The organism is Hydrogenophaga sp. YM1, assembly GCF_016903055.1.
Taxonomy (GTDB): domain Bacteria; phylum Pseudomonadota; class Gammaproteobacteria; order Burkholderiales; family Burkholderiaceae_C; genus Hydrogenophaga; species Hydrogenophaga borbori.
Map to the genome: position 1 here is coordinate 3232472 of NZ_CP070223.1, position 224551 is coordinate 3457022.

Consider the following 224551-nt stretch of genomic DNA (forward strand, 5'->3'; position numbering starts at 1 on the left):
ACAGCCGGTTCCAGATGCGCTTCTGGAAGGACCAGGCCAGCTACCCCTTCCAGAGCCACGACCTGTGGTTCCTCACCGAGAACATGCGCTGGGGCTACCTGCCCACCACGCTGGACACCAAGGCCCTGATCGCCAAGGTCAACCGCGAGGACCTCTGGCGCCAGGCCGCCAAGGCGCTGGGTGTGGCCGCCAAGGACATCCCCACGTCCACCTCGCGCGGCGTCGAGACCTTCTTCGACGGCAAGGTCTTCGACCCCGCCAACCCGAAGAAGTACCTCGACAGCCTGTCGATCAAAACCCTCAAGGCCGCCTGAGCCCGCGTCCCCTGCCGACACCTGGAGCCCCGCGATGAACACCACCGACACCGTCGAGCCGATCCGGCTGGCCACGCCCGCCGCGCCCCCGACCCCGCTGCCCGATGGGCTGCGGCGCGCCGCGCGCGGCTTCATGACCCACGTGCTGCCGCCGCTGGTGATCACCGGCCTGCTGCTGCTCATCTGGGAACTGCTGGGCTCGCGCCCCGGCGCGGCGCTGCCGCCGCCGAGCAAGGTGGTGCAGGAGACCTGGGAGCTGATCGCCAGCCCCTTCTACGACAACGGCGGCAACGACGTCGGCATCGCCTGGCAGCTGCTGGCCAGCCTCAAGCGGGTGGCGTACGGCTACTCGCTGGCGGTGCTGGCGGGCGTGGGCCTGGGCGTGCTGGTGGGCCAATCCACCTGGGCCTTGCGCGGCCTGGACCCGCTGTTCCAGGTGCTGCGCACCGTGCCGCCGCTGGCCTGGCTGCCGATCTCGCTGGCCGGCTTCCAGGACGGCCAGCCCTCGGCCATCTTCGTGATCTTCATCACCTCGGTCTGGCCGATCATCATCAACACCTCCATCGGCATCCGCAACATCCCCGACGACTACCGCAACGTCGCGCGCGTGATCCGGCTCAACGGCCTCGAGTACTTCGGCCAGATCATGCTGCCGGCCGCCGCGCCTTTCATCTTCTCGGGGCTGCGCATCGGCGTGGGCCTGTCGTGGCTGGCCATCGTCGCGGCCGAGATGCTGATCGGCGGCGTCGGCATCGGCTTCTTCATCTGGGACGCGTGGAACAGCTCGCGCATCAGCGACATCATCCTCGCGCTCTTCTGCGTCGGCATCGTCGGCTTCCTGCTCGACCGTTGCGTCGCCTTCCTCGGCCAGCTCGTCACGCGCGGCACCAGCGCCGGCTGAACCCGCCCGTCCCCCACAGGAGCCTCCCCATGAACGACAACGCCTACCTCAGCATCAGCGGCGTGGACATGACCTTCACCAAGGGCCGCACCGCCAACCCCGTGCTGCGCCACATCCACCTGGACGTGCGGCGCGGCGAGTTCATCTCCCTCATCGGCCACTCGGGCTGCGGCAAATCCACCGTGCTCAACATCGTGGCCGGCCTGCTCAAGGCCAGCGCGGGCGGCGTCATCGTCGACGGCCGCGAGGTGAACGAGCCCGGCCCCGACCGCGCGCTGGTGTTCCAGAACCATTCGCTGCTGCCCTGGCTCACGGTGCAGCAAAACGTGGCGCTGGCGGTGGACAAGACCTTTCGCGGCAGCAAGAGCGCGGCCGAGCGCCGGGACTGGGTGCTGCACAACCTGGAGATGGTGAGCATGGGCCACGCCCTGCACCGCCTGCCGGCCGAGATATCGGGCGGCATGAAGCAGCGCGTGGGCATCGCGCGCGCCCTGGCCATGCAGCCCAAGGTGCTGCTGCTCGACGAACCCTTCGGCGCGCTGGACGCGCTCACGCGCGCGCACCTGCAGGACGAGGTGATGCGCATCCAGGGCGAGCTGCGCAACACGGTGATGATGATCACGCACGACGTGGACGAGGCCGTGCTGCTGTCCGACCGCATCGTGATGATGACCAACGGCCCGGCGGCCACCATCGGCGAGGTCCTGGACATCGAGCTGGAGCGCCCGCGCGATCGCCTCGCGCTGTCCGACGACGCCCGCTACAACCACTACCGCCACGCGGTGCTGAGCTTCCTGCACGAGAAGCAACGCAAGGTGGAGCCGCTGTCGCGCGGCGCCAAGGCCCGGGCGTGCGAAGCCCTCAGCGCCTGAAACCACCACCGGCCAAGGAGAGCCCCATGGACATGCGCGCCCAGCCGCGGCAACGGATGAAACTGGTGATGGTGGGCAACGGCATGGCCGGCGTCCGCACGCTGGAGGAACTGCTCAAGCTCGCCCCCGATCTCTACGACATCACGGTGTTCGGCGCCGAGCCGCACCCGAACTACAACCGCATCCTGCTCTCGCCGGTGCTCGCGGGCGAGCAGACGCTGGAGCAGATCGTGCTCAACGATTGGGCCTGGTACGCGGACAACGGCGTCGCGCTGCACGCCGGCTTCGAGGTGACCGAGGTCGACCGCGTCAAGCGGCTGGTGCATGCGCGCCACGCCAGCGGCGAAACGCTCAGCGCGCCCTACGACCGCCTGATCCTGGCCACCGGCTCCAAGCCCTTCATCCTGCCCATCCCGGGCAAGGAGCTGAAGGGCGTGCTGGCCTACCGCGACATCGCCGACACCCAGGCCATGATCGACGCCGCCGCGAAGTACCGGCACGCGGTGGTCATCGGCGGCGGCCTGCTGGGCCTGGAGGCCGCCAACGGCCTGATGAAGCGCGGCATGCGCGTGAGCGTGGTGCACGCGGCGCCCTGGCTGATGGAGCGCCAGCTGGACGACGTGGCGGGCGGGCTGCTGCTGCAGTCGCTGCAGTCGCGCGGCATGAACTTTCTCATCGGCGCGCAGACGCAGGCGCTGGTGGGTGGCGAGGACGGCCGCGTGAAGGCCGTGCGCTTCATAGACGGCCGCGAGGTCCCCGCCGACCTGGTGGTGATGGCCGTGGGCATCCGCCCCAACACCGCGCTGGCCGAGGCCATGAAGCTGCACGTCGAGCGCGGCATCGTGGTCAGCGACACCCTGCAGACCGTCACCGACCCGCGCATCTACGCCGTGGGTGAGTGCGCCGCGCACCGCGGCATCGCCTACGGGCTGGTGGCGCCGCTGTTCGAGCAGGGCAAGGTGCTGGCCACGCACCTGGCCGAGTTCGGCATCGGCCGCTACACCGGCTCGCTCACCTCCACCAAGCTCAAGGTCACGGGCATCGACCTGTTCTCGGCCGGCCAGTTCATGGGCGGCGAGGGCACCGACGAGATCGTCATGAGCGACCCCGGCGGCGGCGTCTACAAAAAGCTGGTGATCCGGGACGACAAGCTGGTGGGCGCCTGCCTGTACGGCGACACCGTGGACGGCAGTTGGTACTTCAAGCTGCTGCGCGAGGGCCGCAGCGTGGCCGACATCCGCGACAAGCTGATGTTCGGGGAGTCCAACATCGGCGACACCGGGCACGAAGGCCACCACAAGGCCGCCGCCATGCCCGACGCGGCCGAGGTCTGCGGCTGCAACGGCGTCAGCAAGGGCGCCATCTGCCAGGCCATCAAGGACAAGGGCCTGTTCACGCTGGACGAGGTGCGCCGGCACACCAAGGCCAGCGCCAGCTGCGGCTCCTGCACCGGCCTGGTGGAACAGATCCTGATGGCCACCGCCGGCGGCGACTACTCGGCCGCGCCGAAGCTCAAGGCCCTGTGCGGCTGCACCGAGCACGGCCACCAGGCGGTGCGCGACGCCATCCGCGACCGCAAGTACCTCAGCACCGCCGAGGTCTTCGCCGGCCTGGGCTGGCGCACGCCCAATGGCTGCGCCACCTGCCGCCCGGCCGTGAACTACTACCTCATCAGCACCTGGCCGAAAGAAGCCAGGGACGACCCGCAGAGCCGCTTCATCAACGAGCGTTGCCACGCCAACATCCAGAAGGACGGCACCTACAGCGTGATCCCGCGCATGTGGGGCGGCGAGACCACGGCGGCCGAGCTGCGCCGCATCGCCGACGTGGTGGACAAGTACCGGATCCCCACCGTCAAGGTCACGGGCGGCCAGCGCATCGACCTGCTCGGCGTGAAAAAGGAAGACCTGCAATCGGTCTGGACCGACCTGGCCATGCCCAGCGGCCATGCCTACGCCAAGGCGCTGCGCACCGTGAAGACCTGCGTGGGCAGCGAGTGGTGCCGCATGGGCACGCAGGACAGCACGCAGATGGGCAAGGACCTGGAGCGCGCCATGTGGCGCATGTACGCGCCGCACAAGGTGAAGTTCGCCGTCAGCGGCTGCCCACGCAACTGCGCCGAGGCCGGCATCAAGGACGTGGGCATCATCGGCGTGGACTCGGGCTGGGAGATGGTCATCGCGGGCAACGGTGGCATCAAGACCGAGGTGGCGCAGTTCCTGGTCAAGCTCAAGACCGCCGAGGAGGTGCTGGAATACACCGGCGCCTTCATGCAGCTCTACCGCCTGGAAGGCTGGTACCTGGAGCGCACCGTGCACTACGTGGCGCGCGTGGGCATCGACCACGTCAGGCGGCGCATCCTCGACGACGCCGAGGGCCGCAAGGCGCTGTGGGCGCAACTGCAGGCCGCGCTCGACGGCGAGCCCGACCCCTGGTTCGAGCACGAGAAGGCCGCGCTGGACACGCGCCAGTTCATTCCCATTGAGCCCACGGCCGTTGAAGGGAGCGCCGCATGAGCCTTCCCGCCCCATGGACGCCCGTGTGCCGCGTCGAAGACATCCCCGTGCTGGGCTCGCGCACCGTGCGCCGCCCCGTGGGCCTGGACGTGGCCGTGTTCCGCAACGCCGAGGGCGGCGTGTTCGCCCTGCTCGACCGCTGCCCGCACAAGGGTGGCCCGCTGAGCCAGGGCATCGTGTTCGACCAGCGCGTGGCCTGCCCGCTGCACAACTGGACCATCGGCCTGGCCGACGGCTGCGCCCAGGCGCCCGACGAGGGCTGCACGCCGCGCTTCGCGGTGCGCGTGGCCGACGGCCTGGTGCACCTGGACGCGCGCGAACTCGCCACGCACGCCACCGACCTCACCCGGCCCGTGGCCGGCCCACCCACGCGGCGCCGCGAGAGCGCATGACCGAAACCCGTTCCACCTGCCCCTACTGCGGCGTGGGCTGCGGGGTGCTCATCGACAGCGAGGGCGATCGCATCACCGGCGTGCGCGGCGACCCCGCGCACCCGGCCAACGCCGGGCGCCTGTGCAGCAAGGGCCAGACCCTGCACCTCACCGCCGCCCCCCACGTGGCACGCCAGACGCGCCTGCTGCACCCCCAGGTCCGTGCCGCGCGCGGCGCCGCGCCGCAGCGCACCAGCTGGGACGAGGCCTTGGATCTGGCCGCGCGCCGCTTCAACGGCGCCATCGCCACGCACGGCCCCGACGCGGTGGGCTTCTACATCAGCGGCCAGCTGCTCACCGAGGACTACTACGCCTTCAACAAGCTCGCCAAGGGGCTGATCGGCACCAACAACATCGACACCAACTCGCGCCTGTGCATGAGCAGCGCCGTCGCCGGCTACAAGCTCACCCTGGGCGCCGACGCGCCCCCGACCTGCTACGAGGACCTGGACCACGCCGGCTGCGTGTTCATCGCCGGCAGCAACACCGCCTACGCGCACCCGGTGCTGTTCCGCCGCCTGGAAGACGCGCGCCGCGCGCGCCCCGGCATGAAGCTGATCGTGGCCGACCCGCGCCGCACCGACACCGCCGAGGCGGCCGACCTGCACCTACCGCTGCAGCCCGGCAGCGACACGCTGCTGTTCCACGGCCTGCTGCACCTCATGCTGCGGGAAGGCTGGACCGACACCGCCTACATCACGGCCCACACGCGCGGCTTCGAGGCCCTGGAGGCCCTGGTGCGCGACTGCACGCCGGCGCGCGTGGCCCAGGCCTGCGGCCTGGAGGTGCACGACCTGATCACCGCCGCGCGCTGGTTCGCCACCGGCGCCAGCGGCGACCCGCAAGCCCGCGGCGCCACGCTCAGCCTGTACTGCCAGGGCCTCAACCAGAGCAGCAGCGGCACCGCCAAGAACGCCGGCCTGATCAACCTGCACCTGGCCACCGGCCAGATCGGCCGGCCGGGCGCCGGGCCGTTCAGCCTGACGGGCCAGCCCAACGCCATGGGCGGGCGCGAGGTGGGCGGCCTGGCCAACCTGCTCTCGGCGCACCGCGACCTGGCCAATCCCGCGCACCGCGCCGAGGTGGCCGCGCTGTGGGGCATTCCCTCGGTGCCGGAAAAACCCGGGCTCAGCGCCGTGGAGCTGTTCGAGGCCGCCGCCGACGGCGCCGTGAAGGCCCTGTGGATCGCTTGCACCAACCCGGCGCAGTCCATGCCCGACCAGCGCACCGTGCGCCGCGCCCTGCAGCGCGCCGAGTTCGTGGTGCTGCAAGAGGCCTTCGCCACCACCGCCACCGCCGGCTTCGCCGACCTGCTGCTGCCCGCCACCACCTGGGGCGAGAAGGACGGCACCGTCACCAACAGCGAGCGGCGCATCAGCCGCGTGCGCGCGGCCGTGCCGCCGCCCGGCGAGGCGCGACACGACTGGCGCATCGTGGTCGACTTCGCCCGCCGCCTGCGCCCGGGCCATGCGCTCTTTCCCCACGAGACGCCCGAAGCCCTCTGGCGGGAGCACCGCGAGTCCACGCGCGGGCGCGACCTGGACATCACCGGCCTGAGCTACGCCCAGCTCGACCGGGACGGCCCCCAACAGTGGCCGCTGCGCGAAGGCGACACGCAAGGAAAGGCGCGCCTCTACGGCGACGGCGTCTTCCCCACCCCCGACGGCCGCGCCCGCTTCGCCGCCCTGCCCCACCGGCCGCTGGCCGAGCCACGCGAACCGCGCTACCCCTTCTCGCTCACCACCGGCCGCCTGCGCGACCAGTGGCACGGCATGGGCCGCACCGGCACCCTGGGCCGCCTGTTCGGCCACGTGGCCGAGCCGGCCGTGCAGCTGAACGCGGGCGACATGCAGCGCCTGGCCTTGCGCGACGGCGAGCTGGTGCACGTCACCAGCCGGCGCGGCAGCCTCGTGCTGCCCGCCCAGGCCAGCGGGCAGGTCGCGCCGGCCCAGGCCTTCATCGCCATGCACTGGGGCCCCGAGTACCTGGGCGGGCACAGCAGCGCCGGCGAGCCGCTGGCCGGCGTCAACGCCCTCACCACCTCGGCCCGCTGCCCCGGCTCCCAGCAGCCCGAGCTCAAGCACGCGGCGGTGAAGGTACTCAAGGCCGAACTGCCCTGGACCCTGCTGGCCCTGGCCTGGCTGCCCGAGGAACGCGCCCTGGCCACGCAGGCCACGCTGCGCGCCCTGATGGCCGAATTCCCGTTCGCCAGCTGCGTGCCCTTCGGACGGGAGCGCACCGGCCTGCTGTTTCGCGCCGCCGCGCACGGGCCGGCGCCGCCCGCGCTGCTGGACCGCCTGGAAACCCTGCTGGGCCTGGACACGCCCGAGACCCTGCGCTATGCCGACCGCCGCCTGGGCCAGCGCCGCGCCGCGCGCCTGCGCCGCACGGACGACCAGGGCCAGCGGCTGGACGCCGTGCTGCTGGCCGGCGACACCCGCGCCGAGGCCTGGCTCAAGCCCCTGCTGCAGGACGACCGGCCCGCCGACGCCTACGGCCGGCGCCTGCTGATGCCCGGCGGCCACGCCCCGGTGGCCGAGGCCCCGCGCGGGCGGCAGGTCTGCACCTGCCTCAACGTCAGCGACAGCGCCATCCGCGCCTGCCTGGCGCGCATGGGCGACACCCCGGGCAACGACGAGGAACGCCTGGCCCAGCTGCAGACCCAACTGCGCTGCGGCACCCAATGCGGCTCCTGCCTGCCCGAGCTGCGTCGCCTGGTGCGCGAGCGCGACACCGCGCCGGCCTGATTCCTGCTCTGGGCATGGAAGGCCTTCATATAACGACAAGTCATCAAGCCTGCCAGACAATCCCCCGACCATGGGCATCAGCCAGTACATCAAGGAGATCGGCCGCGGCAAAGACGGCGCGCGGGCGCTGACGCGCGCGCAGGCCGCCGACCTGATGGGCCAGGTGCTCGACGGGGCCGTGAGCGACCTCGAACTGGGCGGCTTCTGCCTGGCCATGCGCATCAAGGGCGAAACGCCCGAGGAGATGGCCGGCTTCCTCGACGCCACGCACGCGCGCCTGCGCCGCGTGCCGGGCAACAGCCGGCCCATCGTGGTGCTGCCCAGCTACAACGGCGCGCGCAAGCTGCCGCTGCTCACGCCGCTGCTGGCCCTGCTGCTGGCGCGCCGGGGCGCGGCGGTGCTGGTGCACGGCACCGCCACCGAAGACCGGCGGGTCACCGCCGAGGCGGTGTTCGCCGCGCTGGGCGTGGCGCCGGCCGCGCCGGCCCAGGCCATCGCGCCCGGCGCCTGCGCCTTCGTGCCCACCGAGGCCCTGCTGCCCGGCCTCAAGCGCCTGCTGGACGTGCGCCGCAGCGTGGGCCTGCGCAACCCGGGCCACAGCCTGGTCAAACTCATGAACCCGGTGGACGGGCCCGCGCTGATCGTGGGCAGCCACACCCACCCCGAATACGCCGTCAACATGGCCGCCACCTTCGCGCTCACCGGCGCGCACGCGCTGCTGCTGCGCGGCACCGAGGGCGAGCCCGTGGCCGACGCCCGCCGCCAGCCGCGCATCGAGGCGTTGCGCGACGGCCAGCGCATCGAGCGCATCGCCGCCCAGGACGGCCCGCTCGCGCAACTGCCCGAGCTGCCGGCCATCGACCCGGCCGCCACCGCCGCCTACACCCGCGCCGTGCTCGACGGCCAGGCCCCCCTGCCCGCGCCCATCGCGCGCCAGGCCGACTGCATCCTTGCCGAGATCCACGCCGATGAACGCACCACCGCCTGATTTCCTGCCCGGCACCGTCACGCTCGTGGGCGCCGGCCCGGGCGACCCGGAACTGCTCACGCTCAAGGCGGTGCGCGCCATCGGCGCGGCCACCGTGCTGCTGGTGGACGACCTCGTCAACGAAGCGGTGCTGGAACACGCCAGCCCGCAGGCGCGCATCGTGCGCGTGGGCAAGCGCGGCGGCTGCCGCAGCACACCGCAGGCCTTCATCGACAAGCTCATGCTGATGGCCGCGCGCGAGGGCGAGGTGGTGGTGCGCCTCAAGGGCGGCGACCCCTTCGTCTTCGGCCGCGGCGGCGAGGAGATCGAGCACCTGCAGGCCGAGGGCGTCGCGGTGCGCGTGGTCAACGGCATCACCTCGGGGCTGGCGGCGGTCACCGCGCTGGGCGTGCCGCTCACGCACCGCGATCACGCGCACGGCGTGGTCTTCATCACCGGCCACGCCAAGCCCGGCGACGCCGGCACCGATTGGCCCGCCCTGGCTGCCACCGCGCGCGACGCCAAGCTCACCCTGGTCATCTACATGGGCGTGAGCGGCGCGGCGCAGATCGAGCAAGGCCTGCTCGCCGGCCTGCCGGGCGACACGCCGCTGGCGGTGGTGCAGCACGCCAGCCTGCCGCAGCAGCGCCACGCGATCGGCACCCTGGACGACCTGTGCGGCTGCCTGCGGCGCGAGGGCCTGGGCAGCCCCTCGGTGATCGTGGTGGGCGACGTGCTGCGCGGCCTGGCCTCGCTGGCGCGGCCCGAGCCGGCCAGCCGCGCCGCCTGAAGCGCGGGAAGCGCCGCGCGCGCTGGCTACACTGCCGCGCGTGCAAACCTTCGACGCCATCATCGTCGGCGCCGGCGCCGCCGGCCTGTTCTGCGCCGGCATCGCCGGCCAGCGCGGGCGGCGCGTGCTGCTGATCGACCACAGCCCCAAGATCGCCGAGAAGATCCGCATCTCCGGCGGCGGGCGCGCCAACTTCACCAACCGCGACCTCGACCCGCGCGCGCCGCAGAAGCACTTCGTGGGCGAGAACCCGAACTTCTGCCGCTCGGCGCTCTCGCGCTACACCCCCACCGACTTCATCGGCCTGCTGCAGCGCCACGGCGTCGCCTGGCACGAAAAGCACAAGGGCCAGCTGTTCTGCGACCGCTCGGCCGACGACCTGATCCAGGTGCTGCTGCGCGAGGGCGAGGCCGGCGGGGTCGACCGCTGGCAGCCCTGCGCCGTGCGGGCCGTGCGGCAGGACGGCGACGGCGCCTACGCGCTGGACACCGACCGCGGCCCGGTGCGTGCCCCGAAGCTGGTGGTGGCCACCGGTGGCCTGCCCGTCCCGCAGATCGGCGCCAGCGACTTCGGCCTGCGCCTGGCGGCCCAGTTCGGGCTGCGCGTGGTCGAACCGCGCCCCGCCCTGGTGCCGCTGACCTTCGACGGCGCCGCCTGGACGCCCTATGCGGGCCTGGCCGGGCTCGCGCTGCCGGTGCGCATCGAGACCGGCGGCAAGAAAGACCGCATGGCCTTCGACGAAGACCTGCTCTTCACCCACCGCGGCCTGTCGGGCCCGGCGGTGCTGCAGATCTCCAGCTACTGGCAGGCCGGCGCGCCGATCCGCCTGAACCTCGCGCCCGACACCGACCTGGGCGCGGCCCTGAGCGAAGCCAAGCGCCGATCGCGCAAGCGGCTGGCCAACGAACTGGCCCAGTGGGTGCCCGCCCGCCTGGCCGACGCCTGGGCCGCCCAGGACGGCGACTGGCAGCGCCCCGTGATGGAAACCGCCGACCGCGCCCTGGCCCGCCTGGCCGAGCGCCTGCAGCGCTGGGAATTGGTGCCCACCGGCACCGAGGGCTGGCGCAAGGCCGAGGTCATGCGCGGCGGGGTGGACACCCGCGAGCTGTCCCAGCAGACCCTGGAATCGCGCCAGGCCGGGCTGTTCTTCATCGGCGAGGTGGTGGACGTGACCGGCTGGCTCGGCGGGTACAACTTCCAGTGGGCCTGGGCCTCGGCCCACGCCTGCGCCCAGGCGCTCTGAGGGTGGGCCCCCACGCCCCACCGCTGCGCGGGTCGCTGCCCGCCCGCGGGGGCTGATCCGCCTGGGGACGGCCCGGCGGCGGGTCGCCCCGGGTAGCGAGCGCTGTAGAAACGTCTATAATCGCGGGCTTTGCTGGCAAATTCCCGTCGGCCAATACTAGTTTCAGACGGGACACCTCGCAGCCAAGAAGGCCGGGCCTGATCTTCCCCGCCATCCTCTGGCCGCACATTCAGGAATCGATCGATACATGACCACCATCCGTGTCAAAGACAACGAGCCCTTCGACGTGGCTCTGCGTCGCTTCAAGCGCACCATTGAAAAACTCGGCCTGCTGACCGACCTCCGCGCCCGCGAGTTCTACGAGAAGCCCACCGCCGAGCGCAAGCGCAAGAAAGCCGCCGCGGTCAAGCGCCATTTCAAGCGCGTTCGTTCCATGCAGCTGCCCAAGAAGCTGTACTGAACGAAGCCGGTCCGTCCGGCACCGAAAGCCCGCTCCAGGACGCTAGAGCGGGCTTTTTCGTTTCCCTTTCCCTCTTTCCTGCGCTGCGCCTGCCGGCAGCGCCACCGGAGCGACACCATGAGCCTCAAAGCCCGCATCACCGACGACATGAAAGCCGCCATGCGCGCCAAGGAAACCGAGCGCCTGGCCACCATCCGCCTGCTGACGGCGGCGATCAAGCAGAAGGAAGTGGACGAGCGCATCGAACTCGACGACGCCGCCGTGGTGGGCGTGATCGACAAGATGGTCAAGCAGCGCAAGGACTCCATCGCCGCCTTCGAACAGGGCAATCGCCCCGACCTGGCGGCCAAGGAAGCCGCCGAGCTGACCGTGCTGCAGGCCTACCTGCCCGAGCGCCTGTCGGCCGAGGCCGTGGCGGCCGAGGTGAAGGCCATCGTGGCGGAACTGGGCGCCAAGGGACCGGGCGACATGGGCAAGGTCATGGGCGCGGTGAAATCGCGCCTGGCGGGCAAGGCCGACATGGGGCAGGTGTCGGCGGCGGTGAAGGCGGCGCTGGCGGGATAAGCCGCGGGCGCGGCGCCCAGGCGGCGCCCGCCGCCGCTGGCATCAACTGCCGGCGACCTTCATGCGGTTCACCAGCACCGATCCCACCGTCTTGGCGCCGTAGTTGTAGGCGTCCGCGCCCACGGCCTCGACGCCCATGAGCATGTCCTTGAGGTTGCCGGCGATGGTGATCTCCTGCACCGGGTAGGCGATCACGCCGTCCTCGACCCAGTAGCCCGCGGCGCCGCGCGAGTAGTCGCCCGTGACGGGGTTGACGCCCTGGCCCATGAGCTCGGTGACGAACAGGCCACGGCCCAGCTTCCTGAGCATGGCGTCGAGGTCGTCGCCCGCCTTCGTGCGCCGGCTGGTCAGCGTGAGGTTGTGCGACCCGCCCGCGTTGCCGGTGGTGCGCATGCCCAGCTTGCGCGCCGAGTAGGTGGACAGGAAATAGCCCTGCACCACACCCCCCTCGACCACGCGGCGGGGCGCGGTGCGCACGCCCTCGTCGTCGAACGGCGAGCTGCCCTTGCCGCCGCGCACGAAGGGGTCCTCGTCGATGTCCAGGTGAGCGGCCATGGCCGGCTTGCCCAGGCTGTCGGCCAGGAAGCTGGTCTTGCGGTACAGCGCACCGCCGCTGGTGGCCTGCACATAGGCGCCCAGCAGGCCGGCAGCCAGGGGCGATTCGAACAGCACCGGGCACTCGGTGGTGGCGATCTTTCGCGCGCGCAGGCGCGAGAGCGCGCGCTCGGCGGCGTAACGGCCCACGGCCTCGGGCGTGGCCAGGTCCTGCGGCGCGCGCATGGAGCTGTACCAGTAGTCGCGCTGCATCTGCGCGCCCTTGCCGGCGATGGGCGCCACCGACAGGCTGTGGCGCGAGCTGGCGTAGCCGCCGCTGAAGGTGCCGTCGCCGCCGCGCTCGCCGCCACGCAGGTGCGCGCCGAAGAAGTGCGACTGCTGCGCCGAGACGCTGGCGCCTTCGCTGTTGGTGATCTTCTTGCTGGTGGCAAAGGCCGCGGCCTCGCAGGCCAGGGCCAGTTCGGCCGCCTGCTCCGAGGTGACGGCCCAGGGGTGGAAGAGGTCCAGGTCGCGCGCGCGGTCGGCCCGAGAGGCCACGTCCTGCGCGTCGGGCAGGCCCGCCACGGGGTCTTCGGCGGTGAAGCGGGCGATGTCGTAGGCGGCCTGTACGGTCTGGCGCACGGCGGCGGCGGAGAAGTCGGAGGTGCTGGCGTTGCCGCGGCGGCGGCCCAGGTAAACCGTGACGCCCAGGGACTTGTCGCGGTTGCGCTCGACGTTTTCCAGCTCGCCCTTGCGCACCGACACGCTCAGGCCGGCGCCTTCGGAAACTTCGGCTGCGGCGTCGGCCGCGCCCAGGGATTTGGCGTGGCCCAGGGCCAGATCGACCAGTTCCTCGAACTGGTGGCGGCTGTACTGGAATCCGGGCAAGGGGGTGTTCGAGTCGGTCTTGGACATGGCGGCCGCTATGATACGGGCCCCTTTGCGAGGCGTCCGCCGCCTTGCACAAGCCCCATCCCTTCCCCATGTCGCGCAAACCCACCCGAGGCTATTTCGTTCGCGGCCACTTTGTTGCCGAGGGCAGCGAGCTCGACCAGGAGCTCAAGCGCGACGCCAAGGGCGGCGAACTGAGCAAGACCGACCTGAAGAAGCTCAGCGATCGCCTGCAGAACCTGGGCGAGCAGCTGCTCACGCTGCGCGGCGACCTGTTCAACCGCCTGGGCCTGGACGACCGCTTGGTCGATTCGCTGGCCGAGGCGCGGCGCATCACCAACTTCGAGGGCCGGCGCCGGCAGATGCAGTACATCGGCAAGCTCATGCGCAAGCTGCCCGACGAGACCATCGCCGCCATCGAGGCCGCCATCGAGGAGCAGCAGCGGCCCTCGGCCGAGGCCACGCTGCAGCTGCACCAGGCCGAACAGTGGCGCGACCGCCTGATCGCCGACGACGGCGCCCTCACGGACTGGCTGGCCCAGGACGCTGGGGCCGACGTGCAGCAGCTGCGCACCCTCATCCGCCAGGCCCGCAAGGACGCGCAGGCCGTGAAGGAACGGCCCGGCGAGGCGCAGCGCCATGGCAAGGCCTACCGAGAGATCTTCCAACACGTCAAGGCCGCGCTGGCGCGCGGCGAAGGCGACGAACCCGGCGACCCAGCATGAGCGAACCCTCTCCCGCGCACGACCCGGTGCGCATCGGCATCGTCTCCATCAGCGACCGCGCCAGCAGCGGCGTCTACCAGGACCAGGGCCTGCCCGCGCTGCAGGACTGGCTGACGCGCGCGCTGAAGAACCCCATCACTTTCGAGGCCCGCCTCATCCCCGACGAACAGGCGCGCATCAGCGAGACGCTCATCGAGCTGGTGGACCTGGGCTGCGCGCTGGTGCTCACCACCGGCGGCACCGGCCCGGCCAAGCGCGACGTGACGCCCGAGGCCACGCTGGCCGTGGCGCACAAGGAGATGCCGGGCTTCGGCGAGCAGATGCGCCAGGTGAGCCTGGCCTTCGTGCCCACGGCCATCCTCTCGCGCCAGGTTGCCGTCATCCGCGACGAATCGCTGATCATCAACCTGCCCGGCCAGCCCAAGGCCATCGCCGAAACGCTGGAAGGCGCGAAGAACGCCGACGGCTCGGTGCGCGTCAACGGCATCTTCTCGGCCGTGCCCTACTGCATCGACCTCATCGGCGGCCCGTACATCGAAACGCACGACGAAGTGATCAAGGCCTGGCGCCCGAAGAACGCGGTGCGCCCCGCCCGCTGAAGCCACCACCCGAGGAACCCGCCATGAAAATCGAAAAAGACACCGTCGTCACCGTCACCGCGCGCATCCAGAACGCCCAAGGCAAGGTGCTGGACGAAGGCAAAACCGCGCGCGCCTACCTGCACGGCGGCTACGGCAACACGCTGCACGGCATCGAGGTGGCGCTGGAGGGACAGGAAAAGGGCTTCGGCACCACCGTCACCCTGCAGCCCTCGCTGGCCTTCGGCGAACGCGACGAGTCCCTGGTCACCAGCATCCCGAAGACGCAGTTCCCGCCCGGCATCAAGGTCGGCGGCCAGCTGGAAGGCTCCGACGAGCAGGGCCGGCGCCACCTGTTCACCGTCAAGAAGATCAAGGGTGACACCGTGCACCTCGACGGCAACCACCCGCTCGCGGGCGAAGACCTGACCATCACCCTGAAGGTGCTGGACGTGCGCGCGGCCTCGCCCGAGGAAATCCAGCACGGCCACGCGCACGGCGCGCACGGCCACCACCACTGACCCCCCTTCGCCGGCCGGACGGCCGTCTTCCCCCCGGGAACGGTGGCTGCGGCCCGGCAAATACCGGTGCCGCGGCGCCACAGGCTCAGGACCTCACTTGCCCACCAGCTGGTTGAGCTTGTCGGCCTGGAAGTGCTCTTCGCGCTGGGCGTCCCGGGGCACGCAGTCGCGCTCGCGCGCCTCGGCCAGTTTCTCGATCGCCTGCCACAGCAGCGCGATCTGGTGCTCCTGGCTGGCGGTGCTGTCGATCAGGCTGCGCATGGCCTGCGACAGCGGGTCGTCTTCCTGCGTGATGCCGTAGGCCGAGAACTTGGGCTTGGCGTCTTCGGTCACGTCGGCGCTCTCGCCCTTCTTGCTGGGGATGATGCGGGCCGGAATGCCCACGGCCGTGGCGCCCGCGGGCACGGGCTTGATCACCACCGCGTTGCTGCCGATCTTGGCGCCGTCGCCCACCTCGAAGCCGCCCAGCACCTTGGCGCCCGCGCTCACCACCACGTCGCGGCCCAGCGTGGGATGGCGCTTGGTGCCCTTGTAAAGCGAGGTGCCGCCCAGGGTGACGCCCTGGTAGATGGTGCAGCCGTCGCCGATCTCGGCCGTCTCGCCCACCACCGTGCCCATGGCGTGGTCGAAGAACACCCGCTCGCCGATCTTCGCGCCCGGGTGGATTTCGATGCCAGTGAAGAAGCGGCCCAAGTGCGAGATGAAGCGCCCCAGCCACTTGAAGCCACGGTTCCAGCAGCCATGCGCCAGGCGGTGCAGCACCACGGCGTGCAGGCCCGGGTAACACGTCAGCACCTCGAAGGTGCTGCGCGCGGCCGGGTCGCGCTCAAGGATGCATTGGACGTCGGAGCGGAGGCGGTCGAACATGAGACGGGCTGTATCAGGGCCGTGCAGTCTAGCGTTTCGCGCGCTCGGCGGTCTGCAGCATGGCGCGGGCAACACCGCGAAGAATGTGGACTTCTTCGTCGGTGGGTTGCGCGCGGTTGAATAGTTGTTGCAGGCGCGGCATCAGCTTCTTGGGCGCGGCCGGGTCCAGGAAGTCCACCGCCACCAGGGCCTGCTGCAGGTGCTCCAGCATGCCGGCCACGGCCGCCGCGTCGGCTCCCGGGCGCGCGGCCACGGGCGAGTCGACCGCGAAGCCCCCCAGGGCCTGGCGCCAGTCGTAGGCGATGAGCTGCACCGCGGCCGCCAGGTTGAGCGAGCCATAGCCCGGCGCGGTGGGAATGGACAGGGCCGCGTGGCAACGGTAGACGTCCTCGTTGGCCATGCCGAAGCGCTCGCTGCCGAACAGGAAGGCCACGCCGGACGGCGGCGCGGGCTCGGCCAGCAGGGCGGCGAAGTGCTCGCGCGGGGCCCGCGTGGGCGGGCCGAAGTCGCGCGGCGTCATGGCGGTGGCGCACAGGTGGGTGATGCCGTCCAGGGCTTCGTCCAGCGTGTCGACCACGCGCGTCTTGGCCAGCACGTCGGTGGCGCCGCTGGCGCGCTGGATGGTCTCCTCCTTGCGCAGCACATTGGGCCAGCGCGGGCGAACCAGCACCAGTTCGTCGAAGCCCATGACCTTGAGGGCGCGCGCGGCGCCGCCGACGTTGCCGGCGTGGCTGGTTTCGATCAGGACGAAGCGGGTTTTCATGCGGGGAACGGCGTTGGGCGCCGGCCTAGTAAAATCGCCCGCCATTGTCGCCGCCCGCATCGCCGGGCCCGGCGCGCCCCCACCCCCTGCTCTTCACCGTTGCGCCCCGGCGCGAAGGTCACAATCCATGTCGTCCAGCTACCACCCCATGCTCAACGTGGCCATCAAGGCCGCGCGCGCCGCCGGCGCCATCATCAACCGCGCCGCGCTCGACGTTGAAGCCGTGCGGGTGACGGCCAAGCAGACCAACGATTTCGTCACCGAGATCGACCACGCGGCCGAGGCCGCGATCATCGAGACCCTGAAAACCGCCTACCCCGGCCACGGAATCTGGGCCGAGGAGTCCGGCCAGCAGCCCGGCAAGGGCCGCGAAAAGGACCACGTGTGGATCATCGATCCGCTGGACGGCACCACCAACTTCATCCACGGCTTTCCCGTCTACTGCGTGAGCATCGCGCTCATGGTGGGCAACCGCATCGAGCAGGCCGTGGTGTACGACCCCTCCCGAAACGACCTGTTCTGCGCCACGCGGGGGCGCGGCGCCTACCTGAACGAGCGCCGCATCCGCGTGGCCAAGCGCACCTCGCTGCGCGACTGCCTGCTGTCCACGGGCTTCCCGTTCCGCCCGGGCGACGCCTTCCAGACCTACATGCAGATGCTGGGCGAGGTCATGCCCAAGGTGGCTGGCGTGCGCCGCCCGGGCTCGGCCGCGCTGGACCTGGCCTACGTGGCCGCCGGCTTTTCCGACGGCTTCTTCGAGATGGGCCTGTCGCCCTGGGACGTGGCGGCGGGCGCGCTGCTGGTGACCGAGGCCGGCGGCCTGATCGGCAACTTCACCGGCGAGCCGGACTTCCTGGAGCAGAAGGAATGCCTGGCAGCCAACCCCCGGGTCTATGGCCAACTGGTGGCCCTGACGGGCAAGTACAGCAAGTTCGCCAGCGCGGGCGACAAGGCCGCGGTGCGCCAGGCCCGCGCGGCGGCGCGCAAGACGGTGGGCAAGCCCGCCGCCCCCGAGGCGGACGCGGCGCCGGACACCGAGGACCCGGCCGAGCGCGAGTGAGCCTCAGGCCCGGGGCAGGCTGAACCAGAACGTGGCGCCCTGCCCCGGCGCCGATTCGGCCCAGACGCGGCCGCCGTGCCGCTCGACGATGCGCTGGACGATGGCCAACCCGACCCCCATGCCCGGCACCTCGCTGTTGGCGTGCAGGCGCTGGAACAGGCCGAACAGCTTGGCCGCGCGCGCCATGTCGAAGCCCATGCCGTTGTCCCGCACGAAGTAGGCGTGCAGGGCTGGGTCATGGCCCAGCCACACGCGCGGCTCCGCCTGCTGGCGCGAGTACTTCATGGCGTTGTCCACCAGGTTGCTCAGCACCTGGCGCAGGAGCGTGGCATCGCCCAGGGCCTCGGGCAGCTCGCCCACCTCGATGGACAGCTGCGGCGCCTGCGGCCCCAGCGACTCGGCCACGGCGTGGGCCAGCGCGGTCATGTCCACCGGCCGGGGCTCCAGTTCCACCTGCACCACGCGCAGCAGCTCCAGCATGTCGGTGATCATCTGCCCCATGTTGCGCGCCGAGCGCGAAATGCGCAGGAACATCTCGCGCCCGCTCTCGCTCAATCGCTGCGACTCCTCCTCGGCCAGGATCTGCGCGAAGCCGTTGACCGAACGCAGTGGCGCGCGCAGGTCGTGCGCGATGGAGTACGAGATGGCCTCCATGTCGCGCATGGAGCGCTCCAGTTCGGCGGTGCGCTCGCGCACGCGCTGCTCCAGGCCGGCGTTGAGGGCGCGGATCTGTTCCTGCGCGGCCACGCGCTCGCTGATGTCCAGGTGCGTGCCCGACATGTAGAGCGCACGGTCCTCGGCATCGCGCTGGTGCACGCGCCCGCGCGAGTTCACCCAGACCCAGTGGCCGTCCTTGTGGCGCAGGCGCAGGTCGCATTCGTAGTACGGCAAGAGCCCCGAGGTGTGGCGCTCGCGCGCCTCGATGGCGCGCGGCAGGTCCTCGGGGTGCACGCGCGAGGACCAGGTCGCATGGTTCACGGGCTCGAGCTCGGCGCGCGCGTAACCCAGCATCTCGGCCCAGCGGTCGTTGATGCTCATGCTGCCGTCGGCCAGGTTGGTTTCCCAGATGCCGGGCCGCGTGGCCTCCAGCACCCAGGCCAGGCGCTGGCGCTCGCCGCGCAGCGCTTCCTGGGCCTCGATGTAGGAGGTGACGTCGGCGTAGGTGCGCACCAGGCCGCCTTCGGGAAAGCGGAAGGTGTGGATCTCCAGCGTGCGGCCCTCGCGCGTGCGGCGCCAGTACTGCTCGGGCAGGTCGGCGCGCGGGTCGAGCGCCACGTAGCTGCGCGCGCGCGGCTCGACCCAGTTGAACTCGGGCCCGAAGTCGCCGCGCCGGGCCTGGTAGACCACCACATCGTCGTGCAGCGGGCGCTCGCGCATCATCTCGTCGGGCAGGTCCAGCAGCTCCAGGAAGCGCCGGTTGTAGACGCTCACGCGGCCCTCGGTGTCGATCTTCACCAGACCCTGGGTGATGCTGTCCAGCGTGACCTGCAGCGCGGCACTTTTCTCGGCCAACAGGGCGCCGGTGGCCTGCAGCTGGGCGCTGGTGCGCAGGCGCTCCCCGTGGTGGCGCCAGGCCAGCACGAGCTGGCGCAGCGCGCCCAGCAAGGGCTGAAGAAAAGCCACGTCGTCGGTGCCGTAGCCACCGGGCTGGTTGGCCAGGCCCACCATGGCCACCAGGCGCTCGCCCACGGCCAGCGGAATGCCCAGGAAGGCGTTGAGCGCCGGATGCCCGCCGGGCATGCCCGCCGCACGCGGGTCGTGGGCCGGGTCGTTGGCGATCACGGTTTCTCCGGTGCGCAGCGCGTGCCCGAACAGGGTGTTCAGGTTGCGGAACTCCATGCCGGCATCCGCGTGCGCCGCGAAGGCCAGGCGCGAGGCCTCGTCCCACGAGATATCGGTCATGGCGTGCGTGCGCAGATAGGGCTGCTCCCGGTCGTCGTACTGCACCTCGCCCAGAAAGCCGTAGGTGCTGTCGGTGACGCCGAGAAAGGCGTCGAGCAGGCCCTCGAAGGCGCGGCGCTTGTCCTCGGCCTCAATGAACACCGACTGCGCCTGCGTGATAGCCGAGAGCATGCGGTTGACGCGTTCGCGGCGCAGCGCTTCCTGGCGCGCCTCGGTCACGTCGGTGGCCAGGCCGTGCCAGACCACGCTGCCGTCGGGCTCGCGCTGCGGCGTGCTGTCCAGGCTGAGCCAGCGCAGGCCCAGCGTGGGCAGCAGCACGCGGTAGGTTTCGCGCCAGGGCAGCAGGTGTTGCGCCGAGTAGGCCAGCGTGGCGATCACGCGCGCCCGGTCCTCGGGGTGCAGCACCTGGAATAGCTTGCGCGGCTCGCGCATGAGCGCGGCGGCGTCCTCGTCGAACAGCTCGCGCACGGCCTCGTTGATGTAGCCGAGCGCGGTGCGCCCGTCGGGCGTGAGGCGGGCCTGGTAGAAGATGCCCGGCACGCGCGCGGCGATGTTCTGCAGCAGCCGCAGTTGCTCGGCCAGCCGCTCGCTGGCCTCGCGCTCGGTGGTGATGTCCTGCACCACGCCGAAGTCGGTCTGCGGGTTGCCCTTGACCAGGGTCAGCCCCATGCGCGTGCGGAACCAGCGCACTTGGCCATCGGGGTGCAGCCAGCGGAAGGCCAGTTCGCGGCCGTCGCGGCGCTCGCGCGCGGCCAGCCAGGCGGCGCGGTCGTCCGGGTGGATGCCGGCGCGCACCTCGGCGCGGGTCAGGCGCTGGCTGCGCGGCCGTCCGGTGATGGCGAACAGGCCCGGCGACCAGAAGACCTCCTCGTCGTCCTCGGCGTTCGTCCAGTGGCCCAGGTGGGCGGTGCTCTCCATCACGCTGTGCAGCTCCACGCGCTGCTGCAGCTCCAGGTTGGTGGCGCGCAGGGCCTGGGCGGTCTGCTCGCGCGCCGCCTCGGCCAGCACCTCGCGGTCGGCCTGGGTGATCTGCACCAACAGCAGGGCCTCGGGCCGCTCATCCGTCACGGGCAGCTGCACCGCGTGCATGCGCACGAGGTGCGGGTCACCCCCCTTGAAGCGCACCACCGTGGGCGCCAGCGTGCCCGGCACCAGGGCCAGCGCGGCCGTGCGCTCGGCCTCGTCGTTCCAGTGGCCGAGCTCCACCGTGGTGCGCCCGATCGCGTCGCGCCGGGCGATGCCCGACAGCGCCTCCCAGGCCGCGTTGACGTCGATCACCAGGCCGTCGCTCACGCGCGTGACACAGGCGGCCACGGGCGAAAGCTGGAACAGCTCCTGGTACGGCAGCGGGGCTTCGGCGTCCATGGCGGGCGCCTCAGGCAAAGGGCTGCGTGCCGCCGAAGTCGCCGATCGGCACGGTATGGCTCACGAGCCGGCCACCGTGCCACAGGTGGAGTTGGAAGGCGGGGGGTTCCATGACGTATCCATCGGCCGACGACTGCAGCAAATTGAGCGCGATCTGATGCGCCGTGCTGGGGCAGACGCTGGCCACCGTGCCGCCGAAGCGCACCTGGATACTGCGGTGCAGATGGCCGCACAGGATGACCTGCACCTGGCCGTGCCGCCGCACGATCGCCTCCAGCGCCTCGGCGCCGTCCAGCAGGCCCATGGCGTCCATGTGGCCGATGCCGGTGGCGAACGGCGGGTGGTGCATGGCAACGACAGTGGGCGTGGCGTCCTCGGCCAGGCGCTGGTCGAGCCAGTCGAGCCGGCGCGCGCACAAGGCGCCGTGGCCCTGGCGCGGCACCACGGTGTCGAGCACCAGCAGGCGCAGCGGGCCCAGGCTGGCCGCGTACTGCCAGAAGCCCGGCAGGCGGGCGGTGTGCGGGCCGGCGCGGCCACCGAAGGCCTCGGCGAGGGCCTCGCGCTCGTCGTGGTTGCCCGCCACGGGGTACAGGGGCAGGTCGATGGGCGCGAGCAGCTCCAGCAGGTGGGCGTAGGACGCGGCGCCGCCAGCTTCCACCAGGTCGCCGGAGAGCAGCAGCGCGTCGGGCCGGGGTTGCAGCGCCGCTACGGCCTCCAGGCCGGCGCGCGCCATGGCGTTGGTGTCGACCACGCCGTTGGCCAGTTGCCCCGGCGCGCAGACGTGCAGGTCGGACACCTGGGCGATCAGCATGGGGAGAGCGGCGGGCTCGTGGGTGGGCGGGTGCCGGGCATTCACGCATCATCCACAGGCGCCCGGCGCCCGGCAAGCCTCCGAAACCCGAGGCCTCCCCCCATTTCGGGGGAGGCAGGCCAGTCGGGTTTGATGCCAGCTTTGGCGAGCAAGCGCGCGCAGCGGTCCTGCTCCATGCACAGGAGAGCGGCCGACGCCTGGCGGCCAAGGGATGGATGAAGTGGGTGCGGCTGGCGGCCAGCGCCTAGGCCATCGCCGGGGCCCGGCTCGACGACGTGGCCGCCTTCATGCGGACGCGCGACCGACGTGTGAATCCGGATGCAATCGGATAGGGACGCTAGTTCCAGCAGCGGGTAGCTGCGGCGGCACCCTTCGCGCCGGTCTGGTTGAGGGTAAGGGTCCCGCAACGCGTGTCGCTCGCCTGGGGCCCCTGAGGTACGGCCTGCAGTGCATAGGCCGAGGCGGTGGGGTTGGCCGTGAACGAAAAGACATAGGCCCCTGCCAAATCGTTGCGGCAGGTCAGCGCAGGGAGTTGCGCATTGGTCACGGCGGTGCCGCACCCCGCACCGGTCGCGTTGTAGCGCAAGCAGGTGGTGTAGTTGCGCTCCATCCATTGCGACAGTTCGGTCAGACAGGCGCCGGCGGCGGCACGGCGCGTCTTCTGCACGTGGCTGGTGTAACTGGGGTACGCCACAGCCGCGAGGATGGCCACTATGGCTACTGTGATCATGAGTTCGATCAGAGTGAAACCCCTCGAGCGTGCGCGTTGAATCGGATCTGGGTTCTGCATCATCAACACCTTAAAGCGAAGAGTCACCTCATCACTTGCTTTTCGAAAACCATCAATCGCGAACGACTTCGCGCCATGTCAGGCGGCCACGCACCGGCGTCAAGCCAAGGTTGACCCTAATCGACCCCATGGTGCCAGTTGAACCGCCCACGACGAGTTGATTACCCACCAAAATTGCCTCCCCCGGCATTCCAATGCCCAGATCGACTGCGCCAATGTATGCGCCATTCACCGTGTCGTCCAAGAAACTGCCATTGTCATTTACATCGAAAAATGGCCGGGTTAAGGCCGCCCCAGTGAATGGATTGATCGCGGCGACAACACCCGTACCGCCAGGCACGCACTCGTCGAACTGCGGACGAATGATGCTGGCCACCAACGCCGGCTCGACCGCCCGAAGGGTATTGGAAGCGGTGATGATGCGCTCCGGTTGCGGCAGGTCGATATAGAAGCCCCGCTTGCCAACCATGTCGTTTGCCGATGCAGATGAAAACGTGCGGACATTTCGCCCAGCAAAAGTCACTGACAAACTCATGGTGCGCGGCACAAGCTCGTTGCGACCCGTGGTGATGGGCGCGCCATCGTCGATCAAGCCGTACCATGATTGCGAAGCAGCGCCTGCGGGCGGCGTGACATTGTCGCCTGTTCGAAAATAGCTGCCGGTTCCGAAATGCACAAACAGCTTACCGAAGTTGGCATCTGCATTGACGAAGTTGCGCACGAGGCGAAGTTGGGCTGTGATGGGCTGTGCGTTGCCCGCGGCATCTTTCGCAACATACAAGGGCTGACCTGCATAAGCCACGCCCCAGAGGCTGGGGCTTGAACTGCTGAGATCGAACTTCCAAACGTTGCCCATCATGTCACCGGCGTACACGTGATCGATATAGCCGTCGTTATCAGAGTCAAACACACCGGGCGCAGCCAGTCCGTTGTCACCACCCGCACTGGTAGCAATTCTGCGGATGAGTGCGCCAGTCTCGAGATTAATGATGTAGAGAGCGGCTCGCGCGTTCGCGCTGTTGTATCCGTTCCCGACGATAACCACCCAGACGTCCGAGCCATCCACCTTCATGCGCGCCACCACCGGACGGCCAAGAACATGTCCCATGTCGTCCATTTCCGGATCGCTCAGCGAGGTCTCCCACAGAACGTTCGAGCCATCGAAGGTGTTTGGGTTGGTGACATTCAATGCAAACAAGCCGCGCCCGCCGCGCCCAAGAGCGGCGACGAGAAGGTTGCGCCCTGTGGTTTGACTTCTCGAGGTGACCGCGATTTCGCCGTCAACAAAGTAGCGATGACTCTCGTTGTAACCCAGCTCCGACAACGCCCGAATTCCCGCACATGCCGAACCTGAGCATGAGGCGGGCTTTGGCATCACGCTGCTGGGAATGTACGCAAAGACTTCTTGGCCGTTCTGGGCGTTGAAAGCGTGCAGCATCCCATCGTTTGCCCCTACATACAGGGTATCGGTGTCTTTTGCATACACCGGGGACGAATGCGCGATATCGCCAAGCACGGTCGCTCCGCGGTCTCGAAGGCTACCGCCGTTCTGCAGTTCACGCGATCGATTACCCCGAAGATAATTGACCAAATTCGCATCATTTTTGAAGAGCGCCAGATCACCATTGGCCGTCAGAATGTCGCCGGTGAACTCCGCACTGCCCACAAGAGCATTGGGTGAGGTGTAGAAAATGCGCCGCCCAACGTCGTTCAACAAGTGATCTGAAGCACGCCAGCTTGCCGTTTCGTTCACACCCTTGGAGGTGATGCCTTTCGCCTCCAATTCCCCCGCCCAATTTTGAGCATTGAACTTGGCCTGGAATGCACGGGTGTCCTCGCGCAAGTCGGTCGAGTTGGAGCTAATATTTCCAGCGGAACCGCTTTTGTCAATAATGCTATTGAAGGTCTTTCTCAACGTATCCTTCAACGTCAGAGGGTTTTGGACCAAAAAGTAGGTATCGGGAACACCGTCGTTGTCCGCGTCCCACTCCACCGACAGATTGGGCGTTTTACTCTTGTCGCGATCGACGAAACCGCCGTACTTCGCCGCATACCAAAGCGGATTGTTCAAGAACGCAGCGCCCCCCGTTGTTCCGGGATTAAACACAAAAGTGTTGGGCGTCTCGCCAATTTGCGGCAAACGATCGCAGTTGGCAGGCCGATTGGACGCGACATCACACATGCCAGACTTTTTGCTGGGGTCCGGCGCATTCAGGAAGTAGTACCGTGAGGAGCTTTCGTCCTGCGCCACAAGATAGGGGCCATCACGATCCGTACCAGAGATCACATAACCCATCACCTGCTGCGCGCCACCCGCTTGATAACGCGGCGTCACGGTCACTGAGAGCGTGTTATTGGCATTGGCCTCGACCCGGTACTCCGCAATCGCATCCATGTCGTGATCACCACCCTGCTCCACGTCTTCGAAGTTGATCTGAAATCGTGCTGAATACCGGCCGCCATTCACCGTCGCATCAAAATCATTGGCACTCGAGTTAACGATGGACTCGACATAAAAATCAACGATCTGGTTGGTCGGCTGATAGGCGCCCTTTGTATTGGATACGCCATTGCCTCCGACCGTCTTGGCAAATGGCACCAGGCTGATTTCCTTACCATTGGGCAATTTCGCAACGATTCGCGGCAGTGGTGAGCTCAGGGCCACAGCATAGGTGTCGGCATACACCTCGCGACCGGCACCGAATTCCGGCCGCAAGTTTCGGGTTTTGGCATAATACGCAATTGATGCAGCATAAAAAGAGCCATCCTTGGTCGGCTCTTCGGGAGACAGGCCACGAATATTGCCCAGTGAGCTGACTTCCTTGGGCGTGGGGGAACGGTCATCGACGGAGCCCGACTGAGCGATGAAGAACTGCCGCCCCGTGATATTGGACTCGATCGCCGTGATTGTGCCGCCGAGGGCGGTTACGTTTAGACCTGTGATGTCCCCCGAAAAGTAGCTGTTTGTTGTTCCGCGCAACGGAAAACTACTACCGGGCAATTGATCGGAATCGTATGAGGGGCTGATATCAGAAATCGTCAGCAAGTTGGGACGCGCGCAGAACGGCGCCTTCGCTTTGCTATTCGTCCTATCGTAGGGGTCGTCCCAGGTCACCCGGCTAAGACCCACGGCGGTGTCCATCGTGGTGCCCGTATTGAAGGCCGTGGTTGGCGCCTTTTTGCCGGAAAAATAGCGAACCGCCTCATACATCATTTCGGCGATGGGATTTCCCCAATCAACCAATTGACCTTCTGTTGGGTCCTTAGAAGAGTCGATATATGGACCGCTTTTCCAGTATTCGGACGAACTACTGCTCTGGTTGAAACCTCGAATTCTTAAGTTATTAAAGGTATTTACGATCGAAGCTGTACTCGCGAACTGCCCGGTCGTGGCATTCACTTCATCGGAGAAGGACGACACCACTTTTCGCAAGCGGCCGCCCGAAAAGTGTTGATCGTAGCTGCCCGTGATAAGGCCAAACAGCATTGCGCCATTTTCGCCATATTCATGCAAAATTCCGATCGGTTTGTACTGATTATTCGGATACAAGCGACATTCATTGTGAAAAGCAGCGGTGCAGACCTCGACTCGGATGACAAGATCCCGCTGATTTCCTGTGCCGCTCGGGAACGCCCCTGACGAGAGATCGTTTTGCAGCACCGGCCGCTCTTTTGACGCCCACTCCCAGATGCGCTTGTTGTTGCCCACATTGGAACGTATACGCAATAACGGCTGCAGATTGCTGCAATTGTCCAACGTCGCGCAGCTCTGACTGCGGTTGGCTGTCAGACTGCCAAAGAAGTGACGTGTACTGGCGTTGGGGGGCTCATCCAGATCGGTGTAGTCACTGATTCTGTAGTTGTGACTGCTGTGAAACTCCTTGCCCCAACTGTGCGCATCTTGGGGAATATAGGCGCGGCGCAACACGGTCTGCGAATTGGTGTCCACGTCCCGATACCCGCCGTAGAGCACTTTGCGCAAGGCGTCAATGCGGCTGGTGCTAACGTAGTTAAGCCAATTGCCCGACCACTCGCCCGAACTGCCCCCCACCGTGCAACGCCCCAGACTGTCAGCCTGAGAAGCCGGCTGGAACATCGACGCAGCGCTGTTATATGAGTAGCACAAGCCCGAGTCGAACAAGCCGTAGTAGGTGATGCCGGGTTTGAAGTAGAGGTCCAGCTGACCATCACCGTCGAGATCACTGGCGTCGTTGTAGGCTTCGTAAAAGAACTTGTGATCACGCCCGGCGATCAGCATGGTCATCGGCTTGGCGCTGACCATCGCGGTGAGCGGCTGCGCCGGCCACTCAAGCGCTTGGCTTGGCGTGTAAAGCAGGCCCAGCCCGAGGGCAAGCGCCGCAGTCAGCCCAGCACGACGAAGTGGGGTATGGTGCATCTGAATCTCCGTTCGGTCTGGCTCAATCGGTGGCGTAGATGGACTGCAACATCACCACTGCACGATCGGCGCCAGGTGCACTCCGGGCGGTGATCCGGTAGCGCTTGCAGTCGTTTGTGGAAGCCGGGTTGCCTGGCTGACAAGGAAAGGTGTCGCCCAGGTACTCAACAATGTATTGAGGAGTGATGGAGATTCCTCCATTGACAACTACCGTGGCCGAATGCCAACCGCCTGGATTGGGCGGCACGGCCAACAAGGGGTCTAGCCAGCGCTCGGTGTTGGCGGGATTGGGTGCGCCGCAAATGCCGTTGACACAGGCGGCTAAAGCGGCCGGAGTAGGACGGGCTGTTTCCACGATCGACTCGGCCTCTTTCAAGGCGGCCTCGGCCGCTTGAAACGACAAACCGCGATCGTACGTATTCGCGCTCATGCGCTCTTCCAGCGCAACCCCGCGCATCGCAGCGAGGCCTACCAAGGTCATCAGCACCAGCAGGATGAGCGCGACGACCAGGGCAACCCCGCGCTGCCGACCGATCCGAAGACGTCGATGGGTCAAGGACACATGGCTCGGCTTCATGGCGCAGGACGGTTGCGAAGGTTGACGACGTGAAACAGCTGTCGCCGCAGCGGCTGCTGATCTGTTCCCACTCGATTGGTGGTCTCCAAGTCCAAGGTCAGTCGCACGGCCACCACCAAGTCCGCGGCCGCGTTGTCCCAGGCGGCCACCGCACTCGCCGTCACCCAGTCATTGCCGAGATTTCCACTCGTCTGGTTGCGCAACAAGAATTGCGCCTGCATGCCTGTCACGCTTTCAGCCACTTCTTCCGGCACCCCTGTGCGGTTCATCCTGTACAGCGACGTCCCTCCTCGAGGGTTGTGGCCGACGTACCAGAAGTTGGCGGTGTACCGCGACACCATGCCGCCCGGCTGAAAGGTCTTGGGTGACCCGAGGGGAAAGCCGAGATCGGTGGTGGTGTTGAGGGTACCCGCTTGAGCGTGCGTCAAGCTTCCGATTGGTGCGCCAGAGACGGCCGACAGCTGAGCAATGGCCGCACTCGCGCCATCGCAGACCATCACAACGTCACCTGCTGCAAGATCGTGATTGGGTGTATTCAACGAAAAGACATGGGTCGTGGGGTTGTGACCTGTCACGACAAAGCCGTTAAACATGCCGCCACTGAGCACCGCAACCGCATGCGTTCCAGCCACCCGCTGCCCCACGCCCAATCCGAATGGCACGATGCCTACCGTGTCCTGAGTCTCGTCGTAACCACGAATGACACCGCCGTCCCAATCGGCCCACCACGTCGCCGCGGCATTGTTCAGCACATTCGCCGTAACGGTGGCTCCGCACAGGTTACCCCCCGCCTGCCGCACGTCTCGCGCCATCAATTCGAAAGCAACACGGGCGTTCTCCTGGAGACGAGCCAACCCCTCGTTCGCTCGGGCCGCCTGTTGGTTGCTCAGGAAAATGCTGATAACGCCACCAACGATGATCAGCCCCAGAACGAGTGCCACCATCAACTCGACTAGGCTGAAGCCTCGCACACGCGAGCGTGAGCTGCGACAGCTCATTCGATAGACCAAGCGCACATTCCTCATAGCCGGCTACTGGTGGTGAAGGTCTGGTTGCCCAGGCCGCCGGCTCGGCTGTCATCCCAAACGATCGTAACGGTGCAAACTCCAGCCGCATCACAGCTGATGGCGCCGCAGGTGTCATCGGTATCGCCGAGCGTGTTACGCATACTTTGCAGCCAGTGCTTACGGCTATTGCCCGACAGGTCTGCAGTCGCGACCGCATCGGGACTGCACGTGGAGGGCATGTTGTAGTTCAACGCAATGGCTCCAACACGATCTGCACGCAAAACATCGAGCATGTAATAGCTCAACATCACAGCTTGGCTGCGACCGTAACTGCTCTGATTGGCTTTCAGTGCATTGGCTTGCAGGCCAGCCATTCCCAGCAGGCCCAAAGACAGCACCAGCACGGCAACCAGAACTTCAATCAAGCCAACGCCACGCTCTCGCGCGAAGAAGGAACGCCGAAGCGGTCTCGATGTTGCGTGCGTCACTGCGGTTTTCACGGTGTCGGGCATGAGTCATCCACATTTCCGGGAGTGGTAGAGGTTAGGCGGCCTGTCGCCAGCACCTCGATGTCGCGCGCTCGATTGCTGTTCGAGAGCACTTCGGGGTAGCAGACTCGGATTCGACCACCTTGCAATGCGCCAGCCATGGTCCTCATGGTGCCGTCGGCGGCGAATGACAGGAAATTCGCGGCGCCGGCGTTACCCCTGACCAACAGAGGCGGTGCCAATGCCTGACCATGGAGTAGCACAGTTTCCCCGGCATCCACGCTGGGGTTGACGGCCGCCCGGGTAACATCGGTGAAGCTGATCCAGCCCTGCTCCCACCCTCCGGCGACCGTGCAAGAAACGCCGTCGGCGCTCTTGCACAAGGTGATGCGCCCACCTCGCCGAATGGCCTCACTGCGTGCCGCAGCGATAGCACTGATCAAGTCATTTGTGGATGCCGTCAATCGATTGCCGGCCAGAGCGCTGCGAAAGCTGGGTACGGCGATCGCCAACAGAATGGCGAGCATAGCTACAGCGACCATCAGTTCGATCAGCGTGAAGCCGTTCAGCACCAACGAGCGCCTTTTTTTACTGGTAAGGAGTAGCCGAGCTTGCATCCCGACATGTTTCCGCGTCCCGGCTCGCCAGCACGCTCCGACAGACAAGCGTCTGCGAGGCAACGACGAGTGGTTACAAACGGATGCGTTTCGCATCGAGAGGATGACTGAGGCCATTCGGCTCACCAGCCAGCAAAATGGGGGTATCGGTATCCTCGCCCCTGCCGGCACTGCCCTCCTCTTTCAAACTGACGAAAGGCCGTTTTGGCCGCACGACCACTTGATCATGGGCCAGATGCCGCGCGCGGTGCCCATTGGCCTGTGGCCGCAGGGGCTCAGGTCGGAATGGCCCCCGGCAAGGGGCCAAGCTCGAAGGCCCGCACCTTCACCCCCTGAGTCGCTCCACGACGGCCGTCCGGGCCGCTGTGTTGCGCCGGCCGCCGCAGGGCCTTGCGCTCGCGGGTGGCACGCTTGTCGTCCTCCGCCCGCATGTGGGTTCACGGGGCGGCCATCGCGCGGCGAGCCAACCACCGAAGGTAGCGGCGAGGGTGGCTCTGCCGCCGAGCAGCACCTGGCGGTGCGAGAGTTCGCGGGAATCGCTGGCGTGGTCGGACATGGGAGGGCCCCTTCTGGTTGGGGAAAGCGCTTCGAATCCGATCGAAAGCAGATAAAGAGTCCCGCGAGTCGCATAATGGTGAGCGCACCCGACACCGCCAGCTCGCCATGCCCCCCAACCGCCCCGACCCCGCCATCGCGCTGCACGGCGCCTCCAACTTCCGCGACCTCGGCGGCCTGGCCGGCGACGGCGGGCGGCGCGTGCGGCGCGCGCTGGTGTACCGCTCCGACCACCTGGGCCGCCTGAGCGACGAGGACCTGCAACGCCTGAACGCGCTGGGCGTGTCGCACTGCGTGGACCTGCGCGGCCCCGCCGAATGCCGGGCCCTGCCCAACCGCCTGCCGGGCATCACCATCGAGCACCTGAGCATCGACCCCACGGTGCTGCGCCGCGTGCGCGAGCGCCAGAAGCAGGGGCAGCCGCTGGGCCGGGCCGAGGCGGTGGCCCTGATGCAGGAGACCTACCAGGACTTCGTGCGCCTGCGGGGCGCCGTCTTCGGCCAATTGCTCGCGCGCATCGCGAGGCGCGAGGCACCGCTGGTGTTCCACTGCACCGCCGGCAAGGACCGCACCGGCATGGCCGCCGCGCTGCTGCTGGGCGCGCTGGGCGTGCACCGCGACGAGGTGATGGCCGACTACCTGCTCACCAACCGCCTGTACCGGCGCGACACGCGCGTGGAAGAGCCCGCGCCGCCCGAGGTGCTGGAGGTGCTGTGGCAGGTGCAGCCCGAGTTCCTGCACACGGCCTGGCGCTGCATCGACGAGGAGTTCGGCGGCCTGGACGCCTACCTGGCCGGACCGGTGGGGCTGGACGGGGCGGCGCGCGAGCGGCTGCGCGAGCGGTTGCTGGCCGAGGCCTGAGCGGGTTCGCGGACTCAGCCGCGCCCTTCGCCCGCGACCGGCTGAGCGCCGCGCCAAGCGCCGTCTCGACAAGCGCCGTCTCGATAGGCCTGCGGCGTGAGGGCGTGCTGACGGGCGAATGCCCGCTGCAGCGCGTCCACCGACCGGAATCCGCTGCGGCTCGCGATGCGTTCCTGGGTCCACTGCGTCTGCACCAGCAGTTGCGCCGCCGCGGCCACGCGGGCCCGAACCACGAAGCGGGCCGGCGTGCAACCCACCTCCGCCGCGAACGCCCGCGCGAAGTGGCGGGCGCTCATGCCCGAGCGTTCCGCCAGCGCCTCCACCGACAGGTCCTCCTGCAGGTGCGTGCCGATCCATGCCACGACCTCGCGCAGGCGCCGGCTGGCCGCCGACTGCGCCTTCAAGGCCGGGCTGAGCTGTGGCTCGCGCGCGCCGCGCAGCAGGGGCAGCGCCAGCGTGCGCGCGATCTCCATCGCCACCGCGTGGCCAAGGTCGTCCTCCACCAAGGCCAGCGCCAGCTCAAGGCCCGTGGTGACGCCGGCCGAGGTCCACACCGGCCCATCGCGCACGTAGATGCGTTCGCGCAGCACGCGCGCCTGGGGACGCAGCACCTGCAGTTGGTCGCAGACGCGCCAGTGGGTGGTGGCCTCGCGGCCGTCGAGCAGGCCGGCGGCGGCCAGCGCGAACGCGCCGCTGCAGACGCTGGCGACGCGGCGCGCGCCCCGCGCCTGCCGCGCCAGCCAGGCGCCCACCTGGTGTTCGGCAATGGCCGCCCGGACCGCCGGCTCGTCGCCGCCGCAGACGATCAGCGTGTCGATCGGCGTGGGCAAGCGCTCGAATCCCGTGGTGTCGGCCAGGCGCAGGCCGGCGTTGGTCGGCACCGTGTGGCCCGAGGGCGACGCGATGTGCAGCCGGTAGCTGCCGGGGCGCAGCGCCTCGGCTTTGCTGAACACGCTGGAGGGCCCGGCGACGTCGATCGCCTCGACGCCATCGAACACGACGAGAACCAGGTGTCTGGCAGGAATCGCGGCCTCTGTGTCCTTGTCCGGCGCGTGGGAGGTTCGTAGGCTCATGGCACTCAGGAGCTCAAGATGTTCACACCCCTACTCTACTTATCAAGGCCGGCCGGCGGGTTCGCCGCCGCGCCGGTCCCACGCCGCAACGGCGACGGCGCGCCATGAAACACCGCACACCGCTGCGCGCCGCGTTGGCTGTCGCCGCCTTGGGCCTGGTGGCCTTCGGGGGCTGGATCGCGTCCTTGCCGGCCCCGCCCGCCCCGGCGGCCGCCCAGCCGGTCCCATCGGCGCAGACCCAGGCCACGCTGGCGGCGCTGGCTCCACCCAAGCGCCCGCGCCCCCTGGTGGCCATCGTCGGCCTCAACGACGCGACCGAGACGACCGACTACCTCATGCCCTACGGCATTCTTCGGCGATCCGGCGTGGCCGATGTGGTGGCGCTCGCGACCGAGGCCGGTCCGGTGAAGCTCTACCCCGCGCTGACGGTGGAAGCGGACGCGACGCTCGCGCAGTTCGATGCGCGGCACACCGATGGCGCCGACTACGTCATCGTGCCCGCGATGAGCCGGGACGACGACCCGAGGGTGCTCGCCTGGATTCGCGCCCAAGCGGCCAAGGGCGCGATCGTCATCGGCGTGTGCGCGGGCGCCAAGGTGGTCGGCGCGGCCGGCCTGCTCGACGGCAAGCGGGCGACGACGCACTGGTACTACCTGGACCAGTTGCGCGAACGAACGCCGTCGATCCGCTACGTGGCGGACCGGCGCTTCGTGGTCGACCAGGGCGTGGCGACCACGACGGGGATCTCGGCCTCCATGCCGATGTCGCTGACGCTGATCGAGGCCATCGCGGGCCGCGAAAAGGCCGAGGCCACCGCGCGCGACCTGGGCCTGGCGCACTGGGACGCGCGCCACCGCAGCGCGGCGTTCCGCTTCACCCGGCCATTTGCGCTCACGGTCATGGGCAACACCCTCGCCTTCTGGAACCGCGAAGCGCTGGGCATTGAGCTCGTGCCCGGAATGGACGAGGTGTCGCTGGCCTTGGTGGCGGACGCCTGGTCGAGAACCTACCGCTCGCGGGCGGTGGCGTTCGCGCAAGCGCCGGGACCGATCGAAGGCCGCCATGGCCTGCGCCTCCTTCCCGATCGGGTGAGCGTGGAATGGCCGGCGCAGCGCTTGCTGCCGGCCATCACCGCCGCTCCCCCTGCGCAGGCCTTGAACGACGCCCTCGCGCGCATCGAGGGCCGCTACGGCGCCAAGACGGCCGAGGTGGTGGCGATGCAACTCGAGCTCCAGCCGTCCCGCTGAGCACGGTGGTCCACCCGTCGGGGCTCAGGGCGGAACGTCCAGCGGTGGCCGTGGCGCGCCCCCGGACCGGGCCGCCGGCCGCCACTCGCTCCACGCATACGCCGGCAGGGCCAGCGCCAGCGGCATCAGGTAGTGCGCCGCGCGGTAGGCCAGCACCGCCGCCAGCGCCTCGTTCAGCGGCACCACGCCCGCCAACGCCGCCGCCACCACCGATTCCAGCACCCCCAGACCCGAGGGCACATGCGTCAGCGCCCCCGCCACGCCGGCCAGCAGCAGCGCGCCCAGCACGGTGGGGTAAGGCACGCGGCCCTGCAGCAGGTTCCACAGGCTCAGGGCCATCAGCGCCCACACCGTGGCGCCCATCGCCGCTTGCACCAGCGCTACGCGACCGCTCGCCAGCGGCAACGTGTGGCCGCGCCAGCGCAGCGCCTTGCGCTCGCTGAAGGCGCACAGCGCGTGGTAGCCCACGGCCACCAGCAGCAGCACGGCGCCCAGCGCGCGCAGCGCGCCGCTGTCCGGTGCCCAGGGCGCGCGCAGCGGCGGCGGCGCGACCAGCAGCACGGTGCCCAGCACCCAGCACCAGCCGAGCCAGTTGGCGATGAAGCTGTGCGTGACGATCTGTCCCACCGTGCCCGCCGACAGGCCGGCCCGCGTGTACAGGCGCAGCCGCATGCCCACGCCGCCGATCAGCGCGCCGAAGTTGAGGTTAAAGGCATAGGCGATGGCGGCCACCGCGAGCGTGCGCCCGCGGGTGATGCGCGCGCGCACCAGCCGGCGCCCGATGAGGTCGTAGCAGGAGAACAGGGTGTGGGCGCACAGGGCCAACGCCATGGACACGGACACCACGCCCAGCGGCAGCTCGCGCAGCGAGGCCCACACCCGGGCCCATTCCACCTCGCGCGCCTGTTGCGCCACCAGATAGAGCACGGCCGCCGCCAGCAGCCAGGGCAGCCAGCGGCGCGCGTGCGGCCACAGGCGCTTCAAGGCCCGGCCCGAGCTCATCGCCCCTCCTGCACGGGCGCGGGCTCTGGCTGGACGGGCACCACGCGCGGGCTGGCATGGTGCGCCCAGCGCGCCCAGGCCGGGAAACGCCGCAGCGCATGGAACACCACCAGGCTGCGCAGCACGATCCAGGCCGAGCGCAGCCGGCCGGGCCGCGACAGGCGAACGGGCTCGCAGCTGCGCCGCAGCACCTGGTCCAGCGTGTCGCGCAGCACGGCGGCGAAGGCCTGGTCGCGCACGACCACGTTCGCCTCCAGGTTCAGGCTCAGGCTGGTCGGGTCCAGGTTGCTCGATCCCACCGTGGCCCAGTGGTCGTCGATGACAGCCACCTTGGCGTGCAGCGGGCGCTCGGTGTATTCGTGGATGCGCACCCCCGCGCGCAGCAGGTGTTCGTACAGCAGCATGGTGGCGCGCTGCACCCAGGGCATGTCGGGATTGCCCTGCAGGATGAGGTCCACGCGCACGCCGCGGCGCGCCGCGCGGCGCAGGTCGCGCACCAGGCGGTAGCCGGGGAAGAAGTAGGCATTGGCGATGAGGATGCGCGAGCGCGCGCTGCGGATGGCGGCGCGGTAATGGCGCTCGATGTCGGTGGTGTGGCGGTCGTTGTCGCGCGTGACGAAGGCGGCCACCGCGCCCTCGTCGGGTCGCGGTGGGTCGTCCGGGTGGCGACGCTGGCGCAAGCGGCGCCAGCGCTGCAGCCACATCTCGCGCGGGGGCTGCGGCGTGTTCAGCTTGGTGCGGCAGTAGGCCTCGATCTGCTCGACCAGCGGCCCCTCCAGGCGCACGGCGTAGTCGAGCTTGGCCTGGGGGTCCAGACCGATGACGTGGTCGCGCGAGTAGTTGATGCCCCCCACGAAGGCCACGCGCCCGTCGACGACGGCCAGCTTGTTGTGCATGCGCCCCAGCATGTTGATGCGCGCGCCAAAGAGCCGGCGCACCGGTTCGAAAGCGCGCAGCCGCACGCCCGCGTCGAGCAATCCCTGGGTGAACTCCGCCCCCAGGTCGGGCGACCCCCAGCCGTCGACGAGCACGTGCACCTCGACGCCGCGTTCGGCGGCGCGCATCAGCGCGGCGCGCAGCTCGCGGCCCACCGAATCGTCGAACCAGATGAAGGTCTCGATCAGCACGGCGTGCTTCGCCGCGTCGATGGCCTGGAACACGCAGGGGTAGTAGTCCTCGCCGCAGCACAGCAGCTCGATGCGGTTGCCCGGCAGCCAGCGCGAGTTCATGGAACGGGTGGCCGTGTTCATGCGGCCTCCCCGAGGCGAACCTCCGCCGCCAGCGGCGCGTGGTCGGACAGGCGCGACCAGGGGTGGCGCGGCATGGGCAGCGGCCGCACCGAGGCCACGCCACGCACGTAGATGCGGTCGAGCCGCAGCAGCGGCCAGGCGGCCGGGAAGCTGCACGCGTGCCGTCCCTGGGTCTGGCGGAACACCTCGCTCAGGCCGATGCGCGCGAGCCGCGCGTCCGCGCGCTGGCGCCAGTCGTTGAAGTCGCCCGCCACGATCAGGGGTGCGTCGGGCGGCACCTCGCTTTCGATGACCTCGCGCAGCGCGGCGATCTGCGCCTGGCGATCGCGCTCCAGCAGGCCCAGGTGCACGCACATCAGGTGCAGGGCGGGCAGCGCTCCGTGACTCACCACGCAGTGCAGCACGCCGCGCTGCGGCACCGTGTGCGGCCCCGAGAGACAGTGGTTGCGGCTCTTGACGATGGGAAAGTGCGAGAGCACGGCGTTGCCGTAGCTGTCGCGCGGCGCCACGGCGTTGCGGCCGTAGGCGTGGTCCTTCCAGATGCTGTCGGCCAGGAACTCGTACTGCGACACCCCGGGGTGTCGCTCGTCCGGCTCGCCGCCGCCGCGCACCTCCTGCAGGAAGACCAGATCGCTTTGGACCGCGCGCACGGCCTCGCGCAACTCGTGCAGCACGAAGCGCCGCTTGAAGAAGCTGTACCCCTTGTGGATGTTCACCGTCAGCACACGCAGGCTCCCCCGCTCTCTCTGCACGGGCATTGCACACTCCTTCCGGTCGCGCCCGGCGACGTCTTGTTCATGAGGCCGTCCATGGTGCGCGTGCCAGTGGGGGGCTGGGGCAACCACCGGTAAATGCGCCCCCGGCGCAGCCGGTCGCTGCCTGCCGGCTGATTGACATTTCGGCTGGGGGTGCTAAGGGGCCGCATCGGGCGCCGGGGGGGCTGCGCGGCGTGCGCGCGGCGGCGGGGGCCCCGGGGCGATCGGCTACAGTGTTCGGCTGTTCTCGCCCGCCTCCCGCCCGCCCGCCGACCGTGACCGACTCCCTGGCCGCCCACACCCCCATGATGCAGCAGTACCTGGCCCTCAAGGCCGGGCATCCGCACACGCTGCTCTTCTACCGCATGGGGGATTTCTACGAACTGTTCTACGAGGACGCCGAGAAGGCCGCGCGGCTGCTGGACATCACGCTGACGCAGCGCGGCCAATCGGCCGGCAAGCCGGTGGTCATGGCCGGCGTGCCTTTCCATTCGGTGGACACCTACCTCGCGCGGCTGATCAAGCTCGGCGAGTCGGTCGCGATCTGCGAACAGGTGGGCGACGTGGCCACGGCCAAGGGGCCGGTGGAGCGCCAGGTGGTGCGCGTGGTCACGCCCGGCACCCTGACCGACGCCGAGCTGCTGTCGGACAAGAGCGAGTCCCTGCTGATGGCCGTGCACGCGGGCGCGCGCACGGGCTGCGGCCTGGCCTGGCTGTCGCTCACGCAAGGCATCGTGTTCCTGGCCCAGTGCGCCAGCGACGAACTGGCCGACTGGGTGGCCCGCCTGGCGCCCGGCGAACTGCTCTACAGCGCCGAGACCACGCCCGCCTTCGAGCAGCGCGTCATGGCCCTGGCCGGCGCGCCCACGCCGCAGGGCGGCAAGCTGGTCACGGTGCTGCGCCCGGCCTGGGCCTTCGACGCCGCGCTGGGCCAGCGCAAGCTGCTCGAGCAGCTGCAGGCCGCCAGCCTGGCCGCCTGGGGCGCCGAGGACCTGGGCGACGCGCACGCCGCCGCCGGCGCCCTGCTCGCCTACGCCGAACACACCCAGGGCCGCGCGCTGGCCCATGTGCGCAGCCTGCAGGTGGCGCGCATCGACGAGCGCATCGACCTACCACCGAGCACGCGCCGCAACCTTGAGCTGGTGCAGACCTTGCGCGGCGAGAGCAGCCCCACGCTCTTCTCGCTGCTCGACACCTGCGCCAGCGGCATGGGCAGTCGCGCGCTGCGCCAGTGGCTGCTGGAGCCCCGGCGCGACCGCGCCGAAGCGCGCGAGCGCCTGGGTGCCATCGGCGTGCTGCGCGCGGGCCCCTGGCAGCGCCTGCGCGAGCGGCTCAAGGGCTGCAGCGACGTCGAGCGCATCACGGCGCGCATCGCGCTGCGCCAGGCCAAGCCGCGCGAGCTGGTTGGCCTGGGCCAGACCCTGGGCCGCGCCGGCGAACTCGCGTCGGCCCTGGCCCCGCTGGACACCGACGCCCTGCTCGCCCGCCTGGCCACCCATCTGCAGCCGCCCGCCGGCTGCGCCGAGCTGCTGCAGCGCGCCCTGCTGAGCGAACCCTCGGCGCTGGTGCGCGACGGCGGCGTCATCGCCGACGGTTTCGACCCCGAGCTCGACGAGCTGCGCGGCCTGCAGCAGAACAGCGACGCCTTCCTCATCGAGCTGGAGGCGCGCGAGCGCGCGCGCACCGGCATCGCCAACCTGCGCGTGCAGTTCAACAAGGTGCACGGCTTCTATATCGAGGTCACGCAGGGCCAGCTCGACCGCGTGCCCGACGACTACAAGCGCCGCCAGACGCTCAAGAACGCCGAGCGCTTCATCACGCCCGAGCTCAAGGCTTTCGAGGACAAGGCGCTGTCGGCGCAGGAACGTGCGCTGGCACGCGAGAAGTGGCTGTATGAAGGCCTGCTCGACAGCCTTCAGGCCTTCATCGACCCGCTCACCACCCTGGCGCGCGCGCTGGCCGCGCTGGACGCGCTGTGCGCGCTCACCGAGCGATCGCTCACGCTGAACTGGTGCGCGCCCAGCTTCGGCAGCGAACCGGGCATCGAGATCCGCGGTGGCCGCCACCCGGTGGTGGAGGCCCGCCTGGCCGAGACCGGCGCGGGCGCCTTCATCGCCAACGACACGGTGCTGGGCCCCAAGGCGCGCATGCAGGTCATCACCGGCCCCAACATGGGCGGCAAGAGCACCTACATGCGGCAGGTGGCGGTCATCGCCCTGCTGGCCAGCATGGGCAGCCACGTGCCCGCGCAGTCGTGCCGCCTGGGCCCCATCGACGCCATCCACACCCGCATCGGCGCGGCCGACGACCTGGCCAACGCCCAGTCCACCTTCATGGTGGAGATGACCGAGGCGGCGCAGATCCTGCACACCGCCACGCCCAACAGCCTGGTGCTGATGGACGAGATCGGCCGCGGCACCTCCACCTTCGACGGCCTGGCGCTGGCCGGCGGCATCGCCGCGCACCTGCACGACAAGGCGCGCTGCTTCACGCTGTTCGCCACCCACTACTTCGAACTCACCGAGTTCCCCGCCACGCACCACGCGGCCGTGAACGTGCACGTGAGCGCGGCCGAGGGCGGCAGCAAGGGCATTGTGTTCCTGCACCAGATCGAGCCCGGCCCCGCCAGCCGCAGCTACGGCATCCAGGTGGCCCGGCTGGCGGGCGTGCCCGCCCCGGTGGTGCAGCACGCCCGCCACGCCCTGGCCGCGCTGGAGGCGCACAGCGCCGAGCAGCAGACCCAGGTCGACCTGTTCGCGCCGCCGCCCGCGGCCGAGGCGCCCGAAGCGCACCCGCTGGTGGCCGCCCTGGCCGCCATCGACCCCGACACGCTGAGCCCGCGCGACGCGCTGGACCAGCTCTACCAGCTGAAAAAACTCGCCCAACAGGCCGCCACCGAGGCCGGGAGCCCGTCATGACCTACTGCGTCGCCGTCAAACTCAAGGCCGGCATGGTCTTCCTGTCCGACTCGCGCACCAACGCGGGCCTCGACCAGATCAGCTCGTTTCGCAAGATGATGGTCTACGAGAAGGCCGACGACCGCTTCATGTGCCTGCTGTCGGCGGGCAACCTGAGCGTCTCCCAGTCGGTGCGCGAGATGCTGCAGACCGAGCAGCTCGACGACCACGAGGGCGGCGAGCCCATCACCATCTGGAACGCGCGCAGCATGTTCGACGCCGCGCGCGTGCTGGGTGCGGCGGTGCGCCACGTGTGGCAGCGCGACGGCGAATCGCTGCAGCGCGCGGGCGTGGACTTCAACGTCTCGCTGATCTTCGGCGGCCAGATCCGCGGCGAGGGCATGCGCCTGTTCCAGGTCTATTCGGCCGGCAACTTCATCGAGGCCACGGCCGAGACGCCCTTCTTCCAGATCGGCGAGTCCAAGTACGGCAAGCCCGTGCTCGACCGCGTGATCACGCCCGAGACGCCGCTGGACGAGGCGGCCAAATGCGCGCTGGTGTCCATGGACTCCACACTCAAGTCCAACCTGTCGGTGGGCCTGCCGCTGGACATGGCGCTGTACGAAGCCGACACCCTGCGCATCGACAAGATCGTCTGCATCGAAGAAAACAACCCCTACTTCCGCATGGTGCGCAGCACCTGGGGCCGCAAGCTGCGCGAAGCCTTCGACGACATCGAGCACCCCACCTGGGACGGCAGCCAGACCAGTGTGCCGCTGATCTGCGACAGCGAGCGCCTGGGCCCGCTCAAGAAAATCACCAACCCGCGCGAGCGCCTCATCTAAGGCGGTGCGAGAGAGCCCCGGCGTGATCGTCTTCTCCCACGCCAACAGCTTCCCCGCGGGCACCTACCAGGCGCTGTTCCGCTCGCTGCGCGCGCGCGGTCACACCGTGCGCGCGGTGGAGCAGTTCGGCCACGACCCGCGCTACCCCGTCACCAGCAACTGGCCGCACCTGGTGCAGCAGCTGGCCGACTTCGCCGCCGCCGAGGTGGCGCGCACGGGTCAGCCCCCCTGGCTGGTGGGCCATTCGCTCGGTGGCTTCCTCAGCCTCATGTGCGCGGCGCGCCACCCCGAACTGGGCGGCCAGCGCGTGCGCGGCGTGCTGCTGATCGATTCGCCGCTGCTGGGCGGCTGGCGGGCGCGCACGCTGGAGCTGGTCAAGCGCACGCAGCTGGTGGGTTCGATCTCGCCCGGACGCATCAGCCGCAAGCGCCGCCAGGCCTGGCCCGACGCGGCCGCCGCCCTGGAGCACCTGCGCCACAAGCGCGCCTTCGCGCACTGGGACCCGCAGTGCCTGAGCGACTACATCGAGCACGGCACGCACGACGCCGACACGCCCCAGGGCCCTCAGCGCGTGCTGAACTTCGACCGCGAGGTCGAGACGGCCATCTACAACACCCTGCCCCACAACCTGGACCGCCTGCTGCGCCGCCACCCGCTGCGCTGCCCGGTCGGCTTCATCGGCGGCACCCGCTCGCAGGAAATGCAGCAGGTGGGCATGGCCATGACGCGCCGCGTGCTCGGCCCAGGCGGCGAGGCACGCCAGCGTTTGATCGAAGGCTCGCACCTGTTCCCCATGGAGCGGCCCCAGGAAACGGCCGCCGCCATCGACGAGCTGCTGGCCGCGATGGCCTGAGCGCAGGCACCGGACCACCCCCGTATCGCCCCCGATGGTGGAGGCCCCCCATCGATATATGCTCGCCGCCGTGACCACCGACGACGCCCCGCCCGCCGACGCCACCCCCGACACCGCCAGCGCCCGAGCCTTGCGCCGGCTGCGCCTTCTGCTCACTTCCTGGAACCCGCACCGCCACCCCTGGTGGCTGCGCATCGGCGTGGCGGTGCTGCTCACCGCCGCCGCCACCGCGCTGCGCGTGGCGCTGGCGCCGGCAGAAAGCGGCGGGCGCTTCGTCACCCTCACGCTGGCGGCCGCGGTCTGCGCGCTCTACGGGGGTTTTCGCATCGGCATGCTCAGCACGCTGCTGGGCATGGTGGCGGTCAACTTCCTCCTGGTGAAGCCCTACTTCAGCTTCGCCATCAGCGACCTCCACGAGGCCTTCTGGCTCAACTTCTGGCACCTGCTCACGCAGCTCGTGGTGGTGGGTTCCATCGCGCTGATGCAGCGCCAGACGCGCGAGCTCCATGCCACCATGGAGCAGGCCCGCCGCAGCCACCAGCGCATGCTCGACACCTTCGAAAACAGCGCCACCGGCGTCGTGCACACCCGCCCCGACGGCCGCTGGATCCGCATCAACCGCAGCTACTGCGAACTGCTGGGCTACACGCGCGAAGAACTCGAGCGCACCAACTGGCAGCAATACACCCACCCCGACGACCTGGCGGCCGACCTGGCGCAGATGCAGCGCGTGCTGCGCGGCGAAACCGACCACTACACGATGGAGAAGCGCTACTTCCACAAGCGCGGCCACATCGTCTGGGTGCTGCTGTCGGTCGCGCTGATCCGCAAGGCCGACGGCTCGCCCGACTACGAGATCGCGGTGGTGCAGGACATCACCGAGCGCAAGGCCATCGAGGAGGCCTTGCGCACCAGCGAGCGGCTGCTGTCCCAGGCGCAGGAACTGGCCCAGATGGCCGGCTGGCGCTACGACGCGGCGCGGCGCGAGTTCACCTCGCTGGGCAACGCGCACGTGATCATGGGCATCCCGCGCTCGGTGTTCAGCGACCTGGACATGGTGGCCGCCACCCACCCCAACGACCGCGAGCGCATGCAGCAGGCCTGGGCCGACGCCTTCCGGCTCGGCCGGCCCTACGACATCCAGTACCAGCTCAACCTCACGGGCGACTGGCGCTGGGTCTCGGTGCGGGCCGAGTTCGAGCGCGACGCCACCGGCCGCGTGACCCACGGCCTGGGCATGCTGCTCGACATCACCGAACACAAGCGGGCGGAGCTGCAGATCCAGCAGCTCAACGCCTCGCTGGAGGAGCGCATCCGCGAACGCACCCAGGCCCTGAAGGCCGCGTACGACGAGCTGGAGAGCTACTCCTACGCGGTCGCGCACGACCTGCGCTCGCCGCTGCGCATCATCAACGGCTTCGCCCAGGCGCTGAAGGAAGACAACCCCGCGCTGCCGGCCGAAAGCCACCGCCACCTGGCGCGCATCCGCGAGGCGAGCAAGAAGATGGGCGAGCTCATCGACGGCCTGCTCAAGCTGTCGCAGATGGCGCGCGGCGAACTGCAACGCGCGCCGGTGGACCTGTCGGCCATCGCCACGCGGCAACTGCGCGAGCTGGCGGCCACCTCGCCCGAGCGCCAGGTGAGGTGGTCGGTGCAGCCGGGCCTGGTGGCCCTGGCCGACGAGCCGCTGATCGAGGCCCTGCTGCAGAACCTGCTGCACAACGCCTGGAAGTACAGCGCCCAGACCGAGAGGGCGACCATCCAGCTGCACATGCAGGAGCGCGACGGTCGGCGCGAGTTCGTGGTGGCCGACAACGGCGCGGGCTTCGACATGGCGCGCGCGGGCAAGCTGTTCCAGCCCTTCCAGCGGCTGCACCTGCCGCAGGAATTCGCCGGCCTGGGCATCGGCCTGGCCACGGCGCGGCGCATCGTGCTGCGCCACGGCGGCGAGCTGCGCGCCGACAGCGCGCCAGGCCAGGGCGCGCGCTTCTACTTCACGCTGCAGCCGCAGGCCTGAATCGGGCGCTCGTCAGGCCGTCCAGTTGATCCAGCCGCCCCAGGCGGTGAACGCGATCAGCACGCCGAACGCGATGCGGTACCAGGCGAAGGGCACGAAGGTGTGCGACGAGACGAAACGCAGCAGCCAGCGCACGCACACCCAGGCCGACAGCCAGGACACGATGAGGCCGGTGGCGAAGAACGGCAGGTCGGCCATGGACAGCAGGTCGCGGTTCTTGTAGAGGTCCAGCGTGGCCGCGCCCAGCAGCACCGGCAGCGCCAGGAAGAAACTGAACTCGGTCGCCGCGCGCCGGCTGTAGCCCACCAGCATGCCGCCGATGATGGTGGCGCCCGAGCGGCTCACGCCCGGCACCAGGGCCAGGCACTGGATCAGGCCGACCTTGAGCGCGTCGGTCCAGCGCACGTCGTCCACGGTGTCCACGCGCACCGGCGCGCCGCGCGCCTGGCGCGCCTCCGCCCAGAGCATGATGAAGCCGCCGACGATGAAGCCGGCCGCCACCACGAAGGGGTGGAACAGCACGCTCTTGATGACGCCGATGAACAGGAAGCCCAACACAGCCGCCGGCAGGAAGCCGATCAGCACGTTGGCCGTGAAACGGCGCGCCACCGCGTCGCCCGTGGGCAGGCCGCGCAGGGTGTCGAGGATGCGCTGGGCGTAGACCGAGACGATCGCCAGGATGGCGCCGGTCTGGATGACGACCTCGAAGACCTTGACCTTCTCGCCCGTGAGGCCGAGCAGGTGGCCCGCCAGGATGAGGTGGCCCGTGGAAGAGACGGGCAGGAATTCGGTGAGGCCTTCGACCACGCCCATGAGGGCGGCCTTGATCAGCAGAATCGGGTCCATGCGGTGGGGGGGTTCGGAGAACGCGGTGGGGCAGCCGGGCATTCTAGGTGGCGCGCCGGCCGCGGCCCGCCGGCGCGAAACAAAGCGCAACGGCCGCCCGTGCGGCCGCGTGCTATGTTCGCGGCCATCATGCCCAAGACCCTGCGCTACACGCTGATTTCGCTCAAGGAGATGCTGCTGTCGGGCAGCCCCATCGTGCTGATCACCATCGCGCTGGTGGCCTTCACCTGGTGGTGGCTCAAGCCCAATCCGCCCACGCGGGTAGTGCTGGCCACCGGGCCGGAACAAAGCGCCTACGACACCTTTGGCCAGCGCTACGCCGAGGCGCTCAAGCGCCACGGCATCACGGTGGAGCTGGTGCGCACCGAAGGCTCGGCCGACAACCTGGACCGGCTGCGCGAGGGCACGGTGGAGCTGGGCTTCGTGCAGGGCGGCACCGCCGACATGGGCTACGACGACGACGAGAGCATCGTCTCCCTGGGCAGCCTCTTCGTGGAGCCGCTCTGGCTGTTTTACCGCGAGGCCGCCGCGCGCAAGATCAGCCCCAGGGATGGCACGCTGCGCAACCTGGCCGAGCTCAAGGGCTGGCGCGTCAACGTGGGCACACCGGGCAGCGGCGTGCCGCGCCTGTTCAACCGCCTGCTGGAGGTCAACCGCATCGAGCCCGGCCAGATCACGCTGAGCCGGCTGGAGCAGACGCCGGCCACCGTGGCCTTCCTGGACGGCCAGCTCGACGCCGTGGTGTTCGCTTCGGCGCCCGAATCGCTGATGGTGCAGATGCTGCTGCAGACCCCGGGCGTGAAGCTGCTGGACTTCGCCCAGGCCGAGGCCTACTCGCGCCGCTTCGGCTACCTCACGCCGGTGACCATGCCACAGGGCATGGTGGACCTGGCGCGCAACGTGCCGCCGCGCAACGTGCGCCTGGTGGCCTCCACCACCTCGCTGCTGGCGCGCTCGGACACCCACCCGGCCATCCTGCAGCTGTTCGCGCAGACGGCCATGGAAGTGCACAGCGGCGCCGGCTGGTTCAACCGCGCGCGCGAATACCCCAACCTGGAGCACAGCGAATTCCCCGCGGCGGGTGAGGCCGAGCGCGCCTACAAGGGCGGCCTGCCCTTCCTGCAGCGCTACCTGCCCTTCTGGGCGGCCAGCGTCGTCGAGCGCATGTGGCTGGCGCTGGGCCTGATCATCGCGCTGGCGCTGCCGCTCTCGCGCATCGTGCCGCCGCTCTACACCTTTCGCATCCGCTCGCGCGTGTTCCGCTGGTACGCGGAGCTGCGCGAGGTGGAGCAGCGCGCCGAGTCGGGCAGCGCCACGCCCGACGACCTGCTGGAGCAGCTCGACGGCATGGAAGCCAAGGTGGAGAAGGTGGTGGTGCCGCTGTCGTACACCGACGAGCTGTACGCGCTGCGCAACAACATCCACCTGGTGCGCAAGAAGCTGCTGCGCCGCCGGGACAGTGGCGGCGGCGACCCCCAGGACGAGGAAACGCCCGTCCGCACGGCGGCGGATCGCGTCGGCTAACGCTTGCCCGAGTTCTTGAGGGCCTGCTGGGCCACCGCGTCCAGCGCCTCGTCGACCACGCTGTGGTCGGCCACCACGCGCAGCTTGTCCTGCTCGATCAGGCGGTCCACGCCGCGGCGCGTCATGGACATCGATTTTCCCGAGGCGGTGCCGAACAGGAACAGCGTGCCGTGCGGGCTGGCCCAGGTGAGCTGCACGCGCAGCGCCTGGCCTTCCTGGTACAGATCGAACCAGCTGCCCACCGCGAGCGAGGTGGCGTCGCGCAACACCATCCCGGCCTTGATGTCGACCCATTCGCGCTGCATGGGCTGCGTGGCCGCGAAGCCGGGCTGCGTGGTCTCGGGCAGCGAGTCGTCGTAGAAATTGGTGGCCTTCGCTTCGTGCTGGCGCATCCAGAGCTCGGCGTCGTCGGGATTGAGCACGCTGGCGTCGGCCTCGGCAGGCGCGGGTGCGGCCTCGCCGCTGCGCTGGGTCTTGTAGGCGGCCTCGTGCAGGCCCATGAGGGTCTGGAAGAAGGCCTCGACCTTGTCGCGCGGGTAGTCGATGGCGTCCAGGCCTTCGCGCAGGGTGCGCAGCACCGGCGGGATGATGCGCACCAGGCGCGGCCGGTTCTGGCTGGCCAGCGCCAGCTGGCTGGACCACAGCAGATCGGACAGGATGTCGACGTAGCGCTTGGAGGTGGGGTCGCCCGAGGTGAGCGGCGGGTTGTCGGCCTCGTCGATGCGCGCCTTGGCCACCACCTGCGCCCACACGCCGGTGAGAAAGCGGCGCACCGGGCCCGGCGTCCTGGGGTAGTCGGGCCGGGCACGGAATTCGTTGGCGATCTTCTCGGCCAGCAGCTTGCGCTGCTCCACCTTCACCAGGGTCTGCACGGCGCGGCCGCGCGCCTCGCGCTCGCCGCGCGGCACGGCGCGGTCCTCGGACTGGCGCAGCTGGTCGAGCAGCGTGGGGAAGCGGTCGGCCAGGTCGGTCTTGCCGGGGCGGCGCAGTTCGTACACCACGTGCCGCAGCTCCTGCAGGAAGCCGCTGTAGCCCTCGTCCTGTTCGCTGGTGAAGGCCAGGCTGCGCGCGGTCACGGCATCGAGCAGGCGCCGCGCGGGGTTGTTGCGGTCGGCGAAGAAGCGTGGGTTGCTGGTGGCGAGCTCCAGCAGCGCGGGCTTCATCTCCTGCAGGTGGCCGCGCACCGGCTTGAGCAGGCGCTTGTCGGTGGCGATGCGCTGCATCATCAGCGTCACCACCTCGCCGGCCAGCGCGCGGGTCATGGCGTCGTTGGCGCGGCGAGCGCCCTCGCCGCCTTCGGTGTCGCCCACCAGCAGGCGGTGCAGGTGGTCCAGCGTGAGCAGGGCCTCCTGGTCGCTCATCGGGCCTTCAAGCAGGTCCTGGCCCATGAGTTCTTCCTCGACCACGGCGCGCGACTCGGGCGCCATCACGACCGCGTAGCCGGCCGGCTGCACGCCCTGGGCGTTGAGCCAGGCGCTCAGGTGGCGGTAGAGCAGATCGAGCGATTCACCGAGCGACGTGGCGCCCACGCGCAGCCAGCGGGCGCGCGCGGCGGGCGTCACGTCCAGGCCCTTCAGCGAGGACAGCAGGGTTTCGACGAACACCTGCACGCGCAGCGGATTGAGCTCGGCGTTGACCACCTTGAAGCCCTGCGCGGTGGACAGGCGCGCGGTGAATTCGTTGAAGGCGTCGTCGGCCGACAGCATGGCCGTCTGCTGCGCGCGGGCGATCTCCACGCGCTCGTGCACCTGGTCGTCGCCCATGAGTTCGAGTTCGTCCAGGCTGAGCGCGGGCTTGCGCGCCTGCGCGCTCGCGGCCGGGGCCTGCTCCAGCCGGTCGGCCAGGGCGGACAGCCAGTGGCGGGCCACCGCGTCGCGCTGGCGGTGCACCGACTGGTGGGCCTCCAGCAGGGCCTGGCGCTCGTGAATCTGGGTCTGCGCCAGCTCACGCTCGCGCAGCAGGCCGTGCACGCGGTCGATCCAGGCGGGGATCCATTGCCGGCACTGGTCCAGTGCCTCCTTCAGGCAGAGGTCAAGGGCCGGGAGGGGGGAATTGGGCATGGCAAAGGCATCGACGACGAACGGCGGGGGCATTGTGCCCCGCGAACCATAGTCCCAAAAGGGCGGAAAAGGCCAGCCCGCCCCGGCAATTCAGGCCTTGGTGTCGCCCGGCGCCGACAGCAGCTCGCGCCAGCCCTGCGGCCCGAGGCGGCGCAAGGTGTCCATGTTGCGGGCCACGATGGCGTCCGCGTCGCCACCCTCGCTGGCCACGGCGCGGGCCACGCTGTCCTCGCGCAGCAGGTGCAGCGTGGGAAACGGCGAGCGGTTGGTGGCGTTGGTGATGTCCTCGGGCTCGGTGCCCTCGAAGCGGTAGTCGGGGTGGAAGCTGGCGACCTGGATCACGCCCTCCAGGTCGTGCTCGGCCACCACCTCGTCGGCAATGCCGAGGAAGTCGTTGAAGACCTCGAAGTCGGGGAACAGCGTGGGGTGAACGATGAGCGTGGTGTCGATCCGCTCGGGCGGCGTGGCCGCGAGCAGCTCGAGCTCGCGGTCCAGGTCGTCGAGCAGGCCGTCGACGTGGCGCGCGGTGCTCACCACGATGCGCACCTGGTTCTTCACCCACACGGCGCGCGCGAACGGGCACAGGTTGAGGCCGATGACGGCCTTCTCGATCCAGTGCCGCGTCGCGGCGACGACCTGCTCTTCGGTCACGCCAGGCTCTTGAAGCGCGGGCGCTTGGGCGCAGCGCCCTCTTCGCCCAGGCGCTGCTTCTTGTCGGCCTCGTACTCCTGGTAGTTGCCGTTGAAGAAGAACCACTGGCTGTCGCCTTCGGCGGCCAGGATGTGCGTGCAGATGCGGTCGAGGAACCAGCGGTCGTGGCTCACCACCAGGGCCGAGCCGGCGAACTCCAGCAGCGCCTCTTCCAGCGCGCGCAGGGTTTCCACGTCGAGGTCGTTCGAAGGTTCGTCCAGCAGCAGCACGTTGCCGCCTTCGCTGAGCATCTTGGCCAGGTGCAGCCGGCCGCGCTCGCCGCCCGAGAGGTTCTTCACCAGCTTCTGCTGGTCGCCGCCCGAGAAGTTGAAGCGCCCGCAGTACGCGCGGCTGGGCATCTGGAACTTGCCCACGGTGATCATGTCCAGGCCACCGGAGATGTCTTCCCAGACGGTCTTGTCGCCGGCCAGGCCGTCGCGGCTCTGGTCGACGGCGGCGATCTTCACGGTCTGGCCGATCTTGACCTCGCCGCTGTCGGGCTGCTCCTTGCCGGTGATGAGCTTGAACAGCGTGGACTTACCGGCGCCGTTGGGGCCGATGATGCCGACGATGGCGCCGGCGGGCACCGAGAAGCTCAGGTTGTCGATCAGCAGGCGGTCGCCGTAGCTCTTGCTCACGCCCTTGAACTCGATGACCTCGTTGCCCAGGCGGTCGGCCACGGGGATGAAGATCTCGTTGGTCTCGTTGCGCTTCTGGTATTCGACGTCGCTCAGTTCCTCGAAGCGGGCCAGGCGCGCCTTGCTCTTGGCCTGGCGGCCCTTGGCGTTGGAGCGCACCCACTTGAGTTCTTCCTTCATGGCCTTGCGGCGCGCGTCCTCGGTGCGCTGTTCCTGCTCGAGGCGGGCTTCCTTCTGCTCCAGCCAGCTGGAGTAGTTGCCCTTGTAGGGAATGCCATGGCCGCGGTCGAGTTCGAGAATCCACTCGGCGGCGTTGTCGAGGAAGTAGCGGTCGTGGGTGATGGCCACCACGGTGCCAGAGAAGCGCTGCAGGAAGTGCTCCAGCCATTCCACCGACTCGGCGTCCAGGTGGTTGGTGGGTTCGTCGAGCAGCAGCATGTCGGGCTTGGACAGCAGCATGCAGCACAGGGCCACGCGGCGCTTCTCGCCCCCCGAGAGCAGGCCGATCTTGGCGTCCCAGGGCGGCAGACGCAGGGCGTCGGCGGCGATCTCGAGCTGGTGCTCGGAGTCGGTGCCGGCGGTGGCGATGATGGCCTCCAGCTGGGCCTGCTCGGCCGCGAGCGCGTCGAAGTCGGCGTTTTCCTCGGCGTAGGCCGCGTACACCTCGTCCAGGCGCTTCTGCGCGGCGCGCACCTCGCCCATGCTGTCTTCCACGGCTTCGCGCACCGTCTGGTCGGGATTGAGCTGAGGCTCCTGCGGCAGGTAGCCGATGCGGATGCCCGGCATCGGGGTCGCTTCGCCTTCGATCTCCTTGTCGAGGCCGGCCATGATCTTGAGCAGCGTGGACTTGCCCGAGCCGTTCAGGCCGAGCACGCCGATCTTGGCGCCCGGGAAAAAGGACAGGGAGATGTCCTTGAGGATCTGTCGCTTGGGCGGCACGATCTTGCCGACCCGGTTCATGGTGAAGACGTACTGAGCCATGGTCTTTCTGTGGGAAATTTGCAGCGCGAGGCATCGCGCGAAACCACGGATTATCGACCCATGCGACAATACGGCCGTTCGGGCACGTCAGTTGGCCCGACACCAGCTGCCTGCTGGGGCGTGCCTCCCGCGCGGACGCCGCCAACTCCCCCTGAAATCCATCGGCCCCGGACTGAGCGGGGCGGCACCTGAGCGGTGCTCCCCGTGTGGCCGATGCCCCAGCGCCCTGGAAGGGCGCAGATTCACATAATGACATTCGAAGAATTGAACCTGGCCCCGGCCATCGTGCAAGCCGTGCACGAGCACGGGTACCACACGCCCACCCCCATCCAGGTGGAGGCCGTCCCCGCCGTGCTGGCGGGCCGCGACCTGCTCGCCGGCGCCCAGACCGGCACCGGCAAGACCGCCGCCTTCACGCTGCCCATGCTGCAGCGCCTCTCCCAGGGCCAGCGCCCGACCAACCGCTTCGGCGGCATCGGCATCCGCGCCCTGGTGCTCACGCCCACGCGCGAACTCGCCGCCCAGGTCGAGGAATCGGTGCGCGTCTACGGCAAGCACGTGAACCTGACCTCCGCCGTGGTGTTCGGCGGCGTGGGCATGAACCCCCAGATCGACGCCATGAAGCGCGGCGTGGACATCCTGGTGGCCACGCCGGGCCGCCTGCTCGACCTGCAGCAGCAGGGCTTCCTCGACCTGTCGGCCGTGCAGATCCTCGTGCTCGACGAGGCCGACCGCATGCTCGACATGGGCTTCATCCACGACGTGAAGAAGGTGCTCGCCCTGCTGCCGCAGAGCAAGCAGAGCCTGCTGTTCTCCGCCACCTTCAGCGACGAAATCCGTGACCTCGCCCAGGGCCTGCTGAAGGACCCGCAGCACATCCAGGTCACGCCGCGCAACACCACGGTGCAGCGCATCACCCAGGTGATCCACCCCGTGGGCCGGGGCAAGAAGAAGTCGCTGCTGGTGCACATCATCCAGTTGCACAACTGGAGCCAGGTGCTGGTCTTCACCCGCACCAAGTTTGGCGCCAACAACGTGGCCGACTACCTCAACAAGAACGGCATCACGGCCATGGCGCTGCACGGCAACAAGAGCCAGGGCGCGCGCACCCAGGCGCTGGCTGGCTTCAAGAGCGGCGAGATCCGTGCCCTGGTGGCCACCGACATCGCCGCGCGCGGCATCGACATCGATGAGCTGCCGCACGTCGTCAACTACGACATCCCCAACATCTGCGAAGACTACGTGCACCGCATCGGCCGCACCGGCCGCGCGGGCCGCGAAGGCCAGGCGGTCAACCTCGTGAGCCTGGACGAAGAAGGCTTCATGATGGAGATCGAGCGCTTCACCAAGCAGCAGATCCCGGTGGAGATGTTCGCCGAGTACATGCCCGAGCCCGGCGAGAAGGCCGAGCCCATCGCCATGGGCCGCCAGACCCTCTGGGGCGGCGCGGGCAAGCCGCCCAGCCGCGACGTGATGGCCGCCGCGGCCAAGGCCGCGCGCCAGGAGATGGTGCAGCGCATCCGCGAGAAGAAGTCCAACGAAGGCCAGGGCCAGGGCCAAGGCCGGGGTGGCCGCGGCCAGGGTGATGGTCAGCCGCGTGGCCAGGGCCAGGGTCAGAAAGCCAAGGGCCCGCGCCCGCAGGGCAACGGCCAGGGCGGTCAGCACCACGGCCAGGGCCAGCCGCGCCAGCGCCCGCCGCGCGGCGATCGTCCGCCGCGCGCCGAAGGCGAGGAAGGCTACGAGCGCCAGCCAGGCCCCAACGCCCACCTGGGCAGCCTGCGCATCCGCGAGCCGCGCCCACGCCAGGCCAACCCGAACGGCCAGCCCGATCCGCTGCGCACCGGCATCGACGCCATGCGCACCAGCAACCGCTTCAAGAAGAAGAACAACAAGAAGGGTGGCGGCGGTGGCGGCCAGCGCGGCGAAGGCAACGTCGATCCGCTGCGCACCAACTACGGCCGCATCGGCAACAACTAAACCACCCCCGCCGCGCTTCGCGCGCCCCCTCAAGAGGGGGACGCCGTCGGCCCGGCAAAGCCGGTTCCGCGGCGTCCCTGGGTCGGAGCACGCGACACGCGCCCAGTCCGTCGGCTGCGGCCAGCTTCAGGTCTTGACGAAAGCCGTCACCAGCGGCTCATCGCCCAGCTGCCGGCTCCAGTGGCCGTGCACGGCCGGATCGAACGTGGCGCCGGGGGGCAAGGTGTCGGCCGAGTAGAAGTGCTCGCCCGGGCCGAACACGCGGCTGCTGCCGTCCTGCAGGCCGATTTCCATGCGTCCGCGCAGCACGATGAGCCACTGCGGCGCGTCCGTGCAATGGAACTGGCTGCGAAACCCCACCGGGCTTTCGCGCAGCACCAGACCGCTGGCCGGCTGAGGGGCCGACAGGCGGGCGGCGGGCGAGCCGCCGTCCAGCGCCAGCGCTTCTTCGCGAAAGCGCGCGCGGCCGTCGGTGTCGGTGAACAGAATGACGCGGGTGAAGGTGCTCATGGGGGCTCCGCAAAGGCCCGGTTTCTACCAGATGCGCCCCCGTCGATTCGGGCCGCGTTTTCGCGCACACTTGGTTCTTTGCCCGCCAAACCATGCGCCTGCTCCTTGCCGAAGACGACACCATGTTGGGCCAGGGCCTTGAGAAAGGCCTGGGCATGGCCGGTTTCACCGTGGACTGGGTGCGCGACGGCCTGGCCGCGCAAGCCGCCTTGCAGGCCGGCGGCCACGAGGTGCTGCTGCTCGACATCGGCTTGCCGCACCAGGACGGCCTGCAGCTGCTGCGCTGGATGCGCGAGCAGTTGCTGGACATCGCCGTGCTGGTGGTGTCCGCGCGCGACGCCGTGAGCGACCGCGTCGCCGGCCTCAACCTGGGCGCCGACGACTACCTCACCAAACCCTTCGACCTGGACGAGCTGGTCGCGCGCGTGCACGCGCTGGCCCGCCGGCGCCATGGCCGACCGCAGCCCGAAATGCGCCTGGGCGCGCTGGTGCTGAGCCCGCCGCGGCGCGAGGCCACGCTGAACGGCGAGCGCCTGGCGCTGTCGCCGCGCGAGTTCGACCTGCTGGCCACCCTGATGGAACGCCCCGGCCACGTGCTCTCGCGTGAGCAGCTGGAGCAGCGCCTGTACTCCTGGCAGGACGAGGTGCTCAGCAACGCCGTCGAGGTGCACCTGCACCACCTGCGCCGCAAGCTCGGCCCGGCCTGGGTGCGCAACGTGCGCGGCGTGGGCTACAAGCTGGTCGAACCGGTCGACCCCCAATGAGGTCCCTGCGCCAGCGGCTGCTGCTGTGGCAGATCGGCGCGCTGGTGGCCGCCGCCGCGCTGGAAGGCCTCATCACCTACCAGCTGGCCTGGGACGGCTTCAACCGCTCCCGCGACAGCGTGCTGCAATCGATCGCCTACTCGGTGGTCCGCCACGGTCTGCGGCCGCCACCAGGCGCCGCCAGCCCGTCCCCGCCGGCGCCGACCACCGCCCCGGACACGCCCGAGGGCCCGGCCCAGGACCTGGGCCACTTCACCACGCAGATCTGGACCGCCCAGGGCCGGCTGGTCTACAGCTCGGTGGTCGGGGGCGGGCCGCCGCTGCAGGCCCCGGGGCTGAGCGTGGCGAGCTGGAACGGCGAGGACTGGCGGGTCTACACCCTGGCCGAACGCGACCAGATCGTGCAGGTGGCCGTCACCAACGCCGATCGGCTGGCGCGCTTCGGCGAGCTCCTGCCCGGCCTGCTCGCGCCGCTGGGCGTCCTGGTGCTGGTGATGTGGCTGCTGATGCAAGCCGCCGTGAACAAGGCCCTGGCGCCGCTGAACGCCTGGGGCCGCGACCTGCGCCGCCGTGAGGGCGGCGAGCTGCACGCCGTGGGCACCGCGGCGCTGCCCGAGGAACTGGTGCCGCTGGGCGATGCGCTCAACCAACTGCTGGCGCGCGTCGAGGCCCTGCTGGGCAGCCAGCGCGCGCTGCTGGCCGACGCGGCGCACGAGCTCAACACGCCCCTGGCCGCGGTGAAGCTGCAGGCCCAGCTGGCGCGGCGCAGCGGCGAGGCCACGCGCACGGCGGCGCTCGACGAGCTCGACCGCGGCATCGAACGCGCCACCCACCTGGTGGCGCAGCTGCTGCAGATGGCCCGGCTGGAGCCCGGTGTGCGCGAGCGCGAGCCGCGCCCGCTGCGCCTGGACATCCTGGCGGCCGGGGTGGTGGCCGCCTTCTCGGCGCGCGCCGACCAGCGCGGCATCGACCTGGGCCTGGCGCCCAGCGACGCCGCCTGGGTGGCCGGCGACCAGGAAGACCTGCGCGTATTGCTGAACAACCTGGTGGACAACGCGCTGCGCCACGCGCCCCACGGCGGGCGCGTGGACGTGCAGGCGCGCACCGAGGGCGGGCGCGTGCGGCTCACGGTGGACGACAACGGCCCAGGCATCCCCGAGGCCGACCGCGAGCGGGCGACGCGCCGCTTCGTGCGCCTGGACGGCTCCACAGCCCCGGGCAGCGGCCTGGGCCTGTCCATCGTCGCGCGCGTCGTGGCGCAGCACGGCGGCGCGCTCACCCTCGCCGAGCGCGAGGGCGGTGGCCTGAGCGTGCGCGTCGAGCTGCCCGCCGCGCCCGAGTCGCGCTAAACTGTTTCCGTTTTCGCAACAATTAAAGGCCTGCACGGCCAGACAACGATCCCATGGACCGATTGCATTCCATGCGCGCCTTCCAGCGAGTGGTGGACGAAGGTGGCTTTGCGGCCGCCGCGCGCGCGCTGGACCTCTCCCCCGCCGTCGTCACGCGCCTGGTGGCCGACCTCGAGGAACACCTGGGCACCCGCCTGCTGCACCGGACCACGCGCCGCGTCTCGCTCACCGAGGCCGGCGAGGTCTACCTGGAGCGCGTGCGCCAGATCCTGCTCGACCTGGAAGAGGCCAGTGCGCTCGTGAGCTCGCAAACGCAAGAGCTGGCCGGCGTGCTGCGCGTGCTGGCGCCGCCCGTGCTGGCCATGCACGTGCTCGCGCCCATGCTCGCGGGTTTTCGCCAGGCCTACCCCAAGATCCGGCTCGACATCGAGGTGGAGTCCCACCGCGAGCCGCCGGTGGAGGACTACGACATCACCCTCATCGGCGCCGACGCCAGCTTCGACGCCAACGTCATCGCGCGCAAGGTGGTCAGCACCGAGGGCATCCTGCTGGCCTCGCCCGCCTACCTGGCGCGGCGCGGCCATCCCCAGCGCCCGGAAGACCTGGCGCAGCACGACCTGCTGCGGCTCAAGCCGGCCGCGGGGCGCTCGCGCAAATGGCGCCTGCTCAACGCCAACGAGGGCGACCGCGTGGTGGAGGTGGACGCCCAGCCCGTGGTCTGGGCCAACCACAACGACACCCTGATCCACGCCGCGCTGGACAGCGCGGGCATCACCGCCACCTCGGTGGAACTGGCCGCGCCGCTGCTGGCCGACGGCGACCTGGTGCGCGTGCTCAGCCCCTGGATCACCAACCGCCTGACCATGTACGCCGCCCTGCCCAGCCGCAAGTTCGTACCGCGGCGCACGCAGGTCTTCCTCGACCACCTCATCGAACAGACGCGCGCGCGCGTCGACCAGGCCCTGGCCACCTGCATGGCCTGCTGATGACGGAGACACCGCCATGACCGTCCCGAACGCCATCCATTTCGGCCACCACGACCGCGTCGTCATCGTCACCGGCGGCGCCCAGGGCATCGGCGCGGCCTGCGCGCGCCGCTTCGCGCGCGAAGGCGCGCGGGTGTTCATCGCCGACGTGGCGCACGCGCCCGGCGAAGCGCTGGCGAGCGAACTCAACGGGCGCTTCGTCGCCTGCGACGTGGGCGACAAGGCGCAGGTGGACGCGCTGGTGGTCCAGGTGCTCGACGAGGCCGGCCGCATCGACGTGCTGGTGAACAACGCCGGCGTCTTCAAGGCGGCCGACTTCCTGGAGATCAGCGAGGCCGACTTCGACGCCGTGCTGCGGATCAACCTCAAGGGCGCCTTCCTGGTGGCGCAGGCCGTGGCGCGCGCCATGGTGCAGGGCGGCGTGCGCGGCGCCATCGTGCACATGAGCTCGGTCAACGGCGTCATGGCCATCCCCAGCATCGCCAGCTACAACGTCAGCAAGGGCGGCATCAACCAGCTCACGCGCGTGATGGCGCTGGCCCTGGCCGACCACGGCATCCGCGTGAACGCGGTGGCGCCGGGCACCATCGCCACCGAACTGGCGGCCCAGGCCGTGCTCACCAGCGACGACGCGCGCCGCAAGATCCTCAGCCGAACCCCCATGAAGCGCCTGGGCGAACCCGAGGAAGTGGCCGACGTGGTGGCCTGGCTCGCGAGCGACGCCGCGAGCTACGTGACGGGCGAGATCGTCACGGTGGATGGGGGGCGGATGGCGTTGAACTACACGGTGCCGGTGTAGTGTCTGGCCGGCACACCCGCCCACCCCTGCGAGGTCCCCGATGAAGCACTTGCCGTTCGTGATCGCCTTGGCCGGCGCCGGCCTCATGGCCACCGTGGGCGCAGCCCAGGCCCAGGCCTCGTCGCCCCCGCCCAAGCGCACGCCCCCGCCGGCGTCCCGCCAGGCCGCGCCGCCGGCGGCCGAGGCCCCGCGCGGCGACACCCCCGTGCACAAGTTCTTCCAGTCCTGGGGACGCGGCATGGACAAGGCCGGCGAGGCCCTCGACAAGGTGCCCAAGCCCGACAAGCGCTGGCCGGGCAAGGCCAATACCCAGCGGCCCCCGGACACCTCGCCGAAGGGCGACCCGTACAGCAGTCCGTGAAAAGTACAGCGCGGCGGTCCGAGACGCAGCGAATGCAAGGCTGGGCTGATGTGCCATGCGGCACGCCTGCACCGGTTACCGGCTACGCCTTGGCAACCCTCCCAGAAGCCCCCGAGTTGTCAATCGAGGAACGGAAACTCCAAATCCACGCCCGCGCGCTGGGCTTCTTCGGCCCAGATGCGCTTGCTGATGGCGCGTGGGATTTGTAGGGTGGTGTAGAGGAAGGACTCCACTTCGACGTAGTAGTCGTTCTCTTCGTCAGCCCTGCCGGCCTTGTGGGCGGCGAATGAGGCGCGCAGCATCTGGCGCAGATGGAATTCGTCAGACCCCTCGCCGATGCCGCCGACGGCATTGCCTTGGTATACGCGAGTGAAGATAACCGCGGAATGAGATTGGGTGTCCCAGTAGATGGTGAAAGAGCGGCCTTCGTACTCTCCGGTGATCCTGTTTCCTAGGAATGGCTTGAAGCCTTGGCTCGTTCGCAGATAGATGGCTCGAGGTTGAAACAGCAAAACAGGCTTTCCCTTTGCGTTCTTGTACGGCTCCTTATAGCCCGAGGTGATCGCATCGCACCAGCCATCGCCGTCGATGTCCACCCAGGTTACATCGACAGCATCTTCTCTTTTCCAGTGCCGAGTCAATCTCGCGACCGTTGCCTCCGAGTCACCTTCCTTACGCAGATATGCCCATGGAGAAAACGCCTTCCAAGCCTTCATGTCGCGCTTACACGCCGGCAAATCAATCGTCAACGATGTAGCTTCGACGTTTGAGGCGCTCGCGCTGATTGGCACCTCCTGTCCGTGGGTAGGGAGGGCAATCACCAGCATCACCATCGCGATCGACATCCAATCAGTTCGCGTCATCACGTCTCTCCTATGACTTTGGCTTGATGGGATCGATTACCAGTCGTGGCACGTTCATGACGTCGCAAGGCATCTTGGCGGTGTTGCTCCAGATGCCCACCAATCCCTTGGCGTACTCAAAGTTTCGTGCCACGGACAAGGCCTTGGCGTCCGATCCTGCGTTGTGGAAGTAGCCGATGCGCGCCACGATGTCCTCTTCCGTCTCATCGGGGTACTTGATCCTGTACGCCGCGTACTTCCATCGAATCTCGCGATCGGAGATCAGATCGAATTTCTGCTGGCTCTTAAACAAGGCATTGGGGCCATCGGCCAATATGGCCCTGAGTGTCTTGTCGGTGAAGATCGCCGCTGTGGCAAAGCCTTGCCAACCTTCGTTCCAACGCCGTGCTCGTAGGTAGAGGCCGAACCCCTCTCGCGTCATGCCCAGATCGACCAGCAGCGCATCGAACTGCTGCTCGGCTGTGGGGCTTACGCCTTCTTGCAGTTGCGACTGAGCCTATTTATGAAGCAGGTCGTAGGCCACCTTCGAATTTCCACCACCATCGATTAGGTATCGCTCCATCAACTTTGCCATCTTCGCCCACCTCACCATCCTGACATACATACCGTACGCCTCGCTGCTCGTGCTGCCGGGCGTATGGCTGAAGCCTGTCTCCTTGGCGAACTGCTGCACTTGGCTGTCGCTGGCGGGGTCGATCGGCGTGTTCGCCGTCAAACGGGTTCTCCAACCCACAATACGTTTTCCCTTGTAGGTTCCACCGAGGACGTAGACGGCACGCTGCAGCGCCTGGTCCAAGCGCTGTCTCAATCCCGTGTCCTGCCCCTGCGCATCGATCAACCCCAAGGCCTTCTTCTCCTCGTCGTTCAAATTCGCCTGGCTGTTGAACAAGGCTTGATAGACCAGGTTCTGGTTCGTGCTGGGTTTGCGCACATCCGAGAACGTCAGCATTCGGTCCACAAAGGTGGAGACCACGAACTGGGTGGAGCCGTAGCTGGCCGGTGTGCCCGCGGGGTTCTGCGCCAACGCAGCGCAGCCCGTCTTGCTGCAGTCCATCCCGCCGGACTCCTTGATCTGCACCGCGCGCTTGAGCCGCTGGAACGCGCGCTCGGGCGTCATCGCCTGCTGGCACGTCAAGCTGTCCGTGCCCTGGTCGATGCGCTGACCACCCGGCTCGTCGTTGATGCCTGCGATACCACCCGGCGAGAGCGTGAGTCCGCGCAGCTTCACGCTCGGCAGCACGAGCTGGTCGTCGGCCACGCCTGCCGCCGCGTTGCCACCGGAGCACGCCGCCGCGGTGTACTTGCGCGTGACGTCACCGAAGGTCTGCAGGTCCTCCAGCAGCTGCAGGGCGGCGGCATCGTCGATCTCTTGCGTGAAGCTGTCGGGCGAGAGCATGTCGTTGACGTAGTGGGCAACGAAGGCCTGCACGGTGTCCTGGGCCTTCGGCTGGGACGAATTCCACTGCGCATACGCCTTGGACGAGGCGCCCAGCGGGTTGGCGGAGGAGCCGAGGAAGCTGCCGCGCGGGTCGTAGAGCACCTGCGTGAGGGCGTTGGCGCCGCCCATGTCGCGCAGCCGTATCGATCACTTTTTTGACCGATCGCATCTCTGGCCTACGGTCGAGTAATAGAAAGTGATAACGGCGTCGCGGGTCACGTCATCGACCTTCTTGAAGGCATCGACTTCGTTGTCCCAGCGGTGGACGGAGACGTATTCTCGACAACCTGGGGCCACATATTCCAGACCATCCGGACCGATCCCGAGTATGTAAGGTGCTCCACCGGACTTCGGGTAAATCATGATGGCCTCTGTCAAATCCACGTTGTACACAGGCCAAGTTTCCGTATCAATTCGCAGCACCCATGGCCTCCTGCCGCCTTTAAAAGGCGATCGCCACTCCCTCGCCCCCCCCAGCACCAATATATCCTCCAAAAAGAAGGATTCCATCTTCGAATTCATCGGATAGGGAATAGCCCAAGCAAAATCGCACCAGCCGTCACCATTGAAATCAAACACCAAGGGCCAATACCAATCGACCTTGATCGCATCTTTGGATTCCCTGCTGCGCTCGGCTTGGAGGCGGGGTCGCTTCGAAGGGGGCGCCTTGCACAATGGTGGCTCCATCTTCAGGTCAAGGGGGGGCAGTTCCCCGGCCTGCGCTTTAAGTGCAATCAGCGTCAATCCAACCAACATCATCTGAATTTTCTTCATATCAATTCAACTTTAGCGGCACCATCCGAAGACCAGGGGAATTTTTCAGTTCATCACTGCATCGCAGTGCTCGCCAATCCCCTCTCCCAGCAAGTTGAGTGAATTCATCCACGTAGCTCTGCACGCCGGGCGGGAGCTTTATCTCCGGTACGATTATTCGACGAACATTTCCCCAGTTGTGCATTGCAGCCATGCGCTGAGCCAGGTCGGTCTCAATCTCGCGCTGGCGCTGGTAGTGAGCATTTGATCCTGGAGTTTCGCTGTTTTTGAAATGGTCTCGAAGCAAGTCTCCATTCACTACCGATGACAGTGTGCGTTTGAGGTACATTTTCGATATAAAGGCGTACTCATCTTGGCTGGCGTACAACCACATCAACCACTCTTTAAAGCTTGCTTTTCCGTCCCCGTCGAGCAGGCGCATAACCGCCTCCGACGAAAAGGCGTTCTTGGCTTCTCCATTTGTACGCGCACGCCCTTCTGGCGTGAAGCTCAACATATCGATGAATTCTTGCTGCCCAAAGCCGGTGTCATTTTTGAAACTGTCCCGATCTCCCTGGTTCATCGCAATCCATGCATCCGCTGCTGTCATGCCGCCACCAAAATTCAATTGAAATTCCCGTTGATCCTCAAATGCAGCTCCCGTCCTCTGTGCACGCCGCATCGCAATCCCCACCATATCCAACATGGTCCCCATCGAGCCATTCGGTAGTCGCACGGGCTGATCCAGGCGCAACTGGTGGCGTTGTTGCGCGCTCAAGCCCTTGGCCATCGTCCTGAGCGTTCTGAGAAACGTCTCCACCACGAACTGTGTGCGCCCATAGCTGGCGTAGTACTCGTGCCCGTTGATCTTGATGGCGGTGTTGCTGCGGCAGCCGTTGTTGGCCGAGCAGTCCTTGTAGATGGCGGACGTCGCGGGAGATTCCTGCAGCTCCGCTGCGGCTTCGTACTTGGCGATGCGCCGCCGCTCCTCGTCGTTGGCATACGCCACGGGCAAGGTCGTGGGGCGATTGCAGTTGAGGATGCGCTGGGCGTTGGCCTGGTTGCCCGGCAGGCCCGTCAGCGGCGGCTCCTTCTCGCGATCGACGTGGATGTCTGTCTCCCCTGGCGCGAACCGAATCGGCGGCAGCAGCGCCGCGCGCGACGGACACGATCGCCCAAAGACCTGTTCCCGATCGGCCTGGATGTAGCTGGCGATCAAGGCGGTGGCGTCGTCGTCGCTCATGTTGTCGATGGTGAATTCGGGAATGGCGATGAGCGCCTCGCCGTAGTGCTGGAAGAAGTCCGCCGCCATGGGGTTGTCCGCGCCGCCCCAGGCGCTGGCGGCTTGCCCACCGCCCAGGAAGTTGCCTCCGACGTCCACGAGCAAGGCACTGGCCGCCCGCGCGTACTCATTGCGCTTCTGGCCCAGCGCACTGGCGTCCCCGCCGCCCTGCACGTCGTCGACGATGAAGGCCCAGCGCGCCTTGACGAAGCCCTGGTCGATGCCCAGCGCCTTGTCTTTGGCGTCGGTGGTGATGGCGAAGTAGCGGATGCGCGCCGCGCCATCGGGATCGAAGTACGCGTCGGGGCGCCCGCCCGCGTAGGCGTAGAGGTCCAGCAGCAGGCCCGCGGGCAGATCGTTGATGGCGTCGGCGATGCCGGCTGGGTCGGGGCTGATGAAGCGGCCTTGTGTCGGCTCGAAGAAGCGCGCGCCGTGGTAGCTCAGGCCGCTGTCGGCGTCGTGGACCTGGCCGACGTAGCGCAGGGGTTGGTGGATGCGGGGCGACTGGCCGTCGTCGCGCCTTTCGTCTGGTCCTTCGGACGGCCCTGCGCCTCGCTCCGCGCCTCGTTCGCCGTCGCGCCAGACGGTCCGCCCCTGCTCGCTCACGCTGAGCACGCGCCCGGCGCGCGTGGTGTGCAGGTGGCGGGCTTCTGGGCCGAGCAGCCAGGCGGTGAAGCGCTGCCAGGCGCTGGCGGGCTGCAGCGGGATCTGCGCCACGGGGCGGTAGCCCAGGTGGACGTGGGCATACGTCAAGCGGCCCTGGGCGTCGGCTTCGGCCACGAGGCGGCTGTCTTCGTACAGGCTCAGGCTGGCGAGGACCTGGCCCTTGGCCTCGCTCACGAGCTGGATGACGCGGCGCCCGCGCGCGTCGTAGAGGTAGTCGCTGTGGCCGCCGTCTTCTCTCTCGGTTCGTTCGAGCTGTCCGGCCGCGTTCCAGTGCAGGCGCTGAACGCCTTGGCTGGTGCTGATGCGGCTGGGTAGGCCCGCGCTGTCGTGTTCTTGCCCCGGCGGGGCGAGCCAGGACGCCGTGTCGCTCCCGGCGAGGCCGCTTCGGCTGGTCTCTGGCTGTGCCGGTGGCGGGACGGGTTCGAAGCGGTCGACGCTGCCGTCCCCATGGGTGATGGCCGTGGCGTAGCGCAGCGCCCCCAGGTCCTGCCAGCGGATGTCGCGCACGATGTCGCGCCCGCCGCCGAGCCAGGCCGGCAGCGCGCCTTCGGTGCGGATGCGGGTGACCGGCCCACCCAGCGGCCTGGACAGTGGTCCATCCAGCGGTGCATCGCTGGGTAGGTACGCGATGCCCAGGCGGCGCCCATCGGCACCGGTGAGCGTGCGGCTCAGGCGCCCGTCCGCTTCGCGGCGGTAGGCCAGGCTCAACTGGATGGGCTCGGGCAAGGCGGCCCGCAGTGCCCCGGCGGGCTCGATGCGCAGGGTTTCGCTGGCCAGGGCGCCGCGTTCGTCGTAGCTCAGGCGGGTGATGCGTTGACCGTACTTGTCGCTGATGCGTTCTTCGGCAAGGCGCTCATGCTCGTAGCGGCGCTCGATGACTTGCTCTGCGGTGGTGCCGGCCTCAGCACCGGGAGCGAAGCGCTCCAGGCGCACGAGCCGCCCCGCCAGGTCCCAGCGGGCGCGCTGGCGTGCGCCTCTGGGGTCGATGGTCAGGAGGAGACGCCCGGCCTCGTCGTGGCGCGCGAACTGCCAGCCTTGGCCGGGGTGGCGGATGGCCACGACGCGAGCGAAGTCGTCGAGCCGGCGCTGGGCCTGGGCGTGGGGGGTGGCGAAGCCGAGCACGCTGGACTCGGCCACGCTGCCCGGTGGGCCCCAGGTGGCGCTGAGCAGCGCTTCACTGTCGTCGCCTGACGCTGTCCCTGAGGCTGCCCCTGCCACCGTTCGCCAGGCCACGGGCCGGGCCCAGGGGTCGTGCTCGATGAGAAGGTCCGCGCGGCCGCTTAGGCCTGCGTGGCCGTTCAGGTCCGCGTTGGGCGCTGCGCTCTGCTGGGGCGCGTCCCAGACTGGCACCGGCTGGGGCAGTGGCAGGCTCAGCCCATCCGGCCCGCTGAGGCCGACGATGCGCCCGCTCTCGGGCTCGCGGTGCACATCCAGGGGTCGTGGGCCGGGGCGCACGATGCGCTGCAGGTGGTCGGCGCGCGCGTCCCATTCGTAGCGGGTGATGTCCGAGTCCTCGGGTCGGCTGGTCGGGCCGTTGGGCAAGGGGCCATCGACGCTCGATAACACGCTGCGTCCGTTGATCTGGGCGTAGCCGTAGGTGGTGCTGCGCCGGATGGCCACCCCTTGTGGATTGAACTGACCCTGTTCGTCGACCGGGCTGAAGCCCTCTTCGGTGACCTCGACAGGCTGCATCGCGGCGTTGTAGGCAATGCGGGTGAGCCGCTCCTTGCCCGGGACCACGCTGGGCGTGGCGATGAGCACGGGTTGTGGGCTGGGTACCGCATACGGATCGCTCGCATCGATGGCCGCGTACTCGTAGCGCGCGCGCCATTGGGCTGGTTGGGCTTTGCCGTTCTGGTAGGTGATGGTGCTGACCTTGACCGGGCGGCCGTAGGCGTCGCGTTCGGTGCGGGTGCTGCGCAGGGGGTGGCCCTTCTCGTCGAGGGTGGTCTCTTCGATGAGCCGACCCACGCGGTCGTAGCCGTAGCGCCGGTTGCCCGGAGTACAACTCGCGCAGCCCGGGCCGATGGCTTGCAGCAGGCGCGGCTCGCCGGCGATGGTGGTGCTGGTGTAGACGGTCCTCTGGCCCAGGCTGTTGGCGAGCACGGTGGTGCGCTGCCCGTGCTCGGTGGGTCCGTGTTGCAGGCTCACCTGATCCTGGCCCGTGGCGACCGCCGTGCCAGTCGTACCAGTCGTGCTCGAAGGGCGTTCGCCCTTGAAGCTGAGCACGGCGCGGCGCTCTTCGTCGTAGGCCCAGGTGTTTAGGCGCTCGTTGCGGGCTTGGCCATGGCGGCTCAGCCGCTGTGCGCTGATGCCGGTGAGCAGCGTCGGAAAGCGCGGGTCTTCGTAGTGGTAGCGGCGGCTGCGCATCTCCGAGGCCGCGCCACCTTCACTCGGCGCCTGCGCCGGATAGATGACCTGGCTGAGGTTGGCGATGGGCTCGCTGGGCCTGGCGCTGGAGCCCTCGGGCAGTTGCCCGCCGTGTTCATAAACAAACCGCCCCACGGGCGTGTCGATGCCCTGCACGCCGCGGTAGCGCTGCGGGTCCTGGGCGCTGGCCTTGTCCAGCACATGCAGGCGCAGGCGCCGCCCGGCGGGGTCGATCACTTCGCTGAGCCAGCCACGCCCGTCGTAGCGCAGGCTGAGGAATTCGCCGCTGGGCGCGCGGATCTGCTCCAGCTGGCCCCGGGTGTTGAAGCGCAGCTGGCGCCCGTCGGCCCAGCGCCAGAGGTACTCGCTGCCGCGCGGCGTGTGCAGTCGGTGCACCAGGCCTTGCAGCGGGTTCAGGCCACGGTAGAGATCGCCTTGGCCCTGGCCTGGGCCTTGGCGTTCGTCTGGAGGCAGGGCGAAGGCGATGCGCGTGCCATCGGCCTGCACGACTTCCAGCGCGCCCGCCAGCGCACCGGTGCCCACGCGCAGCGTGGTCTCGTAGCTCAGGCGCCAGCCGCGCCCGAGCAGGTGGCGCTCGCTGTCGGCGCTGTTGTAGTAGCGGATGAGTTCCAGGCCGAGCACGCCGGGCAGCGCGGGCATGTCCACCTCGCGCTGGAACTTGTTGCCGCCCAGCACATTGAGGGGGTTGCCCGCGCCGCTGTCCACGCCCGAGGTGTTGCCCAGGGTGGCCACGCCCGCCCCGCCGCAGGGGCTGCCGGTGCTGGGGGCACCGGCGCAGCAGCTCACGCTGGGGTCGCAGGTGGCTTGGGCAAGGGGCGCGGACAGGAGAAGCGCCACGGCGAGCGTCGGGCGAACCCACAGGGCCCGTGCCGGGGCTCGTCGATCGGACTTCGCGCGCAACAGGGTCGAGAGAATGAAGCTCATGGCGACGCGGTGGCAGACGACGAACCGAAACCGCCGGTGGCGAACACGGACCAAGGCGTGGTAAGCAGGGTTGGTTGCGCGCCACCGCAAGACGGCGCGTCCGGCGTGGTGGTGGGATCGGTGGGCGAGCTGTCGGCCGCGCAGCCGCTGTCGGCGCAGCCCGGCGGTGGCGTGTCCACCACCGGCGGGTCACCGGGATCGCCGGGCTGTCCGTTGTTGCCCAGGCCGGGCATCGACACCGGCTGGTCCGGCTCGATGGCGTCCGACTGCATCTGCAGCGTGACGTGGGTCACAACCGGAATGCGGCCCTCTGCCACCAGCTGGGAGTGAAAGGCATCGGTCCCGGGGTCCCGCCATTTCAGGTACTGGCTGTAGAGCTGACGCACCAGCGGTACCTGGGGCGCATAGCCTTGCGTGAAGCGCAGCTTGATGAGGTTGGCGTCGTGGATGTTCTGCCCGGATCGGTTTTTGATGTCCTCCGGGTCCTTGAACGCCAGGTTGCCGTTGGGAATGACGCGGCGGCCCAGGCCCAGCGTCCGCTGCAGCGCCGGATCATTCCAGTCGTCGAAGCTCTCCTGGGTGGGATTGAGCAGCTCGATGCGCAGATGCCCGCCCACATCGGCCTGGGCTCGGGCGTAGGCTTCGGCCAGTTCGGTGCTGTTGCGACCGCCGCCGTACAGCGGCACCAGCGCGCGCACGTAGGCCTGTTGCACGCTGCTCAGGCTGGCGTTGCCCACCGCGCCGGCGCGCGCGGCCATGAAGGCCGCGTGGTTGAAACCGTTCTTGGCGAAGAACAGCAGGCCGTACTGCAGCAGCGCCAGGCCCAGCAGCGTGAGCACGGGGCCGACCACGGCGAACTCGATCATGGCCGAGCCGCACTGCCCGGCTCGGCAGCGGAGACGGCGGGGTCTGTGTGTCATTGCTGCACGCGGCGAGGGGCGCGGAACAGTTCGTGCTCAAGCCGATCGCCAGGGCGCACACCGAAGCGAACGACGCTGCCTTCGGCCAGCTCCAGCGTGTGCCGGCCGCGGGTGCCCGCTGCAGAGACACCGCCGCTCAGGCGCCAAGGCTGGAGACTCTCCACGCAGCGCGTGACGACCCCATTGCTCTGCAGATACACCAGGTCGATGGGGCAGCACATGAAGCCGGTGTGCACGCTGGCGCAGCGCATCAGCAGCAGGCCCTCGCCGGCGGGCAGCGGCGGCGCGAACATCAGCCCGCGCCAGCGGGCCAGGAAAGTGCCAGCGACGCGAACGCGCAGGGAATACTCTCCCGTGGCGGTGTGCAGGACAGCGTCGCGGGTGTGTGGGTGGTGCTTCATGTCCCCGCTTTCACAGTCCCGAATGCATGAACTTCATCGCGATCGGGAAAAACAAGACGATGAAGGTGCAAGGAAAGATGAACGCCAGCAGCGGGAAGAGCATCTTCACCGGGGCCTCCATCGCCAGTTTCTCGGCGCGCAGAAAGCGCTCGCTGCGGCGCTGATCGGCCTGGACCCGCAGCACGGGACCCAGGCTCATGCCCATGCTCTCGGCCTGGATCACGGAGACCACCCAATGGCCCACGGCGGGTTCGTCCAGGCGCTGCGCCATCGCGCGCAATGCCTCCGCCCGCGCCTTGCCGGCGCGGATGTCGCGCAACACGCGTTGGAGCTCGTCGCGCAACACCCCCACGGGGCCCTTGGCCACGGCCTGGGTCATGGCGCCCTGCAGGTTGAGCCCCGCTTCCACGCACAGCGTGATGACGTCGAGAAAGAAGGGCAAGGTCCTGAGCAGCTCCTTCTGGCGCGCCTTGAGCCGGTCGCCCAGCCACAGCGCCGGGTAGGCCCAGCCCATCCATGCGGCCAGGGGCAAAACCTGCAGCCATGCGCCGGCGTGGGCTGGGGCCAAGACGCTCGCGCCCCAGGCGGCCACGGCCGCCGACAGCAGCGCGCACACGCCGCGCGACGCAACGAACTGCGCCGGCTCCAGGGTGTAGTCCAGGCCGCCTTTGCGCAGGCGCCTCGCCAACGCCTCTCGCGTACGGACCGGCAACAGCGGCTCCAGGTAGTGGCTGATCCATTGGATCGGCCACCACGCCAGCCGGAACCCGAGCGGCGGCGCGTCCTTGTACTGGCGATCCTCTTCGGGCACCTGCGCGACCGCCCGGCCGAGCAACCAGGCCAGCAGCGCCACGGGCACCATGAACCCCAGCGCCAGCAGCGTCAGCACGAGCCCCGGGTGCTGCATCAGGAAAGAGGTCTGCATCGCGGGACCACCTCAGACGTCGATCGCGATGATCTTGCGGATCACCACCACGCCCATCACTTCAAGGAAGGCGATGACGCCCAGCGTCGCCCAACCCAGCGGCGTGTGCCACAGCATGGCCATGGCTTCGGGCTCCATCTTGTTGAGCACGAGCATCAGCAGCAGCGGCAACAGGCCCACCACCCAGGCCTGCAATTTGCCTTGCGCGGTGAGGGCCTCGATCTTTCCCTCCATCTGCAAGCGCGCCCGGATGGTGTGCGCGGTGCGCTCCAGCGTCTCGGCCAGACCACCGCCGGTGGTGGTCGCGATGCGCATGGCCGACACCACCAGCGTGGTGGTCTGCGTGGGCACACGCCGGGCCAGGTTGGCGAGGCTCTGCTCCAGCGTGACGCCCAGGCGCTGCTCGCGCAGCAGCAGCGCGAACTCCTGGGCCAGCGGTGGCGCGCTCTCGGCGACGAGCTGCTGCAGGCCCGAGCTCAGGCCAACGCCGGCCCGCATGCCCCCGCTGAGCATCATGAGCGCGTCGGGCAACTGCGCCTCGAACTGGCGCAGGCGGCGCCGGCGCATCCTCGCGTAGACGCAGCGCGGCAGCAGCGCCAGAGCAAAGAACGCGGGCAGCGCGAGCAGCGCGCTGCCGGTGAGCAGCCAGGTGGCCAAGGCCCCCAGCGCCATGACCGCGAGGTTGGCCGCGAACAATTTCTGCGGCGCGATGAACAGGAAAAACTCCTGCGCCTGGAAGCGGGTGCGTTCGGTGAAGGCCGCGCGGTAGCGCTGCAGCGACACGGTGCCCAGGTCGATCACGAACCAGGCCAGCAAAGCACCCGACACGGCCACCACCACGACAACCCACAGAAAGACCGGGCCCATGGCGATCAGGCCTCCAGCACCGGCGCTTGCACGGGCTTGAAGATGTTCAGATCCAGCGCCTGTCCCATGGCCCGCAGCTCTTCGTAGAACGTGGGCACCATGTCGCAGCCGGTGAAGTGGCCGCGCATCTTGCCGTCGGGGCCGCCGTAGCCCTGAGGCTGGAAGCGGAACAGCTCCTGCAGCTGCACCTTGCCGCTTTCCATGCCGCACACCTCGGTGACGCTGGTGACCCGCCGCGTGCCGCAGGCAAACCGCGTCTGCTGCACGATCAGGTGCACCGCGGAGGACACCTGCTCCCGGATGGCCGCCAGCGGCAGGTCCATGCCCGCCATCAGCACCATGGTCTCCAGCCGCGCCAGCGCATCGCGCGGTGCGTTGGCGTGCAGCGTGGTCAGCGAGCCGTCGTGGCCCGTGTTCATCGCCTGCAGCATGTCGAGGGTTTCGCCGCCGCGGCATTCACCGACGACGATGCGGTCCGGCCGCATGCGCAGGGTGTTGCGCACCAGTTCGCGGATCGGAACGGCCCCCTTGCCCTCCACGTTGGCCGGCCGGGACTCCAGGCTGATCAGGTGCTCGTGGTGCAGCTTGAGTTCCGCAGCGTCTTCCACGGTGACGATGCGTTCGCCCGACGGAATGAAGTTGGACAGGATGTTGAGCAGCGTGGTCTTGCCCGAGCCGGTGCCGCCCGAGACCACGATGTTCTTGCGTGCCACCACGCAGACCTCGAGGAAGGCCGCCATCTCGGCGCTGATCGAGCCGAAGCGCACGAGATCGGCGGCGGTGAGCTTGTGCTTGGCGAACTTGCGGATGGTCAGGCAAGGGCCCTTGAGCGCGAGCGGCGGGATGACGGCGTTGACGCGCGAGCCGTCCTTCAGCCGGGCGTCGACCATGGGCGAGGACTCGTCGATGCGCCGCCCCAGTGGCGCCACGATGCGCTCGATCACGCCCATCACCGCGCGGTCGCCGGTGAAGCTCAGCGGGTGCCGCAGCAGGCGCCCTGCCCGCTCGACGTAGATCTCGTCGTGGCGATTGACCATGATCTCGGTCACCCCCTCGTCGGCCAGCAGCGCTTCCAGCGGCCCCAGGCCAACCGCCTCGTCGAGCACCTGCTGGCACAGCTGCGCCCGGTCGATGCCGGGCGGAATGTCGCCATCGAGCTCGGCGAGGATCTGCCGCACCAGGCCCGCGGTCTCCTCGCGCAGCCGATCGTCGCTCATGGAGGACACGTCGTGGCGGCGCAGGTCCATGGTTTCGATGAGCTTGCCGTGCAGCCGGCGGCGCCACTCGAACTCCCGCAGCCGCTCAGCCCGGCAGGGACCGCCCTCCTCGGGCGAGGGCTGGGCCACGGCCTGGGGGGACGCGGCCACAGGCGCGGGAGAGGCCGGCGGGGGATTCGCCGCCGGGGGAACCGGCGTCACGCGCAGTTTGTATGGCCCGATGCCGATCACGTCGTCCGGCCGCAGTGGCCCGTGCTGTCCGCTGATGCGCTGGCCGTTGACGAGCACAGCGCCGAAGGCCCCCAAGTCCTCCAGCCACACCCCCGACGGCGTGGCGAACAGGCGCGCGTGCTCCTTGCCAATGCGCCAGCCCTCCAAGCGCACCTCGCTGTGGGCGCCTTTGCCGATCACGCTCTCGTCGGGCGCTTGCAGACGGCTCACGGCACCGTCCGCGGATTCGATGTCGATCTGCAACATGTGCGTTTCTCCGCTCGGATTCAGCGAACCGGCGCCACCAGCGAGAGCCCGGTCGAGACGACCCAACCCCGCTGTTCGCCCGCCTGAACGGCCAGCCACCGGCCGCGCGGTGCCAGGTCCAGTGCACGCATCGGATCGCCGCGCCGCAGGCGCACCAGCACGGACGCGTTGATGTCCGGCGTGAGCCGCAGCAAGGCCCCGTCCGCGCCGGCCCACAGCTCGACATCGCTCAAGGGCAGCTGCCGCAGCGTCAACGCAGCGCCCACGGTGGCCGTTGGCTGGGGAGGCTCGGGCAGCGCCACCCCGGCGCCGTCACCCACGGCGCCCGCCTGCGCCGGTTCGTGCCCCGGCTGCAAGGGTTCGCTCAGGTGAGGCGGTTCGCCGAGCCGCTGCTGCAAGCGTTCGTTGATCTTCTGCGCACGGTCGACCAGCCCGGGTGAATGCGCGTCGACGACGGTCGGCGTGACGAAGATGACCAGTTCGGTTTCCTTGTTCTGGAAGCGTCGGGAGCGAAACAGCGCGCCCAGCACGGGGATGTCGCCCAGCAGCGGCACCTTGTCGATGCTGGTGGCCTGTTCGCGCTGGATGAGGCCGCTGAGCACGATGGTCTGGCCATCGCGGACGTTGAACTCGGTGCTGGTCTTGCGCGAGAGCAAGGCCGGCCCCGACGGGGTGGCGACCGATGGATCGATCTGGCTGACCTCGGTCTCGACGGTGGCGCGGATCACCCCGCTGGCGTCCACGCGGGGCTGGATGTCGAGCTTGACCCCATAGGGCTTGAACAGCACCGACGGTCCGTTGACCGTGGACACCGTGTACGGGTACTCGCCACCAGCCAGGAAGCTGGCCTTGGCGCCATTGCGCGCGGACAGCTGCGGCTCGGCCAGCACGGTGCTGCGGCCGCTCTGCGCCAGCAGGTTCAGCTGCGCGCCCAGGCCCGCGTTGAGGGCGCTCATCAGCGTCAGGCCGCTCGGTAGTGGAATGCCGGTGGTGGTGCCGTCGGCATTGGTGATGGGCAGGCCACCCGTGCCGGCCGGGACGTTGATCTGGTAGGGCCCATGGCCCCGGCCGGCCGGGGCCCAGATGCCGCCGAGGGCCGCACCACCCGCGGCGGACCACTTCAGGCCGATCTCGCGCAGCTCGTCGACGGGAAACTCGACCACCTTGACGTCCAGCAGCACCATCTGCTCCCAGCCGAGCCGGTTGGTGAAGTTGACGATCTGCGGATAGGCTTTGGCCAGGGCGTCGATCTTGGCGAGATCGACATCGCTCAGCTGCTCGCCTTCGACGATCACCTTGTCGCCAATCACCGAGGCGCGCGCCTTGGGAATGGTGGAGAGGAAGGCGGCGACCTCGCGCGCCACGCGGCTCAGGTCACCCGCGACGATGTTGATCTTGATGCGCTGGTAGCGCCCGTCGGCGTTCCAGATGAACAGCGACGAGGTGCCCACACCGTTGGCGAACAGGATCACCTCCTTGTCGTCGAGCGCGGCGGCCGTGAGGATGGCCCCGTTGCCCACCGCAATGCGCGCCACGCCGGGCGCGGGGAACACGCGCGATTCGCCGGTGAACATCTCGATTTCGGCGATCTGGCCGTCGTCATCGGCTTTTTTCACCGGGGTATAGGGCCGGGCCGATACGCCCGCGGACCGGCGGACCTTGGCCTCGGCGGAGGGCTTGAGAATGGGCGCGTAGCCATTGACGACCCCACCCGCCGCGGGAGCGGTGGGGGCGGCGGATTCGACGGCGTGGGCCGGCGCCAGCAGCAAGCCACTCGCCAGCGCCAACCACAGGGCGCGCCACGGCCGCGTGTGAAGGAAAGAGAAAGGTGTGGGCATTCGAGTCCTCATGGCGCCGTGTCGGTCGCGTTGTTCGCCTCGGAGCGCCCCATGGCCGACGGCGGCGCGCCCCGCGGGTCCAGGCGCAGTCCTTCGGGCGGCAGCTTGGCGCCGCGCCCGCCGTACAGCACCGGCACGTTGGCGGCGAGAGAGGCGTTGGTGCCGCCCAGCCAGGCCGCAAGGTCGGGCGCGGCGCCGGGGGCGGTGGCCTTGTCCTGTGGGTTGCGCAGCAGCGCCGTGAGCCTGCCGGCCTCGCGCGCCACGGTGATGTTGCGCGCCTGCTGCGGGTCGGCGTCCAGCGTGACGGTGGAATACAGGCGCCGCTCGCCGCTCTTGGGATCGTCCACCGAGCGCTGGCCAGTGGCCATGACCTCGATGCCCTGCAAGAGCGTGAAGGTGCTCTTGCGGCCCTGGCGCTCGAGGCTGACCAGCAGATCGATCCGGTCGCCCGGCTCCAGCAGCCCGGAGATGGAGTTGATTTCGTCCACTGGCACGGTGATGGCGCGGTGGCCCGAGGCGACGCGCGCCGAGAAGGTGGGCACCTTGCTGCCTTCGACCATGCTCCACAGAACCGCCTCGCCGCCTTTCACGTCGTAGGCCAGCGCCCGCCCCTCCACGCGATCGAACTGCTCGGGCGTGAGCGCCAGGCTGTGCGCGTAGTCGGCCGGGATGGGCCGCACCGCCAGGTTGTCGCTGGACAGGCGCTGCCCTTTGGCGAGGTCGACCTTGGCCACCACGAGGTCGACCATGTGGCCCTTGCCACGCGCCTCGATCTCGGCCAGTTGGTTGAACAGGTAGCTGCGCGCGCCGAGCGCTGCGAGCAGGCCGATGGCCAGGGCGACACCCAGCACGATCCAGGTCTTGTTGGGGCGCAGGGCGGACAAGGCGAAGAAGGGTTTCATCGAAAGCAAGGGCTCAGGTGGGCAAGGACAGCGCGTAGGCGAACCGTTGGTAGGCCACGCGCAAGGCGTCAAGCAGTTGCCAGAGCACGCTCTGGTCGTTCCACAGGCCGATGCCCAGGGCCAGCGCCAGCGCGAGGCAGACGACCACGTACTCCAGGCTGGCCTGGCCGCGTGCGGCGCCGCGGGCCGGCAGGGGGGCGGAGCGAGAGGGAATCACGGCATCACCTCCAAGGCCGTGACGGTGTTCAGCACCACGCTGGAGCGGCCGTCCGGCAGGCGACCGATGACCGCCGTGGCCTCTTTGCCCACGCCTTTGAACCACATCACACGACCGTCTGAAGCCGTGCCGGTCGTGGCGTCGTGCTGCAACTGCAGCCCGTCCTCTTGCATCAAGGCCGTCAGGGCCCGGCCATTGAGCGCACCGCCCGCGCCGTTGCTGTAGACCAGTTGGCTCGACAGGCGCTTGCCATCGCGCGACGCGGTCTGGCTCAGGATGCGCGAGTCGGCCGGCAGGCGCTGCAGCCAAGCCTGCGTTGGGCGCTGGGCCTGCTCGCGGTGCCGGGCGGCGCTCTCCAGGTCGCTGACCGCGACCAGCGCGCGCGTGCCACCGGCCACGCTCTCCAACTGCACGGTGAGGTAAAAGCCACCGTCGGCGCGGCCCAGGATCAGCTTGTCCCCCAGGCGGCTCTCGACCATCGGTCGACCCAGGCTCTGCCGCAGGGAGCGCGCCACCTCGTCGCGCGGGCGGTCCGATAGAAAGCCACGGATGCGCATGGGCACGCCGCCGACCTCAAGCGCGTCGCCGACCGACCAGTTCTGCGCGTGCGCCGGCAGATCGACAACAGGCCAGGCGCGTTCGGCCCGCGCAGGAACCCCCAGCAACACCGCCCACCCGCCGATCGCCACAGCCAGATGCCGCGCCTTGTGCGTTGACAGTCTGGTGCTCATTGGACAAGCCTCCGTGCGGCGCACCGCGGAGCTGAGCGCCCAGGGAACGGCCCGGCGGCGCTCATGGCTGCGGCCCCAGGCGATCCGGTGGCACCGCGTCCTGCCAGAAATCGAGTCGGCCGAGCCGGGGTGCCTTCAATCCCCCGGGCAGTTCGACCGCCTCCACGATCGGATCGACGGCCGGCGACGCCCCACGCAACAACCCGCCCGGAAAGACAAAGGGGTCATTCAGCTGGGCCTGCACCTCGGCAGGGCCTTGCCCTGTCCAGGGGTCGATCAGCAGGCTTGTGCTGCGGACCAGGGCGAGGCCGAGGCGGTCGAAGGGTTCGTAGGCCCGCAAGGCCGCCGGCATATCGGCCAACGCAACGCGCACGTGGGTGGTGTAGATGCCCCGACTGGAGAGCGACAGCGGGCCACGCAGCGGGAACGCGTCGCCGTCGCTGGCGGCGGCAAAGCCGTCGGCGTGCGCGCTGCCCTGTTGGCGACCAAAACCCAGCGCCACGGCGCCGAAGGACGGGATCAGGGCCTCGCCGTCGGGACGGCGCCAGAAGGGGTTGCGGTGGGCGTCGACGTCAGCCGCGGCGTCGTGGGTCTTGATCGGCGCCTGCGTGTTGCTGAAGAAGCGGCGGCGCACCTCGTCGGCCAGTTGGGCTTCGGGCACGAAGCGGCCCACCGCGTCGTTGCGCACCGTGGCCGCGAAGGCCGTGTAGCGCGCGGCCATTTGCGTGCTGTGCGCAATGTCCTGGTACTTGCCGATGAGCGGCATCAGCAGGAACAGCGGCACCAGCGCCAGAGCGACGACAAGGAGCTCGGTCAATGCCTGGCCTTGCTGAAGGTGCGCGCACCGCCGGTGGAATCGGGAGCGCGATACCGACGTCCCGAACGCGCAGACCAGGGGAAGGAAGGCGTTCATGGCGTCGTGACCCCCTGCCGGGCCCTTGCCATCGCCGCATACGGCGCGGCATCGATCAGGCGCACCTGCCAGTACGGATTGAAGAGGCTTGCCAGCTCGGCCTGGCCGTCGGCGCGCGGCGAGGGCCTCTCGAAATGCACCTGCGATGCCGACACGGCCGCATAAATGCCCCGCGCAGGCTGGCCTGAGTAGCGGTTCAGGCGCTGCGAGGGCCGCACCGTCGAACGCGCGTCGGAGGTGCGCGTCTGGGCCGCGTCGCGCATGACCCGCACCGCGAAGTCCAGCCGTGCATCGAGCGGGCTCGACCCGATTCCGCCGCGGGACAGCGCGGCGGCCGACAACCCGTAGAAGCTCGGTAGGCCGCTGTAGTGCCAGTCACTGGACGAGGCCATCGACGTGGCGCGCGGGTTGTCCCGTGCGCCCGGCGCATCACCGTTCCCGCCAGACCCGTCGCCAGCCGCCTGGGCACCATAGCCCAGGGGGTCTTCGCCGCTGCGACACCGCGGGACCCAACGGCCGCGCAGCCGGTAGCGCCACATCGAGACCGTGTCCAGGGCGCGCCACTCGTCGTAGCCCACCAGTGTGGTGCCGCCCGCGCGTTGGACGTCGTCGAAGTGCAGCCCGAGGTCGACACAGGTGGGCGCGCGGGCCTCGCTGCGCCAGCGCCTCGACGGCACGAAGGGGTCCAGGCCCGTGGCCGCCAGCGTGGCCTGCTTGAAGCGCTCGCGTTCGTCGCCGCTGTAGCGGTGCATGAACGGCTGGTCGTCGAAGTCGGCGAACCCGTCCTTCAGCGGCATGGCGTCGACCACGACGTCGCCATCGCCGGCGTAATTGGCCTGCGCCACTTCGTCCATCACGGTCTGGCGCACCGCCGGCAAGGCCACCGCCATCGCGGCCTGGGCGGCTTGCAATGCGAGCTTGGCGGCCTCGGCGGGCAGGACCGCGACCTCCGTGGCGAGTTGCACCGCTTGCGCGGCGGCTTCGACCGCGCCGGTGGCATTGGCGTAGAACAGGCCGACGCAGACCGGCGCGTACTCGACCATGCCCTTGACCGTGGGCTCGGCGTACTGCGGCACCTCGCAACCCAGGCGCGCCGTGCTTTCGGCATGGGTCTGCACGTACTGCGCCCACGACGACAGGCTGACCAGCTGCGCGATGGTGACTTCGTTGGCGATGAGGGCCCGGTTGGTGTAGGCCACGAAATTGAGCGCGCGCGCGTTCATCACGCCAGCGCTGTAGGCCACGGCGTCGGCCGTGTTGACGAGCTTGGTTTTCTCGCGTGAGAGTTGGCCGGTGTTGAACAGGAAGAAGAGCGCGGCCAGTCCGCCGATGAGGACGAACAGGCCGTACACCAGCGCCTGGCCCTGTTGCCGGGCACTGATGGCGCTCCCCCCGCTCAAGCCCGGCCCGCGCAGCGGGCGAAGGGCAGTTGGCATGGTTTCAGATCAACGGTGGTGACTGGGCGCTTGTGACCGCGCCGTCAGCGGGACTCGTTGTTCTGGTAGCTGCCCAGGCCCTTCTTCTTGTTGCCCTCGGCCTGCGCGCTGTCGGCCGCGGTCTTGGCCTGGTTGATCGCGGCGTCCGCGGACTGACCCGACACCTCCAGGGCAATGCCCGCGGTCTGGTTGCGGATGGTTTGCCCGAAGAACTGGTACACGCCGATGGCCGCCACGGCGATCAGGGCAACGATGACGATGTACTCGGTCATGCCCTGGCCGCGCTGGGCGGCTCGGGGCGAAGGCGTTCTGTGCGCTTGCGGACTCATGACACTCCCTGGATTGGCTGGTGTTGTTGGGCACCGGTTGCCCGGCGCCCCCGCACTCTAGGAAGCCGCGCTAGGGACGCGAGGACCAATCAAGGGGATTTAATGAAAACAAAAGTAATACGTCCGCTGGTCCAGTCTTTTTCCCACAAACGTGTAGCTGCCGATGGCGCCGCAGGCCCCTTTCACGCCGCCGCCACCCGCGGCGCCGGCCGCGCCTCGCGGATCGGCAGATGGATGAGCGCCGCGCCCACGGCCAGCACGATGTCCACATACCAGACCCAGTCGTAGGAACCCGTGGCCTCGAAGACGCGCCCGCCCAGCCAGGCGCCGAGGAAGCCGCCCACCTGGTGCGTGAACATCACCGCGCCGAACAGCATGGCCATGTTGCCCGTGCCGAAAAACTTGGCCACCAGCCCCACCGTGGGCGGCACCGTGGACAGGAAGCTCAGGCCCATCACGGCCGCGAACACCAGCAGCACCGCCTCCGTCTTGGGCGCCAGCAGGAACACCAGCACCGCCAGGGCGCGCGTGGCGTAGACCAGGGCCAGCAGCGACTTCATGCGCCAGCGCCCCACGGCCCAGCCCATGGCCAGGCTGCCCACGATGTTGAACAGCCCGATGACGCCCAGCGCCCAGGCGCCCACCGGTGCCGGCAGGCCGCAGGCCGCCACCACGCCCGGCAGGTGCGTGGCCAGGAAGGCCACGTGGAAACCGCAGACGAAGAAGCCGGCCGCGAGCATGAGGTAGTCGCGGTGCCGCAAGGCGCGCTGGAGCGCCTCGCGCGCCGGCAGCGCCGCCGGGGCGGCGGCCTGAGCCGCGCCGCTGGGCCCGCCGCGCAGCACCCAGGCCGCCGGCAGCGCCAGCAGCGTGATGAAGGCCAACGCCTGCAGCGCCCCCACCCAGCCCAGGCTGGCCGTGAGCCCGGCCGCGATCGGCGCCATCACGAACTGGCCGAAGGAGCCGCCGGCGTTGACGACGCCCGTGGCCATGCCGCGCCGCTCGGGCGCGATGTGGCGGCTGGCGGCGGCCATCAGCACCGAGGGCCCCGCCATGCCCGCCCCACCCGCCGCCAGGATGCCCAGCGCGAAGATCAGGCCCAGCGTGGTCGTCATGTAGGGCGTGAGGAAGGTGCCCGCGGCCACCAGCAGCACGCCGATCACCAGCACGCGGCCCGCGCCCACGCGGTCGGCGAAGGCCCCCGCGAAGGGCTGCGTGAGGCCCCACCACAGCTGGCCGAAGGCGAAGGCCAGGCTGATGCTGCCCACGCCCAGGCCGGTGGCCGTGTTCAGGGGCGACAGGAAAAAGCCCATGGTCTGGCGCGTGCCCATGGTGAGCGCGAAGGCGCCGGCCGCCGCCAGCAGCACCAGCCACCACAGGCGGGCGCGGGGTTCACTCGTTGTCATGGTGGGGCTCCGCGCCGTCCAGCAGCGCCAGGGATTGATCGATGAGGGCGTGCAGCGCGACCACGCGCGCCGCGCCCAGGCGTTGGTTCACCGTTTCCTGCGCCGCGCGCCAGCGGCGCTGCGCCTCGGCGCGCTTGGCCTGGCCCTCGGGCGTGGCCTGGATCAGCCAGCTGCGCGCGTCCGGCCCGGCGGCCTGCTCCACCCAGCCCGCGTCGATGAGCGGGCGCAGGTTGCGCGACAGCGTGGACGCGCTCATGTGCATCTGCTGCGCCAGCTCCACCGCGCGGATCGGCCCGAGCTTGGCGATGTAGGACAGCAGCGAGTACTGCGTGATCTTCAGGCCGGACTTGCCGACCTCGGCGTCGTACAGCGCGCCCACGGCGCGCACCAGTTGGCGCAGCTTGAGGTTGGTGCACCCCTGCGGCTTGGGCGGCGCGGATGACACGGCGGCGACAGTCGACATGGCAACGATTGTATCTACAATTCATGCATATACAACCTTCACGGAGCGACCGATGAGCGACACCCTGCAACGCTGGCTGGACGAGGAAAAGGCCGTGCTCGAGGCCATGGCCAAAGGGCCGGGCGCGGGCGTCTCCACGCCGCAGCAGGTCGCGGGCAAGAGCGGCCTGGAGCTGATGCAGGCCATGCTGCGCGGCGAGCTGCCCTTCCCGCCCATCGCGGCCACCATGGACTTCAACCTGGTGGCCGTGGCCGACGGCATGGCCACCTTCCAGGGCGCGCCGCTGGCGCGCCACCTCAACCCCATGGGTTCGGTGCACGGTGGCTGGTTCGCCACCCTGCTCGACTCGGCCCTGGGCTGCGCCGTGCACACCAAGATGCCGCCGGGCCGGGCCTACACCACGGCCGAGCTGGGCGTGAACCTGGTCAAGGCCCTCACGCCCAAGGTGCAGCGCGTGCGGGCCATCGGGCAGGTGATCCACGCCGGCCGCCAGCTCGCCACCGCCGAGGCCCGCCTGGTGGGCCCGGACGGCACCCTGTACGCGCATGCCACAACGACCTGCCTGGTCTTCGAAGCTCGGTGACAATCGACCCCATGCGACTCCTCCACACCATGCTGCGCGTGGGCAACCTCCAGCGCTCGATTCACTTCTACACGAACGTGCTCGGCATGAAGCTGCTGCGCACCTCCGAGAACCCCGAGTACAAGTACTCGCTGGCCTTCCTGGGCTTCGAGAGCAACCCGGCGCAGGCCGAGATCGAGCTCACCTACAACTGGGGCGTGGAGCAGTACGAGATGGGCACGGCCTACGGCCACATCGCCCTGGGCGTGCCCGACGCCTACGCGGCCTGCGAGAAGATCAAGGCCGCGGGCGGCCAGGTCACGCGCGAGGCCGGTCCGGTCAAGGGCGGCACCACGGTCATCGCCTTCGTGACGGACCCGGACGGCTACAAGATCGAGCTGATCCAGCGCGCCGACGACCACGCCGCCGGCCAGGGCTTGCGCTGAGGCCCCGCCCCCAATGAAAAAGGCCCGGTCGAACCGGGCCTTTTGTCTGGCGAACGGTGCCGCGCTCAGCGCACGATCACCACCTCGACCCGGCGCGCCTCGGCGTCGGCGCCCGTGCCGGTGGTCACGGCCGGCTTGCTCAGTTCCAGGCTGCTTTCGGCCACGCCCGCGCCCACCAGGGCGTCGCGCACCGCGAAGGCGCGCTGCTTGGCCAGCTCGGCGTTGAAGGCCGGGTCGCCGGTGGCGTCGTGAAAGCCCGAGACCACCAGGCGCGAACCGCCCTTGGCGGCCTCGATGGCCTCGGCCAGCGCGGCCAGCGCGCCGGAGGCCAGATCGGCCTTGCCGGTGGCGAAATAGAACTTCACCACACCGTTGTCGACCACCACGCTGGCGTCGGTGGCGGAAATGGCAATGGTGCCCGGCGCCGGCGCGGCGGTGGCCGATGCCGCGGGAGCGGCCTTGTCGCCGCGCGCCTTGAACACGCCCAGGCCCAGTACGCCAGCGATGATCAGTGCGATGAGGGAAATCAGGACGACCGCGACGACGCGTTGTTCGGGTTCGTTATCCTGTGTGGCCATGCAAAAAGCTCCTGTGGTGTGCGTGAATCGGCGAATCCGGCATTGTAGGCAGGCCGGATGAAGCCCCTGCGCACCTGGATCCCCGAACAGCGCGACGGCGCGGCCATGATGGCCGAGACCCTGGCCGACTGGCGCGCCCAGGGCGAGCGCCCGGACCTCTGGGTGTTCGGCTACGCCTCGCTGGTCTGGCGGCCCGAGTTCGAGGCCGCCGAGAGCCGCCCCGGCCGCGTGCATGGGCACCACCGGGGCCTGCAGATGTGGAGCCGCGTCAACCGCGGCACGCCCGAATGCCCGGGCCTGGTGTTCGCGCTCCTGTCGGGCGGCAGCTGCGACGGCCTGGCGCTGCGCGTGCCGCACGAGCAGGTGGAGGCGCTGATGCCGCGCCTGTGGGCGCGCGAGATGCCCAACCCCGTCTACGACCCCAAGTGGCTGCGGGTGCAGACCCCGCAGGGCAGCGTGCGCGCGCTGGCCTTCACGCTCTCGCGCCGCAGCCCCAGCTTCACCGGCCAGCTCACACCCGAGCGCTACCGCGACATCTTCTCGCGCTCCTGCGGGCGCTACGGCACCACGCTGGACTACGCCCGCCGCACGTTTGAAGGGCTCAAGGCCCACGGCATCCACGACCACGCGCTGGAAAAGCTGCTGCAACTGGCCGACTGATCGGCCGCCTCACTACACTGCCGCCATGAACATCGCCGACCTGCGCAAGAGCTACGAGAAGGCCGAGTTGAGCGAGGACGCCTCGCACGCCGACCCGCTGCAACAGTTCGACCAATGGCTGCAGCAAGCCATCGCCGCCCAGGTGCCCGAGCCCAACGCCATGACCCTGGCCACCGTGGGATCGGACCTGCGCCCGAGCTCGCGCATCGTGCTCATCAAGGGCTACGACGAGCGCGGCGTCGTCTGGTACACCAACTACCACAGCCGCAAGGGCCGCGAACTGGCGGGCAACCCCTACGCGGCGCTGCAGTTCCATTGGGTGGAGCTCGAGCGCGTGGTGCGCATCGAGGGTCGGGTGGAGTTCACCAGCGCCGACGAAAGCGACGCCTATTTCCACAGCCGCCCGCTGGACAGCCGCATCGGCGCCTGGGCCAGCCCGCAGAGCGAGGTGATCGAGGGCCGCTCGGTGCTGGTGGCCAACGCGGCGAAGTACGGCGCGCAGTTCCTGCTCAAGCCGCCGCGCCCGCCGCACTGGGGCGGCTACCGGCTGGTGCCGGACAACTGGCAGTTCTGGCAGGGGCGCAAGAGCCGGCTGCACGACCGGCTGCGCTACCGGCTGCAGGACGGCGCCTGGGTGCGCGAGCGGCTGGCCCCCTGAGGGCGCTCAGGCCCCGCGCAGCCGCTCGATGGCCTGGCCCGCCACAGCGGCCAGGGCCTCAGCCGGCACCCGGTGGGGCGCGATCTCGGCCAGCGGCAGCAGCACGAAGGCGCGCTCGCGCCAGCGCGGGTGCGGCACGGTCAGCGTGGGCGAATCGATGCGGCCCTCGCCGTAGAACAGCAGGTCGAGGTCGAGCGTGCGCGGGGCGTGGCGGTAGGGCCGTTCGCGGCCGGCCGCGGTTTCGATGGCCTGCAGGGCGCCCAGCAGATCAGGCGCACTGAGCGTGGTGGCGATCTCGGCCACCGCGTTGACGAAGTCGGGGCCTTGCGCCTCGTGCGGCGCGCTGCGGTACAGGGACGAGGCGCGCACCAGCCGCAGGCCGGGGGTGTGGTCCAGGGCGCCGAGGGCCCCGCGCACGGCGGCCGCGGCCTGGCCCAGGTTGGCGCCGAGCGCGACGTAGGCCTGTAGCTCAGGCCGCCCCATCGCCTCCGGCGGGCGGGTTGCCCTCACCGCCTTCGCCGCCCTCCGTGCGCGCGGCGCCGCCGGGTTTGCGGCGTCGGCGGCGGCGCTTCTTGGCAGGCGCGCCGCCGGGTTCGGCGTCGGCCTCAGGCGCCTGCGAAGGCCCATCGCCCAGGGACTCGTCGTCGTCGCCGTCCTCGTCCACCGGGCGGAAGCGAGGGTCGTCGGACACGCCGCTCTGCGGGTGGTCCGGGTCGCCGCGCTTGACGCGCCGCGCCTTGGGCGCGCCCTTGCCGGCGTTGCGCTGGGCGTCCACCATGTCGCGGCGGCGCTCGTCGCTGGCCAGGCTGAAGGTCTCCCACCAGTGGGCGAGTTCCTCTTCCACCTCGCCCACCTGCGAGCGCAGGCGCAGGAAGTCGAAGCCGGCGCGGAAACGCGGCTGCTCCACCAGCGTGAAGACGCCGCTGCCCGTGCGCTTGTCGAAGCGCGGCTGCATGAGCCAGATCTCGCGCATGTCGGCGCCGAGCTTGCCGCGGCCCGACACGTCGCCGATGCGCGCGTCGAAGGCCTCGTCGATCGCGTCCTGCAGGGCCGCGAAGGCCGGCACGGGCTTGTGACCCGGGCGCGACTCGATGCGGCGCTCCCAGCCGCGGCGCACGTCGGCCCACAGCACGCAGGCCAGCAGGAAGCTGGGCGCCACCGGCTTGCTCTCGCCCACGCGGCGATCGGTGTCCTGCAGGGCCAGTTGCACGAAGGGGTCGTCGGCGCGCTGCACCACCACGTCGAGCAGCGGGTAGATGCCCCGGTCCAGGCCCAGGGCCTTGAGTTGCTGCAGGCTGGCCAGCGAATGGCCGGTCTGCAGCAGCTTGAGCATTTCGTCGAACAGGCGGCTTTGCGGGATGTCCTGCAGCAGCGACTTGGAGGCCTGCAGCGGCTCGCGCGTCTTGGCGTCGAGCTTGAAGCCCAGCGGCGAGAGCTTGGCCGCGAAGCGCACGGCGCGGATGATGCGCACCGGGTCCTCGCGGTAGCGCGTGGCGGCGTCGCCGATCATGCGCAGCTGCTTCTTCTGCGCGTCGCGGATGCCGTGGTGGAAGTCGACCACGGTCTGCGTCTCGGGGTCGTAGTACATGGCGTTGACCGAGAAGTCGCGGCGCGCCGCGTCCTGCTCGATCGGGCCCCAGACGTTGTCGCGCAGCACGCGCCCGCTGGCGTCCACCGCGTGCTTCATGCCCGAGAGCTCGCCCTTGCTGGTGCGCTCGTTGCCCGCCACCTGTTCGGCGTCGGCGCTGTCGAGGTAGGCGCGGAAGGTGGAGACCTCGATCACCTCGTGCTCGCGCCCGCGGCCGTAGACCACGTGCACGATGCGAAAGCGCCGGCCGATGATGAAGGCGCGCCGGAACAGGCCCTTGACCTGCTCGGGCGTGGCGTTGGTGGCGACGTCGAAGTCCTTGGGCCGCAGGCCCAGCAGCAGGTCGCGCACGGCGCCGCCGACGATGTAGGCCTCGAAGCCGGCCTGCTTGAGCGTGCGGACCACGTCCAGCGCGCGCTGGTCCACCAGCTTGGGGTCGATGCCGTGCACGCTGGCCGGCACGTCCTGGCGCTTGCCGAAGGGCGAGCCCGCGCGGGCGCCACTGGCCTTGCCCAGCAGCTTGTCGATGAATTTCTTGATCATTCGAAGAGATTGAGGATGCGCCAGCCGCGCTGCTTGGCGAGGGTGGCGAGGCGCTGATCGGGGTTGGTGGCCACCGGTTCGTCCACCTTCTCGAGCAGCGGCAGGTCGTTCATCGAGTCGCTGTAGAAGGTGCTGTGCGCCAGATCGGACCAGCGCAGGCCGCGATCGGCCAGCCATTGTTCCACACGGGCGACCTTGCCCTCGCGGAAGGAGGGGACGCCCGCGATGGCACCGGTGAGTTCGCCCGACGGATCGGTGGCCAGGTCAATGGCGATGAGCTGCTCGACGCCGAAGGCCTGGGCGATGGGCCGGGTGACGAAGGCGTTGGTGGCGGTGACGATGAGCACGGTGTCGCCCGCGTCCTGGTGGCGGCGCACCAGAGCGCGCGCGGCCTCGGTCATGGCCGGGCGGATCACCTCGGCCATGAAGCGCTCGTGCGCGCGCAGGCCCTCGGCCAGGCCGCGCTCGCGCACCGCGCCGGTGGCGAAGCGCACGTAGTCGTGGATGTCCAGGGTGCCGGCCTTGTAGTCGGCGTAGTAGCCGTCGTTGGCGCGGCGGAAGTCCTCGGCGTCGCGCCAGCCCAGGCGCACGGTGAATTCGCCCCAGGCGTGGTCGGAGTCCAGGGGGATGAGGGTGTGGTCGAGGTCGAAAAGGGCCAGTCGCATGGGGGAATGCCCGCTCACTCGTCTTCCAGCATGGATTTGATGAGCGGGATGGTGATCGCGCGCTGCGTGCGCAGCGCGTAGCCGTCGAGCCGCTCGAGCAGCAGCATCAGGCTGGAGAGGTCGCGCGAGAAGCGCTTGAGCATGAAGTCCATCACCTCGTCGCCGAGGAAGACGCCGCGCTCGTCGGCGGCGCGGCGCAGCACGGCGCGCCGCTCGGTCTCACCGAGCGCGCGCAGCTGGAACACATGGCCCCAGCCGAGGCGGGTGCGCAGGTCCTCGCGCAGCACCAGGTCGGCCGGCGGGCGGTCACCCGCGGCCAGCACCCAGCGCGCCGGGCCATGGGCCGGGGTCTGGGCGTTGACGAACCAGTTGAAAGCCATGGCCTGCTGGGCCGCCGTGTAGAGGTGGGTGTCGTCAAGCAGCACCGCGTCCCAGTGCTCGTCGTACTCGGCCGGGTCCAGGGTGCTGGCGTCCATCCAGCCCACGCGCGAGCCCTGCTCGCGCAGCGCCTCGCGCACGGCGCGCAGCAGGTGCGTCTTGCCGCTGCCGCTCTCGCCCCACAGGAACGTGGGCACCGGCGAGCGCAGGGGGTTGGGCACCCACAGACGCAGGTGGGCCAGCGCGGCCTCGTTGCCCACGCCCACGAAGTTGTCCAGCGTGGGCAGCGGCGCCAGGCCGATGTCCAGCGCGAGCTGCTTCATGGGCTGGCCGGGCGATGCACTCATGGCAGACGCGGTGGTTCGTTGTGGCCGACCGGCGCCTTGAGGTACAGGTCGCTCGACAGGTACTGGCGCTTGAGCCGGCGCAGCGCCACCAGCAGCACCGCGCTGGCCGGCAGCGCGATGAGCACGCCCACGAAGCCGAACAGGTGGCCGAAGGCCAGCAGCGCGAAGATCACCGAGATCGGGTGCAGGCCGATCGCCTCGCCCACCAGGCGCGGGGTGAAGTAATAGCTCTCCACGAGCTGGCCCAGCATGTAGACGCCGAACACCAGCGCCACGCCGGTGAAGGACTGGAACTCCAGCAGCGCCGCCAGCACGGCCAGCACCAGTCCCACGCCAAAGCCCAGGAAAGGCACGAAGGTGGCCAGGCCGGTGAACACGCCGATGGGCAGCGCCAGGTTGAGCCCCACCAGCGCCAGGCCCGCGGAATAGAACACCGCCAGGATGCCCATCACCATGAGCTGGCCGCGCAGGTACCTGCCGAGCACGCCATCGGTCTCGTCCAGGAAGCCCTGGACCGACTCGCGCCAGCGCGGCGGCACCAGCGCGCGGCCCCGGCCCATGAGGGCGCGCCAGTCGATCAGCAGGTAGAAGGCCACGATGGGCATGAGGAACAGATTGCCGAACAGCGCCGCCAGGGCGCTGCCGCCGATGCGCAGCGAGGACAGCAGGCCCGCCAGCAGCTCGCTTTCCTTGCCGCTCATGAGCTGGCTGGCCCATTGGCGCAGCTGGCTGATGTCCAGGCGCAACTCGAAACCGAAGCGCGCCGCCAGCGCGCTCAGGCCGTCGGCCAGGCGGTCCAGCAACACCGGCACCTGCTTGCTCAGCAGCGGCACCTGCTGGGTGATGACCGGCACGATGAGCAGCACCACCGCCAGCAGCACCAGCATCAGCAGCGCCACCGACAGCCCGGCCCCGAGCCAGCGCGGCCAGCCGCGCCCGGCCAGGCGTTCCACCAGGGGGTGCATGGCGTAGGCCATGATCAAGGCCACCATGAAGGGCATGAGCACGGGCGCCAGCAGCGTGAGCAGCAGGACCAGGACCAGCGCGATGGCGGTCCAGGCGGCGATGCGGATCTGGGTGGGGGTGAAGGTCATGGGGCGGGGCTCGGTGGCGGGCCTGGGGCCCGGGGCGAGCCCGTAAAATCCGGTTCTGGATTCTATCGGCGCGCCCCCGGGCGCCCCGGGTATCCGCCCTCCCCCCCGCCCGACCACTGCCCGCGGCCCCGCCGCCGCGCCTTTCCCCATGAGCACCACCCCCCTGTCCTACAAAGACGCCGGCGTCGACATCGATGCGGGCGACGCCCTGGTCGAGCGCATCAAGCCGCTGGCGAAAAAGACCCTGCGCGAGGGCGTGCTGGGCGGCATCGGGGGCTTCGGCGCCCTGTTCGAAGTGCCCAAGCGCTACCAAGAGCCGGTGCTGGTGAGCGGCACCGACGGCGTGGGCACCAAGCTCAAACTGGCCTTCGAATGGAATATGCACGACACCGTGGGCATCGACCTGGTGGGCATGAGCGTGAACGACGTGCTGGTGCAAGGCGCCGAACCGCTGTTTTTTCTCGACTACTTCGCCTGCGGCAAGCTCGACGTGGACACCGCCGCGGCCGTGGTTGGCGGCATCGCCAAGGGCTGCGAACTCTCGGGCTGCGCCCTCATCGGCGGCGAGACCGCCGAGATGCCCGGCATGTACCCCGCTGGCGAGTACGACCTGGCCGGCTTCTGCGTGGGCGCGGTGGAGAAATCCAAGATTCTCACGGGCAAGACCGTGGCCGAAGGCGACGTGGTGCTGGGCCTGGCCTCGCACGGCGTGCACTCCAACGGCTTCTCGCTGGTGCGCAAGTGCATCGAGCGCGCGGGCTCGAACCTGCCCGCCACGCTGGACGGCCTGCCCTTCCGCGAGGCGGTGATGAAGCCCACCCGCCTGTATGTGAAGAACGTGCTGGCCGCGCTGCAGCAACACCCCATCAAGGCCCTGGCCCACATCACCGGCGGCGGCCTGCTGGAGAACATCCCGCGCGTGCTGCCCGATGCCCTGGCCGCGCACCTGGTCAAGGGCAGCTGGCCGCAGACCGAGCTGTTTGCCTGGCTGCAGAAGACCGCGGGCATCGACGACATCGAGATGAACCGCACCTTCAACAACGGCATCGGCATGGTGGTGGTGATCGCCGCCGACCAGGCCGAGGCCTGCGCCGCCACGCTGCGCGGCCTGGGCGAAACCGTGCACGCCATCGGCCGCATCGCGCCGCGCGGCACCGGGGCGGCCGTGGTCGTGGCCTGAGAGGCCGCCGCGCCTAGGTGATGTCCTCGGACATCACCACCCGCACACCCGGCGTGGCCGTCAGCGCCGATTCCAGCAGCGTGCGGGCGATGGCCTCGGCCTGCACCACGCGCCAGCGCCGCGGCAGCACCGGCCGCAGGGCCTCGGCCAGGCGCAGGAACAGGCGCTCGCGCGGGCGGTCTTCCACACGGTCACCGCCGATCAGGCCCGGGCGCACCAGCGTGAGCGAGGGATAGCCCAGCGCCAGCAGGTCGCGCTCCACCTCGCCCTTGGTGCGGGAATAGAACACCCGCGAACGCAGGTCCGCCCCCAGCGCCGAATTGAAGGCGTAGGCCTGCGTGCCCTGGCGCAGCGCCAGCTCGGCCACGCGCAGCGGCAGGTCGTGGTCCACGCGGTAGAAGGCCTCGCGCGAGCCGGCCGCCTTCATGGTGGTGCCGATCGTACAGATCACCGCGTTCACGCCCCACCACTCGGCGTCTTCGGGCAGCCGGTCGAAGCTCACGAGGGGGTTCAGCAGCTTGGGGTGCGTGGGCAAGGCGCGCCGGGTGGGCGCCACCACCAGCCGCACCTGAGGATGCGCCAGCGCCTGGCGCAGCGCGTGGCTGCCCACCAGGCCGGTGGCGCCCGCGATCATCAGTGTTTTCAAGGAAAGGGCTCCGGGTCCAGGCTGCGGTGAGGCCCGGCTCTGCGTCGATATTCGTTGCAGCTCATGCGGCGCGTCAACCGCGCTTACACGCCGATACGGGACCAGGCCCTCAGTTCATGGCGCGCCGCAGGGTCTGCAGGCGCTGCTCGATGGCGCTGCGCTCCAGGGCGTCGTCGGTGCGGTCGACAAAGGTCTCGAGGTCGTTCACCGCCAGCCGCAGATCGCCGATCTCAGCCCAGGCCAGGCCGCGGTCGCGGTACTCCACCCAGGCCTCGGGCAGCAGCACGATCAGGCGGTCCTGCACGGCCACCAGGCGCAGCCAGTCGGACTGCGTGCGGTGGATTTCCTTGAGGTTGCGCAGCAGCCGCGCCAGGATCTCGCGCGGCGTGGCCGCCTGCAGGTACAGGCCCACGGGCACGTCGAAGTCGTCCACCAGGCCGTTGCGGCGCTTGTAGGGCTCCAGGCGCTCGGACAGGTCCTCGCGGCTGAGCGACTGGCCGGTGAACGGGTCGATCACCACCTGCCCGTTGGGCAGGTTGATCTTGATCATGAAATGCCCGGGGAAATTGACGCCTCGCGCCTTCAGGCCCAGGCCCTGGGCCAGCTCCAGCCAGAGCACGGCCAGCGAGATGGGGATGCCCCGGCGCGTGCGCAGCACCGCGTTGAGGTAGCTGTTGTCGGGGTCGTAGTAGTTGTTGACGTTGCCGCCGAACCCCATGTCGCGGAAGAAGAACTGGTTGAGCACGCGCAGGCGCTGCAGCGGGCCGGCGTCGTCTGGGCAGCGGCGCCTCACGCGCGCAAGCATCTGGTCCACGTCGCCCAGCACCTGCTGCACGTCCAGATCGGGGTATTCGTCCTGCGCCACCGCGGCCGCCGCCTCGAACAGCGGCAGGGCCTCGTCGTCACGCACGAGCGACGCGAAGTAGCTCAGGGGCGTGGGCGCGGTGAACTCGTACGGAAGGGCCATGGACGGAGCGCCGGCGGGTGCGGTCCAGCTATTGTCGGACGAACTGGCGCAAGTTCAAGCCCGAGAGAACCAAGGCCCCGAAATACAAGGCGCCCGCCCCCACGATGCCCAAGGTCAGCAGGCCCACGCGCTGCAGCGCGGCGCCCTCGAACCCCAGCCAGCCCACCCGCGCCGACAGCCAGGTGAGGTAGACCGCTAGCAGCACGCTGGCCGCCAGTACCTGCAGGCCGAACTTGGCCCAGCCCGGCGCCGGCCGGTAGGCGCCACGCCGGCGCAGACCCATCAGCAGGAACGCCGCGTTCACCAGCGCCCCCAAGCCAATGGCCAGCGCCAACCCGGCGTGCGCCAGGTGCGGCACCAGCACCAGGTTGAGCGCCTGCGTAAGCACGAGCACCCCAATGGCGATCTTCACCGGCGTACGGATGTCCTGGCGCGCGTAGAAGCCCGGCGCCAGCACCTTGATGGCGATCAGCCCGATCAAGCCCGCCCCGTAGCCCATCAGGGCGGTGGCGGTCTGCTGCACGTCGGCCGCGCCGAAGCGGCCGTAGTGGTAGAGCACCGCGACCAGCGGCTGGGCAAAGGTGAGCAGCGCCACCGCGCAGGGCACGGCCAGCAGGACCACCAGGCGCAGACCCCAGTCGAGCAGGCCGCTGTAGCGATCTGTGTCGCCTGCAGCCTGCGCGGCCGACAATTGCGGCAGCAGCACCACCCCCAGGGCCACGCCCAGCAGGGCCGTGGGGAACTCCATCAGGCGGTCGGCGTAGGTGAGCCAGCTCACACTGCCCACGGCCAGGTGCGAGGCGATCTGGGTGTTGATCAGCAGCGACAGCTGGGCCACGCTCACGCCCAGCAGCGCCGGCAGCATGAGCGTGAGCACCCGGCGCGTGCCCGGGTGGTTCCAGGCGGCCTTGACCGCGCCCCAGCCCAGCCCCACCCGCGGCCACAGGCCCAGGCGGTGCAGCGCGGGCACCTGCGCGCCCAGCTGCAGCGCTCCGCCCAGCAGCACGCCGCCGGCCATGGCGTAGATGGGCGGCAGGCCCAGGCGCTCGAACCAGGGAGCGCCGAACCAGGCGGCGGCGATCATGGCCAGGTTGAGCAGCACCGGCGTGGCCGCTGGCACCGCAAAGCGCTTCCAGGTGTTCAGGATGCCGGCCGCCAGCGCCACGAAGGACATGAAGCCGATGTAGGGGAACATCCAGCGCGTCATGACCACGGCGGCGTCGAAGCTCTCGGGCGACTGCTTGAGCCCGGCCGCCATGGCGTAGACCAGCACCGGCGCGGCCAGCACGCCCAGCACGCAGGTGGCCAGCAGCACCCAGGCCAGCACGGTGGCGATCTGGTCGACCAGGCGGTGGGTGGCCTCGTCGCCCTCCTGGGCGCGGGTGCCGGCCAGCACCGGCACGAAGGCCTGGCTGAAAGCGCCCTCGGCGAACAGCCGCCGCAGCAGGTTGGGGATGCGGAAGGCCACGTTGAAGGCGTCCGTCATGGCGCTGGCGCCAAAGGTGGCCGCCATGAGCAGCTCGCGCACCAGGCCGGTGATGCGCGAGGCCAGGGTCAGCAGGGAGACGAGGGAGGCGGACTTGAACAGCGACACGGCGCAGAGTGTAAGCGGCCCCTAACCGGCAGCCGACGGGTGTGTCTGGGACGGCCAGGGGCACCGGGCTATAATCGCGGGCTTTGCTGGCAACATCCACAAACACCTAAGGAATACACCATGGCCACCAAGCCGAAGAAAAAGAACCCCCGCCTGGCGTCGGGCCGCAAGCGCGCGCGCCAGGACGTCAAGCTCAACGCCGCCAACAGCTCGCTGCGCTCGAAGTACCGCACCGCGGTGAAGAACGTCGAGAAGGCCGTCGTCGCCGGCGACAAGGCCAAGGCCACCGAGCTGTTCGCCAAGATGCAGGCCGTTGTCGACACCATCGCCGACAAGGGCATCTTCCACAAGAACAAGGCCGCTCGCGACAAGAGCCGCCTGTCCGCGAAGGTCAAGGGCCTGGCCGCCGCGGCCTGAGCCTCACCACCAGCCGCCCGGGCCCCTCGGGGCCTGCCGTTTGAATCGGGTGCGCTGCCAGCAAAGCAAAAAAGCCGTCGTCAGACGGCTTTTTTGTTGCCCGCTCGTTGTCAGTCCTTGGGTGGGGGCTCGGGGAGCAGGCAGGCCTCGGCCACCTGCAGGTCGTTGTCGCGCGCGAAGTTGAGGCAGAAATCCCAGGCCATGGGCTCGGCCTCGCGCAGTTCGCCATTCACCACCACGCACTTGATGCCGTTGACGACGGTGGGCACACACCAGGGGGAATAGCTCAGGTGGCTGCCCGGTTGCACGCCGCCGGGGCGAAAGCCGCTCATGACGCCGGCGAGGCGTTCGGCCCAATCGCTCGGGCGAAAGGTGCGTCCATCGCGGGTGATGCCCTGGATGAACACTTGCTTGGGCGTGGGTGCTGCCATCGGGTGGAGGGTACGCCTCGGATGGAGGGCTCGTGCGGGAATCGGGCCTTCGCGGCGACCGGGATCGCCGGCCGGGAGGGCAGCCAAGAATTATATCTTATATAAGACTTGTGGCACCCCGGCGACCCCCGGCAGGGCATGGCACCGATGCCCAGGCGTCATCGATCCCGTGCAAAACGTGTGCCTACAATCGCGCTTCAACGGCTCCCCTCCTGCCCCGCAGGCGTTGAGCCGATTTCTTTTTTCTGGCCCGCCCTCGGAGAGTCCCCGCATGAACGCCGCGCTGAAACCCGTCGCCTCGCCCCACGTGATGAACACCTACGGCCGCCTGCCGATCGCGCTGTCGCACGGCCGAGGCTGCCGCGTGTGGGACACGAACGGCAAGGAATACCTCGACGGGCTCGCCGGCATCGCCGTCAACACCCTGGGGCACGCCCACCCCAAGCTGGTGCCCGCGCTGCAGGACCAGATCGCCAAGCTGATCCACAGCAGCAACTACTACCACGTGCCCGACCAGGAACGCCTGGCGCAGATGCTGGTGGAGCGCTCCGGCCTCACCAACGTGTTCTTCTGCAGCACCGGCCTGGAAGCCAACGAGGCCGCGCTCAAGCTGGCGCGCAAGTACGGCCACGACAAGGGCATCGAGCGCCCCGAGATCGTGGTCTACGAGAAGGCCTTCCACGGCCGCTCCATCGCCACGCTGTCGGCCACCGGCAACCCCAAGGTGCAGGCCGGCTTCGGCCCGCTGGTCGAAGGCTTCGTGCGCGTGCCCGCGAACGACATCGAGGCGCTGAAGAAGGCCACCGCGAACAACCCCAACGTGGTCGCCGTGTTCTTCGAGACCATCCAGGGCGAAGGCGGCATCAACCCGATGCGCGCCCAGTACCTGAAGGATGTGCGCGCCCTGTGCGACGAGCGCGACTGGCTGCTCATGATCGACGAGGTGCAGTGCGGCATGGGCCGCACCGGCAAGTGGTTCGCCCACCAGTGGGCCGGCATCGTGCCCGACGTGATGCCCCTGGCCAAGGGCCTGGGCTCGGGCGTGACCATCGGCGCCGTCGTGGCCGGCCCTAAGGCGGCCAACATCTTCCAGCCGGGCAACCACGGCACCACCTTCGGCGGCAACCCGCTGTCCATGCGCGCGGGCGTCGAGACCATCCGCATCATGGAAGAGGAAGGCCTGCTGGCCAACGCGGAGCGCGTGGGCGCGCACCTGCGCGCCGCCCTGGAAAAGGGCCTGGCCGGCGAGGCCGGCGTGAAGGACATCCGCGGCCAGGGCCTGATGCTGGGCATCGAGCTGGCCAAGCCCTGCGGCGCCATCCTGCAGCGCGCGGCCGACGCCGGCCTGCTGCTGTCGGTGACGGCCGACAGCGTGATCCGACTGGTGCCGCCGCTGATCCTCAGCACGGCCGAGGCCGATGAAATCGCCGCCATCCTGGTGCCGCTGGTCAAGGCCTTCCTGGCGGAGTGAGCGCGCCCATGTCGACCACCATCCGCCACTACCTGCAGTTCAAGGACCTGGGCGCCGAGGAATACGCGCACCTTTTCGAGCGCGCGGCCTTCATCAAGCGCAAGTTCAAGGCGGTCGAGAAGTACCAGCCCTTCGCCGACCCCGACCGCACCCTGGCCCTGATCTTCGAGAAGGCGAGCACGCGCACGCGCGTGAGCTTCGAGGCCGGCATGTACCAGATGGGCGGCTCGGTGGTGCACCTGACCACCGGCGACAGCCAGCTCGGCCGCGCCGAGCCCATCGAGGACAGCGCGCGCGTCATCAGCCGCATGGTCGACCTGGTGATGATCCGCACCTTCGAGCAGGCCAAGATCGAGCGCTTCGCCGCGCATTCGCGCGTGCCGGTCATCAACGGCCTGACCAACGAGTTCCACCCCTGCCAGATCCTGGCCGACCTGTTCACCCTGGTGGAGTACCGCCCCGCGCCGAGCGGCAAGCCCCTGGACGCGATCCGCGGCAAGGTGGTGGCCTGGGTGGGCGACGGCAACAACATGGCCAACACCTGGCTGCAGGCGGCCGAGCTGCTGGGCTTCACCGTGCACGTGAGCACGCCCGGCGGCTACGAGGTCGACCCCGTGCTCGCCGGCATCAGCAACCGCGACTGCTACAAGGTGTTCAAGGACCCGCGCGAGGCCTGCCGCGGCGCCGACCTGGTGACCACCGACGTCTGGACCAGCATGGGCTTCGAGGCCGAGAACGAGGTACGCCGCCAGGCCTTCGCCCAGTGGTGCGTGGACGAGGCCATGATGAAGCTCGCCAAGCCCGACGCGCTCTTCATGCACTGCCTGCCCGCGCACCGCGGCGAGGAGGTCGCCGCCGAGGTGATCGACGGCCCGCAGAGCGTGGTCTGGGACGAGGCCGAGAACCGCATGCACGCGCAAAAGGCCCTGATGGAGTACCTGCTGCTGGGCCGCAGGAACTGAACCACCCCCGCCGCGCTTCGCGCGACCCCCTCCAGGGGGCGGCATCTGCGGCCCGGCAAAACCGGTTCCGCGATGCCCTGGACCCAGTCACTTCGCCCGACAAACACCGGTATGTCCCACTGCGTATCTTGCGGCGCCTGCTGCGCGTGCTTTCGCGTGGACTTCTCGGTCCACGAGATGGAGGACATGGGCGGCAGCGTGCCCAGCGGCCTGGCGGTGGAGCTCACCGCCAGCACCATGCGCCTGCGCGGCACCGACCATTCGCCGCCGCGCTGCGCGGCGCTGACCGGCCGGGTGGGCCAGAAAGCCAGCTGCGGCATCTACGAATGGCGGCCCTCGCCCTGCCGCGAGTTCGAGGAAGGCAGCGAGGCCTGCACCCGCGCCCGCGCCCGGCACCAGTTGCCGCCACTCGACGGCGCGGCGTGAACACCGCCCCGAAACTTCAGACCTGAAGTTTTCCGTCAGCTGTTGGCAATAACCGACACCACGGGTATTTTTGCGGTGCTACCTTCGCCGCGCCATGAAAACGCTCTGGGACATTTCCCCTCCTGTTCACGCGGGCGCACCGGTGTTTCCCGGTGACACCGCGTACGCGCAGCAGTGGGTCGCCCGCATCGGCCCCGGCTGCCCGGTGAACGTCAGCGCGATCACGCTTTCCCCCCACGTGGGCGCGCACGCCGACGCACCGCTGCACTACGACCCGCACGGCGCGCCCATCGGCGAGGTGCCGCTGGACGCCTTCATCGGCCCCTGCCGCGTGATCCACGCGATCGGTGCCGGCCCGCTGATCCGGCCCGAACACCTCGCGCACGCGCTGACGGACCCGCCGCCGCGCGTGCTCGTGCGCGCCTATGCCCGCATGCCGCAGGACGCCTTCGACCAGGACCTGCCCGCCTTCGCGCCCGAGACCGTGGAGCAACTCGCCGGCCTCGGCGTGGTGCTCATCGGCATCGACAGCGCCAGCATCGACCCGGCGAGCAGCAAGGCGCTGGACAGCCACCAGGTGATCCGCCGCCGCGGCCTGCGCGTGCTGGAAAACCTGCTGCTCGACGGCGTGCCCGAAGGCGACTACGAACTCATCGCCCTGCCCCTGAAGCTCAGCACCGCCGACGCCTCCCCCGTGCGCGCGGTGCTGCGATCGCTCTGACCCCGATCCGTCCGGCCCGAGCCCCCGAAGGCCTTTCCACCACCATGACCACCACCCGACAAGACTGCCGCGCGCTCGACGCGAACGACCCGCTGCGCGCGCTGCGCGATCTCTTCGACATCCCCGCGGACACGATCTACCTCGACGGCAACTCGCTCGGCGCCATGCCGCGCTCGGCGCCCGCGCGCGTGGCCGAGGTGGTCACCACCGAATGGGGCCGCGACCTGATCCGCAGCTGGAACAGCGCCGGCTGGTTCGAGATGCCGCGCAAGGTGGGCGACCAGATCGCGCGCCTGATCGGCGCCGCGCCGGGCACCACCATCGCCACCGACAGCACCAGCGTCAACCTGTTCAAGGCGCTCAGCGCCGCGCTGCGCATCAGCGCCGAGACCCGCCCCGGCCGCTGGCGCATCGTCAGTGAACGCAGCAACTTCCCCACCGACCTCTACATCGCCGAGGCCCTGTGCAAGGACAAAGGCTGGGAGCTGGTGCTGGTGGAGCCGCAAGAAATCGCCGAGGCCCTGAAGGACGACAGGCTGGCGATCCTGATGCTCACGCACGTGAACTACCGCACCGGCGCCATGCACGACATGGCCGCCATCACCCAGGCCGCGCACGCCGCCGGCGCCCTGGTGGTCTGGGACCTGGCGCACAGCGCCGGCGCGGTGCCCGTGGACCTGACCGGCGCCGACGCCGACTTCGCCGTGGGCTGCGGCTACAAGTACCTCAACGGCGGCCCCGGTGCACCGGCCTTCGTCTGGGTGAACCCCAAGCACGCCGAGCGCTGCTGGCAGCCGCTGGCCGGCTGGTGGGGCCACGACAAGCCCTTCGCCTTCACGCCCGACTACCAGCCGGCGCCCGGCATCGTGCGCTACCAGTGCGGCACCCAGCCCATGATCAGCCTGGCCGCCCTCGAGTGCGGCGTGGCCACCCTGCTGGCGGCCGAGCCCCTGGGCGGCATGGCGGCGCTGCGGCGCAAGTCGCTGGCGCTCACCGACCTGTTCATCGCGCTGGTGGAAGAACGCTGCGCGGGCCACGGCCTTTCGCTGGTCACGCCGCGCGAGCACGCGCGGCGCGGCTCGCAGGTCTGCCTCTCGATCACCGTGAACCCCCACGCTCCACCGCTTCACGGGTCGCTGCCCCCCGAGGGGGCGCCCACCGGCTTGGGGCGGCCCGGCGCCGGTGGCGAAGGCGCCTACGCCATCGTCCAGGCCCTGATCGCGCGCGGCGTGATCGGCGACTACCGCGCGGGCGACGGCGCGGGCCACCCCGACATCCTGCGCTTCGGCTTCACGCCGCTGTACCTGGGCTTCGAGGACGTGTGGAACGCCGTCGAGCACCTGCGCCAGGTGCTGGAAAGCGGCGAGTGGCAGCGGCCCGAGTTCAATCGCCAGCACGCGGTGACCTGAATGCCTTGCCCGCACGACCCCATGAACGACAGCCCCCAACGCCCCGAGGACGTGGTGCGCGAGGAGCGCGCCCAACTCGACTTCAGCCACGACATGAGCTACGGCGACTACCTGCAGCTCGACGCCGTGCTCAACGCGCAGAAGCCGCTGTCGCCCGCGCACGACGAGATGCTCTTCATCGTGCAACACCAGACCAGCGAGCTGTGGATGAAGCTCATGCTGCACGAGCTGCACGCGGCCGTGGCCCACATCGCGCGCGACGAACTGCCGCCGGCCTTCAAGATGCTCGCGCGCGTGAGCCGCATCATGGAACAGCTGGTGCACGCCTGGGACGTGCTGGCCACCATGACGCCGCCCGAGTACAGCGCACTGCGGCCCTACCTGGCGCGCTCCAGCGGCTTCCAGAGCCACCAGTACCGCTGCATCGAGTTCGCCATGGGCAACAAGAACGCCGCCATGCTGCAGCCGCACGCCCACCACCCGCAGCGACTGGCCACGGTGCGCGCCGCCTACGAAGCGCCCTCGCTCTACGACGAATGCCTGCGCCTGCTCGCGCGGCGCGGCCTGCCGGTGCCGCAGAGCCACCTGCAGCGCGACTGGACCCAGCCCTACGAGGCCAGCGACGCCGTGGAACAGGCCTGGCTGATCGTCTACCGCGACCCCAAGGCCCACTGGGACCTGTACCAGCTTGGCGAAGAGCTCACCGACCTGGAGGACACCTTCCGGCTCTGGCGCTTCCGCCACGTCACCACGGTGGAACGCGTGATCGGCTTCAAGCGCGGCACCGGCGGCACCGGCGGCGTGAGCTACCTGCGCAAGATGCTCGACGTGGTGCTGTTCCCCGAGATCTGGCGCCTGCGCACCGACCTCTGAGGCCGCTCAGAGCGGCCCGCGCAGGCTGTCCACGGGGTTGGGCGGCCCCCGCCAGGCGCGCTCGCAGTCGGCGCGCGCGCGCCGGAAGACCTCCTCGCCCAGGCCCGCGCGCAGCTCCAGCATGAGCGGCCGCACCCAGCGCGCCGCGGCCTCGCGCCCCACCAGGTCCACCAGCGTGGCCCAGCCCATGGCCAGCCGTTCATAGGCCTGAGCCGGCTCGCCGCGCTCCACGTGCACGGCGGCGGCCTGGCTCACGGCGTCCAGGTAGGTGATGGCATCGCGCACCTCCAGCGCGCCCCGGCGCGCCATGTCCAGGCGCTGCAGGGCCTCGGCGCGCTCGCCCAGGGCCCGCGAGAGGCGCGCGCCCAGCAGGCCGCGCCGCGCGGCGGCGTCGCCGGAGCTGTCGCCGATCACCGCCAGGCCCTGCCAGAGCTCGTCAGCCCGCCGGGGGTCGTGGTTCATCAGGGCGGCCACGGCCGCCAGCCGGGCCGCCTCGGCATCGCCCGACAGCCCCTGCGCGGAAAACAGGCTGGCCGCCCGCAGGAAGCGCTGCGTCGCGCCTTCGGTGTCGCCCACGGACAGCGACTCGCGGGCCTGCGCCAGCAAGGTGTCCGCCACATCGTGTGCCCGCTCTCGGGCGTTCTCGGTCGTCCAGCCCACCGGGCCGGGCACGGTGTCGTCGTACGCACCCATGACCGCCTCCTTTGCGCCGCCCGCAGGGGCCGCCAGCCGAAGCTTAGATCAGCCGGCGATGCCGCCGGCCCCGTTTTCTCCCCTATGCAGAAATGGGCATAGCACGCGCCCGCAGCCCCACGCCGGAACCCCGGCCAGCCCTGCGCCACAGAGCCGGCAGCGCTGTCACACCGCTCGCCCCACCGGCCCATGTCCACCTCACTTGAACTGCTTCTGGGCCCCGCGCCCTCCGGCACCCCCACCCACCTGCGGCGGCTGCGCAGCGACGACGGCATCGCGCTGCGCCTCATCAGCAACGCGGGCGACGACCAGGTGATGCTGCTCAGTTCGCCCGGCCGCCTGCCGCCCGGCACCGAGCTGGACACCCCACAGGGCCTGTGGCACCACACGCTGGCGCACCCGCGCCGCCCGGGCTTGCGGCTGTCGCTGGTGGTGCCAGTGGGCAGCGCCCGCGTCCACCTGATGGATGTCTGGCCACGGCACGCCGTGCCACCGCAGGCCCTGGCCGAGGTGCTCGACGAACACAGCCGGCGCCACCGGCTCTGGCGCGAGGCGCTGGCCGCGGACGCCCCTCAGGGCGACGGGGACAGCGGCGATGCGCCCCTCACGCCCGACCACCCGGCCGCCCTGCCCTACCCATTCGCCTGACCAGCGCCGCACACCCCCTTGCTGCCTCTGTCCACGCGCCCTCTGTCCCCATGAATCGCCACACCGCCCCGTTCCCTCCCGCTGGGAACAGACCACCGGTCTTCCTGCCACGGCAGCAGGTCCCGCCCGCGCGGCACGCGGCGCCGAACACCGTGGTGCCAACCCCATTCCCCATGCCGGGGTACCAGCCCGACCACACGGTCGTGAACACGCTCACCAGCCAGTCCCTGGCATGGCTGGAGGAGAACGACCTGAGGTTCGACTTTGGGCAAGGCTTCGACTTTGTCCCCTTGCCTTCACCGCCCGGTTCACCGCCCCCCGCCGACGACAACCCGCCCGGGCCACACCCGTCGAACAACACCCTTCCACCGGTGCTGAGGGCCCTCCACCACATCAACGAAAAGCAGAAGAGCCAGGCACACCGCCAACTAAAGCAATGCACGACGATAGAGCAGGCCCTGGTGGAGATGCTGGCGGCCAGCAACTCAGGGACGCACAGCCATGGCCCCGCCCCCATGCGGGTGGGGTCCGTGCTCGGGTTGGTGGCCAGGCTGCCGCTGAACTCGCGTGTGCGGGAAACGTTTGCCTGCATGTGTCTCATTCGAATGCGCATGGAACGCAGCGCCATGGGGGTGGCCAATCGCTACATCGACCTGGCGAATACACTGCCCCGCCAGTTCCCGGCTGATGAACTGGGGCCGTACCAGCAAGTCCTCATCGCGTGTGGCCGACTGGCGATCCAACAGATCCGCGACGAAGACGCTGAGCATTTCAAGAAGCAGCCAAGCGAGGCGCTCGACGCGCTGGCTCGCATTGAAAACAGGCTGAACGACTACGAGGCCCAGCCCTGCGTCCAACCACAGGTATCGATTGAGGAGTTGCGCCGGCAGGTCGGCGTTCGGTATCCGCAGCGCGGCACGCCCTCGGCGTCAAGCTTGAAGCGCCGCCATGAGCAGACGGTCACCGAAACGACGCAAGAGGATCCCGACGGCGGGGCAGATGAAGAGCGCATTTCTCCGGCGCGTACCCCCGCCTGGGGGCCGTCGCGCTTCGCCGGTGAACTGCACGCGATGGTGTCCGGCGGCCGCTTGATCGTGCGGCAACCGGTCGCTCAGGCCCTGCGGGCTTTCGCCACCTGCCCCAACCGGCAAGGCCTGAGCAGGGCCCTGCCCAGCATCCCGGATGCACAAGGATTTCTGGACATGCTGGACCTGATGCTCGGCCTGAACCCATCGGCGGCGGGCGAGCTCGCGCTGCACACGGCACTCAACTACATCGAACGTGGCCTGCTCATGCCGAACGCCATTGCCGAAGCCGTGGTCCGCGCCTTGCCCCTGGTGAACACCTGGCCCAAGGACATAGCCTTCACGCTCCCGCTGATGTCCCAGTTGAACCAGCAACCCGCCCTGGTTCGCGAGGCGGTGACCCGCTTGATCGACCGCCTGCTGCGCGCCCGCTCGTGATCGACCGCACCCGCGGCCCCCGGCATCGGCCGCGGGCGCCGGCCCTCGCTCAGCTCGGGCGGATGTTGTTGCGCCGGATCACGTCGGCCATGGCGGCGGTGTCGGCCTTGATGCGGCGCGCCAGGCCCTCCGGCGAGGTGCCGGCCACGGCCCAACCCTGGTTCAGGATCTTCTCGCGCACCTCGGGGCGGCGCACGATCTCGCTGAGCAGCGTGGCCAGCCGGTTCACGTGCGCCTTGGGCAGGCTGTTGGGCGCGGCCACGGCGTTCCAGATCTCCAGCTGGAAGTCCTTCACGCCGGCTTCGGCCAGGCTGGGCACGTCGGGCACCACGGCGCTGCGGCCGGCCGAGGTGACGCCGATGGCGTGCAGCTTGCCGGCCTTGACCTGCGCCATGGCCAGGCCCGGCGGCAGCAGCGACATCTGGATCTGCCCGCCGATCATGGCCGCCATCACCTGCGGGTTGCCGGGGTACGGCACGTGCACCGCGCCCAGGCCGGCGCGCGACTTCAGCAGCTCCATGCCCAGGTGCGCCACCGTGCCGATGCCCGGCGTGCCGTAGTTCCACTTGTCGCCGTTGCGGCGCGCGGCCTCCAGGAAGGCGCGCGCATCGGCGGGCGTGCCCGGCGCGCCCGCCAGCAGCAGCGGTGCCACGGCGATCAGCGACACCGGCGTGAGATCGGTGAGGGGGTCGTAGGTGGTGGCGGGGTTGAGGATCTTGGCGATCGTCATGTTGCCGTTGATCATCAGCCCGATGGTGTGGTCATCGTCGGCGCGCGCCACCTGGGCGGCGGCCACGTTGCCGCCGGCGCCAGGGCGGTTCTCCACCACCACCGGCTGGCCCAGCAGGCCCTGCAGCGGGTCGGCCAGGGTGCGGGCCATCAGGTCGGGCGAGGAGCCGCCGGGAAAGCCCACCACGATCTTGAGCGGGCGGCTGGGCCACGCGGGCTGGGCCAGGGCGGCGGGCAGCGCGGCGGCGGCGGCCAGGGCGGCACCGGTGGCGATGGCTTGGCGTCGGGTGGTGGGCTTCAGTGGCATGGGGGTCTCCAGCGGTTGTCAGGGGTTCGCGGAAGCGGGCCGGGGCGGGACGCCCGGGCCGGCGTAGAGCCAGGGATTGTCCAACAGGCGTTCGCCCAGCACGCCCATGGCGGTGTCGCGGCCCAGACGCAGCAGGCCGCTGGCGTGGAAGATGCGCCCATTGCGGCGCGAGCGGCGTTGCACGCGGGCGTTGCGGGACCAGCGCGCCTGGGCGTAGCGTGCGAAGCGCTCGGGCCAGTCGGCCGCCGTGGCGCCCCGCGCGAGGTGCCCCAGGACCCAGGCGTCTTCCAGGGCCATGGCCGCGCCCTGCGCGAGGTAGGGGCGCATGGGGTGCGCGGCGTCGCCCAGCAGGGCCACCGCGCCGCGCGCCATGTCGGCGGGGCCACGCAACGGATCGCGGTCGTGCAGCACCCAGCGCGTCCAGCCGGGCACGGCGGCCAGCCAGTCGGCCAGCGGTCCGGCGACGGGGCCGAGCGCGGCGCGCAGCTCGCCGGCCTCGGCCGGCTGCGACCAGCTGCTGGCCTCCAGCCCGCCCGCCTCGCCCTGCACCACGGCCACCAGGTTGAAAGCCTCCCCGCGCCGCACGGGGTAGTGCACCACGTGCAGCCGGGGGCCCAACCACACGCCCACCGCGGAGTCGCGCATCGCGGCGGGCAGCGCCGCCACGGGGATCAGGCCGCGGTAGGCCAGGTGGCCGGTGCGGCGGGGCGGCGCGGCGTCGAAACCGCCCTGGCGCACGCGGCTCCAGAGGCCGTCGCAGCCGATCAAGGCCTGGCCGGCCAATTGGTCGCCGCTGGCCAAGGTGAGCGACACGCCCGGCCCACTCGGCCCACTCGGCCGCCAGGACTCGGCGCGTGCGCCCAGGCGCCACGACACGCAAACCTCCTGCGCCACGGCGCGCTGCAGCAGCGCGTGCAGGTCGGCGCGGTGCAGGCAGGCATAGGCCTGGCCGTGGCGCGCCACGGCGGCCTCGCCCAGCGTCAGTTGGCCCAGCGAGCGGCCGCTGCGCGCGTCGCGCACGCGCAGCGCCTCGGGAAAGGCGGCGGCCTCGCGCAGCGCGGGCAGCAGGCCCCAGTCGGCCAGCACGCGCACCGCGTTGGGACCCAATTGCAGGCCCGCGCCGATCTCGCCGAACGCGGGGGCCTGTTCCAAGACGGTGACGGCCTGGCCTTGGCGCGCCAGGGCCAGGGCCGCACCCAGTCCGCCGATGCCGGCACCGGCCACGAGCAAGGGAAGGTTCATGCGGGGGATGGTACCGACGCGGAACACCCAGCCAGCCCCCGCCACGAAACGCATTGCGCCGTCCATTCGCTCAATCACGGAGAACACCCTTGAACCGCAATACCCCTACGTATCCCCCCTTCAGGCAGCCACATCTCTACCCCCCGCAATACCCCCACCCACAAGCACCGAGCGCCTCGCCCAGCGGCATTTCGCCACCAACCACCCAGCAGCAGCGCTACATCTACCCCCCTCCGGACGCCCTCATCCACCAGCCGCACACCGGAAACAACACAAGCTTTCCGATTTTTTGCCTGACGACAGAGAGCGCCGACTGCCATCGACTGCCCGAAGCCGCTTCACCAGTCCACCCGATTCAATCCCTCACCGAAACAGAGCGCAGCGACGCCAGCCCCTCGCCCATTGCCTGCGGCAGCGCCGAGTCCCGTGATGACTCCCCTCCGCGTCGAACGAACACACCACCCGAACTCAACCAATTGCGGTTGCAATCCATCACGGAACTGGCGGACACGTTCCAGAACTTCGGGAACACCGTGGCATTCACCGGCCACCCGATGGACCGGCACAGCCACCAATCGATCACCGCTATTCAGCGGGAACTGCTCCGCCACGGCCGAGAACTGCAGGCCAGGCTATTGACCCAGGTTCCGCCTCGACCACCGGCGAATCGCCCCGTTCCCCACCCCTACCTGCCAGGGCAGTTTCTGGACATGCCGTCGAACGGACAGGTGGACATGCACGCCCCCCCACTCTTTTCCAACAACCTCTACCAGGCCGTTGCACAGCAAACACCACAACACCCTGGAACGGCTTTCACCCCCCTGGTTCCGAATAGCCCCTGGGATACGCCGCCTCCGCAAGGGACGCCCGGCCACCAGGGACATCCGCCGCACACCCCGTCGCCGCCATTCACGCAGACGTCTCTCCCGGCACCCCCCCGTACACCCTTCGTCGCCCCTGCGGCCAGCGCCACAACGGCATGGGCATTGGCCCGCCGGGTCAGTGACCTGATGACGCTCGACCCCCAAATCCCCCTGTCGGCCTTAAAGATCATCAAGCCGCTGTCCACCTGCCCGGACCGGCATCACATGGCCGAGGTGCTCTCCAACGACAACCTGAAGTTCTTCCCCCATGCCCTGGAGTGGCTGGCCCGTTTCGACGGCGAGAAGGCCAATGAACTCGGTGTGTGTGCGCTGCTTCATTTCGTCGAAGTTGACGAGATCGTGCCGAGCAGCCTGACCAATGCCCTGCTGTCGGTCCTGCAAGGCGCCAAGACATGGCCCCGGGATGCGAAAGACGTGGGCCTTCTCCTGGGCAAACTGAAGCAGCAACCGGATACGCGCTTTTACGCGGCCACGAACGCGCTCATTGGCCGCCTGCTCTGCCCGGACCAGTGATCCGTCGGCCGCCAAACGCCCGCGCGGCGCCAGGCGCCGTTGTCACAGCACCCGCTTGAACCACACCAGCGACAGCCCCGCCGCCAGCACCACCAGCCCCGCGGCCAGCAAGGCCAGCAGCCCGGAGACTTCGGTCTCCTTCTTCTCCACCGTCAGGCGCGAGCTCAGCGACTGGTAGATCTGTTTCAGGTTCTCGGCGGTGCCGGCGTAGAAGTACTCGGCCTTGGTGGTGCGCGCCACGTCCTTGAGCGTGTCCTCGTCCAGGCGCACGCGCATGGACCAGCCCTCGAAACCGATCACCTCGCCCTCGACCGTGCCCACGCCCACGGTGTAGACGCGCACGCCCCGGTCGGCCGCCATCTTCGCGGCCTCGGCCGTGTCCACGCCGGTGGTGCGCTGGCCGTCGGTGAGCAGGATGATCGCGGCCGAACCGTACGAGCCCGGTTCCACCGGCTGGAAGGCCTTCTCCTCGGTGTTGCGCGGCTGGTCAAGCGAGCGGCCGCGCGGCGCGAAGGGGTCGGTGTTGCGGCTGTAGGTCATGTCGGTCAGGCTGATGCGCTGATCGGGAAACAGCTCGGACAGCGAGACCACGATGGCGCTGCCGATGGCGGTGGCGCGCTGCAGTTGGAACTTGTCGATGGCGGTCACCAGGTCTTCGCGGCTGAGGGTGATCGGCTGCACCACCTGGGCCGAGCCGGCGAAGGCCACGATGCCCACCTTCACGTGGCGCGGCAGCTCGGCCAGAAAGGCCTTGGCCGCGTTCTGCGAGGCCACCAGGCGGTTGGGCAAGACGTCCTCGGCGCGCATGCTGCCCGACACGTCCATCGCCAGGATGATGGTCTGCTGGGTGGACGGCAGCGTGATGCTGGCCGTGGGCCGCGCCGCCGCCAGCAGCATGGCCGCCAGCGCCAGCAACAGCAGCATCGGCGGCACGTGGCGCCGCCAGCCCGGGCCCTTGCCCAGGGCCTCGCGCACGATGGACAGGTTGGCGTAGCGCAGCGCCGTGCGCTGGCGCCGGCGCAGCAGCCACAGGTAGAGCAGCACCAGCAGCGGCAGGGCCAGCAGCAGCCACAGCATCTGCGGCCACAGGAAGCTCACGGGCGGCAGCCATCCGTTCATAGCAAAACCTCCGCGCGATGCGCTGCGGTGCGTGCCCCTTCGGGCGGCCGTGCGGTGCTCATGCGCGCACTCCTTCTCGGGTTCGGCGAGGCAGTTGCGTGGGCATGGGCCGCCCGAGCGCACCGTGGCGCACGCGCCGCTCGCGCAGGTCCACGAAGCGCAGCACCGCGTCGGTCAGGTCCTCGTCGGTGGCGAGTTCCAGCGTGTCCACGCCAGCGCGCGCCAGGCTGTCGCGCAACTGCGCCTCGCGCTGCGCGGCGATCCGCGCGAAGCGCTGGCGAAAGCCCTTGTCGTTCGTGTCGACCACGATCTGCTCGCCGGTTTCGGCGTCGCGGATGGGGATCAGGCCCAGGTCGGGCAACTCCAGCTCCAGCGGGTCGACCAGGCGCACGGCCACCACGTCGTGGCGGCGCGCCAGCTCGCCCAGCGGCCGTTCCCAACCGGGCTGGCTGATGAAGTCGGACACCACGAAAACGGTGCTGCGCTGGCGCACGGTGAAGACGGCGCTGCGCAACAGGTCGCCCAGGCGCGTGGCGGCGTTGCCGGCGGGCGCGGGCGCTTTCCCGGCCGAGGCGGGCATGAGCATCTGCAGCAGGCGCAGCACGTGCAGGCGCCCGCCGCGCGCCGGCAGCATGGCCTCCACCCGCGCGCGGCCGCGCGAGCCGTACACCATGGCGCCCACGCGGTTGCCCTGGCCCGAGATGAGGCGCCCCAGCACCGCGGTGAAGCGCAGCAGCACGTCGATCTTGCGCTGCTCGCCCGAGCCGAAATCCACCGAGGGACTGAGGTCGAGCAGGAACCAGGCCGCCATCTCGCGGTCCTCGGTGAACACCCGCACGTGCGGCTGTTGCAGCCGCGCCGTGACGTTCCAGTCGATGTGGCGCACATCGTCGTGCAGCTGGTACTCGCGCAGGTCGGCCAGGTCCAGGCCGCTGCCGCGCATGAGGGTCTTGTAGTGGCCCTGCAGCAGGCCGTCGAGCCGGCGCAGCACGGTCCACTCCAACTGGCGCAGCAGCGCATCGGCGCGCTGCGCGGCGGGCGCCCTCCCCGCCTCGCCGGGGGGCGCGGTGGGGGCTCGGCCGAACAGGCGCTTGAACATATCAGGCCACGCGCTTTTCCGCTTCCAGCGGGCGCGCTGGCGGCGGGATGTGTTTCATGATGCGCGCGATCAGCGCATCGCTGGTGAGGCCTTCGGACAGGCCCTCGTAGGACAGCACCACGCGGTGGCGCAGCACATCGGGCACCAGGTCGACCATGTCCTCGGGCAGGGCGTAGGCGCGGCCGCGCATCATGGCCAGGGCGCGCGCGCCTTCCACCAGGCCAATGGTGGCGCGCGGGCTGGCGCCGAAGGTGATGAGACCGGCCATGTCCTTGATGCCGTGCCTGTCCGGGTAGCGCGTGGCCGACACCAGGCGCACCGCGTACTGCACCAGCGAGGGGTCCACGTAGACCTCGCGGCACAGCGCCTGCAGCGCGGCCAGCTGTTCGGTGGTGGCGACCGCGTTCACCCGCACCGCGGGGCCGGTGACGCGCTCGACGATGACGTACTCCTCCTCGTCGCTGGGGTAGTCCACCAGCACCTTCATCATGAAGCGGTCCACCTGCGCCTCGGGCAGCGGGTAGGTGCCTTCAGTCTCGATCGGGTTCTGCGTGGCCATCACCACGAAGGGCCGCGGCACGGGGTGCGTCTCGCCCGCGATGGTCACCTGGCGCTCCTGCATCACCTCCAGCAGCGCGCTCTGCACCTTGGCCGGCGCGCGGTTGATCTCGTCGGCCAGCAGCAGGTTGGCGAACACCGGGCCAAGCGCGGTGCTGAAATCGCCGGTCTTCTGGTTGTAGATGCGCGTGCCGACCAGGTCGGCCGGCACCAGGTCGGGCGTGAACTGGATGCGCTTGAAGCGCCCCTGGATCGCCTCGGCCAGCGTTTTCACGGTGAGCGTCTTGGCCAGACCGGGCACGCCCTCCACCAGCAGGTGGCCCTGCGCCAGCAGCCCCACCATCACGCGCTCGAGGAACCGGTCCTGGCCGACGACCACGCGCTTGACCTCGTAGAGGATCTCTTCCATCAGCTGGGCGGTCTCGGGGGCGTTGGTGTCGCTCATGAAGGGCTCCGGTCGGTGGATGGGGGGCTCAGAACGGGGGCAGGCCCGCGGCGCTGGCGGCGCTTTCGATGGGCACGGCAAAACCGATGCCCACGAAGGTGCGGGCGCTGGTGGGGTTGAGGATGCCGGTGACGATGCCGACCACCTCGCCGTCCATGGTGACCAGCGGGCCCCCGGAATTGCCGGGGTTGGCCGCGGCGTCGAACTGGATCAGGTTGCCGATGACCTGCTTGCCCTCGGGCGACTTGAACTCGCGGTCGAAGCCGGAGATGACGCCGGCCGACACCGAGGGCCCGATGCCAAAGGGAAAGCCCACCGCCACCACCTGGTCGCCGGCGTTCAGGTCGTTGGTGGAGCGCAGGGTGGCCGCGATCAGGTCGTCGGGGATGGTCTGGGCCTGCAGCACGGCCAGGTCGTTCTCGGGCTGCGCCCCGGTGACGGTGGCGCCCGATTCGCTGCCGTCGGCGAAGGTGATCTTGAGCCGGTCGGCGCCCTGCACCACGTGCAGGTTGGTCAGGATCACGCCCTTGTCGACGATCACCACGCCGGTGCCCACCCCCTGCTCGCTCTCCTTGCCCTTCTCATCCTTGCCGTAGGACAACACGCGCACCACGGCGGGGCGGATTTTCTCGGCCGCCCGCGCGGCCGGCGAGGGCATCACCTGGGTGGTGAGGGTGCGCAGCACGGCGGCGTCGATGTCCTTCTGCGTGAGCGCGGCGGCGCCGCCCGCCTGGCGCTGCCACACCAGCGCGATCAGGGCGATGGACAGCAGGGCGATGGCCGCCCACATGAAGCGCGGGCTGGCCGCGCCGCGCGCCAGGGCGCTGCGCCAGCGGCGAACGGGCCGCGCTGGCGCGGCCGCCTCGGCGGCCGGTTCGATGGCCTGCACCCCCGGCAGCGCGTCGACCGGCGGGGCCGCGCGGCGCGAGGGGCTGTACTTCGCTGTCTTTCGCATCGCGACCCCCGACGAAGAAGCTGTGGGTCACATGATGCCGCGATGCGCCGACCGGCTCAAGCGGTCAACAATTGCCGCAGCACGTAGGGCAGGATGCCGTTCGCCCGGTAGTACTCCACCTCGACGGGCGTGTCGATGCGCAGGGTGACGGTGATCTCGCGCCGCTGGCCGTCGGGACGGGTGATCACCAGCGTGGCGTCGCTCTGCGGCGTCAGCTCGGGGTGCGGCAGCACGTCGATGGTTTCGTCGCCGCGCAGGCCCAGCGACTCCCAGGAGTCGCCCGGCTTGAACTGCAGCGGCAGCACGCCCATGCCCACCAGGTTGCTGCGGTGGATGCGCTCGAAGCTGCGCGCCACCACGGCCTTGATGCCCAGCAACTGCGTGCCCTTGGCCGCCCAGTCGCGACTGGAGCCGGTGCCGTACTCCTCGCCCGCGAAGATGACCGTGGGCACGCCGTCGGCCACGTAGCGCATGGCGGCGTCGTAGATGGGCAGCTTCTCGGGCCGCGCACCGGCGGCGGCCGCCGCCGGGGAGGGCTGGTGCAGGGTGAAGCCACCCTCCTCGCGCGTGCCGTCGGCCAGCGGCGGGATCATCAGGTTCTTGATGCGCACGTTGGCGAAGGTGCCGCGCATCATCACCTCGTGGTGGCCGCGGCGCGCGCCGTAGCTGTTGAAGTCGGCCGGCAGCACCTTGTGCGCCTGCAGCCACAGGCCGGCGGGCGAGGACGCCTTGATGTTGCCGGCCGGCGAGATGTGGTCGGTGGTGATGGAGTCGCCGAACAGCGCCATGATGCGCGCGCCATGCACCGCCACCGGGCGCTGGGCGTCCATCGCGTCCAGCGCGAAGCCCTGGAAGAACGGCGGCTCGGCGATGTAGGTGCTCTTGGGCCAGTCGTAGGTGGTGCCGCTCAGGCCCGGGATGCGCTCCCACAGCTCGCCAGGCTCGGTCTTCACGCGGGCGTAGTTGTCGCGGTAGGCCTTGCCGTTCATGGCGCTCTTCATCAGCGCGTGGATCTCGTCGCTGGTGGGCCAGATGTCGCCCAGGTACACGGCCTGCCCGCCGGTGCCGGTGCCCACCGGCTGGGTCATCAGGTCGGTGGTGACGGTGCCCGCGATGGCGTAGGCCACCACCAGCGGCGGGCTGGCCAGGAAGTTGGCCTTGATGTTGGGGTGGATGCGCGCCTCGAAGTTGCGGTTGCCCGAGAGCACCGCCGCGCAGACCAGGTCGTTGTCGGTGATGGCGGCGTTGAACTCGGGCCTCAGGTCGCCCGCGTTGCCGATGCAGGTGGTGCAGCCATAACCCGCGAGCGCGAAGCCGAGCCGCTCCAGGTAGGGCAGCAGACCGGTGTTGGTGAGGTACTCGGTGACGATGCGCGAGCCCGGCGCCAGCGAGGTCTTGATGTGCGGCTGCACCTTGAGGCCCTTTTCCACCGCCTTCTTGGCCAGCAGGCCGGCGGCCAGCAGCACGCTGGGGTTGCTGGTGTTGGTGCAACTGGTGATGGCGGCGATCAGTACGTCGCCGTTCTTCAGGTCCACGCCCTTGCCGGCGGGAAAAGCCTGCGCCAGCTTGCCCGGCGGCTGCTTGAAGCCGCCCTGCTCCATGGGGGCGCTGAACAGCTCGGTGAAGCGGCGCGACACGTCACCGAGTTCGATGCGGTCCTGCGGGCGCTTGGGGCCCGCGAGGCTGGGCGCCACGGTGCCCAGGTCCAGCGTGATCACCTGCGAGTAGTCGATGTCGCCGCGCTGCGGCACGCCGAACAGGCCCTGGGCCTTGAAGTAGGCCTCGAAGGCGTCGATCTCGGCCGCGCTGCGGCCGGTGCCGCGGAAGTATTCCAGGGTCTTGCCGTCCACCGGGAAAAAGCCCATGGTGGCGCCGTACTCGGGCGCCATGTTGGCGATGGTGGCGCGGTCGGGCAGCGTGAGCGAGGCCGTGCCCTCGCCGAAGAACTCCACGAACTTGCCCACCACCTTGTGCCGGCGCAGGATCTCGGTGACGGTGAGCACCAGGTCGGTGGCCGTGACGCCGCCGCGCAGGCGGCCCGTGAGCTCGAAGCCCACCACGTCGGGCGTGAGGAAGTACACCGGCTGACCCAGCATGGCAGCCTCGGCCTCGATGCCGCCCACGCCCCAGCCCACCACGCCGATGCCGTTGATCATGGTGGTGTGGCTGTCGGTGCCCACCAGCGTGTCGGGGTAGTACAGCCCACCCTTGAGGTGCACGCCGCGCGCCAGGTACTCCAGGTTCACCTGGTGCACGATGCCAAAGCCCGGGGGCACCACGCCAAAGGTGTCGAAGGCCTGCATGCCCCACTTCATGAAGCCGTAGCGCTCCAGGTTGCGCATGAACTCCAGCTTCATGTTCAGGTCCAGGGCGTCCTTGGTGCCGTAGTGGTCGACCATGACCGAGTGGTCCACCACCAGGTCGACCGGCACCAGGGGCTCGATGCGCTTGGGGTCGCGCCCCAGGCGCTGGGCGGTGCTGCGCATGGCGGCCAGGTCGGCCAGCAGGGGCACGCCGGTGAAGTCCTGCAGCACCACGCGCGCCACGGTGAAGGGGATCTCGTCCGTGCGCGCCGCCTTGGGCTTCCAGTTGGCCAGCTGCGCCACGTGCTCGCGCGTCACGCGCTCGCCGTCGCAGTGCCGCAGCACGCTTTCCAGCACGATGCGGATGGAATGCGGCAGGCGCTTGACGTTGGGAAACTCGCGCGCCAGCGCCGGCAGGGAATAGAGGCGGCCGGTCTTGCCGGCCGCGGGGGTGAAGGTCTTGACGGTCTGGGCGAAGGGGTGGGCGTAGCTCGTGGGGGCGTCCATGCGGTGGCTCCTGAAGATCGTTCCGTGCGGGTCAAGGGCCATTCTGCGATCTTCTGGCGCCACCGCAAGCGCGGCGGCGATTTGCCCCGGGAAGCCGGCTGGGATCAGACCGCCAGGCGCTGGACCGGCGCGCGCCAGCCCAGGAACTCCAGGTCGGCCAGGGCCAGCACCGCCACCGCCAGCACCGTCAGGTAGGCCTGGCCCAGCGCCGTCACGCCGCTGTCACCGCCCCAGGCCAGGGCCAGGCAGGCGACACCCCAGAGCACGTTGCCCACGATCAGCACCATGAGCGGTCCGCGCGCAGGCATCACCTGGCGTGCCAGGATCGCCGCCAGCGCGATGTAGGCCAGCAAGGCCCAGCCGGCGGCGGTGATCAGGCCCTCGGACAGGCCGAGCCAGCCCGCGAGCGAGCCGGCGAAGGCCAGGTGCAGCACGGCGGTGCCGGCGCCGGCGATGGCGTCCAGCGCGAGCACGCGGCGCAGCTGGGGGTTGGAGAGGCGCAAGGTCGAAAGGCTCATGTCGGGCTCCTGAGAGGGGTTGAACATGGCGCCCATCGTGTCGGTCCCCCAGCAGCGGGTCCATGACCTGCCAGGTCATGGCCGCCGCCCCCACCCGGCCTACCATGCGGCCATGCACGCCCACCGCCCCCACCACGCCGCCCCCCTGCCCTTCGGCGACCACCTGCGCCACTGGCGCCAGCGACGCCGCCTGAGCCAGCTCGAACTCGCCCTGCAGGCGGAGGTCTCCACGCGCCACCTGAGCTGCGTGGAAACCGGCCGCGCCAGCCCCAGCCGCGAGATGGTGATGCGCCTGTCCGAGCGCCTGCAGGTGCCGCCGCGCGAGCGCAACGCCCTGCTGGTGGCGGCCGGTTTCGCGCCCATGTACCGCGAGCGAGCGCTCGACGACCCGGCCATGGCGGCGGCGCGCGCCGCCGTGCAGCGCATCCTGGACGCGCACGAGCCCTGGCCCGCGCTGGCCATGGACCGCCACTGGAACCTGGTGATGCACAACCGGCTGGTGCCGCTGCTGATGCAAGGCATTGCGCCGGAACTGCTGCAGCCGCCCGTGAACGTGCTGCGCCTGAGCTTGCACCCGCAGGGCCTGGCGCCGCGCATTCACAACCTGCCGCAGTGGCGCGAGCACCTGCTGGAGCGCCTGCGCCAGCAGATCGCCACCACCGGCGACGCCGCCCTGGCCGAGTTGGCCGAGCAACTGCGCGCCCTGCCCGCCCCGGCTGGCGGCGACGGCGACGGCCACCACGCCCTGCCCGGCGAGCACCTGGGCGTGCTCATGCCCTTTCGCTTCAACACGCCGCTGGGAGAACTGAACCTGATCAGCACCACCACCGTGTTCGGCACGGCGGTGGACATCACCTTGCAGGAACTGGCGCTGGAGACCTTCTTCCCGGCCGACGAGGCCACGGCCGAGCGGCTGCGCGCCATGGCGGCGGCGGCCTGAGCCATCGGCGCGGCACCGGCCGTTCGCACTCGGCCATCCGGTCGGGCCACGGGGGGTGGCCGGCCGGAACCGCCTTCGGGGGCCACCCGACACAAGCAGCAGTGGCCTATGCGCCACCCGTAGCGAGCGACGCGGGAGCGACCTGCCCACGCGCCTTGCCCTGTGCTTCTTCGCCCCGAGGTCCTCATGCCAGTCACCACTCTCCCTGCGACGGGTGCCCGCCACCCCGTCCCGTCGCAACAACCCAAGGTTCTGCGCAGGCCTGCGCCTGCAACACCGGCCACCAAGCCCACGGTCGAGCCCGCGACGACCCAGGGCACCGAGCCCTCGTCGCCCCCCGTGGAACCGAACGCCCCCAACCTGCAGTGCAGCGACGCCGATGCCGGCCTGTCGCAGCCGGCGCCGAAGACACCAGGGCCCCGGTCAGGCAACGCCAGGGAACTCTTGGCCAGGTACCGGGCGGAGAACCCGGAAGACAAGCACGAGGACAAGCACGAAGACGAAGCGGCATCCGTCTTCAAGGACGTCGTTTTCGATCTCTCGCCGCCGCCGGGCACCACCTGGGAGCAGATCAGGCAAGAGATGTTCGGCCACGACTCCGCCACCCCCCCAAGCGCGCCCGCCGCGCCCGCCTGCGATGAGTTGCCACCCACCATGAATGGGCGCGCCGCCCCGGATGGGCGAACGCCAGCCAGCCACACGCGCCAGGAGCCATCGGGCACCGGGGCCACGGCACCACCGCCGTCGGGCACCAGCGGCGCGCACGAAGGCGTCGACTTCGACCTCGACAACGATCCCGGACTGGTGGGGGAACTGCGGGCACTGAACGACAAGTACGCGCCGCCTCAGGCGAAGGCTGAGGCGGCCTCGGCGCGGCAAGGGAGCGCCACGGCCTGGAAGGCGGGCGTCTTCGCGCGCACGCGCTCCGCCAGCCAGGGGGATGTGCCGCGGCCGGCCCCCGCTGGGGCCGGCAAGGACTTGCCAACCGCCCACCCCTCGAAAAAGGAAGGTGGGCTGCGAGAGAAGCTCAAGCGCTGGTGGTCCGAGCCCGGTGTTCGCGTCGGCCGGTCCAAGAGATGAGCTGAACCGGCCATCCGGCCGAGCCGCCCCGCGCGGGCGGCCGGAACCCCCTGTCGGCACCGGCCACTCAAGCCGAACCTCCACCCCAGGTGCCCGCCATGAACACCGACCAGTTGAGTACCTTGTGCCACCGCGCCAGCCTGGAACTGGGCCTGCCCGACCCCTTCTCGCTGGGCCAGGGCCACACCGTCACCCTGGACGGTGTTCATATCGAAATCCAGCACAAGGAACCGCGCCCGCACTTCCTGTTGCTGGCCGAGATCGCGCTCTTCGGGGCCGAGCAGCGCGCACCGGTGCACGAGCGGCTGCTCTCGCTGCAGCTGAGCACCGCCGACCACCCCAACCTGCGCTTCGGCTTCCACCCCCTGCGCAAGACCACCCTGGTCTGCCTCACCGCCACACCGCCCAGCGACGAATCGGCCGGGCCGGCCTGGCTGGCGGGCCTGATCAGCGCCACGGTGGCGCAAGTGAAGGAGTGGCGGGAGGAATTGCAAAGCGACGCCGACATTTTTTCCGCCGGCCACGCCTTTCCCCCTGGCATCGAACACCGCCTTGACCGCCACGGGTAACGACCCCACCCAATCTGCACCCAGCAACCCTCCTCTCACCGATTCCCATGTGTGCCCATCGAGTTTCATCCCAGCGACCCACCGCCACCGCGAACAAGCCGGCACCAACAGCAAGAACCACCGCCGACAAGCTGATGGCGGACAACCTGAATCAATTCAGCCAATGGGCCGGCGACAAAACGAAGGCCGAGGCCGCTCCTCCCATCAACAACGGTCAGGCCAATTTGGGCCATCCGGCTGGCGCCGCGGCGCCGGGAAACGGGCATTTCACCGTCAACCCCGACAATCCCTTTTCCCAAGGAACGGAGGCGATTCCCCAGCCGGCGGCACAGCCCACCGACTCGCCGGTCCATCGGCCGCCGCCGTGGCAGACCACAGGAAACCCTTTTTTGGATCCCCACCGGCCCTACGCTCAGCCAACCGCCGATGGGCAGGCGGTGCCACAAATATTCGGCCAGACCGATCAGCCCGCTGCGCCCCAGAGCAACAACCCTTTCCTGAACCCTTTCATCAACGGCCAATATGAAGCGGCGTTGGCCCGACAAACCAACCCATTCGTCAACGGCGCCGGTTTTTCGCCAGAGCAGCCCGCGCCTGCCCCGCCCCACAGCAACAACCCCTTCCTGAATGGCGCAGGCGCCGCAGCGGGCCTGCCCCCGGCCCCCACCGCCGCCGACACCGCGAAGACGGGTGTCGAGCAGCAGACCAGGCTCGGCGTGTTCTGCCTGGGCATGCACGACTTCGTCTTGGCGCTGTGCGAACAGCAGGGCTTGCCGCCGAGTGCCGTCAAGGGGCTGCTCGACTTCTACCTCGACGCCAGCGTCACCGCCATTCAGGCGTCGCAGACCATCATGGCGTCGGCCGGCCTGGGCGGCAGCGCGCCACCCGTGGACACCCAGGCCATCAAGGCGGCCGCGCTGGCGCGCCAGGCCGACAGTGCCAAGCAGGCCGAGCTGACACGGTTGCAGCAGATGACAAAGAGCCAGCCGAGGCCAGACGATCCATCCACCTTCGATCCCTTGACCAGGAGAAACGCTGGACGGCACCGGCCGATCACCCGCCTGTCATCGCTGGTGAAGCCGGGCACCAGCACCGCCGGCCCCTCCTCTTCGGATGCCGATTCCGGCGGTTCGACATCGACGCCACGCGCCACCTCCTCGAACACCTCGCGGGTGAAGATCCCCCCGTCGTCCTCCACCAGCATCAGCGACAGCGACGACAGCTCGGACGACGCGGGAGAGTCGTCGAGCGTGGACGCCTCCAGCGCGGGTGGCGACGGGATCAGCCTGTCGCAGACCTTGGGCAATACAACGCCACGCGGGGCGAAACAGCCACCGGTCGCCAAGCAGCCGACCGTGGCGGCATCGCCGCCCGTCAAAGTGGCGCCTGTCAAGCCGCAGCGCCCGCAAACCGGCGCGAATCAGGACAGGGACCGTCAGGACGACCCGATCAAGGCGAACCTCGCCAAGCAGGTGCAACTGAGAGGGCAGCTGATGACCGAGCACGCCCTGGCCATCGCCGATCTGGAAGAGAAGCTCAAGCAAGCCACCGCTTCACAAGGCCGGATGGCCCTGCTGTCGCACAGCAAAGACCAACAGGACAAGCTGCACAGGCAAGCCACGGAAGAATGGTCGCGCCTCTATGAGAAAAAGAAGGCGGGCACCGCCACCCCCGCCGAGCTGGTTCACATGGACGAGCTGGACATCCGCAGCACCGCTGCGCTGGAGCAGATCCAGGCCATCAAAGCGGTGGCCGCCCACCACGGCATTGCCTTGTGACCTGAGGGCCAAGCCCACGCGGCGCGGCCCCCCAAAAACAATGGCGCCACCCCACCGGGTGGCGCCATGGCCAATTCAGCGCGGCCGAGCGGCCGCCGCCATTCAGACGGTCACGCCCTTGGCCGTTTCCGCGTACTCCTCGATCTGGTCGAAGTTCATGTAGCGGTACACGCTGTCGGCGTCCTGGTTGATGATGCCCATCTCGGCGTGGTACTCGGCCACGGTCGGGATGCGGCCCAGCTTGGAGGCGATGGCCGCCAGCTCGGCCGAGGCCAGGAACACATTGGTGTTCTTGCCCAGGCGGTTCGGGAAGTTGCGCGTGCTGGTGGAGACCACCGTCGCGCCCTCACGCACCTGCGCCTGGTTGCCCATGCACAGGCTGCAGCCCGGCATCTCGGTGCGCGCGCCGGCCGTGCCGAAGGCAGCGTAGTGGCCTTCCTTGATGAGCTCGCTCTCATCCATCTTGGTGGGCGGCGCCACCCACAGCTTGACGGGGATGTCGCGCTGGCCGCCGAGCAGCTTGGCCGCGGCACGGAAGTGGCCGATGTTGGTCATGCACGAGCCGATGAAGGCCTCGTCGATCTTGGTGCCGGCCACGTCGGACAACAGCTTGGCGTCGTCCGGGTCGTTGGGGCAGCAGAGCACGGGCTCCTTGAGCTCGTTCAGGTCGATCTCGATGACCGCGGCGTACTCGGCGTCCTTGTCGGCCTCGAGCAGCTGCGGGTTCGCCAGCCACTCCTGCACCTTCTGGATGCGGCGCTCCAGCGTGCGCTTGTCCTGGTAGCCCTCGGCGATCATGTTCTTCATGAGCACGACGTTCGAGTTCAGGTACTCGATCACCGGCTCCTTGTTGAGCTTGATCGTGCAGCCGGCGGCCGAGCGCTCGGCCGAAGCGTCGGACAGCTCGAAAGCCTGTTCCACCTTCAGGTCCGGCAGGCCCTCGATCTCGAGGATGCGGCCCGAGAAGATGTTCTTCTTGCCGGCCTTGGCCACGGTCAGCAGGCCGGCCTTGATGGCGGCGTAGGGAATGGCGTGCACCAGGTCGCGCAGGGTCACGCCCGGCTGCATCTGGCCCTTGAAGCGCACCAGCACCGACTCGGGCATGTCCAGCGGCATCACGCCGGTGGCGGCACCGAAGGCCACCAGGCCGGAGCCGGCCGGGAAGCTGATGCCGATGGGGAAGCGGGTGTGCGAGTCGCCGCCGGTGCCCACGGTGTCGGGCAGCAGCAGTCGGTTGAGCCAGCTGTGGATCACGCCGTCGCCGGGACGCAGGGCCACGCCGCCGCGGTTGCTGATGAAGGCCGGCAGCTCGCGGTGGGTCTTCACGTCCACGGGCTTGGGATAGGCGGCGGTGTGGCAGAAGGACTGCATCACCATGTCGGCGCTGAAGCCCAGGCAGGCCAGATCCTTCAGTTCGTCGCGCGTCATGGGGCCGGTGGTGTCCTGGCTGCCCACGGTGGTCATGCGCGGCTCGCAGTAGGTGCCGGGGCGCACGCCCTGGCCTTCGGGCAGGCCGACGGCGCGGCCGACCATCTTCTGCGCCAGCGTGAAGCCGGCCTTGGTGGCCACGGGCGCCTGCGGCAGGCGGAACACGGTGGACGCCGGCAGGCCCAGGAACTCACGCGCCTTGGCGGTGAGGCTGCGGCCGATGATGAGGTTGATGCGGCCGCCAGCGCGCACCTCGTCGAACAGCACGTCGCTCTTGAGCTTGAACTCGGCCACGGTGCTGCCGTTCTTGGTGAGCTTGCCGTCGTAGGGCAGCACCTCGATCACGTCGCCCATCTCCAGTTGGGAGACGTCCACCTCGATCGGCAGCGAGCCCGAGTCTTCCTGCGTGTTGAAGAAGATCGGCGCGATCTTGCCGCCGAGCGTGACACCACCGAAGCGCTTGTTGGGCACGAAGGGGATGTCCTGGCCGGTGGCCCAGATCACCGAGTTGGTGGCCGACTTGCGGCTGGAGCCCGTGCCCACCACGTCGCCCACGTAGGCCACGAGGTGGCCCTTCTTCTTCAGGTCGTCGATGAACTGCATCGGGCCGCGCTTGCCGTCTTCCTCGGGCTTGAAGGCCGCGTCGGGGCGCGTGTTCTTCAGCATCGCCAGGTAGTGCAGCGGGATGTCGGGGCGGCTCCAGGCGTCGGGCGCGGGCGACAGGTCGTCGGTGTTGGTCTCGCCGGGCACCTTGAAGACGGTGACGGTGATGGACTTCGGCACCTCGGGGCGGCTGGTGAACCACTCGGCCTCGGCCCAGCTCTTCATCACTTCCTGCGCCTTGGCGTTGCCGGCCTTGGCCTTGGCCGCGACGTCGTTGAAGTAGTCGAACATCAGCAGCGTCTTTTTCAGGCCGTCGGCGGCCACGGCCGCCACCTCGGCGTCGTCGAGCAGCTCGATCAGCGGGTGCACGTTGTAGCCACCCACCATGGTGCCCAGCAGCTCGGTGGCCTTGGCTTTGCTCACCAGACCCACCTTCAGGTCGCCGTGCGCCACGGCGGCCAGGAAGCTGGCCTTGACCTTGGCGGCGTCGTCCACGCCCGGCGGCACGCGGTGGGTGAGCAGGTCCAGCAGGAAGGCGTCTTCACCGGCCGGCGGACTCTTGATCAGCTCGATCAGCTCGGCCACCTGCTGCGCGGACAGCGGCAGCGGCGGGATGCCCAGCGCGGCGCGTTCGGCGGCGTGGGCGCGGTAGTCGGCGAGGAAGTTGGACATCTCAGGTTCTCCGTGGGGACAGGCAAAAAAAGGATCAGGTGAACAGGGCGTGCACGGCCTCGGGCAGGCGGCGGCCGGTGCGCTGCGCGCGCTCCAGCACCTGCCAGAAGTAGCGATAGCTGGCGCGGTCGTGCAGGCGGCCGGCCACCTGCACGGGGGCCCAGGCCGCGGCGGCGGCGCGCTCGATGACGGTGGCGGCCTCGTCCACCTCATCGGCGGCGGGCGCGAAGGCCGCGAGGATGGGGCGGATCTGGTCGGGGTGGATGCTCCACATGCGGGTGAAGCCGAGTTCGTGCGCGGCGCGGCGCGCGCTGTTTTGCAGCGCCGCGAGGTCCTTGAACTCGGTGACCACGCCGTGCGCGGGCACCTTGCCGTGCGCGTGGCAGGCGCTGGCGATCTCGACCTTGGCGCGCAGCACCAGCGGGTGGCTGAACTGGCCGGCGGAGGTCATGCCGGCCGAGGGAATGGCGCCGCCGTGGGCGGAGACGAAGTCCATCAGGCCGAAACTGAGGCTCTGCAGGCGCGGGTGCGCGGCGATGTCGAAGGCGCGGTGCACGGCCGCGGGCGACTCGATGAGCGCGTGCAGCGGCAGCTGCGGTGCGCCGGCGGCGTCGAGCAGCACGGCGGCGCGGTCGACGTCGGCCACGGTTTCGACCTTGGGCAGCATCACGTGCGCGAGCCGCGCGCCGGCGCGCCCGACGATGTGGGCGACGTCGGCCTCGAAGGCCGGGTGGTCGACCGCGTGCACGCGCACCGCGACGCGGGCGCCGGCGGGGGCCGACAGCGCCAGCTCGGTGACCAGCGCCGCGTGCTCGGCCTCGCCGCCGACCGGAGCGCCGTCCTCGCAGTCGAGGGTGACGTCGAACACGCAGGCGCCGAACTCGGCCGTGAGCTCGGCCTGCAGCGCCAGGCTCTTGCGCATGCGCGCCTCGACGCCGCTGTAGTGGTCGCAGACCGGCAGCGCGATGGCGCCGGCCTGGGGCCCGAGCAGGACGTCGCGCGGGCGGCTCATGACGGGCGCTGCGCCACGACGAAGAGGCGCGGGAAGGCCAGCAGCCGTCGGCCATCGGCGCGGGTGGGGTAGGCGGCGGCGATGCGGCCCTGGTAGTCGGCCAGGAAGTCCGACCGTTGGGCGGCGTCCAGCGGATCGATGAAGGGCCGCAGTCCCGTGGCGCTGACCCACTCGACAATGGCGGCGGCCGAGTCCATGCGGTGCTGGTAGACCGTGTGCCAGGCGTCCACCCGCTCGGCGTCCCCGGCGAGCAGGTCGTAGTAGGTGGTGATGGGCCGGCGCGGTTCGCGCACGCGGCTGGCGTCGCCGATGGCCGTGGCGAAGCGCGGCTGGGCCGCGGTCTCGCGCATCAGGCGGTGGCTGGGCTCGTCGAGGTTGTCCGGCATCTGTACCGCGAGCACGCCGCCCAGCGCCAGCAGCGCGAACAGGCGGGGAAACAGCGCCTCATGCCCCGGCACCCACTGCAGGGCGGCGTTGGCGTAGATGAGGTCGGGCGCGCCCTCGGGGCGCCAGCTGGCGATGTCGGCCAGGGAAAAGGCCACGCCCGGCAGGCGCTGGCGCGCGCTCTCGAGCATGGCCGGGGAATTGTCGATGCCCGTCACGCGGGCATCGGGGAAACGCTGCACCAGCAGCTCGGTGGAGTTACCCGGGCCGCAGCCCAGGTCCACCACCCAACGCGGCGTGGCCAGCGGAACGCGCGCCAGCAGCTCGCGCGCGGGACGGGTGCGTTCGTCCTCGTAGCGGCTGTACAGCGCGGGGTTCCAGTCGGCCATCGTGTGCGGAGGGAATTACAGGAGGTGCTTGACGCCGTCCTGCTCGCCCTGCAGCTCGGCCAGGGTCTTGTCGATGCACTTCTGGCTGAATTCGTCGATGGCCAGGCCTTCGACGATCTTGTACTTGCCGCCTTCGGTGGTGACCGGGAAGCCGAACACCACGTCCTTGGGGATGCCGTATTCGCCGTTGGAGGGCACGCCCATGGTGACCCACTGGCCATTGGAGCCCAGGGCCCAGTCGCGCATGTGGTCGATGGCGGCGTTGGCGGCCGAGGCCGCCGAAGACAGGCCGCGCGCTTCGATGATGGCGGCGCCGCGCTTGCCCACGGTGGGCAGGAACACGGTTTCGTTCCAGACCTGGTCGTTGATCAGGTCCTTGACGGCCTTGCCGCCGATGGTGGCGAAGCGGTAGTCGGCGTACATGGTGGGCGAGTGGTTGCCCCACACGGTGAGCTTCTGGATCTCGCCGACCTTGCCACCGGTCTTGGCGGCGATCTGGCTGGCCGCGCGGTTGTGGTCCAGGCGCAGCATGGCGGTGAAGTTCTCGCGCGGCAGGTCCGGCGCGCTCTTCATGGCGATGTAGGCGTTGGTGTTGGCGGGGTTGCCGACCACCAGCACCTTCACGTTGCGGCTGGCCACGGCGTTCAGGGCCTTGCCCTGGGCGGTGAAGATCTGGGCGTTGGCGGCCAGCAGGTCGGCGCGCTCCATGCCGGGGCCACGCGGGCGGGCGCCCACGAGCAGGGCGTAGTCGGTGTCCTTGAAGGCGGTCATCGGGTCGCTGTGGGCTTCCATGCCGGCCAGCAGCGGGAAGGCGCAGTCTTCCAGTTCCATCATCACGCCCTTGAGCGCCTTCTGGGCCTTCTCGTCCGGGATCTCCAGCAGTTGCAGGATCACGGGCTGGTCCTTGCCGAGCATTTCGCCGGAGGCGATGCGAAACAGCAGGGCGTAGCCGATCTGGCCGGCGGCGCCGGTGACGGCGACGCGAACGGGCTTCTTGGTCATGGTGAAGACTCCAGGGATGGGGTTGGAAAGCGTGGCAGCCGCAGGCGCCGGTGCGCGCCAACAGGGCGTGGCGGGCGGGCTGGGCGGGTCGGGTGACGGTCGGCGAGTTTACCCGGGTGAACCCTAGGCGGTCAATTTGTCTTATGTCTTATATAAGATATGATTCGACGCCCCATGTTGGCGCCACCACGCCCTCCCATGGCCACCACGCCCACCTCCCCCGACCCCAGCCCGGACCCCGACGCCCTCGCGCCAGCGTTCAGCCCGCTGTACCAGCAGATCAAAGGGCTGATCCTGCGCAGCCTGCAGGCCGGCGAGTGGAAACCCGGCGACATGATCCCGAGCGAGTTCGACCTCGCGGCGCGTTTTCGCGTCAGCCAGGGCACGGTGCGCAAGGCCATCGACGAACTCGCCACCGACAACCTGCTGGTGCGCCGCCAGGGCAAGGGCACCTTCGTCGCCACGCACGCCGAGCAGCACATCCAGTTCCGCTTCCTGCGCCTGCTGCCCGACCAGGGCACGCTGGACGACCAGGGCCCGGCCGAGCGCCGCATCATCGACTGCCGCCGCCTGCGCGCGCCCGCCGAGGTGGCGCGCCCGCTGGGCCTGCGCAGCGGCGACGCCGTGCTGCAGGTGCGCCGCGTGCTGGCCTTCGGCGGCACGCCGGCCATCCTGGAGGAAATCTGGCTGCCCGGCGGGCCGTTCAAGGGCCTCACGCTCGACACCCTGGCCAGCGACACCGGCCCGATGTACGCGCTGTTCGAATCGCGCTTCGGCGTGCGCATGGTGCGCGCGGCCGAAAAAATCAAGGCGGTGGCGGCCGACGCCGACGCCGCCCAGCGCCTGAGCGTCCCCGAGGGCCACCCGCTGCTCAGCGTGGAGCGCCTGTCCTACACCTACAACGACACGCCCATGGAACTGCGGCGCGGCCTGTACCGCACCGACGCCCGGCACTACCGCAATGAATTGAGCTGATTCCGCCGCGCACCACCACGGCGCAGTCGGACATAGCCGGCCCGGCATAGTCCATCGCTTGGTGCATTGCAATAGAATTTGCCCGCCCCGGTGACCCCGGTTACCAATGGGTTACATCCCTCTCCCCGCCCGAGAGCCTTCCCCACGAAAGCCCTTCCCATGCCCGAGTTGACCCGCAAGCGGCCCGAGTTCCGCAACATCAACGCGTTCAAGGACCTGACCACCTACCGCCTGCCCGCGGCCGGCTGGGTGTCGATCCTGCACCGCGTCAGCGGCCTGTTGATGTTCCTGCTCCTGCCCCTGATCGTCTGGCTGTTCGACACCTCGGTGTCGTCCGAGATTTCCTTCGAGCGCTTCACCAGCGCCTTCGCCGGCGGCGGCTGGCTGCCGGGCTGGCTGCTCAAGCTCGTGGTGCTGGCGCTCATCTGGGCCTACCTGCACCACTTCATCGCCGGCCTGCGCCACCTCTGGATGGACGTGAGCCACGACGCCGTGAGCAAGCAGTTCGGCAAGACCTCCGCCGTGGTCACCCTGGTGCTGAGCATCGGCCTGACCGTGGTGCTGGGCGCCAAGCTGTTCGGCCTGTACTGATCGCCGGGAGGTCCCACACCATGTCCGTCAACTACGGTTCCAAGCGCGTCGTCACCGGCGCCCACTACGGCGCGCGCGACTGGCTCGCCCAGCGCATCACCGCCGCCCTCATGGCCCTGTTCACCCTCGTGCTGCTGGTGAAGGTGCTGTTCACCAGCGGCCCGCTCGGCTACGACAGCTGGGCCGCGATCTTCGCCGCGCAGTGGATGAAGGCCCTGACCTTCGCCGTCTTCATCGCGCTGGCCTACCACGCCTGGGTCGGCGTGCGCGACATCTGGATGGACTACGTCAAGCCCGCCGGCCTGCGCCTGGTGCTGCACGTGTTCACCCTGGTCTGGCTCCTGGCTTGCCTGGGCTGGGCCGTTCAAGTTCTCTGGAGACTCTGACGCCATGACCGCCTCTGCATCCCTTCTCAAGCGCCAGTTCGACGTCGTCATCGTCGGCGCCGGCGGCTCCGGCATGCGCGCCTCGCTGCAACTGGCGCGCGCCGGCCTCAAGGTGGCCGTGCTGTCCAAGGTCTTCCCCACCCGCTCGCACACCGTGGCCGCGCAAGGCGGCATCGGCGCCTCGCTGGGCAACATGAGCGAGGACAACTGGCACTACCACTTCTACGACACGATCAAGGGCTCCGACTGGCTCGGCGACCAGGACGCGATCGAGTTCATGTGCCGCGAAGCGCCCAAGGTGGTGTACGAGCTCGAGCACATGGGCATGCCGTTCGACCGCAACCCCGACGGCACCATCTACCAGCGCCCCTTCGGCGGCCACACGGCCAACTACGGCGAGAAGGCCGTGCCGCGCGCCTGCGCCGCGGCCGACCGCACCGGCCACGCCATGCTGCACACCCTGTACCAGCAGAACGTGGCCGCTCGCACCACCTTCTTCGTGGAGTGGATGGCGCTTGACCTGGTGCGCGACGCCGAAGGCGACGTGGTGGGCGTGACCGCGCTCGAAATGGAAACGGGCGACGTCTACCTGCTCGAGGCCAAGACCACGCTGCTGGCCACCGGCGGCGCGGGCCGCATCTTCGCGGCCTCCACCAACGCCTTCATCAACACCGGCGACGGCCTGGGCATGGCCGCGCGCGCGGGCATCCCGCTGCAGGACATGGAGTTCTGGCAGTTCCACCCCACCGGCGTGGCCGGTGCAGGCGTGCTGCTGACCGAAGGCTGCCGCGGCGAAGGCGCCTTCCTGGTCAACTCCGAGGGCGAGCGCTTCATGGAGCGCTACGCCCCGACGCTCAAGGACCTGGCGCCGCGCGACTTCGTCTCGCGCTGCATGGACCAGGAAATCAAGGAAGGCCGTGGCTGTGGTCCCAACAAGGACTACGTCATGCTGAACTTCAGCTACCTCAGCGCCGACACCATCCACAAGCGCCTGCCGTCGGTCTATGAGATCGGCGTGAACTTCGCCAACGTGGACATCACGCGCGAGCCGATCCCGGTCGTGCCCACCATCCACTACCAGATGGGCGGTATCCCGACCAACGTCAATGGCCAGGTCGTCGTGCCCGACGGCACGGGCGGCCAAAAGGTGGTCAATGGCCTGTACGCGGTGGGCGAATGCTCCTGCGTGAGTGTGCACGGCGCCAACCGCCTGGGCACCAACTCGCTGCTCGACCTGCTGGTGTTCGGCCGCGCGGCCGGCAACCACATCGTCCAGTACAACGACAAGAACAAGAGCTTCAAGCCCGTGCCCAAGGACGGCGCCGACCTCACGCTGTCGCGCCTGGCCCGCCTGGACGCCACCACCAGTGGCGAGTACGCGCAGGACGTCGCCAACGACATGCGCTCGGCCATGCAGCAGCACGCCGGCGTGTTCCGCACCCAGGCCGGCATGGACGAAGGCGTGCAGAAGATCAACGCCATGCGCGAGCGCGTGGGCAAGATCGAGCTCAAGGACAAGTCCAAGGTCTTCAACACCGCGCGCATCGAAGCGCTGGAAGTGGAAAACCTGATCGAGTGCGCCCAGGCCACCATGACCTCGGCCGCCGCCCGCCGCGAATGCCGCGGCGCGCACACCGTGTACGACTACGAGCGCCCCGCCGACGACGCGCAGTTCCCGCTGGGCCGCAACGACGCCGAGTGGATGAAGCACACCCTGTGGCACAGCGCGGACAACTCGCTGAGCTACAAGCCGGTGAACCTCAAGCCGCTGACCGTCGAATCCGTGCCGCCCAAGGTCCGCACGTTCTGAGCACGCCCCCGGAGAGCCCCACATGCTTCGCACATTCAAGATCTACCGCTACGACCCCGAGAAGGACGCCAAGCCGTACATGCAGACCATCCAGGTCGAACTGGACGGCCACGAGCGCATGCTGCTCGACGCGCTGATGAAGCTCAAGGCCGTGGACCCATCCATCTCGTTCCGCCGCTCCTGCCGCGAAGGCGTCTGCGGTTCGGACGCGATGAACATCAACGGCAAGAACGGCCTGGCCTGCCTGACCAACATGAACACGCTCAAGGGCGACATCGTGTTGAAGCCCCTGCCCGGCCTGCCGGTGGTGCGCGACCTCATCGTCGACATGACGCTGTTCTTCAAGCAGTACCACAGCATCAAGCCCTACCTGGTCAACGACAGCATCCCCCCGGAGAAGGAGCGCCTGCAGTCGCCCGAGGAGCGCGAGGAGCTCAACGGCCTGTACGAGTGCATCCTGTGCGCGAGCTGCTCCACGAGCTGCCCGAGCTTCTGGTGGAACCCGGACAAGTTCGTCGGCCCGGCCGGCCTGCTGCAGGCCTACCGCTTCATCGCCGACAGCCGCGACCAGGCCACGAGCGAGCGCCTCGACAACCTCGAGGACCCGTACCGCCTGTTCCGCTGCCACACCATCATGAACTGCGTCGATGTCTGCCCCAAGGGCCTGAACCCCACCAAGGCCATCGGCAAGATCAAGGAAATGATGGTGTTGCGCGCCGTCTGAGCGCGCCCGCCGTCCCACCCGCCATGCACGCCACCGCCGCCGTTGACGACCTGCTCGACGAGCGCAGCCTCAGCAAGCTGCGCTGGCGGTGCCGCCGTGGACTGCTCGAGAACGACCTGTTCATCGAGCGCTTTTTCGCCCGCCATGCCCACCGGCTGACGGTGCGACAGGCCGATGCCTTGGGCCAGCTGATGGAGCTGTCGGACAACGACCTGCTCGATCTGCTGCTCGGCCGCAAGCCCCCCGAAGGGGCCATCGACCGCGACGACGTGACGCAAGTGCTTGCCTTGCTGCGCGCCGCCCGCTCCACTCCATCACCCGAGGAATCTGCATGAAACTCGTCGACAACAAAGCCACCCTGACGTTCTCCAACGGCAGCCCCAGCGTCGAACTGCCGGTCTACGGCGGCAGCATCGGCCCGGACGTCATCGACATCCGCAAGCTGTACGCGCAGACGGGCATGTTCACGTATGACCCGGGTTTCCTGTCCACCGCCTCGTGCCAGTCGGCCATCACCTACATCGACGGCGACAAGGGCGAGCTGCTGTACCGCGGCTACCCCATCGAGCAGCTCGCCACCCACTGCGACTACCTCGACGTCTGCTTCCTGCTGCTCAACGGCGAGCTGCCCGACGACAAGCAGCGCACCGACTTCCACAAGCTCGTGACCAACCACACCATGGTCAACGAGCAGATGCAGTTCTTCCTGCGCGGCTTCCGCCGCGACGCCCACCCCATGGCCGTGCTCACGGGCCTGGTGGGCGGCCTGTCGGCCTTCTATCACGACAGCACCGACATCAACAACCCGCAGCACCGCGAGATCGCGGCCATCCGCCTGATCGCCAAGATGCCCACGCTGGTGGCCATGGCCTACAAGTACGGCGTCGGCCAGCCCTACATGTACCCGCGCAACGAGCTGTCCTACGCCGGCAACTTCCTGCGCATGATGTTCGGCGTGCCCTGCGAGGACTACAAGGTCAACCCGGTGCTCGAGCGCGCGCTCGACCGCATCTTCATCCTGCACGCCGACCACGAGCAGAACGCCTCCACCTCCACCGTGCGCCTGTGCGGCTCCTCGGGCACCAACCCGTTCGCCGCCATCGCGGCCGGCGTGGCCTGCCTCTGGGGCCCCGCCCACGGCGGCGCCAACGAGGCCTGCCTGAACATGCTGGAAGACATCCAGCGCAACGGCGGCGTGGCCAAGGTTGGCGAGTTCATGGAGAAGGTCAAGGACAAGAACTCCGGCGTCAAGCTCATGGGCTTTGGTCACCGCGTGTACAAGAACTACGACCCGCGCGCCAAGCTGATGCAGGAAACCTGCAACGAGGTGCTGGAAGAGCTGGGCCTGGGCAACGACCCGCTGTTCAAGCTGGCCAAGCAGCTGGAGAAGATCGCCCTGGAAGACGACTACTTCGTGCAGCGCAAGCTCTACCCCAACGTGGACTTCTACTCGGGCATCGTGCAGCGCGCCATCGGCATTCCGGTCAACCTGTTCACCGGCATCTTCGCGCTGGCCCGCACCGTGGGCTGGATCGCCCAGCTCAACGAAATGATCAGCGACCCCGAGTACAAGATCGGCCGCCCGCGCCAGCTGTTCACCGGCTCGCCGCGCCGCGACGTGCCCGGCGCCAAGAAGTGACGCGGCCCCCGCGCCCCTTCACCTGACCCTGCGCCCGCCGCGGCATCCAGCCGCGGCGGGCGTCTTTTTTCGCTCCGACGCCTAAAATGTTTGCCCGGCCCACAGAGGCCCTGTGAGACAAGCCATGGGACGCACGCTCTACGACAAGATCTGGGACGAACACGTCGTCCACACCGAGGAAGACGGCACCGCCGTCCTCTACATCGACCGCCACCTCGTGCACGAGGTGACCAGTCCACAGGCCTACGAAGGCCTGCGCCAGGCCGGCCGCAAGGTCTGGCGCGTGAGCTCGGTCGTCGCCACGGCCGACCACAACACGCCCACCACCGGCTGGGAGCGCGGCTACGCCGGCATCGCCGACCCGATCAGCAAGGAACAGATCACCACGCTGGACGCCAACATCGCCGAATTCGGCGCCGCGGCCTTCTTCCCCTTCCTGTCGCAGCGGCAAGGCATCGTGCACGTGATCGGCCCCGAGAACGGCGCCACCCTGCCCGGCATGACGGTCGTCTGCGGCGACTCGCACACCAGCACGCACGGCGCCTTCGGCGCGCTGGCGCACGGCATCGGCACCAGCGAGGTCGAGCACGTGCTGGCCACGCAGACCCTGCTGGCCAAGAAGGCCAAGAACCTGCTCATCAAGGTGGAAGGCCAACTGGCCAAGGGCGTCACCGCCAAGGACATTGTGCTGGCCATCATCGGCCGCATCGGCACCGCGGGCGGCACGGGCTACACCATCGAGTTCGCCGGCAGCGCCATCCGAGCGCTGTCGATGGAAGGCCGCATGACCGTGTGCAACATGGCCATCGAGGCCGGCGCGCGCGCCGGCCTGGTGGCGGTGGACGACAAGACCATCGAGTACCTCAAGGGCCGCCCGCTCTCGCCCAATGGCGTGGAATGGGACCAGGCCGTTGCCTACTGGCGCAGCCTGCACTCCGACCCCGACGCAACGTTCGACTCCGTGGTCGAACTCGACGCCGCGAAGATCGTGCCTCAGGTCACCTGGGGCACCTCGCCCGAAATGGTGCTGGGCATCGACGCCCGCGTGCCCGACCCCGACAAGGAAAAGGACGCCAGCAAGCGCGGCGCCATCGAGCGCGCGCTGCAGTACATGGGTCTGGAGCCCGGCAAGCCCCTGAACGACATCTTCGTCGACAAGGTGTTCATCGGCTCGTGCACCAACAGCCGCATCGAGGACATGCGCGAGGCCGCGGCCATGGTCAAGAAGCTGGGCCAGAAGGTCGCCAAGAACGTGCGCCTGGCGATGGTGGTGCCGGGTTCCGGCCTGGTGAAGGCCCAGGCCGAGCGCGAAGGCCTGCACGAGATCTTCAAGGCCGCCGGCTTCGAGTGGCGCGAGCCAGGCTGCAGCATGTGCCTGGCCATGAACGCCGACCGCCTGGAGCCCGGCGAGCGCTGCGCCTCCACCAGCAACCGCAACTTCGAAGGCCGCCAGGGCGCTGGTGGTCGCACCCACCTCGTGTCGCCGGCCATGGCGGCCGCGGCCGCGGTGCACGGCCATTTCGTGGACGTGCGCACCCTCGCCTGACCCACCGCAACTTCAGGAGACCCGCATGAAATCCCCTCTCTGGATGGTCACCGCGCTGACGCTGTCGCTCTCGCTGGCGGCGTGCAACACCTGGCAGGGCGTCAAGGCAGACGCCAAGGAAGCCGGCCAAGCGACCGGACGCGGCATCGAGAAAGCCGGTCAGGCCACGGGCCGCGGCATCGAAAAGGCCGGCGAAAAAATCCAGGACATCTCCAAGTAAGCGCCCTCGACATGCAGAAGTTCACCCTCCACAAGGGGCTGGTCGCCCCGATGGACCGCGAGAACGTCGACACCGACGCGATCATCCCCAAGCAGTTCCTCAAGTCGATCCGCAAGACGGGCTTCGGCCCCAACCTGTTCGATGAGTGGCGCTACCTCGACAAGGGCGAGCCCGGCCAGGACCCGGCCGTGCGCAAGCCCAACCCCGACTTCGTGCTCAACCAGCCGCGCTACGCGGGCGCTTCGGTGCTGCTGGCGCGCAAGAACTTCGGCTGCGGCTCCAGCCGCGAGCACGCGCCCTGGGCCATCGACCAGTACGGCTTTCGCGCACTGATCGCACCCAGCTACGCCGACATCTTCTTCAACAACTGCTTCAAGAACGGCCTGCTGCCCATCGTGCTGCCCGAGGCCACGGTCGCGCGCCTGTTCGACGAAGTCGCCGCCTTTCCCGGCTACGAACTCACGATCGACCTGGAGCGCCAGGTGGTCGTGGAGCCCAATGGCCAGGAAATCCCGTTCGAGGTGCAGCCCTTTCGCAAGTACTGCCTGCTCAACGGCCTGGACGACATCGGCCTGACCTTGCGCCACAAGGACAAGATCGCCGCCTACGAAGCGCAGCGCCTGGCCACCAAGCCCTGGCTGGCCCACACCCTCAACGGCTGACCCCTGATCCATGAAAATCGCAGTTCTCCCCGGTGACGGCATTGGCACCGAAATCGTCGCCGAAGCGGTGAAGGTCCTCCAGGCGCTCGACCTCTCCTTCGAAATGGAAACCGCCCTGGTCGGCGGCGCGGCCTATGAAGCCCATGGCCACCCGCTGCCCGAGGCCACGCTGCAACTGGCGCAGCAGGCCGACGCCGTGCTGTTCGGCGCCGTGGGCGACTGGAAGTACGACAAGCTCGACCGCCCGCTGCGGCCCGAGCAGGCCATCCTGGGCCTGCGCAAGCACCTGGGCCTGTTCGCCAACTTCCGCCCCGCCATCTGCTACCCCGAACTCGTGGGCGCCTCCACGCTCAAGCCCGAGGTCATCTCCGGGCTGGACATCCTCATCATCCGCGAGCTCACCGGCGACATCTATTTCGGCCAGCCGCGGGGCCGCCGCACTGCGGTCGACGGCCACTTCCCGGGTGCCGACGAAGCCTTCGACACCATGCGCTACAGCAGGCCGGAGATCGAGCGCATCGCGCACGTCGCCTTCCAGGCCGCGCGCAAGCGCCACAAGAAGGTCACCAGCGTCGACAAAGCCAACGTGCTCGAAACCTTCCAGTTCTGGAAGGACGTGGTCACCGAGGTTCATGCCCAGTACCCCGACGTGGAACTGGAGCACATGTACGTGGACAACGCCGCCATGCAGCTGGTGCGCGCGCCCAAGAAGTTCGACGTGGTCGTCACCGGCAACATGTTCGGCGACATCCTGTCCGACGAAGCCTCCATGCTCACCGGCTCCATCGGCATGCTGCCCTCGGCCAGCCTGAACGCGAAGAACCAGGGCCTGTACGAGCCCAGCCACGGCAGCGCGCCCGACATCGCGGGCCAGGGCGTGGCCAATCCGCTGGCCACCATCCTGAGCGCGGCCATGATGCTGCGCTTCAGCCTGAACCAGCCCGAGGCCGCCGACCGCATCGAGACCGCCGTGAAGGCGGTGCTCGCCCAGGGACTGCGCACGCCCGACATCCACAGCGACGGCACCACCCGTGTCGGCACCGCCGAGATGGGCGCCGCTGTGGTGAAGGCGCTGCGCTGAAGCGCGCCGGGGCCTTGCGCGCCCGGCGATCCACTACAATCGCGCTCCATGTTTGCCGCCCGCCCGTTCGCCTTGAACATCGCATCCGCCGCCACGGCGGGTGTGGCCGTGCGCGCAATCTCCACCAAAACCACGACCATTAAGGGCTGATCCAGCCTGGTTCGTCGTGCGCCCTTCCCGGCCAGACGAGCCGGGCAAGTCGGTCTGGTCTGGACCCGATGACTTCAACGAAAGGGCGTATCTCAATGAGCAAGTTGGTTGGACTGGTTGGCTGGCGCGGCATGGTCGGGTCGGTCCTGATGGATCGCATGGTCGAGGAAAAAGACTTCGACCTGATCGAGCCCTTGTTCTTCTCCACCTCCAACGCGGGCGGCCAGGCCCCCGCGATGGCGAAGAACGAGAACAAACTGCAGGACGCGAACGACATCCAGGCGCTCAAGCGCTGCGACATCGTCATCACCTGCCAGGGCGGCGACTACACGAACGAGGTTTATCCCCAGCTGCGCGCCGCCGGCTGGAAGGGCCATTGGATCGACGCCGCCTCCAGCCTGCGCATGAAGGACGACGCCGTGATCGTCCTCGACCCCGTCAACCTGCCGGTCATCCAGAACGCGCTCGCCAAGGGCGGGCGCGACTGGATCGGCGGCAACTGCACCGTGAGCTGCATGCTCATGGGCGTGGGCGCCCTCTACAAAGCCGGCCTGGTCGAGTGGATGAGCACCCAGACCTACCAGGCCGCCAGCGGCGGTGGCGCGCAGCACATGCGCGAGCTGCTCACGCAATACGGCACGCTCAACGCCGAGGTGAAGGCCCTGCTGGACGACCCCAAGAGCGCCATCCTCGAAATCGACCGCAAGGTCATCGCCAAGCAGCGCTCCCTCAGCGGCGCCGAGGTGGCCAACTTCGGCGTGCCCCTGGGCGGCTCGCTGATCCCCTGGATCGACAAGGACCTGGGCAACGGCATGTCCAAGGAAGAATGGAAGGGCATGGCCGAGACCAACAAGATCCTCGGCCAGGGCGAGGGCTTCGGTACCCCGGCCACGCCCGTGGACGGTTTCTGCGTGCGCGTCGGTGCCATGCGCTGCCACTCGCAGGCCCTGACCTTCAAGCTGAAGAAGGACGTGCCGCTGGCCGACATCGAGGCCATGATCGCGGCCGACAACGCCTGGGTGAAGGTGGTGCCCAACACCAAGGAAGACACCCTGCGCGACCTCACGCCCGTGGCCGTGACGGGCACCATGACCATTCCCGTGGGCCGCCTGCGCAAGATGGCGATGGGCCCGGAATACCTCGGCGCTTTCACCATCGGCGACCAACTGCTCTGGGGCGCCGCGGAGCCGCTGCGCCGCATGCTGCGGATTCTGCTGCAGGCCTGAGCAGGGCCTCGGCCAGGCCTAGCGCCCCCTGGTCTCGTTGCACACCCGCAACGAGACCGGAGGGGCTCAGCGGGACGAACGGTAGGCTCACAAACTCAAGCGGATTCTCAGCTTGTAACCGTAATCCGTTGATGCTATGGTCATTTCTCGGTTTTTCCCATCGAGGTTCCAGTGCCATCCCACACCCGACACACCCCATTGCCCTTGACCTCGTCCGTGTCGGACCGCACAAGTCGGCGTGGCCTGGCCAACCTGCACGCCATCGCAGCCGCCGCGCTGGTCACCACGCTGGTGTTCAGCGCCCACGACGCCCAGGCACTGGCCCTCGGACGGGTCTCGGTGCAATCGGCCCTCGGCGAGCCCTTGCGCGCCGAGATCGACGTCCCTGAAATCAATGCCAACGAGGCGTCCAGCCTGCGCGTGACGCTCGCCCCCGGCGCCACCTACCGCGCCGCCGGCGTGGACGTGAACCCGGCCCTCAACGGCCTCGAAATCACCCTGCAGCGCCGCGCCGATGGCCGCGCCTACCTGCGACTGCGCGGCCCGAACGCCGTCAACGAGCCCTTCGTCGACCTGATCCTCGAAGCCAACTGGGCCACCGGCCGCGTGGTGCGCGACTACACCCTGCTGTTCGACCCGCCGAACCTGCGCGCGTCGACGCCGCAGCCGACGCCCATCGCACCGCGCGCCAGCGCACCGGCCCCGACGGCGCCCGCCCCTTCGGCCGCGGCACCCGCACCCGCGCCTGCGCCCGCAGCTTCGGCGCCGGCCCCCGTGGCCAGCGCGCCGCGCCCGGCGCCCGCGCCTGCTGCCGCACCGGCCAGCACCGCGCCGCGCCAGGTCACGGTACGGCGCGGCGACACGGCCGGCGCCATCGCCCAGGCCCACCGCCCGGCGAACGTCTCGCTCGACCAGATGCTGGTCGCCATGCTGCAGGCCAACCCCAGCGCCTTCATCGACAACAACGTCAACCGCGTCCGCGCGGGCGCCGTCATCGACCTGCCCTCGCAGGCCAGCGCCTCGGCCATCGACGCCGGTGAAGCCCGACAGACCATCGCCGCGCAAAGCCGCGACTTCGACGAGTACCGCCGTCGCCTGGCCGGCGCCGCCCCCGCCGCCCGGGTCGACACCGCCCAGCGCGAGGCCACTGGCCGCGTGCAAAGCGAGGTGCAGGACCGGAGCGCCCCGGCGCCGTCCAGCGACCGCCTGACGCTGAGCCGCCCCTCGGGCAGCACACCGGGCACCAGCAGCGAAGCCCAGATCGCGCAGCAGCGCCAGTCGTCCGACGCGGCCCAGCGCAGCGCCGAACTGCAACGCAACATCGAAGAGCTCGCCAAGCTGGGCGACCAGGCCAAGGCCCCTGCGGCGGCCCCCACCCCGGCGCCGGCGCCCGCCGCCGCTTCGCCCGCGCCGGCGGCACCCACCACCCCGGCCACGGCACCGGCCGCCGAGGCCCCTGCGCCCAGCACGGCCCCCGCGCCAGCCGCCGAAGCACCGGCCACGCCTGCACCCGCTCCCGCGCCGGCGGAAGCCACGGCCCCGGCGCCCGCGCCGGCCCCTGCCGTGAAGGTCCCGAGCCCGCCCGCCGTGCCGGCGCCCGCCGCCGATGAACCCAGCTTCCTCAGCAGCCTCACCGAGAACCCCCTGCTCCTGCCCGTGGTGGGCGGCGTGCTGGCGCTGCTGGCCGGCCTCGGTCTGTGGCGCGTGCGGCAGCGAAAGGCCAACGCCAACGTCGACAGCTCCTTCCTGGAAAGCCGCCTGCAGCCCGACTCCTTCTTCGGCTCCAGCGGCGGCCAGCGCATCGACACCGCTGAGGCCATGGCCTCGGGCTCGTCCATGGTCTATTCGCCCAGCCAGCTCGACGCCGCCGGCGACGTGGACCCGGTGGCCGAGGCCGATGTGTACCTCGCCTATGGCCGCGACCTGCAGGCCGAGGAAATCCTCAAGGAGGCCATGCGCAGCACCCCCACGCGCGTCGCCATCCACACCAAGCTGCTGGAGATCTACGCCAAGCGCCGCGACGCCCGCGCCTTCGAGGTCGTGGCGAGCGAGGCCTTCGGCCTCACACAGGGCGAAGGCCCCGAGTGGGAGCGTGCCTGCGAACTCGGCCGCGAACTCGACCCCACCAACCCGCTCTACCACCCCGGCGGCAAGCCCTTGGCCAAAGCCGGCGCCGCCGCCACCCTGGCCGGCGGGCTGCACGCCTTCAGTCCCAGCACGGTCAACCTCGATTCACAGGCCTCCACGGGCGCCGGTCCGCTGGACCTGGACCTCGACCTGCCCATGGACGACGCCCCGCCGTCCCGCCCGGCACCGGCCGAGCACCCCGACATGGTCGCCATGTCGGACCTGGATGACCTCGACGCCACCGACGCCCTCACCGCGCCCTCGGTGCAGCCCGCCAGTGCCGCGTCCTCGCACGCGATGGACTTCGATCTCGACCTGCCTTCGCCCGCCCACGAGACCGAGCGCTCGGCCACCACGCCGGCCGACATCGAGGTGCCCAGCCTGCGCGGCGCGCCCGACAGCATCAGCGCCCCCGGCTTCGACCTGGACCTGGCCAATGCCGCGGCACCCGCCCCCGCGCCCGCCGGCAACCTGATGGACTTCAACCTCGACGGGCTCAATCTCGACCTCGACAGCGGCCACAAGGAGCCCGTGACCATGGCACCCGCGGGCGAGCTCACGGAAGAAAACCCCCTGGAGACCAAGCTCTCGCTGGCCGAGGAATTCCGCGCCATTGGCGACTTCGAAGGCGCGCGCTCGCTCGCCGAGGAAGTGCTGGCCGAAGCGTCCGGCCCGCTCAAGGCCAAGGCCAGCACCTTCCTGGCCGACCTGACGACCTGACGCCATCGCTTGACCGACACCCCTGCCGATCCCCCCGCCACGCCCAGCCCGATGCCCCGCATCGCGCTGGGCGTGAGCTTTAACGGCCGCGCCTACGACGGCTGGCAGAGCCAGCCCAGCGGCAACACCGTCCAGGACAAGTTGGAGGCGGCGCTCAGCCAGTTCTGTGCCCTGCCCGCCGTGAGCACCCTGTGCGCGGGCCGCACCGACGCCGGCGTGCACGGGCTCATGCAGGTGGTGCACTTCGACACCCCCCTGCAGCGCGACGAATACGCCTGGGTGCGAGGCACCAACAGCTTCCTGCCCCCCGACATCGCCGTGCAATGGGCGCGGGAAGTGCCCGCGGCCTTCCACGCCCGCGCCAGCGCCATCGCGCGGCGCTACGCCTATGTGCTGCTCGAATCGCCTGTGCGGCCCAGCGTGGAGCAAGGCCAGGTCGGCTGGGTGTTCCGCCCGCTCAGCCTCGACGCGATGCGCCAGGCCGCCGCCTCGCTCATCGGCGAGCACGATTTCACTTCTTTCCGCGCCTCGCAATGCCAGGCGCACACGCCGGTGAAGGCACTGCGGCGCATCGACATCACCCGGCGCGGCGCCTACTGGCGCTTCGAGTTCGAGGCCAACGCCTTCCTGCACCACATGATCCGCAACATCATGGGCTGCCTCATCGCCATTGGCAGCGGCAACCGCCCGCCCGGGTGGATGGCCGAGGTGCTGGCCGCCCGCAGCCGCGACGCCGCGGCGCCCACCTTCTCCCCCGACGGCTTGTACTTTCTAGGCCCGGTCTACGATGCCGCCTGGGGCCTGCCCGAGCGCACGCCGGCCTTCGACTGGCTGCCCTAGCCCTTCCATCCATGTCCGCCCACCGCACCCGCATCAAGTTCTGCGGCTTCACGCGCGAAGCCGACGTGGACGCGGCCGTGCACGCCGGGGCCGACGCCATCGGCTTTGTGCTCTACGAGCCCAGCCCGCGCTTCGTCTCGCCCGAGCGCGCCGGCGAACTGGCGTGCCGCCTGCCCGCCTTCGTCACGCCGGTGCTGCTGTTCGTCAACGCCAGCCCCGAGTGGATCGCGCGCGGCCTGCGCGCGGTGCCCAACGCCCTGCTGCAGCTGCACGGCGACGAAACGCCCACCGAGGCACAGGCCGCGGGCCGGCCCTACCTGCGCGCGGCACGCATTCCCGCCGGCGAGGCAGGCAAAGGCTTCGATCTCCTACAATTCGCCGATGATTTCGTCTCCGCCCAAGCCATCCTGCTCGACGCCCACGTCGAGGGTTTCGGTGGCGGCGGCCAATCCTTCGACTGGACGGCCTTCTCGTGGTCACACCCTCGACTAAACGCCAGCTCTCGCCTCGTTTTGTCTGGTGGACTCACGCCTGCAAACGTGACCGATGGCATTCGGCTCGTCCGGCCCTGGGCCGTTGACGTGAGCTCCGGCATCGAGGTGTCCAAGGGCATCAAGAGCGCCGACAAGATGCAGGCCTTCGTGGCCGCCGTGCGCGCCGCCGATGACCCGGTCGGTCCGGCGCCAGCACCCTCCCCGCAGCGATCCTGACCCGTTCCCGGGTCGCGCGGGGGCCATTCACCGCACAGGATTTCGCATGCAGACCCCCTACCAGCAACCCGACGCCCGCGGCCACTTCGGCATCTACGGCGGCAGCTTCGTGAGCGAGACGCTCACCCACGCCATCAATCAACTCAAAGCGGCCTACGAGAAGTACCAGCACGACCCGGACTTCCTGGCCGAATTCCGCTACGAGCTCGCCCACTTCGTGGGCCGGCCCAGCCCGGTCTACCACGCCGCGCGCATGAGCCGCGAGATGGGCGGCGCGCAGATCTTTCTCAAGCGCGAGGACCTCAACCACACCGGCGCGCACAAGGTGAACAACACCATCGGCCAGGCCATGCTGGCGCGCCGCATGGGCAAGCCGCGCATCATCGCCGAGACCGGCGCGGGCCAGCACGGCGTGGCCACCGCCACCATCTGCGCGCGCTACGGCCTGGAATGCGTGGTCTACATGGGCAGCGAGGACGTCAAGCGCCAGAGCCCCAACGTCTACCGCATGAAGCTGCTGGGCGCCACCGTGGTACCCGTGGAAAGCGGCAGCAAGACCCTGAAGGACGCGCTCAACGAGGCCATGCGCGACTGGGTCGCCAACGTGGACAACACCTTCTACATCATCGGCACCGTGGCCGGGCCGCACCCCTACCCGATGATGGTGCGCGACTTCCAGAGCGTCATCGGCAAGGAATGCCTGACGCAGATGCCCGAGATGCTGCGCGAGGCCGGCTGCGCGGGCGAGCAGCCCGACGCGGTGATCGCCTGTGTGGGCGGCGGCAGCAACGCCATGGGCATCTTCCACCCCTACATAGGGCATGCCAACACCCGCCTCATCGGCGTGGAGGCGGCCGGCGAAGGCCTGGACAGCGGCAAGCACTCGGCCTCGCTGCAGCGCGGCAGCGCCGGCGTGCTGCACGGCAACCGCACCTACGTGCTGCAGGACGACAACGGCCAGGTGACCGAAACGCACAGCATCAGCGCGGGCCTGGACTACCCTGGCGTCGGGCCGGAGCACGCCTTCCTCAAGGACATCGGCCGCGCCGAGTACGTGGGCATCACCGACACCGAGGCGCTGGAGGCCTTCCACTACCTCTGCCGCACCGAGGGCATCATCCCGGCGCTGGAGTCCAGCCACGCCGTGGCGCACGCCATGAAACTCGCCAAGACCCTGCAGCCCACGCAATCCATCCTGGTCAACCTCTCGGGCCGAGGCGACAAGGACATCGGCACCGTGGCCGACCTCTCGGGCGTGGACTTCTACGACCGCCCCTCCCTGCGCGGCCACACCGTCAAGGGGGGCCAGAACAAATGAGCCGCATCGAAAAGACCCTGTCCGACCTCAAGGCCCAGGGCCGCAAGGCCCTGATCCCCTACGTGACCGCCGGCTTCCCCTTTGCCGACATCACACCCGAGCTGATGCTGGGCATGGCCGACGCGGGCGCCGACATCATCGAACTCGGCGTACCCTTCTCCGACCCCTCGGCCGACGGCCCCGTGATCCAGAAGGCGGGCGACCGCGCGCTGGCCGCCGGCATCGGCCTGGCGCAGGTGCTGGCCATGGTGAAGCGCTTCCGCGAGCGCAACACCACCACGCCCGTGGTGCTCATGGGCTATGCCAACCCGGTGGAGCGCTACGACCAGAAGCACGGCGCCGGCGCCTTCGTGAACGACGCGGCCGAGGCCGGCGTGGACGGCGTGCTGGTGGTGGACTACCCGCCCGAGGAATGCGAGGACTTCGCCCGCGCCCTGCGCGCGCGCGACATGGACCTGATCTTCCTGCTCGCCCCCACCTCCACCGACGAGCGCATGGCCCAGGTGGCGCGCGTGGCCAGCGGCTACGTGTACTACGTTTCACTCAAGGGCGTCACCGGCGCGGGCACGCTGGACGTCTCGCAGGTCGAGGCCATGCTGCCGCGCATCCGCGCGCACGTGAGCATCCCGGTCGGCGTGGGTTTCGGCATCCGGGACGCGGACACCGCCCGTGCCATCGGCCGCACCGCCGACGCGGTGGTGATCGGCAGCAAGCTCATCCAGCTCATAGAAGACGAACCGCACGAAAAAGTGGTGCCCGTGGCCGTCCAGTTCATGCGCACCATCCGAAAAGCGCTGGACGCATAATCCCGCCTCGCGCCCCTCACTCCCCCCTGGAGAACCGCATGTCCTGGCTCGAAAAGCTGCTCCCCCCCAAGATCACCCCGACCGACCCCACCGAGCGCCGCAGCGTGCCCGAGGGCCTGTGGGTGAAGTGCCCCAGCTGCGAGGCCGTGCTCTACAAGAACGACCTCGAGAAGAACCAGAACGTCTGCCCGCACTGCTCGCACCACCACCGCATCGGTGCACGCGCGCGCCTCAACGCCTTCCTCGACGCCGAGGGCCGCTACGAGATCGGGCAGGAGGTGCTGCCGGTCGACGCGCTCAAGTTCAAGGACAGCCGCAAGTACCCCGAGCGGCTGAAGGAAGCGCTGGAGAGCACCAGCGAGACCGATGCCCTCATCGTCATGGGCGGCGCCGTCAAGGGCATCAGCCTGATCGCGGCCTGCTTCGAGTTCGACTTCATGGGCGGCTCCATGGGCTCGGTGGTCGGCGAGCGCTTCGTGCGCGGCGTCGAAGAAGCCATCGCGCAGAAGGTGCCCTTCGTCTGCTTCACCGCCACCGGCGGCGCGCGCATGCAGGAGGGCCTGCTGTCGCTGATGCAGATGGCCAAGACCAACGCCTCCCTCACGCGCCTGGCCAAGAAGGGCCTGCCCTACATCAGCGTGCTCACCGACCCCACCATGGGCGGCGTCAGCGCGGGCTTCGCCTTCGTGGGCGACGTGGTGATCGCCGAACCCAAGGCGCTGATCGGCTTCGCCGGCCCGCGCGTGATCGAGAACACTGTGCGCGTGAAGCTGCCCGAGGGCTTCCAGCGCGCCGAGTTCCTGCAGACCAAGGGCGCGGTCGACTTCATCTGCGACCGCCGCGAACTGCGCGCCACCGTGGCCAGCCTGCTGGCCATGATGCAGCGCCAGAGCGCCGACGCGGTGGTCGAGGATTGAGCGACGGCCCGGCGGCTGAGGCACTCAAGCTCGCCCAGCTGCCCCTCTTCCCGCTGCAGACCGTCCTGTTCCCAGGCGGCTGGCTGCCGCTTCGCATCTTCGAGGTGCGCTACCTCGACATGATCGGCCGCTGCCACAAGGCCGGCGCGCCCTTCGGCGTGGTGAGCCTGAGCGAAGGCAGCGAGGTGCGCCGGCCCGACCCCAAGGCCCCGCCCGGCGGCGACGGCTTCGCCAAGGAAGATTTCCACCCGATCGGCGTGCTCGCGCGCATCGAATCGCTGGAAAAACCCCAGCCAGGGCTCTACATGATCCGCTGCCAGGGCCTGCAGCGCTTCAACGTCACGCGCCGCACGCGGCTGCCGCATGGCCTGTGGGTGGCCGACGTCGAACTGCTGCCGGCCGACCTCCCCGCGCCCGTGCCGGACGAACTGGCCTCGGTGGCCACCGGCCTCAAGCGCGTGCTGGAGAACCTGCGCGAGCGCCAGCCAGGTGCCGAGGACCAGTTGCCGATCCAGCCACCGTACCACTGGGACGACGCCGGCTGGGTGGCCAACCGCTGGTGCGAACTGGTGCCGGCCCCGCTGGCGCTCAAGCAGCGGCTGATGGCGCTGGACAACCCGCTGCTGCGCCTCGAACTCGTGGCCGACCTGCTCGACAAGCTCGGGCTGGACCGCTGAGCGCCCGCCCGGGGCGCCTCAGGGCAGCAGCGACAGCGCGCGCATGTAGCGCGGATCCACCATCAGATCGTCCCAGGCCATGGCCTGGCCCTGGGGCAGCAGCGCGCGGCGGCGCTCCTCGCTCGCGGGCGACGGCGTCCAGCCGCCCTGCAGCGCGGCGCGCGAAAGCTCGTCGATCGCCTCGTCGATCGGCGCGCCGCCGTCCACCACGCTCTGGTTGCACAGCAGCACCATGTCGCAGCCCGCCTGCAGCGCCGCCGTGGCGGCCTCGGCGAAGCGCACCGCGCGGCCTTCGATCTGGCGCGCCGCGGCCATGCCCAGGTCGTCGCTGAACACCGCGCCGGTGAAGCCCAGGCGCGCGCGCAGCACGTCCTGCAGCCAGCGTGCCGAGAAACCGGCGGGCCGGGCGTCCACCTTGGGGTAGACCACGTGCGCGGGCATGACCGCGCTGAGCGAGGCGCTGAGCCAGCCGTAGGGCAAGGCGTCGTCGGCCAGGATGGCCTTGAGCGAACGCGGATCGCGCGGGATCTCGTGGTGCGTGTCGCCGCGCACGTAGCCGTGTCCGGGAAAGTGCTTGCCGCAGTTGGCCATGCCACTCTGGCGCAGGCCATGCATCAGCGCCTGCGCCAGCACCGTGACCACGCGCGGGTCGCGCGCGAAGGCGCGGTCGCCGATGACCGAGCTGTCCCCGTGGTCGAGGTCGAGCACGGGGGTGAAGCTCAGGTCCACGCCGCAGGCGCGCAGCTCGGCGCCGAGCACGAAGCCGGCCGCCGTGGCGGCGTCGGCCGCGCGCATCGCGCCGTCGCCGTCGGCGCCGCCGGCCATCCAGCGCTCGCCGAAGGCGGCCATCGGCGGCAGCGCGGTGAAACCGTCGGTGCGGAAGCGCTGCACGCGGCCGCCCTCGTGGTCGACCGCGATCAGCAGGTCGTCGCGCACCGCCTTGATCTCGGCGCACAACCGCGTGAGCTGCGCGCGGTCGCGCCAGTTGCGGGCAAACAGGATGGCGCCGCCCACCAGGGGGTGGTCCAGGCGCTGGCGGTCGTTGTCGGTCAGGCTCAGGCCGGCGACGTCGATGATCAGGGGGGCGTGGTGGTTCATGGCGAAGGGGGGGCTGTGCGTTCGACGACCACGAAGCTGGCCGCGTAGTCGGTTTCGTCGGTCACGGTCACGTGGGCGCGCAGGCCGCGCGCCTCGAACCAGGTCTTGAGCTCGCCGTGCAGCACGATCACGGGCTGGCCGCTGGGCAGGTTGGCGATCTCGCAGCGGCGCCAGCTCATGGGCATGCGCATGCCCAGGCCGATGGCCTTGGAAAAAGCCTCCTTGGCCGAGAAGCGCGTGGCCAGGTAGCGCAGGCCGCGCTGCGGCCAGCGCGCGCTGCGGCGCTGCCAGACGGCGAACTCGGCCTCGCTGAGCACCTTGCCGGCGAACCGTTCGCCCTGGCGCTCCAGCGTGGCCGCGATGCGGCGCACGTCGCAGATGTCGGTGCCGATGCCGTAAATGCTCATGCGTCGAACGCGCCGTCGATGCAGCGCTTGTAGGCCTGGACGGTGGCCCCGTAGCCCAGCTCCAGCGCGTCGGCGATCAGCGCGTGGCCGATGGAGACTTCGCTGACGGCCGGCACCTGGCGCAGGAAGGGCGTGAGGTTGTCGCGGTTGAGGTCGTGCCCGGCGTTGACCGCCAGGCCAGCGTCCAGCGCGGCCTGCGCGGCGCGGGCGAAGCGGCGCAGCTGCTCGTCCTGCGCCGGCGTGCCGAAGGCGGCGGCGTAGGGTTCGGTGTAGAGCTCGACCCGGTCGGCACCGACCGCCCGGGCCGACGCCATCTGGTCGGCCTCGGCGTCCATGAACAGGCTCACGCGCACGCCCAGCGCGTGGCATTCGGCGATCAGGGGGCGCAGGCGCTCGGCGTCGGCGGGAAAGCGCCAGCCGTGGTCGCTGGTGAACTGGCCTTCGGCATCGGGCACGAAGGTGGCCTGGTGCGGGCGCACCGCGCGCACGAAGTCCATGAGGTTGTGGAAGGGGTTGCCCTCGATGTTGTATTCGCGATCGGGCCAGGCCTTGAGCGCGGCGGCCAGCTCGTGCACGTCGTGCGCGCGGATGTGGCGCTCGTCGGGCCGCGGGTGCACGGTGATGCCGGCGGCGCCGGCCCGAAGGCACAGCTCGGCCGCGCGCACGACCGAGGGAATGCCCAGGTGGCGGGTGTTGCGCACCAGCGCGACCTTGTTGAGATTGACCGACAGCGCGGTCCGGTTGTGCACCATGCTCAGGCCCAGTCAGGAGTCGGTGGGATCGGTGGAAGGGGCATCGGCGGCATGCCCGCGGCGGCGGCGCAGGGCCTGCACATCGAGCAGCAGCTGGCGCGTGCCGAACACGCGCACATTGCCATGGTAGAGCAGCAGGTTGCGCAGGGGGATGCGCAGGGTCGGCGCGATCTCGGCGCAGGCGCGCAACACGGGCACGAAGGGGGCGGGCCCGTCCAGCGCCTGCTGCAGCCCGCGCCAGCGCGCCGCGTCCAGCGCGTGGTGGTCCTCGTCGTGCGCCAGGCGCAGGCCGGACTCGGGCTGCAGCACGTAGCGCCCGGCCTCGCTCAAGGGGGCCAGCGTCGCGCCCTCGCGCAGCAGGTCGGGCAGCAGGCCGGTCTCGCGCAGCAGCAACAGCTCGAAGGCGCGCAGCACCACGCTGCGCGCGTCGGGCTGCTCGGCCAGGGTGTGCACGGCGGTGGCGAACCAGTCGAACAGGCGCGGGTAAGGGTCTTCGCGCGCCAGCAGGCGCATCAGCAGTTCATTCAGGTAGCTGCCCGCGATGAGCGCCTCGCCGGTGGGCATGACGTGTCCCCCCACCCAATGCGCGGCCTTGAGCGTGCGGACCTCGGCATCGCCGCTCCAGCTCAGCTGCAGCGGCTGCAGCGGCAGCAGCACGGGGCGGAACTGTGAGGTGGGCCGCTTCACACCCTTGGCCACCAGGGCGATGCGGCCGTGGTAGCGCGTGAACACCTCCAGCACGAGGCTGGTCTCGCTCCAGTCGTAGCGGTGCAGGACGAACGCGGACTCGTCGGCTACCCGGGCCTTCATCGATAGGCATCGGCCTGCCGCCGGGCCGCCCCACGGCAGGCCAGCCCCCGCGGGGGGCAGCGACGCGCGCAGCGGTGGAGCGCGGAGGCCTCATTCATATCCGAAGGAGCGCACGCGGGCCTCGTCGTCGGCCCAGCCGGAGCGAACCTTGACCCACAGTTCCAGGAACACCTTGCCGCCCCAGAGCTTTTCCAGTTCCATGCGGGCCTCGGTGCCGATGCGCTTGAGCTTCTCGCCCTTGTCGCCGATCACCATGCCCTTGTGCCCTTCGCGCTCGACCACGATGGTGGCCGCGATGCGGCGCAGCTGTCCCTCTTCCTCGAAGCGGTCGATGATCACCGTGGAGGTGTACGGCAACTCGTCGCCGGTGAGGCGGAACAGCTTCTCACGCACCATCTCGGCGGCCATGAAGCGCTCGCTGCGGTCGGTCAGGTCCTCGGCGTCGTGGATCCAGGGCTGCTGTGGGAGGTACTTCTCGCAGATGGTGAACAGGCGCTGGATGTCCTTGGCGGCCTTGGCCGACATGGGCACGAACTCGGCGAAGGCGTGGCGCTCCTGCATGGAGCGCAGCCAGGGCGCCAGGTCGCCGCGGCGGTGCACCTCGTCCAGCTTGTTGGCCAGCAGGATCACCGGCACGTCCGGCGGCAGCAGCGACAGCACCTTGGCGTCGGCCAGGTTGAATCGACCGGCCTCCACCACGAAGAGGATCAGGTCGACGTCGGCCACGGCACCCAGCACGGTCTTGTTGAGCGAGCGGTTGAGCGCGTTGCCATGGCGGGTCTGGAAACCCGGGGTGTCGACGAAGATGTACTGAGACGCGCCTTCGGTGCGGATGCCGGTGATGCGGTGCCGCGTGGTCTGGGCCTTGCGCGAGGTGATGCTGACTTTCTGTCCCACCAGCGCGTTGAGCAGGGTGGACTTGCCCACGTTGGGCTTGCCCACGATGGCGACGTAGCCGCAGCGCTGGTCGGCCTCGGCCACCTCGGGTCTCGGCTCAGGGGCCTCGGCCGCGCCGGGCTTGCCCAGGGCGCGCGCCAGCATGGCCTCGAGGTTGTCGGCGGGCGGGGGGGCGGGTGTCTTCTGGCTCATGGATCGGTTCGTCAGCGCGCGCTGGCCATCAGGTGCTGCAGCATGGCCGCGGCGGCGGCCTGCTCGCCCGCGCGCCGCGAGGCGCCAATGCCACGCTCGCTGTGGCCGGACTCCTGCACGGTGCACTCCACGTCGAAGGTCTGCTTGTGGGCTTCGCCCAGCGTGGCCACCACGCGGTAGACGGGCAGCTTCATTTTGCGGCCCTGCAGCCACTCCTGCAATTCGGTTTTTGGGTCCTTGCCCAGGGCCGTCATGGTGTGGCTCAGCTCCACGCCGCTATACAGCCGCCGCACCAGGGCCGAGGCGGTCTCGAAACCGGCGTCGAGGTAGACGGCGCCAATCACGGCCTCCAGGGCGTCGGCCAGGATGGAGGGGCGCTTGTGCCCGCCCGAGCGCTTCTCGCCGTCGCCCAGCCGCAGGCCGGACGACAGGCCCAGCGCCTGGGCGAGCCCGAACAAGGTGTCCTGCTTGACCAGGTTGGCGCGGATGCGGGACAGATCGCCCTCGGGCAGGGCGTCCAGCTTCTCGAACAGCAAGCCGGAAATGGCCAGGTTGAGCACGGAGTCGCCGAGGAATTCCAGGCGCTCGTTGTGGTCGGCGCCGAAGCTGCGGTGGGTCAGCGCCCGCTCCAGCAGGCGTGGGTTGGCGAAGCGGTGCTGCAGCCGGCCCTGCAGCGCGGTGAGATCGGGGCTCAAACCATCAACCGGGCCGCGCTCATTGCGAGCTGCCCTTGTACTTCATCACCAGCCAGGCCGGCCCGGCCAGGTGGATTTCGCGGACGTAGTCGTAGGACACCACCACGCGGTCGCCCTGCTTGCCCACGGTGAGGTCCTTGCCCGAGATGGTGCGGATGTCGTCGATCGTGGCCGCCTTGTCGAAGATGTCGCGCACCTCGGCCACCGTGCTGCCCGCCGAGGCCTTCTGCACCGCCTTCTGCACGGCCATGTACTCGAGGTAGGTGGGGAACACCTGGGCCGCCACGATGCCCGCGAGCGCCAGCAGGGTGCCGACGATGATCAGGCCGACGAAGGTCAGGCCCCGTTGTTGCCGCTTCAGCTTCATGCGCTCCTCCTCAGGGTTCGCTCTTACTCGAATCGTCCGATGCGACCGAGGTCGCCGAAATTCATCCAGACCAGGAAGGCCTTGCCCACGATATTCGCTTCGGGCACAAAGCCCCAATACCGCGAGTCGAGCGAATTGTCGCGATTGTCGCCCATCATGAAGTAATGCCCGGCCGGCACCTTGCAGACCGCGCCCTCCACGCTGTAGCGGCAGTTCTCGGCGAAGGGGAACTGGGTGGCACCGTCGACGAAGGCCGGGCGGTTGTCCTCGTTGAGGGTGTTGTACCGCTTGCCGCCCAGGCTTTCCTGCCATTGCTTGGCGTAGCGCATCGAGTCCTTGTCGAAGAAGTCGGGCTGCGCCACCCGCGGCACGGGCTGGCCGTTCACCGTGAGCTGCTTGTTCAGGTAGGCCACCTCGTCGCCGGGCAGGCCGATCACGCGCTTGATGTAGTCCAGGCTGGGCTTGGGCGGGTAGCGGAAGACGACCACGTCGCCGCGCTGCGGCGCCTGGTTGTCCCAGACCTTGGTGTTGACCACGGGCAGGCGGATGCCGTAGTGGTACTTGTTCACCAGGATCAGGTCGCCCACGCGCAGGGTGGGGATCATGGAGCCCGAGGGAATCTTGAAGGGCTCGAACAGGAAGGAGCGCAGCACGAAGACGGCCAGGATCACCGGGAACAGGCCCGCCGTCCAATCCAGCCACCAGGGCTGGGCCAGCGCCCGCTGCCGCGCCGGTTCGATGTCGCCCTCGATCTGGCTGAAGCCCTGCTTGGCCAGGGCCTCCTTGCGCTGGTGGTGCTCCACCACGAGCTGGTCGGCCGCGCGGCGGCGCTGCGGCAGGAAGACCAGCTTGTCGATCACCCAGTAGACGCCGGTGACGAGCGTCGCCAGCAGCAGCAGCAGGGAGAAATTGCCCTCGACCGCGCCCATGTACCAGGCCACGGCATAGAGCCCGAACGCCGCGAGGATGATCCCCGTGACCGCACCCATCGTGGACTTCATCAGTCTTGCACCTGCAGGATGGCCAGGAACGCTTCCTGGGGCACTTCGACGGAGCCGATCTGTTTCATGCGTTTTTTGCCAGCTTTCTGTTTTTCGAGCAGTTTGCGTTTGCGGGTGATGTCACCACCGTAGCATTTTGCCAGCACGTTCTTGCGCAGCGCCTTGATGGTTTCGCGCGCGATGACGTTGCCCCCGATGGCCGCCTGGATCGCCACGTCGAACATCTGTCGGCTGATGATCTCGCGCATCTTGGCTGCCACCGCGCGGCCACGGTACTGCGCCTGGCTGCGGTGCACGATGATCGACAGGGCATCGACCTTCTCGCCGTTGAGCAGGATGTCGACCTTGACCACGTCGGAGCGGCGGTACTCCTTGAACTCATAGTCCATGCTGGCGTAGCCGCGGCTGACGGATTTGAGTTTGTCGAAGAAGTCCAGCACGATCTCGCCCAGCGGCAGTTCGTAGGTCAGCATGACCTGCTTGCCGTGGTAGGCCATGTTGATCTGCACGCCGCGCTTCTGATTGGCCAGGGTCATGACCGGACCCACGTACTCCTGCGGCATGTACAGGTGCACGGTGACGATGGGCTCGCGGATCTCTTCGATGCGGCCGGGGTCGGGCATCTTGGAGGGGTTCTCCACCATCAGCACCTCGCCGTCGCCCTTGACCACCTGGTAGACCACGCTGGGCGCGGTGGTGATGAGATCCTGGTCGAACTCGCGCTCCAGGCGCTCCTGCACGATCTCCATGTGCAGCAGGCCCAGGAAGCCGCAGCGGAAGCCGAAACCCAGGGCCTGCGACACCTCGGGCTCGTAGTGCAGCGAGGCGTCGTTGAGCTTGAGCTTCTCCAGGGCGTCGCGCAGGGCGTCGTACTGGTTGGCCTCGGTGGGGTACAGGCCGGCGAACACCTGCGGCTGCACCTCCTTGAAGCCGGGCAGCGGTCGCTCCGCCGGGCCGGCGTTGTTGGGCAGCTTCTTTTCCAGCGTCACGGTGTCGCCCACCTTGGCGGCCGCGAGCTCCTTGATGCCGGCGATGATGTAGCCCACCTCCCCCGCTTCCAGCGAGTCGCGGGGCTGGGTGGCCGGCGTGAACACGCCCAGGTTGTCGGCGTTGTAGGCCGCGTTGGTGGCCATGAGCTTGAAGCGCTCGCCCTTGAGCAGGCGACCATCCACCACCCGGACCAGCATCACCACGCCCACGTAGGCGTCGTACCAGCTGTCGATGATCATGGCGCGCAGAGGGGCGTCCGGGTTGCCGCGCGGCGCCGGCACCTTGGCCACCACGGCCTCCAGGATGTCCTCGACCCCCATGCCCGTCTTGGCCGAACACGGGATGGCGTCGCTCGCGTCGATGCCGATCACGTCCTCGATTTCGCTCTTGGCGTTCTCGGGGTCGGCGTTCGGCAGGTCCATCTTGTTCAGGACCGGCAGCACCTCCACGCCGAGGTCGAGCGCGGTGTAGCAGTTGGCCACCGTCTGGGCCTCCACGCCCTGGCTGGCGTCCACCACCAGCAAGGCGCCCTCGCAGGCCGACAGGGAGCGCGAGACCTCATACGAGAAGTCCACGTGGCCTGGGGTGTCGATCAGGTTCAGGTTATAGACGCGGCCGTCGCGCGCCTTGTACTGCAGAGCGGCCGTCTGCGCCTTGATGGTGATGCCGCGCTCCTTCTCGATGTCCATGGAGTCGAGCACCTGCTCGCTCATCTCACGATCGGAGAGGCCGCCGCAGCGGGAGATGATGCGATCCGCGAGCGTCGATTTGCCGTGATCGATGTGCGCGATGATCGAGAAATTGCGGATGTGGTTCATCGGAAGGCCGGGCCAGGGACCATGTTCATCGCGCGCCGGGCCAGGGCGCGCGACCATAAAAAAGGGCGCGTCAGCTGCTGACGCGCCCGTAACCAACAATCAATGGCAACTGCGATAGTTGGGGTTTCATTGTAGGCAAAAAGCCCCCCGCAGACAGCCGCCACCAAGCTTCCCGACCCTGTCGCCGGGCCGCAACAGGGCAGTTGTTTACAGCTTATCCACAAGCTCTGGGTACAAGCTGTGCAACGGCTGTGGATCAAGGACCACCGGAAGCGACTGGGCTCCCGCATCGTGAATTGGGTGCTCGCGCGCCGGCTTCAATCCGTCAACAACGCGCGGGATTTTATCGAATCCGGTCAAGACTGGCCGAATTTCCGTTGGTGCTCACTAACTTTTCTATTGGCCGAGCCCGTGGACGGGCTTTGAAGGGCGTCGCGTCCCCGAAACACCCGGCGACGGACGGCGCCGATGCCCGGGGACGGGCGGGGGTTATTGGCCCAAGCCACCCGAAAGGCGTTCCACACCCGGGCCCGTCACCGGGCCTGCGGCCGCACCACCGCGTACTGGGCCCATTCCCCCCGGCGCAGCAGCAGATTCACCGGCTTGGACTTGTCCAGCTTGGCGAGCACCGCCTCCACGTCCTTGACCGAGGACACCTCGGTGTTGGCCACCGCCACGATCACGTCGCCTTCGCGCAGGCCGGCCCGGGTGGCGGGCCCGGCGACGCCGATCACGCGAACGCCGCCCTTGACCTTGAGCGCCTTGGCGTCGTCCGCGCCGAGTTCCGCCAGCGTCAGGCCCAGTGACTGCGTCGCGTTGTTGCTCGGCACCGGCTTGGGCTCGGGGGAGGCGGCACGCGCCTCGGGGCGCTCGGGCTCCAGTTCGGCGATGACCACGTTCAGCTCGCGCTGACTGCCCCGGCGCAACACCGTCATGGTGCTGCGCGTGCCCGGCTTGGTGTTGCCCACCAGGCGCGGCAGGTCAACTGACTTGTCGATCTCCTTGCCATCGAACTTGAGGATGATGTCGCCCGGCTCGACGCCCGCCTTCGCGGCCGGCGAATCGGGCTCAACGCCACGCACCAGCGCGCCCTTGGGCTGCGCCATGCCCAGCGACTCGGCCACCTCCTTGCCCACCTGGTCGATGCGCACGCCGATGCGCCCGCGCGTGACGCGCCCGCTGGCGCGCAGCTCGTTGGACACGCGCACGGCCTCGTCGATGGGAATGGCGAAGGAAATGCCCTGGAAGCCGCCCGAGCGCGAGTAGATCTGGCTGTTGATGCCCACGACCTCGCCGCGCATGTTGATCAGCGGCCCGCCCGAGTTGCCCGGGTTGATGGCCACGTCGGTCTGGATGAAGGGCAGGTAGTCGCCCGTGTCGCGCTGCTTGGCGCTCACGATGCCGGCCGTGACGGTGTTCTCCAGGCCAAAGGGCGAGCCGATCGCCATCACCCATTCGCCCACGCGCAGGCGGTTGATGTCGCCCACTTTCACCGGCACCAGACCGGTGGCCTCGATCTTCACCACCGCCACGTCGGTGCGCGCATCGGCACCGACGATGCGCGCCTTGAATTCGCGCTTGTCCGCCAGCGTGACGATCAGCTCATCGGCGCCGTCCACGACATGGGCGTTGGTCATGATGAAGCCGTCGGCGCTGAGCACGAAGCCCGAACCCACACCGCGCGGACGCGCCTCGTCGGACGGCGGGCCCTGCCGCGGGCCGCGCGGCGTCACGCCCGGCGGGATGGGGATGCCGAAGCGGCGGAAGAACTCCAGCATCTCCTCGTCGGGGCCGCCCTCGGCATTGCCGCGCGCCGCGGCGCGCTCGAGCGTGCGGATGTTGACCACCGACGGGCCGACCAGGTCGACGAGGTCGGTGAAATCCGGCAGGCCGCGCGCATTGGTCGCGGCCGCCTGGGCGAGCGAGGGGGTGGGCGTGAACAAGGCCAGGGATCCGGCCGCACCGAAGGCGGCGGCCAGGGCCAGGGCTTGCAGGGAAGGACGGAGTAGGGCTGCGGACATCGGCGGCTTTCTTCGGTGGTCGATCAAGGGCGGTCTCAGCGGATGCGCTCCAAGGCGTCGGCGAAACGTTTCAGGGTGGCGGGAGGCACCTCGCCCAGGGCGGTCACCCAATGGTCGCCGACACGGCGGCTGACGGAGTGGGTGGCCCCCATGGCCACCTGCTGCTCCTCGTTGCCGTGGCGCTGCGGGTCGAAGGGCTCGACGAACAGCGACACGGACGCCAACCCATCGGAGAACACCCACTGCATGGGGGCCTGGCCCGCCGGCAGGGGGCCGCCGGGCACTTCGCGCGTGTGGCAGCTCATGGCGGTGAAGCCCGGGATGGACTCCTTCAACTGCCAGCCCTCGGCCTGCGGCGTGGTCTTGCGCAGCGCGGGCTTGATCACCTCGTAGCCGCGCGTGTCCTTCATGAGGCGCGCGAGCTTGTCCATGCTCACGGGGGCGTCGAGCTGCAGCTCGGAGAACGCCACCTGCTCCAGCACCTGGCCCTGGGCGCCCAGCGTCTGCAGCTTCACGATCAGGCCGCTCTTTTTCTCGGACCAGATCCGGTAGCCGAAGCGCCACTCATCTCGAGGCACGATCTCCACCATGTCGGCCATGTGGCCCGCCACGCGCTGGTACCCCACTTCGCGGGCACCGTAGAACTGCGCGATGGCGCTGGCCGGCGTGCGCAGCATGTCGGGAAAGACGCCGAGCGATTCGCGCTTCTCGACCATGGCGGTGCGCGTTTCCGGCTCGAAGGTGATGACCTCGCTGTTGCGGCGGATGGTGGTGCGCGGCGCGCCGGTGAGCGTCTCCACACGCTCCATCTGCTGCGTGCCGTCGCACACATGCCAGATCTTGGAGGCCGACATCGCGCTGCCGGAGCTGACGACCAGCGTGCCGGTGTACGAGCGCTGGAGCGAGGCCTGGTGCATGCGCGAGAGCCATTCGGTGACGCTGCGTGCGGAACCCGCGCCCGGCGACACGCTGGTCCCCTGGGCCAGCACCGGCGCGCTCCAGCCACCGGCACAGGCCCAGACGATCAGGGCGGCCCCGAAGCGGCGCAGCCGCGGCGCGCCAAGCCGACGGGCGCAGGGCAGAACGGCAGGGGGAAAAACGGCGGTCGTCATGGGCGCGGCCATCAGCGGGCGTCGGCGTCGTAGGTGGCGTTGCGGATGAAGCCGGTCGAGGTCTGGAAGGCCGACATGCCGCCGTGCTGGCGGTGCTCGGACAGCAGGCGCTCCAGCGCCGGGTCGCGGATCAGCTGGCCCTGCGAGGTGGACACCACCACCGGCCGCGTGGACGGGACCCCGGCCGACGCGGCCGGCGGCGGCGCCGAAGCCAGGGTGGCGGGCGGCAGCGCCACCCGCTCCTGGGCCAGCACCGGCGCCTGCGGGCCACCGGGCGCGGAGGCCAGCACGGTCCAGCCGACGGCGGCGACCGCCACCACGCTGGCCAGGCCCGACACCATCTTCCAGCGGAACAAGGCGTCGTTCGCCGCCGCGCCACGCACCGCGCGCACGGGCCGGGACCCGGCGTCCGCGGCGGGCTGGTGCTCGGCGTCGAGCCGCCGGTTCAGCTCGGCCAGGAAATCCATGGGGGATCGGGCCGGCAGGGCCGCGCCATCGCCTCGCAGCACCTCGCCGATGAGCTGGTAGCCGCGCCACTGCGCCAGGGCCTCGTCGCCCAGGCGACAGCGCGCGAACAGGGCGTCGCTTTCGCGCTCGTCCAGGTAGCCATCGCACAGGGCCGACACCTGGTCGGCGCCCGGGTGGGCCGAATCGAAGGAAGTGGGCTGGTTCATGGCGGCGACCTCAGCGTGGCAGGCCTCTTACCAGCGCTTGCCCGACTGCCGGTCGAGCAAGGGCTTGATGCGGGCCGAAATGGCTTCGCGCGCCCGGAAGATGCGGGAACGCACGGTGCCAATGGGGCATTCGAGTGCTTGGGCGATCTCTTCGTAACTCAGGCCCTCGATTTCGCGCAGGGTGATGGCCATGCGCAGTTCCTCGGGCAAGGCTTCCATCGCGGCGTTGACCGCGTTGGCGATTTCCTTGCTGGCCAGCACCGCCTCGGGCGTCTCGGTGTCGGCTACGTTGGCGTTTAGTTCGCGCTCCGGAGCGGAAGTTTCATCGTCCTCCCCCCCCTTGAGCTGCGATTGGAAGACCAGCGGATCGCGTTTCAGTTCCATCAGCTGCTTCTTCGCCGTATTGACGGCGATGCGGTACAGCCAGGTGTAGAACTGGGCATCGCCCCGGAACTGGGCCAGCGCGCGGTAGGCGCGGATGAAGGTTTCCTGGGCGATGTCCTGGACCAGGTCGCTGTCGCGCACCATGCGTCCGATGAGGCGCTCGACGCGCCGTTGGTACTTCAGGACCAGCAGATCGTAGGCGCGGCGCTCGCCGGCCAGGGTGCGCTGCACCAGCATGACGTCGCTGTCGGGCGGCGGCGGAGCGGTGTGGTCTTCCGTTGTCATGCGCGCGGGACTATACCCCATGCCCCCACCGCCTCCAGGGGCGCGGACGGGGCGTCAAACCGGCCGATCGGACACCAGGGCGCGGCGCAGCGCCAGCCAGTCGGCGGGCGCCCGGTCGCGCTCCACCCACACCCAGGCCGGCACGCCGGCGACGCCCCTCAGTTGCAAGAGGACGCGGCTTTGCAGGTCCAGCGCCACCCGCACCGCATCGAGCGCGAGGCCGTCGCTGCAGCCGTCCGGCGACCAGCGCCAGGCCGCACCCTGCCCCGGCGCACCGCTGAAACGCAGCACGCCCACGACCGGGCGGCGCTCGACGCGCGCGGCCCAGCCCATCCAGGCCAGGCCCGCCACGGCCAGCGCCAGCCAGGTACTCAGCGCCAGGGACGCCGCCATCCAGGCCGCCAAGAGGGCCACGGCCAGCGCCAGGACCGCCAGCGACAGCCCCCAGAAACGGCAACGCCCCACCGGATAGGCAACCGATGGGGCGCCGGGCCGGGTGGTCAAACGATCAGACCCGCTTGAACACCAGGGTGCCGTTGGTGCCGCCGAAGCCGAAGTTGTTCTTCAGCGCCACGTTCACCTGGCGGTCGCGCGCCGTGTTGGCGCAGTAGTCGAGATCGCACTCGGGATCCTGGTTGACGATGTTGATCGTCGGCGGGATCTGCTGCTGGTGGATGGCCATCACCGTGAAGACGCTCTCGATGCCGCCGGCGCCACCGAGCAGGTGACCGGTCATGGACTTGGTGGAGCTCACGACCATGCGCTTGGCGTGGTCGCCCAGCGCGGCCTTGATGGCGTTCGACTCGTTGATGTCGCCCAGCGGCGTGGAAGTGCCGTGCGCGTTGAGGTAGTCGACCTCGTCGGCGTTCACGCCGGCGTTGCGCAGGGCGTTCAGCATGGCGCGGCGCGGGCCGTCCATGTTGGGTGCGGTCATGTGGCCGGCGTCGGCGCTCATGCCGTAGCCCGCCACCTCGGCGTAGATCTTCGCGCCGCGCGCCTTGGCGTGTTCGTACTCTTCGAGCACCATGACGCCAGCGCCCTCGCCGAGCACGAAGCCGTCGCGGTCCTTGTCCCAGGGTCGCGAGGCGGCGGTGGGGTCGTCGTTGCGGGTCGACAGGGCGCGCATCGCGGCAAAGCCGCCCACGCCGAGTGGCGACACCGTAGCCTCCGAGCCGCCCGCCACCATCACGTCGGCGTCGCCGTACTCGATCTTGCGGGCCGCCTCGCCGATGCTGTGCAGGCCTGTGGTGCAGGCCGTCACGATGGCGATGTTGGGGCCCTTGAAGCCGAAGCGCATCGACACGTGGCCCGAGATCATGTTGATGATCGAGGCCGGCACGAAGAACGGCGAGATGCGGCGGGGCCCGCGGTTGGTCAGCTCGGTGTGGGTTTCTTCGATCAGCGGCAAGCCACCGATGCCCGAGCCGATGATGCAGCCGATCCGCGTGGCGGCCTCCTCACCCAATGCCTCGCCCGTGGGCAGGCCGGAATCGATCACGGCCTGGTGGGCCGCTGCGATGCCGTAATGGATGAAGGTGTCCATCGTGCGCGCCTCCTTGGCGCTCATGTAGGACTCCAGCTCGAACCCCTTGACCTCTCCCGCGATGCGGCACGCGAAGTTCGACGGGTCGAACTTGGTGATCGTGGAGATGCCGGAGCGCCCGGCCAACAGATTGGCCCAGGAGTCGGCCACCGTGTTGCCCACGGGGCTGATGCAACCCAGGCCGGTCACGACGACGCGACGACGGCTCATGGGGCGATCAGGCTTTCTGGTGCTTCAGCGCGTAATCGATGGCGTGCTGCACCGTGGTGATCTTCTCGGCTTCTTCGTCGGGGATCTCGATGCCAAACTCGTCTTCGAGGGCCATCACGAGTTCCACCGTGTCCAGCGAGTCGGCGCCCAAGTCGGCCACGAAGGCTTTTTCGCTGGTGACCTGACCTTCTTCCACGCCGAGTTGTTCGGCAATGATTTTCTTGACGCGTGCTTCGATATCGCTCATAGGTCCCTCAAAGGGTGGGTTGGAATGCAGGGCGGCATTTTAGCCGGGGGGACGGGGCCGGGACCCCGAGGGACATCAGGCCATGAACATGCCGCCGTTGACGTGCAGTTCCTGGCCGGTGATGTAGGCCGCGCGCGGGCTGGCCACGAAGGCCACGGCGTGCGCGATGTCGGCGGGTTTGCCGAGGTGGCCCAGGGGAATCTGGGACAGCAGGGCCTTCTGCTGCTCTTCGGGCAGCGAAGCGGTCATGTCGGTCTCGATGAAGCCCGGCGCGACGCAGTTGACGGTGATGTTGCGGCTGCCCAGCTCGCGCGCCAGCGCGCGCGTCATGCCGGCCAGGCCGGCCTTGGCGGCGGCGTAGTTGGCCTGACCCGGGTTGCCCGAGGCACCAACGACGCTGGTGATGCTGATGATGCGGCCATAGCGCTGCTTCATCATGGGACGGATGACCGCGCGGCTGAGACGGAACACGGCCTTGAGGTTGGTGTCGAGCACGGCGTCCCAGTCCTCGTCCTTCAGGCGCATGGCCAGCATGTCGCGCGTGATGCCCGCGTTGTTGACCAGGACATGCAGCGCACCGTGCGCCTTGACGATCTCGTCGATGAGGGCTTCAGCGGCCTTGGCGTCGTTGACGTCGAGCACCGCGCCGCGGCTGCCGGCGCCGGCCCCGCCCACCGCCTTCAGTGCGGCGTCGATCTTGGCCGCGCCATCGCCGCTGGTGGCGGTGCCGATGACGATCAGCCCCTGTTGCGCGAGCTCGTGCGCGATGGCCGCGCCGATGCCGCGCGAGGCGCCAGTGACCAGGGCCACCTGGCCCGCGAATTTCACATCCGTCATATCGACCTCTTTGGAATGGGCGGGTTCAGGCCAGCAGCGCCTTGGCCTCGGCCAGCGTGGCCGGGTCGTACAGGGAGGCGCCCTGGATGCTGGCGTCGATGCGTTTGGTCATGCCGGCCAGCACCTTGCCAGGGCCGCATTCGATCAGGGTACCGATGCCGCGCGCCTGCATGGCCTGCACGCACTCGACCCAGCGCACCGGCCCGAAGGCCTGGCGGTACAGCGCGTCGCGGATGCGGTCGGCATCGGATTCGACCGCCACGTCGATGTTGTTGATGAGCGGAAAACGCGGCACCGCCAGCGCCACGCCGGCCAGCTTCTCGCGCAGGCGCTCGGCGGCCGGCTTCATGAGGCTGGAGTGGAACGGCGCCGACACCGGCAGCGGCAGCGCGCGCTTGGCGCCGTTGGCCTTGAGCACCTCGCAGGCCTTGTCGACGGCGGCTTTGCTGCCAGCGATCACGGTTTGTGCCGGGTCGTTGAAGTTCACGGCCTCCACCACCTCGGCGCTGCCCGCGCCGAACGTGGCCTGCGCCTCGGCGCAGCCGGCCTTCACGCGCTCGGCGTCCATGCCCAGGATCGCGGCCATCGCCCCGACGCCGACGGGCACCGCCTCCTGCATGGCCGCGGCGCGAAAGCGCACCAGCGGCGCGGCGTCCGCCAGCGTGAGCACCTCGGCGGCGACCAGCGCGCTGTACTCGCCCAGCGAATGGCCGGCCACGGCGGCGGGCAACTCGCCGCCCTCGGCGCGCCAAGCGCGCCAGGCAGCGACGCCAGCCACCAGCATCACAGGCTGGGTGTTGGTCGTCAGGCCCAAAGCCTCCTTGGGGCCTTCCTTGATGAGCCGGCCGACGTCCTCGCCCAGGGCATCCGACGCCTCGCGCAGGGTGTCGACGACGGCGGGGTGGTCACCCCAGGCGTCGAGCATGCCCACGGACTGGGAACCCTGGCCGGGAAAGACAAAGGCAAACGGTTTCATTCTGTTCAGCTGTCTGCGACGGCGCGCGGCGGCGGCGCCGTCCGTTCGTTCAAAAATCGAGCAGCACCGCACCCCAGGTGAAGCCACCGCCCACCCCTTCGAGCAGCACGGTGTCCCCCGGGCGCACGCGGCCGCCACGCACTGCGTGATCGAGGGCGAGCGGAATGGAGGCCGCCGAGGTGTTGCCGTGTTCGTCCACGGTGGCGACGAGCTTTTCCAGCGGCAGGTGCAGCTTCTTCGCCGTGCCCTGCATGATGCGGATGTTGGCCTGGTGCGGAATCAGCCAGTCGATGTCGGTGTCCACGCGGCCGGCCTTGTGCAGCACGGTGCGCGCGGCGCGCTCCAGCACCGTGACCGCGAGCCGGAAGACCGCCTGGCCATCCATTTTGAGCAGCGGCTGGCCCGTGACCTGGCCGCCCGACACGTGCCCCGGCACGCACAGGATGCCCACGTGCTTGCCGTCGGCGTGCAGGTCACTCGCCAGGATGCCGGGCGTGTCGGAGGCCTCGAGCACCACGGCGCCCGCGCCGTCGCCGAACAGCACGCAGGTGGTGCGGTCGTTGAAGTCGAGCAGGCGCGAGAACACTTCGGTGCCAATGACCAGGGCCTTGCGCGCCGTGCCGGCGCGGATCATCGCGTCGGCCACGGTGAGGGCATAGACGAAGCCGCTGCACACGGCCTGCAGGTCGAAAGCCGGGCAACCCGCGATGCCCAGCTTGTGCTGGACGATGGCGGCGGTGGACGGAAACACCATGTCCGGCGTGGACGTGGCGACGATGATGAGGTCGATGTCCTTGGCCGTGCGGCCGGCCGCTTCCAGCGCGGCCTGCGCCGCCAGCACGCCCATGTCGCTGGCGAACACGCCGTCGTCGGCGAAGTGCCGCGCGCGGATGCCGGTGCGCTCGATGATCCACTGGTCGCTGGTCTCAATGCCCTTGGGCGCCAGCATGGCCACCATGTCGTCGTTGGTCAGGCGGCGCGGCGGCAGATGGCTGCCCGTGCCGGTGATGCGGGAATAAGCGCTCATGCGGAGGAATCAGATGGTCGGAATGCCGCCACGCTCGCTGATGGTCGTCTCGGGCGACAGCAGCGGCTGCGCACGCGCAATGCGTTGTCTCACGTTGTCCAGCAAGCCGCGGGAGGCGGCATCATACGCGCGGGCCAGCGCTTGCTCGAAGGCGAAGGCGTCGGCCGAGCCGTGGCTCTTGAACACCAGGCCCTGCAGGCCCAGCAGGGCCGCGCCGTTGTAGACGCGGTGGTCGGCGCGCTGACGGATGGCGTTGAGCACCGGCATGGCCACCACGGCCGCCAGCTTGCGCCACAGGCCGCGCGTGAACTCCTCGCGGATGAAGCCCCCGATCATCGAGGCCACGCCCTCGCTCGCCTTGAGCGCCACGTTGCCCACGAAGCCGTCGCACACCACGATGTCGGTGGTGCCCTTGAAGATGTCGTTGCCCTCCACGTTGCCGTGGAAGTTCAGGTCGCCCGCCGTGGCGGCGTGGCGCAGCAGCTGGCCCGCCTGCTTGATCACGTCGCTGCCCTTGATGACCTCCTCGCCGACATTGAGCAGGCCCACCGAGGGGTCGTCGCGCCCGGTGACGGCGGCCACCAGGGCCGAGCCCATCACCGCGAACTGCAGCAGGTGCTCGGCGGAGCAGTCGACATTGGCGCCAAGGTCGAGCACGGTGGTGGCGCCGCCACGCGCATTGGGCATCTGGGTGGCGATGGCGGGGCGCTCGATGCCGTCCAGCGTCTTGAGCAGGTAGCGCGAGATCGCCATCAGCGCACCGGTGTTGCCGGCCGAGACCGCGGCCTGCGCATGGCCGTCCTTGACCTGCTGGACCGCCACGCGCATGGACGAATCCTTTTTGCGGCGCAGCGCGACCTCGATCGGGTCGCTCATGTCCACGACCTCGCTGGCCGGCACCACGGTGCAGCGCTCATGCGCCGTGAGACGGGACCAGTCGCGCAGGTCCTCGGCGCGCCCCACCAGCAGCAGGCGCGCCTGGGGGTGGCTGGCCAGAAAGGCCTCGGCCGCGGGCATGGTCACGGCCGGCCCGACGTCTCCCCCCATGCAATCCACGGCGATGGTGATCATCTCGACATCCTGCGGGACGCTCGCGGCGACCTCGTCGTTCTAATGAAAAAGGCCCGCATGCGGCATGCGGGCCCGTGTCTCCGTGGCCAGCGGACGCGCGCGCGCACGCCCGGCGGACAGCCCGTGGATCAGGCTTCGGATTTGTTCTTGAGCACCTGGCGGCCGCGGTAGAAGCCGTTGGGGCTGATGTGGTGGCGCAGATGCACTTCGCCCGTGGTGGGCTCGACGGCGGTACCCGGGGTGGTCAGTGCGTTGTGCGAACGGTGCATGCCCCGCTTGGAGGGCGATTTCTTGTTTTGCTGGACAGCCATGTTGGGCTCCTGGAAGGCGTTGGTGAGGACTCGAGGGCGTCATCGGCTGGGACACGGGGTGGAAACCGCACGCTGCCCGGCCTTTCAGGCCCGCCCTGGCGCAAAGCCAAGCATTATAGCCCGAGTTATCCGGATGCGGATGGCCTCCCCTCACGGCCGGCCCTTGAGCTTGGCCAGCGCCGCGAAGGGGTGCGGGCGCTCACTGCCCGGCGCCTTTTCGCCACCGGCGGGCCCGTCGGCCGCCGACAGGGGCTGCGGGCAGCGCTCGTGCAGGGGCACCAGCGGCAGGGACAGGATCAGTTCGTCCTCGACCAGCTCGACCAGGCTGGGCCGTGGCTCCAAGGCGAGCAGGTCCTCTTCGCTGTCGTCGTCCAGCGCCTCGGCCGTGGCCTCGTCGGCCACGAAACGGAACCAGCGGTCCACCTCCACCGGGGTCTGCACCGGCGCCAGGCAGCGCTGGCAGGTCAGGGGCACGAGGGCGCGTGCCTCCAGATGCAGCCAGGCCTGCGGGGCACCGCCGGTCGGCCCGTCGCGCATCTCACCCCGGGCCTGCCAGCGCACGCGCTCGCTCGGGTCGACGGGCGGGTGCAGGTCACCGGCGAGGCGCGCGAAACCGGTGAGCGGCGGATCGCCTTCGAGCCGGGCGCCGGCCTGGGCGAAGCGCAGCGCGTCCAGGCGCTGCGGATTGAAAACGGAAGCGGGGGGCTTGCTGGCCATCGGGCGATTCTAGGCAGGCCCCGACAATACGCCCATGAGCAACACCCCCTCCCCCGCCCGGGCCGTGGTCCTGGGATCGACGTCCCGCTACCGACGCGAGCTGCTGCAGCGCCTGGGCCTGCCGTTCGAGGTGGCCGCGCCCGAGGTCGATGAAACGCCGCGGCCCGGCGAGGCCCCCGCCGCCCTCGCCCAACGCCTGGCCCTGGCCAAGGCACGCGCCGTGGCCGAGCGCTTTCCCGAGGCCGTGGTCATCGGCAGCGACCAGGTGGCCGATCTGGCCGGCGAGCCGCTGGGCAAACCCGGCACCCACGAACGCGCCGTGCTGCAGCTGCGCCGCATGCGCGGGCAGACCGTGGTCTTCCAGACCGCCCTGGCCGTGGTCTGCCGCGCCAGCGGCTTCGAGCGCCAGGACATCGCTCCCGTGCGCGTGGCGTTCCGCGAGCTGGACGACGGCGAGATCGAGCGCTACCTGCTCGCCGAACAGCCCTACGACTGCGCCGGCAGCGCCAAGAGCGAAGGCCTGGGCATCGCCCTGCTCGAGCGCATCGACAGCGACGACCCCACCGCCCTGGTGGGGCTGCCGCTGATTCGCACCTGCCAGATGCTGCGCGCCGCCGGCGTGCGCCTGCCATGACGCCGGGCGCGCTCTACCTGGTGCCCACGCCACTGGACTTCGGCGTGTCCGAGGCCGTGGACCCGCTGGGGGCGCTGCTGCCGGGAGAGACCCTGGCCGTGGCCGGCCGGCTCACGCACTGGATCGCCGAGAACGCCAAGAGCGCGCGCGCCTTCCTCAAGCGCGTGGACGCCGCCGTGGGCCTGGCCGCGCCGCTGCAGGAGCAGCAGATCCTGGAGTTGCCCCGGCAAACGCACAAGCGCGGCGACCACACGCAGGACGATCGGGCGGCGCGCGACTGGCTCGCGCCCGCGCTGCAGGGCCATGGCATCGGCCTGCTCAGCGAGGCCGGCATGCCCGCCATCGCCGACCCCGGCAGCGGCGTGGTGCGCGCGGCGCATGCCCTGGGCCTGCGGGTGTGCCCGCTGGTGGGGCCGGTGTCGCTGATGCTCGCGCTCGCGGGCAGCGGGCTCAATGGCCAGCACTTCGCCTTCGTGGGCTACGTGGCGCAGGACCCGCCCACGCGCGCCAAGCGCCTGCGCGAACTCGACGCCCTGGCCACGCGCAGCGGCCAGGCGCAGATCCTGATCGAGACGCCCTACCGCAACGCGGCCCTGCTGCGCGCGCTGATCGATACCCTGCAACCGGGCACGCGCCTGGCCGTGGCCTGCGGGCTGGCGCTGCCCACGCAAGCCATTCGCAGCGCGCGCGTGGCGGATTGGCGGCGCGAGCCCACGCTGGCGGCCGACCTGCCGCTGGACCTGCCCGCCGTGTTTCTCTTCGGGCCCTGAACGGGCGACGGGCCTCAGCCCATCACGCGCTGCAGGTGCGCGCGCACCGAGCCACTCAGCTCGGGATTGGCCAGGGCGAGGTCGATGGTGGCTTCCAGGAAGCCTTCCTTGCTGCCGCAGTCGTAGCGCCGGCCTTCGTAGCGGTAGGCCTGCACGCGCTCCTTGCCGATCAGCGCGGCGATGCCGTCGGTGAGCTGGATCTCGCCCCCCGCGCCGCGCGGCTGCTGGCGGATGCTCTCAAACACCGCCGGCGTGAGGATGTAGCGCCCGGCCACCGCCAGGGTGGACGGTGCCTTCTCGGGCGCGGGCTTTTCCACCATGGCGAAGACCTCGGCCAGCGCGGCGTTCGCGCCGTGCACGTCGACCACGCCATAGCGCTTGGTCTCGGCGCGCGGCACGTCCTGCACGGCCAGCACGGTGCCCGGGCTGCGCTCGTAGGCCTTGACCATCTGCGCCAGCACGGTGGCACCGCCGCTGAGCTGGTCCTTGCCCAGCATCAGGTCGTCGGCCAGCAGCACGGCGAAGGGTTCGTCGCCCACCAGGCGCTCGGCGCACAACACCGCATGGCCCAGGCCCAGCGCGCGCGGCTGGCGCACATAGAAGCAGTCCATGTCGTCGGGCTTGATGGACGTCACCAGGTTGAGCAGCGCGCCCTTGCCCGCCGCCTCCAGCTCGGTCTCCAGTTCGTAGGCGACGTCGAAATGGTCCTCGATGGCGCGCTTGTTGCGGCCGGTGACGAAGATCATTTCGCGGATGCCGGCCGCGTAGGCCTCTTCCACGGCGTACTGCATCAGCGGCTTGTCCACCACGGGCAGCATCTCCTTGGGAATGGCCTTGGTGGCGGGCAGGAACCGGGTGCCCAGGCCACCCACGGGAAATACGGCTTTACGAATCGTCGTCATGTCGTGCACTGCTCCCGAGCGATTTGACAAACAAGCTGACCATAATACCCACGGCCCGTGCCCGCGACCCGGCACGCCACCGCACCGCAGCATCACGCGCGGTCTTCCCGGATACACACGAATGCAGATCACTCCCGTCATCCTGTGTGGCGGCTCGGGCACCCGCCTGTGGCCCCTGTCGCGCCAGAGTTTTCCCAAGCAGTTCGTCCCGCTGGTGGGCAACAAATCTTTACTTCGCCTTACCTTGGACCGTGTGGCCTGGAGCGCACAGCCGCCCCTGTGCGTAGCCGCCGACGAGCACCGCTTCCTGGTGGCCGACGCCATCGAGTCGGGCGGCCAGGGCGGCACGCTGCTGCTGGAACCCGCCGCGCGCAACACCGCGGCCGCCATGGCCCTGGCCACGCTGCAGGCCCTGCGCGATGGCGACGGCAGCGGGCTGCTGCTGTTCTGCCCGGCGGACCACCACATCCCCGACGCCGTGGCCTTCGCCGACACCGTGCGGCAAGGCGCGGCCGCGGCGCAGGCTGGCGCCATCGTCACCTTCGGCGTGATGCCCACCTTCCCCAGCACGGCCTACGGCTACATCGCCCAGGGTGAGCCGCGCCCCGACGGCAGCCGCCGCGTGGCCCGCTTCATCGAAAAGCCCGCCGCCGAGGCCGCGCAGGCGCTGCTGCTGCAAGGCGGCGTGCTGTGGAACGCGGGCATCTTCCTGGCCAGCGCGGCCACCCTGCGGGCCGCGCTGCAGCGCCACGCGAACGACATCTGGGTCGCCTGCGAGCAGGCCATGGCCGCGCCCAAGGAAGAGTCCGTGGGCCGCTGCCGCTTCGTGCGCCCGGTGGCCGAGCCTTTCCTGGCGTGCCGCTCGCAGAGCATCGACTACGCCGTGATGGAGCCGCACGACGACGTGGCCGTGGTGCCCTTCCAGGGCCAGTGGAGCGACGTGGGCAGCTGGAACGCCGTGGCCGACCTCGCGCCCGCCGACGGCAACGGCAACCGCGTGCAGGGCCAGGGCCATGCCCTGCGCGCGGCCAACACCTTCATCCACGCGCCGCACCGGCCCGTGGTGGCGCTGGGTACGCACGACCTGCTCATCGTCGACACACCCGACGCCCTGCTCGTGGCCCAGCGCGACCACGCCGAACAGGTGAAGGACGTGGTGGCCCATCTGGCCAAGAGCGACGTGCCGCAGGCCGCCGCGCACCGCCGCGTGGCGCGACCCTGGGGCTGGTACGACAGCATCGATACGGGGGCACGCTTCCAGGTCAAGCGCATCGGCGTCAAACCCGGCGCCTCGCTGAGCCTGCAGAAGCACCACCACCGCGCCGAGCACTGGATCGTGGTCAAGGGCACGGCCGAGGTCACGCGCGGCCAGGAGGTGTTCCTGTTGTCGGAGAACCAGTCCACCTACATCCCCATCGGCGAGGTGCACCGCCTGCACAACCCCGGCAAGATGGAACTGGAGATGATCGAGGTGCAATCCGGCGCCTACCTCGGCGAGGACGACATCGTGCGCCTCGAGGACGTCTACGGCCGCGAGCCCAAACCCCAATAGGCACCCGCATGAAGATCCTGCTCACCGGCGGCGCCGGCTACATCGGCAGCCACACCGCCGTGGCCCTGGTCGAGGCTGGCTACGCGCCCGTCGTGCTCGACAACTTCGCCAACAGCCACCCGGTGGTGATGGAGCGCCTGCAACGCATCACCGGCCAAGCCCTGCCACTGGAGCGCGGCGACGTGCTGGACACGCCCTGGCTCACCGAGGTGCTGCGCCGCCACCGCCCGGCGGGCGTCGTGCACTTCGCGGGCGACAAGGCCGTGGGCGAGAGCGTGGCCGATCCGCTCAAGTACTACCGCAACAACCTGGGCGGCGCCACCAGCCTGCTGCAAGCCATGTCGGCGCTGGCCGTCGAAGACCCCTCGCAGCCACCCACACTGGTGTTCTCCAGCAGCGCCACGGTCTATGGCGACCCGGTGCGCGTGCCCATCACCGAAGACTTCGCGCGCAGCCACACCAACCCCTACGGCCACACCAAGCTGGTCATCGAGGACATGCTTCAGGCGCTGCAGACCGCGCAGCCGCACTGGCGCATCGGCACGCTGCGCTACTTCAACCCGGTGGGCGCGCACGAAAGCGGCCTGATCGGCGAGGACCCGGCCGGCATCCCCAACAACCTGATGCCCTTCGTGGCCCAGGTGGCCGTGGGCGCGCGCGAGCACCTCAACGTCTTCGGCGGCGACTACCCCACACCCGACGGCACCGGCGTGCGCGACTTCATCCACGTGATGGACCTGGCGCGCGGCCACGTCGCCGCCATCCAGGCCCTGCTGGGCCGGGGCGAGAGCTTCACCGTGAACCTGGGCACCGGGCGCGGCCACAGCGTGCTGGAAGTGGTGGCCGCCTTCGAGAAGGCCAGTGGGCGGCCCGTGCCCTACCGCGTGACCCCGCGCCGCGCGGGCGACGTGGCCCAGTGCTGGGCCGACCCGTCGCTGGCGCGCCAGCTGCTGGGCTGGCAATCGCGCCACACGCTCGATGAAATGTGCGCCGACGCCTGGCGCTGGCAGCGCGAGAACCCGAACGGTTACCGCAGCTGAATGCCGGCGGACTGCGCCGCCTTGAACGCCCCTTCGCCGAAGCTCGCGCCGAACTGGCGCGCCAGGCGCAGGCCCAGGTTCTCGCGCTGGGTGTAGTCCACCACCTCCTCGGCCTTGATCACCTCGCGCGCCACGTAGTCGAGGTTGCCCAAGCCATCGGCCAGGCCGTGGCTCACGGCCTGCTGGCCGCTCCACACCAGGCCGGTGAAGGTGTCGGCGTCTTCCTTCAGGCGCTTGCCGCGGCCCTGCTTCACCACCTCGATGAACTGCAGGTGGATCTCGTCGAGCATGGCCTGCAGGTAGGCTTTCTGCTGCTCGTCCTGCGGGCTGAAGGGGTCGAGCATGGCCTTGTTGCGGCCCGCCACCATCAGGCGCCGCTCCACGCCCAGCTTGTCCATCAGGCCCGTGAAGCCGAAGCCGTCCATCAGCACGCCGATGCTGCCCACCAGGCTGGCCTTGTCGACGTAGATGTCGTCGGCCGCCGCCGCGATGTAGTAGGCCGCGGAGGCGCAGGTTTCCTCCACCACGGCATAGACCTTCTTGTCGTGCAGGCCCTTCAGGCGGCGGATCTCGTCGTTGATGATGCCGGCCTGCACCGGGCTGCCGCCCGGCGAGTTGATGAGCAGCACGATGCCCTGGGCCCCCTGGTCCTCGAAGGCCTGGCGCAGCGCGGGCAGCACGTTCTCCGCGCTGGCCTGGGCGCCGGCACCGATGGTGCCTTCGATTTCGATCACCGCGGTGTGCGGCGTGCTGGGCTGCGAGCCCGCCATGTGCTCGGCCTTGACGGCCAGCCAGACGATGGCGCCGATCACCAGCAGCCAGGCGAAGCGGAAGAACAGCTTCCAGCGGCGCGCGGCGCGCTGCTCCTTGAGCTGGGCGAACAGCAGCTTTTCGATGGCCTCGCGCTCCCAGGCAACGCCGGCGGGGCGCGGGGTGGCGGCGGTGTTGAAGTCCTCGTTCACGACGGGCTCGCTTTCAGAATTCCACGGGTTTGAGATGGTACTGGGAGCGCCAGTGCACCACGCCGTCGAGCTCCACCAGTTCGATCCGGAACAAGCCACCCCGGCAGGGCCCGCCGCGGCATTCGCCGGTGTCGGGCGCGTACACCGCGCCGTGCGTGGCACACAGCAGCCAGCGCGCGCTGTCGTCGAAGAAATGGTCGGGACGCCAGTCCAGCTCCATGGCCACGTGCGTGCAGCGGTTCAGGTAGGCGTGCGCGCGGCCCTGGTAGCGGATGGCAAAGGCCCGGCAGGTCTGGCCCGCGTAGTTGACGTCGAAGGACACGCCCTGGCCGCCATCGACCAGGTCGCGGCTGTGGCACAGCGGGTGCAGGTCGTCGGCGGGGGCGGGCGCCATGCGGGTCGGGCCTCAGGCGTGTTCGAGCAGCCAGCCGTGCAGTTCGGCCACCGAGTGCGCGACGAAGCGCGGCCCCAGGGCGTGGAAGGCGTCGGGCTCGTGCGCGCCGTAGCTCACGCCCACGCTCGCGCAGCCGGCGTTCACCGCCATCTGCAGGTCGTGCGTGGTGTCGCCGATCATGAGCGTGCGCTCGGGCTCGACGCCGAACTCGCGCATCAGCTGGTGCAGCATCAGCGGGCTGGGCTTGCCGGCCGTTTCGTCGGCCGTGCGCGAGCCGTCGAACACGCCGCTCAGTTCCACCGTGCGCAGCACCTCGTCGAGCCCACGCCGGCTCTTGCCGGTGGCCACGGCCAGCCAATGCTGCCGTTCCTTGAGCGCCTGCAGCAGCGGCAGCACGCCGTCGAACAGGCTGAGCTCGTTCTGGCTGGCCAGGTAGTGGTGGCGGTAGCGCTCGCCCAGGCGCGGGTACAGGTCGGGCGGCACGTCGGGCGCGGCATGCGCCAGGGCCTGCATCAGGCCCATGCCGATGACGTAGCTCGCCTGCTCGCGCGTGGGCACGGTGCCGCCCACGTCGGCCACGGCGCGCTGGATGCTCTGCGCGATGACCGCCGTGGAGTCGTAGAGCGTGCCGTCCCAGTCGAAGGCGATGAGGTCGTAGCGGCGGACCATGGCTCAGCCCAGCTTTTCCAGGGTCCTGACGTGGTGCCGCAGGTGATCGGCCACCACGCTCTGGACGAAGTAGTAGCCGTGGTCGTAGCCCTCGTGCCAGCGCAGCGTGAGCGGCTGGCCGGCGGCGCGGCTGGCGGCTTCAAGCCGGTCCGGGTGCAGTTGCGCCGCCAGGAACTGGTCGGCGCGGCCCTGGTCGATCAGCAGCGGCGGGCAGCGCTTGCCCGCCTGGATAAGCTCGGTGGCGTCGTGCTCCGCCCAGCGGGCGCGGTCCTCGCCCAGGTAGCCGGTGAACGCCTTCTCGCCCCAGGGGCACTGCGTGGGCGCAGCGATCGGCGCGAAGGCCGAGACGCTCTGGAACAGCAACGGGTGGCGCAGCGCCAGCGTGAGCGCGCCGTGCCCACCCATGGAGTGGCCGAACACGCCGACGCGGTCGCGGCGCAGGGCGAAGCGCTCGAACACCAGCGCGCGCAGTTCTTCCACGATCCAACGCTCCATGCGGAAGTGACGCGACCAAGGCGCTTCGCTGGCGTCGAGGTAAAAGCCCGCGCCGTGGCCGAAGTCCCAGGCCGCGTCGGCGCCCTCGATGCCGGTGGCGCGCGGGCTGGTGTCGGGCGTGACGATGGCCAGGCCCAGCTTGGCCGCCAGGCGCTGCGCGCCGGCCTTGATGGCGAAGGTTTCCTCGGTGCAGGTCAGCCCCGCCAGGTAGAACAGCACCGGCACCGGTCCCTTGGCCGCCTGCGGCGGCAGGAACACGCCAAAACGCATCGGCAGGCCGATGGCGGCCGACTCGTGCCGGTAGAAGCCCTGCACGCCGCCGAAGCAGCGGTGCTCGCTCAGCGTCTCCACGGCCATCAGAACTCCACCACCGAGCGGATCGACTCGCCGCGCTTCATCAGCGCGAAGCCCTCGTTGATGTCCTCCAGCTTGAGCTTGTGCGTGATCAGGTCGTCGATGTTGATCTTGCCGTCCATGTACCAGTCGACGATCTTGGGCACGTCGGTGCGCCCGCGCGCGCCGCCGAAGGCCGAGCCCTCCCACTTGCGGCCGGTGACGAGCTGGAAGGGCCGCGTGCTGATCTCCGCGCCCGCCTCGGCCACGCCGATGATGATGCTGCGGCCCCAGCCCTTGTGCGTGCACTCCAGGGCCTGGCGCATCACCTTCGTGTTGCCGATGCACTCGAAGCTGTAGTCGGCGCCGCCGTCGGTGAGCTGCACGATGGCATCGACGATGTTGTCGTGGTCCTTGGGGTTGAGGAAGTGGGTCATGCCGAACTTCCTCGCCATCGCCTCGCGCTCGGGGTTGAGGTCGATGCCGATGATCTTGTCGGCGCCCACCATCTTGGCGCCCTGAATCACGTTCAGGCCGATGCCGCCCAGGCCGAAGACGACCACGTTGGCGCCCGCCTCCACCTTGGCGGTGAACAGCACCGCGCCGATGCCGGTGGTGACGCCGCAGCCGATGTAGCAGACCTTGTCGAAGGGCGCGTCGGGGCGGATCTTGGCCAGCGCGATCTCGGGCACCACCGTGTGGTTGGCGAAGGTGCTGGTGCCCATGTAGTGCAGGATGGGCTTGCCGTCGAGGCTGAAGCGGCTGGTGGCGTCGGGCATCAGGCCCTTGCCCTGCGTGCCGCGGATGAGCTGGCACAGGTTGGTCTTGCGGCTCAGGCAGAACTTGCACTGGCGGCATTCGGGCGTGTACAGCGGGATGACGTGGTCGCCCTTCTTGAGCGTGGTCACGCCCGGACCCACGTCCACCACGATGCCCGCGCCCTCATGGCCCAGGATGGCGGGGAACAGGCCCTCGGGGTCGGCGCCCGAGAGCGTGTAGTAGTCGGTGTGGCAGATGCCGGTGGCCTTGATCTCGACCAGCACCTCGCCGGCCTTCGGCCCTTGCAGGTCCACGGTTTCGATGGTGAGGGGGGCTCCGGCCTTCCAGGCCACGGCGGCGCGCGTTTTCATGGTGGGTCTCTCTCGGGTGTCAATGGTGCGGGGAACACCCGCGAGGTTAACCCGCCTCCCCATGCCCGAGCCCGGCGCCGGGCATGCGCCCGGTCGCCTCAGTCGGCGGGCGCGCCGGCGCGGAACCAGTCGCCGATCAGCGCGCGCTCCTCGTCGGTGATGCCGGTGGCGTTGTTGATGGGCATCACTTTGGTGACCACGGCCTGCTGGTACACCGCCTGCGCGTGGCGCTGGAGTTCGGCCGGGCTGTCCAGCCGAACGCCCTTGGACTGCAGGGCCTCGCCATGGCACATCACGCAGCGCTGCGCCACCACGGCCTGCACCCGGGCCGCGCTCACCGCCGGCCGCTCGGCCACCGGGGCGGACGGCGCGGGCTTGAGCCAGACGATCACGCCGATCAACACCACCACGCCCGCCAGCGCGTACTTCCAGGGGTGCGGGTTGCGGCCCAGCTTGAAGCCGTGGCGCAGCACGAAGAACTGCCGGATCGCCGCGCCCGCGGCCATCATGGCGATCAGCACCCAGCCGTTGTGCGGGTTCGCGTAGGTGAAGCTGTAGTGGTTGCTCAGCATGGCGAACAGCACCGGCAGCGTGAAGTAGGTGTTGTGCACGCTGCGCTGCTTGCCGCGCTGGCCATGGATGGGGTCCACCGGCAGGCCGGCCTTGAGCGCGGCCACCACCTTGCGCTGGCCCGGGATGATCCAGAAGAACACGTTGGCGCTCATGGCCGTGGCGATCATGGCGCCCACCAGCAGGAAGGCCGCCCGCCCCGCGAACAGCGAGGTGGCCAGCAGCGCGGCCACCGCCACCAGCACGGCCACGGCCGCGCCCACCTTGGCGTCGCCGTTCTTGGTCTGCCCCAGGGTGCGGCAGATGGTGTCGTAGGCCAGCCAGAACACCACCAGGAAGGCCAGCGCGGTGGCGATGGCCGCGCCAGGCGACCAGTCGAAGACCTGCGGATCGATCAGGTAGACCTTGGGGCTCCACAGATAAGACACCAGAAACAGCGCAAAGCCCGAGAGCCAGGTGGAGTAGCTTTCCCAGAAGAACCAGTGCAGGTGGCCCGGCAGCTGCGGCGGCGAGACCGCGTACTTCACCGGGTGGTAGAAGCCGCCGCCGTGCACGGCCCACAGCTCGCCGGTGGCGCCGTCGCGGCGCAGCGCCTCGTCCTCGGGCGGCGTGAGGCTGCTGTCGAGGAATACGAAATAGAAGGAGGAGCCGATCCAGGCGATGGCGACGATGACGTGCAGCCAGCGCAACAGCAGGTTGGCCCAGTCGAGCAGGTAGGTTTCCATGGCACCTCGTTCAAGGGATGGCCTTGGGCCATCCGGCGTTTCGACTCACCACCGCGGGCGCTCTGAGCCGACCGAGGGCCGCGATACACGGTGCGTTGCACCGGCTCCGCTGCGACCACAGAAGGCCCGCAGTGTAGCGGTTTCAATGGACGACCCTCCATGCTGCGCACTGCGGGGCCGAGCGCCTTGGGAGCGGCCCGACAGCGCTCAAACGCCGCTCGCGGAGGTCGTCGACGTCAGCAGCAACAACTGCGCCACCACGGCCGCCGCGATCACGGCCGGCGCCTTGCCGGTGATGCCGGGCAGGCCGATCGGGCAGGTCACGCGCGCCAGCTCTTCTTCGCCGAAGCCGCGCTCCGCCAGCCGGTGGCGGAAGGTGGCCCACTTGGTGCGGCTGCCGATGAGGCCAATGAAGCCGAGGTCGTCGCGTTCGCGCAGGCGGCGCAGGCAGGCCGCCACGATGTCCAGGTCCTCCGCGTGCGAAAAGCTCATGACCAGCACCAGCGAGCCGCTGGCCAGCGCCGGCACGGCGGCCTGCACCGGGTCGGAATGCTCGGCCGCCACACCCTCGGGCAGCGGGTCGGGAAAGGCCTCGTCGCGGCTGTCGATCCAGGTGATGGCGAAAGGCAGCGGCGCGAGCGCGCGCACCAGCGCGCGGCCCACGTGCCCACCGCCGAACAGCGCCACCGGCCTCAGGGCCATGCCCAGGCGCTCGCGCAGCGCCGGCGCGTCGGCGGCGCCGACGGGTTGATACGAAAGTTCCAGCGCCCCACCGCAGCACTGGCCCAGGCTGGGGCCGAGCGTGACCGACTGCACGGATGGCTGGACCGCGCGTCGCGCCAGCATCTCGCGCGCGCGGCGCATCGCGTCCCATTCCAGGTGTCCGCCGCCGATGGTGTCGATGGTGTCGTTGCGAAACACCGCCATCCAGGTGCCGGCCTCGCGGGGCACCGAACCACGCGAGGCGCGCACCGTCACCAGCACGGCGGGCTCGTCGCGCAAGCGGCGAAGAAAGGTCTGCAGCTCACCCGCCATGTGTGGCGTTCCTGTCGACAAAGCTGTATGGATCTGTAAGAGAAACCCAAGGGCCGCCAGTATCGGCCGTAGTGATTGGCACCGTGTGCGGTTTCGCACATACACTCCATCGGCCCCGCGGTATGGCGAGGCCGGCCCCGCTGAGAGAAACGCATGAGCACCCGAGACAAGAAGCCCTCCGCCCCCGCCCGCTCCGACGCCCCCCGGGCCAGCGCGCTGCGCTGGACCGGCCTGACGATCGCCGCCCTGCTGGCCGCCTGCGCGGCGCCGCTGCCGCCCCCGCCGCCCCCTCCCCCCCCACCCGCGCCGGTACCCGCACCGCCGCCACCGCCCGTGAGCCAGCGCCCCACCCCCAAGTTCATCTCGCAAGCCGCCTCGGCGACCGACTACCGCAAGGACGGCGCGCGCCACATCTACGCCCGCAACGGCCACCGCATCTACAAGGGCCAGCTGCCGCCGCTGCTGCACGCCGTGGGCGTGCTGCAGGTCGAGGTGGACGACATCGGCGAGGTCCGCCAGGTGAGCTGGATGCGGGCGCCCAGCCATGCGCCCGACGTGATGCGCGAGATCGAGCGCACGGTGCGCGCCGCGGCACCTTTCCCGGCGCCGGTGCGCATGGGCCGCGTCACCTACACCGACGTGTGGCTCTGGGACAAGAGCGGCAACTTCCAACTCGACACGCTGACCGAAGGACAGCGCAACAAGTGATCTCCGTGGTTTGAGACGTTTTCAAGGCCCGCTTCGCGCGGGCCTTCTTGTTGGCGGCGCGCCGGCCACGCGGCCGCCACGGCGGCTCAGCTGCCGCGGTAGGTGGAGTAGGCCCAGGGGCTCACCAGCAGCGGCACGTGGTAGTGCTGGTCCACCCGCGCCACGCCGAAGTCCAGCGCCACGCGGTCCAGGAAGCGGGGCTGCGGCAGGTCGACGCCGCGGGCGTCGAAGTAGCCCTTCACATCGAACACCAGCCGGTAGGTCCCCACCTTCAGCGAGGCGTTGTCCAGCAAGGGGCCATCCGGGTTGCGCCCGTCCGCGTTGAGCGTGAAGCGCTTGATCAGCGTCGCCTGCTCGCCCTGCGTGGCATAGAGCGCCACCGCCATGCCCGCCGCCGGGCAACCGTGCATCGTGTCCAGTACGTGGGTGCTCAAGCCCATGGCCGCGTTCTCCTGTGAATTTGGTCGACCGAAAGTGTATACACTTTGGCGCGAATCTGGCTATCATGCGGCGCATGGAAACGTCCAGCACGGCCCAGATCGTCGACGCCCTCACGCGCGCCATCGTCGAACACCGGCTGCGCCCGGGCACCAAGCTCGCCGAGCAGAAGCTCGCCGATCACTTCGGCGTTTCGCGCACCCTGGTCAGGCAGGCCCTGTTCCAGCTGTCCCAGAACCGCCTCATCCGCCTGGAGCCCGCGCGCGGCGCCTTCGTGTCCACGCCCTCGGCCGACGAGGCCCGCCAGGTCTTCGCCGTGCGCCGCATGCTCGAGGTGGAAATGACCCGCGCCTTCGCCCGCCAGGCCACGCCGGCCACCCTGCGCGCCCTGCGCGAGCACCTGGCGCAGGAGCGCCAGGCCGTGCTCCGTCAGGACGTGCCCGGCCGCACCGAGCTGCTGGGTGACTTCCACGTGCGCATGGCCGAACTCATGGGCAACCGCGTGCTGTCCGACCTGCTGCGCGACCTGATCTCGCGCTGCGCGCTCATCACGCTCATGTACCAAAGCAGCGAGGCCGCCGCCGATTCGTGCGACGAGCACGCCGCCATCGTCAAGGCACTGGCCGGTCGCGACGAAGCCCTGGCCGTGCGCCTGATGGAGGAGCACCTGCAGCACGTCGAGGCCAGCCTGGCCTTCGACCGCCCCCGGCCCGCCAACGACCTCTCGCTCGCCCTGTCCTGAGCCCCTTCATGACCTACGACGCCACCGCCCCCTACCCGCGCGACCTCATCGGCTACGGCCGCGATGTGCCGCACGCCCGCTGGCCCGGCGGCGCGCGCATCGCCGTGCAGTTCGTCCTCAATTACGAGGAAGGCGGCGAGAACAGCGTGCTGCACGGCGACGCCGCCTCCGAGCAGTTTCTCTCCGAGATGTTCAACCCCGCGGCCTACCCCGCGCGACACATCAGCATGGAGGGCATCTACGAGTACGGCTCGCGCGCTGGCGTCTGGCGCCTGCTGCGCGAGTTTGAGCGCCGCGGCCTGCCGCTCACCGTGTTCGGCGTGGCGCAGGCGCTGCAACGCCACCCCGAGGTCTGCGCCGCCTTCACCGAACTCGGCCACGACATCGCCTGCCACGGCCTCAAGTGGATCCACTACCAGAACGTGGACGAGGCCACCGAACGCGCCCACATGGCCGAGGCCATGCGCCTGCTCACGGCGCTGACGGGCCAGCGCCCGCTGGGCTGGTACACCGGGCGCGACAGCCCGAACACGCGCCGCCTGGTGGCCGACTTCGGCGGCTTCGAGTACGACAGCGACTACTACGGCGACGACCTGCCCTTCTGGATGAAGGTGCGCAAGAGCGACGGCAGCGACGCGCACCAGCTCATCGTGCCCTACACCCTGGACTGCAACGACATGCGCTTCGCGCTGCCGCAGGGCTATTCGCACGCCGATCCCTTCTTCCAGTACATGAAGGACACCTTCGACACGCTCTACGCCGAGGGCGACCCGGACGGCCTGGACCGGCCCAAGATGATGAGCATCGGCATGCACTGCCGCCTGCTCGGCCGGCCCGGGCGTTTCACCGCGCTGCAACGCTTCCTGGACCACATCCAGTCGCACGACCGCGTGTGGGTCGCGCGCCGCCTGGACATCGCGCGCCACTGGCGTGCCCAACACCCATTCACGGTCTGACACCATGGCCCTCACGCTCGACACCTTCAACGCCGCCGCGCCCGACGAAGCCCTGCGCCTGCTCGACGGCCTGTACGAACACTCGCCCTGGGTGGTGGAACGCACGCTGGCCCAGCGCCCCTTCGCCAGCCTGGCCGCACTCAAGTGGGCCTTGGTGCAGGCGGTGGCCCAGGCCACGCGCGACGAGCAGCTGGCGCTGATCCGCGCCCACCCGGAGCTGGCGGGCAAGGCCATGGTGGCCCAGACCCTCACCAGCGAAAGCACGGGCGAGCAAAGCCGCGCCGGCCTCACGCACTGCACGCCCGAGGAGTTCCAGGCGCTGCAGAAGCTCAACGCCGACTACAACGCGCGCTTCGGCTTTCCCTTCATCCTCGCGGTGCGCGGGCCGCGCGGCAGCGGCTTCACGCGCCAGCAGATCATCGCCACCTTCCAGCGCCGCCTGCACAACCCGGTGGACTTCGAACGCGAAGAGGCTCTGCGCAACATCCACCGCATCGCCGAGATCCGCCTGGCCGACAAGTTCGGCGCCGAACCCGCGCTGGGCCACCACGTGTGGGACTGGCACGAAGACCTGGCGCGCCACAGCGACCCGGGGTTCAAGGAGAGCGGCCAGCTCACCGTCACCTACCTCACCGCCGCGCACCAGGCCTGCCAGCAGGAGCTGATGGCGCGCATGCGCGAATGCGGCTTCGACGAGGTCTCCATCGACGCGGTGGGCAACGTGGTCGGCGTGTACCACGGAGCCACGCCCGATGCGAAGCGCCTGCTCACCGGCAGCCACTTCGACACCGTGCGCAACGGCGGCAAGTACGACGGCCGGCTCGGCATCTTCGTGCCGCTGGCCTGCGTGCAGCGCCTCCACCAAGCCGGCCGGCGCCTGCCCTTCGGCGTCGAGGTCGTGGCGTTCTCGGAAGAGGAAGGCCAGCGCTACAAGGCCACCTTTCTGGGCTCGGGCGCGCTCACCGGCGACTTCAACCCCGCCTGGATGGACCAGACCGACGCCGACGGCGTGCGCCTGCAGGACGCCATGCGCGCCGCCGGCCTGCCGGGCACGCTGGACGCCATCGGCGCGCTGCGCCGCGACCCGTCGCGCTACCTGGGTTTCGTCGAGGTGCACATCGAGCAGGGCCCGGTGCTCAACGAGATGGGCCTGCCGCTGGCCGTGGTGACCTCCATCAACGCCGGCGTGCGTCACGTGGGCGAGGTCATCGGCATGGCCAGCCACGCCGGCACCACGCCCATGGACCGCCGCCGCGACGCCGCCTGCGCCGTGGCCGAGCTCGCGCTCTACCTGGAGCGGCGCGCCGCCCAGGACGGCGACTCGGTCGCCACCATCGGCCTGCTCAACGTGCCCGGTGGCTCCATCAACGTGGTGCCCGGGCGCTGCCAGTTTTCGCTCGACCTGCGCGCGCCCAGCGACGCCCAGCGCGACGCGCTGGAGCGCGACGTGCTCGCCGAGCTCAGCGCCATCTGCGAACGCCGCGGTCTGGGCCAGCGCCTGGAGCGCACCATGGCCGCTTCCGCCGCCCCCAGCCACCCCGACTGGCAGGCCCGCTGGGAAAAGGCCGTGGCCGCGCTGGGCCTGCCGGTGCACCGCATGCCCAGCGGCGCCGGCCACGACGCCATGAAGCTGCACGAGGTGATGCCGCAGGCCATGCTGTTCGTGCGCGGCGAAAACAGCGGCATCAGCCACAACCCCCTGGAAAGCAGCACCAGCGACGACATCGAACTGAGCGTGCTGGCCTTCGACCACCTCCTTGAGCAGCTCGCGAAAGACACCGCCTGACCATGACCGCCCACACCCAACTCGACGCCTGGATCGACGCCCACTTCGACGAGCAGCTTGCCTTCCTGCGCGAACTCGTGCGCGTGCCCACCGACTCGCCGCCCGGCAACAACGCGCCGCACGCCGAGCGCACCGCCGAACTGCTCGCCCCCATGGGCTATGCCGCCGAGAAGCACGCCGTGCCCGAGGCCGAGGTGAAGGCCGCCGGCCTGCAGAGCATCACCAACCTCATCGTGCGCCGCCGCTTCGGCGAAGGCGGTCCCACCATCGCGCTGAACGCGCACGGCGACGTGGTGCCCCCCGGCGAGGGCTGGACCCACGACCCCTACGGCGGCGAGATCGTCGACGGCGCGATGTACGGCCGCGCCACCGCCGTGAGCAAGAGCGACTTCTCCAGCTTCACCTTCGCGCTGCGCGCGCTCGAATCGCTCGGCGCGCCACTCAAGGGCGGCGTGGAGCTGCACTTCACCTATGACGAAGAATTCGGCGGTGAACTGGGTCCTGGCTGGCTGCTCGCCAAAGGCCTGACCCAACCCGACCTGATGATCGCCGCCGGCTTCAGCTACCAGGTGGTGGTGGCGCACAACGGCTGCCTGCAGCTCGAAGTGACGGTGCAGGGCGAGATGGCGCACGCCGCCATCCCCGACAGCGGCACCGACGCGCTGCAGGGCGCCACCCACATCCTGAACGCCCTGTACGCGCTCAACCGCGACTACCTGCAGGTGCGCTCCAACGTCGAAGGCATCAGCCACCCTTACCTCAACGTCGGCCTCATCAGCGGCGGCACCAACACCAACGTCATCCCGGGCAAGGTGGTGCTCAAGCTCGACCGCCGCATGATCCCCGAGGAAGATCCCGCGCAGGTGGAAACCGCGCTGCGCGAGACCATCGCGCAAGCGGCGGCCAGCTTCGACCCGCCGCGCGGCGGCAAGGCGCTGCGGGTCGAGATCAAGCGCATGCTGCTGGCGCGCGCCATGAAACCCCTGGCGGGCAACGCCGCCCTGGTGAAGGCCCTGCAGACCCACGGCGAGCAGGTTTTCGGCGAACCCATCCCCGCCGTCGGCACGCCGCTCTACACCGACGTGCGCCTCTACGTCGAGCGCGGCATCCCCGGCGTCATCTACGGCGCCGGCCCGCGCACCGTGCGCGAGTCCAACGCCAAGCGCGCCGACGAACACGTGCGCCTGGACGACCTGCGACGCGCCACCAAGGTCGTCGCGCGCACGCTGCACGACTTGCTGCGGGCCTGAGGGCTTCGCTCGCTGACGGGACCACGCGGGGCGGCCGGGCGCTGGCAGGCCCGCCGCCGACCGGCCCCTAGCGGCTGGTGGTGTCCGGGACGTTCTGGCGCCACGTGTAATCGAACTTGCAGAAGTACTCCGCCACGAAGACACCCGGCATGGTGTTGGACACCGAGTTCTTCGCCAGTTCGCAGCCACACGGCCCCATGCCGATGAAGTCGTTCTTGCTGCCGATGAACCCATCGCGGATGGACTTGGTCCACTTGGGGCACCAGGCGTCGGCGTTCTTCTTGCCCGTGACCTGGCTGTCCCACTGGTCGGTCCGCACCTTGGGCAAGCCCGGGTAGCTACGCTGGCCGCCGCCGGCGTTTGGCGCGGGCGCCTGGGCGTTCCCGGGGCTGGTCGCGCGGGCGGCGGCGTCCCCTGTTGCCGCGGCCTGTGGCGTCGCGGCCGGCCGCGACGGGGCGCTGGTCGGCCGGCCCGGCGCGGCGGCGTTGTCCGCGCTCCCCTGCAGCCGGCGGAACTCGGCCACGGAGATCGGCGTGGGGGCGCGGCCTGCGGCCGCCGCCGCGGGCGGACGCGCACCGGGCGCCATGGGCGAGCGCTCGCCGCGGATCAGGCCCGTCATCGAGTCGAGCGTCGCGCGGTCGGCCGCGGCCATGGCGCGCGCGCTGCCATAAATGATGGCGGCGCCGGCCGCGACGTTTAGGATGGTGTTGAAGGCCTCCCGGCTGGCGCGCCGTTCCTCGGCCAGTTCCGCCGCATTGGCGGCGCGGTCCGCCACGAAGGTGGAGCGCAGGCTTTCCAGGTAGTCCGGGCGGGCGCGGATCAGCCGGATGTCCGCTTCGGGCCGGGTCGGCTCGCTGATGAACAGCCCGCGGACCACTTCGTCCAGCTCGGTGTCGATCCTGGCGCCAACGAAGACGAAGGCGCCCGAGCGCAGAAAGGTCTTGCCGTAGCCGGGCAGCTCCACCGAATCGCGGATGGGGATGTAGTCGAACTCGCCTTCCCAGAGGATGCCGCGCGTGTCGGTGTAGGTGCCGCTCTTGTACGAGGACACGGTTTCCCGGGTGAAGGGATTGCTCACGGCGAAGAAGGTCCCGGAGAACGAGGCCACGCGCGGCGCCTGGCTCATGGCCAGCGAGTCCTTCATGCAGGTGCGGATGATCGTGCCCGACACCGGGCGCTTCTGCGCGTCGTAGGTCAGGGCGTGCGTCCTGTCCGGCTGGCAGGGCCAGCGGATCTGGTACGTGCCGGCCATCTGTTCGCCATGGGCGCGCGCCCCGGTGATCTCGGTGCCATCGAGGTAGCGCAGGGTCCCGATGCCGTTGCGGCAGTCCCCTGCGATGCACTCGGCGTGGGCCGGGCGCTTGAATTCCGCTTCGGTGTAGCTCCGGCTGGCGCAGCCCGCGACCAGGCTCGCCAACAACAGGTGGATCAATGGGCGCATGCTCAGTCCGCCGGGCAGGTGTTGGTCAGGACCTTTTCCCCCTCCTGCCAGCACACCGTCGAGGCCGCAATGGGGAACTGCCCCATCATGCCGGCGAAGGTCTGCTGGGGCCCGTGAAGCTTGCCGTTTCGCCGCAGCGTGCGGGAGTCGTGGTGCCCGGGGCCGCCAAACGCCCCATAGCCGTCCTCGACCACCTGCCCGTCCGGGCGCGAGAAGCGCGTGCGGGTGGTCAGGCTGAGCGCGCCATCGACGGTGGTGCGGGCGATGGCCACCGAGGTTTTGGGCGTCGGCCCGGCCACCGTGAAGGCCATGAAGAACACGGTGGATATCTTGGGCTTGGGCTGCGCCGCCATCATGTCCGCGGTCGCCCGGTCGGCGTACTCCGTCTGCTGCGACAAGGTGGTCCCCGTCACCAGCACCGCGCCGTCCGGCCGGCCCTGCAGGGCCTGGGCCCGCACGCGGATGAGGTTGTGGTACTTCAGCGTGATCTGGCTGCTGCCGACGGTCTGGTCGTATTCGACCCAGAACTCGACGGGGCCCGACAGCTTGCCCCCTTCGCATTGGGCGCGCACCGGCGTGACCACCTTGTTGGCATACACGATCCTGCTGGGCGGCATGCCGCCGGAACGCGCGTCGTTCACCAGTTCCGCTTTCGCGACCGGGTCGTTGTCCGAGTCGACGGTGTTCGCGAACACATCCAGTTCGGCCGGGGACACGGCACAAGGCCAGGCCAGCGCGTCCTTGGGCGCGGCCAGCGCGACCGGATGGGCCATGTACCGCTGGTATTCGGCGGTTGCCGCCGCCATCAGCGGTTGCAAGGGCTCGTCCTTCAGTGCCGGGAACGCCAGGGCCTGGCCGCACCACAAGGGCAACGCCAGCAAAAGGTTCGCGCGCAGCGCGTGGGAAGGCTTCATGGACATGGGCATGGGTCTCGATGGGCTAGGACCACCCAAGCCTATTGAGCGGGGGCGCGCCGCCGAATAGTGCAGATGCACCATGGACCCGCCGGTCCGTTGCCCTCCGTGACGCGGGTCACGCCTTGCCCTGGGAGACTTCAGCGCGAGGTCATGCCCGGACCCGGCCGAACCCATCGTGTCCTCCTGCGACAATCCGCGCTCGCAACCGGTCCATTGAGGAGACAAGCATGACCCCCGCCGAACAGGCCTTGCGCGACGCCGCGCTGGAGTACCACCGCGCGCCCCGCCGGGGCAAGATCGCCGTCACCCCGACCAAGCCGCTGTCCAACCAGCGCGACCTGTCCCTGGCCTACTCGCCCGGCGTGGCCTATCCCTGCCTGGAGATCCAGGCCGACCCGAACAAGGCCGCCGACTTCACCAGCCGCGGCAACCTGGTGGGCGTGATCACCAACGGCACGGCCGTGCTGGGCCTGGGCGACATCGGCCCGCTGGCCGGCAAGCCCGTGATGGAGGGCAAGGGCTGCCTGTTCAAGAAGTTCGCCGGCATCGACGTCTTCGACATCGAACTCGCCGAGCGCGACCCGGACAAGCTGGTGGACATCATCGCCGCGCTGGAGCCCACGCTGGGCGGCATCAACCTCGAGGACATCAAGGCGCCCGAGTGCTTCTACGTCGAGAAGAAGCTGCGCGAGCGCCTCAACATCCCGGTCTTCCACGACGACCAGCACGGCACCGCCATCATCAGCGCGGCCGCGCTGATCAACGGCCTGGAGCTGGTGGGCAAGGCCATCGGCGACGTCACGGTGGCCGTCTCGGGCGCGGGCGCCGCCGCCATCGCCTGCCTGGACGTGATGGTGGGACTGGGCGTCTCGCGCGATCGCATCTACGTCTGCGACTCCAAGGGCGTGCTGTACCAGGGCCGCCCCGGCGGCATGGACGAGTCCAAGCAGCGCTACGCGCAGGCCACCGACAAGCGCACCCTGGCCGACGCGGTGAACGGCGCCGACGTGTTCCTGGGCTGCTCGGCCCCCGGCGTGATGACGGCCGAGATGGTCAAGACCATGGCCGCCAAGCCCATCATCCTGGCCCTGGCCAACCCCGAGCCCGAGATCCGCCCCGAGCTGGCCAAGGCCGTGCGGCCCGACTGCATCATCGCCACCGGCCGCAGCGACTACCCGAACCAGGTCAACAACGTCCTGTGCTTCCCCTACATCTTCCGCGGCGCGCTCGACTGCGGCGCCACCCGCATCACGGAAGAGATGAAGCTGGCCTGCGTGCGCCAGATCGCCGACCTGGTGAAGAGCGAGACCAGCGAGGAAGTGGCCAACGCCTACGCCGGCCAGGAGCTGAGCTTCGGCCCCGATTACCTGATCCCCAAGCCCTTCGACTCGCGCCTGATCCTGCGCATCGCGCCCGCCGTGGCGCAGGCCGCGGCCGACTCCGGCGTGGCCACGCGGCCCATCGCCGACATGGACGCCTACCGCCAGCAGCTCGGGCGTTTCGTCTACCAGACCGGCATCCTCATGCAGCCGGTGTTCAACGCCGCCAAGGCCCAGCCCAAGAAGCAGCGCGTGGCCTACGCCGACGGCGAGGACGAGCGCGCCCTGCGCGCCGCGCAGATGGCCATCGACGACGGCCTGGCCCACCCCATCCTCATCGGCCGGCCGGCCGTGATCGAGGCGCGCATCGCCAAGGCCGGTCTGCGCATGCGCCTCGGCGTGGACGTGGAAAACGTCAACCCCGAGGACGACCCGCGCTTTCGCCAGTACTGGGAGCACTACCACCAGCTGATGGGCCGCCAGGGCGCCACGCCCGAGGTCGCCAAGGCCGCGGTGCGCCGCTCCAACACCATCATCGGCTCGCTCATGATCTCGCTCGGCGACGCCGACGCCCTCATCTGCGGTCTGGTGGGCAGCTACATGACGCACCTGGAGCGCATCGACAGCATCCTGGGCCGCCGCGAAGGCGCCAAGCTGTACGCCGCGGTCAACGCCCTCATGACCGATCGCGGCCCGGTGTTCATCGCCGACACCTACGTCAACGAGGACCCGAGCGCCGAGGAGCTGGCCGAGATCGCCGCCATGGCCGCGCACGCGGTCCAGCGCTTCGGCCACCAGCCGCGCGTGGCCTTCCTGTCGCACTCCAGCTACGGCTCCAGCAAGCGCGCCTCGGCGCGCAAGATGGCGCGCGCCCGCGACCTCTTCGTGGCCAGCCACCCCGGCATCGAGTGCGACGGCGAGCTGCACGGCGACGCCGCGCTGCAGCCCGAGATCCGCAGCGCCTACCTGGCCGAGAGCAGCCTCACCGGCTCGGCCAACCTGCTGGTGTGCCCGAACCTGGACGCGGCCAACATCCTCTACAACGTGATGAAGACCACCACCAGCGGCGGCGTCACGGTGGGCCCGGTGCTCATGGGTGTCAAGGGCGCGGTGCACATCCTCACGCCCGCGGCCACCGTGCGCCGCGTGCTCAACATGACGGCACTGGCTGCGGCCCAGGCCTGAGTGCGGCGCCCCCCGGGACCGGCCCGGGGGTGCGGCGCACCACATCGGGGTAACAATGCGCCCCACGGCGGTGCCCACACCGCCGTGGGGCGTGCCATTTCAGGGTATGTCTGGATAACCCCGACCCGACCCCGCACGGAGAATGTGTATACAGATTTCGTGTGCAAAAAAGGCCACGGCCACCCCGCCGCCAGCGGCCGCGCACTGGCACCGATGTTGCTATCCGTTCCGCATGGCCCGCCGGCCCCCGCCAGCGGCGCCTATCCCCAACGACGACTCGCAAGCCTTGGAGAAACCATGAACAAACGCCGCTTCCTCCAGACCACCGCCGCCCTGGCGCTGGCCGCCAGCTTCGCGGGCGCCGCGCACGCGCAAACCCCTATCAAGTTCCAGCTCGACTGGCGCTTCGAAGGCCCCGCCGCCCTGTTCCTGCAGTCCGCCGCCAAGGGCTACTACAAGCAGGCCGGGCTGGACGTGACCATCGACTCCGGCAACGGCTCCAGCGGCGCCGTCACCCGCGTGGCCTCGGGCACCTACGACATGGGCTTCGCCGACATGGCCGCCCTGATGGAGTTCCATGCCAACAACCCCGACGCGCCCAACAAGCCGGTCGCGGTGATGATGGTCTACAACAACACGCCGGCCGCGGTGCTCGCGCTCAAGAAAAGCGGCATCACCAAGCCCAAGGACCTGGAAGGCCGCAAGCTCGGCGCGCCCGTGTTCGACGCCGGCCGCAAGGGCTTTCCCATCTTCCAGAAGGCCAACCACATCAACAGCGTGAGCTGGACCTCCATGGACCCACCGCTGCGCGAGACCATGCTGGTGCGCGGCGACATCGAGGCCATCACCGGCTTCTCGTTCACCTCGCTGCTCAACCTGGAAGCGCGCGGCGTCAAGACGGAAGACGTGGTGATCCTGCCCTTCGCCGAACACGGCGTGAAGCTCTACGGCAACGTGATCGTGGCCACGCCCAAGCTGATCGCCGAGAACCCCGGCGCAGTGAAGGCCTTCCTCTCGGCCTTCGCCAAGGGCGCCAAGGAAGTGATGGCCAATCCGGCCGCCACCATCGAGACCGTCAAGGCGCGCGACGGCATCATCAACGTGCCCCTGGAAACGCGCCGTCTGCAACTGGCCATCGACGCCGTGGTGGCCAGCCCCGACGCGCGCCGGGAAGGCTTCGGCCAGGTCGTGCCGGGCCGCCTGGCCCTGATGGCCTCGGAGGTGTCGGACGCCTACGCCACCAAGACCCGCGTCGACCCGTCCAAGGTCTGGAACGGCAGCATGCTGCCCAGCAAGGCCGAACTCGACATCCTGCCGCCCGCGAAGAAGTAAAGCCCGCGCGGACCGGGGCCAGCCTCCCCAGCGGGTGGCTGGCCCTTCTCACGAAAGAAGCCCATGTCGACCAACGCCCCGCCCAACGACGCCGCCTTCGTCGATTTCGACCAGGTCTGGCTCGCCTACAACGAGGACCTGCTGGCCCGCAAGGTCTTCGCCGTCGAGGACATCAACCTGAAGGTCCAGCGCGGCGAGTTCATCGCCATCGTCGGTCCTTCGGGTTGCGGCAAATCCACCTTCATGAAGCTCACCACGGGCCTGAAGATGCCCAGCATGGGCCAGATCCGCATCGACGGCCAGCCCGTGACCGGCCCGCTGAAGATCTCGGGCATGGCCTTCCAGGCGCCCTCGCTGCTGCCCTGGCGCACCACGCTGGACAACGTGCTGCTGCCGCTGGAAATCGTCGAGCCCTACCGCCACCAGTTCAAGGACCGCCGCAAGGAGTTCGAGGAGCGCGCGCTCAAGCTGCTGGAGAGCGTGGGCCTGGGCGGCATGGGCCAGAAGTTTCCCTGGGAGCTGTCGGGCGGCATGCAGCAGCGCGCCAGCATCTGCCGCGCGCTCATCCACGAACCCAAGATGCTGCTGCTCGACGAGCCCTTCGGCGCGCTCGACGCCTTCACCCGCGAGGAGCTGTGGTGCACCCTGCGCGACCTGTGGGAAGCGCAGCGCTTCAACGTCATCCTGGTCACGCACGACCTGCGCGAATCGGTCTTTCTCGCCGACACGGTGTATTGCATGAGCAAGAGCCCGGGCCGATTCGTCGTCAAGCGCGAGATTCAGATTCCGCGCACGCGCGAGCTCGAAGTCACCTACACCAAGGACTTCACCGACGTCGTGCACGAGCTGCGCGGCCACATCGGCGCCATGCGCAAGGCCGGCGCCGTCATCAACCAATGAGCGCGCCATGACCAGCCAACAACGAAAGAACCTCGAGCGCTTCTCGCCGCTGCTGCTGCTGATCGCGATCGTGGTGGTCTGGGAACTCATCACCGTCGGCTTCGGCGTGTCCGAGTTCATCTTCCCCAGCCCCTCGCGCATCTGGGAACAGACGCTGGAGCACAAGGCCACCATCATGGGCCACGCCTGGCGCACCTTCTGGGTCACCATGGCCGGCTTCGGCCTCGCCATCGTGGTGGGCGTGCTGCTGGGCTTTCTCATCGGCAGCTCGCGCCTGGCCTACGCGGCGGTCTATCCGCTGATGACCGCCTTCAACGCCCTGCCCAAGGCGGCCTTCGTGCCCATCCTGGTGGTGTGGTTCGGCATCGGCGTGGGCCCGGCCATCCTCACGGCCTTCCTCATCAGCTTCTTCCCCATCATGGTCAACATCGCCACCGGCCTGGCCACGCTGGAGCCCGAGCTGGAGGACGTGCTGCGCGTGCTGGGTGCCAAGCGCTGGGACGTGCTCACCAAGGTGGGCCTGCCGCGCTCCATGCCCTATTTCTTCGGCTCGCTCAAGGTCGCCATCACCCTCGCCTTCGTGGGCACCACGGTGTCGGAGATGACCGCCTCGAACGAAGGCATCGGCTACCTGCTGATCTCCGCCGGCTCGTCCATGCAGATGGGCCTGGCCTTCAGCGGCCTGCTGGTGGTGGGCGTGATGGCCATGGCCATGTACGAGCTGTTCAGCTTCATCGAGAAGCACACCACGGGCTGGGCGCACCGGGGCTCGCAGGGCGGCTGAAGAGCGATCTGGAAACCTTGACCGCCAGGAGCCGCGTGGGAACCGGCTCCCGCCGCGGCGACCACAGAGCGCGGAAGCCTGCCGCACGTGCGGGCCAACCACCGCAATGCCCCGTTGCCATGAAGCGCTCAAGCCATCTCCTCAACCCCTTGTTCTCATCCCACAGCCCATGGACGCTGGCGTCCGTGCGCGTGCCACACCCCCTCGCCCGCATCGCCCCCTGGAACACGGCCCTGCCAGCCACGCGGGCGCCTTTGGACAGCGCGCTGCGCGACGCCCCGCCGCTGGTGTGGGGCGATCACCACCCAGGCATGGGCGACCAGCCCGTGCGCGGTTCCCAGCCGGTCTGCCTGCCCCCCACCGAGACCTTGCCGCCCCTGTTCCAGCCCGTGGGCGACCTGAGCCACATCGGCCAGCGCGCCGAACAGGTGCTGCTGGACGCCGCGTCGGATCCTCCGCATTTTCTCGACACCCTGAAAGGGCTGCTGGGCCCCGCCCGGCAACTGGCCGAACACCGCCAGATCGACCCCACGCAGGGTGCCTGCCTGGAACGGCTGCCGATCACCGCACTGGCCATCGCGCACCAGCAGGGCCTCACGCAAGACGCCGAGTACCTGAAGGGCCTCGGCGCGCTCGCCCTGGAGCACAGGGAAGGGCTTTCGCTGGGCGAACAGTGGCGGCTGCTCAGCGACCTCGAGGCCGCGCTGCAGGACCATGCCGACACCCATGACACAGGTCTGTCGCCGCTGCCCGGCCAACGCCAGGCGCTGGAACAAGACCCCTTCGTCGCCGACTTTCTGCCGCGCGACCCGCGCACCCTGGGAGAGGCCTCGTTGGAGGAAAAAGAGGCTTGCCTGAAGGCGCTCGTGAACCAGCACCCGCCTTGCGGCCCTTTCTTCGTCGCGCAATGGGCCTGGGCGGCCAGGCACTGGACGGAACCCGAGTTACGCCCCTACCTGCTCGACGGTGTCAAACAACTGCTGACCGAAGCCGCCAAGGGCGTGCAGGGCAACCACCCCTTTCGGGGCACCTTCCTTTTCGAGCGATTCCCCGAGCGTCTGCTGATCGATGCGTTCTACCGCGTGGGCGGGCCCGACAACGCCAAGCTGCTCCAAGTCCCAGCGCTGACCGACCGGAGCCGGAGCTTGCTCAACCACTACCTCCAGAACACCGACATTCCCGAGGCGGATCGCCAGCGACTGCGGCACTGGCATTCGATCGACTGAACCACCGGCGGCGGCCCGGCACCCGCCCCTACACTCGCCGCATGCCCTGGCACGCCACCCTCGACCTGAGCTACCGCCGCGACGGTCCGCGCACCACGCTGCGGCACCGGCACGACGGACCGCTGCGCATCCTCAAAAGCCTCTACCCCGAGGGCGAGGGCGTCTGCCACAACGTGATCGTTCACCCGCCGGGCGGCCTGGTCGGCGGCGACACCCTGGACATCCGCGCGCACGCCGAGGCCGGGGCGCACGCACTCATCAGCACGCCTGGCGCCACGCGCTTCTACCGCAGCGACGGGCCCGAGGCCGCGCAGCGCGTGCAGCTGCGCGTGGACGAGGGCGCGCGCCTCGAATGGCTGCCGCTGGAAGCCATCGCCTACCCCCAATGCCGGGCGCGCAACGCGCTCACCCTGGAGATCGCCCCGGGCGGCGAGTGCCTGGGCTGGGACGTCTGCGCCTTGGGCCTGCCCGCCGCCGGCCAGGCCTTCAGCCAGGGCAGCCTGCTGCAGGAGTTGCAGTGGCCCGGCGTGTGGCTGGAGCGCGCGCGCATCGACGCGAGCGACACCCGCCTGCTCGACAGCCCCCTGGGCCTGGCCGGGCAGCGCGCCCTGGGCACGTTGTGGCTGGCGAGCGGCGAGCCCTGGCCCAGCGCACGGCGAGAGGCACTGCTCGACAGCGTGCGCCTGGCCCTGGCCGGCGCGGCACCCGAGGTGCGGACCGGCGCCACCTGCCCCGACCCGCGCCTGCTCCTGGTGCGTGCGCTCGGGCCGCAGGTCGAACCGCTCATGGCGGTCTTGCAGCGCGCCTGGGCAGCGCTGCGCGAACAAGCCTGGGCGCTGAGCGGCACCGCCCCCCGCATCTGGCGGGTCTGAGACCGGCTCCCTCGGGACACGGCGGCAACGCCGCGGCGGGCCGGCGATGGCGTGGCGGGCGACAGGAACCGCCGGCCAGGCGGCATCACTCACCAGCACGCCAGTCCGCCCTCCCCCTCATGCGCAGCCAAAGCATTCCCCCCCACCTGGTCGCCACGGGCCACCTCTTGACGCCAAGCCCCCGCAACTCAGGCTCGGCACCGCAGCACCCGACGATCGGGCATGCAGCGCCCGACGACACCCAACGGGCAGTCCCTGGCGCGCAGGCGGGGCCGGACCAGGAGCCGCCCACCCCCGACGACGGCATCGCCAGCTCGCTGCACCGCTTCACCACCGCCTTTTGCCAGCACCCCAACGACCCCAACGGCGAAAGCCTGCTGCTGGCCAACCTGCTGTCGCTGGTGCCTCGGATTCAGACACAGGCCCACATGAACCTGTGCGTTGGCGCCCTGGACGGGTTCGCGGGCATACCCAACATCGGCGCGTTCGAGCAGCGGTTGAATGCGCACGCCGAACGCCAGCAGCTCCTCGGGCCGGACCGGGTTCGCATCGATGCCCGCTACAGCAGCACCCTCTCGCTCGACCTGCTGGCCGGTGGCCAGGGCGATCGCTGGACCTTGAACTGGGCCGGCGCCATCGAGCGGCTGCTGCAGCCCTACCGCGACTGGTTGGCGACCGACGCGGGGCAGCGCTGGAACACCCACGTGCCCCCGGGTTTGCTGAATGCCTTGACACAGTGGCTGCCGGCCATGAAGGAGCAGTCGGCGAGCCTGAAGCAACTGCTGGCGTTTCTCGAGGGGCTGAGCTGGCTGCCTCCCGACAACGCCTTGACGGAATGCCTGGTGGCCGCGACGCTGGAACACAGCTTGCGCCTGCTTGTGCAGACCGCGCTGTCCGAGGTGGTGTCGCACAAGCGGGCAGAAGATGGGCGCCTGCTCCAGAACATGCAGGGGCTGTGTGTCCCGCTGGCACTGAAGCTGTTGTGCCAGCCCTGCCGCCACACGGTGCCGTTCATGGGCATCGACGCCGAAATGGCGAGGCTGAAATCGGCATACGACAGCGCCATGGCGAGCGCCCCCGTGGTGGCACCCGAGCCCGGTCTGCAGGACAGCCGTCTCCCGTCGCGGACCGAGGCGGCCAGGCAGCTGCTCGACGCGGCCCTGACACTGCTGCCCCACGTCGCCTCGCCCGCCGATCTGCTCAAGGTGAAGGTCGTGACGAACTACCGTCGGAAGGAGACCCATCCGGGAGACTTCGACCGCCGCATGTTCCTGCAAAAGCTGCGCTGGGCCTTGGGCATTCCCAACCTGGCCACCGATCTCGGCCTCCTGGACGACGACGTGCTGGTGTTGAATGTCCTGCGCCTTCTGCTGGTGGCGCCCCAGGCCCCGGCTTTGCTCAATACCTGGGGCCCGTCTGCCGATGCCTGGAACCCACTGAAGCAGGCCATGGACGAGGAGCTGGTCCCGCCCCCCTACCTGGACACGCCGCCGCCATCGGACGCCCTGGACAAACAAGTGCAGCTGGCGCTCACCTGCACGCAGCGCGCCCCCGATGCCCAGGCCCTGGTCGAGGCGCTCCTGGTGGCGCTGCGCCGCCTGCCGGCGCCGGGGCAGGACAGGGTCTGTCGATCGGTGCGGCAGGCCTTTGGCGCACAGGAAGCGACCACGCTGGCCGTGGTCGCGCACGCCGAGCCCTCTGCCGCGACGTTCAGCGCCGATCGGCCCCCTGCCGTGAACACCCCTGCCACCGCGGCGACGCCAGAAACCGGGACCGGCTTCTCCACGCGCCTTCAACACGCGCAAGAGGTCTTTGAGCGCTCGCCGAGAGGCCTCAACTCCGGTCAAGTGTTCATCAACGCCCTGAGCGCCGCCGTCCACGCGATCGCGTCGCCCGATCAGGTCGACCAGCTGTACATGGCCACCGCCTCGTTCATGCGGCATCTCAAGTCACGCAACAACCAAAAGAGGCAGGCTTTCGAAGACCAGCTGCGCAATGCCCTGCGCGCGCGCATCGACGACGTGCGACGGAACCATGGCCTTGAGACCGACCCCGCGGTGCACACCACCACCTTCGCGGGCGCCCTGTCCACGCTGCGCGCCTTGCTCTGAGACCGCCGATCGACGAATCTGCGCCGCTCGCACCGCGCTTTTTCCCGCACCGGCCCCGGTGCCCAGCCCGCAGAATCCCCAAACGGCCCCCTGCGGGCCGGGCCGTTTCATGCACGTCACCGACAACCCCCTGCACACCGCATCGGCCCTCGTCATCGAGGGCAACGCCCAATCGCGCGCGATCATCGTTTCGCAGCTGCGGGACCTGGGCGTGGGCAACGTGGCGCAGTGCGCGCGCGTGCACGACGCGCGCCGCCGCCTGGAGGCGCAGCGCTACGACGTGGTGGTCTGCGAACAGCGCTTCGACAAGGAAAGCTACTCCGGGCAGGAACTGCTGGACGACCTGCGCCGCCACCAGATCCTGCCCTTCCACACGGTGTTCGTGATGCTCACCGCCGAGGCCACCTACAGCAAGGTGGCCGAAGCGGCCGAGTCGGCGCTCGACGCCTACCTGCTCAAGCCGCACACCGCCGCCAGCCTGGGCGAGCGCATCCAGCTCGCGCGCCAGCGCAAGCAGGTGCTGCACGCCATCTTCACGGCCATCGACGCGCAGGACTTCGACCACGCCACCGCGCTGTGCCTGGCGCGCTTCGAAGCCCGGCAGGCCTACTGGCTGTACGCCGCGCGCATCGGCGCCGAGCTGCTGCTGCGCGCCGGACACATCGGCGAGGCGCAGCGCCTGTACGAGGCCGTGATCGAGGCCAAGACCCTGCCCTGGGCCCGCCTGGGCGTGGCGCGCGCGCAGCTCGAATCGGGCGTGCCGGCCAAGGCCGTCAGCACCATCGAAAGCCTGCTGGTGGACGACGACGCCTACGCCGACGCCTACGACGTCATGGGCCGCGCCCAGTTCGAGCTGGGCCAGTTCGACCAGGCCCTGGGCACCTATGCCATGGCCACGCGGCTCACGCCGCACTCGGTGAGCCGGCTGCTCAAGCACGGCATGCTGGCCTTCTATGGCGGCGACCGCGGCGAAGGCGTGGCCCTGCTGGACCGCGCGGCGCGCCTGGGCGTGGACTCCAAGCTCTTCGACCCCCAGGCCCTGGTGCTGCTGGCGCTGGCGCGCTTCGACAACAACGACACGCGCGGCCTGCAGCGCTGCGTGGACCAGCTGGCGCGCACCGCCGAGCGCAGCTTCGAGCCCGAACGCCCGCGCCGCCTGCACGAGGTGGCGGCCGCCATCAACAACCTGCACAACAAGCTGGGCGCGGCCGCGCTGGACACCACGGTCCGGCTCATGGGCGAGGTGCTCGCGCCCGGCTTCGACACCGAGAGCGCCTGCAACCTGATCACGCTGATGGTTCGCCTGGCCCAGCGCGGCACGGCGCCGGCCGGGGCCGACGCGGCCATCGGCGCCATCGCCCTGCGCTTTGGCACCAGCCGCGCCATGAGCGAGCTGCTGGCCTGCGCCGCCAAGGGCCACGAGGCCTGGGCCGAGACCTTGCGCCAGGGACACGCGCGCGTGCTGCACCTGTCCGAACAGGCCATGCGACTGAGCCTCAAGGGCGACCCCGCCGGTACGGTGGAACAGCTGCTGGCCGACGCCGAGCGCACGCGCAACGCCAAGCTCATCGAATCGGCCCACCAGGTGCTGCAGCGGCACGCCGAGCGCATCGCCACGCGAGAAGCCCTGCAGCAGCGCGTGGACGCCATGCGCCAGAGCTACCGCGCCCGCCCGCTGCGCCTGGGCGACCACGCCGGCGTGACGCCGGGTGGCGTGGCGCTGTCGACGGGCTACCGGGAACCCGAGCGCGCCGGGCTGCTCGACGCGCGGCCGGCCTGAGGCCGCGGCGCCCGGCAAGGGCTGGGCCCTCAGCACTCGGCGAACAGCTGGACCGCGACCTCGCGGAACCACCGGTGGGCCGGGTCGGCTTCGAAGCGGTGGCTCCAGTGCAGCGAGACCGTGAAATCGGCGCCCTCGAAGGGTGGCTCCAGCACCGTGCAGCCGCCAGCCTGAACGAAGCCGCGCGCGATGTTGCGCGGCATCACGCCGCACAGGTTGGTGGCTTGCACGATGGAGGGCAGCACCATGAAGTGCTCCGTGGTCAGGCGCAGGCGCTCCTGCAGGCCGGCGCGCTGCAGGATGCGCAGCGTGTCCGCGTGCGCGCGCACGGCCACGAAGTCCAGCTGCTGCAGCGCGCGCAGCTGCGCCACGCCGCGCAGCTTGCGCAGCGAGGCCACCATGGGATGCCCGGCGCGCATCAGCACCACGTAGCGGTCGTGCAGCAGTTCCACGCGGCGCGTCTCGCGGACCTGTGGCAGGAAGCCAAACGCGAAATCGATCGCGCCCGCGTCCAGCGACTCGGCCAGCGCCGCGTGCGGCACCGGCTGCGTGGCCACGCGCACGCCCGGCGCCTGCGCGTGCAGCCAGGCCATCAGTTCGGGCAGGAAGCGCCCCTCGCCGATGTCGCTCATGTGCACACGGAAGAGGTGGCGCGAGGTGGAGGGGTCGAACACGCTGGTGCGCCCGAGCGCGCCTTCCAACGCGTCCAGCGCGTCCTGCACCGCTTCGGCCAAGGCCACGGCGCGCGGCGTGGGCCGCACCCCGCCGGGGGCGCGCATGAACAGCGGGTCCTTCACCAGCAGGCGCAGCCGCGTGAGGCCATGGCTCACCGCCGGCTGCGTCAGCCCCAGGCGCTCGGCCGCCCGGCTCACGCTGCCCGCGCGGTACACCTCGGCAAACAGCCGAAGCAGGTTCAGGTCGAGGTCTTTGACATGCATGAATCTAATGTCAGTTAGTAGGCTCATTGTATGGATCGATGCCGACCGAGCGCCCATACTCGCGTGTTCGACACGACAAACCCACGGAGACACAGGCCTTGGAAGTTTCATTTGGCGAGGAGATCCAATCCCTCCAGCTCGGCGCGGGCCAGACATTTCACGGCGAAGGCATCCTCGCCATCACCAAGGGCCTGCTGCAGTCCGGCGTGTCCTACGTGGGCGGCTACCAGGGCGCGCCGGTTTCGCACCTGCTCGACGTCATGGTGCAGGCCAAGCCCTACCTCGACACCCTGGGCGTGCACGTGGAGGCCTGCTCCAACGAGGCCTCGGCCGCGGCCATGCTGGGCGCGTCCATCCACTACCCCGTGCGCGGCGCGGTCACCTGGAAGTCCATCGTCGGCACCAACGTGGCGGCCGACGCGCTGTCCAACCTGGCCTCGCCCGGTGTCACCGGCGGCGTGCTGATCGTCGTCGGCGAGGACTACGGCGAGGGCGCCAGCGTGATCCAGGAACGCACCCACGCCTACGCGCTCAAGAGCGGCATGCTGCTGCTCGACCCCCGGCCCGACCTGGCGCGCATGGTGCACATGGTCGAGCACGGCTTTCGCCTGTCGGAGGCCTCGAACATGCCGGCCATCATGGAGCTGCGCATCCGCGCCTGCCACGTGCGCGGCAGCTTCGAGACCAAGGACAACCTCGCGCCCGCCATCTCCACCCGCCAGCTGATCCAGGAGCCCGCGGGCTTCGACTACATGCGCCTGGCCCACCCGCCCGTGACCTTCCGCCACGAGAAGCTCAAGGGCGAGCAGCGCATCCCCGCCGCGCGCCGCTACATCGCCGAGAACGGCCTGAACGAGCTGTTCGAGGGCGAGCACAAGGACCTCGGCCTCATCGTGCAGGGCGGGCTCTACAACACCCTCATCCGCTCGCTGCAGCAGTTCGGCCTGGCCGACGCCTTCGGCGAGTCGAAGATCCCCATGCTGGTGCTCAACGTCACCAGCCCACTGGTGCCCGAGCAGCTGGAGCGCTTCTGCGAGGGCAAGCGCGCCGTGCTGATGATCGAGGAAGGCCAGCCCGAGTACATCGAGCAGGAACTGGCCACGCTGCTGCGCCGCGCCGGCATTCCCACGCCGCTGCACGGCAAGGACCTGCTGCCCAGCGCCGGTGAATACACGGCCGAGGTGATGTCCCAGGGCCTCGCGGGTTTCGTCGAGAAGTACCTGGCCAGCGATGCCGCCGCGCTGGGCTCGGCCCGCGCCTGGCTGCAAGGCAACGCGCAGCGCCGCGCCGACGTGGCCAAGGCCGTGGGCGGGGCCCTGCCCGCGCGCCCGCCAGGCATGTGCATCGGCTGCCCCGAGCGACCGGTGTTCTCGGCCCTCAAGCTCGCCCAGCAGGACGTGGGTCCGGTGCACATCGCGGGCGACATCGGCTGCCACGCGCTCGCCACCTTCGAGCCCTTCTCCTTCGGCCACTCCATCCTGGGCTACGGCATGAGCCTGGCCAGCCGCGCCGGCGTCTCGCCACTGATGCGCCGGCGCGTGCTGTCGGTGATGGGCGACGGCGGCTTCTGGCACAACGGCCTGCTCACCGGCGTGCAGAGCGCGCTCTTCAACGGCGACGACGCGGTGCTGCTGATCTTCAAGAACGGCTACACCTCGGCCACCGGCACGCAGGACATCATCTCCACGCCCGACGACGAGGCCAAGGCCGCCGCACCCAACAAGGCGCAGAGCCTGGCCCACGTGAACCAGACCATCGAGAGCACGCTCAAGGGCCTGGGCGTGCAATGGATGCGCACCGTTCACACCTACGAGGTGGACACCGTGCGCGCCACGCTCACCGAGGCCTTCACCACCGACTTCCAGGGCCTCAAGGTCATCGTGGCCGAGGGCGAATGCCAGCTGGAACGCCAGCGCCGCATCAAGCCCTGGATCGCCGGCCTGCTGAAGAAGGGCCAGCGGGTGGTGCGCGTGAAGTACGGCGTGGACGAGGACGTCTGCAACGGCGACCACGCCTGCATCCGCCTCTCGGGCTGCCCCACGCTCACGCTCAAGGACAACCCCGATCCGCTGAAGGTCGACCCCGTGGCCACCGTCATCGACGGCTGCGTGGGCTGCGGCCTGTGCGGCGCCAACGCGCACGCGGCCACGCTGTGCCCCTCCTTCTACCGCGCCGAGGTGGTGCAGAACCCGAAGTGGCACGAGCGCCTGCTCGATGCCGTTCGCGCGCCCTTCGTCCGCCTGTTGCAAGCCGCCTGATACCGACATGTCTTCCGCCCAACCCATTTCCCTTTTGCTCTGCGCCCTCGGTGGCGAAGGCGGCGGCACGCTGACCGACTGGCTGGTGGACACCGCGCGCCACGCCGGCTACGCGGCCCAGGCCACCAGCATCCCCGGCGTGGCCCAGCGCACCGGCGCCACCACCTATTACCTCGAGGTCTTTCCCACGCCGCTGGCCGAGCTGCGCGGCCGCCGCCCGGTGTTCGGCCTGAACCCGCTGCCCGGCCGGCTCGACGCGCTGGTCTCCTCCGAGCTGCTGGAAACCGGCCGCCAGATCGGCAACGGCCTGGCGTCGGGCGAGCACACGCTGGTCATCACCTCGTCCTCGCGCGCCTTCACCACCGCCGAGAAGATGGTGATGGGCGACGGCCGCCGCGACGAGGCCCCGCTGCTGGCGCTGGTGCGCGAGCACAGCCGCGCGCACCACGTGCTGGACATGGCCGCGCTCACGCGCGAGGCCGGCACCGTGGTCAGCGCGGTGATGCTGGGCGCCATCGCCGCCAGCGGCCTGCTGCCCTTCACGCGCACCGACTACGAGGCCGTGGTGGGCGGCGCCGGCGGCCACGCCAAGGCCAGCCTGCGCGGCTTCGCCCTCGCCTTCGACGCGGTGAGCGCGCAGCGCGAGCAGGCGCGCTGGGTCGAGCAGGTGATGAACGACGACGCCGAAGCGCCGGTGCCCACCACCACCACGCCCACCGCCCTGCTGGCGCCCTTCCCCACTGCGCTGCACGACATCCTGGCCCTGGGCCACGCGCGCGCCGTTGAGTACCAGAACGCCGCCTACGGCCAGCGCTACCTCGAGCGCCTGCAGCGCGTGCTCGCCGCCGAGCGCGCGGGCGATCCGGCCGGCGCGCAGGGCTTCGCCGCCACGCGCGAGGCCGCGCGCTGGCTCGCGCTGTGGATGGCCTTCGACGACATCGTTCGCGTGGCCGAGCTCAAGGCGCGCGCCAGCCGCGCCGAGCGCGTGCGCCGCGAGGTCAAGGCCGGCAGCGGCGACCTGCTGCGGGTCTACGACCACTTCAAGCCCGGCGCCCCCGAGTTCGCCGCCATGCTGCCCGAGTCCCTCGCGCGCCGCGTGCTGGCCTGGGACCAGCGCCGCGTGCAGCGCGGCCAGGCGCCCTGGGCGCTGCCGCTCAAGGTGTCCAGCCACGGCGTGCTGGGCCTGCTCGCGCTGCGCGCGCTGGCCGCCACCAAGCGCCTGCGTCCCCTGGGCAGCCGCTTCGCCACCGAACAGGCGCTCATGGACCGCTGGCTGGCGGCCGTGGAAGCCGGCGCGCGCGCCGATGCGCGCCTGGGGCTGGAGCTGGCGAAATGCGGCCGGCTCATCAAGGGCTACGGCAGCACCAACGAGCGCGGCAAGGACAACCTGCTGCACATCGTGGACCACCTGTCCGACGCCACCAGGGCCGGCGCCGCGGAAGCCGTGGCCCAGGCCCGCGAGGCCGCGCTGGCCGACGAGGCCGGCACCGCGCTCGACCGCACCCTGGTGCAGCATGGCGCGCCCGCACGCCCGCTCAAGGCCCAGCCCATCCGCTGGCACCACAACCCGCGCCTGAAGAAGCAGGCCCACTGAGTTCCGTTCCCATCCACAACACACACATCCAGGAGACCCGCATGAAATCCCTGCTCACCGCCACCGCCCTGGCCGCCGCCACGCTGCTGGCCGCCCCCGCCGCGCTCGCGCAGGCTTGGCCCGACAAGCCGGTCAAGGTGATCGTGGGTTTCGCGCCCGGCGGCGCGGCCGACCAGATCGCGCGCCTGGTCTCCACCCCCCTGGCCGACGCCCTGGGCCAGACCGTGGTGGTGGAGAACCGCGCCGGCGCCAACGGCAACGTGGCGGGCGACGCCGTGGCCAAGTCGCCGGCCGACGGCTACACCCTGCTGCTGTCCTCGGGCGGCATGGTCTCGGTGAACCCGCACCTCTACGCCAGGATGGCCTTCGACCCCGCGAAGGACCTGGTGCCCGTGGCCTCGGCCGCGCGCATCGCCGTCTACCTGATGGCGCGCAACGGGCTGGAAGTGAACAACATTCAGGAATTCATCGCCTACGTGAAGGCGCGCCCGGGCAAGCTCAGCTACGGCTCGCCGGGCAACGGCAGCTCGCCCCACCTGGCCGGCGAGATGTTCAAGAGCCAGGCCGGCCTGTTCGCCGTGCACGTGCCTTACCGCGGCGCGGCGCCCGCGCTCAACGACCTGCTGGGCAATCAGATCGACTACACCTTCGACCCGGGCATCGGCTTGCAGCACGCCAAAAGCGGCCGCCTGAAGCTGCTGGCCGTGGGCAGCAGCAAGCGCTCGCCGCTGTTCCCCAACGTGCCCACGCTGGACGAGGCCGGCCTCAAGGGCTTCGACGCCGACACGGTGTTCGGCTTCTACGCGCCGGCCGGCACGCCCCCGGCCGTCATCGCGCGGCTGAACACCGAGATCAACAAGATCCTGGCCACGCCCGCCGTGCGCGAGAAGATGATCAGCCTTGGCGGCGAGGCCCTGCCGCTGTCGCCGGCCGAGTTCGGCAAGCGCGGCATGGACGACTCCAAGCGCTTCGGCGCCGTCATCAAGGAACGCAAGATCACCGCGGACTGAGCGCGCGCGCCGGGCGTCGGCGGCGCACGCCCACGTCCGGCTCAGGCCATCACCACCGCGATGAAGGCCAGCATGAACATCTGCAGCGCCGCCATCAGCGGCAGCACCAGCGGCATGATGGGCGTCACCTCGTCGAGGATGTCCTGGGCGAACTCGTCGGTGTATTCCTTGAGTTCCGGGTCCGAGTAGTCCTTCGGGTGCTCGGCCAGCGCCTGGTCGGGGGGTGGGTGCTTGTGCGTCATGGCAGGGCCCTCACACAGTTGATGGGCAATGCGCGCGGCAAGCGGCGTTCCTGCAGGCACGTCCGGGTGAACGCGCCGCGCGCCGCGCCCACCCAGGCATGCCATGGTGCGCCGGCGCCCAGGGGCTGTGCGCAGAGACCCCGTCGGCGGCGCGGTTGGCCAGGACCTGGCCGAACCACCGGACCAGACCCTGACCCCGGGCTGAGGCCGCGGCCTCAGATGGCCACCAGCTGCCGCACGCCCTTCTGCGCCATCTCACCGCCTGGCCCGCTGGCGATGACCTCGCCACGCTCCATCACCAGGTAGCGGTCGGCCAGGGCCTCGGCGAAGTCGTAGTACTGCTCCACCAGCACGATGGCCATGGGTTCGCCGCCCAGGCCCCGCGTGGCGAGCTGGCGGATCACGCGGCCGATGTCCTTGATGATGTTGGGCTGTATGCCCTCGGTGGGCTCGTCCAGGATCAGCAGCTTGGGCCGGCTCGCCAGGGCGCGCGCGATGGCCAGTTGCTGCTGCTGGCCGCCCGAGAGGTCGCCACCGCGGCGGCCCAGCATCTGTTGGAGCACGGGGAACAGCTCGAACAGCTGCGGTGGCACTGGCGTGCCCAGGGGGCGCGTGGCCAGGCCCATCTGCAGGTTCTCCTGAACGGTCAGGCGCGCGAAGATCTCGCGCCCCTGTGGCACGTAGCCCATGCCCAATCGCGCCCGCACATAGGGCGGCGCGGCGCGCACCGATTGGCCGTCGAACACCACTTCGCCGCTCTTGGTGGGCACCAGACCCATCAGGCACTTGAGCAGCGTGGTCTTGCCCACGCCATTGCGGCCCAGCACCACCGTCACCTCGCCCGCGCGGGCCTGCAGGTTCACGCCGCGCAGGATGTGGCTGCCGCCGTAGGCCTGGTGAATGTCACTTGCGTCGAGCATGGGGAGTCCTTCAGCGGCCCAGGTAGACCTCGATCACGCGCTCGTCGGCCTGCACCTCGTCGAGGGTGCCTTGGGCGAGCACGGCGCCGTCGCACAGCACCGTCACCGTGGCGGCGATGGCGCGCACGAAGGCCATGTCGTGCTCCACCACCATCAGCGAGTGCCGGCCCTTGAGCGAGAGGAAGAGCTGCGCGGTGCGCTCGGTCTCTTCGTCGGTCATGCCGGCCACGGGTTCGTCGAGCAGCAGCAGCTTGGGGTCCTGCATCAGCAGCATGCCGATCTCCAGCCACTGCTTCTGGCCGTGGCTCAGCTCCCCGGCGGGGCGCACCACGTGTTCGACCAGGTGGATGGTTGTCAGCACCTCGGCCAGGCGGTCGCGCTGTTCGCCATTGGGCTGGAAGCGCAGGGACGGCCAGACGCGCTTGTGGGTCGCCAGCGCGAGTTCCAGGTTCTCGTAGACGCTGAGCCGCTCGAACACCGTGGGCTTCTGGAACTTGCGGCCGATGCCCAGCGTGGCGATCTCGGCCTCGCGGTGGCGCAGCAGGTCGATGGTGGAGCCGAAGAACACCGTCCCCCGGTCCGGCCGCGTCTTGCCGGTGATGATGTCCATCATCGTGGTCTTGCCCGCGCCGTTGGGGCCGATGATGCAGCGCAGCTCGCCGGGCGCGATGTCCAGCGACAGGCCGTTGATGGCCTTGAAGCCGTCGAAGGCGACGTGCACATCCTCCAGGTACAGGATGCGGCCGTGCGTGACGTCCACCTCGCCCGGCACCAGGGGGCGCGCGAAGCCCGCCGCGCGGCCGCCCGAGGCGGTGTTGCCCGAGGGCAGGACGCCCGCGAAGCGCTGCAGGCGCTCGGCGCCGGCCTGCATCAGGTCGGGCGTCATGCCGAACCTCCCCGTCGCAGCTTCTTCACCAGGCCCACCACGCCCTGCGGCAGGAACAGCGTCACCGCGATGAACAGGCCGCCCAGCACGTAGAGCCAGAACTCGGGGAAGGTCACGGTCAGCCAGCTCTTCGCGCCGTTGACCAGGAAGGCGCCGGCGATGGGCCCGATCAGCGTGCCGCGCCCGCCCACGGCCGCCCAGACGGCGATCTCGATGCTGTTGGCCGGCGTCATCTCGCTCGGGTTGATGATGCCCACCTGCGGCACATACAGGGCGCCGGCGATGCCGCACATCACGGCCGACAACGTCCAGACGCTCAGCTTGTAGGGCAGCGGGTCGTAGCCGCAGAACATGGTGCGGCTCTCGGCGTCGCGGATGGCCTGCAGCACGCGGCCGTATGGGCTGCGCACCAGCCAGCGCGCCAGCAGGAAGCAGCCCAGCAGCGTGAGGCCCGTGAGCACGAACAGCACCATGCGCGTGGACGGCGTGGCGATGGGAACACCCAGGATGCGCTTGAAGTCGGTGAAGCCGTTGTTGCCGCCGAAGCCGGTCTCGTTGCGGAAGAACAGCAGCAGCGCGGCGTAAGTCAGGGCCTGCGTGATGATGGAGAAGTACACGCCCTTGATGCGCGAGCGGAAAGCGAAGTAGCCGAACACGAAGGCCACGCCGCCCGGCACCAGCACGATGAGCGCGAGCGTGGCGAGGAAGCTGTCCGACAGCGCCCAGTGCCAGGGCAGCTCCTTCCAGTCCAGGAAGACCATGAAGTCCGGCAGCTCGCTCTGGTACTGGCCGTCGCGGCCGATCTGGCGCATGAGGTACATGCCCATCATGTAGCCACCCAGCGCGAAGAACAGCCCATGGCCCAGCGAGAGGATGCCGCTGTAGCCCCAAATGAGGTCCATGGCCAGCGCACAGATGGCGTAGCACATGATCTTGCCGACCAGGCTCACCATGTAGTCGCTCAGGTGCAGCGGGTGGCCCGCGGGCAGCAGCAGGTTGAGCACCGGCGCCAGCGCGCACACGGCCAGCAGCGCGGCCAGGAAGGCGCTCCAGCCGGCGCGCGTGAGCAGCGGCGCGCGCGCGGGCAGCACCACGGTGGCGGGCGATGGCATCCGGCTCATGCTTCCACGCTCCTTCCCTTGAGGGCGAAGATGCCTTGCGGGCGTTTCTGGATGAACACGATGATGAAGACCAGCACCGCGATCTTGGCCAGCACCGCGCCGGCCCAGCCTTCGATGAACTTGTTGAGCAGGCCCAGGCCCAGCGCCGCGTAGACGGTGCCCGCCAGCTGGCCGACGCCGCCCAGCACCACCACCATGAAGGAGTCGACGATGTAGGCCTGGCCGAGGTCGGGGCCGACGTTGCCGATCTGCGAGAGCGCGCAGCCCGCCAGGCCCGCGATGCCCGAGCCCAGCGCGAAGGCCCAGGTGTCGATGCGTGCGGTGTTCACGCCCATGCAGGCGGCAATGGGCCGGTTCTGGGTCACGCCGCGCACGAACAGGCCCAGCCGGGTGCGCGCGATGAGCAGCGACACGCCGATCAGCACCGCCGCCGCGAAGGCCAGGATGATGAGCCGGTTCCACGGCAGGCTCAGGCTGCCCAGCACGGTGAGGCCGCCACTCATCCAGCTCGGGTTTTCCACCGCCACGTTCTGCGCGCCGAACAGGCTGCGCACCAGCTGCATCAGCACCAGCGACAGGCCCCAGGTGGCGAGCAGGGTTTCCAGCGGCCGGCCATACAGGAAGCGGATCACCGTGCGCTCCATCACCGCGCCCACCGCGGCCGAGGCGGCGAAGGCCGCCGGCAGCGCCAGCAGCAGGTAGTAGTCGAACGCCTCGGGCCAGTACTGGCGGAACAGGCCCTGCACCAGCCAGGTGGCGTAGGCGCCGATCATGATGAGCTCGCCATGGGCCATGTTGATCACGCCCATGAGCCCGTAGGTGATGGCCAGGCCCAGCGCCGCGAGCAGCAGGATGCTGCCCAGGCTGATGCCGGTGAAGGCCTGGCCCAGGCCGCTGGCCAGGGCCAGGCGGCGGTCGATGGCCGCCAGCGAGCGTGTCAGCGCGGCCTTCACGTCGGCGCTGGCCTCGTGCTTGAGCCGCTCCTCGATCAAGGGCCGCACGATGGCCTGGCGCGCCTCGCCCAGCTTGGTGGCGGCGGCCAGGCGAAGGGCCTGCTCCTCGCTCGCCAGCTGCAGGGCCGCCTGCGCGAGTTCCAGCGACTGGCGCGCCCCCGCGTCCAGCTCGGTGGCCAGGGCTTTCTCAATCAGGGGCAGGCCTTCGGGGTCGGGATCGTTGAAGGCGTTGCGCTGCAGGCTGCGCGCGGCCTCGCGCTGGCGCTCGGGACCGGCGGTGAACAGCTCGATGCCGGCCAAGGCGGTGTCCAGCGCGCCGCGCAACCGGTTGTTGAGCATCGCGTCTTCGGCCGCATCGGGCAGCGCCGCGGGCTGGCCACTGAGGGCGTCGAGGGCGCGCTCGCCCTCGACGATGAAGACCTGGGTCTCGCTGAACTTCAGCGACTCGGCGGCGAGCGCGCGCAGCAGGGCCGCGGCGCGCCCGTCGGCCGAACCGGCGAGGCGGTGGATGGCGGCGATGCGCTCGTCCGTGTCGCCCCGCGCCACCGCGAGCGCGTCGGCCGCGCTCAACGCCAGGGCGGGTCCCGCCAGGCAGCACCAGGCCAGCAACGCGGCACAGCAACGGACGATCACACCGCGCATCGGGCCTCCACCACCGGCTTACTTGGACGCCACCTTGGCGGCCTTGCTGGGCACGTTCTTCTTGCCCTTGTTCTCGGGGATGTAGTCGCTCCACGGGTCGGCCACCACCGGGCCCGGGGTCTTCCACACCACGTTGAACTGGCCGTCGGCGCGCACCTCGCCGATGAACACCGGCTTGTGCAGGTGGTGGTTCTCCTTGTCCATGGTGGAGACGAAGCCGCCCGGGGCCGGGAAGGTCTGTCCGGCCATGGCCTCGCGCACCTTGTCCACGTCGGTGCTCTTGGCCTTGGTCACGGCCTGCGCCCACATGTTGAAGCCGATGTAGGTGGCCTCCATCGGGTCGTTGGTGATGGGCTTGTCCTTGTGGCCGGCGATGTTCTTGGCCTTGGCGTAGTCGCTCCACTTCTTCACGAAGGCCGTGTTGGCCGGGCTCTTGATGCTCATGAAGTAGTTCCACGCGGCCAGGTGGCCCACCAGCGGCTTGGTGTCCACGCCGCGCAGCTCTTCCTCGCCCACCGAGAAGGCCACCACCGGCACGTCCTTGGCGGAGAGGCCGGCGTTGCCCAGTTCCTTGTAGAAGGGCACGTTGGAGTCACCGTTGATGGTGGACACCACGGCCGTCTTCTTGCCCTCGCTCGCGAACTTCTTGATCTTGGCGATGATGGTCTGGTAGTCGCTGTGGCCGAAGGGGGTGTACTCCTCCATGATGTCGGCCTCGCTCACGCCCTTGCTCTTGAGGAAGGCGCGCAGGATCTTGTTGGTGGTGCGCGGGTAGACGTAGTCGGTGCCCAGCAGCACCCAGCGCTTGGCGGAACCGCCGTCCTTGCTCATGAGGTACTCCACCGCCGGAATGGCCTGCTGGTTGGGCGCGGCGCCGGTGTAGAACACGTTGGGGCTGAGCTCCTCGCCCTCGTACTGCACCGGGTAGAACAACAGGCCGTTGTTCTCTTCCACCACCGGCAGCACCGACTTGCGGCTGACCGAGGTCCAGCAACCGAAGATCACCGCGACCTTGTCCTGCGTGAGCAGCTGCTTGGTCTTCTCGGCGAACAGGGGCCAGTTGGACGCCGGGTCCACCACCACGGGCTCGAGCTTCTTGCCCAGCAGGCCGCCCTTGGCGTTGATCTCATCGATGGCCATGAGCACCGTGTCCTTGAGCACGGTTTCCGAAATGGCCATGGTGCCCGACAGGCTGTGCAGCACGCCGACCTTGATGGTGTCCTGGGCGTGCGCGCTCAGGCCGGTGAAGCCGAGCGAGGCGGCGGTGGCGGCCGCCGCGAGGGTCTTGAGCGTCAGGCGACGCGGTTGGGAGGTGTTCGACGACATGGCGCTTCTCCAGCTGGATCCGTTGGGGGCCCGTGGGACGGGACTCGCGCCGCTGGGGCGGGCCCGAAAGCCCTGACAGCGGACGGAACGGATGCTAGGAAGAAGCGGGGGTGGCGTATGTACGCCGGGTGGCGTACGCGCCCCGGAGTGGGTGGGCGGCCGCGCCCGAACAGGGCGCGCCCGGCCTCGCTGTCAGCAGCAGCGCCCCATGCGCGAGCCGTAGCGCGCGGCCTGGCGCTCGCGGAAGAAGGCCTCGTAGCTCATGGGCGGCTGGTCGGGGTGCGTGGCCTTCATGTGGGCCACGTAGCTGCCGTAGTCGGGCACGCCCACCATGAGCCGAAAGCTCTGGGTCAGGTAGCGGCCGGCCCGCCCGATGTCGTCGAGCAGGCCGGCACCGGGTGGGGCTTTGTCAGGCACCGGCGTTGGCGCCGGCGGGCAGCGCTTCGAAGGGCACCTCGTTCGCGGTGGCGTGCCGTTCGGCGCGCGCCTGGAAGACGCTCTTGACGCTGTAGACCAGCACGCTCAGCACCACGAACATGAACAGGCCGCACAGCACGGCGTCGAGGCGGTTGTTGAAGACGATGCGCGACATGGCCTCTGCCGTCTTGGCCGGCGCCAGCAGCGCGCCCTGCTGGATGGCGTCGGCGTAGCGCTGGGCGTTGGGCAGGAAGCCCACCTTGGGGTCGCTGGAGAAGATCTTGAGCCAGCCCGCCGACAGCGTGCAGACCAGCAGCCAGGCCGCGGGCGCCATGGTGACCCAGGCGTAGCGGTCCTTCTTCATCTTGTAGAGCACCACGGTGCCCAGCATCAGCGCCACGGCGGCCAGCATCTGGTTGGCGATGCCGAACAGCGGCCACAGGGTGTTGATGCCACCCAGCGGGTCGACCACGCCCTGGTACAGGAAGTAGCCCCAGGCGGCCACGCACAGGGCGGTGGCGATCAGGTTGGCGGGCAGCGAGTCGGTGCGCTTGAGCGCGGGCACGAAGCTGCCCATGAGGTCCTGCAGCATGAAGCGGCCCGCGCGCGTGCCGGCGTCGACGGCGGTGAGGATGAACAGGGCCTCGAACAGGATGGCGAAGTGGTACCAGAAGGCCATCATGGTCTTGCCGCCCACCACCTGGTGCAGGATCTGCGCCATGCCCACGGCCAGCGTGGGCGCGCCGCCCGCGCGCGCCAGGATGGTGTTCTCGCCCACGTCCCTGGCGGTCTGCACCAGCATCTCGGGCGTGATCACGAAGCCCCAGGTGGACAGCTTGGCCGCGACCAGCTCGGGCGTGTTGCCCACCAGCGCGGCCGGGCTGTTCATGGCGAAGTAGACGCCGGGGTCGATGCAGGCCGCGGCCACCAGGGCCATGACGGCGACGAAGGACTCGGCCAGCATGCCGCCGTAGCCGATGAAGCGCGCGTGGGTTTCGTTGTCCAGCATCTTGGGCGTGGTGCCCGAGGAGATCAGCGCATGAAAACCCGACACCGCGCCGCAGGCGATGGTGATGAACAGGAAGGGGAACAGGTTGCCCGACCACACCGGGCCATTGCCGGCCGCGAACTGCGTCATGGCCGGCATCTGCAGCGGCGGGGCGACGATCACGATGCCGATGGCCAGCGCGACGATGGTGCCGATCTTGAGGAAGGTGGAGAGGTAGTCGCGCGGCGCCAGCAGCAGCCACACCGGGATGGAGGCGGCGACGAAGCCATAGCCGATGAGCATCCAGGTCAGTGCCTTGCCGTCGTAGGTGAACAGCGGCGCCCAGACCGGGCTCTCGTGCACCCACTGGCCGCCCACGATGGCCAGCATGAGCAGCACGAAGCCGATCACCGAGACCTCGCCGATGCGTCCGGGGCGGATGAAGCGCAGGTACACGCCCATGAACAGCGCCACGGGGATGGTGGCCGCCACGGTGAAGGTGCCCCAGGGCGATTCGGCCAGGGCCTTGACCACGATCAGCGCCAGCACCGCGAGGATGATGATCATGATCATGAAGGCGCCGAACAGCGCGATGAGGCCGGGCACGGTGCCCATCTCCTGCTTGATCAGGTCGCCCAGCGAGCGGCCGTCGCGGCGCGTGGAGATGAACAGCACGACGAAGTCCTGCACCGCGCCGGCGAACACCACGCCGGCCAGGATCCACAGCAACCCGGGCAGGTAGCCCATCTGCGCGGCCAGCACCGGGCCCACCAGCGGGCCGGCGCCCGCGATGGCGGCGAAGTGGTGGCCGTAGAGCACGTACTTGTGCGTGGGCACGTAATCCAGGCCGTCGTTGTGGCGCCAGGCCGGGGTCATGCGCTGGCCGTCCAGGCCCAGCACCCGGGTGGCCAGGAACAGGCTGTAGTAGCGGTAGGCGATGAGGTAGACGCAGACGGCGGCGACCACCACCCACAGGGCGCTGACGGCCTCGCCGCGCCCCAGCGCCACGGCCGCGAGCGCGAAGGCGCCCAACACGGCCACGAAAAACCACCCGAGGTGGCGACCCAGTCCAGACATGCCAGTCTCCTCTTGAGCCCCGCCCCCGGAAAAGGCGGGGCCGCCAGGCGCCGGGCAGTATGGTCAGCGCACCGCCGTGGCGCATCCGTTGCACCACGTTCGATCCCTCGCGGCACCACTTAAGGGAAAACCCTTAGTTACCCGCGGCGCGGCGGCGCCGGTGGGCTCAGGGCGCTTCGCGCGCGTGCTCCACCGCGTACTTGATGAGCTCGGCCTGGCCCTCGATGCCCAGCTTGCGCTTGATGCTCTGGCGGTGCGCCTCGACGGTGCGCACGCTCAGGTGCATGGCCTGGGCGATCTGCTTGCTCGATTCGCCGCGGCCCAGGGCGCTGAGGATCTGGCTTTCGCGCGGCGTGAGCATGGGCCGCGGCGCCTGGCCGCGGAACAGGCGGCGCGAGACGGCGGGGCTGAGGAAGGTGCCACCCGCCACCACGGCGTCGATGGCGGCCAGCACCTCCTCGGCGGGCGTTTCCTTGAGCACGTAGCCGCGCGCGCCCGCCAGCAAGGCGCGCTGCACGTACTCGGGGTTGTCGTACATGCTGAACATCAGCACGCGCAGCGTGGGCTGACGCGCCAGCATGGCCTGCACCAGGTCGATGCCGTTGCCGTCCTTCAGGCCCACGTCCTGCAGCACCACGTCGGGCGGGTTCAGCTCGAGCTGGCGCAGGGCCTCGGCGGCGTCGCCCGCCTCGCCCACCACCCGCAGGCGCGGCACGCTGGACAGGCGCGCGCGCAGGCCCTCGCGCACCATGGGGTGGTCATCGACGAGCAGGATGCGGATGGGCTTGCCGGGGGCGTTCATGGGACGGCTCAGGCGGGCAGCGCGGCCTCCAGCTGGGTGCCATGGCCGGGCGCGGACTGGATGCGCAGGCGCCCGCCGATGGCCGCCAGGCGCTCGCGCATGTTGCGCAGGCCAATACCGCGCTCCGGGTCGAGCTGCACGGCCTGCTCGTCGAAGCCGCGGCCGTCGTCGGTCAGGCTCAGGCGCAGCGCGCCACCGGCGCCAAAGTCCAGCAGCAACTCGACCTGGCGCGCCTGCGCGTGCTTGACCACATTGGTCAGGCCCTCCTGGGCGATGCGAAACAGCGCCGTCTTGACCTCGTCGCCCAGCTCGCGCGGCGCGCCCTCCAAGCGCACGGCCACCGCCAGGCCGCTGGCGTCTTCGACCTCGCGCGCCAGGTGCTGCAGCGCGGCGGGCAGGCCCAGGTTGTCGAGCAAGGCGGGGCGCAGGCGGTGCGAGATGCGCCGCACCTCCACCAGGCTGTTCTCGAGCTGGCGCAGGGCGCGCGCCAGGGACTCGCGATCGCCATCGGCCGCGCCCGCCTCCACCAGCAGCTTGCTCGACACCAGGGTCTGGCTGACGCCGTCGTGCAGCTCGCGCGCCAGGCGAGCGCGCTCGTCCTCCTGCGACTGCTGCACCTGGCGCGCGAGCAGGCGCAGCTTGTTCTCGGCCACGCGCTGCTCACGGAGGTTGAGCGCCAGGCCGCTGGCGCTGATGAGGGCAATGCCGAAGCCCGCGATGCCGGCGATCCACAGCAGCGTGGTGGCGATGTTGCGGTTGGCCTCGCGCTCCAGCTGCGACAGCGTGGCCTGGATGCCGTCGAGGTAGAGCCCGGTGCCCATCATCCAGCCCCAGCGCTCGAGCGCAATGACGTAGCCCAGCTTGGGTTTGACCAGGCCGCTGGAGGGCTGTTGCCACAGGTAGTCGACGAAACCGCCGCCCGCGCGGGCCTGGGCGATCAGGCGCTGGATGGTGGGCCGGCCCTGCGGGTCGCGCAGCGCCCACAGGTTCTGGCCCACGAGTTCGGTCTGGCGCGAATGCATCAGCACCTTGCCCTGGAGGTCGTAGACGAAGAAATAGCCGTCGGGGCCGTAGTCGAGCGAGGCCAGCAGGCGCAGGGCCTGTTCCCGCTCCGCCTCGCCGCCGCGCCGGTCGTAGAGCGGCTGCACCGTGCTCACGGCCAGGTCCACATAGCTGCGCAGCTCGCTGCGCCGCGCGTCCATGTAGGCGCGCTCGACCAGGGCGTGCTCGCGCTGCGCCAACGCGCGCTCCTGCTGCTGCACGGCCAGGGCGATGAGCGCGAGCGCGGCCAGCATCGGCAGGATGGCCAGCAGGAGGATCTTGGTGCGCAGTCGCATGGCGGGAACGGGGCGGCGAACGCGAATTGTCCGCCAAGCGCGGCCCGCCCCTCAGCCCCTCAGCGTCTCCAGCTGCCGCACCCGCTGCATCGCCATCGCCGCCGCCGCCGTGCGCGTTTCCACGCCCATCTTGGCGTGGATGCGCTCCAGGTGCTTCTTCACCGTGGCCGGGCTGGCGCCCAGGATGTCGGCGATGTCGCGGTTGATCTTGCCCTTGACGACCCAGTAGAGCACCTCGGCCTCGCGCGCGGTCAGGCCGAAGGCTTGCGACAGCGCGCTGAAGGCGGATTCGTCCGAGGTCTCCTGCATCACGATCAGCCAGTCGCCCTGGCCCAGGGGATCGCCGTCCTCGTCGCCCACGCGCTGGTGCAGGCGAAAACTCAGGCGGCGCGGACCATTCTGCAGCGTGAGCCGGGGCGGCTCGCGCAGGGCCTGGGCATCGGCCAGGTGGCGGCGCAGCCAGTGCAGCACCGCCTCGGGCGCGTGCACCGAATCGCCGCCGCCGTGCTGGCGCAGCAGCTCGCGCGCGAGCGGGGTCTGCCACAGCAGGCGGCCGTCGCTGGCGCGCACGGTGATGGTGGCGTAGCCGAAGGCGTCGAGCGCGTGGCGCGCCTGGCTGCGCTCGCGCGCGCCGTCGCGGGCCTGGCGCGCCTGGCGCAGGTGCAGGGCCATGCGGGCCATCACCTCGCGCGGCTTGACCGGCTTGGTCACGTAGTCCACGCCACCGGCCTCGAACGCGGCCTCCAGGTGCTCGGGCTCGGTCAGGCCGGTCATGAAGATGATGGGCGTGGCGGCCGTCAGCGCATCGGCCTTGAGGCGGCGCGCCACCTCGAAGCCGTCGATGCCGGGCATCAGCGCGTCGAGCAGCACCATGTCGGGCAGGGCCTGCTGCGCGCGGCGGATGGCGCTCTCGCCGTCGAGCGCCACGAGCACGGTGTAGCCGGCGCCGTCCAGCGCGTCGTGCAAGGGCGCCAGGTTGTCGGGCGCGTCGTCGACCAGCAGCACCACGCGGTGCTCGCCGCGCGGCAGGCGGGGCGACAGGCGCTGCGGGTCGATGGCCTCAGACACGGTCCTGCCCCAGCTGCCGTTCGATGGCCTCGAAACGAAACTCACGCGCCAGCGTGGCCAGCGCGGCGGCCTGACCGGCGCGCTCCGGCCGCCGCCGCACCCAGTCGTCCAGCCACTGCAGGATGCCGCGCGTGTAGCCCAGGCGCACCAGTTCCAGCAGCGGCGCGATCTCCTCGCGCGCCGGGAGCGCTGCCTCGGGCCGCGCCGGCGGCGGTGGCTCGGGCGCCGCGGCCGCCTCGGTCCAGCGCAGGTTCAGCCGTTGCGCCAGCCAGGCCAGCAGTTCCGAACGCCGCACCGGCTTGACGAAGAAGTCCTGCGGCGCCAGGGCCTCGCCGGGCCCCAGTTCGCTGTGCAGGCCCTTGTCGAAGGCGTTGGCCGAGACGATGGCCAGCGGCACCCCGGCCCAGCCGGCGGCGCGCAGGCGCCGGCGCGTCTCCCAGCCGTCGATGCCGGGCATGGCGAGGTCGAGAAACACCGCGTGCGGCGCGCGCGCCTCGCCGGGTCGCAGGCCGGCCAGCAATTCCAGCGCGTGGTCGCCGCTGCGCGCCAGCTGCACCTCGAAGCCCAGCGGCTCCAGCCAACGCTGCAGCAGCTCGCGGTCGGCCTCCTCGTTGTCCACCACCAGCACGCGGCAGCGCTCGCCCTCGTAGCCCGCCGGCAGCTCCAGGCGCTCGCGCACGGGCAGCGCACCGCGCATCTCGGGCAGGAACAGGCGCACGGTGAACACGCTGCCCTGGCCCGGCGCGCTGCGCACGCTGAGCTCACCCCCCATCAGGTCGGTCAGCATCTTGGCGATGGTCAGGCCCAGGCCGGTGCCGACCACGCCAGAACGTTCACCGGCCTCGCCCGCGCCGCGCGCGAAGGGCTCGAACACGCGCTCGACATCGGCGCTGCCCATGCCGGGACCGGTGTCGTGCACCTCGAAGTGCGCCATTTCGCGCGCGTGGCGCACGCGAAGGCGCACCTCGCCCGTCTGCGTGAACTTCACCGCGTTGCCGAGCAGGTTGATGAGGATCTGGCGCACGCGCTTGTCGTCGGCGCGCACGGCCTCGGGCAGACGGCCGTCGGTGTCGTAGACGAAGCGCAGGCCCTTGGCCGCGGCCTGCAGCTCGAACAGGCCCGCCACCTCGGCCAGCGTGGCCGCGAAGGCCATGGGTTTGACGTCGAGCGCGAACTTGCCGGCCTCGATGCGCGCGATGTCCAGCGTGCCCTCGATGAGCGACAGCAGGTGTTCGCCGCCGCGGTGGATGACCCGGATGGCCTGGGCGCGGTGCGGCGCCAGGCCGCTGTCCTCCTGCAGCAGTTGCGCGTAGCCCAGGATGCTGTTGAGCGGCGTGCGAAGTTCGTGGCTGATGGTGCTGATGTAGCGCGTCTTGGCCTGGTTGGCCTGCTCGGCCGCGTGGCGCGCCTGCTGCAGGGCCTCGTCGGTGCGGCGGTGCGACTCGATCTCCCGCATCAGCAGGTGGGTCTGCCGGTTCGACTCCTCCTGCGCCACCTCGCGGCTCTTGTGCGCCAGCACCAGCCACCAGGCCACCGTGGCGGCGATCAGCAGCAGCACGGCGTACACGCGCAGGAAGCCCGAGCGCAGCGCGGTGTCGAGCAGGGAGGCGCTGCCGCCGCCCAGGGTCGCCGCCAGGGACTGCACCTCCTGCCGGTACAGCAGCCCCAGCACGGCCGCCAGCAGCGGCGCCACGATGAGCATGAGCAGCAGGTAGTGCGCCAGGCCGGCGTCCAGGTAGGGCCAGGCCCGCCGGGGCAAGAGGCGGCGCAGGGCGCCGTTCCACTGCACCGACAGACGCGCGTGCGGCTTGCACAGGTCGCCGCAGCGCGCGTCCAGCGTGCAGCACAGGGAGCAGATGGGCCCCTGGTAGGCCGGGCAATGGGCCATGTCGGGCCCTTCGTAGACCTGTTCACAGATGACGCAGACGCCCCCGGCGGCAGCGCTGGCCCCGCCCCCTTGAATGGGGGCCACACCGGCGGCCTGGCGGCGCCGGCTCTGCGGTGTCTGCGGGCCAGATGGCCTCGCGAGATAGAAGCGCCCCCGGGTCAGCCAGGCGATCGCCGGCGCGGCCAGGAAGGCCGTGACCATCGCGATCACGGCCGAGAAGGCCTCGGCCGTGGGCCCCATCACGCCCAGGTGCGCGGTGATCGACACCACCGAGGCCAGCGCCATGGCGCCCACGCCCACCGGGTTGATGTCGTACAGGTGGGCGCGCTTGAACTCGATGCCGGGCGGGCTCAGGCCCAGGGGCTTGTTGACGATCAGGTCGGCCACCACGGCCATGATCCAGGCGATGGCGATGTTGGCGTACACGCCCAGCACCTGGCCCAGGGCCTGGAACACGTTCATCTCCATCAGCAGGAAGGCGATGAAGGTGTTGAACACCACCCACACCACGCGGCCCGGGTGGCTGTGCGTGAGGCGCGAGAAGAAGTTGCTCCAGGCCAGCGACCCCGCGTAGGCGTTGGTGACGTTGATCTTGAGCTGCGAGACCACCACGAACAGCGCCGTGGCCGCCACCGCCCAGCCATGGGGCAGCAGGAAGTCGTAGGCGGCCAGGTACATCTGGTTCGGGTCGACCGCGCGCTCGGCCGGCACGCTGTGGCGGATGGCCAGGTAGGCGAGCAGCGCACCGCCAAGCATCTTGAGCACCCCGATCAGCACCCAGCCCGGCCCGCCGGCGATGACCCCCGCCCACCAGCGCAGGCCCCGGCCGGGCTGGCGCGCCGGCATGAAGCGCAGGTAGTCGGCCTGTTCGCCCATCTGCGTGATCAGCGCGATGCCCACCGTGAGTGCCGCACCGAACAGGTGCCAGTCGAAGCCCATCGCGGTGCCGGACGCACCCGCGTAGTGCACCACCTCGCGGAAGGTCGCGGGCGCGTGCACCGCGACGGCCACGAACGGCACCACCATCATCACCAGCCACAGCGGCTGGGTCCACATCTGGAAGCGGCTGATCGCCGACACCCCGTGCGTCACCAGCGGAATCACCACCAGCGCGCAGATGAGGTAGCCCCAGGCGGGCGGGATGTCCAGCGCCAGCTCCAGCGCGTAGGCCATGACGGCGGCCTCCAGCGCGAAGAAGATGAAGGTGAAGGAGGCGTAGATGAGCGAGGTGATGGTCGAGCCGATGTAGCCGAAGCCCGCGCCGCGCGTGAGCAGGTCCATGTCCACGCCGTGGCGCGCCGCATAGACGCTGATGGGCAGGCCGGCGAGGAAGATGATCAGGCCCGTGGCGAGGATGGCCAGCGCCGCATTGGTGAAGCCGACGCTGAGCAGCAATGTGGCGCCCACCGCTTCCAGCACCAGGAAGGAGGCCACGCCGAAGGCGGTGTTGGCCACCCGCCATTCGCTCCATTTGCGAAAGCGCTGCGGCGTGTAGCGCAGCGCGTAGTCTTCCAGGGTCTCGCTGCCGACCCAGCTGTTGTAGTCGCGCCGCACCTTGATGATGCGCTGCGGGGCGTCGGGCGCGGCGGCGGCGGGATCGGCGGGCGAGGCGTTCACGGGGCTGGCGCTGCAGCTTTCATGCCACTACCCTCACCGGGTATGCGTCTTGCTGACCCGGCCCGCAGGAGAGACCGACCCCCATGGACCTGACCCCGCGCGAGAAGGACAAGCTGCTCATCTTCACCGCCGCCCTGCTGGCCGAGCGCCGCCGCGCGCGCGGCCTCAAGCTCAACCACCCCGAGGCCATCGCCCTGATCACCGCCGCCGTGATGGAGGGCGCGCGCGACGGCCGGACCGTGGCGCAGCTCATGAGCGCGGGCCGCGAGGTGCTCACGCGCGCCGACGTGATGGACGGCGTGGCCGAGATGATTCCCGACATCCAGGTAGAAGCCACCTTCCCCGACGGCACCAAGCTGGTCACCGTCCACCAACCGATTCCATGAACGAGGAGACACACGCATGACACAACACCACTGGATCAAGGCCCTGGGCGCCGCCGCGCTCGCGGGCACGGGATCGATCGCCCTGGCCCACGTGGGGGCCGATGGCCACGGCCACCACGGTTTCTTCGCCGGCCTGCTGCACCCCATCACCGGCCCGGACCACCTGGCCGCGATGGTGGCCGTGGGCGTGTGGAGCGCGGCCACCACGCGCCGTGCCTGGACCGCCCCCCTCGCCTTCGCGCTCACGCTGCTGGCCGGCGCCCTGCTCGCGCACGGGGGCATTGGATTCCCCGCCGTCGAACCCATGATCGCGGCTTCGCTGCTGGTGGTGGGCCTGCTGCTGGCGGCGCGCGCGAGGTTGCCGGAGGCGGCGGGCGCGCTGCTGGTGGGCGGCTTCGCGCTGTTCCACGGCGCGGCGCACGGACAGGAACTCGGCGGGCTGGCCGCCCTGGCCGGCATGGTGGCGGGCACGGCCCTGCTCCACGGGGCCGGCATCGCCCTGGGCCGGCGGCTGCGGCACCACAGCGTGTGGTGGACGCGCGCGGCCGGCGCCGTGGTGGCCCTGATGGGCCTGAACATGGGCTGGGGCCTGCTCGCGGGTTGACGGCCATGACACCCGGTGAATACCTCATCGCCGAGGGCGAGCACGCCCTCAACCCCGGGCGGCCCGCGCTCACGCTGGTGGTGAAGAACACCGCGACGCGGCCCATCCAGGTCGGCTCGCATTACCACTTCGCCGAAACCAACGGCGCGCTCGACTTCGACCGCACCGCCGCGCGCGGCAAACGCCTGAACATCGCCAGCGGCACCGCCGTGCGCTTCGAGCCCGGCCAGCAGCGCACGGTGGAACTGGTGGACTACGCCGGCGACCGCGTGGTGTTCGGCTTTCGCGGCCTCCTACAAGGACCCCTCTGATGGCGAGCATTGGACGACGCGCCTACGCCGACATGTTCGGCCCCACCGTGGGCGACCGCGTGCGACTGGCCGACACCGACCTGATCATCGAGGTCGAGCGCGACTTCACCCTGGCCGCGGGCGGCTACGGCGAAGAAGTGAAGTTCGGTGGCGGCAAGACCATCCGCGACGGCATGGCGCAGTCGCAGCGCTCGCGCGCGCAGGGCGCCGTCGACACCGTGCTCACCAACGCCCTCATCGTCGAGCATTGGGGCATCGTCAAGGCCGACATCGGCCTCAAGGACGGGCGCATCGCCGCCATCGGCAAGGCCGGCAACCCCGACACGCAGCCCGGCGTGGACATCGTCATCGGCCCCGGCACCGAGGTCATCGCCTGCGAAGGCCTGATCGTCACCGCCGGCGGCATCGACAGCCACATCCACTTCATCTGCCCGCAGCAGGTCGACGAAGCCCTGGCCTCGGGCGTGACCACCATGCTGGGCGGCGGCACCGGCCCGGCCACGGGCACCTTCGCCACCACCTGCACGCCCGGACCGTGGCACATCGAGCGCATGCTGCAGGCGGCCGATGGCCTGCCCATGAACATCGGCTTCCTCGGCAAGGGCAACGCCAGCCGGCCCGACGCGCTGCGCGAACAGGTCCACGCCGGCGTCATCGGCCTCAAGCTGCACGAGGACTGGGGCACCACGCCCGCGGCCATCGACCAATGCCTGGCCGTGGCCGAGGAGACCGACACCCAGGTCGCCATCCACAGCGACACGCTCAACGAATCGGGCTTCGTGGAGAACACCATCGAGGCCACGAAGGGCCGCACCCTGTGCGCCTTCCACACCGAAGGCGCGGGCGGCGGCCACGCGCCCGACATCCTGCGCGTGGTGGGCGAGAAGAACTTCCTGCCCTCCTCCACCAACCCCACCATGCCCTACACCGTGAACACGCTCGACGAACACGTCGACATGCTCATGGTGTGCCACCACCTGGACGCCGCCATCCCCGAGGACCTGGCCTTCGCCGAGAGCCGCATCCGCAAGGAAACCATCGCGGCCGAGGACGTCCTGCACGACCTGGGCGCCATCAGCATGATGAGCAGCGACAGCCAGGCCATGGGCCGTGTGGGCGAGGTGATCCTGCGCACCTGGCAGACCGCGCACAAGATGAAGCTGCAGCGCGGCACCCTGCCCGAAGACCCGTCGCGCCACGACAACTTCCGCGTCAAGCGCTACATCGCCAAGTACACCATCAACCCCGCCATCGCCCACGGCATCTCGCACACCGTGGGCTCGCTGGAGGTGGGCAAGTGGGCCGACCTGGTGCTGTGGAAGCCGGCCTTCTTCGGCGTCAAGCCCTTCATCGTGCTCAAGGGCGGCAGCATCGCGCTGGCCGCCATGGGCGACCCCAACGCCTCCATTCCCACGCCGCAGCCGGTGCACTTTCGCCCGCAGTTCGGCGCCTACGGCGGCGCGCTCGCGCGCGGCAGCCTGAGCTTCGTCTCGCAGGCCGCGCTGGACGCCGGCGTGGGTGAGCGCTACGGTCTGCGCAAGACCCTGTCCGCCGTGCGGGGCTGCCGCGGCGTGAACAAGACCCACATGGTGCACAACGCCTGGCTGCCCACCATGGAGATCGACGCCCAGACCTACCGCGTGCGCGCCGACGGCCAGTTGCTCACCTGCGAACCCGCCACCGCGCTGCCCCTGGCGCAGCGCTACTTCCTGTTCTGATGCTGCACGCCTCCCGACTCATCGCCCAGGGCCAGGGCCTGGCGCCCGTGCTGCTCAAGCGCGCGCCCACGGTCGAGCTCGACTGGGACGTGCGCCAGAAGAGCCGCTTCGACACCGTGCTGAGCGACGGCCGCGCGCTCGCGGTCTTCCTGCCGCGCGGCCGCGTGGTGCGCGGTGGCGACGCGCTGCTCACGGCCGAGGGCGAGCTGGTGCGCGTGATCGCCGCGCCCCAGCCGGTGCTGCGCATCACCGCCTGCCCGGCGCACCCCCAGGCGGCGCAGGCCTTCGACCTGATGCGCGCGGCCTACCACCTGGGCAACCGCCATGTGCCCATCGAACTGAAGCCCGATCACCTGAAAATCGAGCCCGACCACGTGCTGGCCGAGATGCTGCGCGCCCTGCACCTGGACGTGGCCGAAGTGATCGAGGCCTTCGAGCCCGAGGGCGGGGCCTACGGCGGGCAGGGCCACGGCCATTCGCCTGGCCACTCGCATGGCCACTCGCATGACCACTCGCACGGCCACTCGCACGGCCATTCGCACGGCCATTCGCACGGCCACGCCCCCCATGAGCACAACCACGGCCATCCGCACGACCACTGACGCGGGCCTGCTGCGCACGCTGTGGCTGGCCTCGCCGGCCCTGCCGGTGGGGGGCTTCTCCTACTCCGAAGGCCTGGAGACCGCGATCGACGCCGGCCTGGCCAAAGACGAGGCCGGCGTGGCCAACTGGCTCATCGACCAACTGCAGCTGGGCCAGGCCCGCAGCGACCTGGCGGTGATGGCCGAGGCCGTGGGCGCCTGGCGCGCGCACGACCTGGACCGCGTGCGCGCCCTGAACCACTGGGTGCTGAACACGCGCGAAACCAGCGAACTGCGCCTGCAGACCGAGCAGATGGGCCGGTCCCTGCTCGCCTGGGCCCAGGCCCTGGGCGAACACGGCGAGGCGGTGCGCGCCGCGCTGACGCAGGCCGGGCTGAACCCGCCCACCTGGCCCCTGGCCGCCGCCTGCGCCGCCGCGCAGGGCGAGGCCAGCGTGCGCGAGGCCCTCATCGGCCTGGCCTTCGGCTGGGCCGAGAACATGGTGCAGGCCGCCATCAAGGCCGTGCCCCTGGGCCAGGGCATGGGCCAGCGCCTGCTCGCGCGCCTGGTGGGCGAGATCCCCGCCGCCGTCGACGAGGCCATCGCGCGCGGCACCGACGACCAGCGCCAGGCCTTCACCCCCATGCTCGCCATCCTCTCGGCGCGCCACGAAACCCAGTACTCACGCCTGTTCCGATCATGAACACGACACCACTGCACCACATCCCGAACCGCACCAAGCCCCTGCCCCCGCTGCGCGTGGGCATCGGCGGCCCGGTGGGCTCGGGCAAGACCACCCTGCTGGAGATGCTGTGCAAGGCCATGCGCGAACGCCACGACCTCATCGCCATCACCAACGACATCTACACCAAGGAAGACCAGCGCCTGCTCACCGTGAGCGGCGCGCTGCCGGCCGAGCGCATCCTGGGCGTGGAAACGGGCGGCTGCCCGCACACCGCCATCCGCGAGGACGCCTCCATCAACCTCGAGGCCATCGACCGCATGCTGGAGCGCTTTCCCGAGGCCGACATCGTCTTCGTGGAAAGCGGTGGCGACAACCTGGCCGCCACCTTCAGCCCCGAGCTGAGCGACCTCACCATCTATGTCATCGACGTGGCCGCCGGCGAGAAGATCCCGCGCAAGGGCGGCCCCGGCATCACCAAGAGCGACCTCTTCGTCATCAACAAGACCGACCTGGCGCCGCACGTGGGCGCCGACCTGGAGGTGATGAGGGCCGACACCGCGCGCATGCGCCCCGACGCCCAGCGCCGGCCCTGGGTGATGACCAACCTCAAGACCCGCGAAGGCCTGGACGAGGTGGTGCGCTTCATCGAAACGCGCGGCCTGCTGAAGGCGGCGCAGCCGGCCTGAAAGCCTCGGCCCGCCGACCCTGTGTGCTGTCGGACGCGGCGCACTAGAATCCCAGCCGCTGCGGAGACGTGGGTGAGTGGTTTAAACCAGCAGTCTTGAAAACTGCCGACCCGCAAGGGTCCGTGAGTTCGAATCTCACCGTCTCCGCCAGCGCCTCCCACCGGCCCCGTTACAGTCGGCGGCTCAGCCCCTTGGTTGATCCCCCATTCCAACACTGTCGGAGACCCTCCCCATGCCCCTCACCCGCCGCGCCCTCGCGCCCCTGTTCGCCAGCCTGCTGTTCAGCGGCGCCGCCATCGCCGGGCCCAACGACCCGTCCAAGTTCGACGGCACCCGCTACGCGCCGCAGAAGGCGCTGTACGACTTCAACTTCGCCAGGCCCCTGGACGCCAAGCCCGCCTTTGGCTACGTGAAGAACCACCTGCGCGCGATCAAGGAATACGGCGACCCGAAGTCGCACATCGTGATCGTGGCGCACGGCAACGAACTGCACGCCTTCTCGCGCCTGAACCGCGCGGCCTATCCCGACATGTACGAGGAACTCAAGGCCCTGGCCGACGCCGGCGTGACCATCCGCGTCTGCGCCAACGCGGCGCGCTCGCGCGGCTACAAGCCCGACGAGTTCTACGACGTGATCACCGTGGTGCCGGCCGCCGTGATCGACCTGGCCAAGTGGCAGAACGAGGGCTACAGCTACATGTACGCCGAGTGGTTTCCGCGCCTGACCCGCGAGGAACTGGTCAAGCAGATCCCCGAACTGCAGTAAGCGGGTGAGTCACCAGGTCCGCCCGAAGCGCCCGGGCGGACCGTGCTGCACCAGCAGCGCCTGCCACAGCGCCGTCAACTCGGCGGTGGCGCCCGGGTCGATGGGGTTGAGGTTCACGGCGGTCTGCACCAGCACGAAGCGCGTGATCGGGTCGATCAGCACGAACTGGCCCAGCACGCCGCGCATGGCGTAGTAGCGCGGCGCCTCGCCCGACAGCCAGATCTGGTAGCCGTACGGCGCGTTCAGCCCACGCGCGGGCGTGGTGCTCTCGTAGACCCACGGGCGCGAGACCACCTGCCGCCCGTTCCAGCGGCCGTCGTGGGCGAGCATGAGGCCCAGGCGCGCCCAGTCGCGCAGGCGGGCCACCACGCAGCAAAAGCCCAGCGCCTCGCCCGACGGGTCGGTGTCCCAGGCGGCGTTGGCCTCCGCGCCCAGCGGCGCCCACAGCCGGCGGCTGAAGTACTCGGGCAGCGGCATGCCCACGGCGCGGCTCACCACCATGCCCAGCACCTGCGAGTCGGCGCTGGCGTAGTGGAAGACCGTGCCCGGCTCGGCGACGCGCGTGTCGAACTGCCGCACCGCCGCCACCGCGCCCAGGGGCGAGGGCCCGACCAGCGCCTCGGCCAGTCGGTGCACGTCGTCGTTCGGCTGGTAGCTCTCGTTGAAGGCCAGGCCCGAGGACATGGTCAGCAGCGCGCGGATCGGCGTGGCGCCGTAGGCCGTGCCCGCGAGTTCGGGCAGGTAGGCCGAGACCTTGTCGTCGATCGAGCGGATGGCGCCGTCCTCCAGCGCCGCGCCCACCAGCAGGCCGGTGATGGTCTTGGCCAGAGAGTGCGACAGGAAGCGGTCGCTGTCGCGGCGGCCGTACTGGTAGCGCTCGAACAGGATGGTCGAGTCGCGCGCGATCAGCAAGCCCGTCACCGGGTGGCGGCGCAGGTAGTCGCCCAGCGTGAGGGTGCGCCCTTCGTGCGTGTACTGCAGCTCCAGGCTTTGCGCGGCGCGCGACAAAGGGGACGGCGCGCCGGCGGTCGGTACCTCCTTCAGGGGGCGAACCTGGTCGTAGTGGCTGTGCAGGCCCACGTAGAGTTCCTGCCGCAACTCATCCGGCCGCAAACCGGGCCGGGGCACGGGGTAGCCCTGCGCCTGGCCATAGGCCGCGGCCTGCGGGCCATCCGGCACGAACACGGGATCGGCCCGCGCGCCCCAGGCCATCAGGGCCAAGACGCCGAAGAACGCGGCGGCCAGCGGGCGTCTGCGCAAGGGGAGCGGCGGCATCGCGGTTCCTGTGGGGCCCCGCAGGGGCGGTCGCGCGCATTATGCGAGGCACCCGCGCCGGCACAAAAAAACAGCGGCCCATGGGCCGCTGTCCAAACCTTGGAGGAGACGCGCGATCGCGGGATCAGTGGGCCTGCACGGCGCTCGGCGCCTGCACCACCGCATTGCCTTGCACGGCGCGCAGGCCGGCCAGGCGGATCTGCTCGGCCTGCTGCGGCGTGGCCACGGGCAGGATCTCGCCGCTGGCGACCAGGCCCAGGCGGCGGGCCTCGGCGGCCTCGGCCAGCACCTGCGCGCGGCTCAGCTGGCTGGCCACCACGGTGGCCTGGGCTTGCGCGGGGTTGGCTTCGCCGCGGGCGATCTGGTCGGCCTTGTAGGCCGGTGCGACCTGGGCCTGCACGTCGGCGCGGCTCAGGGTCGATTGGAAGTTGAACACTTCATTGCCCTCCAGCGGACCTTCGGCGAAGGCGGCGCCAGCGGTGAGGGCGAAGGCGATGGGCAACAGGAGGCTTTTCGAGGCTTTCATGACAGTTCCTTTGATGACGACAGATGGAGGGGAGGAGACGCTCTGAATGCCGCTGTTTGCCGGCATGGAAGGAACTGTAGGAAGCGGGGCTGTCGTTTTCCGAACGCCTGAATTACGTATTCGTAACCCAAGGCCGGCTCACTTTCCGTGACAATTTCATGGTGCGCAATCGAATAGCGCACGCCTATTTCCGCCCCTGCCCCACGCCATGCGCATCCTGGTCATCGAAGACGAAGCCAAGCAGGCCGACTACGTGCGGCGCGGCCTGACCGAGGCCGGCTATACCGTCGACGTGGCCCGCGACGGCATCGAGGGCCGCTACCTGGCCACCGAGGGCGACTACCAGCTCGTGGTGCTGGACATCATGCTGCCCGGCGTGGATGGTTTCGGCGTGCTGGCCGCGCTGCGCGAGAAGCGCAACACCCCGGTGCTCATGCTCACGGCGCGCGATCTGGTCGAGGACCGCGTGCGCGGCCTGCAGTCCGGCGCCGACGACTACCTCGTCAAACCCTTCGCTTTCTCCGAGCTGCTCGCGCGCATCGGCGCGCTGCTGCGCCGCGGCCCGGCGGCCAGCAACGAGGCCACCAACAGCCGGCTCAGCGTGAGCGACCTCGAGATCGACCTGCTCAGCCGCAAGGCCACGCGCTCGGGCCAGCGCCTGGAACTCACCGCCAAGGAGTTCGCCCTGCTGGCCCTGCTGGCGCGCCGCAAAGGGCAGATCCTGTCGCGCACCACGCTCGCCGAACAGGTGTGGGACATGAACTTCGACTCCGACACCAACGTGGTCGAGGTGGCCATCCGCCGGCTGCGCGCCAAGATGGACGACCCCTTCCGCCCCAAGCTGCTGCACAACGTGCGCGGTATGGGCTACGTGCTGGAGGAACGCGCGTGAACACCGCCGCCATCACCCCGCCCACCAACTCGGCCACGACGGAGCTGCGCGCCGCGCCCACGCCCTGCGCCTATTCCATCGGCAAGCGCCTGTCGCTGTTGCTGGCGGTGCAGACCATCATCGGCCTGGGCGTGCTGCTGGCCGTCATCTACGCCGCCACCTGGATGCTGTTCGCCTCGCGCCAGCAGGAGGAGCTGCGCGGCTACTCGCACGTGCTCATCGAGGTGCTGAAGGAGACCGATGCCCACGGCACCGAGGCCGACATGGTGCAAAAGCTGCTGTGGCTGAGCGAGCGCCGCCCCGGCAACTTCGTGGAGCTGCGCCGCGCCGACGGCAGCACCCTGTACCGCGATCCCCTGCCCAGCTTCGACCCCGCCACCGCCCCCACGAGCGAACTGCGGTTCGAGGTGCCGCGCGCCGATGGCAGTGCGCCGCTCAAGGGTCGGCTGGTGATGGACTGTTCGCGCGACGCGCAGTACGGCCGGCGCATGGCGCTGCTGCTGGTGGCCGTCACGCTGGCGGGCGGCGCCTTCGTGGCCTGGGCCACCTACTGGCGCGTGCGCAGCAGCCTGCGCCCGCTGATGGACCTGGCGGCGCAGACGCGTGCCATCGACGTGCGCCGGCTGGACCAGCGCCTGACGCTGTGCGAGCCCACCGAAGAACTGCAGCCGCTGATCGAGCAGTTCAACGGCCTGATGCAGCGCGTGGAGCGCACCTACGTTCAGCTCGAAGGCTTCAACGCCGACGTGGCGCACGAACTGCGCACGCCGCTGGCCAACCTGATCGGCCACACCGAGGTGGCGCTGAGCCGCGAGCGCAGCGCGCCCGAGCTCGAGGAGGTGCTGCTGTCCAACCTGGAAGAGCTGCAGCGCCTCGCCGGCATCGTCAACGACATGCTCTTCCTGGCGCAGGCCGACCGCGGCGTGAAGGCGCGGCGCGGCGCGCCCCTGAGCCTGGCCGAGCTGGTGCAGCAGGTGGTGGAGTTCCACGAGGCGCCCATGGAGGAAGCCGGCCTGGGCATCGACATCGAGGGCGACGCCCTGCTCGCGGTGGACGAGCCCCTGGTCAAGCGCGCGCTGTCCAACCTGCTGGGCAACGCCATCCGCTACGCCGACAAGGACTCGCGCCTGTGCGTGCGCATCCTGCGCGAGGGCGAACAGGGCGTGCGGCTGTGGGTGGAGAACGTCGGCCCGGCCATCGAGCCCGAGCACCTGCCGCGCCTGTTCGACCGCTTCTTCCGCGCCGACGCCTCGCGCTGCGAGCTGGAGAAGCCGCACCACGGCCTGGGCCTGTCCATCGTGGCCGCCATCGCGCGCATGCACGACGGCTTCGCGGCCGCCGAGTCGGCCGCGGGCCGCACGCGCGTGGGCTTCAATATGGTGTGAGTCCGGCCTGCCGCGCCTCAGGCCGGCAGGAACAGCGACTGCAGGTCGCTCAGGAAGTCGAAGCCGCGCTCGGTCGGACGCACCCAGCCCCCCTCCCGTTCGACCAGGCCCTTGGCCTCGGCCTTGCGCAAGGCCGCGTCGATGCTGGACAGCGGCAGGCCGGTGCCGGACATGAAGTCGGCCAGCGCGAAGCCCTCGCGCAGGCGCAGGGCGTTGAGCATGAACTCAAAAGGCAGCTGCGCGCGCGGCACCTCGTCCATGCTGGCCACGGCGTCGCCGGCCAGGGCGCGTTCCATGTACAGCCGCGGTTCGCGCACGCGAACCGGGCGTGCGATGCGGTGCGCAAAGCTGAGCTTGCCGTGCGCGCCCGCCCCGATGCCCAGATAGTCGCCGAAGCGCCAGTAGTTGAGGTTGTGCCGGCAGGCGTGCCCGGGCCGGGCATAGGCCGAGACCTCGTAGCGCTGCAGGCCCGCCACGGCGGTCAGCTCGGTGATGCGGTCCAGCATCTCGTAGGCCTCGTCGTCGCCGGGCAGCGGGGGCGGGAACTTGGCGAAGTAGGTGTTGGGCTCCAGCGTGAGGTGGTAGACCGACAGGTGCGGCGGCGCGAAGGACAGCGCGGTGCGCAGGTCGGCCTCGCACTGCGCGAGCGCCTGGCCCGGCAGCGCGTACATCAGATCGAGGTTGAAGGTGTCGAACACCTGGGCCGCCTCCTCCAGCGCGGCGCGCGCCTGCGCGCCGTCGTGCACACGGCCCAGGGCCTTGAGCTGCGCGTCGTCGAAGCTCTGAACGCCGATCGACAGGCGCGTGACGCCGGCCTGGCGGAAGGCGCGGAAGCGGTCTTTCTCGAAGGTGCCGGGGTTGGCCTCCAGCGTGATCTCGGCGTCGGGCTCCAGCGGCAGGCGCGCGCGCACGTCGGCCAGCAGGCGGTCGATGGCCTGCGGCGAGAACAGGCTGGGCGTGCCGCCGCCGATGAACACGCTGTGCACCGGCCGGCCCCAGACCAGGGGCAGCGAGGCCTCGAGGTCGGCGCGCAAGGCGTCGAGGTAGCGCGCCTCGGGCATGGCCTCGCCCGCCGCGGCCGTGGCGCTCCATTCGTGCGAGTTGAAGTCGCAGTAGGGACACTTCTTCAGGCACCACGGCAGGTGGATGTAGAGCGACAGCGGCGGCGGCGCGCCGAGCTGCAGCGTGCCGGGCCGCATCCAGTGGCGCGGGTCGCGGCTGGGCTGTAGATCGCTCATACCGGTGGGGTGGGCGCGAACCAGCGCTCGCGCATGAGCTCGAGCATGGCGCGCGCGGCCTGTCCGCGGTGGCTGTGCCGGTTCTTCACCTCGGGGTCGAGCTCGGCGAAGGTCTTGCCCAAGGCCGGGATGAACATCACCGGATCGAAACCGAAGCCGTGCGCGCCCACGCGCTCGCGCGTGATCAGGCCGGGCGCGCGGCCGGTGGCCACGAGAGGTTCGGGGTCGTCGGCGTGGCGCAGCGCCACCAGGGTGCTGACCAGGGCCGCGCGGCGGTCGCCGACGTCGCGCATCTGCTCCAGCAGCGCGGTGACGTTGTGGTCGTCGCCCTTGGGGTAGCCGTGCTGCGTGGCGTAGTAGGCGGTGTCCACGCCGGGCCGGCCACCGAAGGCTTCCACGCAGAGGCCGGCGTCGTCGGCCACCGCCGGCAACCCGCTCTCGCGCGCGGCGTGCCGGGCCTTGGCCAGGGCGTTCTCGATGAAGGTGCGGTGCGGCTCGGGCGCCTCGGGGATGCCCAGCTCGGCCTGGCGCACGAGCTGCACACCCAGCGGCGCGAACAGGGCCTGCAACTCGGCCAGCTTGCCGGCGTTGTTCGACGCGAGAACCAGCTTCATGCGCCGAGCGCGGCCTTCTGCAAGGCCACGAGTTCGGCGATGCCCTGTTCGGCCAGCGCCAGCAGTTGGTCCATCTCGGCGCGGGTGAAGGCCGCGCCCTCGGCCGTGCCCTGCACCTCCACGTAGTGACCGGCACCGGTCATCACCACGTTCATGTCGGTGTCGCAGGCGGCGTCTTCCACGTACTCCAGGTCGAGCAGCGGTGCGCCGTCCAGGATGCCAACGGAGATCGCGGCCACGTGGTCCCTGATCGGCGAGGCCGTCAGCTTGCCGGCGTCCATCAGGCGGCTCACCGCGTCCTGCGCGGCCACGAAAGCGCCGGTGATCGCCGCCGTGCGCGTGCCGCCGTCGGCCTGCAGCACGTCGCAGTCGAGCGAAATGGTGCGCTCGCCCAGGGCCTTGAGGTCGAACACCGCGCGCAGCGAGCGGCCGATCAGGCGCTGGATCTCCTGCGTGCGCCCGCTCTGCTTGCCCTTGGCCGCCTCGCGGTCGCTGCGCGTGTGCGTGGCGCGCGGCAGCATGCCGTACTCGGCCGTCACCCAGCCCTCGCCGCTGCCGCGCTTGTGCGGCGGCACCTTTTCTTCCACGGAAGCGGTGCACAGCACCTTGGTGTTCCCGAACTCGATCAGCACCGAGCCCTCGGCGTGCATGGTGTAGCCACGGGTGATGCGCACCGGGCGCAGGGCATTGGCGGCCCGCTGGCCCGGTCGTTGGACGGCCGTCATAAAGAAAAACCTCAGGAAATACGAAGCTCAGGCGTTGCGCGCGGCCGCCGTGCGGGCGATCGCCGCATTGATCTCGGCGATCGACTTTTCGATGGCCGCGTCGTCCAGGTCTTCGACGGTGGGGTCGGGCACGCCCGACTGGATGGTGGAGGCGAACACGCCGTCCTCGATGTCTTCGGTGGACACGCGCGTCGTCTGGTACTCGTCGGCGGTTTCCCACTCCATGGCGAGCACGGTGACGTTGTCGCAGCGTTGGCCGCCGCGCCGCAGCGCGGTTTCCACCAGGTCGGGAACGGCCTGCTCCAGCGGGCGCGTGGAGAGCTCGTTCACGATTTCTTCGTCCTCGACCGTGCCCCAGAGACCGTCGGAACACAGCAGCACACGGTCGCCCTGCATGAGCTGCACCGGGCCGGACAGGTCATACACCGGCTTGGCCGGCGAACCCAGGCAAGTGAAAAGGATGTTGCGGTTGATGTGCTCGGTGTTGCGGCCCAGGTGCGCCTGCTGCTCCATGTAGGAATGGTCGCGCGTGCGCGTGAGCAGCTCGCCGTCGCGCACCACGTACAGGCGCGAGTCGCCGCAGTGCACCCAGTGGATGTGGCCGCGCTCCATGACGGCCGCCACCAGCGTGGTGCGCGGCGTGTCGAGCATGCCCTTCTCGGCGGCGTAGCGGATGATCTGGTGGTGCGCGGCCATGAGCGCGCTGGACAGGAACTCGGGCACCTCGCGCACCGTCGGGTTGGCCGCTTTCTGGAAGTAGGCCGAGAGCGTCTGCAGCGCCAGTTGCGCGGCCATGGCGCCTTCCGGATGGCCGCCCATGCCGTCGGCCAGCACGAACAGGCCGGACTCGCGCGTGTAGGCGTAGCCCATGCGGTCTTCGTTGCGCTCGCGACCGCCTTGCCGGCTGATCTGGTAGACCGAAAACTTCATCGGAATTTGGTGCCCACGTCGGTGGACTTGCGCAGCAGCGACTTCTGCTTGTCGGAGACGATGTTGTCGAACTGCAGTCGCATCTTCTCGGCCACGGTGAGCTTTGTGTAGCTGCGCTCGGTCTCGCGGCTGAGTTCCTTCTGCAGCGCGAAGACCGATTGCGGGCGCGAGAGCGGGTCGAGCGACATGCACCACTCGACCACTTCGATCAGGTTGTCGGAGTACACGCCACGCAGGCGCGACAGGGCCAGCGAGAGGCGGTCCTTCTCGA

At 69.7% G+C, this 224551-nt stretch carries 211 protein-coding genes and 1 tRNA gene (2 of these 212 cut by a window edge); 97 read left to right on the top strand and 115 right to left on the bottom strand.

Annotated features, from left to right (window positions below; translation table 11 throughout):
• The 11 genes from JNX00_RS15220 to JNX00_RS15270 all read left to right on the top strand — a co-directional run.
• Positions 1 to 314: the 3' end of a CmpA/NrtA family ABC transporter substrate-binding protein gene (locus JNX00_RS15220; RefSeq protein ID WP_204742783.1), read on the top strand. It extends 979 nt beyond the left edge of the window; 314 of the gene's 1293 nt are visible here — the last part of the coding sequence; its start codon lies beyond the left edge, outside the window; the stop codon is at positions 312 to 314.
• Positions 315 to 348: 34 nt separating this feature from the next.
• Positions 349 to 1215 carry a nitrate ABC transporter permease gene (gene ntrB / locus JNX00_RS15225; RefSeq protein WP_204742784.1) on the top strand — a complete coding sequence of 289 codons (867 nt, stop codon included), beginning with the start codon at positions 349 to 351 and terminating at the stop codon, positions 1213 to 1215.
• A gap of 29 nt (positions 1216 to 1244) precedes the next feature.
• Positions 1245 to 2087, top strand: coding sequence for an ABC transporter ATP-binding protein (locus JNX00_RS15230; RefSeq protein ID WP_070397627.1), 843 nt, complete (start codon positions 1245 to 1247; stop codon positions 2085 to 2087).
• A 26-nt stretch (positions 2088 to 2113) separates the two neighbouring features.
• Positions 2114 to 4603 (top strand): nitrite reductase large subunit NirB, encoded by a 2490-nt coding sequence (nirB, locus tag JNX00_RS15235; RefSeq protein WP_239478153.1) that lies wholly within the window; start codon positions 2114 to 2116, stop codon positions 4601 to 4603.
• A complete protein-coding gene (gene nirD / locus JNX00_RS15240) occupies positions 4600 to 4995 on the top strand; it encodes a nitrite reductase small subunit NirD (protein WP_204742785.1) in 396 nt (131 codons plus the stop codon). The genes nirB and nirD overlap by 4 nt, the downstream gene beginning before the upstream one ends.
• Positions 4992 to 7781 carry a nitrate reductase gene (locus tag JNX00_RS15245; RefSeq protein ID WP_204742786.1) on the top strand — a complete coding sequence of 930 codons (2790 nt, stop codon included), beginning with the start codon at positions 4992 to 4994 and terminating at the stop codon, positions 7779 to 7781. Before nirD ends, JNX00_RS15245 begins: the two co-directional genes overlap by 4 nt.
• Before the next feature lie 70 nt (positions 7782 to 7851).
• Positions 7852 to 8769 (top strand): DNA-binding protein YbiB, encoded by a 918-nt coding sequence (gene ybiB, locus JNX00_RS15250; RefSeq protein ID WP_204742787.1) that lies wholly within the window; start codon positions 7852 to 7854, stop codon positions 8767 to 8769.
• Entirely contained in the window at positions 8750 to 9538 is a 789-nt protein-coding gene (gene cobA, locus JNX00_RS15255) for a uroporphyrinogen-III C-methyltransferase (protein WP_070397623.1), read from the top strand. The genes ybiB and cobA overlap by 20 nt, the downstream gene beginning before the upstream one ends.
• A 31-nt stretch (positions 9539 to 9569) precedes the next feature.
• Positions 9570 to 10781, top strand: coding sequence for an NAD(P)/FAD-dependent oxidoreductase (locus JNX00_RS15260; protein WP_204745076.1), 1212 nt, complete (start codon positions 9570 to 9572; stop codon positions 10779 to 10781).
• A 247-nt stretch (positions 10782 to 11028) separates the two neighbouring features.
• A complete protein-coding gene (rpsU, locus tag JNX00_RS15265; protein WP_009520186.1) occupies positions 11029 to 11241 on the top strand; it encodes a 30S ribosomal protein S21 in 213 nt (70 codons plus the stop codon).
• A gap of 117 nt (positions 11242 to 11358) precedes the next feature.
• A complete protein-coding gene (locus tag JNX00_RS15270) occupies positions 11359 to 11805 on the top strand; it encodes a GatB/YqeY domain-containing protein (RefSeq protein WP_204742788.1) in 447 nt (148 codons plus the stop codon).
• A gap of 42 nt (positions 11806 to 11847) precedes the next feature.
• Here the strand turns inward: JNX00_RS15270 and pmbA are convergent, their stop codons facing one another.
• Entirely contained in the window at positions 11848 to 13254 is a 1407-nt protein-coding gene (pmbA, locus tag JNX00_RS15275) for a metalloprotease PmbA (protein ID WP_204742789.1), read from the bottom strand.
• Positions 13255 to 13322: 68 nt separating this feature from the next.
• Between pmbA and yjgA the strand changes: the two genes are divergently transcribed.
• Genes yjgA through JNX00_RS15290 form a run of 3 tightly spaced genes read left to right on the top strand, consistent with a single transcriptional unit; the run spans position 13323 to position 15054 of the window.
• Positions 13323 to 13955, top strand: coding sequence for a ribosome biogenesis factor YjgA (yjgA, locus tag JNX00_RS15280; RefSeq protein ID WP_070397619.1), 633 nt, complete (start codon positions 13323 to 13325; stop codon positions 13953 to 13955).
• On the top strand, positions 13952 to 14554 hold the full coding sequence (gene mog, locus JNX00_RS15285) for a molybdopterin adenylyltransferase (protein ID WP_070397618.1): 603 nt from the start codon (positions 13952 to 13954) through the stop codon (positions 14552 to 14554). The genes yjgA and mog overlap by 4 nt, the downstream gene beginning before the upstream one ends.
• A gap of 23 nt (positions 14555 to 14577) precedes the next feature.
• Positions 14578 to 15054, top strand: a complete 477-nt coding sequence (locus JNX00_RS15290; RefSeq protein WP_070397617.1) for an FKBP-type peptidyl-prolyl cis-trans isomerase — start codon at positions 14578 to 14580, stop codon at positions 15052 to 15054.
• Positions 15055 to 15147: 93 nt separating this feature from the next.
• On the opposite strand, the gene cysE is transcribed toward JNX00_RS15290, so the two are convergent.
• Positions 15148 to 15921 (bottom strand): serine O-acetyltransferase, encoded by a 774-nt coding sequence (cysE, locus tag JNX00_RS15295; RefSeq protein WP_070397616.1) that lies wholly within the window; start codon positions 15919 to 15921, stop codon positions 15148 to 15150.
• A gap of 28 nt (positions 15922 to 15949) precedes the next feature.
• Complete coding sequence (locus tag JNX00_RS15300; protein ID WP_070397615.1) at positions 15950 to 16684, bottom strand: RNA methyltransferase; 735 nt, start codon at positions 16682 to 16684, stop codon at positions 15950 to 15952.
• A 127-nt stretch (positions 16685 to 16811) separates the two neighbouring features.
• On the opposite strand from JNX00_RS15300, the gene JNX00_RS15305 reads away from it, so the two are divergent.
• On the top strand, positions 16812 to 17744 hold the full coding sequence (locus JNX00_RS15305; RefSeq protein ID WP_070397614.1) for an inositol monophosphatase family protein: 933 nt from the start codon (positions 16812 to 16814) through the stop codon (positions 17742 to 17744).
• A 3-nt stretch (positions 17745 to 17747) separates the two neighbouring features.
• Here JNX00_RS15305 and JNX00_RS15310 read toward each other — a convergent pair whose 3' ends face one another.
• From JNX00_RS15310 to JNX00_RS15345, 8 genes are all read right to left on the bottom strand, one after another.
• Positions 17748 to 21011: a PAS domain-containing protein gene (locus JNX00_RS15310; protein WP_204742790.1), complete on the bottom strand. Its 3264-nt coding sequence runs from the start codon at positions 21009 to 21011 to the stop codon at positions 17748 to 17750.
• A gap of 10 nt (positions 21012 to 21021) precedes the next feature.
• Positions 21022 to 21822 carry a phosphodiesterase gene (locus JNX00_RS15315; protein ID WP_070397612.1) on the bottom strand — a complete coding sequence of 267 codons (801 nt, stop codon included), beginning with the start codon at positions 21820 to 21822 and terminating at the stop codon, positions 21022 to 21024.
• 337 nt (positions 21823 to 22159) lie between these two features.
• Entirely contained in the window at positions 22160 to 22639 is a 480-nt protein-coding gene (locus JNX00_RS15320; RefSeq protein ID WP_275564511.1) for a type IV pilin protein, read from the bottom strand.
• 25 nt (positions 22640 to 22664) lie between these two features.
• Positions 22665 to 27008, bottom strand: coding sequence for a PilC/PilY family type IV pilus protein (locus JNX00_RS15325; protein WP_204742791.1), 4344 nt, complete (start codon positions 27006 to 27008; stop codon positions 22665 to 22667).
• Positions 27009 to 27030: 22 nt separating this feature from the next.
• Complete coding sequence (locus JNX00_RS15330; protein ID WP_070397610.1) at positions 27031 to 27585, bottom strand: PilX N-terminal domain-containing pilus assembly protein; 555 nt, start codon at positions 27583 to 27585, stop codon at positions 27031 to 27033.
• On the bottom strand, positions 27582 to 28610 hold the full coding sequence (locus JNX00_RS15335; protein WP_337178788.1) for a prepilin-type N-terminal cleavage/methylation domain-containing protein: 1029 nt from the start codon (positions 28608 to 28610) through the stop codon (positions 27582 to 27584). The genes JNX00_RS15330 and JNX00_RS15335 overlap by 4 nt, the downstream gene beginning before the upstream one ends.
• Positions 28607 to 29104 carry a type IV pilus modification protein PilV gene (pilV, locus tag JNX00_RS15340; RefSeq protein ID WP_139146932.1) on the bottom strand — a complete coding sequence of 166 codons (498 nt, stop codon included), beginning with the start codon at positions 29102 to 29104 and terminating at the stop codon, positions 28607 to 28609. Before pilV ends, JNX00_RS15335 begins: the two co-directional genes overlap by 4 nt.
• Positions 29089 to 29652 (bottom strand): GspH/FimT family pseudopilin, encoded by a 564-nt coding sequence (locus JNX00_RS15345; protein ID WP_275564512.1) that lies wholly within the window; start codon positions 29650 to 29652, stop codon positions 29089 to 29091. The genes pilV and JNX00_RS15345 overlap by 16 nt, the downstream gene beginning before the upstream one ends.
• Positions 29653 to 30360: 708 nt before the next feature.
• On the opposite strand from JNX00_RS15345, the gene JNX00_RS15350 reads away from it, so the two are divergent.
• Positions 30361 to 31113: a tyrosine-protein phosphatase gene (locus JNX00_RS15350; RefSeq protein WP_204742794.1), complete on the top strand. Its 753-nt coding sequence runs from the start codon at positions 30361 to 30363 to the stop codon at positions 31111 to 31113.
• 14 nt (positions 31114 to 31127) lie between these two features.
• Here JNX00_RS15350 and JNX00_RS15355 read toward each other — a convergent pair whose 3' ends face one another.
• Positions 31128 to 32186 carry a DJ-1/PfpI family protein gene (locus tag JNX00_RS15355; protein WP_204742795.1) on the bottom strand — a complete coding sequence of 353 codons (1059 nt, stop codon included), beginning with the start codon at positions 32184 to 32186 and terminating at the stop codon, positions 31128 to 31130.
• Between the two features lie 104 nt (positions 32187 to 32290).
• On the opposite strand from JNX00_RS15355, the gene JNX00_RS15360 reads away from it, so the two are divergent.
• On the top strand, positions 32291 to 33433 hold the full coding sequence (locus JNX00_RS15360) for a DJ-1/PfpI family protein (RefSeq protein ID WP_204742796.1): 1143 nt from the start codon (positions 32291 to 32293) through the stop codon (positions 33431 to 33433).
• Positions 33434 to 33457: 24 nt separating this feature from the next.
• Here JNX00_RS15360 and JNX00_RS15365 read toward each other — a convergent pair whose 3' ends face one another.
• Genes JNX00_RS15365 through JNX00_RS15375 form a run of 3 tightly spaced genes read right to left on the bottom strand, consistent with a single transcriptional unit; the run spans position 33458 to position 36443 of the window.
• Positions 33458 to 34435: a lysylphosphatidylglycerol synthase domain-containing protein gene (locus JNX00_RS15365; RefSeq protein ID WP_204742797.1), complete on the bottom strand. Its 978-nt coding sequence runs from the start codon at positions 34433 to 34435 to the stop codon at positions 33458 to 33460.
• Positions 34432 to 35685 carry a cardiolipin synthase ClsB gene (gene clsB, locus JNX00_RS15370; protein WP_204742798.1) on the bottom strand — a complete coding sequence of 418 codons (1254 nt, stop codon included), beginning with the start codon at positions 35683 to 35685 and terminating at the stop codon, positions 34432 to 34434. Before clsB ends, JNX00_RS15365 begins: the two co-directional genes overlap by 4 nt.
• Complete coding sequence (locus JNX00_RS15375) at positions 35682 to 36443, bottom strand: endonuclease/exonuclease/phosphatase family protein (RefSeq protein WP_204742799.1); 762 nt, start codon at positions 36441 to 36443, stop codon at positions 35682 to 35684. Before JNX00_RS15375 ends, clsB begins: the two co-directional genes overlap by 4 nt.
• A gap of 302 nt (positions 36444 to 36745) precedes the next feature.
• Between JNX00_RS15375 and mutS the strand changes: the two genes are divergently transcribed.
• The 4 genes from mutS to JNX00_RS15395 are packed head-to-tail and all read left to right on the top strand — an operon-like array spanning position 36746 to position 43052.
• Complete coding sequence (gene mutS, locus JNX00_RS15380; RefSeq protein ID WP_204745077.1) at positions 36746 to 39358, top strand: DNA mismatch repair protein MutS; 2613 nt, start codon at positions 36746 to 36748, stop codon at positions 39356 to 39358.
• Positions 39355 to 40182: a proteasome-type protease gene (locus tag JNX00_RS15385; RefSeq protein ID WP_070397603.1), complete on the top strand. Its 828-nt coding sequence runs from the start codon at positions 39355 to 39357 to the stop codon at positions 40180 to 40182. The genes mutS and JNX00_RS15385 overlap by 4 nt, the downstream gene beginning before the upstream one ends.
• A gap of 22 nt (positions 40183 to 40204) precedes the next feature.
• Positions 40205 to 41035, top strand: coding sequence for an alpha/beta hydrolase (locus tag JNX00_RS15390; protein WP_204742800.1), 831 nt, complete (start codon positions 40205 to 40207; stop codon positions 41033 to 41035).
• 58 nt (positions 41036 to 41093) lie between these two features.
• Entirely contained in the window at positions 41094 to 43052 is a 1959-nt protein-coding gene (locus tag JNX00_RS15395) for a PAS domain S-box protein (protein ID WP_204742801.1), read from the top strand.
• A gap of 12 nt (positions 43053 to 43064) precedes the next feature.
• Here JNX00_RS15395 and JNX00_RS15400 read toward each other — a convergent pair whose 3' ends face one another.
• Complete coding sequence (locus JNX00_RS15400) at positions 43065 to 43898, bottom strand: undecaprenyl-diphosphate phosphatase (RefSeq protein WP_204742802.1); 834 nt, start codon at positions 43896 to 43898, stop codon at positions 43065 to 43067.
• 129 nt (positions 43899 to 44027) lie between these two features.
• Here JNX00_RS15400 and JNX00_RS15405 point away from each other — a divergent pair, with 129 nt between their 5' ends.
• A complete protein-coding gene (locus JNX00_RS15405; protein WP_239478154.1) occupies positions 44028 to 45422 on the top strand; it encodes a TAXI family TRAP transporter solute-binding subunit in 1395 nt (464 codons plus the stop codon).
• Here JNX00_RS15405 and JNX00_RS15410 read toward each other — a convergent pair.
• From JNX00_RS15410 to ettA, 3 genes are all read right to left on the bottom strand, one after another.
• A complete protein-coding gene (locus tag JNX00_RS15410) occupies positions 45419 to 47482 on the bottom strand; it encodes a DUF1631 family protein (protein WP_204742803.1) in 2064 nt (687 codons plus the stop codon). The genes JNX00_RS15405 and JNX00_RS15410 overlap by 4 nt on opposite strands.
• Before the next feature lie 90 nt (positions 47483 to 47572).
• On the bottom strand, positions 47573 to 48133 hold the full coding sequence (locus tag JNX00_RS15415; RefSeq protein WP_204742804.1) for a DUF1415 domain-containing protein: 561 nt from the start codon (positions 48131 to 48133) through the stop codon (positions 47573 to 47575).
• Positions 48130 to 49791: an energy-dependent translational throttle protein EttA gene (gene ettA, locus JNX00_RS15420; protein WP_070397598.1), complete on the bottom strand. Its 1662-nt coding sequence runs from the start codon at positions 49789 to 49791 to the stop codon at positions 48130 to 48132. Before ettA ends, JNX00_RS15415 begins: the two co-directional genes overlap by 4 nt.
• A 249-nt stretch (positions 49792 to 50040) precedes the next feature.
• Here ettA and JNX00_RS15425 point away from each other — a divergent pair, with 249 nt between their 5' ends.
• The gene (locus JNX00_RS15425; protein ID WP_204742805.1) at positions 50041 to 51768 is read left to right on the top strand and encodes a DEAD/DEAH box helicase; all 1728 of its coding nucleotides are present in this window, start codon (positions 50041 to 50043) and stop codon (positions 51766 to 51768) included.
• Positions 51769 to 51894: 126 nt separating this feature from the next.
• Here JNX00_RS15425 and JNX00_RS15430 read toward each other — a convergent pair whose 3' ends face one another.
• Entirely contained in the window at positions 51895 to 52278 is a 384-nt protein-coding gene (locus JNX00_RS15430; RefSeq protein ID WP_070397596.1) for a hypothetical protein, read from the bottom strand.
• Between the two features lie 92 nt (positions 52279 to 52370).
• Between JNX00_RS15430 and JNX00_RS15435 the strand changes: the two genes are divergently transcribed.
• Genes JNX00_RS15435 through JNX00_RS15455 form a run of 5 tightly spaced genes read left to right on the top strand, consistent with a single transcriptional unit; the run spans position 52371 to position 56537 of the window.
• Positions 52371 to 53042, top strand: a complete 672-nt coding sequence (locus JNX00_RS15435; RefSeq protein ID WP_070397595.1) for a response regulator — start codon at positions 52371 to 52373, stop codon at positions 53040 to 53042.
• A complete protein-coding gene (locus tag JNX00_RS15440) occupies positions 53039 to 54391 on the top strand; it encodes an ATP-binding protein (protein WP_204742806.1) in 1353 nt (450 codons plus the stop codon). The genes JNX00_RS15435 and JNX00_RS15440 overlap by 4 nt, the downstream gene beginning before the upstream one ends.
• A 53-nt stretch (positions 54392 to 54444) precedes the next feature.
• Entirely contained in the window at positions 54445 to 55377 is a 933-nt protein-coding gene (locus tag JNX00_RS15445) for a LysR family transcriptional regulator (protein ID WP_204742807.1), read from the top strand.
• A 16-nt stretch (positions 55378 to 55393) separates the two neighbouring features.
• A complete protein-coding gene (locus JNX00_RS15450; RefSeq protein WP_204742808.1) occupies positions 55394 to 56176 on the top strand; it encodes an SDR family oxidoreductase in 783 nt (260 codons plus the stop codon).
• Between the two features lie 40 nt (positions 56177 to 56216).
• Positions 56217 to 56537 carry a hypothetical protein gene (locus tag JNX00_RS15455; RefSeq protein WP_204742809.1) on the top strand — a complete coding sequence of 107 codons (321 nt, stop codon included), beginning with the start codon at positions 56217 to 56219 and terminating at the stop codon, positions 56535 to 56537.
• 119 nt (positions 56538 to 56656) lie between these two features.
• Here JNX00_RS15455 and JNX00_RS15460 read toward each other — a convergent pair whose 3' ends face one another.
• From JNX00_RS15460 to JNX00_RS15550, 19 genes are all read right to left on the bottom strand, one after another.
• On the bottom strand, positions 56657 to 57400 hold the full coding sequence (locus tag JNX00_RS15460; RefSeq protein WP_204742810.1) for a hypothetical protein: 744 nt from the start codon (positions 57398 to 57400) through the stop codon (positions 56657 to 56659).
• A gap of 10 nt (positions 57401 to 57410) precedes the next feature.
• Positions 57411 to 57821 carry a hypothetical protein gene (locus JNX00_RS15465; protein ID WP_204742811.1) on the bottom strand — a complete coding sequence of 137 codons (411 nt, stop codon included), beginning with the start codon at positions 57819 to 57821 and terminating at the stop codon, positions 57411 to 57413.
• A 75-nt stretch (positions 57822 to 57896) separates the two neighbouring features.
• Positions 57897 to 58967 (bottom strand): hypothetical protein, encoded by a 1071-nt coding sequence (locus JNX00_RS15470; RefSeq protein ID WP_204742812.1) that lies wholly within the window; start codon positions 58965 to 58967, stop codon positions 57897 to 57899.
• An 18-nt stretch (positions 58968 to 58985) separates the two neighbouring features.
• A complete protein-coding gene (locus tag JNX00_RS15475; RefSeq protein ID WP_204742813.1) occupies positions 58986 to 59612 on the bottom strand; it encodes a hypothetical protein in 627 nt (208 codons plus the stop codon).
• 1 nt (position 59613) lies between these two features.
• Positions 59614 to 64854, bottom strand: a complete 5241-nt coding sequence (locus JNX00_RS15480) for a DUF6531 domain-containing protein (RefSeq protein WP_204742814.1) — start codon at positions 64852 to 64854, stop codon at positions 59614 to 59616.
• Positions 64851 to 65720, bottom strand: a complete 870-nt coding sequence (locus tag JNX00_RS15485) for a TadE/TadG family type IV pilus assembly protein (RefSeq protein WP_239478155.1) — start codon at positions 65718 to 65720, stop codon at positions 64851 to 64853. The genes JNX00_RS15480 and JNX00_RS15485 overlap by 4 nt, the downstream gene beginning before the upstream one ends.
• 50 nt (positions 65721 to 65770) lie before the next feature.
• Positions 65771 to 66175 carry a DUF192 domain-containing protein gene (locus tag JNX00_RS15490; RefSeq protein WP_204742816.1) on the bottom strand — a complete coding sequence of 135 codons (405 nt, stop codon included), beginning with the start codon at positions 66173 to 66175 and terminating at the stop codon, positions 65771 to 65773.
• 10 nt (positions 66176 to 66185) lie between these two features.
• Complete coding sequence (locus JNX00_RS15495) at positions 66186 to 67100, bottom strand: type II secretion system F family protein (RefSeq protein ID WP_239478156.1); 915 nt, start codon at positions 67098 to 67100, stop codon at positions 66186 to 66188.
• A gap of 12 nt (positions 67101 to 67112) precedes the next feature.
• Positions 67113 to 67967 (bottom strand): type II secretion system F family protein, encoded by an 855-nt coding sequence (locus JNX00_RS15500; RefSeq protein WP_204742817.1) that lies wholly within the window; start codon positions 67965 to 67967, stop codon positions 67113 to 67115.
• 5 nt (positions 67968 to 67972) lie between these two features.
• Positions 67973 to 69661: an ATPase, T2SS/T4P/T4SS family gene (locus JNX00_RS15505; RefSeq protein ID WP_204742818.1), complete on the bottom strand. Its 1689-nt coding sequence runs from the start codon at positions 69659 to 69661 to the stop codon at positions 67973 to 67975.
• Between the two features lie 20 nt (positions 69662 to 69681).
• Positions 69682 to 71499, bottom strand: coding sequence for a pilus assembly protein N-terminal domain-containing protein (locus JNX00_RS15510; RefSeq protein WP_239478157.1), 1818 nt, complete (start codon positions 71497 to 71499; stop codon positions 69682 to 69684).
• An 8-nt stretch (positions 71500 to 71507) separates the two neighbouring features.
• Positions 71508 to 72401, bottom strand: coding sequence for a Flp pilus assembly protein CpaB (gene cpaB / locus JNX00_RS15515; RefSeq protein WP_204742819.1), 894 nt, complete (start codon positions 72399 to 72401; stop codon positions 71508 to 71510).
• A 13-nt stretch (positions 72402 to 72414) separates the two neighbouring features.
• Positions 72415 to 72618, bottom strand: a complete 204-nt coding sequence (locus JNX00_RS15520; protein ID WP_239478158.1) for a hypothetical protein — start codon at positions 72616 to 72618, stop codon at positions 72415 to 72417.
• Positions 72615 to 73349 carry a hypothetical protein gene (locus JNX00_RS15525; protein WP_204742820.1) on the bottom strand — a complete coding sequence of 245 codons (735 nt, stop codon included), beginning with the start codon at positions 73347 to 73349 and terminating at the stop codon, positions 72615 to 72617. The genes JNX00_RS15520 and JNX00_RS15525 overlap by 4 nt, the downstream gene beginning before the upstream one ends.
• Positions 73350 to 73410: 61 nt before the next feature.
• A complete protein-coding gene (locus JNX00_RS15530) occupies positions 73411 to 74262 on the bottom strand; it encodes a hypothetical protein (protein ID WP_204742821.1) in 852 nt (283 codons plus the stop codon).
• Positions 74259 to 75698 carry a pilus assembly protein TadG-related protein gene (locus tag JNX00_RS15535; protein ID WP_204742822.1) on the bottom strand — a complete coding sequence of 480 codons (1440 nt, stop codon included), beginning with the start codon at positions 75696 to 75698 and terminating at the stop codon, positions 74259 to 74261. Before JNX00_RS15535 ends, JNX00_RS15530 begins: the two co-directional genes overlap by 4 nt.
• 44 nt (positions 75699 to 75742) lie before the next feature.
• The gene (locus JNX00_RS15540; protein WP_239478159.1) at positions 75743 to 76027 is read right to left on the bottom strand and encodes a hypothetical protein; all 285 of its coding nucleotides are present in this window, start codon (positions 76025 to 76027) and stop codon (positions 75743 to 75745) included.
• 182 nt (positions 76028 to 76209) lie between these two features.
• On the bottom strand, positions 76210 to 77430 hold the full coding sequence (locus JNX00_RS15545; RefSeq protein ID WP_204742823.1) for an MFS transporter: 1221 nt from the start codon (positions 77428 to 77430) through the stop codon (positions 76210 to 76212).
• The gene (locus JNX00_RS15550) at positions 77417 to 77893 is read right to left on the bottom strand and encodes a MarR family winged helix-turn-helix transcriptional regulator (RefSeq protein ID WP_070397589.1); all 477 of its coding nucleotides are present in this window, start codon (positions 77891 to 77893) and stop codon (positions 77417 to 77419) included. Before JNX00_RS15550 ends, JNX00_RS15545 begins: the two co-directional genes overlap by 14 nt.
• Before the next feature lie 52 nt (positions 77894 to 77945).
• Here JNX00_RS15550 and JNX00_RS15555 point away from each other — a divergent pair, with 52 nt between their 5' ends.
• Both JNX00_RS15555 and gloA read left to right on the top strand, forming a co-directional pair.
• Positions 77946 to 78476: a PaaI family thioesterase gene (locus JNX00_RS15555; RefSeq protein WP_139146929.1), complete on the top strand. Its 531-nt coding sequence runs from the start codon at positions 77946 to 77948 to the stop codon at positions 78474 to 78476.
• Positions 78477 to 78487: 11 nt separating this feature from the next.
• The gene (gloA, locus tag JNX00_RS15560) at positions 78488 to 78901 is read left to right on the top strand and encodes a lactoylglutathione lyase (protein WP_070397587.1); all 414 of its coding nucleotides are present in this window, start codon (positions 78488 to 78490) and stop codon (positions 78899 to 78901) included.
• A gap of 65 nt (positions 78902 to 78966) precedes the next feature.
• Here gloA and JNX00_RS15565 read toward each other — a convergent pair whose 3' ends face one another.
• Positions 78967 to 79479, bottom strand: a complete 513-nt coding sequence (locus JNX00_RS15565; RefSeq protein ID WP_204742824.1) for an OmpA family protein — start codon at positions 79477 to 79479, stop codon at positions 78967 to 78969.
• A gap of 57 nt (positions 79480 to 79536) precedes the next feature.
• Here JNX00_RS15565 and JNX00_RS15570 point away from each other — a divergent pair, with 57 nt between their 5' ends.
• Positions 79537 to 80139 (top strand): gamma-glutamylcyclotransferase, encoded by a 603-nt coding sequence (locus JNX00_RS15570; protein WP_204742825.1) that lies wholly within the window; start codon positions 79537 to 79539, stop codon positions 80137 to 80139.
• Between the two features lie 25 nt (positions 80140 to 80164).
• Positions 80165 to 80797 (top strand): pyridoxamine 5'-phosphate oxidase, encoded by a 633-nt coding sequence (gene pdxH / locus JNX00_RS15575; RefSeq protein ID WP_204742826.1) that lies wholly within the window; start codon positions 80165 to 80167, stop codon positions 80795 to 80797.
• Positions 80798 to 80803: 6 nt separating this feature from the next.
• On the opposite strand, the gene folK is transcribed toward pdxH, so the two are convergent.
• Genes folK through JNX00_RS15600 form a run of 5 tightly spaced genes read right to left on the bottom strand, consistent with a single transcriptional unit; the run spans position 80804 to position 85412 of the window.
• A complete protein-coding gene (folK, locus tag JNX00_RS15580) occupies positions 80804 to 81280 on the bottom strand; it encodes a 2-amino-4-hydroxy-6-hydroxymethyldihydropteridine diphosphokinase (protein ID WP_070397584.1) in 477 nt (158 codons plus the stop codon).
• Positions 81267 to 82928 carry a polynucleotide adenylyltransferase PcnB gene (gene pcnB / locus JNX00_RS15585; RefSeq protein ID WP_204742827.1) on the bottom strand — a complete coding sequence of 554 codons (1662 nt, stop codon included), beginning with the start codon at positions 82926 to 82928 and terminating at the stop codon, positions 81267 to 81269. The genes folK and pcnB overlap by 14 nt, the downstream gene beginning before the upstream one ends.
• Positions 82925 to 83593 (bottom strand): HAD family hydrolase, encoded by a 669-nt coding sequence (locus JNX00_RS15590; protein WP_070397582.1) that lies wholly within the window; start codon positions 83591 to 83593, stop codon positions 82925 to 82927. Before JNX00_RS15590 ends, pcnB begins: the two co-directional genes overlap by 4 nt.
• Before the next feature lie 14 nt (positions 83594 to 83607).
• Positions 83608 to 84294, bottom strand: coding sequence for a DnaA regulatory inactivator Hda (hda, locus tag JNX00_RS15595; RefSeq protein WP_070397581.1), 687 nt, complete (start codon positions 84292 to 84294; stop codon positions 83608 to 83610).
• A gap of 20 nt (positions 84295 to 84314) precedes the next feature.
• Complete coding sequence (locus JNX00_RS15600; RefSeq protein WP_070397580.1) at positions 84315 to 85412, bottom strand: AI-2E family transporter; 1098 nt, start codon at positions 85410 to 85412, stop codon at positions 84315 to 84317.
• Between the two features lie 148 nt (positions 85413 to 85560).
• Between JNX00_RS15600 and purM the strand changes: the two genes are divergently transcribed.
• Positions 85561 to 86592, top strand: a complete 1032-nt coding sequence (purM, locus tag JNX00_RS15605) for a phosphoribosylformylglycinamidine cyclo-ligase (protein WP_070397579.1) — start codon at positions 85561 to 85563, stop codon at positions 86590 to 86592.
• 13 nt (positions 86593 to 86605) lie between these two features.
• Here purM and JNX00_RS15610 read toward each other — a convergent pair whose 3' ends face one another.
• The 3 genes from JNX00_RS15610 to murJ all read right to left on the bottom strand — a co-directional run bounded on the left by JNX00_RS15610 (position 86606) and on the right by murJ (position 89799).
• Complete coding sequence (locus tag JNX00_RS15610) at positions 86606 to 87226, bottom strand: NAD-dependent epimerase/dehydratase family protein (RefSeq protein WP_070397578.1); 621 nt, start codon at positions 87224 to 87226, stop codon at positions 86606 to 86608.
• A 121-nt stretch (positions 87227 to 87347) separates the two neighbouring features.
• A complete protein-coding gene (locus JNX00_RS15615; RefSeq protein ID WP_070397577.1) occupies positions 87348 to 88205 on the bottom strand; it encodes a tetratricopeptide repeat protein in 858 nt (285 codons plus the stop codon).
• A 28-nt stretch (positions 88206 to 88233) separates the two neighbouring features.
• On the bottom strand, positions 88234 to 89799 hold the full coding sequence (gene murJ / locus JNX00_RS15620) for a murein biosynthesis integral membrane protein MurJ (RefSeq protein ID WP_204742828.1): 1566 nt from the start codon (positions 89797 to 89799) through the stop codon (positions 88234 to 88236).
• A gap of 120 nt (positions 89800 to 89919) precedes the next feature.
• Here murJ and rpsT point away from each other — a divergent pair, with 120 nt between their 5' ends.
• Entirely contained in the window at positions 89920 to 90216 is a 297-nt protein-coding gene (rpsT, locus tag JNX00_RS15625) for a 30S ribosomal protein S20 (protein WP_070397575.1), read from the top strand.
• Positions 90217 to 90326: 110 nt separating this feature from the next.
• Here the strand turns inward: rpsT and JNX00_RS15630 are convergent, their stop codons facing one another.
• Complete coding sequence (locus tag JNX00_RS15630; RefSeq protein WP_204742829.1) at positions 90327 to 90647, bottom strand: DUF3579 domain-containing protein; 321 nt, start codon at positions 90645 to 90647, stop codon at positions 90327 to 90329.
• Between the two features lie 271 nt (positions 90648 to 90918).
• Between JNX00_RS15630 and JNX00_RS15635 the strand changes: the two genes are divergently transcribed.
• The 6 genes from JNX00_RS15635 (at position 90919) to kynA (ending at position 96509) form a co-directional block, all read left to right on the top strand.
• The gene (locus tag JNX00_RS15635; RefSeq protein WP_070397573.1) at positions 90919 to 92118 is read left to right on the top strand and encodes an aspartate aminotransferase family protein; all 1200 of its coding nucleotides are present in this window, start codon (positions 90919 to 90921) and stop codon (positions 92116 to 92118) included.
• 8 nt (positions 92119 to 92126) lie between these two features.
• On the top strand, positions 92127 to 93080 hold the full coding sequence (gene argF / locus JNX00_RS15640) for an ornithine carbamoyltransferase (protein WP_204742830.1): 954 nt from the start codon (positions 92127 to 92129) through the stop codon (positions 93078 to 93080).
• A gap of 111 nt (positions 93081 to 93191) precedes the next feature.
• Positions 93192 to 93506, top strand: coding sequence for a YkgJ family cysteine cluster protein (locus JNX00_RS15645; RefSeq protein ID WP_070397571.1), 315 nt, complete (start codon positions 93192 to 93194; stop codon positions 93504 to 93506).
• A 94-nt stretch (positions 93507 to 93600) separates the two neighbouring features.
• A complete protein-coding gene (gene kynB, locus JNX00_RS15650; protein WP_204742831.1) occupies positions 93601 to 94227 on the top strand; it encodes an arylformamidase in 627 nt (208 codons plus the stop codon).
• 44 nt (positions 94228 to 94271) lie between these two features.
• Positions 94272 to 95636 carry a kynureninase gene (kynU, locus tag JNX00_RS15655; protein ID WP_204742832.1) on the top strand — a complete coding sequence of 455 codons (1365 nt, stop codon included), beginning with the start codon at positions 94272 to 94274 and terminating at the stop codon, positions 95634 to 95636.
• A gap of 21 nt (positions 95637 to 95657) precedes the next feature.
• Positions 95658 to 96509 (top strand): tryptophan 2,3-dioxygenase, encoded by an 852-nt coding sequence (gene kynA / locus JNX00_RS15660; protein WP_204742833.1) that lies wholly within the window; start codon positions 95658 to 95660, stop codon positions 96507 to 96509.
• 6 nt (positions 96510 to 96515) lie between these two features.
• Here the strand turns inward: kynA and JNX00_RS15665 are convergent, their stop codons facing one another.
• Positions 96516 to 97202, bottom strand: a complete 687-nt coding sequence (locus JNX00_RS15665; protein WP_204742834.1) for a hypothetical protein — start codon at positions 97200 to 97202, stop codon at positions 96516 to 96518.
• Positions 97203 to 97391: 189 nt separating this feature from the next.
• Between JNX00_RS15665 and JNX00_RS15670 the strand changes: the two genes are divergently transcribed.
• Both JNX00_RS15670 and JNX00_RS15675 read left to right on the top strand, forming a co-directional pair.
• On the top strand, positions 97392 to 97850 hold the full coding sequence (locus JNX00_RS15670) for a hypothetical protein (RefSeq protein ID WP_204742835.1): 459 nt from the start codon (positions 97392 to 97394) through the stop codon (positions 97848 to 97850).
• Positions 97851 to 98053: 203 nt separating this feature from the next.
• Positions 98054 to 99313, top strand: a complete 1260-nt coding sequence (locus JNX00_RS15675; protein WP_204742836.1) for a hypothetical protein — start codon at positions 98054 to 98056, stop codon at positions 99311 to 99313.
• A gap of 49 nt (positions 99314 to 99362) precedes the next feature.
• On the opposite strand, the gene JNX00_RS15680 is transcribed toward JNX00_RS15675, so the two are convergent.
• On the bottom strand, positions 99363 to 100349 hold the full coding sequence (locus JNX00_RS15680) for a tripartite tricarboxylate transporter substrate binding protein (protein ID WP_204742837.1): 987 nt from the start codon (positions 100347 to 100349) through the stop codon (positions 99363 to 99365).
• An 18-nt stretch (positions 100350 to 100367) separates the two neighbouring features.
• On the bottom strand, positions 100368 to 101591 hold the full coding sequence (locus JNX00_RS15685) for an FAD-dependent monooxygenase (protein ID WP_204742838.1): 1224 nt from the start codon (positions 101589 to 101591) through the stop codon (positions 100368 to 100370).
• A gap of 89 nt (positions 101592 to 101680) precedes the next feature.
• On the opposite strand from JNX00_RS15685, the gene JNX00_RS15690 reads away from it, so the two are divergent.
• Positions 101681 to 102988 (top strand): hypothetical protein, encoded by a 1308-nt coding sequence (locus tag JNX00_RS15690; protein ID WP_204742839.1) that lies wholly within the window; start codon positions 101681 to 101683, stop codon positions 102986 to 102988.
• A 42-nt stretch (positions 102989 to 103030) separates the two neighbouring features.
• Here JNX00_RS15690 and JNX00_RS15695 read toward each other — a convergent pair whose 3' ends face one another.
• The 6 genes from JNX00_RS15695 to JNX00_RS15720 form a co-directional block, all read right to left on the bottom strand.
• Positions 103031 to 104086, bottom strand: a complete 1056-nt coding sequence (locus tag JNX00_RS15695; RefSeq protein ID WP_204745081.1) for a VWA domain-containing protein — start codon at positions 104084 to 104086, stop codon at positions 103031 to 103033.
• Positions 104087 to 104165: 79 nt separating this feature from the next.
• Positions 104166 to 105206, bottom strand: a complete 1041-nt coding sequence (locus tag JNX00_RS15700; protein ID WP_204742840.1) for a DUF58 domain-containing protein — start codon at positions 105204 to 105206, stop codon at positions 104166 to 104168.
• Position 105207: 1 nt separating this feature from the next.
• Positions 105208 to 106209: an AAA family ATPase gene (locus tag JNX00_RS15705; protein WP_070397560.1), complete on the bottom strand. Its 1002-nt coding sequence runs from the start codon at positions 106207 to 106209 to the stop codon at positions 105208 to 105210.
• 28 nt (positions 106210 to 106237) lie between these two features.
• A complete protein-coding gene (locus JNX00_RS15710; protein ID WP_070397559.1) occupies positions 106238 to 107164 on the bottom strand; it encodes a trypsin-like peptidase domain-containing protein in 927 nt (308 codons plus the stop codon).
• A 56-nt stretch (positions 107165 to 107220) separates the two neighbouring features.
• Positions 107221 to 109974 carry an aconitate hydratase AcnA gene (gene acnA, locus JNX00_RS15715; RefSeq protein ID WP_204742841.1) on the bottom strand — a complete coding sequence of 918 codons (2754 nt, stop codon included), beginning with the start codon at positions 109972 to 109974 and terminating at the stop codon, positions 107221 to 107223.
• Positions 109975 to 110078: 104 nt separating this feature from the next.
• Complete coding sequence (locus JNX00_RS15720; protein ID WP_204742842.1) at positions 110079 to 110492, bottom strand: hypothetical protein; 414 nt, start codon at positions 110490 to 110492, stop codon at positions 110079 to 110081.
• A gap of 112 nt (positions 110493 to 110604) precedes the next feature.
• On the opposite strand from JNX00_RS15720, the gene JNX00_RS15725 reads away from it, so the two are divergent.
• From JNX00_RS15725 to JNX00_RS15740, 4 genes are all read left to right on the top strand, one after another.
• On the top strand, positions 110605 to 111432 hold the full coding sequence (locus tag JNX00_RS15725; protein ID WP_239478160.1) for a helix-turn-helix transcriptional regulator: 828 nt from the start codon (positions 110605 to 110607) through the stop codon (positions 111430 to 111432).
• A gap of 339 nt (positions 111433 to 111771) precedes the next feature.
• A complete protein-coding gene (locus JNX00_RS15730) occupies positions 111772 to 112512 on the top strand; it encodes a hypothetical protein (RefSeq protein ID WP_204742844.1) in 741 nt (246 codons plus the stop codon).
• 98 nt (positions 112513 to 112610) lie between these two features.
• A complete protein-coding gene (locus JNX00_RS15735) occupies positions 112611 to 113081 on the top strand; it encodes a hypothetical protein (protein WP_204742845.1) in 471 nt (156 codons plus the stop codon).
• A gap of 134 nt (positions 113082 to 113215) precedes the next feature.
• Positions 113216 to 114859: a hypothetical protein gene (locus tag JNX00_RS15740; protein WP_204742846.1), complete on the top strand. Its 1644-nt coding sequence runs from the start codon at positions 113216 to 113218 to the stop codon at positions 114857 to 114859.
• Positions 114860 to 114961: 102 nt separating this feature from the next.
• On the opposite strand, the gene acnB is transcribed toward JNX00_RS15740, so the two are convergent.
• From acnB to JNX00_RS15760, 4 genes are read right to left on the bottom strand one after another with little or no spacing between them, the layout of a single operon-like run.
• Entirely contained in the window at positions 114962 to 117562 is a 2601-nt protein-coding gene (gene acnB / locus JNX00_RS15745) for a bifunctional aconitate hydratase 2/2-methylisocitrate dehydratase (protein ID WP_070397555.1), read from the bottom strand.
• A 34-nt stretch (positions 117563 to 117596) separates the two neighbouring features.
• Positions 117597 to 118574 (bottom strand): CoA ester lyase, encoded by a 978-nt coding sequence (locus tag JNX00_RS15750; protein ID WP_204742847.1) that lies wholly within the window; start codon positions 118572 to 118574, stop codon positions 117597 to 117599.
• Positions 118571 to 119347, bottom strand: a complete 777-nt coding sequence (gene tam / locus JNX00_RS15755; protein WP_204742848.1) for a trans-aconitate 2-methyltransferase — start codon at positions 119345 to 119347, stop codon at positions 118571 to 118573. The genes JNX00_RS15750 and tam overlap by 4 nt, the downstream gene beginning before the upstream one ends.
• 15 nt (positions 119348 to 119362) lie before the next feature.
• Entirely contained in the window at positions 119363 to 120349 is a 987-nt protein-coding gene (locus tag JNX00_RS15760) for a malate dehydrogenase (RefSeq protein ID WP_070397552.1), read from the bottom strand.
• 198 nt (positions 120350 to 120547) lie between these two features.
• Here JNX00_RS15760 and JNX00_RS15765 point away from each other — a divergent pair, with 198 nt between their 5' ends.
• The 19 genes from JNX00_RS15765 to JNX00_RS15855 all read left to right on the top strand — a co-directional run bounded on the left by JNX00_RS15765 (position 120548) and on the right by JNX00_RS15855 (position 139474).
• Positions 120548 to 121324 carry a GntR family transcriptional regulator gene (locus JNX00_RS15765; protein WP_070397551.1) on the top strand — a complete coding sequence of 259 codons (777 nt, stop codon included), beginning with the start codon at positions 120548 to 120550 and terminating at the stop codon, positions 121322 to 121324.
• Between the two features lie 159 nt (positions 121325 to 121483).
• Positions 121484 to 121915, top strand: coding sequence for a succinate dehydrogenase, cytochrome b556 subunit (gene sdhC, locus JNX00_RS15770; RefSeq protein WP_070397550.1), 432 nt, complete (start codon positions 121484 to 121486; stop codon positions 121913 to 121915).
• 20 nt (positions 121916 to 121935) lie between these two features.
• Positions 121936 to 122301, top strand: a complete 366-nt coding sequence (gene sdhD, locus JNX00_RS15775) for a succinate dehydrogenase, hydrophobic membrane anchor protein (RefSeq protein ID WP_070397549.1) — start codon at positions 121936 to 121938, stop codon at positions 122299 to 122301.
• Positions 122302 to 122305: 4 nt separating this feature from the next.
• Entirely contained in the window at positions 122306 to 124111 is a 1806-nt protein-coding gene (gene sdhA / locus JNX00_RS15780) for a succinate dehydrogenase flavoprotein subunit (protein ID WP_070397548.1), read from the top strand.
• Positions 124112 to 124133: 22 nt separating this feature from the next.
• Positions 124134 to 124835 (top strand): succinate dehydrogenase iron-sulfur subunit, encoded by a 702-nt coding sequence (locus JNX00_RS15785; protein WP_009518810.1) that lies wholly within the window; start codon positions 124134 to 124136, stop codon positions 124833 to 124835.
• A 23-nt stretch (positions 124836 to 124858) separates the two neighbouring features.
• Positions 124859 to 125170: a succinate dehydrogenase assembly factor 2 gene (locus tag JNX00_RS15790; protein WP_070397547.1), complete on the top strand. Its 312-nt coding sequence runs from the start codon at positions 124859 to 124861 to the stop codon at positions 125168 to 125170.
• The gene (locus tag JNX00_RS15795) at positions 125167 to 126474 is read left to right on the top strand and encodes a citrate synthase (RefSeq protein WP_070397546.1); all 1308 of its coding nucleotides are present in this window, start codon (positions 125167 to 125169) and stop codon (positions 126472 to 126474) included. The genes JNX00_RS15790 and JNX00_RS15795 overlap by 4 nt, the downstream gene beginning before the upstream one ends.
• Positions 126475 to 126598: 124 nt before the next feature.
• The gene (gene leuC / locus JNX00_RS15800) at positions 126599 to 128020 is read left to right on the top strand and encodes a 3-isopropylmalate dehydratase large subunit (RefSeq protein ID WP_204742849.1); all 1422 of its coding nucleotides are present in this window, start codon (positions 126599 to 126601) and stop codon (positions 128018 to 128020) included.
• A 25-nt stretch (positions 128021 to 128045) separates the two neighbouring features.
• Positions 128046 to 128240: an entericidin EcnAB gene (locus tag JNX00_RS15805; RefSeq protein WP_116959555.1), complete on the top strand. Its 195-nt coding sequence runs from the start codon at positions 128046 to 128048 to the stop codon at positions 128238 to 128240.
• Positions 128241 to 128251: 11 nt separating this feature from the next.
• On the top strand, positions 128252 to 128902 hold the full coding sequence (gene leuD / locus JNX00_RS15810; RefSeq protein WP_070397543.1) for a 3-isopropylmalate dehydratase small subunit: 651 nt from the start codon (positions 128252 to 128254) through the stop codon (positions 128900 to 128902).
• A gap of 10 nt (positions 128903 to 128912) precedes the next feature.
• A complete protein-coding gene (leuB, locus tag JNX00_RS15815; RefSeq protein ID WP_070397542.1) occupies positions 128913 to 129983 on the top strand; it encodes a 3-isopropylmalate dehydrogenase in 1071 nt (356 codons plus the stop codon).
• Positions 129984 to 130228: 245 nt separating this feature from the next.
• Entirely contained in the window at positions 130229 to 131359 is a 1131-nt protein-coding gene (asd, locus tag JNX00_RS15820) for an aspartate-semialdehyde dehydrogenase (RefSeq protein ID WP_204742850.1), read from the top strand.
• Positions 131360 to 131563: 204 nt separating this feature from the next.
• On the top strand, positions 131564 to 134206 hold the full coding sequence (locus JNX00_RS15825) for a FimV/HubP family polar landmark protein (protein ID WP_239478161.1): 2643 nt from the start codon (positions 131564 to 131566) through the stop codon (positions 134204 to 134206).
• Between the two features lie 51 nt (positions 134207 to 134257).
• A complete protein-coding gene (gene truA, locus JNX00_RS15830; protein WP_204745083.1) occupies positions 134258 to 135046 on the top strand; it encodes a tRNA pseudouridine(38-40) synthase TruA in 789 nt (262 codons plus the stop codon).
• Positions 135047 to 135057: 11 nt separating this feature from the next.
• Positions 135058 to 135756, top strand: coding sequence for a phosphoribosylanthranilate isomerase (locus JNX00_RS15835; protein ID WP_204742851.1), 699 nt, complete (start codon positions 135058 to 135060; stop codon positions 135754 to 135756).
• A 46-nt stretch (positions 135757 to 135802) separates the two neighbouring features.
• The gene (gene trpB, locus JNX00_RS15840; protein ID WP_204742852.1) at positions 135803 to 137074 is read left to right on the top strand and encodes a tryptophan synthase subunit beta; all 1272 of its coding nucleotides are present in this window, start codon (positions 135803 to 135805) and stop codon (positions 137072 to 137074) included.
• Positions 137071 to 137880: a tryptophan synthase subunit alpha gene (gene trpA, locus JNX00_RS15845; RefSeq protein WP_070397537.1), complete on the top strand. Its 810-nt coding sequence runs from the start codon at positions 137071 to 137073 to the stop codon at positions 137878 to 137880. Before trpB ends, trpA begins: the two co-directional genes overlap by 4 nt.
• Before the next feature lie 38 nt (positions 137881 to 137918).
• Positions 137919 to 138797 (top strand): acetyl-CoA carboxylase, carboxyltransferase subunit beta, encoded by an 879-nt coding sequence (gene accD / locus JNX00_RS15850; RefSeq protein ID WP_070397536.1) that lies wholly within the window; start codon positions 137919 to 137921, stop codon positions 138795 to 138797.
• On the top strand, positions 138794 to 139474 hold the full coding sequence (locus tag JNX00_RS15855) for an LON peptidase substrate-binding domain-containing protein (RefSeq protein WP_070397535.1): 681 nt from the start codon (positions 138794 to 138796) through the stop codon (positions 139472 to 139474). Before accD ends, JNX00_RS15855 begins: the two co-directional genes overlap by 4 nt.
• 18 nt (positions 139475 to 139492) lie before the next feature.
• Here JNX00_RS15855 and nagZ read toward each other — a convergent pair whose 3' ends face one another.
• The 22 genes from nagZ to JNX00_RS15965 all read right to left on the bottom strand — a co-directional run bounded on the left by nagZ (position 139493) and on the right by JNX00_RS15965 (position 158916).
• Positions 139493 to 140572, bottom strand: coding sequence for a beta-N-acetylhexosaminidase (nagZ, locus tag JNX00_RS15860; protein ID WP_204742853.1), 1080 nt, complete (start codon positions 140570 to 140572; stop codon positions 139493 to 139495).
• A complete protein-coding gene (gene acpS, locus JNX00_RS15865; protein ID WP_070397533.1) occupies positions 140569 to 140979 on the bottom strand; it encodes a holo-ACP synthase in 411 nt (136 codons plus the stop codon). Before acpS ends, nagZ begins: the two co-directional genes overlap by 4 nt.
• On the bottom strand, positions 140976 to 141731 hold the full coding sequence (locus tag JNX00_RS15870; RefSeq protein WP_204742854.1) for a pyridoxine 5'-phosphate synthase: 756 nt from the start codon (positions 141729 to 141731) through the stop codon (positions 140976 to 140978). Before JNX00_RS15870 ends, acpS begins: the two co-directional genes overlap by 4 nt.
• A 12-nt stretch (positions 141732 to 141743) precedes the next feature.
• Positions 141744 to 142541, bottom strand: coding sequence for a DNA repair protein RecO (gene recO / locus JNX00_RS15875; RefSeq protein ID WP_070397531.1), 798 nt, complete (start codon positions 142539 to 142541; stop codon positions 141744 to 141746).
• A 90-nt stretch (positions 142542 to 142631) separates the two neighbouring features.
• Positions 142632 to 143630 (bottom strand): GTPase Era, encoded by a 999-nt coding sequence (era, locus tag JNX00_RS15880; RefSeq protein WP_204742855.1) that lies wholly within the window; start codon positions 143628 to 143630, stop codon positions 142632 to 142634.
• Positions 143631 to 143641: 11 nt separating this feature from the next.
• The gene (rnc, locus tag JNX00_RS15885) at positions 143642 to 144325 is read right to left on the bottom strand and encodes a ribonuclease III (RefSeq protein WP_070397529.1); all 684 of its coding nucleotides are present in this window, start codon (positions 144323 to 144325) and stop codon (positions 143642 to 143644) included.
• 19 nt (positions 144326 to 144344) lie between these two features.
• The gene (locus tag JNX00_RS15890) at positions 144345 to 144692 is read right to left on the bottom strand and encodes a DUF4845 domain-containing protein (RefSeq protein WP_070397528.1); all 348 of its coding nucleotides are present in this window, start codon (positions 144690 to 144692) and stop codon (positions 144345 to 144347) included.
• Between the two features lie 23 nt (positions 144693 to 144715).
• Positions 144716 to 145681 carry a signal peptidase I gene (lepB, locus tag JNX00_RS15895; protein ID WP_204745084.1) on the bottom strand — a complete coding sequence of 322 codons (966 nt, stop codon included), beginning with the start codon at positions 145679 to 145681 and terminating at the stop codon, positions 144716 to 144718.
• 11 nt (positions 145682 to 145692) lie between these two features.
• Positions 145693 to 147501 carry a translation elongation factor 4 gene (lepA, locus tag JNX00_RS15900; protein ID WP_070397526.1) on the bottom strand — a complete coding sequence of 603 codons (1809 nt, stop codon included), beginning with the start codon at positions 147499 to 147501 and terminating at the stop codon, positions 145693 to 145695.
• Positions 147502 to 148034: 533 nt separating this feature from the next.
• Positions 148035 to 149522: a Do family serine endopeptidase gene (locus JNX00_RS15905; RefSeq protein ID WP_204742856.1), complete on the bottom strand. Its 1488-nt coding sequence runs from the start codon at positions 149520 to 149522 to the stop codon at positions 148035 to 148037.
• Positions 149523 to 149557: 35 nt separating this feature from the next.
• Positions 149558 to 150634: a MucB/RseB C-terminal domain-containing protein gene (locus JNX00_RS15910; protein ID WP_239478162.1), complete on the bottom strand. Its 1077-nt coding sequence runs from the start codon at positions 150632 to 150634 to the stop codon at positions 149558 to 149560.
• Between the two features lie 11 nt (positions 150635 to 150645).
• Positions 150646 to 151308 carry a sigma-E factor negative regulatory protein gene (locus JNX00_RS15915; RefSeq protein ID WP_204742857.1) on the bottom strand — a complete coding sequence of 221 codons (663 nt, stop codon included), beginning with the start codon at positions 151306 to 151308 and terminating at the stop codon, positions 150646 to 150648.
• 27 nt (positions 151309 to 151335) lie between these two features.
• On the bottom strand, positions 151336 to 151977 hold the full coding sequence (gene rpoE, locus JNX00_RS15920; RefSeq protein ID WP_070397522.1) for an RNA polymerase sigma factor RpoE: 642 nt from the start codon (positions 151975 to 151977) through the stop codon (positions 151336 to 151338).
• 54 nt (positions 151978 to 152031) lie between these two features.
• A complete protein-coding gene (locus JNX00_RS15925) occupies positions 152032 to 152481 on the bottom strand; it encodes a hypothetical protein (RefSeq protein ID WP_204742858.1) in 450 nt (149 codons plus the stop codon).
• Between the two features lie 4 nt (positions 152482 to 152485).
• On the bottom strand, positions 152486 to 153730 hold the full coding sequence (gene fabF, locus JNX00_RS15930) for a beta-ketoacyl-ACP synthase II (RefSeq protein ID WP_070397520.1): 1245 nt from the start codon (positions 153728 to 153730) through the stop codon (positions 152486 to 152488).
• 7 nt (positions 153731 to 153737) lie between these two features.
• Positions 153738 to 153977, bottom strand: a complete 240-nt coding sequence (gene acpP / locus JNX00_RS15935) for an acyl carrier protein (protein WP_070397519.1) — start codon at positions 153975 to 153977, stop codon at positions 153738 to 153740.
• Between the two features lie 75 nt (positions 153978 to 154052).
• On the bottom strand, positions 154053 to 154814 hold the full coding sequence (gene fabG / locus JNX00_RS15940) for a 3-oxoacyl-ACP reductase FabG (protein ID WP_070397518.1): 762 nt from the start codon (positions 154812 to 154814) through the stop codon (positions 154053 to 154055).
• 25 nt (positions 154815 to 154839) lie between these two features.
• Positions 154840 to 155790 (bottom strand): ACP S-malonyltransferase, encoded by a 951-nt coding sequence (fabD, locus tag JNX00_RS15945; protein ID WP_204742859.1) that lies wholly within the window; start codon positions 155788 to 155790, stop codon positions 154840 to 154842.
• Between the two features lie 49 nt (positions 155791 to 155839).
• Complete coding sequence (locus JNX00_RS15950) at positions 155840 to 156817, bottom strand: beta-ketoacyl-ACP synthase III (protein ID WP_070397516.1); 978 nt, start codon at positions 156815 to 156817, stop codon at positions 155840 to 155842.
• Between the two features lie 9 nt (positions 156818 to 156826).
• Positions 156827 to 157888, bottom strand: coding sequence for a phosphate acyltransferase PlsX (gene plsX / locus JNX00_RS15955; protein WP_070397515.1), 1062 nt, complete (start codon positions 157886 to 157888; stop codon positions 156827 to 156829).
• A 128-nt stretch (positions 157889 to 158016) separates the two neighbouring features.
• Positions 158017 to 158199 (bottom strand): 50S ribosomal protein L32, encoded by a 183-nt coding sequence (gene rpmF / locus JNX00_RS15960; RefSeq protein WP_009518787.1) that lies wholly within the window; start codon positions 158197 to 158199, stop codon positions 158017 to 158019.
• A 150-nt stretch (positions 158200 to 158349) separates the two neighbouring features.
• On the bottom strand, positions 158350 to 158916 hold the full coding sequence (locus tag JNX00_RS15965; RefSeq protein WP_070397514.1) for a DUF177 domain-containing protein: 567 nt from the start codon (positions 158914 to 158916) through the stop codon (positions 158350 to 158352).
• A gap of 34 nt (positions 158917 to 158950) precedes the next feature.
• Between JNX00_RS15965 and JNX00_RS15970 the strand changes: the two genes are divergently transcribed.
• Positions 158951 to 159550, top strand: coding sequence for a Maf family nucleotide pyrophosphatase (locus tag JNX00_RS15970; RefSeq protein ID WP_204742860.1), 600 nt, complete (start codon positions 158951 to 158953; stop codon positions 159548 to 159550).
• On the top strand, positions 159547 to 160320 hold the full coding sequence (locus JNX00_RS15975) for an SAM-dependent methyltransferase (RefSeq protein ID WP_204742861.1): 774 nt from the start codon (positions 159547 to 159549) through the stop codon (positions 160318 to 160320). Before JNX00_RS15970 ends, JNX00_RS15975 begins: the two co-directional genes overlap by 4 nt.
• A 14-nt stretch (positions 160321 to 160334) precedes the next feature.
• Here the strand turns inward: JNX00_RS15975 and galU are convergent, their stop codons facing one another.
• Entirely contained in the window at positions 160335 to 161222 is an 888-nt protein-coding gene (gene galU, locus JNX00_RS15980) for a UTP--glucose-1-phosphate uridylyltransferase GalU (protein WP_204742862.1), read from the bottom strand.
• A gap of 121 nt (positions 161223 to 161343) precedes the next feature.
• Between galU and JNX00_RS15985 the strand changes: the two genes are divergently transcribed.
• Together JNX00_RS15985 and galE are read left to right on the top strand one after the other, a co-directional pair.
• Positions 161344 to 162774 (top strand): mannose-1-phosphate guanylyltransferase/mannose-6-phosphate isomerase, encoded by a 1431-nt coding sequence (locus tag JNX00_RS15985; protein WP_070397510.1) that lies wholly within the window; start codon positions 161344 to 161346, stop codon positions 162772 to 162774.
• 8 nt (positions 162775 to 162782) lie between these two features.
• Positions 162783 to 163814, top strand: coding sequence for a UDP-glucose 4-epimerase GalE (galE, locus tag JNX00_RS15990; RefSeq protein ID WP_204742863.1), 1032 nt, complete (start codon positions 162783 to 162785; stop codon positions 163812 to 163814).
• On the opposite strand, the gene JNX00_RS15995 is transcribed toward galE, so the two are convergent.
• The 7 genes from JNX00_RS15995 to xdhC all read right to left on the bottom strand — a co-directional run bounded on the left by JNX00_RS15995 (position 163802) and on the right by xdhC (position 170127).
• Positions 163802 to 164776: a S49 family peptidase gene (locus JNX00_RS15995; RefSeq protein ID WP_239478163.1), complete on the bottom strand. Its 975-nt coding sequence runs from the start codon at positions 164774 to 164776 to the stop codon at positions 163802 to 163804. The genes galE and JNX00_RS15995 overlap by 13 nt on opposite strands.
• A gap of 13 nt (positions 164777 to 164789) precedes the next feature.
• Positions 164790 to 165170 (bottom strand): Rieske 2Fe-2S domain-containing protein, encoded by a 381-nt coding sequence (locus JNX00_RS16000; RefSeq protein ID WP_204742864.1) that lies wholly within the window; start codon positions 165168 to 165170, stop codon positions 164790 to 164792.
• Positions 165171 to 165182: 12 nt separating this feature from the next.
• Positions 165183 to 165839: an HAD-IA family hydrolase gene (locus JNX00_RS16005; protein WP_070397507.1), complete on the bottom strand. Its 657-nt coding sequence runs from the start codon at positions 165837 to 165839 to the stop codon at positions 165183 to 165185.
• A 3-nt stretch (positions 165840 to 165842) separates the two neighbouring features.
• Entirely contained in the window at positions 165843 to 166691 is an 849-nt protein-coding gene (fghA, locus tag JNX00_RS16010) for an S-formylglutathione hydrolase (protein ID WP_204742865.1), read from the bottom strand.
• On the bottom strand, positions 166691 to 167797 hold the full coding sequence (locus JNX00_RS16015) for an S-(hydroxymethyl)glutathione dehydrogenase/class III alcohol dehydrogenase (RefSeq protein WP_070397505.1): 1107 nt from the start codon (positions 167795 to 167797) through the stop codon (positions 166691 to 166693). Before JNX00_RS16015 ends, fghA begins: the two co-directional genes overlap by 1 nt.
• Before the next feature lie 98 nt (positions 167798 to 167895).
• Positions 167896 to 169092: a urate hydroxylase PuuD gene (locus tag JNX00_RS16020; RefSeq protein ID WP_070397504.1), complete on the bottom strand. Its 1197-nt coding sequence runs from the start codon at positions 169090 to 169092 to the stop codon at positions 167896 to 167898.
• 207 nt (positions 169093 to 169299) lie between these two features.
• The gene (xdhC, locus tag JNX00_RS16025; RefSeq protein ID WP_204742866.1) at positions 169300 to 170127 is read right to left on the bottom strand and encodes a xanthine dehydrogenase accessory protein XdhC; all 828 of its coding nucleotides are present in this window, start codon (positions 170125 to 170127) and stop codon (positions 169300 to 169302) included.
• A 153-nt stretch (positions 170128 to 170280) separates the two neighbouring features.
• On the opposite strand from xdhC, the gene JNX00_RS16030 reads away from it, so the two are divergent.
• On the top strand, positions 170281 to 170835 hold the full coding sequence (locus tag JNX00_RS16030; RefSeq protein WP_239478164.1) for a hypothetical protein: 555 nt from the start codon (positions 170281 to 170283) through the stop codon (positions 170833 to 170835).
• A gap of 86 nt (positions 170836 to 170921) precedes the next feature.
• Here JNX00_RS16030 and uraH read toward each other — a convergent pair whose 3' ends face one another.
• Positions 170922 to 171275 (bottom strand): hydroxyisourate hydrolase, encoded by a 354-nt coding sequence (gene uraH, locus JNX00_RS16035; RefSeq protein ID WP_204742867.1) that lies wholly within the window; start codon positions 171273 to 171275, stop codon positions 170922 to 170924.
• Positions 171276 to 171340: 65 nt separating this feature from the next.
• Between uraH and JNX00_RS16040 the strand changes: the two genes are divergently transcribed.
• From JNX00_RS16040 to JNX00_RS16055, 4 genes are read left to right on the top strand one after another with little or no spacing between them, the layout of a single operon-like run.
• Positions 171341 to 172015 carry a GntR family transcriptional regulator gene (locus tag JNX00_RS16040; RefSeq protein WP_070397501.1) on the top strand — a complete coding sequence of 225 codons (675 nt, stop codon included), beginning with the start codon at positions 171341 to 171343 and terminating at the stop codon, positions 172013 to 172015.
• Between the two features lie 8 nt (positions 172016 to 172023).
• Entirely contained in the window at positions 172024 to 172971 is a 948-nt protein-coding gene (gene puuE / locus JNX00_RS16045) for an allantoinase PuuE (RefSeq protein ID WP_204742868.1), read from the top strand.
• 4 nt (positions 172972 to 172975) lie between these two features.
• A complete protein-coding gene (uraD, locus tag JNX00_RS16050; protein WP_204742869.1) occupies positions 172976 to 174757 on the top strand; it encodes a 2-oxo-4-hydroxy-4-carboxy-5-ureidoimidazoline decarboxylase in 1782 nt (593 codons plus the stop codon).
• A 2-nt stretch (positions 174758 to 174759) separates the two neighbouring features.
• The gene (locus tag JNX00_RS16055) at positions 174760 to 176007 is read left to right on the top strand and encodes a M20/M25/M40 family metallo-hydrolase (RefSeq protein ID WP_204742870.1); all 1248 of its coding nucleotides are present in this window, start codon (positions 174760 to 174762) and stop codon (positions 176005 to 176007) included.
• Between the two features lie 67 nt (positions 176008 to 176074).
• Here the strand turns inward: JNX00_RS16055 and JNX00_RS16060 are convergent, their stop codons facing one another.
• Both JNX00_RS16060 and JNX00_RS16065 read right to left on the bottom strand, forming a co-directional pair.
• Complete coding sequence (locus tag JNX00_RS16060; protein ID WP_204742871.1) at positions 176075 to 177448, bottom strand: hypothetical protein; 1374 nt, start codon at positions 177446 to 177448, stop codon at positions 176075 to 176077.
• Between the two features lie 2 nt (positions 177449 to 177450).
• On the bottom strand, positions 177451 to 178368 hold the full coding sequence (locus JNX00_RS16065; RefSeq protein WP_204742872.1) for a hypothetical protein: 918 nt from the start codon (positions 178366 to 178368) through the stop codon (positions 177451 to 177453).
• A gap of 224 nt (positions 178369 to 178592) precedes the next feature.
• On the opposite strand from JNX00_RS16065, the gene JNX00_RS16070 reads away from it, so the two are divergent.
• The 8 genes from JNX00_RS16070 to JNX00_RS16105 all read left to right on the top strand — a co-directional run bounded on the left by JNX00_RS16070 (position 178593) and on the right by JNX00_RS16105 (position 189874).
• A complete protein-coding gene (locus tag JNX00_RS16070; RefSeq protein WP_204742873.1) occupies positions 178593 to 180869 on the top strand; it encodes an NADP-dependent malic enzyme in 2277 nt (758 codons plus the stop codon).
• Between the two features lie 297 nt (positions 180870 to 181166).
• Positions 181167 to 182201 carry an ABC transporter substrate-binding protein gene (locus tag JNX00_RS16075; protein ID WP_070397494.1) on the top strand — a complete coding sequence of 345 codons (1035 nt, stop codon included), beginning with the start codon at positions 181167 to 181169 and terminating at the stop codon, positions 182199 to 182201.
• A gap of 63 nt (positions 182202 to 182264) precedes the next feature.
• Positions 182265 to 183101, top strand: a complete 837-nt coding sequence (locus tag JNX00_RS16080; protein ID WP_070397493.1) for an ABC transporter ATP-binding protein — start codon at positions 182265 to 182267, stop codon at positions 183099 to 183101.
• A gap of 7 nt (positions 183102 to 183108) precedes the next feature.
• Entirely contained in the window at positions 183109 to 183885 is a 777-nt protein-coding gene (locus JNX00_RS16085; protein ID WP_070397492.1) for an ABC transporter permease, read from the top strand.
• Positions 183886 to 184076: 191 nt separating this feature from the next.
• Positions 184077 to 185111: a hypothetical protein gene (locus JNX00_RS16090; protein WP_204742874.1), complete on the top strand. Its 1035-nt coding sequence runs from the start codon at positions 184077 to 184079 to the stop codon at positions 185109 to 185111.
• Between the two features lie 41 nt (positions 185112 to 185152).
• Entirely contained in the window at positions 185153 to 185983 is an 831-nt protein-coding gene (locus JNX00_RS16095) for an urease accessory protein UreD (protein ID WP_204742875.1), read from the top strand.
• Between the two features lie 119 nt (positions 185984 to 186102).
• A complete protein-coding gene (locus JNX00_RS16100; protein WP_204742876.1) occupies positions 186103 to 188094 on the top strand; it encodes a hypothetical protein in 1992 nt (663 codons plus the stop codon).
• A gap of 109 nt (positions 188095 to 188203) precedes the next feature.
• Positions 188204 to 189874, top strand: a complete 1671-nt coding sequence (locus JNX00_RS16105; RefSeq protein ID WP_070397488.1) for a response regulator — start codon at positions 188204 to 188206, stop codon at positions 189872 to 189874.
• A 29-nt stretch (positions 189875 to 189903) separates the two neighbouring features.
• Here the strand turns inward: JNX00_RS16105 and JNX00_RS16110 are convergent, their stop codons facing one another.
• Complete coding sequence (locus tag JNX00_RS16110) at positions 189904 to 190812, bottom strand: LysR family transcriptional regulator (RefSeq protein ID WP_070397487.1); 909 nt, start codon at positions 190810 to 190812, stop codon at positions 189904 to 189906.
• 98 nt (positions 190813 to 190910) lie between these two features.
• Here JNX00_RS16110 and JNX00_RS16115 point away from each other — a divergent pair, with 98 nt between their 5' ends.
• Genes JNX00_RS16115 through JNX00_RS16125 form a run of 3 tightly spaced genes read left to right on the top strand, consistent with a single transcriptional unit; the run spans position 190911 to position 195674 of the window.
• Positions 190911 to 193070, top strand: coding sequence for an indolepyruvate ferredoxin oxidoreductase subunit alpha (locus JNX00_RS16115; RefSeq protein WP_204742877.1), 2160 nt, complete (start codon positions 190911 to 190913; stop codon positions 193068 to 193070).
• Between the two features lie 7 nt (positions 193071 to 193077).
• Positions 193078 to 194664 carry an indolepyruvate oxidoreductase subunit beta family protein gene (locus JNX00_RS16120; protein WP_204742878.1) on the top strand — a complete coding sequence of 529 codons (1587 nt, stop codon included), beginning with the start codon at positions 193078 to 193080 and terminating at the stop codon, positions 194662 to 194664.
• 41 nt (positions 194665 to 194705) lie between these two features.
• Positions 194706 to 195674: a tripartite tricarboxylate transporter substrate binding protein gene (locus JNX00_RS16125; RefSeq protein ID WP_070397484.1), complete on the top strand. Its 969-nt coding sequence runs from the start codon at positions 194706 to 194708 to the stop codon at positions 195672 to 195674.
• Positions 195675 to 195715: 41 nt separating this feature from the next.
• Here the strand turns inward: JNX00_RS16125 and JNX00_RS16130 are convergent, their stop codons facing one another.
• From JNX00_RS16130 to JNX00_RS16185, 12 genes are all read right to left on the bottom strand, one after another.
• On the bottom strand, positions 195716 to 195916 hold the full coding sequence (locus tag JNX00_RS16130) for a hypothetical protein (RefSeq protein WP_070397483.1): 201 nt from the start codon (positions 195914 to 195916) through the stop codon (positions 195716 to 195718).
• Between the two features lie 215 nt (positions 195917 to 196131).
• Positions 196132 to 196836 (bottom strand): urea ABC transporter ATP-binding subunit UrtE, encoded by a 705-nt coding sequence (gene urtE / locus JNX00_RS16135; RefSeq protein ID WP_204742879.1) that lies wholly within the window; start codon positions 196834 to 196836, stop codon positions 196132 to 196134.
• A gap of 10 nt (positions 196837 to 196846) precedes the next feature.
• A complete protein-coding gene (gene urtD, locus JNX00_RS16140; RefSeq protein ID WP_070397481.1) occupies positions 196847 to 197722 on the bottom strand; it encodes an urea ABC transporter ATP-binding protein UrtD in 876 nt (291 codons plus the stop codon).
• Positions 197719 to 198843 (bottom strand): urea ABC transporter permease subunit UrtC, encoded by a 1125-nt coding sequence (gene urtC / locus JNX00_RS16145; RefSeq protein WP_175442780.1) that lies wholly within the window; start codon positions 198841 to 198843, stop codon positions 197719 to 197721. The genes urtD and urtC overlap by 4 nt, the downstream gene beginning before the upstream one ends.
• Complete coding sequence (urtB, locus tag JNX00_RS16150; RefSeq protein ID WP_204742880.1) at positions 198840 to 200438, bottom strand: urea ABC transporter permease subunit UrtB; 1599 nt, start codon at positions 200436 to 200438, stop codon at positions 198840 to 198842. The genes urtC and urtB overlap by 4 nt, the downstream gene beginning before the upstream one ends.
• 18 nt (positions 200439 to 200456) lie before the next feature.
• Entirely contained in the window at positions 200457 to 201764 is a 1308-nt protein-coding gene (urtA, locus tag JNX00_RS16155; RefSeq protein ID WP_070397479.1) for an urea ABC transporter substrate-binding protein, read from the bottom strand.
• A gap of 192 nt (positions 201765 to 201956) precedes the next feature.
• On the bottom strand, positions 201957 to 202151 hold the full coding sequence (locus JNX00_RS16160; RefSeq protein ID WP_070397764.1) for a YbdD/YjiX family protein: 195 nt from the start codon (positions 202149 to 202151) through the stop codon (positions 201957 to 201959).
• 22 nt (positions 202152 to 202173) lie between these two features.
• The gene (locus JNX00_RS16165) at positions 202174 to 204246 is read right to left on the bottom strand and encodes a carbon starvation CstA family protein (RefSeq protein ID WP_204742881.1); all 2073 of its coding nucleotides are present in this window, start codon (positions 204244 to 204246) and stop codon (positions 202174 to 202176) included.
• A 166-nt stretch (positions 204247 to 204412) separates the two neighbouring features.
• Entirely contained in the window at positions 204413 to 205048 is a 636-nt protein-coding gene (locus tag JNX00_RS16170; protein ID WP_204742882.1) for a response regulator transcription factor, read from the bottom strand.
• An 8-nt stretch (positions 205049 to 205056) separates the two neighbouring features.
• Positions 205057 to 206385: a cache domain-containing protein gene (locus tag JNX00_RS16175; protein ID WP_204742883.1), complete on the bottom strand. Its 1329-nt coding sequence runs from the start codon at positions 206383 to 206385 to the stop codon at positions 205057 to 205059.
• A gap of 51 nt (positions 206386 to 206436) precedes the next feature.
• Positions 206437 to 207453, bottom strand: a complete 1017-nt coding sequence (locus JNX00_RS16180; protein WP_070397475.1) for a response regulator — start codon at positions 207451 to 207453, stop codon at positions 206437 to 206439.
• On the bottom strand, positions 207446 to 210958 hold the full coding sequence (locus tag JNX00_RS16185; protein ID WP_204742884.1) for an ATP-binding protein: 3513 nt from the start codon (positions 210956 to 210958) through the stop codon (positions 207446 to 207448). Before JNX00_RS16185 ends, JNX00_RS16180 begins: the two co-directional genes overlap by 8 nt.
• Positions 210959 to 211041: 83 nt before the next feature.
• Here JNX00_RS16185 and JNX00_RS16190 point away from each other — a divergent pair, with 83 nt between their 5' ends.
• From JNX00_RS16190 to JNX00_RS16230, 9 genes are all read left to right on the top strand, one after another.
• Complete coding sequence (locus JNX00_RS16190; RefSeq protein ID WP_070397473.1) at positions 211042 to 211344, top strand: urease subunit gamma; 303 nt, start codon at positions 211042 to 211044, stop codon at positions 211342 to 211344.
• Between the two features lie 16 nt (positions 211345 to 211360).
• Positions 211361 to 211948, top strand: coding sequence for a HupE/UreJ family protein (locus JNX00_RS16195; RefSeq protein ID WP_070397472.1), 588 nt, complete (start codon positions 211361 to 211363; stop codon positions 211946 to 211948).
• A 5-nt stretch (positions 211949 to 211953) separates the two neighbouring features.
• Positions 211954 to 212259: an urease subunit beta gene (locus tag JNX00_RS16200; RefSeq protein WP_204742885.1), complete on the top strand. Its 306-nt coding sequence runs from the start codon at positions 211954 to 211956 to the stop codon at positions 212257 to 212259.
• On the top strand, positions 212259 to 213977 hold the full coding sequence (ureC, locus tag JNX00_RS16205; protein ID WP_204742886.1) for an urease subunit alpha: 1719 nt from the start codon (positions 212259 to 212261) through the stop codon (positions 213975 to 213977). The genes JNX00_RS16200 and ureC overlap by 1 nt, the downstream gene beginning before the upstream one ends.
• Positions 213977 to 214579 carry an urease accessory protein UreE gene (gene ureE / locus JNX00_RS16210; RefSeq protein WP_204742887.1) on the top strand — a complete coding sequence of 201 codons (603 nt, stop codon included), beginning with the start codon at positions 213977 to 213979 and terminating at the stop codon, positions 214577 to 214579. The genes ureC and ureE overlap by 1 nt, the downstream gene beginning before the upstream one ends.
• Entirely contained in the window at positions 214545 to 215261 is a 717-nt protein-coding gene (locus JNX00_RS16215; protein WP_204742888.1) for an urease accessory UreF family protein, read from the top strand. Before ureE ends, JNX00_RS16215 begins: the two co-directional genes overlap by 35 nt.
• The gene (ureG, locus tag JNX00_RS16220; RefSeq protein WP_070397467.1) at positions 215258 to 215929 is read left to right on the top strand and encodes an urease accessory protein UreG; all 672 of its coding nucleotides are present in this window, start codon (positions 215258 to 215260) and stop codon (positions 215927 to 215929) included. The genes JNX00_RS16215 and ureG overlap by 4 nt, the downstream gene beginning before the upstream one ends.
• 62 nt (positions 215930 to 215991) lie before the next feature.
• A tRNA-Ser gene (locus JNX00_RS16225) sits at positions 215992 to 216079 on the top strand.
• A gap of 82 nt (positions 216080 to 216161) precedes the next feature.
• Positions 216162 to 216695: a DsrE family protein gene (locus JNX00_RS16230; protein ID WP_204742889.1), complete on the top strand. Its 534-nt coding sequence runs from the start codon at positions 216162 to 216164 to the stop codon at positions 216693 to 216695.
• Positions 216696 to 216704: 9 nt separating this feature from the next.
• Here the strand turns inward: JNX00_RS16230 and JNX00_RS16235 are convergent, their stop codons facing one another.
• A complete protein-coding gene (locus tag JNX00_RS16235) occupies positions 216705 to 217970 on the bottom strand; it encodes a serine hydrolase (RefSeq protein ID WP_204742890.1) in 1266 nt (421 codons plus the stop codon).
• A gap of 124 nt (positions 217971 to 218094) precedes the next feature.
• Entirely contained in the window at positions 218095 to 218496 is a 402-nt protein-coding gene (locus JNX00_RS16240; RefSeq protein ID WP_070397464.1) for a hypothetical protein, read from the bottom strand.
• Positions 218497 to 218704: 208 nt separating this feature from the next.
• On the opposite strand from JNX00_RS16240, the gene JNX00_RS16245 reads away from it, so the two are divergent.
• Together JNX00_RS16245 and JNX00_RS16250 are read left to right on the top strand one after the other, a co-directional pair.
• Positions 218705 to 219388: a heavy metal response regulator transcription factor gene (locus JNX00_RS16245; RefSeq protein WP_070397463.1), complete on the top strand. Its 684-nt coding sequence runs from the start codon at positions 218705 to 218707 to the stop codon at positions 219386 to 219388.
• Positions 219385 to 220773, top strand: a complete 1389-nt coding sequence (locus JNX00_RS16250) for a heavy metal sensor histidine kinase (RefSeq protein WP_204742891.1) — start codon at positions 219385 to 219387, stop codon at positions 220771 to 220773. The genes JNX00_RS16245 and JNX00_RS16250 overlap by 4 nt, the downstream gene beginning before the upstream one ends.
• Before the next feature lie 17 nt (positions 220774 to 220790).
• Here JNX00_RS16250 and hemW read toward each other — a convergent pair whose 3' ends face one another.
• The 5 genes in view from hemW to JNX00_RS16275 are tightly spaced (at most 27 nt apart) and all read right to left on the bottom strand, a layout consistent with a single transcriptional unit that may run on beyond the window.
• Positions 220791 to 222011, bottom strand: a complete 1221-nt coding sequence (gene hemW, locus JNX00_RS16255; RefSeq protein WP_204742892.1) for a radical SAM family heme chaperone HemW — start codon at positions 222009 to 222011, stop codon at positions 220791 to 220793.
• Entirely contained in the window at positions 222008 to 222625 is a 618-nt protein-coding gene (rdgB, locus tag JNX00_RS16260; protein ID WP_070397461.1) for an RdgB/HAM1 family non-canonical purine NTP pyrophosphatase, read from the bottom strand. Before rdgB ends, hemW begins: the two co-directional genes overlap by 4 nt.
• Positions 222622 to 223350, bottom strand: a complete 729-nt coding sequence (rph, locus tag JNX00_RS16265; RefSeq protein WP_070397460.1) for a ribonuclease PH — start codon at positions 223348 to 223350, stop codon at positions 222622 to 222624. Before rph ends, rdgB begins: the two co-directional genes overlap by 4 nt.
• Positions 223351 to 223377: 27 nt before the next feature.
• Complete coding sequence (locus JNX00_RS16270; RefSeq protein WP_070397459.1) at positions 223378 to 224280, bottom strand: protein phosphatase 2C domain-containing protein; 903 nt, start codon at positions 224278 to 224280, stop codon at positions 223378 to 223380.
• A protein-coding gene (locus tag JNX00_RS16275; protein ID WP_070397458.1) for a serine/threonine-protein kinase crosses the window boundary here: on the bottom strand, positions 224277 to 224551 show its end. The gene runs 736 nt beyond the window's last position; the window shows 275 of its 1011 coding nt (coding positions 737-1011); its start codon lies off the right edge, out of view — the gene reads right to left on this strand; the stop codon is at positions 224277 to 224279. Before JNX00_RS16275 ends, JNX00_RS16270 begins: the two co-directional genes overlap by 4 nt.

What these genes read in the sequence shown, in the direction of transcription:
- ntrB (WP_204742784.1), top strand. Translation starts at nt 349, where the DNA reads ATGAACACCACCGACACCGTCGAGCCGATCCGGCTGGCCACGCCCGCC.
- JNX00_RS15230 (WP_070397627.1), top strand. Translation starts at nt 1,245, where the DNA reads ATGAACGACAACGCCTACCTCAGCATCAGCGGCGTGGACATGACCTTC.
- nirB (WP_239478153.1), top strand. Translation starts at nt 2,114, where the DNA reads ATGGACATGCGCGCCCAGCCGCGGCAACGGATGAAACTGGTGATGGTG.
- nirD (WP_204742785.1), top strand. Translation starts at nt 4,600, where the DNA reads ATGAGCCTTCCCGCCCCATGGACGCCCGTGTGCCGCGTCGAAGACATC.
- JNX00_RS15245 (WP_204742786.1), top strand. Translation starts at nt 4,992, where the DNA reads ATGACCGAAACCCGTTCCACCTGCCCCTACTGCGGCGTGGGCTGCGGG.
- ybiB (WP_204742787.1), top strand. Translation starts at nt 7,852, where the DNA reads ATGGGCATCAGCCAGTACATCAAGGAGATCGGCCGCGGCAAAGACGGC.
- cobA (WP_070397623.1), top strand. Translation starts at nt 8,750, where the DNA reads ATGAACGCACCACCGCCTGATTTCCTGCCCGGCACCGTCACGCTCGTG.
- rpsU (WP_009520186.1), top strand. Translation starts at nt 11,029, where the DNA reads ATGACCACCATCCGTGTCAAAGACAACGAGCCCTTCGACGTGGCTCTG.
- JNX00_RS15270 (WP_204742788.1), top strand. Translation starts at nt 11,359, where the DNA reads ATGAGCCTCAAAGCCCGCATCACCGACGACATGAAAGCCGCCATGCGC.
- pmbA (WP_204742789.1), bottom strand. Translation starts at nt 13,254, where the DNA reads ATGTCCAAGACCGACTCGAACACCCCCTTGCCCGGATTCCAGTACAGC.
- yjgA (WP_070397619.1), top strand. Translation starts at nt 13,323, where the DNA reads ATGTCGCGCAAACCCACCCGAGGCTATTTCGTTCGCGGCCACTTTGTT.
- mog (WP_070397618.1), top strand. Translation starts at nt 13,952, where the DNA reads ATGAGCGAACCCTCTCCCGCGCACGACCCGGTGCGCATCGGCATCGTC.
- JNX00_RS15290 (WP_070397617.1), top strand. Translation starts at nt 14,578, where the DNA reads ATGAAAATCGAAAAAGACACCGTCGTCACCGTCACCGCGCGCATCCAG.
- cysE (WP_070397616.1), bottom strand. Translation starts at nt 15,921, where the DNA reads ATGTTCGACCGCCTCCGCTCCGACGTCCAATGCATCCTTGAGCGCGAC.
- JNX00_RS15300 (WP_070397615.1), bottom strand. Translation starts at nt 16,684, where the DNA reads ATGAAAACCCGCTTCGTCCTGATCGAAACCAGCCACGCCGGCAACGTC.
- JNX00_RS15305 (WP_070397614.1), top strand. Translation starts at nt 16,812, where the DNA reads ATGTCGTCCAGCTACCACCCCATGCTCAACGTGGCCATCAAGGCCGCG.
- JNX00_RS15310 (WP_204742790.1), bottom strand. Translation starts at nt 21,011, where the DNA reads ATGGACGCCGAAGCCCCGCTGCCGTACCAGGAGCTGTTCCAGCTTTCG.
- JNX00_RS15315 (WP_070397612.1), bottom strand. Translation starts at nt 21,822, where the DNA reads ATGCTGATCGCCCAGGTGTCCGACCTGCACGTCTGCGCGCCGGGGCAA.
- JNX00_RS15325 (WP_204742791.1), bottom strand. Translation starts at nt 27,008, where the DNA reads ATGCACCATACCCCACTTCGTCGTGCTGGGCTGACTGCGGCGCTTGCC.
- JNX00_RS15330 (WP_070397610.1), bottom strand. Translation starts at nt 27,585, where the DNA reads ATGAAGCCGAGCCATGTGTCCTTGACCCATCGACGTCTTCGGATCGGT.
- JNX00_RS15335 (WP_337178788.1), bottom strand. Translation starts at nt 28,610, where the DNA reads ATGAGGAATGTGCGCTTGGTCTATCGAATGAGCTGTCGCAGCTCACGC.
- pilV (WP_139146932.1), bottom strand. Translation starts at nt 29,104, where the DNA reads ATGCCCGACACCGTGAAAACCGCAGTGACGCACGCAACATCGAGACCG.
- JNX00_RS15350 (WP_204742794.1), top strand. Translation starts at nt 30,361, where the DNA reads ATGCCCCCCAACCGCCCCGACCCCGCCATCGCGCTGCACGGCGCCTCC.
- JNX00_RS15355 (WP_204742795.1), bottom strand. Translation starts at nt 32,186, where the DNA reads ATGAGCCTACGAACCTCCCACGCGCCGGACAAGGACACAGAGGCCGCG.
- JNX00_RS15360 (WP_204742796.1), top strand. Translation starts at nt 32,291, where the DNA reads ATGAAACACCGCACACCGCTGCGCGCCGCGTTGGCTGTCGCCGCCTTG.
- JNX00_RS15365 (WP_204742797.1), bottom strand. Translation starts at nt 34,435, where the DNA reads ATGAGCTCGGGCCGGGCCTTGAAGCGCCTGTGGCCGCACGCGCGCCGC.
- clsB (WP_204742798.1), bottom strand. Translation starts at nt 35,685, where the DNA reads ATGAACACGGCCACCCGTTCCATGAACTCGCGCTGGCTGCCGGGCAAC.
- JNX00_RS15375 (WP_204742799.1), bottom strand. Translation starts at nt 36,443, where the DNA reads ATGCCCGTGCAGAGAGAGCGGGGGAGCCTGCGTGTGCTGACGGTGAAC.
- mutS (WP_204745077.1), top strand. Translation starts at nt 36,746, where the DNA reads ATGATGCAGCAGTACCTGGCCCTCAAGGCCGGGCATCCGCACACGCTG.
- JNX00_RS15385 (WP_070397603.1), top strand. Translation starts at nt 39,355, where the DNA reads ATGACCTACTGCGTCGCCGTCAAACTCAAGGCCGGCATGGTCTTCCTG.
- JNX00_RS15395 (WP_204742801.1), top strand. Translation starts at nt 41,094, where the DNA reads ATGCTCGCCGCCGTGACCACCGACGACGCCCCGCCCGCCGACGCCACC.
- JNX00_RS15400 (WP_204742802.1), bottom strand. Translation starts at nt 43,898, where the DNA reads ATGGACCCGATTCTGCTGATCAAGGCCGCCCTCATGGGCGTGGTCGAA.
- JNX00_RS15405 (WP_239478154.1), top strand. Translation starts at nt 44,028, where the DNA reads ATGCCCAAGACCCTGCGCTACACGCTGATTTCGCTCAAGGAGATGCTG.
- JNX00_RS15410 (WP_204742803.1), bottom strand. Translation starts at nt 47,482, where the DNA reads ATGCCCAATTCCCCCCTCCCGGCCCTTGACCTCTGCCTGAAGGAGGCA.
- ettA (WP_070397598.1), bottom strand. Translation starts at nt 49,791, where the DNA reads ATGGCTCAGTACGTCTTCACCATGAACCGGGTCGGCAAGATCGTGCCG.
- JNX00_RS15425 (WP_204742805.1), top strand. Translation starts at nt 50,041, where the DNA reads ATGACATTCGAAGAATTGAACCTGGCCCCGGCCATCGTGCAAGCCGTG.
- JNX00_RS15430 (WP_070397596.1), bottom strand. Translation starts at nt 52,278, where the DNA reads ATGAGCACCTTCACCCGCGTCATTCTGTTCACCGACACCGACGGCCGC.
- JNX00_RS15435 (WP_070397595.1), top strand. Translation starts at nt 52,371, where the DNA reads ATGCGCCTGCTCCTTGCCGAAGACGACACCATGTTGGGCCAGGGCCTT.
- JNX00_RS15440 (WP_204742806.1), top strand. Translation starts at nt 53,039, where the DNA reads ATGAGGTCCCTGCGCCAGCGGCTGCTGCTGTGGCAGATCGGCGCGCTG.
- JNX00_RS15445 (WP_204742807.1), top strand. Translation starts at nt 54,445, where the DNA reads ATGGACCGATTGCATTCCATGCGCGCCTTCCAGCGAGTGGTGGACGAA.
- JNX00_RS15450 (WP_204742808.1), top strand. Translation starts at nt 55,394, where the DNA reads ATGACCGTCCCGAACGCCATCCATTTCGGCCACCACGACCGCGTCGTC.
- JNX00_RS15455 (WP_204742809.1), top strand. Translation starts at nt 56,217, where the DNA reads ATGAAGCACTTGCCGTTCGTGATCGCCTTGGCCGGCGCCGGCCTCATG.
- JNX00_RS15460 (WP_204742810.1), bottom strand. Translation starts at nt 57,400, where the DNA reads ATGACGCGAACTGATTGGATGTCGATCGCGATGGTGATGCTGGTGATT.
- JNX00_RS15465 (WP_204742811.1), bottom strand. Translation starts at nt 57,821, where the DNA reads ATGACGCGAGAGGGGTTCGGCCTCTACCTACGAGCACGGCGTTGGAAC.
- JNX00_RS15470 (WP_204742812.1), bottom strand. Translation starts at nt 58,967, where the DNA reads ATGGGCGGCGCCAACGCCCTCACGCAGGTGCTCTACGACCCGCGCGGC.
- JNX00_RS15475 (WP_204742813.1), bottom strand. Translation starts at nt 59,612, where the DNA reads ATGAAGAAAATTCAGATGATGTTGGTTGGATTGACGCTGATTGCACTT.
- JNX00_RS15480 (WP_204742814.1), bottom strand. Translation starts at nt 64,854, where the DNA reads ATGAGCTTCATTCTCTCGACCCTGTTGCGCGCGAAGTCCGATCGACGA.
- JNX00_RS15485 (WP_239478155.1), bottom strand. Translation starts at nt 65,720, where the DNA reads ATGATCGAGTTCGCCGTGGTCGGCCCCGTGCTCACGCTGCTGGGCCTG.
- JNX00_RS15490 (WP_204742816.1), bottom strand. Translation starts at nt 66,175, where the DNA reads ATGAAGCACCACCCACACACCCGCGACGCTGTCCTGCACACCGCCACG.
- JNX00_RS15495 (WP_239478156.1), bottom strand. Translation starts at nt 67,100, where the DNA reads ATGCAGACCTCTTTCCTGATGCAGCACCCGGGGCTCGTGCTGACGCTG.
- JNX00_RS15500 (WP_204742817.1), bottom strand. Translation starts at nt 67,967, where the DNA reads ATGGGCCCGGTCTTTCTGTGGGTTGTCGTGGTGGTGGCCGTGTCGGGT.
- JNX00_RS15505 (WP_204742818.1), bottom strand. Translation starts at nt 69,661, where the DNA reads ATGTTGCAGATCGACATCGAATCCGCGGACGGTGCCGTGAGCCGTCTG.
- JNX00_RS15510 (WP_239478157.1), bottom strand. Translation starts at nt 71,499, where the DNA reads ATGCCCACACCTTTCTCTTTCCTTCACACGCGGCCGTGGCGCGCCCTG.
- cpaB (WP_204742819.1), bottom strand. Translation starts at nt 72,401, where the DNA reads ATGAAACCCTTCTTCGCCTTGTCCGCCCTGCGCCCCAACAAGACCTGG.
- JNX00_RS15525 (WP_204742820.1), bottom strand. Translation starts at nt 73,349, where the DNA reads ATGAGCACCAGACTGTCAACGCACAAGGCGCGGCATCTGGCTGTGGCG.
- JNX00_RS15530 (WP_204742821.1), bottom strand. Translation starts at nt 74,262, where the DNA reads ATGAACGCCTTCCTTCCCCTGGTCTGCGCGTTCGGGACGTCGGTATCG.
- JNX00_RS15535 (WP_204742822.1), bottom strand. Translation starts at nt 75,698, where the DNA reads ATGCCAACTGCCCTTCGCCCGCTGCGCGGGCCGGGCTTGAGCGGGGGG.
- JNX00_RS15540 (WP_239478159.1), bottom strand. Translation starts at nt 76,027, where the DNA reads ATGAGTCCGCAAGCGCACAGAACGCCTTCGCCCCGAGCCGCCCAGCGC.
- JNX00_RS15545 (WP_204742823.1), bottom strand. Translation starts at nt 77,430, where the DNA reads ATGACAACGAGTGAACCCCGCGCCCGCCTGTGGTGGCTGGTGCTGCTG.
- JNX00_RS15550 (WP_070397589.1), bottom strand. Translation starts at nt 77,893, where the DNA reads ATGTCGACTGTCGCCGCCGTGTCATCCGCGCCGCCCAAGCCGCAGGGG.
- JNX00_RS15555 (WP_139146929.1), top strand. Translation starts at nt 77,946, where the DNA reads ATGAGCGACACCCTGCAACGCTGGCTGGACGAGGAAAAGGCCGTGCTC.
- gloA (WP_070397587.1), top strand. Translation starts at nt 78,488, where the DNA reads ATGCGACTCCTCCACACCATGCTGCGCGTGGGCAACCTCCAGCGCTCG.
- JNX00_RS15565 (WP_204742824.1), bottom strand. Translation starts at nt 79,479, where the DNA reads ATGGCCACACAGGATAACGAACCCGAACAACGCGTCGTCGCGGTCGTC.
- JNX00_RS15570 (WP_204742825.1), top strand. Translation starts at nt 79,537, where the DNA reads ATGAAGCCCCTGCGCACCTGGATCCCCGAACAGCGCGACGGCGCGGCC.
- pdxH (WP_204742826.1), top strand. Translation starts at nt 80,165, where the DNA reads ATGAACATCGCCGACCTGCGCAAGAGCTACGAGAAGGCCGAGTTGAGC.
- folK (WP_070397584.1), bottom strand. Translation starts at nt 81,280, where the DNA reads ATGGGGCGGCCTGAGCTACAGGCCTACGTCGCGCTCGGCGCCAACCTG.
- pcnB (WP_204742827.1), bottom strand. Translation starts at nt 82,928, where the DNA reads ATGATCAAGAAATTCATCGACAAGCTGCTGGGCAAGGCCAGTGGCGCC.
- JNX00_RS15590 (WP_070397582.1), bottom strand. Translation starts at nt 83,593, where the DNA reads ATGCGACTGGCCCTTTTCGACCTCGACCACACCCTCATCCCCCTGGAC.
- hda (WP_070397581.1), bottom strand. Translation starts at nt 84,294, where the DNA reads ATGAAGCAGCTCGCGCTGGACATCGGCCTGGCGCCGCTGCCCACGCTG.
- JNX00_RS15600 (WP_070397580.1), bottom strand. Translation starts at nt 85,412, where the DNA reads ATGACCTTCACCCCCACCCAGATCCGCATCGCCGCCTGGACCGCCATC.
- purM (WP_070397579.1), top strand. Translation starts at nt 85,561, where the DNA reads ATGAGCACCACCCCCCTGTCCTACAAAGACGCCGGCGTCGACATCGAT.
- JNX00_RS15610 (WP_070397578.1), bottom strand. Translation starts at nt 87,226, where the DNA reads ATGATCGCGGGCGCCACCGGCCTGGTGGGCAGCCACGCGCTGCGCCAG.
- JNX00_RS15615 (WP_070397577.1), bottom strand. Translation starts at nt 88,205, where the DNA reads ATGGCCCTTCCGTACGAGTTCACCGCGCCCACGCCCCTGAGCTACTTC.
- rpsT (WP_070397575.1), top strand. Translation starts at nt 89,920, where the DNA reads ATGGCCACCAAGCCGAAGAAAAAGAACCCCCGCCTGGCGTCGGGCCGC.
- JNX00_RS15630 (WP_204742829.1), bottom strand. Translation starts at nt 90,647, where the DNA reads ATGGCAGCACCCACGCCCAAGCAAGTGTTCATCCAGGGCATCACCCGC.
- JNX00_RS15635 (WP_070397573.1), top strand. Translation starts at nt 90,919, where the DNA reads ATGAACGCCGCGCTGAAACCCGTCGCCTCGCCCCACGTGATGAACACC.
- argF (WP_204742830.1), top strand. Translation starts at nt 92,127, where the DNA reads ATGTCGACCACCATCCGCCACTACCTGCAGTTCAAGGACCTGGGCGCC.
- JNX00_RS15645 (WP_070397571.1), top strand. Translation starts at nt 93,192, where the DNA reads ATGTCCCACTGCGTATCTTGCGGCGCCTGCTGCGCGTGCTTTCGCGTG.
- kynB (WP_204742831.1), top strand. Translation starts at nt 93,601, where the DNA reads ATGAAAACGCTCTGGGACATTTCCCCTCCTGTTCACGCGGGCGCACCG.
- kynU (WP_204742832.1), top strand. Translation starts at nt 94,272, where the DNA reads ATGACCACCACCCGACAAGACTGCCGCGCGCTCGACGCGAACGACCCG.
- kynA (WP_204742833.1), top strand. Translation starts at nt 95,658, where the DNA reads ATGAACGACAGCCCCCAACGCCCCGAGGACGTGGTGCGCGAGGAGCGC.
- JNX00_RS15665 (WP_204742834.1), bottom strand. Translation starts at nt 97,202, where the DNA reads ATGGGTGCGTACGACGACACCGTGCCCGGCCCGGTGGGCTGGACGACC.
- JNX00_RS15670 (WP_204742835.1), top strand. Translation starts at nt 97,392, where the DNA reads ATGTCCACCTCACTTGAACTGCTTCTGGGCCCCGCGCCCTCCGGCACC.
- JNX00_RS15680 (WP_204742837.1), bottom strand. Translation starts at nt 100,349, where the DNA reads ATGCCACTGAAGCCCACCACCCGACGCCAAGCCATCGCCACCGGTGCC.
- JNX00_RS15685 (WP_204742838.1), bottom strand. Translation starts at nt 101,591, where the DNA reads ATGAACCTTCCCTTGCTCGTGGCCGGTGCCGGCATCGGCGGACTGGGT.
- JNX00_RS15700 (WP_204742840.1), bottom strand. Translation starts at nt 105,206, where the DNA reads ATGTTCAAGCGCCTGTTCGGCCGAGCCCCCACCGCGCCCCCCGGCGAG.
- JNX00_RS15705 (WP_070397560.1), bottom strand. Translation starts at nt 106,209, where the DNA reads ATGAGCGACACCAACGCCCCCGAGACCGCCCAGCTGATGGAAGAGATC.
- JNX00_RS15710 (WP_070397559.1), bottom strand. Translation starts at nt 107,164, where the DNA reads ATGCGAAAGACAGCGAAGTACAGCCCCTCGCGCCGCGCGGCCCCGCCG.
- acnA (WP_204742841.1), bottom strand. Translation starts at nt 109,974, where the DNA reads ATGGACGCCCCCACGAGCTACGCCCACCCCTTCGCCCAGACCGTCAAG.
- JNX00_RS15720 (WP_204742842.1), bottom strand. Translation starts at nt 110,492, where the DNA reads ATGAGCCTTTCGACCTTGCGCCTCTCCAACCCCCAGCTGCGCCGCGTG.
- JNX00_RS15725 (WP_239478160.1), top strand. Translation starts at nt 110,605, where the DNA reads ATGCACGCCCACCGCCCCCACCACGCCGCCCCCCTGCCCTTCGGCGAC.
- JNX00_RS15735 (WP_204742845.1), top strand. Translation starts at nt 112,611, where the DNA reads ATGAACACCGACCAGTTGAGTACCTTGTGCCACCGCGCCAGCCTGGAA.
- JNX00_RS15740 (WP_204742846.1), top strand. Translation starts at nt 113,216, where the DNA reads ATGGCGGACAACCTGAATCAATTCAGCCAATGGGCCGGCGACAAAACG.
- acnB (WP_070397555.1), bottom strand. Translation starts at nt 117,562, where the DNA reads ATGTCCAACTTCCTCGCCGACTACCGCGCCCACGCCGCCGAACGCGCC.
- JNX00_RS15750 (WP_204742847.1), bottom strand. Translation starts at nt 118,574, where the DNA reads ATGAGCCGCCCGCGCGACGTCCTGCTCGGGCCCCAGGCCGGCGCCATC.
- tam (WP_204742848.1), bottom strand. Translation starts at nt 119,347, where the DNA reads ATGGCCGACTGGAACCCCGCGCTGTACAGCCGCTACGAGGACGAACGC.
- JNX00_RS15760 (WP_070397552.1), bottom strand. Translation starts at nt 120,349, where the DNA reads ATGACCAAGAAGCCCGTTCGCGTCGCCGTCACCGGCGCCGCCGGCCAG.
- JNX00_RS15765 (WP_070397551.1), top strand. Translation starts at nt 120,548, where the DNA reads ATGGCCACCACGCCCACCTCCCCCGACCCCAGCCCGGACCCCGACGCC.
- sdhC (WP_070397550.1), top strand. Translation starts at nt 121,484, where the DNA reads ATGCCCGAGTTGACCCGCAAGCGGCCCGAGTTCCGCAACATCAACGCG.
- sdhD (WP_070397549.1), top strand. Translation starts at nt 121,936, where the DNA reads ATGTCCGTCAACTACGGTTCCAAGCGCGTCGTCACCGGCGCCCACTAC.
- sdhA (WP_070397548.1), top strand. Translation starts at nt 122,306, where the DNA reads ATGACCGCCTCTGCATCCCTTCTCAAGCGCCAGTTCGACGTCGTCATC.
- JNX00_RS15785 (WP_009518810.1), top strand. Translation starts at nt 124,134, where the DNA reads ATGCTTCGCACATTCAAGATCTACCGCTACGACCCCGAGAAGGACGCC.
- JNX00_RS15790 (WP_070397547.1), top strand. Translation starts at nt 124,859, where the DNA reads ATGCACGCCACCGCCGCCGTTGACGACCTGCTCGACGAGCGCAGCCTC.
- JNX00_RS15795 (WP_070397546.1), top strand. Translation starts at nt 125,167, where the DNA reads ATGAAACTCGTCGACAACAAAGCCACCCTGACGTTCTCCAACGGCAGC.
- leuC (WP_204742849.1), top strand. Translation starts at nt 126,599, where the DNA reads ATGGGACGCACGCTCTACGACAAGATCTGGGACGAACACGTCGTCCAC.
- JNX00_RS15805 (WP_116959555.1), top strand. Translation starts at nt 128,046, where the DNA reads ATGAAATCCCCTCTCTGGATGGTCACCGCGCTGACGCTGTCGCTCTCG.
- leuD (WP_070397543.1), top strand. Translation starts at nt 128,252, where the DNA reads ATGCAGAAGTTCACCCTCCACAAGGGGCTGGTCGCCCCGATGGACCGC.
- leuB (WP_070397542.1), top strand. Translation starts at nt 128,913, where the DNA reads ATGAAAATCGCAGTTCTCCCCGGTGACGGCATTGGCACCGAAATCGTC.
- asd (WP_204742850.1), top strand. Translation starts at nt 130,229, where the DNA reads ATGAGCAAGTTGGTTGGACTGGTTGGCTGGCGCGGCATGGTCGGGTCG.
- truA (WP_204745083.1), top strand. Translation starts at nt 134,258, where the DNA reads ATGCCCCGCATCGCGCTGGGCGTGAGCTTTAACGGCCGCGCCTACGAC.
- JNX00_RS15835 (WP_204742851.1), top strand. Translation starts at nt 135,058, where the DNA reads ATGTCCGCCCACCGCACCCGCATCAAGTTCTGCGGCTTCACGCGCGAA.
- trpB (WP_204742852.1), top strand. Translation starts at nt 135,803, where the DNA reads ATGCAGACCCCCTACCAGCAACCCGACGCCCGCGGCCACTTCGGCATC.
- trpA (WP_070397537.1), top strand. Translation starts at nt 137,071, where the DNA reads ATGAGCCGCATCGAAAAGACCCTGTCCGACCTCAAGGCCCAGGGCCGC.
- accD (WP_070397536.1), top strand. Translation starts at nt 137,919, where the DNA reads ATGTCCTGGCTCGAAAAGCTGCTCCCCCCCAAGATCACCCCGACCGAC.
- nagZ (WP_204742853.1), bottom strand. Translation starts at nt 140,572, where the DNA reads ATGAACCACCACGCCCCCCTGATCATCGACGTCGCCGGCCTGAGCCTG.
- acpS (WP_070397533.1), bottom strand. Translation starts at nt 140,979, where the DNA reads ATGAGCATTTACGGCATCGGCACCGACATCTGCGACGTGCGCCGCATC.
- JNX00_RS15870 (WP_204742854.1), bottom strand. Translation starts at nt 141,731, where the DNA reads ATGGTGCACAACCGGACCGCGCTGTCGGTCAATCTCAACAAGGTCGCG.
- recO (WP_070397531.1), bottom strand. Translation starts at nt 142,541, where the DNA reads ATGAAGGCCCGGGTAGCCGACGAGTCCGCGTTCGTCCTGCACCGCTAC.
- era (WP_204742855.1), bottom strand. Translation starts at nt 143,630, where the DNA reads ATGAGCCAGAAGACACCCGCCCCCCCGCCCGCCGACAACCTCGAGGCC.
- JNX00_RS15890 (WP_070397528.1), bottom strand. Translation starts at nt 144,692, where the DNA reads ATGAAGCTGAAGCGGCAACAACGGGGCCTGACCTTCGTCGGCCTGATC.
- lepB (WP_204745084.1), bottom strand. Translation starts at nt 145,681, where the DNA reads ATGGGTGCGGTCACGGGGATCATCCTCGCGGCGTTCGGGCTCTATGCC.
- lepA (WP_070397526.1), bottom strand. Translation starts at nt 147,501, where the DNA reads ATGAACCACATCCGCAATTTCTCGATCATCGCGCACATCGATCACGGC.
- JNX00_RS15905 (WP_204742856.1), bottom strand. Translation starts at nt 149,522, where the DNA reads ATGTCCGCAGCCCTACTCCGTCCTTCCCTGCAAGCCCTGGCCCTGGCC.
- JNX00_RS15910 (WP_239478162.1), bottom strand. Translation starts at nt 150,634, where the DNA reads ATGACGACCGCCGTTTTTCCCCCTGCCGTTCTGCCCTGCGCCCGTCGG.
- JNX00_RS15915 (WP_204742857.1), bottom strand. Translation starts at nt 151,308, where the DNA reads ATGAACCAGCCCACTTCCTTCGATTCGGCCCACCCGGGCGCCGACCAG.
- rpoE (WP_070397522.1), bottom strand. Translation starts at nt 151,977, where the DNA reads ATGACAACGGAAGACCACACCGCTCCGCCGCCGCCCGACAGCGACGTC.
- fabF (WP_070397520.1), bottom strand. Translation starts at nt 153,730, where the DNA reads ATGAGCCGTCGTCGCGTCGTCGTGACCGGCCTGGGTTGCATCAGCCCC.
- acpP (WP_070397519.1), bottom strand. Translation starts at nt 153,977, where the DNA reads ATGAGCGATATCGAAGCACGCGTCAAGAAAATCATTGCCGAACAACTC.
- fabG (WP_070397518.1), bottom strand. Translation starts at nt 154,814, where the DNA reads ATGACGGATGTGAAATTCGCGGGCCAGGTGGCCCTGGTCACTGGCGCC.
- fabD (WP_204742859.1), bottom strand. Translation starts at nt 155,790, where the DNA reads ATGAAACCGTTTGCCTTTGTCTTTCCCGGCCAGGGTTCCCAGTCCGTG.
- JNX00_RS15950 (WP_070397516.1), bottom strand. Translation starts at nt 156,817, where the DNA reads ATGAGCGCTTATTCCCGCATCACCGGCACGGGCAGCCATCTGCCGCCG.
- plsX (WP_070397515.1), bottom strand. Translation starts at nt 157,888, where the DNA reads ATGATCACCATCGCCGTGGATTGCATGGGGGGAGACGTCGGGCCGGCC.
- rpmF (WP_009518787.1), bottom strand. Translation starts at nt 158,199, where the DNA reads ATGGCTGTCCAGCAAAACAAGAAATCGCCCTCCAAGCGGGGCATGCAC.
- JNX00_RS15965 (WP_070397514.1), bottom strand. Translation starts at nt 158,916, where the DNA reads ATGGCCAGCAAGCCCCCCGCTTCCGTTTTCAATCCGCAGCGCCTGGAC.
- JNX00_RS15970 (WP_204742860.1), top strand. Translation starts at nt 158,951, where the DNA reads ATGAGCAACACCCCCTCCCCCGCCCGGGCCGTGGTCCTGGGATCGACG.
- JNX00_RS15975 (WP_204742861.1), top strand. Translation starts at nt 159,547, where the DNA reads ATGACGCCGGGCGCGCTCTACCTGGTGCCCACGCCACTGGACTTCGGC.
- galU (WP_204742862.1), bottom strand. Translation starts at nt 161,222, where the DNA reads ATGACGACGATTCGTAAAGCCGTATTTCCCGTGGGTGGCCTGGGCACC.
- JNX00_RS15985 (WP_070397510.1), top strand. Translation starts at nt 161,344, where the DNA reads ATGCAGATCACTCCCGTCATCCTGTGTGGCGGCTCGGGCACCCGCCTG.
- galE (WP_204742863.1), top strand. Translation starts at nt 162,783, where the DNA reads ATGAAGATCCTGCTCACCGGCGGCGCCGGCTACATCGGCAGCCACACC.
- JNX00_RS16000 (WP_204742864.1), bottom strand. Translation starts at nt 165,170, where the DNA reads ATGGCGCCCGCCCCCGCCGACGACCTGCACCCGCTGTGCCACAGCCGC.
- JNX00_RS16005 (WP_070397507.1), bottom strand. Translation starts at nt 165,839, where the DNA reads ATGGTCCGCCGCTACGACCTCATCGCCTTCGACTGGGACGGCACGCTC.
- fghA (WP_204742865.1), bottom strand. Translation starts at nt 166,691, where the DNA reads ATGGCCGTGGAGACGCTGAGCGAGCACCGCTGCTTCGGCGGCGTGCAG.
- JNX00_RS16015 (WP_070397505.1), bottom strand. Translation starts at nt 167,797, where the DNA reads ATGAAAACGCGCGCCGCCGTGGCCTGGAAGGCCGGAGCCCCCCTCACC.
- JNX00_RS16020 (WP_070397504.1), bottom strand. Translation starts at nt 169,092, where the DNA reads ATGGAAACCTACCTGCTCGACTGGGCCAACCTGCTGTTGCGCTGGCTG.
- xdhC (WP_204742866.1), bottom strand. Translation starts at nt 170,127, where the DNA reads ATGGCGGGTGAGCTGCAGACCTTTCTTCGCCGCTTGCGCGACGAGCCC.
- JNX00_RS16030 (WP_239478164.1), top strand. Translation starts at nt 170,281, where the DNA reads ATGAGCACCCGAGACAAGAAGCCCTCCGCCCCCGCCCGCTCCGACGCC.
- uraH (WP_204742867.1), bottom strand. Translation starts at nt 171,275, where the DNA reads ATGGGCTTGAGCACCCACGTACTGGACACGATGCACGGTTGCCCGGCG.
- JNX00_RS16040 (WP_070397501.1), top strand. Translation starts at nt 171,341, where the DNA reads ATGCGGCGCATGGAAACGTCCAGCACGGCCCAGATCGTCGACGCCCTC.
- puuE (WP_204742868.1), top strand. Translation starts at nt 172,024, where the DNA reads ATGACCTACGACGCCACCGCCCCCTACCCGCGCGACCTCATCGGCTAC.
- uraD (WP_204742869.1), top strand. Translation starts at nt 172,976, where the DNA reads ATGGCCCTCACGCTCGACACCTTCAACGCCGCCGCGCCCGACGAAGCC.
- JNX00_RS16055 (WP_204742870.1), top strand. Translation starts at nt 174,760, where the DNA reads ATGACCGCCCACACCCAACTCGACGCCTGGATCGACGCCCACTTCGAC.
- JNX00_RS16060 (WP_204742871.1), bottom strand. Translation starts at nt 177,448, where the DNA reads ATGCGCCCATTGATCCACCTGTTGTTGGCGAGCCTGGTCGCGGGCTGC.
- JNX00_RS16065 (WP_204742872.1), bottom strand. Translation starts at nt 178,368, where the DNA reads ATGTCCATGAAGCCTTCCCACGCGCTGCGCGCGAACCTTTTGCTGGCG.
- JNX00_RS16070 (WP_204742873.1), top strand. Translation starts at nt 178,593, where the DNA reads ATGACCCCCGCCGAACAGGCCTTGCGCGACGCCGCGCTGGAGTACCAC.
- JNX00_RS16075 (WP_070397494.1), top strand. Translation starts at nt 181,167, where the DNA reads ATGAACAAACGCCGCTTCCTCCAGACCACCGCCGCCCTGGCGCTGGCC.
- JNX00_RS16080 (WP_070397493.1), top strand. Translation starts at nt 182,265, where the DNA reads ATGTCGACCAACGCCCCGCCCAACGACGCCGCCTTCGTCGATTTCGAC.
- JNX00_RS16085 (WP_070397492.1), top strand. Translation starts at nt 183,109, where the DNA reads ATGACCAGCCAACAACGAAAGAACCTCGAGCGCTTCTCGCCGCTGCTG.
- JNX00_RS16095 (WP_204742875.1), top strand. Translation starts at nt 185,153, where the DNA reads ATGCCCTGGCACGCCACCCTCGACCTGAGCTACCGCCGCGACGGTCCG.
- JNX00_RS16100 (WP_204742876.1), top strand. Translation starts at nt 186,103, where the DNA reads ATGCGCAGCCAAAGCATTCCCCCCCACCTGGTCGCCACGGGCCACCTC.
- JNX00_RS16105 (WP_070397488.1), top strand. Translation starts at nt 188,204, where the DNA reads ATGCACGTCACCGACAACCCCCTGCACACCGCATCGGCCCTCGTCATC.
- JNX00_RS16110 (WP_070397487.1), bottom strand. Translation starts at nt 190,812, where the DNA reads ATGCATGTCAAAGACCTCGACCTGAACCTGCTTCGGCTGTTTGCCGAG.
- JNX00_RS16120 (WP_204742878.1), top strand. Translation starts at nt 193,078, where the DNA reads ATGTCTTCCGCCCAACCCATTTCCCTTTTGCTCTGCGCCCTCGGTGGC.
- JNX00_RS16125 (WP_070397484.1), top strand. Translation starts at nt 194,706, where the DNA reads ATGAAATCCCTGCTCACCGCCACCGCCCTGGCCGCCGCCACGCTGCTG.
- JNX00_RS16130 (WP_070397483.1), bottom strand. Translation starts at nt 195,916, where the DNA reads ATGACGCACAAGCACCCACCCCCCGACCAGGCGCTGGCCGAGCACCCG.
- urtE (WP_204742879.1), bottom strand. Translation starts at nt 196,836, where the DNA reads ATGCTCGACGCAAGTGACATTCACCAGGCCTACGGCGGCAGCCACATC.
- urtD (WP_070397481.1), bottom strand. Translation starts at nt 197,722, where the DNA reads ATGACGCCCGACCTGATGCAGGCCGGCGCCGAGCGCCTGCAGCGCTTC.
- urtC (WP_175442780.1), bottom strand. Translation starts at nt 198,843, where the DNA reads ATGAGCCGGATGCCATCGCCCGCCACCGTGGTGCTGCCCGCGCGCGCG.
- urtB (WP_204742880.1), bottom strand. Translation starts at nt 200,438, where the DNA reads ATGCGCGGTGTGATCGTCCGTTGCTGTGCCGCGTTGCTGGCCTGGTGC.
- urtA (WP_070397479.1), bottom strand. Translation starts at nt 201,764, where the DNA reads ATGTCGTCGAACACCTCCCAACCGCGTCGCCTGACGCTCAAGACCCTC.
- JNX00_RS16165 (WP_204742881.1), bottom strand. Translation starts at nt 204,246, where the DNA reads ATGTCTGGACTGGGTCGCCACCTCGGGTGGTTTTTCGTGGCCGTGTTG.
- JNX00_RS16170 (WP_204742882.1), bottom strand. Translation starts at nt 205,048, where the DNA reads ATGAACGCCCCCGGCAAGCCCATCCGCATCCTGCTCGTCGATGACCAC.
- JNX00_RS16175 (WP_204742883.1), bottom strand. Translation starts at nt 206,385, where the DNA reads ATGCGACTGCGCACCAAGATCCTCCTGCTGGCCATCCTGCCGATGCTG.
- JNX00_RS16190 (WP_070397473.1), top strand. Translation starts at nt 211,042, where the DNA reads ATGGACCTGACCCCGCGCGAGAAGGACAAGCTGCTCATCTTCACCGCC.
- JNX00_RS16195 (WP_070397472.1), top strand. Translation starts at nt 211,361, where the DNA reads ATGACACAACACCACTGGATCAAGGCCCTGGGCGCCGCCGCGCTCGCG.
- JNX00_RS16200 (WP_204742885.1), top strand. Translation starts at nt 211,954, where the DNA reads ATGACACCCGGTGAATACCTCATCGCCGAGGGCGAGCACGCCCTCAAC.
- ureC (WP_204742886.1), top strand. Translation starts at nt 212,259, where the DNA reads ATGGCGAGCATTGGACGACGCGCCTACGCCGACATGTTCGGCCCCACC.
- ureE (WP_204742887.1), top strand. Translation starts at nt 213,977, where the DNA reads ATGCTGCACGCCTCCCGACTCATCGCCCAGGGCCAGGGCCTGGCGCCC.
- JNX00_RS16215 (WP_204742888.1), top strand. Translation starts at nt 214,545, where the DNA reads ATGAGCACAACCACGGCCATCCGCACGACCACTGACGCGGGCCTGCTG.
- ureG (WP_070397467.1), top strand. Translation starts at nt 215,258, where the DNA reads ATGAACACGACACCACTGCACCACATCCCGAACCGCACCAAGCCCCTG.
- JNX00_RS16230 (WP_204742889.1), top strand. Translation starts at nt 216,162, where the DNA reads ATGCCCCTCACCCGCCGCGCCCTCGCGCCCCTGTTCGCCAGCCTGCTG.
- JNX00_RS16235 (WP_204742890.1), bottom strand. Translation starts at nt 217,970, where the DNA reads ATGCCGCCGCTCCCCTTGCGCAGACGCCCGCTGGCCGCCGCGTTCTTC.
- JNX00_RS16240 (WP_070397464.1), bottom strand. Translation starts at nt 218,496, where the DNA reads ATGAAAGCCTCGAAAAGCCTCCTGTTGCCCATCGCCTTCGCCCTCACC.
- JNX00_RS16245 (WP_070397463.1), top strand. Translation starts at nt 218,705, where the DNA reads ATGCGCATCCTGGTCATCGAAGACGAAGCCAAGCAGGCCGACTACGTG.
- hemW (WP_204742892.1), bottom strand. Translation starts at nt 222,011, where the DNA reads ATGAGCGATCTACAGCCCAGCCGCGACCCGCGCCACTGGATGCGGCCC.
- rdgB (WP_070397461.1), bottom strand. Translation starts at nt 222,625, where the DNA reads ATGAAGCTGGTTCTCGCGTCGAACAACGCCGGCAAGCTGGCCGAGTTG.
- rph (WP_070397460.1), bottom strand. Translation starts at nt 223,350, where the DNA reads ATGACGGCCGTCCAACGACCGGGCCAGCGGGCCGCCAATGCCCTGCGC.
- JNX00_RS16270 (WP_070397459.1), bottom strand. Translation starts at nt 224,280, where the DNA reads ATGAAGTTTTCGGTCTACCAGATCAGCCGGCAAGGCGGTCGCGAGCGC.